A 230686-nucleotide genomic window follows, 5' to 3' on the forward strand; every position below is an offset into this window, starting at 1 on the left:
GATGAAAGTACTGGCCGGACTGAATCTAGGGAACCGTGAGCGTGTCATGGTGATTGAAGTCGGGGATCAATGGCTGGTGCTGGGCGTCACAGCTTCAAATATCACCAATTTAGCGACTCTCCCAAAACAAGACTCGTTATTGCAAGCAATACCAACAAATAGCAACTCTTTTCAGGGGTGGCTGCAACGAACAATAGAAAAGCGTGGCAACACACCGACTGACGCAAATACGTAAATTCCGCATGAAAATCCTGCGCTCTTCGCTTCTTTACTGTTGTCAGATTCTCGTTCTGATCGCGCTCATCTTCCCCGATATTGCTGCCGCTCAGTCTAACGGCGCATTACAGGCAATTACGAGCACTCCTGCTGCGGGTGGCGGACAAAATTACTCGCTGAGCATACAAACACTGCTATTCCTGACGGCTCTCAGTTTCATCCCTGCGGCGCTGCTGATGATGACTAGTTTTACCCGCATCATCATTGTCTTATCGTTGCTACGTCAGGCATTGGGAACGCAGTCTGCACCGCCGAATCAGGTGATGGTCGGGCTGTCACTGTTCTTAACCTTATTTGTAATGGGGCCTGTCTTCGACAAAATTTATGCAGAAGCCTATACACCCTTCGCGGAAAATAAAATTTCCATGATGGAAGCGATGGATAAAGGGGCGGCGCCACTCAAGCAATTCATGATGAAACAAACCCGCCAGGCGGATCTCGCCTTGTACGTCAAATTATCCAATACCCCGCAATTGCAGGGACCTGAAGAAGTATCGTTGCGAGTATTGATTCCGGCCTTTATTACCAGTGAATTGAAAACAGCTTTTCAAATCAGCTTCGCTATTTTCATTCCATTTCTGATTATTGATATGGTCGTAGCCAGTGTCCTGATGTCCATGGGTATGATGATGGTGTCCCCCTCCATCGTATCACTGCCGTTCAAACTCATGCTGTTTGTTTTAGTGGATGGCTGGCAGTTAATCATAGGTTCTCTGGCGCAAAGCTTTTATTAAGGACAAACATGACCCCCGATAGTGTAATGATGCTTGGCAGACAGGCAATTGAAGTGACTTTACTGGTATCAGCACCTATGCTGCTGGTAGCATTGGTAATAGGTCTGTTAGTCAGTATCTTTCAAGCGGCAACCCAGATTAACGAAACGACTCTTTCTTTTATTCCAAAGCTGGTCGGCATTTTCGTCACGCTGATTATTGCCGGGCCGTGGATGCTGACCATACTCACTGATTACATGAGACAAGCATTCACCAGCATCGCAACGATGGCCGGATAAACTATCTGCTATGCTTTCCGTCGGCAGTAATGAGTTAATCGCTCTCATCACGTCGTTCATCTGGCCTCTGACGAGAATTCTGGGGATGATTGCCATCACCCCTCCATTCGGCAATAACACGGTTCCGGTACAAATTAAAATAGCTCTCGGAGTCATGATTGCGCTCATTGTTGCACCTACAATTTCTGTCCAACCAGATGTTGATCCTGTCTCGCTCGCGGGGATAATGATCATCGCCCAGCAACTCGTGATCGGTCTGGGTATGGGGTTTGTAATACGCATTGTTTTTGCTGCAGTCGAAATGGCCGGTGAGGTATCGGGATTAACGATGGGACTGGGTTTTGCTACTTTTTTTGATCCACTGAGCCAAGGACGATCCTCTGCTATTGCGCAATTTCTGGTATTGCTGGCAACCTTGATTTTCCTGACATCAAATGCGCATCTCGCATTACTCAGCGCATTGATTGAAAGCTTTAAAACAATACCGATATCAACAACACTGCAAAGCGGATTCAATGTTCACAAGCTTGTGATCTGGGGTGAACAGATTTTCATCACAGGACTCAGGCTGGCATTGCCGATTGTGGCAGCGCTGCTTGTGATTAACGTTGCACTTGGAATACTGACCCGTGCCGCGCCTCAACTAAATTTATTTGGTATCGGTTTTCCAATCACGATCGGCGTTGGCTTCCTGATGGTAGGTTTGATATTGCCGTATCTTCTGCTGCCGATTGAAAATTTATTTCAGCAAGGTTTGGAAACGATACAATCTTTAGGAACATCGGCCACATCAGCTTCAACACCACAATTAAGACCTCCCCACAACAAATAATGTGACGGATAAACCAATGCCTGACTACTTAACACTCTTTTCCTCAGAACAAATCAGGCAGCTGGAGACGCTGGGAAATCAGCGAAGCCTTGGTACATCGTTGATGCAAAAAGCGGGAAAAGCTGCCGCTGATTTTGCCATGACCCTATCAAAACAAACCGATGCTCCTGTTCTGATTGTGGCAGGACCAGGGAACAATGGAGGTGATGCTTGCGAGACTGCAGCCAATTTAGCTGCAAACGGATTCAGCGTCAGCATTCTGCTTTGCGCTGATCCTCAAAAATACTTACCTGAAGCGCACTTTTGTTTTGAACACGCGATCACCAAAGGCGCAAAAATTATTGCACCTGAAGAGTTTCTTGCGCTCCAAAACACAAGTTGGAGCCTGATCATAGACGGTCTGTTCGGCATAGGACTTACCAGAGAAATTACTGGTATCTACGCCGATGTCATTGTCAGGCTGAATTCCCTGTCCAGTAAAAATAGTATCCTCGTACTGGCACTCGATACTCCCAGCGGATTAGATACAGATACCGGTGTGGTGCATGGTCAGCAGCACATCGCGATACGTGCGGACTATACGCTGACATTTATAGGAAACAAACCTGGGTTACACACGGCCGATGGTAAAGACTACGCGGGCAAAGTCATCGTTTGTCATTTAGAACTCCCTGAATATATCTACCCGATTAGCAGTTGTGTTTTAAATTGCCCGAATAGTTTCGAGTTCGTTATGCCTGAACGTAGACAGAACAGTCATAAGGGAATCTACGGCAACGTCATCATTATCGGCGGTGCCGACGGCATGACAGGTGCTGGAGTACTCGCTGCGAGAAGTGCGCTATTTTCAGGTGCGGGTAAAGTGTTTATCGGATTCATTCAGCCAATAATCAGTTACGACCCTTCTTACCCGGAAATTATGTGCCGGGATGCGAAAGACTTAGAGTATGCAACAGGGGTAGTTGTTGCGGGCCCGGGCATGGGGAGTTCTGAAGCCGCCAGAGACATTCTGAATGCAATATTAGACGCAGGTACGCCATTGGTACTTGATGCCGACGCACTTAATCTGATCGCAGCAGATAACGCGCTTCAGAAAAAGCTCAGTAACAGAACCACTGCATCTGTTCTTACTCCGCATCCATTAGAAGCAGCCCGTCTTCTAGGGAGCACCGTAAAAGAAATTCAGCAAAACCGTTTGTCTGCTACAAAACAGTTATCGTCGAGATTCAACGCAGTCGTAATCCTGAAAGGCGCCGGCAGCATCATCGCAAGCCCTGATGGTTCTTTGCGTATCAATACAAGCGGCAATCCGGGATTGGCAACTGGCGGCACTGGAGATGTGCTGGCAGGCCTCTGCGGCGCCTTGTTAGCGCAAGGATTTCACTGTTTTAATGCTGCTCAACTGGCGACATGGATACACGGTAATGCCGCCGACAAACTGGTCAGCAAAGGAACAGGTCCTTTGGGAATATGTGCCAGCGAATTGCCGGTTGAGATCCGGAATGGCCTTAACTCACTAGTACACTCGCGCCATAGTCAGGTATAGGTTTACTCAACCAGACTGTTAATTTGTTCTGGATTTAATTTTTCAGTCGCCTGCTCACAAACAATCCCGGCACAAGAAATCGCAGCGGTTAATTTTTCAATTTGTTCTTGTTGCGACACCGCGTGATCAATCAACTTATGTAACACTTTAGAAATCGGATCGTCACTGCTCTGCGTAACGCCATAGGCTGAAAACAAACTATCGGTGACCGTATCATTTGCACTGGGTTCTTTTTTGACGATATGCGCAGGATTACCCACCGCAGTTGCCCCCGCAGGAACAGGCTTCAGCACAACAGAGTTAGAACCGATTTTTGCTCCGGCACCTATCGTAAAACTCCCCAACACCTTGGCTCCTGCACCGACAATGACACCGGCTTCAAGGGTTGGATGCCGCTTTGCGCCGCGTGATAAAGATGTTCCGCCTAAAGTCACGCCCTGATAAATCGTACAGTCATCACCAATTTCTGCAGTCTCACCGATGACAACGCCGAAACCATGATCGATAAACACCCGGCGACCGATGGTAGAACCGGGATGAATTTCAATGCCGGTAATCACGCGCGCAATATAAGAGATGAAACGTCCCAACCACTTGAGTCCATGAACCCAGCACCAATTTGCCCAGCGATGCATCACAATCGCCTGAAAACCGGGGTAACAAGTCATCACCTCCCATGCATTCCGAGCGGCCGGATCTTTCTTAATAATGCTGGCAATATCTTCACGAAAATGACTGAACATGTGACGGTGCAAAAAATAGACAGGCTAGGATAGTAGCTTATTCAGAAAAAGTGCGCCGAAGCGCACTTAAAAACATCGAGTATCAGTCGGCATTCAAACTGATTTACTTAAACGCTGGCGCCGCGCTTCATATAAACAAACACCGGACGCAACGGAAACATTCAGGCTCTCAACAGAACCGAGCATGGGAATACTGACCAGAACGTCGCAGGTTTCTCTCGTCAGTCTGCGCATCCCCTCACCTTCAGAACCCATCACCAGAGCGCTGCCACCTGTGAAATTCACATCGTAGATTGTCTGATCCACGTCATCCGATGTTCCCACCAGCAAAATGTCCCGTTCTTTCAGTTCTCTTAATGTGCGGGCCAGATTGGTCACGGTGATATAAGGTACGGTTTCTGCGGCACCGCTGGCTACTTTTGCTGCTGTCGCATTCAATCCTACCGCACGGTCTTTTGGTGCAATTACGGCATGCGCGCCGACACCATCAGCAACACGCAAACATGCCCCCAGATTATGTGGGTCAGTGATGCCATCAAGCACCAGCAGTAATGGCGGACCATCAATTGCATCCAATAACTCATCAAGATTCCGTGCCAGAGATAACTCACCTGCCTTCGCGACGACACCTTGATGGCGACGGGTACCAACGATGTTAGATAAACGCTGATCGTCTGCAGGGATGATACGGATTCCCGCAGATTTAGCCGCATGCAAAAGCTCCTGCATGCGCCGGTCACTGCGTCCGGAGTCAACATAAATTTCTTCCACAGACGATGCTTCGTGACGAATACGTGAAGTCACCGCGTGGAAACCAAAAATCATTTTACTTTTCATATTGCTCTTTACTAAATTAACTTAACGTCTTTTTTTTGCCGTTTTCCCTACAGATTTACCGTGGGACGGCGATTTATTTTTACCGGTAACAAGGGATTTTTTAGACGACTTTGCAGGGCGAGAGCCTGACGGACGCTCAAATTCCATAGACTCAATGACTGATCCCCGTCTTGCGCCAGAAACTACTTTTCCAGCAGGCACAGGGAACGAAGAAGCATTTCTTTTTTTGTCAGCTCCAGATCCGCGACTAACAGCAGCATTAGCGGAAACATTTTGAACCAGGCTCAAATCAATTTTACGGGCATCAAGATCTACCCGGCTTACCAGCACCTTTACTTTATCGGTCAATTGATAACGCTTCCCAGTGCGCTCTCCGCGCAATTCGTGTCTGGCTTCGTCGAACTGGAAGTAATCAGCACCTAGCTCGGTAATATGGACCAGGCCTTCGATGAAAATATCGTCTAACTGAACAAAAATACCGAATTGTGTCACGCCGGTAATCGTGCCCGTAAACTCTTCACCAAGTTTGTTTTTAATGAAGTAGCATTTCAACCATGCTTCTACGTCCCTGGATGCTTCGTCGGCGCGACGTTCGTTTGCAGAGCAATGTGTTCCCAACGCGTCCCAGATCGTGAGATCTTTCTCAGCCTTCTTTTTACCCGCGGCTTTATCTGCTGCCTGCTGCTTACGCGCAGCATTTGAAACTGTAGTGTTCAACAAACTAAGGTTAATGCCCTTTGGTTCGTAAACCTTTCCTTGCAAAACAGCCTTGATGGCTCTGTGCGTCAGCAGATCCGGATAACGTCTGATAGGACTGGTGAAATGTGCATACGCCTCATAAGACAAGCCAAAATGGCCTATATTGTCAGGACTATATACCGCTTGCTGCATGGAACGCAGCAACATCGTCTGCAATAGTTGTGCGTCTGGACGTCCTTTAACCCTCTCCAGCAACGCTGCATAATCAGATGCAGTTGGGCTGTCACCACCACCAAGAAATAAACCGACCTGTTTCAGAAAATTTCTGACCTGAGTAAGCTTTTCCTTGGTAGGACCAGCATGTATCCGGTAGGTACCGGGGTGTTTGTAGGTTTCAAGCAAATTCGCGGCACATACGTTGGCGGCCAACATACATTCTTCGATCAACTTATGTGCGTCATTTCTTGTGCGTGGAACGATTTTTTCTATCTTGCCCGCGGCATTACAGATAATGTACGTTTCCGTGGTTTCAAAATCAATCGCACCACGCGCCTGACGGGCTCTCAACAAGGACTGAAACACGGCGTATAAGTTACTCAGGTGTGGCACCAACAACATACGCTTGGCGGCAGCTGTTCCTTTCGTATTCCCGAGAATTTCAGCTACTTCAGTATAGGTAAACCGTGCTGCCGAGTGAATTACCGCCGGATAAAACTGATAAGCCTTAATCTCACCGTCTTGCGTGATCACCATATCGCATACCAGCGTCAGCCTATCCACATCGGGATTCAATGAGCACAATCCGTTCGACAGTTTTTCAGGCAACATCGGAATTACGCGACGCGGGAAATAAACGGATGTGCTGCGCAACAGCGCATCTTCATCCAGTGCATCATTCGGTGTCACATAGTGGCTGACGTCAGCAATAGCAACTATTAGACGATGGCCATTGGCGCGCCCGATCTTTACTGGTTCACAGTAAACCGCGTCATCAAAGTCACGCGCATCTTCACCATCAATCGTAACCAGTGGAATGTCACGCAGATCAACTCTGTTTTCCAGGTCTTTAGCCTGCACTTCAGATGGCAATTTTGCTGCCATTTTTTTTGCAGCATCCGAAAACTCGTGAGGAACACCAAATTTTCTGACGGCAATTTCTATCTCCATTCCAGGGTCGTCGATATCCCCCAGAATCTCGACAATTTTCCCGACTGCTTGTGCGTAACGGGTGGGTTGCTCAGTCAACTCTATACTGACTACCTGCCCGGCCTTCGCTTTACCGGGTGAACCTGCGAGCAAAATATCCTGGCTATAACGTTTATCCTCCGGTGCAACAATCCAAACACCATTTTCATTTAATAAGCGACCAATAACATGCGTATTAGCACGCTCCAGTATCTCAACGATACTACCCTCCAGCCGCCCGCGCCTGTCGGTGCCGGTAACTCTCGCAGTCACACGATCACCGTGCAATACCTTCTGCATTTCCCGTTCCGGCAAAAATAAATCTTCGCTGCCATCATCAGGAATCAGGAAGCCGTAACCGTCCCGATGGCTGCTGACCTTACCAGAAATAAAGTTGTCCTGATTCGCCAGCACGAAATGCCCGGACTTATCCGATGCAATCTGACCATCACGCTCCATCGCGTTTAATCGTCGCGTCATACCATCAAGCTCCTCGGTTTTTACACCCAGCCTGGCTGCAATAGCATTTGCTGTCAGCTTTACTTTAGTTGTACGCAAAACACCTAAAATATCTTCGCGACTCGGAATTGTGTATAAATGCTTGTTCAAATGTTGTCAATTTCTATAAAAGTTAAATCATGCCCCGAATATACAAGACATCTGTGCAGTTTACCGGAGCGCACGTTATTTAGCTAACGATTGTTAAGCAGACCAGGTTCTTGACTTAATCCAGAAATAATCTATAATAAGCGCCTTCTGTCGCCCACGTGGCGGAATTGGTAGACGCGCATGGTTCAGGTCCATGTGCCGCAAGGTGTGGGGGTTCGAGTCCCTCCGTGGGCACCAAATACTGAAAGCCCGTTGATTTTATCAACGGGCTTTCTTCATTCCAAGAGCGATTTTCATCGCACATATGCGAACACAAAAACTAATTCAAAATTTTAATTGAAGGCATAGCAAATTAATCGCGGTTGCTCTATAATAACGCCTTCTGTCGCCCACGTGGCGGAATTGGTAGACGCGCATGGTTCAGGTCCATGTGCCGCAAGGTGTGGGGGTTCGAGTCCCTCCGTGGGCACCAAATACTGAAAGCCCGTTGATTTTATCAACGGGCTTTTTCTTTTCCAGAAAAAACTTCAATCATCAGCTGAGCAAAATCTGGCAAATAAAAAACGGGAGCATCGCTCCCGTTTTTTATTTATGAAATTAGGCAGTCTCGCCTTTTTTCAGCCAGGCATTCAATTGATGCGGCCTGATACTGTCATATTCTTCAAATGGTTGATGGATCCATGGGTTTGTCGCAAGATAATCAAGATGAAAATCAGGTGCCACCGAAGAACACGCTTTGTACCAAATCACGGCCGACTTAACATCAGTCACTGCTGGGAAATTTTCACGTAAGTGATGCAGAACACGCTCAAGTGTCACGCCAGAGTCAACCAGATCATCGACAACCAGAACGCGTCCCTGCAAAGAACCTTTAGTCATCGAAATATACTTACCGATATCCAGAGAGCCCTGCACAGTACCCGCATCCTCTCGATAAGAACTCGTCGAAAGAATCGCCAAAGGAACGTCGAAAATTCTGGAAAAAATATCCCCAGGTCGCAGACCACCACGGGCAAGACACAAAACCTGGTCAAATTTCCAACCAGACTCATGCACTTTGAGAGCCAATTGCTCAATAGAGCGATGGTAGGCATCCCAGGAGACCCATAGATCTTTATCCGTAGAAGCAGGTGTATTCATTTTTATTTTTCCTTTAGATAAACGGATGGCGTAATACGATAGTCTCTTCACGGTCAGGACCGGTAGAGACCATATCTACAGGCACTCCGACAAGTGCCTCGATGCGCTTAATGTAGTTGCGGGCATTCTCAGGTAAGGCTTCCATACTCTTTGCACCGACCGTCGACTCTGACCAGCCAGGCATTTCTTCGTAAATCGCCTCGCACATTGCCGCCTCTTCTGCGCCAACTGGGAAAATATCAACGATTTTTCCACCCAGCTTATAACCAGTACACAACTTCAACGTTTCAACACCATCCAATACATCAAGCTTGGTCAGGCACATACCGGACACACCATTAATTTGCACAGACCGCTTCAGCAATGCCGCATCAAACCAACCGCAACGGCGCGCGCGCCCAGTCACCGTACCAAATTCATGCCCTACACTCGCCAAATGCTGTCCTACCCCCTGATCCGTCGGCAACTCAGAAGGGAAAGGACCGGAACCAACGCGCGTCGTATAGGCCTTAGTTATACCGAGGATGTAATGCAGCATGTTCGGGCCAACACCGGTACCCGCAGCAGCATTACCAGCAACACAATTACTGGATGTAACAAAAGGATAAGTGCCGTGATCGACGTCTAGCAAGCTCCCTTGCGCTCCCTCAAACAGCAGGCTTGCACCAGCCTTATGAGCAGCATACAAAGCACTGGAAACGTCAGTAACCATAGGACGAATCCGAGGCACCAAAGCGAGCGTATCATCCAGTGTCTTTTGATAATCAACCGCTGGCGCCTTAAGATAATTCGTTAACACAAAATTGTGATAATCCAGATTTTCCTTCAACTTCTCGGCAAAACGCTCGGCATTTAATAAATCAGCGACGCGGATTGCACGACGAGCAACCTTATCTTCATAGGCAGGACCAATTCCCTTACCCGTGGTACCAATTTTTGCGGCACCGCGAGCTGCTTCACGAGCCGCATCCAGCGCAGCATGGTAAGGAAGAATAACCGGGCATGCCTCAGAGATTTTGAGACGGGAAACAACCTCCACACCGTTTGCCTGCAATTTATCAATCTCACGCAAAAGATCAGGAACAGACAAGACTACGCCATTACCGATATAGCAAGCCGTTCCTTCACGCATAATTCCGGAGGGAATTAATTGCAGCGCCGTCTTTTGCCCACCAATCACCAGCGTGTGACCGGCATTGTGACCGCCTTGAAACCGCACCACTCCCTGGGCATGATCTGTCAGCCAGTCAACAATTTTTCCCTTACCCTCATCGCCCCACTGAGTACCAATGACGACGACATTTTTCGCAATTTTATTGTTTGACATTACTCAACCTACATTTTGAAGAATCCATTGTTTACCATCGAATACGACTACGCGATTGCAGTCAAACTCGTCTTGTTCATTCTCGTGTCCCGGGAGGCTTTGAATCACTACTTCACCATCACTGCGTAACGCCGCTATTTTCAGCAATAATCCTGCGTCACGGCTCCAGGGGGCGCGGATCGCCCCTTTTCTCTCTGCAACCGGCATCAGACGCGCAAGCTCACGCAAATCCAAAGAGAAACCTGTTGCGGGCCTGGAACGACCGAAAGCCTCACCAACATGATCATAACGCCCGCCACGTGCAACGGCATTTGGCAAACCCGGAACGAACGCGCTGAACATAACGCCACTGTGATAGTGATAGCCTCGCAGATCGGCGAGATCGATCGTCACCTTATCGTTACCAACCAGATTAGCGAGGTACTCGAGCTCAGAAAGTGCAGATATAACGCCGCCCAAGTTCGGCAGTTCTTGTCGCGCCCGGCCGATCACAGACACATCACCATATAAAGTCGGCAAAACCAGCAAAGCCTGCTTGACCTCAGGAGAAAAACCTTCACTGATATTTTTTAAACTTGGAATATCTTTAGATTCCAGCAAAGCAAACAGAACGTTCTCTTGCTGCTTAGCTAGCGGATCCGTTTCCAGTATGGCGCGCAACACTCCTACGTGGCACAAATCCAGACGTACTTGCTCAATGCCAGCCAACCTCAAACACGCAAGTACCAGCTCCTGGATCTCGGCATCAGCCTCAAGTCCTGCGTGTCCGTATATTTCAGCACCAATCTGGATTGGCTCCCGTGTTGCATGTAAACCGGATGGCTTTGTGTGTAATACGTTACCGGCGTAGCAAAGACGGGTTACCGAACTGCGGTTTAAAAGATGGGCATCAATGCGCGCAACCTGGGTCGTCATATCTGCACGAACCCCCATCGTACGGCCAGACATCTGATCAACGAGTTTGAATGTGCGTAAGTTCATATCCTGACCAGCGCCAGTCAGAAGAGACTCAATATACTCCAGCAACGGAGGCATGACTAATTCATAACCATACAAACGGAAATGATCGAGAAAAACACGTCGCAAATCTTCTATCTTGCGAGCCTCGGAGGGCAAGACGTCAGCAATATTTTCAGGTAAGAGCCAGTTAGGCATGAAAAACAATCAAAAATTAAAAAAAGAAAGTTTGAACTTTATAGTACTCATCCGGCAAACAGCGATCTGCGCCCAAATGACGCAGATCGCTGTTTAATCAGAATATGTATAAGTATTACTTAGATTTCGCTGCAGAGCCAGCATTAACAGAACTGCCGGGGGCTTTAAAATATTTGAAAAACTCAGAACTTGGATCAACGACAACAACATCACTCTTATTTTTAAAGCTCGCTTTGTATGCCTCCAAGCTTCTGTAAAATTTATAGAACTCTGGATTCTGACTAAATGCCTGTGCATAAATTCTTGAGGCTTCAGCATCACCCGCACCGCGCATTTGCTCTGCTTCACGGTAAGCTTCGGCGAGTATCACGACCCGCTGACGATCCGCATCAGCCCTGATCTTTTCCGATTCGGCCGAACCCGTAGAACGAAGTTCATTCGCCACGCGCAGACGCTCAGATTTCATACGGTCATAAACAGAATTATTAATCTGCTCAACATAATCAACGCGTTTCAAACGAACGTCGATGATATCGACGCCAATTTGCTTGGCTTCTTCGGTCACTTTACTTTTGATCGCTTCCATGACTTTTCCGCGCTCTCCTGAAATCACCTCACGAACAGTACGCTTGGTAATTTCATCATTCAGTGCGGCTTTTACGATCTGAGACAGCCGGTCTTTTGCCCTTCTCTCGTCACCACCAAAGCTCACATAGTACAGCTTTGGTGCAGTAATTTGCCATTTCACATAAGAGTCGACAAGAATGTTTTTCTTTTCTGCCGTGATAAAACGGTCAGCTTCAGCCGAATCAATCGTTAAAATACGCTTATCGAGCAACAAAACATTTTGGAATGGCGGAGGTAATTTGAAGTGCAAACCGGGCTCGCTGATGACCGATTTAACTTCTCCAAACGCAAATACAATGGCATGCGATTTCTGATCGACAATAAAAATCGTTGAATAAGCGACCAGAAGAGCAGCGACTAACGCCGTAAAAAATGAAATCAGCTTATTCATCAGCGCACCTCTCTGTCACGTGAATCACGAGTATCTCTGGTACGCCCATCTTTGTTGTAACGCATCTCCACAGAAGGAATCTGCTCTGCCGGGGCTGGCGCAGCTGGCTGAGCCACAACTGGCTTAGAGCTATTTGATTCAGAGGCCATCATTTTATCAATAGGCAGATAGATCATATTATTACTTTGCTTTGTATCCATCAGAACTTTACTCGTGCTCGCAAAAATCTGTTGCATCGTTTCGAGATACATCCTGTCCCTCGTCACTGCAGGTGCCTTCTGATACTCACTTAATACCTGCTTAAAGCGGGACACATTACCCTCTGCATTTGCGACAATCCGTGACCGATACCCTTCTGCTTCTTGCAACGTGCGTGAAGCTTCACCGCGCGCCTTTGGAATCACGTCATTGGCGTAAGCCTGGCCTTCGTTTTTTTGCCGCTCTTTATCCTGACCTGCTTTGACTGCATCATCGAATGCAGCCTGCACCTGCTCTGGTGGCTGGACACCCTGCATTGTGATATTCGTGATCTGAACACCAGCCTTGTAGCGCCCCAATATCTGTTGCATCAGAGTGCCGACATCCATGGCCACTTTTTCTCGCCCTTCGTACAGGACGAAATCCATCTTGCTTTTCCCCACAATCTCACGGATCGCCGTTTCTGCAACCTGGCGGATCATTTCATCCTGGTCGCGATTGTTATAGAGCCACTCAGCAGCACTTTTCAATTTGTATTGAACTGCAAACTGAATGTCCACAATATTCTCATCATCAGTCAGCATTAAAGACTCATGCGCCTGCTTGTTCTTAACATTCGAACGATAGCCCACTTCGATCGTACGAACCTGTGACACATTCACAATTTCGTGATTCTGAATCGGATAAGGCCAACGCCAATTCATACCCGCACCATTAACATGGCTGTACTTTCCGAAAGTGGTCACAACGGCGTTCTGTCCTTCCTGCACGATAAAGATACCGCTGACCAGCCAGACAAAAACAAAAACGAGCGCGACCGCACCGACGCCAAATTTCGCCGTCGAGGAATTTGGGTTGAACCCACCACCATCACCGCCGGTTTTTTGCCCTAAAAAACGCGATAAACGCTGATTCAGATCTTTCCAGACCTGCTCAAGGTCAGGAGGAGTTTCGGCAGGTTTCTTACCGCCTTGATTATTGTTTGATCCACGCCCCCACTGAGGATCGTTCAGTGACAACGTAACACCAATTTTTTTTAGAATTGAACCAATCATTCTTCAGATATCCAATGAGTAATGTTCGAACTACTGGAGATTAAAACGAACGTCGTCAAATTGAGGAGTTAATTTTTCATCTGACATTTGCAGCGCTTTCACAGAAGCGAAATCAGCGATTGCGTCGCGTAACAGACTTAGTCCGGCGCTGGTGCGGGCACTCAAAAAAACCCGGTCGATTTTACCATATTCATTATAGGCAACCGACGGCTCCAGACCAGCCAGATCAATCTTATTAAACACAATCAGTTGAGGAATATGGTCCGCACCAATCTCTTTCAATACCTGATTCACCTGAAAAATTTGCTCTGTTCTGACGGGGCTGTTTGCATCAACCACGTGCACCAGCAAATCAGCGTGAATAGTTTCTTCCAGAGTGGCTCGGAATGCCGCGACCAGTTGATGAGGCAATTCACGGATGAAGCCAACCGTATCTGAAATAACAACGCTCCCAGCCTCGCCAAGGTAGAGACGTCTGGATGTTGTATCTAGGGTTGCAAACAACTGATTTGCAGCATAAGCACCGGCTTTTGTCAGCGCATTAAACAATGTTGACTTACCTGCATTTGTGTAACCAACCAATGAGACCGAGAATGTTTTACTGCGATCACGTGATCGACGCTGGGTTTCACGCTGCTGACGTAACTTATCCAGCTTTGCTTTGAGCATCTTGACGCGCTCACCCAAGAGACGCCTGTCTGTCTCGAGCTGAGTCTCACCCGGCCCACGCAAGCCAATACCGCCCTTTTGCCTTTCAAGGTGGGTCCAGCCGCGAATCAACCGCGTCGCAAGATGCTGCAGCTGTGCCAGCTCAACCTGTACCTTACCTTCATGACTTTTTGCTCTCTGAGCAAAAATATCAAGAATGAGACTGGTACGATCAATAACACGGATCTTGAGACGACGCTCCAGATTTCTTTGTTGAGCAGGAGATAAAGCGTGATTAAAAATAACGAGATCAAGCTCAGAATCAGTAACAGCAGCATACACCTCATCGGCCTTACCTGAGCCGATAAACAAAGCTGCATCTGGACCAGACCTTTTGCAAGTAATTGTCGTTACAACGTCCGCTCCGGCAGATTGTGCTAGCAGTGAAAGCTCTTCGAGACTGTCAGCAAAACCTTCTTTGCCGAAATCAACACCGACCAAAGCGGCGCGCATATTTAAAGACATGTATCCAAATGATCAGCAGCCAAAGATTACTCTGCCTCAGCTTCGGAATTTATACTCACAGCACGCGCAGGCACTACAGTGGAGATAGCGTGTTTGTAAACCATTTGCGTCACTGTATTTCTCAGCAACACGACATATTGATCGAAAGATTCAATATGTCCCTGTAACTTAATACCATTTACCAGGTAAATAGATACTGGGATATGTTCTTTACGCAGTGCGTTCAGAAACGGGTCTTGTAACAGTTGCCCTTTGTTGCTCATAACAGCTCCATTGTGTTGTTGTGATCAGGAGTTTGGGATCATCTTGCATTTTTCAAGTAATCCACCCGACATTACAGATATCCGTAATGTTTTTTAGTTCAATTCGCACGGTACTGTATCATGCGAGACCGTTTAAACTAATTACTTCGTTTTATCAAACGGATTCTTACCAGAGCGCATTTCTATTCTCAGAGGCGTACCCACTAACGAAAACGTTTCCCTGAAATGCTTTTCCAAGTATCGTTTGTATGCATCACCGACCGCCTCCAGCGCATTGCCATGAATGACAATAATAGGCGGATTTTGTCCACCCTGATGAGCATAACGCAATTTTGGCCTGATCGAGCCCTTGCGTTTAGGTTGCTGATGTTCAACAGCTTCAATCAGGGCACGAGTCAATTTTGGTGTAGATAAATTCGCCATCGCAGCAGCGTAAGCAGAATCGATCGATTTCATTAATGGGCCGATACCTGTCGATTTCAGCGCGGAAATGAAATGGAATTTAGCGAAAGTGAGGAAATTTAACTTTCGCTCGATGTCCATTTTAATTTCATCGCGTCTATCACTTTGCAAGCCATCCCATTTATTCACTCCAACAACCAGGGCCCGGCCTGATTCAAGAATAAATCCCGCAATATGCGCGTCTTGTTCAGAAATATCCTGCTGTGCATCCAGCAACAACAAAACGACATTTGCCTCAGAAACAGATTGCAGGGTTTTAACAACTGAAAACTTTTCAATTGCTTCGAAAACCTTACCACGTCTGCGAATACCGGCGGTATCAATCAATGAATAATGTTTTCCATCCCTCTCGAACGGAATCTCAATCGAATCACGCGTTGTCCCGGGCATGTCAAAGGCAATCACACGGTCTTCACCAAGCAAAGTATTTACCAAAGTCGATTTACCGACATTCGGACGTCCGACAATCGCAATCCGGATACCCTTAACATCTTCCTCAGATGGTTCTGATTCTGGTGGACGTTGAGAAAACGCAATATTCAGCGACTCTTCCACCAGGTCAGCAACACCGTCACCATGAGCGGCTGAAATCACATATGGATCACCAAGTCCAAGCTCATAGAAATCTGCTGTTACTGAAGAATATTTCATACCCTCAGCTTTATTGACAACCAACATCACCGAGCGACCTGACTTACGCAGAAAATCTGTAATAGTTTTATCGTGCGGTGTCAGCCCCTGACGTCCATCGACGATAAAAATAATGACATCAGCTTCAGCAACTGCTTGCTTGGTCTGCTTTGCCATTTCATGCAAGATACCATCTTTCGCTACTGGCTCAAACCCACCGGTATCAATTACCAGAAAAGGTCTTTCACCAATACGCCCCTCGCCATAATGACGATCCCGTGTCAGCCCTGGCAAGTCAGCCACCAAAGCATCACGTGAACGGGTAAGCCGATTGAACAGCGTGGATTTGCCGACATTTGGTCGACCTATAAGTGCAATAACCGGCTTCATTTAATATTACTGGGTTGCGATTGCAACCACTGATCCTGATTTTGTTTGAACAATCAGATTGGAGCCGACCACAACAGGTGCAGCTAAAATCTGACTACCATCAGTAGAAACTCTACCGATGAAAGAACCATCTTCTCTGGAGAGAAAATGCACGTAACCCGCCAGGTCGCCGACAGCAACGGCACGACCAAAAGAAACAGGTGCTGATAAGCGACGGTTAGTAAGCTTATCATTTTTCCAAGCGCTTGATCCTGATTCGCGATTATAAGCAGTCACGGCACCACTGACATCCGCAGCAAAAACAAAGCGCTCGTCAACCCCGACACCGACTTCGCTGGAAATTTTCTTTACCCAACGAAGCGCGCCCGTGTTCAGATCAAAACAACCGACCCGCCCCTGATAAGCACTGGCGCAGACATCGCGCCCGACAATCGCTGGAAAGCCCGACACATCAGCAACACGCTCGAGCTCCGTCGCACCTTTCGGCTCTCCGACAACCGCCTCCCAGCGCAAGCCACCGTTCGCCAGCGATAACGCAGCCATACGGCCACCCGGTAAAGCAATAATCACCTGATCGCCAGCAACAACTAAGCCCGGAAATGCTCGCAATGTCAACGCTGGCAAATTGCGCTCAACTACCCATTTCCGGGCGCCGGTATCAACATCATAAGCGCTGATCTTGTTGTCAATACTACGAACAACCACCAGGTTCTCAGATAAAACAGGAGCAGATAAAATTTCTGTCAAATCCTGATTTTTCCAACGCAGCTTGCCTTCATTATCGAACGCAAACAATCCACCTTTATCACCAGCAACAACGACCGTTCTCGTATTCGCCCCAACACCACCAGTCAGACGCACTCCGGCATTCACACGCCAGTCCGCACGACCAGTAACGGCATCAATCTTCAGCAAGGTCCCGTCAGCCGCTGCAACATAGAGCTGCTGACCGACAATTGCCGGCGAAAATACGTAATTCTGAGACGAACCAACCTGAACAGACCATAACTGTTTAACAGAAAGAGTCGGCTTTATCTCCAGCAATGGCGCTGGTGCGTTTTTTTCAGATTTTGAGGAGAATGGATTCCAAGAAGAACATCCGGCCAGAACACACAATGCAGCCGCCGAAATTATTTTGGCAGAAAAATGCATAACCACTCCCGTTATTTACTTACTGACTCAACAGATCCACCAATGGCATCCAATTTAATTTGAATTAATTGTTTGACTGAATTTTTTTCTGTCGTCTTATCCAGTGCAAGCTGATAGGATTTCTTCGCCTCATCCAGTTTAGCCTGCGCGACAAAAATATCACCTTTTCTATCTGCGACGTCTGCCTGCAATTCCGCTGGGAATTCGCCCGACAACTGCTTCAACGCTTCGTCAAACAATTTCTCGTCAAGCAAAACTCCAGCGAGACGAACCCGGGCTAAAGCTTTGTATTCCTCGCCCTTACCAGTATCTATTACCCATTGGAGCTGAGTTTTTGCTGCTTTCAGATCATTAGCATCAAACGATGCCTTGGCTGACACCAGTGCCGCCATTGATGCATACGCAGTCGCCGGAAACTTCTCTTTCAGATCATTCACTGCACGCTGAATCTTCGCTGCGTCTTTCGCAGTCACGGCTTTTTGCAATTCTTCATAAAGCTGAGAAGCCTGTCCCGCCTGGTTTGCCTGATAGTTATTCCATTGAACCCATCCCGCATAGGCCGCAAGCGCAATAATCAGAACCCATGTAATTAAATTACCGTATTGTTTCCACGCTGCTTTCAGTGTTGCGAGTTGCTCTTGTTCTTCGAGATCGTATGCCATGTTTTTTTATAAGATTAATGGTTAATATGAATATGGTTAGGGTCATCGCAGCAAGAACTGTCCTCACCAGCACCCGCGATCTGATCTACCAGATAATCCACCGCAGCATCAAACGGGACGCTGACCTGATTATTTTCCGCGATATCAGATCGCATGGATTTTATGCCGACATTATTATTGGCAACCTCATCTTCACCGATGATCACAGCATATGCGCAACCGCTGGCATCAGCCTTCTTCATTTGTGATTTAAAACTTCCTACTCCGGTCGAGGTTGCGCAATGTAACACAACATCCAGCCCTGCATCACGCAATCGTTCGCCAAGAACCAAAGACTGCATTTGTCCTTGCTCTGTCTGATGAACCAGATATACATCACATTGCGACGGCTGGCGAACTTCACCGGCAACCTTCATCAACTCAATCAGTCGCTCAATTCCCATCGCAAAACCACATGCCGGAGTTGGCTTACCACCAAATGTTGAAAATAGTGTGTCGTATCGCCCACCTGCGCACACAGTCCCCTGAGAGCCCAGCTCGCTTGTCACCCATTCAAAAACGGTACGATTGTAGTAATCCATCCCTCTCACTAGACGTGGATTAATCGTGAACGGAATACTGTTATGACGCAGTATTTTTTGTACGCCTTCAAAATGTGCCAGCGATTCAGCACCAAGATAATCCAGTAATTTTGGCGCAGCATTGACCATATCTTGCATGGCCGGATTTTTTGTATCGAGTATCCGCAAAGGATTGCTATACAGGCGTCGCTTAGCTTCCGCGTCAAGAATATCAGTGTGACTCTCAAAATAGCTGATCAGAGCGGCGCGGTGCAAATTCCGCTCATTTGCATCACCGATAGAATTCAATTCAAGACGCACGTTTTGCAAACCGAGATCATCCCACAGACGCTGACATAGCATAATCAGCTCAGCATCAATATCAGGGCCATTGAAACCTAAGGCCTCAGCTCCGACCTGATGAAACTGACGATAACGCCCGCGTTGAGGTTTTTCATGACGGAACATAGGCCCTGAATACCAAAGACGTTTAGGACCCTCATAAACAAGATTGTGTTCAATCGCAGCCCGCACCACACCTGCAGTTCCCTCCGGGCGCAAAGTCAACTTATCGCCATTCATTGAATCTTCAAATGAATACATTTCTTTTTCGACGATATCAGTTACCTCGCCAAGACCACGGGAAAAAAGCGGCGTAGGCTCCACGATAGGCGTACGAATCTGCTGAAATCCGTAACTCTTTAATACAGAATGAACCGTATTCTCAAACAGTTCCCAGAGCGCGGAATCGTCAGGGAGCAAGTCATTCATACCCTTAACACCAACTATTTTTTCTATTTTTTTATTTTCTGACATAAGAAACTCAGTTCAGTTACTTTCAACCACTGCAGGGCTGTAACGTTTCGCGACATAATCGAGCACAATTGCCTGAAATTCTTCGGCGATCTTATCTCCACGTAAAGTCACTGCTTTTACCCCATCAATAAAGACCGGTGCAGCAGGCGACTCTCCGGTACCCGGAAGACTGATGCCGATATTCGCGTGCTTTGACTCACCTGGACCATTCACAATACATCCCATAACAGCGACATTCATACCCTCAACACCTGGATACTGCTTCTTCCAGACGGGCATCTGATCTCGCAGAAAAGTCTGGATATCGTCGGCTAACTCCTGAAATACCGTAGAAGTGGTGCGCCCACAACCCGGACAAGCTATCACCATCGGTGTAAATTTTCGCAAACCCATGGTTTGCAAAATTTCCTGCCCGACGATCACCTCGCGGCAACGATCACCACCAGGCTCTGGTGTCAGGGAAATCCGTATCGTGTCACCAATCCCCTCTTGCAACAATACGGAGAGCGCTGCAGTAGAAGCAACGACCCCTTTACTTCCCATCCCAGCCTCAGTTAAACCGAGGTGCAAAGGATAATCACAACGTGTCGAGAGTTCACGATAAACTGCAATCAAATCCTGCACACCGGAAACTTTGCAGGACAAAATAATTTTGTCGCCAGCGAGCCCCAGCTCTTCTGCACGCTGCGCATTTTCTATCGCAGACGTAATCAATGCTTCGTACATAACGGACTGCGCTGACCAGGGTGTAGCACGGCGGGCATTCTCGTCCATAATTCTCGCCAGCAGGGTTTGATCCAGGCTCCCCCAGTTAACCCCGATCCGGACTGGCTTATCGTAGCGACAAGCCAACTCTATCATCTGAGCAAACTGAGATTCTCGCTTCGCCCCCTGCCCTACATTACCCGGATTAATCCTGTACTTCGACAGGGCTTGCGCGCAATCTGGGAAATCCTGCAGCAGGGTGTGACCGTTGTAGTGAAAATCACCGACCAATGGCACGTCAATATCCATTTTATCGAGTTGCTCACGAATCGCCGGGACTGCCGCGGCAGCTTCAGGATTATTGACTGTAATACGTACCAGTTCTGATCCGGCACGCGCCAGCTCTTTGATCTGAATCGCGGTCGCAATCACGTCAGCCGTATCTGTGTTTGTCATCGACTGAACAACAACCGGTGCATCACCGCCGATCACAACTTTACGCTCCCCATAAACTACGCTTGCCGCACGACTAAGACGTCTCTGGCGTGGGCCAGACAAAATTTCTGACAAAAGAGACTCCATACTTACTTGATAATCAAATTCACGACATTCGAGTCTTTGCCTGCCGTGATATCCATTGTGTTACCACGCAACCAGACGTCAACACCCGCGGCATTACCCAGTCTCAGTTGCAAAGTTTCTCTCACGTCAAATATCTCCTCAGTTCCGGCTTTTGCCAGATGTGAAGTCAGGACGGTGCCATTTTCTCTTTTTACCTGCACCCACGAATCCTGGCGAAATTTCAGACGCAACTTGTCATTACCGTTAGTGGCGGGCTGAACCTGAGGTGCACTTTCGACGACACTGGATGTCGCTATTGCAGCAACAGCATGGCTGGCCGAAGTCGTCTCGACTGATGTATTGACCTGATCACTACGAGCAGCATTATGCTCAGTGACAAGCTCGGCACCAATTGAAGAGGGAACAGAAACCGCACTGATTTTTTCAACGACAGGCAAGGATGCCGCAGTCGCCTCGACAGAACTCGCGGAAGCAGGTACTGCATCAGCCTGAACCACCGACTTGGCGAGAAGATTCTTTACGAATGAGGATTGCTCAACATATTGATACGACACAAACAACAATGCAGCCACAGCAAAAAAGGCGGCAGCCAGCAGATATTTGCGATTGTTATTCTCAGTTCTACCCAAAAACGGCGAGCGCGACTCCTGGAAAGGAGTTGCTAATGTCGGCTGCAAACCTGCATCGAGCGCCTGGCCAGTTTGTTCATCAGGCAAATAAGCAACGATCACGGCGGGATCAAGCTTTAGCAGCTTAGCGTATGAGCGAACGAATCCCCGGACGATTACCAGCTTCGGCAACTGTTCAAAATCATTCTTTTCAAGCGCGACAATCTGACGGGGAGACAATTTAAGCTGTCCCGCAACCTGTTCAACACTTAGCCCAGCCAATACACGGGCATCGGACAACAGACCACCGGCAGTCTGCACAACACTCAGCACGGGCTTAACCTCACCCGCAGAAGGCAATACCTCTGATGCCGGATTCAACCCTACTTCACTCATCAAAAGATCCCCGCTGCAAAAGGCCAAACTCACGCGAGCCGGGATAACGTCGGCGCAATTGCGTCGCGTAGCCGCTCATCGCAGCCTCATCCCCAAGTCGCTTTTCAATTTTAATAGCAAGCCACAACACATCCGCAGTCAGCACGTCAAACTTGATCACTCTGTTGATATAAAAACGTGCCTGACTGTACTCACCGCGATCATAGAAAATCTTGGCAAGATTCGCATTAATGCCCGGATTCGCAGGATCCTGTTTAAATCCCTCGATAAAATACCGCTCAGCACGGGTGGGATCTTTCATCTTCAGACTACAAAGACCTGCATTGTTAAAGGTTTTTCCCGGATTTGTATAAGCTGGATTATTTAACACGCGGTCAAGGTAAGCCAAGCCCTGCTTTTCACGACCATTCTGACAGAGAAACCAGCCGTAATTATTTTCAACGTCAACATTGCCTGGAGAGAGTTTTAACGCCTGCAAGAAATTGTCTTCCGCTAATTGCTTCTCGCCGATATCCATAAAAATGACTGCGCGGACCGCATAGGCATCAGCCATATCAGGATAAATCAACAGCGCCTGCCTTATCTCTTCCAGCGCAACCTTATGCTGCCCCTGCTGGTAATAGCCGACCGCCAACTGCATGCGAATAGAGGCACGCTTTTGCAAGTCAAGTTTCTCCGCTGACACTGCAGAATCGTCAGCGCGCGTATCAAGATGTCTTGACGCGCAAGCAGAAACAAATAAAACCAGGGAAAGAATTAATACCGGTTTCATCCGAAAGCTAAATCCAAAAATTTTCACTGTGTGATCTCCACGATCTTGCCAAAATTTTCGCCAAACTTCTGTTGATATTCCGCCATTTTTTGCATGCGCTCCTGCACACGCGTTCTGTCTTTGACATCACCTGCAAGCTGACCACACGCCGCATCAATATCATCACCGCGCGTTTTACGCGTCGTCGTAACAATACCAGCGTCCATCAACACTTGCGCAAAAGCTTTAATTCTCGGATTCGCAGAACGCTTCAGGCCTGACTCCGGAAAAGGATTAAACGGAATCAGATTAAACTTGCAAGGAACATTTTTCACCAGCTGAACCAGTTCACGGGCATGCATATCCGTATCGTTCACACCATCCAGCATGCAATATTCAAAGGTAATAAAATCTCTTGGCGCAAACTCCAGGTAACGTTTACACGCTGCCATTAATTCACTTAACGGGTATTTCTTATTTAGCGGTATCAAGCTGTCGCGCAAAGTATCGTTAGATGCATGCAAAGAAACCGCCAGCGCAACCGGGCACTCTTGCGACAACTTATCTATCATGGGAACAACACCACTGGTCGATACCGTGACACGACGACGGGATAAGCCGTATGCATTATCATCCAGCATCAGACGCAACGCAGCGACCGTGGGCTCGAAATTCAACAAAGGTTCGCCCATTCCCATCATCACAACATTCGTGATCTGACGCTCACCCTTCGGACCCGGAATCACGCCTTTTGTTTTTCGCAGCTCAAACTCTGCCATCCATAACTGACCAATGATTTCTCCGATGGTCAGATTGCGATTAAATCCTTGCTTACCAGTAGAACAAAAGCGGCAATTAACCGCACACCCAGCTTGCGTAGAAATACACAAGGTTCCACGGTTTTCTTCAGGTATAAACACTGTTTCAACAGCATTTCCCTGCCCGACATCCACCAGCCACTTGCGGGTGCCATCAGAGGAAGTGTGATCACTGATGACGACGGGCGCAGCAATCACTGCTCTCGTTGCCAACTTTTCCCGCAAAGACTTTGCAAGATCAGTCATTTCATCAAAACTGCTCGCACCAAACTGATGAATCCAGCGCTGCAATTGTTTTGCACGAAACGGCTTCTCACCCAGCTCGCCGCAATATGCAGTGAGCTGCGCAGGATCTAAATCCAATAAATTAATGAGTGCCGTCATGCTTTTCCTTCTTACACCCTGCACCACAATATTTTGCAGTGCAGGGAGTTAATTTCTAAATACTAATTACTGATCAATCTGCTTCGAATTAACGTGAGTACACGTTTAATGCTGGGAAAAAGTAAGCGATTTCGACTGCAGCTGTTTCAGGAGCATCGGAACCGTGTACTGCATTCGCGTCAATAGAATCAGCGAAATCAGCACGGATTGTGCCTTTTTCTGCTTTCTTAGGATCAGTTGCACCCATCAGATCACGATTTTTCAAGATCGCGCCTTCACCTTCCAGAACTTGCACAAATACAGGACCGGAGATCATGAAATCAACCAAATCTTTAAAGAATGGGCGAGCAGCGTGAACAGCATAAAAACCTTCTGCTTCGGCACGGGACAACTGAGTCAGACGGGCAGCAACAACTTTCAGACCTGCATTTTCAAAACGGCTGATAATTTGACCAATGACGTTTTTCGCAACTGCGTCAGGTTTAATAATAGACAATGTACGTTCGATAGCCATCAAAAACTCCAATAAAAAGAAAGGGTTAAGACAAAAACTCAAGAATTCATCTAACCTTAGATTCTAGCATGAAACACTTAGCAGAACATGTCTTTAGAGTAAGCTCCGGCCAAATGCTTCACACCGCTATGACCAGATTTAATTAATCAGATCAAATACTGCCATCGACTCAACATGCGAAGTGTGCGGAAACATATTCACCACACCTGCATAACTCAGTTTATATCCCGCATCCATCACCAGCATGCCCGCATCCCGGGCAAGAGTGGAAGGACTGCACGAAACATAGACCAGCCGTTTAGGTTTTAATTCAGGATTTTTTTCTGTCAGATCAATCAAGGCCTGACAAAGAGCCATTGCACCGTCGCGTGGGGGATCTATCAGAAAACGATCAAACTTACCCAGCGCAATCAAATCATCGGCAGTTACCTCAAACAGATTCCGCGTGCTGAAGGCTGTCTTAGCCGCCAAACCGTTATGCAAAGCATTTTCCATTGCACGCTCTGTCAGTGCAGCGCTCCCCTCAATACCCACAACCTCTCTGGCCATCGTTGCAATCGGCAACGTGAAATTACCCAATCCACAAAACAGATCAGCGATACGCTCATCCTTCTGCGCATCCAACAAGCGTAAAGCACGAGCGACCAGTACGCGATTGATATGATGATTGACCTGCGTAAAATCAGTCGGCTTGAAAGGCATCTTCACACCGAATTCCGGCAGCAGATAGTGCAAATCGCTCTTTGCTGGATAGTAAGGCACCGCAGTATCCGGCCCTTTCGTCTGCAACCACCACTGGACACCATACTCATCGGCAAACGCCTTTAGCTTCACCTCATCATCCGGAGTTAACGGTTCCATGATACGCAATACCATCGCCGTTACATCTTCACCTATTGCTAACTCGATTTGCGGCAATGACGCAATAATCGACAGCGACGCAATCAGGGAGCGCAACGGCAACAACATAGCAGAAACATGACGCGGTAATATCTGACAAGTTTCCATATCCGCCACATAGCGGGATTTTTTTTCATGAAACCCGACCAGGACCTTGTCTTTTTTGATGACATGACGCACTGATAACCTGGCACGATAACGATACCCCCAGGTAGGCCCATAAATCGGACGCAACATGGTTTCCGCTTTTACTTTTCCAATATGCCAGAGATTGTCTTCCAGAATACGCTGTTTCATCGCTACCTGCGCATCCGGCTCCAGATGTTGCATGGAGCATCCGCCACAAGTGCCAAAAAATTCACACTTAGGCTCAATCCGCTGAGATGAGGCGTGAACGATATCTGTCAGCGTCGCCACCTCCCAACTCGGCTTCTTTTTGTAGCTACTGAACGTAACCGTCTCGCCCGGCAGTGCGCCCTCAACAAAAATTACCTTACCCTGCGTACCATCTTCGTTTTGCAAATGCCCGACGCCACGCGCGTCCATATCAAAAGCACGTATTTCAATTTTATTCATGGGAATGTCGGCGCGAACAATGGCTGCGCCATATCAATGATCGATGTCAAAAGCGGAATTATAAAAGAAGTGTGGGACTCTACCCTAACAATAAACAACGAAGGCAGGGAATATCCGCTGTCAGCACCGGTCAGAGCAAAGAATCCCGCCCCAGACCTCGAGACGTAAATGAGCGCTTCAACTTCATCAAGGCCTCTTGCTGAATCTGACGAACACGCTCCCTGGTAATTCCCATTTCATCTGCCAGCGCTTCCAGCGTGGCAGGATCATCGTTGTCGAGGCCGAAACGCCGGATGATCACGATACGCTGCTTAGCCGGCAACTTTGAAAGCCAGTCTCTGACCAATATGGTCATTTCGTGATGTTCAGCAAGAGTATCCGGGGCAGTATCACCATCACCCGGCAGCAGATCCATCAGACTTGATTGCGGATCATTATCCAAAGGCATATCAAGAGAAGTTGCATGTTCGGACAAGGCCAGAATATCCTGTACCTCATCCGCTGGCCTGTCGACCAGCAAACCTATATCTTCCGCTTTTGCATCCCGCCCATCACGCTGCCGCGACTCGAGGTGATACTTTGCTCGCAGAATCTGATTCAGTTCGCGAACCACATGCACCGGTAAGCGTATCGTCCTCGCCTGATTCATAATTGCCCGCTCGATACTCTGACGTATCCACCAGGTCGCATAAGTCGAAAAACGGAAACCACGCTCCGGTTCAAATTTATCGATCGCATGCATCAGGCCGAGATTCCCCTCTTCTATCATATCAAGCAGGGCGACACCACGATTTATGTAATGCTTGGCGATAGAGACAACCAGCCTGAGGTTGTGCTCTATCATTTTTTGCCGTGCGTCAAAGTCTCCTTGTTTTGCCAGGGTAGCGAACTCCAGCTCCTCACGGGAATTAAACAAGGGACGGGTGCCAATCTGGTTCAGATAATACTGGGTTGTGTCAGTGGATAATTCACTCGCCAGCACCGTTCTGAGTTCATCGACAGGAGCTACGATGAGAGAAATCGAATCCACCTCCCGCCCGCTGGAGCCCTCAGCATCATCGTTTGCGTCAATATCAGGAATAGCATCTGCCTCAGCAGCGTCTAGATATTGCCCCGGAAGGATGTCAGTATCTTCGTATGAGGCAACACTTAACTTGTGGTCGGTCGTATTTTTTTGCATAGATTTCCATCTGAATAAAATATGTATACGAAACAGACAACTTTAAAAAATGAACAGCCTCAAGAAAAAAAGATTACCCGGAACACCCTTTAAAACACATCACCATCCAAACCAGATCAAACCAAAATATAACTAACGCGCAGGCAGATACCTCGATGGATCAACAGGTTTTCCCTGCAAACGTATTTCAAAGTGCAGTTTAACGCTATCACTGTCAGAGTTTCCCATCTCCGCTATTTTTTGTCCTTTAGTGATTGACTGCCCCTCTTTCACAAGAATTGTCTTGTTGTGCGCATAGGCAGACAAGAGGCTGTTGTTATGCTTCACAATCACCAGGTTCCCATAGCCGCGGATACCGCTGCCAGCGTACATGACCTTGCCTGCACCTGCTGCAAAAATATCCTGCCCCATCCGACCGCCAATATCCAGGCCTTTATTCTTATCATCAAAGCCAGCCAACAATTTGCCGTCCACCGGCCACATCCAGTCAACAGTATCTGCATCGGCAGCCGGCTCGGCAGCTTTATCCGGCGACTTTAATGCAGCGGACTCTGTTTTGGCTGGCGCAACAGCTACGCCATCCGGTTTTTGAAGCTCTGCAAGATTACTTTCTGAATATGGACGCTTATCCCCCTTAGGCGTAACCTTCGTACTGCCTGAACTGACAGACAGCGGCTTGACTTCAATTGACGACGTCGTTGCAAGAGCGACCGGCTGCGCACCATTAACTTCAGGAGGCGCTACACGCAATATCTGATCAACCTTGATATCATTCGGATTCTTCAGATTATTCCACGCAACCAGATCACTGTAACTCTGACCATGATCTAAAGCGATTCTGTATAAAGTATCACCACGCTTAACCACATAATTACCCCGCACTGGCTCAGCAGGCCTGGCCACTTGCTTAGGAGCCGGCGGAGGTACATACACCTCATTTGAGGAAGAGGTGCCACGCTCAATCACAGGTGCTTTATTCGGCGTCGAGCTACAAGCAACCAGAAATGAAGCGAAGCAACCCACGGTCAATAAATTTTTCAGGTTTTTGATTTTGTTCATTCTCATTACAAATTTACAGGTGAATTACGATCCCGCACCACAACCTCAGATGACACCGGGCCGCAAAGGAACAAAGTGACAGTTTTCTACCATAGTACTGTTCCAGTCATGCGCTGAAACACGCTCAATTAATTGCAACACCTGATGGCGGTCACCGACAGGCGCAATCAGACGTCCGCCAACCTTCAACTGCATCAGTAGCGCCTGAGGCACTTCCAGCCCTGCAGCTGCCAGTATGATACCGTCAAAAGGAGCAACCTGAGGCATACCCAGCATGCCATCGCCGTAATGCAAACGGATATTCGCAATACGCATCGGACGCAGATTATTCTTTGCCAGCTCATGTAAGGCTTTGATACGCTCAACCGAATAAACATCTTTCGCAATCAACGACAAAACTGCAGCCTGATAACCGCAGCCCGTGCCTATTTCAAGCACCTTATCGAGCTTCGCCCCGTTACGCAAAATTTCCAGCATCCGGCCAACAATGTAAGGCTGCGAAATGGTCTGATGATGACCAATAGGAAGTGAGGCATCAACATAAGCCTGACTGGCAAGACCAGAATCCAGAAACATATGCCGTGGAATCGCCTGCAAAGCAGCCAAAACATGTTTATCGCTGACGCCCTGCTGCTCTACTCTGGCAACCATGGCGCGCCGGACCGCATCAGAAATCAAAGGACCGGAGAAAGGCGCGGCTTGTTCAGATTTTTTTTCATTGTTTGTCGCAGAACCGGGACGGATACCCAGATTTGCACCCTGTCTCGCATTTTTCGTCGCAGTCTGGGTCGACGCACTGCGTCCAAAATGATCGCCGCGAGCAGTTTCACGCTGATCAACGACAGACGATAAGCTGAGAGGAAAACGCTTTTCTTTCGTTGTCATTTGATATTCACGGCCAGCATGTCCAGTTGTCGCGTATTGGTCAGATCAACTTGCAAAGGTGTGACGGAAACGAAATTTTTCGACGTCACATCAAAATCGGTTCCCTCACCACCATCAAGAACGCCTCCCGGCGGCCCTATCCAGAAAATGTCGCGCCCATGCGGATCTCTCATGGGAATCACTGGCTCGGAACTATGCCGTTTTCCCAGACGTGCCCGGCGTATGCCTTTTATGTCCACGCGCGGTACATTCGGAATATTCACGTTCAGCAAGTAAGGTGAAGACAACTCAGGAAACCCACGCTGCACCAGTTCTGCTGCAACCGCAGCCGCGGCATCCAGATGCGCCCAGCCTTTATGTAACTGAGAAAACGCGATTGCCGGAATGCCGAACAGATAGCCTTCGGTAGCGGCCGCCACCGTACCAGAATAAAGAGTATCGTCACCCATATTCTGCCCCTGATTAATGCCTGAAACAATCAGATCAGGGCGCTCAGTCATAATCGCCGTCAACGCGATATGAACACAATCGGAAGGCGTGCCATTAACGAAATAAAAACCATTTGCCGCGCGCTGAACTGACAAGGGACGATCCAATGTTAAGGCGTTCGAAGTACCTGAACGGTTGCTGTCCGGCGCGACAACTGTAATATCAGCAAAAGGGGTCAGTGCTTCCGCCAGGGCAGCGATGCCGGGAGCAAGATAGCCATCGTCATTACTAATTAGAATTTTCATAAGCAACATTCTACCCGATGCAGAAAAACAAATTCCTCCTGTTATCAATTTTTACGGCATAATCAAAAAATTAAACGGTCGTACTATTTTTAAAACTGGAGACTTTATATGAAAGCCGTTGTATGTAAAAACTGGGGTACCCCGGATACCCTCGAAATACTGGAACTTCCCGATCTGACACCAGGCCCCGGGGAAGTTGCAATCAGCGTCAAGGCTGCCGGCGTCAATTTTCCGGACTTTCTCATCATTCAGAACAAATATCAGTTCAAACCAGAACTCCCGTTCACCCCGGGCAGTGAATTATCAGGAACGGTCTATGCTGTCGGAGATGGCGTAAAGCACGTCAAAACGGGCGACAAAGTGATTGCCTTCATAGGTCAGGGAGCGTTTGCGCAACAGGTTTTAGCGCCGGCCAATGCAGTCATTCCGATGCCGGAAGGAATGGATTTTGATACTGCGGCCGCAATCACACTGACTTATGGCACATCCCATCATGCAGTTGTTGACCGGGCACAGTTAAAAGCTGGCGAAACCATGCTGGTGCTGGGTGCAGCAGGTGGCGTCGGGCTGGCTGCCATTGAAATCGGAAAAGCAATAGGCGCAAAAGTCATCGCAGCGGCTTCAACAGATGAAAAGCTGGAAATCTGCCGTCAACATGGTGCCGATGTGACGATCAATTACAGTAACACTGATTTACGTGAAGCGATCAAAAGCGCAACCGGAGGCAAAGGACCTGACGTGATTTATGATCCGGTAGGCGGCATCTACGCTGAACCGGCGTTTCGCTCTATTGCGTGGCGCGGCCGCTATCTGGTCGTCGGCTTTGCGAATGGCGAAATCCCGAAATTACCGCTGAATCTGGCATTATTAAAAGGTGCATCTCTGGTCGGCGTATTCTGGGGCGAGTTTGCCAAGCGCGAACCCAAGGCCAATATGGCTGCAATGAGTGAAATGATAGGCTGGCTGAGAGAGGGCAAAATCAAGCCGCATATCTCTGCGCGATATGCATTGAATGAAACCGCCAATGCCTTAAACGATATCGCTGCCCGCAAAGTGACAGGCAAAGTCGTCATACAACCGGAAAAATAAAATACATTACCCGTAAATGCAAAAACTCCACGCTGGCGCGTGGAGTTTTTTTATTTCAGCCAATGATCAATGACTCAACGCGGCGCTGCTTCACCAAGCCAATAACGATTGATGTCTTTTAATCCCCACTTCGACGCATCTTCTCTCGCCACAATTTTATCCTGCAATCCTGGTCCAGCCAGATCAAGTAACTCAGGAACGATATAACCGAGCGACTTCACAGAAAAAAACACTCTGACTTTAGGAGTTAACAAAGACTTACCAACCTGCTGTTCAACAACCACGCCAAGACGTCCCGATTCCATGCGAACCAGCGTACCGACAGGATAGATGCCTATGCTCTTTACAAACGCCTGAAATACTTTCTCATCGAAATGGCCCTTACTCCACTCTGCCATTTTGCGTAAAGATTCTGCAGGACACCACCCTTGTTTATATGGCCGGTCAGAAGTGATTGCATCATACACGTCACATACCGCCCCCATTCGCGCAAACAGACTGATTTCATCGCCTTTCAGACGATCAGGATAACCAGTGCCATCCATTTTTTCATGATGATGCAAGCACACATCCAGAGCCACTTTACTGACGCCCTCTGCCTCCAGTAGCATCTTGTATCCGGCGGCAGGATGCTCCTTCACAGAGACAAATTCTGCATCGGTGAGTTTGCCTGGTTTATTCAGGATATCCTGATCCACCCCCATCTTACCGATGTCATGCAACAACCCGGCAAGTCCCGCTTCACGGGTATCAGCATCACTCAGACCTAATTGCTTACCCAAGGCCACCATCAATGCACAGACAGCAACCGAATGCATGTAAGTGTAATCATCTTTGGTTTTTAATCTGGCAAGACCGATCAGAGCGCCAGGATTGCGCATCACGGAGTCAGCAATTTCCTCCACCATTTCCTGCGCATTACCGACATCAACCGCTTTTCCCATGCGCGCTTCACTGAACATCGAAAACACGGCTGCGCGCGATTTACTCACTATCAGGGACGCTCTGCCCAGCTCATCTTCCATCGACACCGGCGCAATCTGACGCGGAGCCGGCTGTTTAGGGACAACAACTTCTGCTGCAGGTGGCGGCTCCCGCTTGACTTCTGGCTCATCCTGAAGAACATCGAGACCTTTGCTGGTATCGATCCATGCTTCCTGAATCTTTGATTTCTGAATCTCCAGCAATTCAGCGGAATCCGACAGAAGAAACGATTTTTTCCAGAATGGCGTATCTATCCATGAGCCGCATAACTCAGTGACAAACATACCCACCCTCAAATCGGATGTCTTAATTTTTTTTAACATAAAGGAGCGATTGGAAACCTTATCTGACAACGTAAAGCCTGTAATAAACCCAAGCTTAGATTATTCTACAAAGGCAGGAACTGCGCTACAACAAGCCCGCGCATCTAACAAAAGTTTTCCTTTGTGCAATTATGTAGTAATTGCATGGGGCGAAAAAAATCCTGCATCTCCCGATTTTTGATAAAACTCAGGTTATACGGATGTTCTGCGAGAATTTGCGGAAAATGTGCAGCTTCTGGAATGCGCTTTAACTGTTCCGCAATTTTCCCCCACAAAACAAGGGATGGCAGTGACACGGCAGACTGTTGTTCAGACAAACAGGAAAAAATGGCTTGCAAAAACGGCTGCCAGGCCTTTCCATCCTTTGCAGGTGCCATGCTGTCGCGAAAAACCAGCGTCGCGTTCAATAGCAAAAAACCTTGTCTGTTCATATTCTCCTGCAAATCAGCGAGCTTACGAATGAAGGTCGTCTGATTATGCATAACCGACATGGCAACGACTGCCATCGCTTCACCGCCAGTGTACTCGTCATCCAGATGCCCGGATGCAACCAGTAACATTTTGATGAAGTTGCGTAACGACGTCGCACGATTGACTTTTTTTGATAAGCCCGAGCCGTCCTCTGCCCACAAATTATCTACCGCCCCATCCATAAAACAAACGCCGGTCGCGCTGTCAGCGCGCGGATAAGGTCCTTCACCGATCAGCACGTAACGAACATTACTCACAGGCTGCTGAAACGCTGCAAACAAACGCCCTTCTGTCGGCAAAAATTCAGCAGAGCATAAATTCGCAAAATAATCAGGATCCGCTGAATACATAGCCTGTAAACCGTTACAGATGGCAGGATGCCAGGACGGATGGGCGAGCTGTATGCAATCCGTGATCTGTTTTGGCAAATTGCCACTACTGACATTCATTGTGCAGCGCCTGGCATTACGGCAGGCAATGATGCGGTAGAAAGCCCCGGAGTGACAACTGGACTCGGAACCGGTGCCGGACCACCTGGCGGAACCGGCTGCGCCTGATGCGCAGGAAATGCCACCGGTGCCACAGGGTTAATGCCGATAATCTCTGTTGGCGGAGGACGAACCGGATTTGCTGCGATATTCACGACCGCATTTTGTGGCAAATCGACCCGACGAGTCACCCCGTTTTCTGAAATCAGCACATACTGCTCGTGCACTTCCTTCAAGACAACACCGGGCGCAATCTGCATATCGATCGCAACTGACTGCGCAGGCTTGCCATTAGTGCTGACGATTGCCAGACTTTCTGCCGAACGCTTGGCGATGATCACGCCTTTCAATTGATAATTGCTGGCTGCCATCTGACTTGCAGGCGCAGCGCCGAACAGGCTTCCCCACTGCCCGGAACCGGGCTCAATGCTGTTCTGCTGCGTTGGTGCTACAACACTGCGGTTCTGCGGCTTAAAGATACGCAAGCCCCAGAAACTGACAGTCATGCACAATAATGCAAACGCAATCACACTACACAAAAGAGGTAAACGCTTCATTTCTATCCTTGTCAGCGTACCAGCTGATTAATTTCAATAATAGGCATCAGGACTGCCAGCACGATCAGCAACACCACCACGCCCATCGCCAGAATCAGTACCGGCTCCAGCAGACCGGCGATCGTCAGCGCCCTACGTTCCAGATCCTGCTCCTGCGCATTCGATGCACGTTCCAGCATGGCGGTCAACTCACCGGTCACCTCACCGGCACGGATCATGTGGATCAACATAGGAGGGAAATATTTATGCGCAGACAAGGCCCGCGCCAGACTGACGCCCTCACGTACACTTGCTGTCGCATCCTCGACCTGCGCGCGCATCGCGACGTTCGACAAGGTCTCCCGACTCGTCTGCAAAGCACGTAAAATCGGCACGCCGGAACCTGTTGTAATCGCCAGCGTGCTGGCAAACCTGGACGTATTTAAACTGCGCTCAAATTTGCCATAAACAGGAGCTGTCAACAGCCACTGGTGCCAGCGCATTTTTATCTCCGGATTTTTCAGGGCAAGGCGCCAGAGCAGAAAAGCGCTCACACCAAACAATGCGACCAACCAGCCATACACCCGCACAAAATCTGACACGGCCAGCATCAGCACCGTCAGCAACGGTAGCTTTTGTTTAGTGTTGGCAAACACAGAAACAATTTGCGGTACCACATAAGTCAGCAAGAAAATCACAATTGCAAATGCGACGACAGTCACAATTGCCGGATAAGTAAAGGCCAGTTTCACCTTCTGCACCAGCGCATTACGGCGTTCGATATAGTCTGCCAGACGCGACAAAACACGCGCCAGATGACCAATCTGTTCACCTGACGCCACCAGCGCGCAATAGATATCGGCAAAATCATCCGGATGCTGTTTCAGTGCATCAGATAAGGCTGCTCCCGCCATCACCTCTGAGCGCACAGAAGCAATAATGTCGCGGATAAAGGTACGCTCAGATTGTTCCAGCAATGCTGTTAATGACTGTTCGAGCGGCAATCCTGCTTCCAGTAAACTGGCAAGCTGACGGGTGAACAAAGCAAGCTCGACGCTGGATAAACGCTCGGAGAAAAAAGAGCGTCGCTGACGAGCGCCGCCGTCAGCATTATTGTGTATCGCCTCGACTGACACAGGAACCAGCCCCTGCGCACGTAAATCGCTACGTGCCGCTCTCGCACTATCGGCGTTTAACACACCGGTACTGCTGCTGCCATGACTGTCTATCGCTTCATATCGAAATGCCGGCACGGTAATTATTCCTTAGTGACGCGCAATAATTCTTCAGGCGTTGTGACGCCACTCTTCACCCAGCGCTCACCATCCTCGCGCATGGTTTTCATGCCATTTTTCTGAGCAGCAAGCCGGATTTCCGCTTCCGATGCCTGATGGTGAATCTGCGCACGGATGTCTTCTGTTGTCTGTAACAGTTCATACACGCCGACGCGCCCCTGATAACCGGTGTGGCCACAGTGTTCACAGCCGGTCGCATGCCATTGCCCGCCCTCTTCACGACGGCAATGCGTACAAAGTTTGCGTACCAGACGTTGGGCTACGACGCCCAGTAATGACGAAGACAACAGGAAAGGTTCTATCCCCATATCCAGCAAGCGGGTCACTGCGGCGGACGAATCGTTCGTATGCAAAGTTGCCAAGACCAGATGGCCCGTCAGTGAAGCCTGAACGGCAATTTGTGCGGTTTCCAGATCGCGGATCTCACCGATCATGATCACATCCGGATCCTGGCGCAAAATAGCGCGCAGGGCTTTGGCAAACGTCATGTCTATCTTCGCATTGACCTGCGTTTGTCCGACCCCCGCCAATTCATACTCAATAGGATCTTCCACCGTCAGAATGTTAGTCGTACCTGCATTCACACGGGATAAAGCAGCATACAGCGTCGTCGTTTTACCTGAACCAGTCGGTCCGGTAACCAGGACGATGCCATGCGGCTGCGCGATCAGCTTGTCAAAATTTTCAAGAACATCCGGACTCATACCAAGATTACTCAGATCCAGACGCCCGGCTTCCTTATCCAGCAAACGCAATACCGCGCGCTCACCGTGGCCAGTCGGCAGCGTCGATACCCGCACATCAACGGGTTTACCGCCAATCCTTAAGGTAATGCGGCCATCCTGAGGTAAACGCTTTTCGGCGATATCCAGTTGCGCCATGATCTTAATACGCGAAATCAGGGAAGCATGAATCGCTTTACGTGGCCGGACCACATCGCGCAGGGAACCGTCAATGCGAAAACGCACGACAGAAATCTGCTCGAATGGTTCTATGTGAATATCAGAGGCGCCATCGCGTAATGCCTGCGTCAGCAGCGCATTAATCATACGAATCACAGGCGCATCGTCAGCCGATTCCAACAGGTCTTCTATCGCTGGCATATCCAGCATCAGCTTCGCCAGATCAAGATCCGACTCGACCTCGCCAACGACATCTGCAGCATCACCACCTGAGCCCGCATACGCTTTGGCAATCAGGTCGCTCAGAGCTTCATGGCTGAGCATATTCAACTTGATCGTGCCAAATTTACGCCCAACCTCGGCGATCGCCGCCGGGCTGGTTTTATTCGATACCGACAACTCTACCGGCGCGCCGGCGACAGCACTGTCACGACTGGCGAGCACTGAAAAGTCACGCGCAAACCCGTAAGGCAATAAGCGATTTTCCATCATGGCTTATTTACTTTCCTGACTGGCGGATTTCACTTTATCCGATGGCAGTGACGTTGATGTCGCCATCAGCTTGCCTTTTTCCATGTCAGGTAATTGCGCAGCCGGCACACCTTCTTTATTCGGTGCGATCTGCGTACGCATATAGTCATAGCGATCAACGGAAACGCTGTTGCTTTGCTCGGCATTACGTATCACAGTCGGACGCAGAAACACCATCAGATTGGTTTTACCGCGCTTGGCCGTCTGATATTTGAACAAATTGCCAATGACAGGAATATCCCCCAGACCGGTAACTTTTTCGACGGAATCAGAAGTACTGTCTTCCATCAAGCCACCGAGCGCCAGAATCTGCCCATCCTCAACCAGCACATTGGTGGAAATGGAGCGTTGTTTGGTAATCAGGCCAGACGATGTCACTGTCGCAGAATCGTCAATACTCGAGCTTTCCTGATAGATCGCCAGCTTGACTGTACCGCCTTCGGAAATTTGCGGTTTAACGGTCAGTTTCAGACCGACTTCCTTGCGTTCTATGGTCTGGAACGGATTCACACCAGCCGTGCCGGTGGAGGCAGAAGTCGTGAACTGACCGGTGATGAAAGGCACGTTTTTACCGACCACGATTTTTGCTTCTTCATTGTCCAGTGTCACCAGATTCGGCATAGACAAGATATTCGCATTGCCACTACCTTCAAGCACATGCGCCAGCGCCCCCAGCCCCAGCTTGCCGTTGATCTGCTTGAAAACACCGATAGACAAACCATTACCTGGCGTCGGCGTCGCTGCAGTGGCGAGACTGAGAATATTATTCCCCGTGGTGGTGAAAGCCGTACCACCGCCGACACGGTAATTACTATTGCTGTCACCAGATAAACCCAGCCACTGCACGCCGAATTCATTTGCCTTATCTGCATTCACTTCAACGATGAGCGCCTCGACATACACCTGCGCTCGCCGAGCATCCAATTGATCGATCACCGAACGCAGATTTTTGTATACCGCTTCGCTCGCCGTAATAATCAGCGTATTCGTTGCTGCATCAGCCTGAATGAAACCCGCTGCACCGCCAGTGTTACCCGTTACAGAACTGCTACCGGACGATGGAGGCAAACCACCGGTGACACCGGTATTCGTCGTACCCGTTGCGGAATTCGACGCTATCGGACTATTCGTTCCGTTCGCAGCACTACCGGTATTCGACAAACCGGTACTGGCAGGTAAGGCACTGGTATCGCCGGAAATGATGGAACGTAAAGTCTGAGCCAGCTTTACCGCCTCTGCATTCTTGAGATAAACCACATGCACATTACCAGGCAATGCCGTTGGCTGATCCAGTTTGGCAATCAGCTCTTTAACCAGATTCGCCCGCGCAGCGGAAGGGGCGCGTAACAACACAGAATTGGTGCGCGGATCGGCCAGCAAGACTGCACGTCCACCTTCCGTCGCAGCGCCGTTATCGCTGAGCTTACTCACCAATGCAGCGATATCACTCGCCATCGCGTGTTTGATAGGAATCACGTCCATATCCACCGTCGCGGGAACGTCTAAAGACGCAATAATTTTATTCAGACGTTTTAAGTTATCGGCGTAATCGGTAATCACCACCGAGTTATTACCCGGATTCGCATTAATCGTATTATTAGGCGAAATCAATGGCCGCAAAATCGTCACAACATTGGTCGCTGATTCGTAATTCAGTCGGTAAATCTGGGTTGCCACCTGATCGCCTCTGACCGATTCGCCTTTCTCATTCTGCACAGACTGCGTCGGACCTGGTTGCAGTTTGGCGTCAGATTCCGGCACCACTTTGTAATAGCCATCCGCATACACAACCGCATACCCTTGCAGACGCAATGTCGACGTCAGCAGCTTGAACGCCTGTTCTTTTGTCAGCGGTTTTTCCGAGACTAAGGTGACCTGACCTTTCACCCGTGGATCGATGATGAAAGTCGATCCTGTGTAATGACCAATCGCTTTAACAACAGATTCAATATCGGCACCGACAAAATTCAGGTCTGCCGTATTTTGCGCCGCATTTTGTGCCAACACCGAAGAACTGATGAGACAACCGGCACTCAATACTGCCGCTCCTGTCATGACAGACAAATGGCGCATCGGTTTGCGTAAGGAATTGCTGATCATAGCTGCCTTGTTTTTTAATGGATATTTTTTCATTTGAACTATTTAAACTCTAAAGCGATGACATCCTGATCGCCGTCCTTACGGCGCTGCCCCAGCAAATTCAATAAATTTGCCAATCTTGCCTGCTGCCCTTCTTCTGCCCAGGCTTTGCCTGAAAACTGGAAATGGCCGCCGTTTAATGTACCGCTGCCGGCCAACATCATCGGCCCTTTTAAGGTATTCAGATGCAGATCGGCATTTGCGCCGTGTAAATCAAACGCCATGTTGTAGCTACCCAAAGGTTTGACTGGCGACAGACGCGATGCCATTTCCGACAATTCCAGCTGCAACTGCCCATATCCGTTCAGTCTGCCAGCATCCCGGGCAAAGCGTAAATTATTCCACGACATCCGCAATTTCCCGGTAGGCCCTATCGTATTCAGCGGAGCCCCCAGTCCTTCTAACCGCTCTGTCGGCAAGAGCAAACTTGCCGGACTCACCTGCAACTCCGAAAAATTACCCTGTATCTTGACGATGGCCGACAGCGATTCAGGATTATCCAGTTCAGCTTCGACTTGTGCCAACAAGATCAGCGGTGAAATTTTCCACGCAAAGCGTCCCGCAAACAAAGGCGTTACCGGGCCGCTGACACCGGAAGCAACGCCGACAAACGCCGAGCCACGCCAGAACGAACCTTGCACGTCACCGAGACTGAGTCGCCCCTGCGTTTGCTTTTCCAGTAAAGCACCAAGCCAACTGGCAGGCAAAAAAAACAAGACGGATAACGTGATACTGACGATGCCTGTCACCACCCATATCCAGAATCCTGCTGCTGACTTTCCTGACGTCATTCAAAGTCCACCGCGTTGCTGCTTTAATGTCAGGCTGACGTTCACCTGCGCCGGTTCTGGCAAGGCGGTAAAACGTGCTTCCTCGACCGTCAAACGCGAAGATTTTTGGGTTTCCATCAGCCACTCCATGATATTTGCATAGGCGACCGTCTGAATTTGTAAACGCACGATATCGTCCGATACACTTAAGGTTTGTGCCTTGATGCCGCGAGTTGCCAGCGATGCCTCCACGCTCTCACGTGTAACCGGTTCTGTCATTTGCGACAAACCCGCCGCCAGTTTGGATTGTTGTACACTCAGTGCGGTGATCTCGGCAACCTGCTGGCGCAAAACCGGGATCTGCTTCAGTAATTTCGTCCGCCCTGTCAATGCCGGGTCAAGAAAAATCTGATAGACCAGCGCCAGCACAATGACCACTGCTGCGATACTCAGCATGCGGCGCTCGCGTGCATCACGCTGTCCCCAGAACAGATCAAACTCTTGCTTTAATTGCTTCATCATCAGTTTTTCCCTCCGACGGTGATATGCAATATCCCATCTGGTGTTGCTTCCATGCGCATAGACTGTTCTGCCAGCGCCGCACGCAACTGATCAAGCGGAATCTGACCCGGCGATTTCACCTTGACGTTCAGGCCGCGGTCTTTATATTCGACAGACACGACATCGGCTGGCTTGCCCGCCATCACGCGTTCCCACACTTGCGTGAACTGCGCCGCCATCACCGCAAAGTCATTCGGCGCAAACTGACCGGACAAGCGTTTCGCCAGATCCACTTTTTGCCTCATCTGCACCAGAGGATCAGCAATCGTCATCTCTTTAGGAAAGCTATTCTTATACGTCTGCATCAGAGCTGCACTTAAATTCCTGGCTTCGCGTTTGAGGCTGAACCACTCTGTGTTTAAGGCCACGATATTGACTATTACGATTGCAGCCAGCAAACGCAAAGGCCAGCGCCAGGATGCCCAGTCGATTGACGGCTTATGGATAGCACTGACATCGGACATCAGATCTGGTGTTTTCACACCTATGCCGCCAGCACGGTTCTGCCAGCTGATCGCCCGCACCTGAAAACGCTCGCTCAGCGTCAGGGTCTGTAACATCGCCTGATATTGCTCTACTTCACCTGCAGCTACATACAATCCTACATCTGTTTCCGGTACCAGCAAATTCAGCATGGTGATCGCACTGTCACGATCCGCCTCAGGCAAATTGAGCCCCATGCCCTGTGACTCAGATTGTCTGATCGTCAGCGCCAATACGCCGTCACGATTTTCAATCAGTGCTGCAACTTGATTTTCCTGCTGCGGCAGCGTCAGTCCGAGTTGCGATGGAAAAGCAGCGATTTTTTTGACTGGCCAGTCCTTGACCCTGGTCGCAATCAACTCCAGCCACGCTCTGTCGGCGACGGCAACGGTCGCCTCACCATTCACCACCGGTGTCGCCACCAGTGCGACATCGGCAGGATCTGAAGTCAGCTGCTCCTCAAGCAGATTCGGCAACGCTGATTTAAATTTCGCTGCCGACATGGGCGGCACTTTAACCGCAAGCAGACTGACATCACTGGCAGCCAGCAATAAGTGAAGCTGACGGACACCAACAGATAAAGCGCGCAACTCTGCCAGCGTTTGCAGACCTTGCTGGAGTATATTGCCCTCTGCTGAAAACAGGGCAAACGGCAACGTCTGCGAAGACCAGTCCGGGCTGCTCTGCGCAGCGACCCGCGAGGGTAAAGAAATAGTGAGTGTACTTGCCATGTAATTTAGTTGTCTCTTACCCAAAGCACCGTCGTCGATGCATCCTCTGCCCGCTCTATCAACGCGCTGACATCCATCAGCGAGCGGTTCATTTTAACCTTACCGTTCACCACAAAATAATTGGTTGAGGTATCGACTTCTTTTTTTGAAGTCATTTTTGCCTTATCAGGGAAACGCGTTTCAAAATCAGGAAAACCACTGATGTAAGCGCGCTCGCGGCTGGCCACGATCAGCGCCGCATCCGACAGACTCATCCCCTCTATCCGCGCAGCCAGCACCTCGGCAGGAGCCGTATTAAGATTGATGGTCGTAATACCGGATTTGCGAGGCAAGGCGATCACATACGAACGCAATTTATTCACCATCTCCGGCGTATAGCCCGGCACGGACAATAAATCATCAACCTGCGTAAACCGCAGGAATTGTACTGCAGCTTGCGTCTCTTCTGATGTTGTTTTTACACTTCCTCCGTTCGCTGATATTCCACCGGAGTCGGCAGAGGAACTCGCTGGCGTGCTGTCCGGCGCCCCCTTTGGTACTACTGCTTTCGGCTGCGTCTGAGCAATCGCGCTGGCAGTCCGTTGTGCCAGCTCAGCAGAAAAGCGCAAATTCGTCAGCAGGCGGGCAAAGACAGCAGTTTCACGCGGGTCCACCACGCCATCTGTCGCCAGATTATTTAAGTTATACAAAGACTGTGCATCGATGACCTGACCGGACAAGCTTGCATCGCTGGCATCAGTGTCGGCCCGACCATTTTCGACATACTGATCGAGACGCGTGTCTTCAAGTCTGACTGCCCACGGCTCACCCAGATGATCAACATTGCTCTGTTTTTTATCTTCACGCAGGATCAGCCTTGCCCAGTCGATAGCACCACGTAATATCCATTTTTTTTGCAACTGCATGCGCTGATTTTCTATCGAACGCACCTGCACCTGCTGCTGCCAGAACAGACTGGCAACAATCGTGATCGCCAGTGTCGTCAGCAACAACGCAGTCACAACAGCAACACCACGTTGCCGGGGATGATAAAAGGCGATCTGCATCAGCTTGCCCCCAGCAAAAACACTTTAGTCATCGGCGCTTCACGCCCCTGCACTTGCATCGACACTTCCAGTCCGGCCAGTTTCGCACTCTTGATCGCGGGGTTCTTTGCTGCGCCATCCGTCGCAGGGTTTTGTATATCTGTACCGTCGATACGCCAGCCAGTTTCACCTTGTGTCCAGGTGCGCATCGCCAGTGATGTCACATCGGTCTGTAACTGTATAACCGGCGTTATATCGGTATCAGCGGCGGCACTTTGCCAATCGTTTTCTAATGCCGCAATTTCGCGGGTCGGCGCCAGTTCACGCCGCCCCAGTTTGCCATCGATCACGCTGTACACAATCACCTGATACCGTAGCGGCTGGTTATCTTCGAGTACCGAACGGATCAGCATCAGCTTGCTGCCGGCAGCACGCAATACGCTGCGCCCTTGCAGCAAGTTCGCATCCATCAGATGCGCGCAGTCATTTTCGATCTGGGCAAAGGCCAGTTGAATACCGCGTGTCTGCGCCATTTCCGCATTCAGCGCAACGCGTGCGCGCACAATACCGTCCAGACCGCGCCAGCCAAGCACGGCGACAATCGCAAGTATCGTGATCGCGACCAGTAATTCAATCAGGGTAAAACCGCGCATTGCGGAGGGCCGGCGATTACAAGGCATTCGGCACCACCTGGGTCAGCTTGATAATGCGGCGCGAAGGTTTATCTGTTTCATAAACGAAGACTTCGACGCGCCGAAATGAAGGATTCGGCGTCGCAATCACATGCTCTTCGCAAGTCAGTTTTAAATCAGCCTGAGGACATTCAAACGTACGCTCCCCCAGCGATGGCCATTCGCGCGCCAGACGGATTTGCGACAAGCGGTTTTCCGCCGACCATGTCGCCATCAGCGAGATACGCAGGTCATTGCTGTTTTGCGTCAGGCTGCCGACAGCACGCAGGCTCGCGCCCAGTGCAGTACCGACGATGACCAGCGCCACCAGCACTTCAAGCAGGGTAAAACCAGCGTGACGGGAGAATTTCAGGCGCATTTCATTCTACGGAAAAATGTCCGACACCATCGGCGCGGATACGCACGCTGCCATCCGGCACACGTAAAGTGATAATGAAAGGCTTATCGACAGGCTCGCGGCCAAACACAACCCGCACCGCTGCCGCCTGATTGCTTGGCGGCTCCATACTCAGTTCCAGTGGAGAAATACCAAACGCGCGATCACGCAGCATCTCGTCGCGCAACGGCAGCCAGACCCGGTCTTCACGTACCTGAAAACGATAGCCGTACTGATCGGCTTCAAAGGCGACGGGCAGATTGCGCAGAATGGCCTCATCCCGCGCGAGTTGCAACAGCAAGGCGATACGATTCGCGTCTTGTTCGACGCGCTGACGCGGACTCGGCATCGCATTAAACGCGACTGCACCCAGCATCAGACCGGCGATCACCATCACTACCAGCAATTCGAGTAGTGTGAAGCCACGCTGCCTGTTTCGCAGTGTCATGAATGGGAAATAATGCAGGACTTACTGATCCCAAGAACCGATGTCAGCATCTTTATCCACGCCGCCGGGCTGACCATCTGCACCGAGTGAGAAAACGTCGACTTCGCCTTTAATACCCGGTGACAGGTACTGATAAGGATTACCCCATGGATCTTTCGGTAATCGTTCTATGTAACCGCCGGTTTTCCAGCCATTGGCGGCAGGACCGGTAGTCGGCTTGGTAACCAGAGCCTGCAAACCCTGTTCTGTTGTTGGGTAACGCTGATTATCAAGGCGGTATAACTTGAGTGCCGACATCAGGGTCGAAATATCCTGCTTCGCCGCTGAGATACGCGCGTCATCGGTACGCCCCATCAGCTTGGGCACGACCAGCGCCGCCAGGATACCCATAATCACGACCACGACCATAATTTCGATCAACGTAAAACCACGCGAACGACGGGATTGACGAGATGCCGCTGGCAACACTGAAATCGATTGAGAAGTAAACATAAGCCTGTCTATTAGTTCTGATAATTCGGTTAATTCTGAAAATCCACTCTGAATACTCTGGATAGCCGCTTGCATTATCAGGAAAACCGGCACACCGGAACACTGGCGGCCTTTCTTACCTTGATTGTCAGCGTTGTTATTACGCAGATCATCCGAAGCGAAGCAGTATAAAGCGGGAACATGACAACATGATTATTTGTTACTTAAAAATAACAAAAAAAGTGAACTTTTACTATACTCCCCTCTGTTTTTCTGAAAAACACCCTAACGTCAGCATAAACAAAGGGGGGGCAAAAAAATACTCCCCCCAGTATATTTAGGCTGCTCAGGCCAGTTTCAGCGGCAAACTGCGCAAACGCTGCCCGGTCAGCTGAAACACCGCATTCGCCACTGCGGGTGCAATTGGCGGCACGCCCGGCTCACCGATACCCTCAGGCGGCTCTGCACTCGGAATAATCACGACCTCAATCTGCGGCGCTTCGTTGATACGCAGCACCGGATAATCATGAAAATTACTCTGCACGACCTTGCCGTCTTTGATCGTCACTTCGCCGTACAGTGCCGCACTCAGGCCAAAAATGACTGCTGACTCCATTTGCTGCCTGATGATGTTGGGATTCACCGCAATGCCGCAATCGACCGCGCAGACCACCCGGTGCACGCGGATTTGGCCATCCTGCACCGAGACTTCCGCAACTTCCGCCACAACGCTGCCGAACGACTGATGCAAAGCGACCCCGTGCGCGCGGCCTTCTCCGGGCTTACCAGCCTGATTCATCGCGGCATCAAGCACGGTCAGATGACGCTTGCGGTTGGCCAGCAACGCACGACGAAAATCGACCGGATCTGTACCCGCAGCATGCGCCAGCTCATCAATGAAACTCTCTTTAAAAAACGCGTTATGCGAGTGTCCGACTGAGCGCCAGAAGCCGACCGGCACAGGCGTGGGCACAATCACATGGGCAATTTTCTGATGCGCAATGTGATACGGCATGTCAAATTCACCTTCCGCCGTCGTCTTATCCGGTCCTGCGCCGGGCAAACCAAACGTCCGTTTCAGCACCTGATGCACGATGGACGCGGACGCCGATGTATTATCGTAGGCGAGTACCTTGCCCTTATCATCAAGTGCCGCCGTAAACCGCGCCAGTGCTGCCGGACGATACATGTCATGCGCCATATCTTCTTCGCGGCTCCAGATCAGCTTGACCGGCAAGCCCTGCGTCTGTTTGGCAATGGCGACCGCCTGCACCACCATATCCACCTCTAAACGGCGACCAAAACCACCACCCAGAAAGCACATATGCAACTGCACTTGTTCAGCACTGATACCTGCAACTTTGGCGGCCACCGCCACAGCAATGCTCGGCACCTGGGTCGATACCCATAAATCCAGCTTGCCATCTTTCAGTTGCGCCGTGCAATTCATCGGCTCCATCGTGGCATGCGCAAGAAACGGGGCGCGATATTCTGCCTTGATCGTTTTTGCGACGGAAGTACCCGTTGCTGCATCCTTAGACTCAGCCAACACCGCCGCAGGATCACCTTGTTTGTAATAGGTGAAGCCAGATTCGCTATCGAGTTTTTCTGCCAGCTCTTTGAAGACTGATTCCGTCGATAACTGCGCGAGCGCACCGGCATCCCACTCGACCGGCAATGCGGCTAAAGCCGTTTTCGCCGTCCAATAGTTTTTGGCGATGACAGCAACACCTGCGACACCGGCCTCACCAACGGCCTCAGAAAAATCCACCACATGCGTGACGCCAGGCATCGCAAGCACCGGCTGCGGATCGACACGCTTAAGCTTGCCGCCGATGACCGGGCTTAATTTCAACGCCGCAAACAACATTCCGGCTGGGTGCGCATCGATCCCGAACTGCGCGCTGCCATCCACTTTAGCTTTGGCATCGGTGCGCGGCTCGGGATGGCCGATCAGTTTAAATTCTGCAGGCGCTTTCAGCCGTATCTGCGCGGGCTCGGTTTCAGCTGCACTGGCTGCCAGCTCACCGTAAGACTTTTGCTTGCCGGATGTGTGCTTCACCATGCCATTCGCGGTCGTGCACTGATCTGCAGGCACGTTCCACTCTTTCGCCGCCGCGGCAATCAGCATCGCACGTGCTGCTGCGCCAGCTTCACGCAGCGGCAGCCATGCATCCTTAACGCTGGACGAACCACCCGTCACCTGCAAACCCAGTTCGCGCGCGGTTTTCAATGTCATCCACTGAGCGAATTGTTTGATCACACCTTGATCGTCAGGGTGAAAAGGCAGACCATCTGCCAGCATAGAAAGATTGCCGTAGATTTTATCGATGGGCGCTGGCATGGTTTTGACTTGCGCCATCGCGACATCGAGTTCTTCCGCCACCAGCATTTGCAGTGCGGTATGTATGCCCTGCCCCATTTCGCTGCGATGCATGGCAACAGTGACGCTGCCATCTCTGGCAATTTTTATCCAGCCATTGAGCGCGACTTCATCATTCACCACAGGCAAAGAATGTGCCGCGTTCAGACGCTGGCGTGGCGGCATCAGCCCCCATCCAACCAGCAAAGCCCCGGCTGCACCGGCAGCGCCCAGAATAAAGCGGCGACGCCCTGTTTTTTTTATGTCTGACATTACCCGGTCTCCGTTTTCAGTATGTCAGGGCTAACGCAAAGCCGCCACGACAGTATTATGACTCCCGACCATACATTCGTACTGCCTTCGTCGCCATACCCTGCCGGAGCAAATTGCGTAAGTCCTGTATTTTTATGTTGTCACGTTTTTTGTTGAGTTAAGAGTCATTACAGGAAAAGAACGTGTGCTTACGATACGGTAATTACCCGCAATGTCCTTCTCAGGTATTTCGCCGCGGATAGCCTTGCGACAGAATACGTTGCCAGACAACTTCTTTTTGCTCTGGACTCATAAATACCCAGTCTGCCACCTCGGTCACTGTGCGGCCGCAGCCGCGACAAATCTCATCGAAGGTCGTGGAACACACTGCCACACAGGGCGTATCCGGGCGTTCTTTTATTTCAGTCATCACTCATACCATTCAGCGCAGCACTGTTCGTCTCTGAACTGAGAGAGCAACAGCACATTCAAAAATATAACAAACAGGCAGATACCCGCAACGGGAGTAATAGTAACGCTAATTAAGCGGTATCGCTCTGGTGCGAAAATTCTATTTCCTGCAGAACCACCGGCTGGCGAGCAGTTGGATTGACAGCCACACTCAAAGCACAGGAAAATTGAGTCTCTTGCGCTTGCGACTCTGCATAATAAGCACTGCAAGCTGATAAACACTGACCATCTGAAGTACCGGTTCCCGTCATCACTGTCAGCACGACGCTGATCGCAAGCATCAGCACATTCCGTTTTTTCCATTCAATAGAAAATGTAATTCATGGCACAAGATTTTTTTCAAACCCTGATCCTTCTGGTCATCGTTACCGACCCGTTCGGTAACGTACCGATTTTCGTCAGCGCACTGTCCCACGTTTCACCGGAACGCCGCTGGCGCGTCATCGTGCGCGAATGTGGTATCGCATTTGTTTTGCTGCTGTTGTTTATGTTTTTCGGCAAAAATTTTCTGACGGCATTGCAACTATCAGAAATTTCTATCCGTATCGGCGGCGGCGTGATTCTGTTTCTGATCGCGCTGCGTATGGTGTTTCCGCAGGAAGGCGGGATTTTTGGCGACACCGAAGATAAGCACGAACCGTTTATTGTGCCGCTCGCGATTCCAGCGCTGGCGGGCCCGTCTGCACTGGCAACGGTGCTGCTGTTTTCATCTGACAATAATCAGGAAATGCTGGTACATCTGGGCGCGCTGACCGCCGTGGCGGTCGTCTGGCTGATTGTTTTACTGAGCGCAGAACGTATGCAACGGGTATTGGGCGCGCATGTTATGACGGCATTTGAACGACTGATGGGCTTGATCCTTGCCGCAATGTCGATAGAAATGCTGCTGACCGGCTTCCGGGAATATATTAAAACGCTGAGCTGATGAGGCAAGCTCTGATTAAGCAGCAGAATAACAGGCTGTTCGCAGACTCATAGAGACTCACAACGCAGCATCAGATCAGCCTGAATCTCTGAACATCAGAATTCAGGCTGATATTCACTGCCTGACCCGATGCAAGGAAGCAAGGATTCAAATCGTTTTTTAGCCCACGACAGCAGTCACGAATGACGCCAACTCTGCGGCGAACAGTTTGCCGTTAAACGTGAAATAGCCCAGTAAAAATAATGTAAGGGCAATCAGAAACTGCTTCCAGAACTGACGATTCATTGCGATCTCCGATTAAATAATTTTTTTATTTTGTAATTCTGCGATGTCTGCTTCTGAGTAACCGAGCGCAGATAATACCTCGTGATTGTGTTCACCCAGCTTGGGGCCGAGCCATGCGGTTTGCCCCGGCGTTTCTGATAACTTTGGTGAAATCGCGGGCAACTTAATTCCCTCACCATCCGCGAAATGGTGCTGTTCAAACATTTTCCGCGCCTGAAATTGCGGATCATTCATCATATCGCGCACCGAGTATATTTTTCCGACCGGCACATCCGCCGCCTTCAGTATTTGTAAGGCGCTATCGATATCTTGTGTTGCACACCAGTCCTGTATCGCCGCATCAATTTCCGCCGTGCGCGGCACACGGCCGTCATTCCTCAACAACGCAGGATCATGTGCCAGATCATCGCGCTGTATTGCCTTCATCAACCGATGAAAAATCGCATCACCGTTGCCGGCGATCACAATATTTTCGCCGTCGCCCGTGGTATAGGTATTCGATGGCACGATGCCGGGCAACGCTCCGCCAGTGCGTTCGCGAACAACACCAGCCACATCAAATTCCGGCACCAGCGATTCCATCAGATTGAAGACTGATTCATATAAGGCGACATCCACCATCTGCCCCTGCCCTGCGACACTGTGCTCCCCAGATTTTCCGTTCCAGCGTCCACCTGTAACATCACGATGGCGCAAAGCCATCATCGCACCGATCACACCATGCAAGGCTGCGACTGAGTCACCGATAGAAATACCGACCCGCACCGGTGGCCGGTCAGCGTGACCAGAGACATAACGCAAACCACCCATAGACTCACCGATCGCACCAAAGCCCGGCTGATCTTTCATCGGACCGGTCTGACCATAACCAGACAAACGCACCATGATCGTCGCCGGATTCAGCGCCTTCAATTGTTCATAGCCCAACTGCCACTTTTCGAGCACACCGGGGCGATAATTTTCGATAAGGATATCGGCATCCAGCGCGAGCCGGCGGGCAATCTCCTGCCCTTCCTCGCTTTTCATATTCAGGGTGATACTTTTTTTATTCCGCGCCTGCACACTCCACCAGAGTGAAGTGCCGTCTTTTAACACGCGCCACTGACGCAGAGGATCACCACCATCCGGCGATTCGACCTTAATCACATCGGCACCGAATTCCGCCAGCATACGCGCACAAAAAGGCCCCGCGATCAAGGTGCCCAGTTCAAGAACTTTGATGCCAGCCAGAGGGCCCTTGTGATTCTGAGTCATGAGGTAAAAGAATGTAAAAGGAAGTCAGTTTCAGTGTCCGGAGAAAACTTGCATCAGCATTACAAGCATTGCGTTCACATCAGGTGATGCGCCGGTCAAGCATAGCGCGGGCAATCGTGCCGGCATCAACATATTCCAGCTCACCACCGACAGGTACACCACGCGCCAGGCGGCTGACTTTCAGACCACGAGCTTTCAGGGTTTCGCTGATGTAGTGCGCGGTTGCCTCACCTTCGTTAGTGAAGTTCGTCGCCAGCACCACTTCTTTCACTATGCCATTGGTCGCGCGTGCAATCAACTTTTCCAGATAAATGTCTTTAGGACCTATGCCATCCAGCGGCGATAAACGCCCCATCAGCACAAAATACATTCCCTTGAATGTCAGGGTCTGTTCTATCATCATCTGATCCGACGGCGTCTCGACGACGCACAGCATACTGTCGTCGCGCTCTGTGTCCTGACAGGTTTCGCAGATGTCGATCTCGGTAAATGTATTACAAGAAGCGCAGTGGTGAATGCGGTCAACCGCGTTCAGCAAAGCATGGCCGAGCCCGGATGCAGCTTCACGGTCATGCTGCAGCAGATGATATGCCATGCGCTGCGCCGACTTCGGCCCTATGCCGGGTAAGCGGCGCAGGGCTTCCGCCAGATGTTCGAGGCTACCGTTTTTTTTCACGCTCAGAATGGCATTTTGAAGCCAGGAGGCAAAGGCATGCCCGCTGTCAGACCTGACATTTTTTCAGCCGATGTTGCTTCTGCCTTACGTACCGCGTCATTGAACGCCGCCGCCACCAGATCTTCCAGCATATCTTTATCATCGCCAAACAGGGATGGATCAATGGTCACGCGCTTCACATCGTTTTTACATGTCATGACAACCTTCACCATGCCGGCGCCCGCCTGACCTTCCACTTCGATCAGGGCAAGTTGTTCCTGAGCTTTTTTCATGTTGTCTTGCATAGCCTGCGCTTGTTTCATCAAGCCAGCGAGTTGATTTTTCATCATAAGAATTGCTCCTGAAAATTAAGGAAATAAATAAATTAGAAAAAAAGAATGAACAAACCAGATCAGACCGGACGCACACTGCCAGTCACAATTGTGGCGCCGAATTCACGCATCAGGGTTTGCACAAAAGAGTCATTTTGTATTGCCTGCTCCGCCTGTTGTTGCCGCACTTCGCGATCAGCAACCGCTTTTGCGTTAGCAGTCAGCTCTACCGCGCCGATCTTGCTTTCCACCCTGACGTTTTTACTGAAACGTTCAGATAAGGCGGCCGATAACTTATCAACACTGCCTGCGGACAACAAGGTCGACAGTGGCACGCGCAGTTCAAACACGAACGCATTGCCATCTGGCCTGCAATGAATCAATTCACTTTGCTGCGCCAGTTGCTGCGCCACGCCGCGCACAGGCAGACTCGCGGCCAGCACTGGCCAATCGCCATCCCAGCTCAACTCCGGAACCGGGCCTGACCACAAAGTACGATCCTCAGACGCTGGCGCAGTGTTTGCCTGCGTCATCACTGCAGGAACCACTGCCGCAGATTCAGCGGCAGCAGTGTGCTGGACGGAGCGTGCCACAACCGGACTGGCGGACGCCTCGGTTGCGGGTACGGACGCCTGCCAGACATCGTCATCCCACGGTGGTGGCATATCATCCATGCCAACCGGCTCCATTTCCTGCGATGCTCTGGCGGCCGCAGGCCTGCTTACCGGAGCAGGCTCAACAACAGGGGCAATGACAGCGTTCGCAGCAACAGAGACCGGCGCAGACGTTGCAGAAGCCGCTGGGGTAATTGATGGCGGGGCCGGTACGACATCCTTTGCCGGGCTCAACACCACAGCAGGTTTCGTCGCCGACCCGGCTTTTGCACTGGCCGCACGCGCAGCTGCAAGCGCAGCCATTGCCGGACTGACTGGTTTCGATGCTGCTACTCCAGCCACGGGAGGTGCAAAGTTAGCAGTACCTGCGCCGTTGATCGTTGCGGAAGGTGGTGCCGGCATATTTTGCTGAGCCACCCCAGAGTTTTGTTTAGAAGTATTGACCGCTGTCGCAGGTACAGCAGGAGCTGCCACTCTGCCAGGGGGCGCAGGCATCGCATTTCCAGATCGCGGAGCTGGAGCAATACCCGTGCCGCCAGACTGCATCAGCACACCACCATCGACCGGACGGAACGCCAGCATACGTAACAGCGTCATACTGAAACCGGCATATTCATCCGGTGCCAGCGCCAGTTCATTCCGGCCATGCACAGCGATCTGATAAAACAGCTGCACTTCTTCTTTATTAAATACATTTGCCAGTCGCAGCACATGCTCGCGTTCAGGCAAATCGTCGGCTACTGCAGCCGGCACCATCTGTGCAATTGCCAGCTGATGCAGCAAAGTGCCGAGATCCTGCAAAGCAGATTTATACGACAAACTGCGCGCCGCCATTTCATCAGCGACATCCAGCAAGGCTTTACCGTCATTGTCAGCAAGTGCATCCAGTAAACGAATCAGATACGACTGGTCCAGCGCACCCAGCATTCCTTGCACGGCATCAAGACTCACCTTACCCGCGGCGTACGCAATCGCCTGATCTGTCAGAGATAACGCATCCCGCATGGAACCGTGCGCGCCTTGCGCCAGCAGACGCAGCGCGGGCTGCTCGAATTCAATATGCTCCTGCCCGAGAATATTTTCCAGATGACCAACAATATGGCCAGGCGGCATTTGCTTGAGATTAAATTGCAGGCAACGCGACAAGACCGTGACCGGGATTTTCTGCGGGTCGGTGGTTGCCAGAATAAATTTGACGTGCTCGGGCGGCTCTTCCAGCGTTTTCAGCATCGCATTAAACGCGTGGTTGGTCAGCATGTGCACCTCGTCGATCATATACACTTTAAATCGTGCATTCGACGGCGCATAAATTGCCTGCTCCAACAGCGATGCCATTTCATCGACACCACGGTTAGATGCGGCGTCCATCTCTATATAATCAACAAAGCGGCCGGCATCAATAGCGGTACAGGCATCACAGACGCCGCAAGGATTTGCGGTGATTCCTGTTTCACAATTAAAAGATTTGGCGAGAATGCGCGACAACGTGGTCTTGCCGACACCACGTGTTCCGGTAAACAGATAGGCGTGATGCAGCCGCTGCTGCTCCAGCGCATGCGTTAAAGCACGGACCACGTGCTCTTGCCCCACCAGCGTGTCAAAGCTTTTGGGACGATATTTTCGGGCGAGAACTTGATAGGACATCCTGCGATTTTACCCTATTCGGCAAACGTAAAAGTGACTGATATCTTTGATATTGTAAATATCGATCACCAATATCAAGAGGCTTTATCAGAATAATGACCACGCAGCCCGCTGCGCCTGACCTTAATGCTGCAGTACGAAATTAAAATCACGCCGACAGTCTGGCAGCAACAATCCCACCAGAGCTTAGATCCGACTGTTTTCACGATCATTGATGTAATGTTCGAGCCGTCTCAGGATAGCATCGCGGTGATGTAACTCCTGGCGCAGAGCCGCCACTTCCTGACGCAATGCGCGGATATCAAGTTGCAGCTCCCGCTCAAACATTTCCTCTTCTTCGCCAACAAACAAAACGGCAATATTAGCAGTGACCACAGAAAATAATGCATATCCCAGTAATACGATAAACACCGCAAAAATTTTTGATGCCGGCGTCGACGGAACCATATCGCCGTATCCCACCGTCGCCACTGTGGTGAAAGCCAGCCACACCCCATCAGCATAACTTTTAACTCCCGGCTCCAGCCAGTAAAACCCGCCACCCGCTGCGCTTAGCACGAACAACGCCAGTAAGATGATCTGCACCAGATGACTGGGCTTCACATAGCGCAACACCAGCATCGATATCCTCAGCAAAATAACAGCGCATAAGGCAAGCCTGAGTAACCATTCCACCGTACTCCACTTCAGATCCAGCGGCAGACTGCACACCAGACATGCAACAGCGATCACGGCATCCAGCACCAGCTCACTCTTCAGCGGGCGATGTCTGCCTTGTTTGCGATACTGAATATACATATCCAGCACGATAAACAAGGCAACACACGCATACAAAGCATGTCCGGTTGTACGTGCCATTGGCAGTTCATCCATCATCAGCAAATAAAAAGCCGGTATCGACAACAGCAAGCCACTGAAAAGCAAGGGACGCGCAAACCAGGATAAAAAATCTTTTGTGATGGAATGAATAGTTTTCGCCATATATATGTTGTCTGATGTGAAAAACAGAAAACCGCCGGAAGAATGTCCCGGGACAAAGCCAAGATACAGTGAAACTGCTGAACGTAAAACAAGCAACCAGAATCAGGGCGCGCAACCGATTCAGGCTGTTGTTTATCAGTCAGAAGTAAGCAGTGGAAGTAAAAGTGAGATTATCAGATGAAGTCTGACAGAAGAAGAAACTGGTTGGCGAGCCTGATCTGCGGCACTTGCGGTAAATGACTGTGGCTGCTTCGTTCCCGACCTGACCAGATTGGCCATGCCGCAATGCGCAGGGGCCCGCCAGCCAGCATTATAGCGTAATCCGCCGCGTATTTGTACGAGTTTCCGTGCAATCGATGTCACTTAAAAAAATCCTGCGAGACAAAGTCTCTTGCCATATGGTCGCGGTAGCACCAAGAATGCTCTGCTGCGGCAAACTGAAACGCAGTATGCCGCAGCAGCGAGCAACACTCCTTATATATATCCAACTGAGTATGCAAAAAAACATCGTACTGTAACTGCCATCACAATGATTTTCCGCTCCACACCATCATTTTGCATAAATGCAGCACGAGCAATACTTTGCGCTACAGCCCCAGCTGTTGCCAGATCTGATCAACCCTGTCTCTGACTTCGTCTGTCATCGTGATCGTCGTTCCCCATTCACGGTCGGTTTCACCCGGCCATTTATTAGTCGCATCGATTCCCATCTTACTGCCCAGACCACTTACCGGAGAGGCGAAATCCAGATAATCGATAGGCGTGTTATCAACCAGTGTGGTGTCGCGTAATGGGTCAACACGGGTAGTGATAGCCCAAATTACCTCTTTCCAGTCGCGGATATTCACATCTTCATCCACCACCACAATGAATTTGGTATACATAAACTGACGCAGGAAACTCCAGACGCCAAACATCACCCTCTTGGCATGCCCGGCATACGATTTTTTCATCTGCACGACCGCCATACGGTAACTGCAACCTTCCGGTGGCAAATAAAAATCAGTAATCTCGCTGAACTGCTTTTGCAGCAAAGGAATGAATACTTCATTCAGAGCGACACCGAGTATAGCGGGTTCATCCGGAGGTTTGCCGGTATAGGTGGAATGGTAAATAGGATCGCGTCGCATAGTAATACGATCGATAGTGAATACCGGAAACCAGTCCTGCTCATTGTAATAACCAGTGTGGTCGCCATACGGTCCTTCCAGCGCATGCTCATAGCCGGAAGGATGACCTTCATCCGGATAGATATGCCCTTCCAGTACAATTTCTGCCGAGGCCGGTACGCGCAATTCACTGCCGATTGCTTTGACCAGCTCAGTACGGCTGCCACGCAACAGACCGGCAAACTGGTATTCGGACAGACTATCCGGCACCGGCGTCACTGCGCCTAAAATTGTGGCAGGATCAGCACCAAGTGCGACAGCGATAGGATAAGGCTTGCCTTTATTGATAATGCAATGTTCGCGGAAATCCAGCGCACCGCCGCGGTGAGCAAGCCAGCGCATAATCACCTTATTCCGCCCAAGCACCTGCTGGCGATAGATACCCAGATTCTGACGCTTCTTATTCGGCCCCTTGGTAATCACCAATCCCCATGTAATCAGCGGCGCGACATCACCCGGCCAGCAGTGCTGTATCGGCAGGCGGGAAAGATCAACATCATTTCCCTCCCATACAATCTCCTGACACTTCGCGCCACGGACTTCTTTCGGCGCCATATCCCACACTGCTTTGACCAGAGAGCCCATACCCACCAGGTCTTTGAAGCCCTTCGGTGGTTCCGGTTCTTTCAATGCCGACAGCACATGGCCGATCTGGCGCAATTCACTGACATCAGTTGCTCCCATACCAAGCGCAACGCGACGCGGTGTGCCAAATAAATTTGCCAGCACAGGAACACTGTGACCCGCAGGTTTATTGAATAAAAGTGCAGGACCTTCTGCGCGCAGGGTGCGATCACAGACCTCCGTCATTTCCAGATATGGTGACACTTCTATATCTACCTGCTTTAATTCGTCGATTCGTTGCAGCTGAGAAATAAAATCTCTCAAATCAAAATATTTAATCATTTTTCGCTTTTTTACATGTCTGAATCAGATGATCAAGCTTAATTCGCCAAGTGCTTGATTTTATTGAATTTTGCTGCATTGCAGTATATTTTATTATATCTATAAGTTATATTAAACGTTTTTGATAGTATTGACTCGATATAAAACCGCCCCTACAATTCGCCCAACTTGATGCAGAAGTCAAAACTTCCGCCACTTTCGATGCAAAGAAAGTTTCGCCATTATCGGTAACATCATTCACGGGGATCGGGCCCCATATAACATTGTAAGGATTGTTTTCAAAAGGCGTCTGCCTTCCCCCGAAAATAGTTGTTTATCACTGGACACTCCAGTACCAAGTCTGACGGACTTAATTTGATAGACAACTCCGGCGTTTTCCGATCGCAACCTGCGACGAAAACGATGTTTCTGATTCGCGAAAGTATAAATGTGCAAACGGCTTGTCGTTCGGCTTTTTTGCGACGCGTATATTCAGGAGGTAATATGTTTCAACGTTTTATTTTAGCTGTACAACAAAGTAATTTAACCAAGCAAGAGAAGCGCGCCGCGCTGCAGTCTGTAGCGCGTGATACAACCAGCGGTTTTATCACCTCCATGCGCCATCTGTTCATGGCTTTCGGTATCACCTCCATCGCCATGCTGGCGATGATGTTCATCAAACCTGAACTGGCGGACAAATTTAAGAACCTGTCTCCCTTCGCCGAAGCCGGAGCCACCGCCGAAGCGGAAGTACCACCACCAAGCCTGGCAATGCTGATGCAGGCACCTGGCAAGACCAATACCAGCGCCAATGTACAAGCGGCAGGATACTCTGAAGACGATGCCAAAATGCTGGGCAATCAGCGTCAGCAGGAATGGGTCACCAACTGGCTATCAAAACGCTACCGTGTCGCCAGCGATGCAACCAATATGCTGGTGTCAGCGGCGTACCTGACAGCCAAAGAAATCAAGCTTGATCCACTGCTGATTCTGTCAGTGATGGCCATCGAATCCGGGCTGAATCCATTTGCGGAAAGTCCTGTCGGTGCGCAAGGCTTGATGCAGGTGATGTCCAAAGTTCACCAGGAGAAATTTGAGGATATGGGTGGCGTCAAAGCGGCATTGAACCCGGTCGCCAATATCAAAGTCGGCGCTTTGATTCTGAAGGACTATGTGTCACGCACAGGCTCTGTTGAAGCTGGCCTGAAAATGTACGTTGGCGCAGGTGCTTTTGATTCTGATTCCGGCTATGGCTCACGGGTTCTGACCGAATACAAACGCCTGAAAGATGTTTCTGCAGGTAAGAAAGTGCCGACAAGCTTTGCGGCACCGGCTACCGCAACACCGTCTCCACGCCCACTGGAAGCGGCACCGGCAATGAAGACAGAACCTACCGAAGCAAAAGCGAAAACCACGCATACCGAACAAGTTGCTGCGCTTTAAGTCCCCCGCCTCTCAAAAAAACAGCCTGACTGAACGTCAGGCTGTTTTTTTATCTGGATGCCGGTCTGGATTGCAAAAACCGGCTGAGCCTTGCCACTGCCTCCTGCAGATTCTCAAATGAGTTCGCATACGAGAGCCGGACATAGGTGCCGGCGGTTGCCGGACCAAAATCCAGTCCAGGGACAATCACGACCCCTGCCTCTGTCAGCACTTCTTTGGCGAACGCATCGGCATCAGTGGTAAAACGGGAGCAGTCAGCATAAACATAAAATGCCCCGTCAGGCATGACCGGAATACCAAAACCCAGTTCCCGCAAAGCAGGTACGATGTAATCACGGCGACGCTTAAATTCTGCCTTGCGGCTTTCATAAATAGCCATGGTTTCAGGTTCAAAACAGGCCAACGCTGCATGCTGGGCGACAGAAGAAGCGCAGATAAACAGATTTTGCGCCAGTTTTTCTATATGAGGCACGATGCGTTCCGGTACAACAATCCAGCCCAGACGCCAGCCCGTCATATTGAAATACTTGCTGAAGCTGTTGATTACAACCACATCATCGTCCAGAGACAGTGCAGAAAATGGTGCGGCGTCATAGGATAGTCCCTGATAAATCTCATCGACAATCGTAAAGCCGCCGCGCTGCTTTACGCTGGCAATGATCGCCGTCAGTTCAGATGTGCTGATTGATGTGCCGGTTGGATTGGATGGCGATGCCAGCAAGACGCCGCTGGTATTATCATCCCAGTGTTCACGCACCATCCGGTCGGAAAGCTGAAAGCGATCCTCGGCACCACTGGCGACCAGTTTCGCCAGACCATTAAACGCCGCCACAAAATGACGGTTACACGGATAACAGGGATCCGGCATCAGCACTTCTTTGCCGGGCTCGACTAAAGCCGCACAGGCGAGCAACAGTGCCGCCGAGGCTCCGGCTGTCACGATAATGCGCGAAGCAGGAATCGTCAGGCCACACTGTTGTAAGTAATACGCTGAAATCGCCTCCCGTAACGCTGGCAGGCCGAGCGCCGAAGTATATTGCAGGCGACCTTCCGCCATCGCTCTGGCGGCGGCATCAATCACCGCCTGCGGCGCAGTGAAATCCGGCTCACCGATTCCCATATGGATCAGGTGACGCCCCTGATCTTCGAGTGCCGAAGCCATTTTCATGAGCTCCATCACATGAAACGGAGCGATATGATCGAGACGGGAGGCGAGATTATTATGCATACAAATGAAATCCTGAAAAAAAACCGCCTGTTTTCTGTCGTAGAAAAAGGCGGTGTGATCTGTATTACCTGAATACGAAATTTACTTAGCAGCGACCTCATTCGGACGCAATTTAGCTGCCAGCTTATCTAAAACGCCGTTGACATATTTATGGCCATCGAGGCCACCGAAAGACTTGGTCAGCTCTACTGCTTCATTAATCACAACACGGTAAGGAATTTCTATGTGATTTTTGAGTTCATACGCGCCGATCAGCAACACTGCGTGTTCTATCGGTGACAATTCAGCCACAGGGCGGTCAATCAAGGGCGCGAAGTCTTCGCGCAAAGCGATGGAATTGTTGATGGAGCCATGCAATAAAGCATCAAAATGCTCACGATCCGCTTTGTCAAAGCCATGCGCCTGGCGGATATGCGCATCAATCACGCCGGAATCTTCGTTATTCAACAACCACTGATACAGCCCCTGCAACGCAAATTCGCGCGCACGATGACGTGGTGAACGGCTCTTATTAGGATTGGCGTGTATGGAATTATTATTCATATGTTCTCTTGCTTGATCTTACCTGTTCTTCAACTGCGGTGACAGCACCGGCTCTGTATCAACACAGCGAGGCCGGTCTGTACTCGACTTAAGCGTCGTAATCGACTTCTTCTGTGGCTTCAGCCAATTCTTCCAGTGCCAGCGTCAGATTTGCCATTTCAACCGCGACACGGGCCGCATCTGTGCCTTTTTCAAACATGCGTACTTCCGCCTGCTCATCGTTTTCTGTCGTCAGAATCGCATTCGCGATAGGAATGCCGGAATCCAGACCGACGCGGGTGATACCAGCACCGGATTCATTCGATACCAATTCAAAATGATAGGTTTCGCCGCGAATCACCGCACCCAATGCGATCAGCGCGTCAAACTGATTAGTTTCTGCCAGCTTTTGCAATGCCAGCGGCACTTCCAGTGCACCCGGTACGGTTACATGCAAAATATCTTCGTTCATCACACCAAGACGTGCGAGTTCAGCGAGGCAAGCAGTCAGCAAACCATTGCCAACGACTTCGTTAAAACGTGCCTGTACGATACCAACGCGTACACCGGCGCCGTCCAGATTTGATTCGTAATGTCCTACTGTCATAATATTCTCTCTCGCGCTGACGCGCCTGAATGGGGTGGGTAACGAAATTAGAGGCCAGAAAACCAGAAACGACTGAGCAATGTTATTGCGCTGCTTCCGGCTTATCCATGTAACCGACTACTTCCAGATTAAACCCTGTCATTGACGGCATTTTACGCGGACTCGCCAGCAGCTTCATCTTACGTACACCAACATCTTTCAAAATTTGTGCACCGATACCGTAATTACGCAAATCCATGCGGGCAGCACGACCTGTCGCCGGGCGGCTGTCCGGCGTTTGCAACGCTTTAAACTGGTCAAACATCTGCTCGGCAGTTTCCTCGCAATTTAACAACACAATGACGCCGGAATCCGCTGCCTGCACCGTCTGCATCGCTGCTGCGATATTCCAGGAATGCGTGGTCGCCTTACTCTCCAGTAAATCCAGAATCGATACTGGCTGATGCACGCGTACCAGGGTTTCTTTTTCTGCCGAAATATCACCGTGAATCAACGCCAGATGCGCTGATCCGCTTGGCTTATCGCGATACACCACTGCCTGAAAACTACCATGCACCGTATCCATCTTCCGTTCGGCAACACGATCAACGATGCTTTCAGTCTGGCTGCGGTAATGAATCAGATCTGCAATCGTACCGATTTTAAGATTATGCTCTTTCGCGAATTCGATCAGATCCGGCAGACGTGCCATCGTGCCGTCGTCCTTCATGATCTCGCAGATCACTGAAGCCGGTGTCAGCCCGGCCATTTCCGTCAGATCACAACCGGCTTCCGTATGACCAGCGCGCATCAGCACACCTCCCTTTTGCGCTTTCAACGGGAACACATGACCTGGCTGCACGATGTCATGCGCGGTCGATTTCTTATCCACCGCCACTTGCACAGTGCGTGCACGATCAGCTGCTGAAATACCGGTAGTCACACCCTCTGCAGCTTCAATCGATACTGTGAAATTCGTACCAAACGACGTGCCGTTACGGCTGGTCATCATCGCCAGATTCAGCTCTTCGCAACGTTCTTCCGTCAGTGTAAGGCAAATCAGACCACGGCCATATTTCGCCATGAAATTAATCGCTTCCGGCGTGACGAATTCCGCCGCCATCACCAGATCACCTTCATTTTCACGGTCTTCCTCGTCAACCAGAATCACCATGCGTCCAGCGCGCAGTTCTGCGACGATTTCTAATGTATTTGACATGCTCATAGGGAAATATCCTGTAGTGGGCTCAGCGCCGGCGCTTAAGGCGGCGCTCCACTGACTGCATTTGAATGAAGACGCTATTTTAAAGGATTTCCCGCAACACTACCCGTGCTTTCTGCGGATTCCCCGTCTTTTTAGCTGATTTGAATCATGCCGCGACCGATTTCGACGACTTTGCCGCCAACCCTGATGGTTGTATCACCTGCCACATCCAGATAAAGCTGACTCGGCCGTCGCATTTGCCCCCCCCTGTTCCACCACGAAGCTCGCGGGCAGGTCGCGCCCTGACGCCAGCCACCAGCCACCCAGATTGGCGCAGGCGGAGCCGGTTGCGGGGTCTTCACCGATACCGCCTTCAGGGCGAACAAAGAAATAACGCGCAGTCACCAGTTGACGACACGCTGCGTCCGCATCCGCACCAGCATCAGCAGCATCAAACGCAAACACATACGCGGTACGCCGCCCCAGACTGCTTACAGGCCAGGCACCAAGCAAGGCAGCATCCGGTCGCGCACTACGAACTGCGCCCAGCGTTTTCAATGCGACCAACAACTGATCAGACCCGGTATTGACCCACAGCGGCGCCGACAATAAATCGTCTTCATGCAAACCAAGCAGATGCGCGATTTCTGCCGGGCTCGACTCACACGGCCGCGTCCGCACCGCCTGCGGTGCGGCAAACGTCCACACCTGATCGTGCAGGTTCAGCGATACGATCCCCGCTTTACATTCCAGTGTCAGCGCATCGCTTGCGCCAAAAAGTGCAGAGACCACGTGGGCAGTACCGATACTGGGATGACCTGCGAACGCCATCTCTGTGCCCGGTGTAAAAATCCGCATGCGCGCAGTCGCCTTACCGGACGACAGAATGAACGTGGTTTCCGACAAATTAAACTGCAAGGCCAGCGCCTGCATTTCTGCATCCGACAAGCCTTCCGCATGTTCAAACACACACAGGGGATTTCCGCCAAAGTCAGACTCGGCAAACACGTTCAGAATTCGGTAAGGGTAATTACGCATCATCATTCACCTTATACATACTACATGCGATACATACGACTATGGATAATCGGCATGGCCTCACCTATTACTGGCGCAAAGTATGTCGTACGCACCACAGGAAACCTCAAAAAATGAGAAAAGAAGGGAGTATGTGCAATTTTCGCCTTATTGTCAGCATAAAATAAGGCGCTTAAAACATACTCGGGGGAGTATCTATAGGCGCTACAGAGCATATGTATAGCGCCTCCGGAATGACGCGACAACAACGCACCACAACAAAAATGTGGCGCACCGCACGACATGGGCAGCAAAAGCCAGCTAAAAATATGTTGATCGCCGGCTGAGGCTGTTATGCTAAAGGCATACTTTCTCCACGACCATTTTGATCATCATGTTAGAACTTCGTCCCGGCTGTGAGCATTGCGATACCGATTTACCGCCAGCCGCGAGTAATGCGCGGATTTGCAGTTTTGAATGCACTTTTTGTGCCGACTGTGCAGAGACGATATTGCATAACGTTTGTCCGAATTGTGGCGGTGGTTTCAGCCCGCGCCCGGTGCGTCCGGTACAGAATTGGAAAGGTGGCAATAACCTGAGCAATTACCCGGCAAGCACCGTCAGAAAATACCGCCCTGCGGATCTGGTCGCGCATCAGGCATTGCTGCAAAGCTTGCAAGGACGATCAGCAGATCAGCGCTGATCTTAAAATTAGTAAGAGAAACAGAGTACTGCCTTTTCCCCACTTTTTTGACGGACGATATGTCGCAGAACAGCCTAAGCCCCCGCCACCTTCTGATGGCATTGATCGTAGTCTTTTTGTGGGGAATGAATTTCGTCGTCATCAAAATCGGCCTGCGCGGCATTCCACCGCTTCTGATGGGAACCCTGCGTTTCATGCTGGTCGCGTTTCCCGCGATTTTGTTTTTACCGCGCCCCAAAGTACCGCTAAAGCTGCTGATCGCCTATGCAATGACCATCAGCCTCGGACAATTCGCTTTTCTGTTTTCCGCCATGGCTATCGGGATGCCAGCGGGTCTGGCCTCACTGGTATTGCAGGCGCAGGCTTTTTTTACAGTAGGTTTATCGGCACTTGTTTTTGGCGACAAACTGCGCCTCAGCAATTTGCTGGGTATGCTGATTGCCAGCTGTGGGCTGGTCTTGCTCGGCAGCGCCAGCATCGCCAGCTCGGCCAGTCAGGTTACCTTAGCGGGTTTTGCACTGACCATTTGCGCCGCCATTTCGTGGGCGAGCGGGAATGTGATCAGCAAGAAAATCGGGCCGACGGCGGTGCTGAGTCTGGTGTCGTGGAGCGCACTGGTGCCGGTGATTCCGTTTTTCCTGCTGTCACTTTGGTTTGAAGGCAGCGAACAGATCAGCCACAGCCTGAAGAATATGAGCTTGCCATCGGCGCTGACCATTGTTTATCTGGCGTTCGCCGCGACCCTGATTGGCTATACTTTATGGGGACGCTTACTGGCAAGCCTGCCGACACACATGGTTGCACCACTGACCTTGATGGTGCCGGTCATCGGCCTGACAGCCGCGTGGGTCTTACTTGGTGAGGCGCTGAGTCCGCTGCAGATCGCGGGCGCGGTGATCATGATGTGTGGTTTGCTGATTAATGTGTTCGGGCCGCGATTACTGAGTCACTTGCGGGACATTTTTCATCCACTCTGAGAAGGCGGTCAGAGCTGACCCGACATAATAAAATCGCAATCAAAAAATACACCCACAATAGAAATGCGCCTTCGCAGGCTACAAACTGCGAAAAGGCGCATCAACAAACAGGAAGACAGTTCTGATTAAAGACCAGTATTTGTCGCGATGTAGGCTTTCATTTTTTCCACATCGGTTGTCATGACAACAAAGCGTTGTGGCAAGGCTTCAATGTTTTCAAAACCCGCCGGACGTTCCGCATCACGCCCCAGTGCTTCGCGGATGGTTTCATTAAATTTGGCTGGCAAGGCAGTTTCCAGCACGATCATAGGCACACCATTTTCTATATGCTCCAGCGCGACCTTGATACCATCGGCCGTATGCGTATCGATAGTGATGCCGTAATTTTTTTCAACCTGACGTATCGTGTTCAACCTGTCTGCATGCACAGATTTACCTGATTGAAAACCGAAACGGGCTACCTTTTTAAATTCATCGCCATCGCTGCCAGGCTGACCGGACAAATCAAAACCACCAGCCGTTTCCACTTTGCCAAACAAGGCTTTGACCCTTGCTGCATCGCCATCGAGCAGATCGTAAATGAAGCGTTCAAAGTTAGAAGCTTTGGAAATATCCATTGACGGGCTGGTGGTGTGCCAGGTTTCTGCCGACTTACGCACACGATACACGCCGGTGCGGAAAAACTCATCCAGCACATCATTTTCATTGGTTGCCACCACCAGCTTATCAATAGGCAAGCCCATCATGCGTGCGATGTGTCCGGCACAGATATTGCCGAAATTACCCGAAGGCACGGTGAACGACACCTTTTGCTCATTGCTGGTCGTCGCACTCAGATAACCGCGGAAGTAGTACACCACTTGCGCGACCACACGCGCCCAGTTGATCGAATTCACCGTGCCGATTTTCTGACGCTCTTTATACGCCAGATCATTAGAGACAGCCTTCACCATATCCTGGCAATCATCAAACACGCCTTCGACAGCGATATTAAAAATATTCGGGTCTTGCAGGCTGAACATTTGTGCGGTCTGGAATGCGCTCATTTTTTTATGCGGCGACAGCATGAAAACGCGTATGCCTTTTTTGCCACGCATCGCATATTCAGCAGCGCTGCCGGTATCACCGGAAGTGGCACCAAAAATATTCAGTTCGGCCTGTTTTTTTGCCAGCGCATATTCAAACAGATTGCCGAGCAATTGCATCGCCATATCTTTGAACGCCAGCGTCGGGCCGTTCGATAAGGCTTGCAGGATCAGCTTGCGGCCCTCTTTATCTTCGAGCACGCGCAGCGGTGTGATTTGCGCTGCGTCTTCACCCTGACGCGCATTGCGATAGACATCTGCCGTGTAGGTTTTTTCAACAATCGCTTTGAGGTCTTCCGCCGGAATATCGGTCGCGAATTTTTTCAAGACTTCAAACGCCAGACCAGCGTATGACAAACCGCGCCATGCATCCAGTTCTGCGCCACTGACCTGTGGATAGCTGGTGGGCAAATACAATCCACCATCCGGCGCCAGACCACCTAAGAGAATTTCCGAGAAATTTTGTGCGGCGGTATGTCCGCGGGTTGAAACATATTGCATAAGATGACTGAAGTAAATTAAGAGGTTGGATGAATTTTCCGTCTATTATATCGCCCTTACCCCCTCAAAACCCAGGCAAAACGAATGAAAGTAAGCCCCGGCGTTGTCAGCGAGCGCGCCACGCTGGCCGGCTTTGTACAAACCTGTGCGATTTTTATTCCTCAGAACCCCTTTGCCGGGCTGTCATTTAAACAGCACGATGGCTTTCTGAAAAGTGATCCAGATTCCTGCCAGCATAGGAATACCGACAACAGCCCAGGCGGCGATCAGTAAGACTGGGTGACTGGCTTCGCGCGCGACTGCAATCATTCCGCTGCTATTGACGGCAAGATTACGGTCATGTGCGAGCTTACGTTCGACTGCCAGCTCCTCGTCACTCATAAAATTCTCTGCCTGCACCGGGCGTATCAGTGCGTTGCTGAGAAAGCCCAGAACCAACATTCCGGCGAGGATATACATCGTGACATCGTAAGCCTGCGCTTTCGGTACCCCGTTGGCGATCTGGTATTCGCGGATATAAGTAATCAGTAAAGGCCCCAGCACGCCGGCGGTTGCCCACGCTGTCAGTAAGCGGCCGTGAATGGCACCGACCATCTGCGAGCCGAACATGTCGGCAAGATACGCAGGAACCGTGGCAAAGCCACCGCCATACATCGACAAAATAATGCAGAATGCCAGCACAAACAGCGCCAGGCTGCCAGCCTTACCTGCACTGGGTACCGCGGAATACAGCACGAAACCGAGTGCAAAGAATATGAAATACGTTGCCTTGCGGCCGAGATAATCAGAACAGGAAGCCCAGAAAAAACGCCCGCCGATATTGAACAAAGACAGCAAACCGGTAAAGCCGGCCGCAATCGTTGCAATCTGCGTTTTCTGCTCCACACTGAGTTCATTGAAAGCGAGATCAACACCGATCAGCTTGCCGCCAAATACTTCCTGCAAGAGCGGCGATGCCATACCCAGAACACCTATCCCTGCTGAAACATTGAGACACAATACGCACCAGATCAGCCAGAACTGCGGCGTCTTCCAGGCTTTCTCCAGATGCACATGCCGACTGGTGATCATAACGTTGCTGATCTGTGCAGGTACAGGTGCCCAGCCCGGTGGCGCCCAGCCCGAAGCCGGAACGCGATAAGCAAAAGCACCGGCCAGCATAAAGACAAAGTAAATCGCCGCCATCGTCAGGAAAGTTTCCCAGACACCGACGGATACCGGTGTTGCATAGAAACGCATCAGCCAGTCGGCCAAAGGGGCACCGACCATAGCACCGCCACCAAAACCCATGATCGCCATGCCAGTCGCCATACCGCGACGATCGGGAAACCATTTAATCAAAGTGGAAACTGGCGAAATATAGCCAAGCCCCAGCCCGATACCGCCGATCACACCGGCGCCCAGCCACATCAGCCACATCTGATGAATGTAAATACCAAACGCGGAAATGACCAGACCACCACACCAGCAGACAGCGGACACAATACCTGCCTTGCGAGGCCCGGCATGTTCCAGCCATTTACCGAATAAGGCGGCCGAACTGCCGAGAAAGACGAAAAACAGGGTATACATCCACGCAAGCGTGGAAATGCGCCAGTCGCAATCGCTGGTGAACAACTCAGTCAGCAAGCTCATTTCCTGAGGACAGGCGACCGGATTTTTCATCCCTATGGCACGCGATAAGGGTAACCAGAATACTGAAAAGCCGTATGCCATACCAATGCACAGATGTATTGCCAATGCAGCTGGCGGCACCAGCCAGCGGTTAAAACCCTCGCCTGCGATCGTACGCTCTTTAGCAAGCCATCCCGGTTGCGGTTGCGACATACAACACTCCTGTTTAAAAAAATGCCTTTTGAATAATATCGATGAGCTTATCAAAGCAAGTACTTTGCCCAGGATTCATATTGCATTTTGTTACTAAAATTTAGCTTTCCGGATGAACTGCCTTACCCTTCTCAGCAAAAAAACGGTCGTTTGCAGCCTGTGGCAAGTCTTGCGTCAGCCCATCTGTCATTCGGCGGCAATGAGCTGACTCAACGGTGTATCACCACCATCAATGCTTTTGCTTCAGTTTTACCGGTGTTTCTGATGGCGTGACTCTTATCTGCTTCGTAGCGGGCCGTCCCCCCGACTTTGACTTTCTTGCGCGTATTATCCACTTCAATTTCTACGCTTCCCTGCAGAACCGTCAGATGTTCAGTCGTGCCGGGGTCATGCGGGTTCGATACCAATGCACCGCCGGGTGCCAATGTCAGCTCGTACCATTCATATTTACCTGCCAGATCCATAGGACCAAGAATGCGCAGGACATAACCGGCATGTTCGCCAGAGAGGGTCGGCGTTTCATGCGATTCCAGTAATCGGATCACGTCCTGCTGCGGGACTTCGGATGACAATAATTCCGCCATGGTGACACCAAGCGCATTTGCCAGTCGCCAGGCAACAGCAATGGTGGGATTGGCTTTTTCACGCTCAATCTGCGACAGCATCGACTTGGAGACACCTGCCGTACGCGATAAATCTTCCAGTGTCAGACCGCGGTCGAGACGCAATTTCTGTAAGGTTGCGCCAACTTCTGGCGGCGTATTCGATAAAACTTTTTTCATAAAGGCTCTTGCGTCATTAAACATTAATGCTTAGCATTCGATATATCGAATTTATGTTCTACATATTGAAATTTTTAATTCTTTCAAAATAAGTTAAAAATTTCTTTTCTCAGTCTAACAGCAGAAACCACTCAGCCACAGCATTTACCGAGACAACCATGAGCCAGACAACATCCAGACAACACTTTTTCAGTAACTTAGCCGGAAATCTCAACAATTTACGCGAGCAAGGTTTATATAAAACCGAACGCGTGATCGCCTCGCGTCAGGGTGCGGTTGTCACTTGCGACGATGGTCGCCAGTTAATCAACCTGTGCGCAAATAACTATCTGGGACTGTCCGGCGACGAAGCGATGGTGCAGGCATCCATCGCTGCGACCGAACAATTTGGCTATGGCTTGTCATCGGTACGTTTCATCTGCGGCACGCAAACGGTACACAAGCAACTGGAAAAAGCGATCGCAGAATTTCTCGGTACCGAAGATTGCATTTTGTATGCTGCCGCATTCGACGCTAACGGTGGTGTATTTGAACCCCTGTTTGACGAAAATGACGCCATCATTTCCGACGCACTGAATCACGCATCGATTATCGACGGCATCCGCCTCTGTAAAGCTGCACGCTATCGCTATGCACACAACGACATGGCTGATCTGGAAACGCAACTGCAAGCTGCTGCAGATAAACGCCACCGCATCATCGTGACCGATGGCGTATTCTCAATGGACGGCACGATTGCCCAACTCGATAAAATCTGCGCACTGGCAGATAAATATGACGCCCTGGTGATGATAGACGAATGTCATGCCTCCGGCTTCATGGGTAAAACCGGACGCGGCACGCATGAACATCATAATGTCATCGGGCGTGTCGACATCATCACAGGCACGCTGGGCAAAGCATTGGGCGGTGCGATGGGCGGCTTTACAGCGGGGCGCAAAGAAGTGATCAACACCCTGCGTCAGAAATCACGCCCTTACCTGTTCTCGAATACGCTTGCGCCCTCAATCGCCGGTGCCTCTTTATCGGTATTGCAACGTCTGTCTTCTTCAACAGAACTACGGGATCGTCTGCATGCGAATACCGAACACTTCCGCCGTGAGATCGTATCGCTGGGATTCACGATTAAACCGGGTACACATCCTGTCGTCCCGGTCATGCTGTTCGATGCGCCAGTTGCGCAAAAATTTGCCGCGCGCCTGTATGAGCTCGGCGTATTTGTCACCGGCTTCTTCTATCCGGTCGTGCCGATGGGGCAAGCCCGGGTTCGCGTCCAGCTGTCTGCCGCACACACAACAGAACAACTTAACACCGCACTCGCTGCTTTTGCCCAAGCTGGCCGCGAACTGGGTCTGATTAAATAAGGAATCAACATGGAAAAAATATTAGTTATTGGCGCGAATGGTCAGATCGGCAGCGAGCTGGTTGAAGCACTCGCACTGCAGCATGGTGCGGACAACGTGGTGGCAGCCGATATCAGCCCCGCCAGCCTGTACGGCGCAAAAATTTATGAAATCATCGACGTACTGAATGCAGCCCGTATCAGCGAAGTGATAGAACAGTACAACATCACGCAGGTTTATCAGCTGGCAGCACTGTTATCGGCAACTGGTGAAAAAGCGCCGCTGAAAGCCTGGGAACTGAACATGGACGGCTTGCTGAATATTCTGGAAATCGCGCGCATCCGCGGTGAGGCGGGAAAACCACTGAAAGTATTCTGGCCTTCCTCCATCGCCGCGTTTGGCCCGAACACACCGCCGGTCAATACGCCGCAATACACGGTAATGGATCCAAGCACAATCTACGGCATCAGCAAACTCGCCGGTGAACGTCTGTGCGAATATTATTTCGAAAAATATGGCGTCGATGTCCGCAGCATTCGCTATCCCGGCATCATCAGTTATAAGTCTCCACCAGGCGGCGGCACCACTGATTATGCGATTGCGATTTTCCATTCTGCACTGCGTGGCGAATCTTATGAATGTTTTCTGGAATCAGAAACCACGCTGCCGATGATCTACATGCCAGATGCGATCCGCGCCACAATTTCACTGATGGATGCGGACGCCACCAAACTTTCTGTACGTTCCTCCTATAATGTCGCAGGTTTAAGTTTCAATCCGCGTGAATTGGCCGCTGCAATCAAACAAAATTTGCCTGTATTTGAAATACACTACGCCCCGGACAGCAGACAAGCAATTGCCGCTTCCTGGCCACAAAGTCTGGACGACAGTCAGGCACAGAAGGACTGGAAATGGCAAGCGAATATTGGCCTCGATGCGTTGGTCGCTGACATGCTGAAAAATATCACCGTAGCAGCCAAAGGATTAGACAAGGCTGCATAATAAAAATTTGAGACTGGAGTAACGACGATGGACATGCGTGTATTTGATTTATTTAAAATTGGCGTCGGCCCCTCCAGCTCTCACACCGTTGGCCCCATGCTGGCTGGCAGGCGCTTTTTACTAGAAACACCCGATCTGCATCTGGCAACAAAAGTGCAGGTTGCGCTGTATGGTTCACTCGCCCTGACTGGTGTCGGTCACGCCACCGACAAAGCAGTGCTGCTTGGCCTGATGGGAGAAACTCCGCAAGATGTTGCGCCAGAAAGCGTCGAAGAAAAGCTTGCCATTCTGAAGCAGACCCGACAACTGAATTTACTCGGGCAGCACAGCGTGGCATTTGATCCGCAAACCGATCTGCTCTGGTTCAAACAGGAAGTCTTACCCGGCCATCCGAATGGTCTCAAATTTTTCCTCACGCGCAGCGACGGCAGTATTTCTGAAAAAACTTACTACTCCACCGGCGGCGGTTTTATTTACTCTGAAGAGGAATTAGCAGCCACTCCGACTGAGAGAAAAAGCACAGCAATACCAGTACCATTTCCGTTCAACACCATGGAAGATTTACTCGCTCATGGCCAACGTACGGGCTTGTCGATCACAACGATGTTACGCGCGAACGAAAACTGTCACTGCAGTGACGAAGAGTTAAACGCGGGTATCGATAACATCTGGGCGGTGATGAAAGCCTGTATCGCCCGTGGCTTACAGATGAGCGGCGAATTACCCGGTGGTTTGCAGGTAAAGAGGCGCGCTGCGAATCTATGGCGCGCGGCGAATTCCAGCGCAGATGTGTTGCCACATGATGGCTTGCACAGAGTCAGCTTGTACGCAATGGCCGTCAATGAAGAAAATGCGGCCGGTGGCCGCGTTGTGACGGCCCCGACCAATGGTGCCGCCGGCATTATTCCTGCGGTGTTGCGCTATTATGCCGAAGACTGTAAGCCATCTAACCCTGAGCAAGGTATACGTAACTTTTTGCTCGCTGCATCCGCAATTGGAATGTTGTGCAAAAAAAATGCCTCCATTTCCGGCGCAGAGATAGGCTGCCAGGGCGAGGTCGGCGTCGCCTGCGCAATGGCCGCCGCCGGTCTGACAGCAGCACTCGGTGGCACCAACGCACAGATCGAGGCTGCGGCTGAAATCGGCATAGAACATCATCTGGGAATGACCTGCGACCCTATCGGCGGGCTGGTACAGATTCCCTGTATAGAACGCAACGGCATGGGAGCAGTCAAAGCCATCACGGCGGCTTCACTTGCACTGCGCGGCGATGGCCAGCATAAGGTCACGCTTGACGATGCGATAGAAACGATGCGTCAGACCGGTGCCGACATGCAGGCAAAATACAAAGAAACCTCATTAGGCGGCCTTGCAGTTCACGTTGTGACTGTGAACTATGCGGCTTGCTGACAAGAGCTAAACTGCCCCAGTAAGCGGATAGCAAAGTTGTCGCTGTCCGCTTATTTCCCGGCACCAAAAGAAAACTTCCTGACTCCGGCCTGCCACAACAGAAACGCCCACGCGTCGGCGCGTTCAGCCGACACTGACAATTCATCAGCCCCCGGCTTCTTGCCGGAAGTGCGTAGGAATACCGGGCGATTTTTATTGGTACTCAGTATTTGCATACCAGCGGCTAATTTGGCAGACATCCACAGTGGCGCGGTAGCATCAGTGACATCCGCGGATATCAGCATCGCAGGATAGGCCACGCCAGAACGCAATTCATCAAACGCGAATACGGTGTCAGCATTAGTCGTGCGATTTTTTTTCGGAGTATTTTTCTGATCTGTGGCTGGCAAAGCCTCACTACGGACATTGTGCACATGCACTGCTGCGAACAAATCCGGACGGCGCAAGGCCGCTTTCATCACAGCATCTTTCGCGGAATCTACCTCCTCCGCTGTCAGTTTTTCGGGCGAGGTATAGCCTTCCCTGACCAGATACTCTGCCGCCAGAATCACATTTGCACTTTGTGCATGCATGTTCCCCGACAAAGGATATTTCACTGATTTGGATTGCTTGCCATCACTGCCATTTGCAGCGTCACGCATTTGCACGATCGCCACAATACCGCCCTGCTCCAGCCACGCCATTCTGCCTGCATCAAACCCGGGGGCAAAGATTGGCGGCGTCGCATAGTCGGTCACCAGTAACGCAGGATGACTGCCATCCATTTCCAGGCCAGCGTGATAAATCAGTGTTAAAGGAATACGCTCACCATTGGCTGCGGCCAAATAGAAAGTTTTACTCAGAATATCGGCAGTTGGCTGCGCTGCCGTTCCTGCGGGCAAGACTGAAACAAGCTGTCTGTCTTTACCAAGGCGATATCTGGCTGGTGCAACACTGGCAGACTGCAGAATAAAGGAAAGCTGACCAGAGGCGGGCTCCAACGATATTTCACTGACTTGTCCCCGCAAAGGCAAAACGATAGCGCTGATGTTCCCGCTATTCGCGTCAGCTTTCAGCAATTGACTCACTCCCGCTTCACTTGCATGCCAATACAACGCGTCTTTTACTGCGAATAATTCATGCAAGATCGCGGCTCCATCTTTCACCAATGGCTTTGCCTGACTCAGCTTCAGCGTTTTTAAATCGACTTTTAACAGACTGCCATTAATCGTTTTCTTACGCGATAACAGATAGATTGCGTCACCGGCGAACGCCAGACTCTCGATTTTATCCGCAGGCGCCGCAAACAATTTCCAGGCTGTGCCAACACCAGTCACATCACTTTGTTTTGCGTAAAAGTAGCTTTTTGCTTTGCCGTTCGCGTGCGTCACTTCAACGAATACCAGCGCCGCGTCCGGTACGATTTTCATGCGCACAGTGTCGTCAGACGACAAGCGGACAGGTTTTGCCATACCAGCACCGACGACCACTTTATCAATGCGCACCGGCTCGCCGATGATGTGCTGCGCCATTTCGATCTTTCCCTGCTGAATTCCATTGTTCTGGCGATCAGCATAGCGGGTATAAAAAACTGCCTTGCTATCCGCTTTCCAGAACGCATTATTTTCAGCATCATCAGCCGGCGTAATGCGATCATCCAATAACTGACCGTCACTGATCTGGATAAGACTGAGTGACCATTCTGTGCGACCATGACGATTGATTTGTGTCAGCACGCCCAGTTTGCTCATGTCGGGCGCGGGTAACAGGCGCTGTATATGCTCATTGTCTCCAGTCAGAAACAAGACCCGCTCAGCGCCAACGACTCTGTTTTGAATAAGCACGCGGCTGCGCTGATCTGCACCCGTCTGAACATAGATCCTGCTGTCAGTGGTTTCTATATCCCCAATCACAGCGGCCTTCCCGGCAACAGGAACGCTCGGCACTTCAGACAACATCTGCCCCCGCAAACGCGCCAGTAAGGATTCCCGGCCGTCAATACGTGTAATGACATTGTCAGTCAGCGCATTCTGTCGTTGCAGCCAGTCCTTGATCTGCGCATGCTCCGTTTGCTCAAACAGACGAAAAGGATCTGGTGCTTCATGGTGAGCCTGATCTTTCACCGCCTGAACTGCCTCCACCACCGCTGGCGGCATTGCCGGATAGCTGCCCCAGGACTGCGCCTGCACCACTGCGGGCAACAATGCACTCAGTATCAAGCACAGACAAATACTTCTGAATTCAGGCATATCGCCTCCGGGAAAATGTCATTCTTACTCTCTGTTCATCAAAGTTGTACTTGATGCATCGCATTTCAGTCCTTGTTTTTTTAGCTTTATTCCCGGCTTTCTGCATTTCATCGCATCTCGCTGGCGATATGTTGGAGCGTTATTTACAGTACAACCATCGCAACACCAATCAAACAACCGGAGAGCAACCATGAAATCACTGACAACTTCACAATTAAGCATCTTCAGCATCGCTGGATTTGCCGCAGCCATCGCATTGACAACAGCATTCCAGCAAACAGCCATCAACGACCCACTGATTCCTGTCGTTACAATAACAGCCCAGAGAATGACGGAGCAACAGAAGATCGCTTTCGACCTTGCGCAATCCGCATCCACTGTACACACCGTGGAAATTACAGGAAAACGTCTGACAGCCGAAGAAAAACTGGCATTTGACCGTCAGGACCGGAACCTTCAGCAAGCAAAAACAAAAATGTATAAAAAACCAGCCTTGCTGGTCTGAATCAGCAAATAAACTGACGATCTGAAAAAAAATTTACACTAAATTGTTTGGCAAGTCACAACACTTACCTTATAGTTGCATTTACTTTCGTTTGCAGCATTCACATATCAGCAGGTAATCATGTCAAAAAAACCGCTACTCCTGAGTTTGCTTTCAGCCACCATGCTGGCTGGTACTGTCTTTTGCAGCAACGTGTTGGCCATGACATCCATGACAATTCCGCCGAATCCACAAGACAGAAACACCGTTGACGTCGCTCAGGAATCTGCCTCTGCCAGCGCAAGTGCGCAAGTTCAGACACAGCTTGATCGTGGTGGCGTTGATCGCGCATCGGTACATTTGCAAATCCTGCAGCAGTCGAACACCCATTTTTCAGACAATAACGTCGCGAAAAAAACCGGTGCTTACGATAAAAAAGCGCAGATTAAAGCGTCCAGCAATTCCTGAACAAGCCCTGATTTCGTAAGATACTCCCCTATGCCATCGCGCCGGACTCAAGTAACGGCGTGGACTCTTTAAGCATACTCACCGGGAGTATCTCGTCTCCAGCAGTATCATAAAGCAGCGCGGTCTATTCTTTTACTAAGGATGACTGAAGTCGAAGTCTGCCGCACCCCATCCATTGCACCGATCTGATCCAGCAAACGATCCAGCGTTTCTGTTGTATCGCAGCGCAAAGTCAGCATGTAGTCAATTGCTCCGCTAACCGCACACAAGGTTTCGGTTTCCGGCAATTGCTGCAAATGACGAATCAGCAATGGTGCGTACTTCGCCTCAACCGACATTCCCACATACGCCCTGACTGCAGGCTGGCGCATCGTATGACTGAGCCTGACGCCGTAGCCCTCGATGATGCCGCGTTTTTCTAATGCCGCGATTCTGGCAATAACGGTCGTACGGGCAATCGCCACCTGCCGGGCAATCGTCGTCACCGGCGTGCGTGCATCATCCATCAGCAAGGCAAGTATTTTCTGATCAATCTCATCGAGCGCAGGTTTCATATCGTCATTTTGTTTTTACATATCGTCATATTGAATTATTTAACTACATTTTGACGATATTTCACCTGCTATTATCTGACAAAATTTACATCTACACTTGCTCCAGCACCTTTTTACAACATCCATCAGGTTTTGGAGAACATCATGACAAGCAAACTCATCCTGCTCGGCGCAGGTAAAATCGGCGACGCAATTCTGAACCTGTTGTCGCACACTGGCGACTACGAAATCACGGTGGCAGACCGCGACCCACAACGGTTGAAGTACGTAGAACAGGCCGCATTTCCACACACCCGTATCGTGCAGGCCGATCTGAGCGACAAAGCTGCGGTGACTGAACTGATACGCGGCCATCAGGTAACGCTGTCCGCTTGTCCCTATTTTCTGACGCCCATTATTGCCGGTGCTGCGCGCGAGGCAAATTCGCATTATTTCGATCTGACCGAAGATGTGGAAAGCACACGCATCGTCAAGCAACTGGCCGAGGGAGCACATTCGGCATTTGTGCCGCAATGTGGTCTGGCACCGGGCTTTATCTCTATCGTTGCCAACGATGTCGCTCAGCGTTTCGACACCCTGCGTGATGTCAGCATGCGCGTCGGTGCCCTGCCGACATTTCCGAACAATGCACTCAAATACAACCTGACCTGGAGCACTGACGGTCTGATCAACGAATACTGCAATCCTTGTGAAGCGATCGTCGATGGCCAGCTACGTGAAACCGCCGCACTCGAAGAAATCGAACATTTTTCACTCGATGGCATCGACTATGAAGCCTTTAACACTTCCGGCGGCCTCGGCACACTCTGCGAAAGTCTGGAGGGCAAGGTACAAAATCTGAATTACAAAACCGTGCGCTACCCAGGCCATCGCGACATCGTCAAAATGCTGATCCGTGATCTGGAACTCGGGAAAATCGAACGCCGCCCGATACTGAAAGACGTGCTGGAAACGTCCATTCCTATGACCAAGCAAGACGTGGTGCTGGTATTCGTCAGCGTGGTCGGTATGCGCGCTGGCCGACTCGAACAAGAATCGTACGCGAAAAAAATCTATGCTCAGAATGTAAATGGTCAGTTGCTGTCTGCCATACAATTAACAACCGCTTCCGGCATCTGCGCGATGGTGGATCTGGTGGTCAGCGGCAAGCTGCCACAACGCGGGCTGGTGCGACAAGAGCAAACGAAGTTATCTGATTTCCTAAGTAACCGTTTTGGTCAGTATTACGCTGTCTGATCTCCGGCAGGCTGCCGTTCTGCTGTGACGTTATTATTTTTAACCGAAGCGGGTCATCCACAAGAAGACCCGCTTCCCCCAAAATGAGCAATCATGATTATGGACAACGCGACACTTCACACCTTACTCAATAGCATGGGAGTTGATCTCCGCCATTATCAGGGAACAGAACTGCACAGCATTTCCCCTGTCGATGGCACGCCGCTCGCCAGTCTGACTGCCGACTCCGCTGCGCAGATCGATGCCCGCATCAGCCGCGCACATGCGGCATTTCAGCAATGGCGACAAGTGCCGGCACCACGCCGCGGTGAACTGGTGCGCCTGTTTGGTGACGAGTTACGCACGCACAAAGAAGCGCTGGGTAAAATCGTCACGCTCGAAGCTGGAAAAATTTTGCAGGAAGGTCTGGGCGAAGTGCAGGAAATGATCGATATCTGCGATTTCGCTGTCGGGCTCTCACGTCAACTTTACGGCTTGACCATCGCCTCGGAACGTCCGGGACACAGGATGATGGAACAATGGCTGCCGCTGGGCGTAGTCGGCGTAATTTCGGCATTTAACTTCCCGGTTGCCGTCTGGGCATGGAATGCCGCGCTGGCCTTTGTTTGCGGGGACAGCGTGATCTGGAAACCATCAGAAAAAACGCCGCTGACCGCGATTGCCACCCATGCTTTATTCATGAAGGCCGTTGCCAGATTCGGCAGCGATGCACCCGAAGGTTTAGCCGAACTGATTATCGGCGGTCGTGATGCCGGTGCCAGCATGGTCGCCGATCCACGCATCAAACTCGTCAGCGCCACCGGCAGCACACGCATGGGAAAACAGGTCGCCGCCGTATGCGCACAGCGACTCGCACGCAGCATACTGGAGCTCGGCGGCAACAACGCCATGATCGTCGCGCCCAGCGCCGATCTGGAAATGGCGGTACGTGCGATCACTTTCTCAGCGGTGGGTACGGCCGGACAACGCTGCACCACCCTGCGCCGCCTGTTCGTGCATGACAGCATCTACGACACACTGGTGCCGCGCCTGCAGAAAATTTATGCCGGCCTGCCTGTCGGCTCACCGCTGGAAAAAACCACATTGGTCGGCCCTTTGATTGACCAGGCAGCGTTTGACGCAATGCAAACTGCGCTGGCAACTGCCTCGACTGAACATGGAAAAGTGTTTGGCGGCGAACGCGTTACTGTGTCCGGCTGCGAAGCCGGCTATTACGTGCGCCCGGCAATCGTAGAAATGCCGGCACAGACGACAGCCATGCATCACGAAACCTTCGCGCCTATTCTGTACATCGTCCGCTACCACGATCTGGCACAGGCGATCGAATGGAATAACGCGGTTCCGCAAGGTTTATCCTCCGCGATTTTCACCACCGACATGCGTGAAGCCGAAACCTTCGTCTCTGCAGCTGGCAGCGATTGCGGTATCGCGAATGTGAATATCGGCCCGTCAGGCGCAGAAATCGGCGGGGCTTTTGGCGGCGAAAAAGATACCGGCGGAGGTCGCGAATCCGGTTCGGATGCGTGGAAAGCCTATATGCGCCGCGCTACCAATACCTTTAATTACAGCAACTCGCTGCCGCTGGCGCAGGGAATCAGCTTCGATATCTGAATCAGGGTTTGCCTCCAGCCTTCTGCCCCGGCTACTTTGCCGGGGCTTTTTTATTCGTGTCAGCAGACACGGTGGCGGCGTCGTAGCACCGCTCAACGACAGCCGCTATGAGGTCAAAGAGAGGTACAAACAACTTCAACCAGCTGAATATACTGGGGTGAGTATATTTAAGAGCCCAGACTTTACGCGGACATTCGCCGTAAAATCACACATACTCCCCTTTATTGGCATAAATATTGGCACATATCATGGAAAAACGCAGTCTCGACGGCATTACCTTAGAGCAAATTCTTCACCGTCTGGTTGATCAGTACGGCTGGGAAGTATTAGGGCAAAAAATACCGGTGCGCTGCTTCATTTCTGATCCGAGTGTAAAATCGAGCCTGACATTTTTACGCAAAACGCCGTGGGCACGCGAAAAAGTTGAACAGCTATTTCTGCAATCCTGATCTGCGCTGACATTCGCGGCAAGCCGTGACACCCGCTGCACCTTCCCCGCCATCGGAAAAAAAGCCCTTGCCTGACAGAATTACTCAAGTTTGCTATACTTGATCAAAATGCTCAACAACTCAGGGCATTCAGGAATTTCTGTCTCAGGCACCAGGAGCTAGCGTATGCGCCTCACTACTAAAGGACGTTTTGCCGTTACGGCAATGATTGATCTGGCATTGCGTCAGGACAAGGGTCCTGTCACGCTCGCCGGTATCAGCCAACGTCAGGATATTTCCCTGTCGTATCTCGAACAACTGTTTGGCAAACTGCGTCGGCATGAAATCGTCGAATCAGTACGCGGCCCCGGCGGCGGCTATAACCTGGCCCGCAAAGCCCAACAAGTCACGGTCGCAGACATCATCATTGCCGTTGATGAACCGCTCGATGCCACGCAATGCGGCGGCAAAGGCAGTTGTCATGGCAGCGATCATGAAAATGGCCTGCACTGCATGACGCATGATTTATGGGCGACGCTGAACGCTAAAATGGTCGACTATCTTGACTCAGTTTCCCTGCAGGATCTGGTCAATCAGCAAAAACAGAAAATCTCGGAAAACCAGGTCATTGTTATGCGTCAGCCGCATGCCAATCACACTGCCACTTGAATATTTGGAGTCTTGAATGAATGCCCCTCTGGAACAAAGTCTGATCGACACGCTGAAAACACCACACTTTCCGATTTACATGGATTACTCGGCAACGACGCCGGTTGATCCGCGTGTCGCTGACAAGATGATTCCGTTTTTGCGCGCGCAATTCGGTAACCCAGCATCACGCAGTCATATGTATGGCTGGGATGCAGAAGCCGCAGTGGAAGAAGCACGTGCCAATGTCGCGGCACTGGTCAATGCTGATCCGCGCGAAATCATCTGGACATCCGGCGCGACGGAAAGTAACAACCTCGCTTTAAAAGGTGCAGCGCATTTCTACAAAGCCAAAGGCAAGCACATTATTACGGTGAAAACCGAGCACAAAGCCGTGCTCGATACAGTGCGCGAACTGGAACGCCAGGGTTTTGAAGCAACCTATCTGCAACCGCAGGACAATGGTCTGATCACGCTTGAGCAATTAAAAGCAGCCATCCGCCCAGACACGATTCTGGTCTCGGTGATGTGGGTGAATAATGAAATCGGTGTGGTTCAGCCGATTGCTGAAATCGGTGAACTGTGCCGCGAAAAAGGCATCGTTTTTCATTCCGACGCAGCCCAGGCAACCGGCAAAGTTGAGATCGATCTGGAGAAAGTCAAAGTCGATCTGGTGTCTTTTTCTGCGCACAAAACTTACGGCCCGAAAGGTATCGGCGCGTTATATATCCGCCGCAAACCGCGTGTGCGCCTTGAAGCGCAAATGCATGGTGGCGGTCATGAACGCGGCTTCCGTTCCGGCACACTGGCACCGCATCAATGCGTAGGCATGGGTGAAGCCTTCCGTATCGCGAAAGAAGAAATGCAAAGCGAGCTGGCACATGTACGTGCCATGCGTGATCGGCTGGCCAAAGGTCTCAATGAAATCGAGGAAACCTATGTGAATGGCGATATGGCGCACCGTGTTCCGCATAACCTGAACGTCAGCTTCAATTATGTTGAGGGCGAATCCCTGATCATGGCGGTCAAAGACATCGCCGTTTCGTCCGGTTCCGCATGCACTTCCGCAAGTCTGGAGCCATCGTATGTATTACGCGCACTTGGTCGCAGCGATGAACTTGCACACAGCTCGATACGCTTTACGATCGGCCGCTTCACTACTGAAGAAGACATTGATTTCGCGATCAATCTGCTGAAAACCAAAGTAGAAAAGCTGCGCGAATTATCACCACTGTGGGATATGTATAAAGAAGGCATCGATATCTCGACAATTCAGTGGGCAGCACACTAAGGCAGCACGTTCATTAACATATCCGGATTCTGGTGATATGGTTCACCAGAAAAACAGATAGTAAAAAATTCAGGAGCATCATCATGGCATACTCAGATAAAGTTTTAGATCATTACGAAAATCCACGCAACGTCGGCGCTTTTGAAAAAGGCGACGAAACCGTTGGTACCGGCATGGTTGGCGCACCTGCCTGCGGCGACGTCATGAAACTGCAAATTAAAGTCGGCGCGAATGGCGTGATTGAAGATGCAAAATTTAAAACCTATGGCTGCGGCTCTGCGATTGCCTCTTCTTCGCTCGTTACTGAATGGGTGAAAGGCAAAACGCTGGATCAGGCACTGGAAATTAAAAATACCGCGATTGCAGAAGAACTTGCTTTGCCGCCGGTCAAAATCCATTGTTCCATTCTGGCGGAAGATGCGATCAAAGCAGCAGTGCTGGATTACAAAAACAAGCACGGCGCACAATAAGCAGATCCGCAATACGTATCAATCAGTATCAACAAGGCAGCATCAGGCTTGACTAAAAATACGGCAGCGATGCTGCCGTAGAGATTGGAAATACCATGGCAATCACACTGACAGAAAAAGCAGCAAAACACGTTTCCCGCTATATGGAGCGTCGCGGCAAAGGCATAGGCCTGCGCTTTGGCGTACGCACGACCGGCTGTTCAGGTATGGCATACAAACTTGAATATGTGGATGAAGTCGGTAGTGATGATCAGATTTTCGAATCTCATGGCGTCAAAGTATTTGTCGATCCGAAAAGCCTGCCTTACATCGACGGTACCGAACTCGACTTCGCTCGCGAAGGTCTGAATGAAGGCTTCAAGTTTTACAATCCGAATGTCAAGGATGAATGTGGTTGCGGCGAAAGCTTCCGGATTTAAGGTTCAGCATGCAAAATCATTTTGAGCTGTTTCACCTGCCTCAACAGTTCGCGCTGGATAGCGCACAACTCGACCGCGCTTACCGCGAAGTCCAGAACACCGTTCATCCGGACAAGTTTGTGCAAGCCAGCGAAGCAGAAAAACGTGTCGCAATGCAATGGGCGACACGCGCCAACGAGGCTTATCAAACGCTGAAAAAGCCTCTGAAACGCGCAAGCTACCTCTGTCAGTTACAGGGGATAGATTTGCAGACAGAATCGAATACGAGTATGCCTCCCGCCTTCCTGATGCAACAAATGGAATGGCGCGAAGCGTTTGAAGATGCGCGTCATGCCAACGACATCAGTGCACTGATGGCACTTGAAAATGAACTACATGGCGCACTGAAATCAGAATTACAACAAGTTGGCTCAGCGCTTGACGCGCAGGACTACAAGGCTGCAACGCTGCACATACGCACCTGCATGTTCCTGGAAAAATTCATCGCCGACATTGCAGCGCTGGAAGACTGAATCCGAATAACTCCGCGCATGACTGCGCCCATCTGATGGCTTGCCATCCACGTAGATAACACCATGGCTTTACTGCAGATTTCCGAACCCGGCATGTCCACCGCTCCGCACCAGCACCGTCTGGCAGTCGGAATTGATCTTGGTACGACTAACTCTCTGGTCGCGACTGTACGCAACAGTATTCCCGAAGTATTGAATGATGAAGAAGGACGCCCTTTGCTGCCGTCTGTCGTCCGTTATCTTCCTAACGGTCATGCACATATCGGCTTTAAAGCACAGGCAGAACAAAGTAACGATCCGAAAAATACGATTGTCTCCGTCAAACGGTTTATGGGCCGCGGTCTGAAAGATATCGCTCACGCTGAGAGTCTGCCTTACGATTTTTTCGATGCCCCGGGCATGGTGCAGATCAACACGATCGCCGGCATTAAAAGTCCGGTCGAAGTATCCGCGCAGATTCTCGCCACACTGCGTCAGCAAGCCGAAGATGCACTGGGCGACGATCTGGTCGGTGCTGTCATTACCGTTCCTGCTTACTTTGATGATGCGCAACGGCAGGCAACCAAAGACGCCGCCAAACTCGCTGGTCTCAATGTATTGCGACTGCTGAATGAGCCAACCGCCGCTGCGATTGCATACGGTTTGGATAATGCATCGGAAGGTACTTACGCAGTCTATGATCTGGGCGGCGGGACTTTCGATATTTCGATACTGAAAATGAGCAAAGGCGTATTTGAAGTTTTATCGACCGGCGGCGATTCTGCTCTCGGCGGCGATGACTTTGATCATAGGCTGTTTTGCTGGATTTTGCAGGAATCGCAACTGGCCCCGTTATCTGACGAAGATACCAGCACGCTGATGATCAAGGCGCGCGAAGCCAAAGAAATTTTATCCAGCAAGACCAGCACGTATATCGACGCAAAACTGAATTCAGGCGAAAGCGTACATCTGCAGATCAGCGCCGCGCAGTTCGCAGAGATGACGCAGAATCTGGTACTGAAAACCATTACACCTTGCCGCAAAGCCTTACGCGATGCAGGTTTGTCGGCGGATGACATCGATGGCGTGGTACTGGTTGGCGGTGCGACACGTATGCCGCATGTACGTAAAGCAGTCGGCGAATTTTTCCATACGATGCCGCTGGCAAATATCGATCCGGACAAAGTCGTTGCTCTCGGTGCAGCAATACAGGCTAATCTGCTGGCCGGCAATCGCGCCCCCGGTGATGACTGGCTGCTGCTGGACGTGATTCCGCTGTCGCTGGGCGTGGAAACCATGGGCGGACTGGCAGAAAAAGTTATTCCCCGTAACTCCACCATTCCCTGTGCCCGCGCACAAGAATTCACGACATTCAAAGATGGCCAGACGGCAATGGCGATCCATGTCGTACAAGGCGAACGTGAACTGGTCAGCGACTGCCGCTCACTGGCGCGTTTTGAATTGCGTGGCATTCCGCCAATGGCGGCAGGTGCCGCACGTATCCGCATCACATATCAGGTAGATGCCGACGGATTACTTTCAGTTTCTGCACGCGAATTGCGCTCCGGCGTTGAGGCCAGCATTACCGTCAAACCGTCGTATGGCTTGGCCGATGACGACATCACACGCATGTTGCAGGATTCATTCAGTTCCGCAGATAAAGATATGCAGCAACGGGCATTGCGCGAAGAGCAGGTCGAGGCAGAAAGAATTTTGCTGGCAACCCAATCGGCATTAGAGGCCGATCGTCATCTGATTTCAGACGCTGAATACGATGCTATCTCGCAACTGATGCAACAAGTAAAACATCTTGCACAGCAAGACGACCACCAGGCTTTACATAACGCGATTACCGATCTGGCGCACGGTACCGAAGAGTTTGCGGCACGCCGCATGGATCAGAGCGTACGCTCTGCCCTGGCTGGAAAAACACTTGACGAGATCGCCTGATTTCCGCCGCATCGCCACTGGCCAACACTGACTAATACTGAGACTGACATGCCACAAATTACCGTTCTGCCCCACCCTCAACTTTGCCCCGAAGGTACCGTGATCGAAGTACCGGAAGGTAAATCCCTGTGTGAAGCCCTGGTTGAAAACGATGTTGAAATCGAACACGCATGTGAAATGTCATGCGCCTGCACCACATGCCACGTGGTCATACGCGAAGGCTTCCAGTCACTGAATGCATCGTCTGACGATGAAGAAGATTTACTCGATGCCGCATGGGGACTGGAAGCCACTTCCCGTCTGTCTTGTCAGGTGAAACTGGGCAAGCAGAACATCACGATAGAGATTCCGAAATACACGATCAATCACGCCCGCGAAAATCACTGAACAAGGTGGCCACCATGAAATGGTCTGAAATACATCGTATCGCCGAAGCTTTATACGATCAATATCCGGATGTTAACCCCCTGAGCTTAAGCTTCACTGACCTGCATAACCGCATCGTCGATCTTGCGGAGTTTGACGACGATCACGCGCGTGGCGGAGAAAAAGTTCTCGAAGCAATCCAGGCCGCCTGGATAGAAGAAGCCAAATAAAAAAGCTATTTGTTGCTATCTCAACGCAATGCATGTGGATTGCACAAACAATCACATGCATATCTTGCTCAAAAACAAAAAACCTCTTAATATTTCCCGATTGTCTACCGATTTGCCGATGCAGCATCCTGCATCTCCGGTCGCCCGGTTGACTCGTCTGACATTGTGCTCAGGATCAGTTCGCAGCAAGTACAACTGATCCCCCGGCATTCCACACAACTGTGACGTTCAAGGACATAGTAATGCGGTTTCGAAACTTTCTTTCTTCCATCCGCAGCCGCATCACCCTACGCCTTGCTATTATCCTCGCGGTCATCTTCGGTGTCGCAGTTCCCGCAGCCATTCTTGTTCCTTACCATCTGAGCACGATAGAAAACGCGGCAAGGATTCGCAATAACGAAGATCACAAGCGTCTGGTCGATATTCTGTCCGTCATTCTGAGTGAACCTTTGTGGCAAATCACGCCGGAGATCGCCAACATTTCCAGCGAAGTTGTTTATTCCGATCCGCGTGTTGCGAAGATCGAAGTCATCACCCTGCCCGATCGCAAAGAATTTATCAAGAACGACGTTCACATGCAAAGTCAGGTCGGCCCATTCACCAGCATGGTCCGCGAAATCAAGCACGGTGGCCAGGTCATCGGTGAAGTCAAACTGACGCTCGCTGAAGATTTATTGCGCGAAAGCCTGCGTTCTGATTTCCGTCGCTATGTGACAACTGCGGTGCTGTCGCTGGTACTGGCAATTGTGTTTATTCTGATGGTATTGCAGTGGCGTCTGGTCAAACCAGTGCGCTTACTGATGGATGAGTCTGACCGCCTCGCCAATGGCGAACTGAATGCACCGATCAACCTCAATCGCGAAGATGAGTTAGGTCACCTCGCGAACAGTCTGGAAATGACCCGTCAGGCGCTTAAACGCTCCTTTGGCGAACTCGAAATCAAAAACCAGCAATTACTGGAATACTCAGGCACGCTGGAATCCAAAGTACGGCAAAGAACGCAAGAACTGGAATCGGTTAACCGCAACCTTGAAGCTGCGCTGCACAACGTTAACACCGCGCAATCTGAGCTGGCGCGGGTAGAACGCATGGCAGCACTGGGTTCCATGGTCGCCGGGGTCGCGCATGAGCTGAATACTCCGCTGGGCAACTGCCTGCTGGTCGCCAGCACACTCGAAGAAGAAACCCGTCAGTTGCTGAAAATGGTGGAAGATAATCAGATTAGACGTTCCGACCTAACCCGTTATGCGACCACCGCACTGGATTCATCCAAACTGTTATTGCGCGGCTTACAGCAATCCGCGCATCTGGTCGGAGATTTCAAGCAGGTCGCAGTCGATCAGTCGAGCGCGCAACGGCGTACTTTTGGCCTGAAAGTCACACTGCAGGAATTATCTGCATTGCTGCATTCCAGTCTGCGCAAAACACCATTCACACTGGAGCTGGATATTCCTGACGATATCGAGCTCAATAGTTATCCGGGCTTACTGGGACAAGTCTTCAATAATCTCGTCAATAACTCCGTCATCCACGGTTTAGAAGGTCGCAGCCACGGCGTTATGCACTGCACTGCAGTCAAACAAGGTGAATTCGTCCTCATCATCTTCACCGATGATGGCAAGGGCATACCACCAGAAATTATCAACCGCATCTTTGAGCCGTTTTTCACCACCAAGTTTGGTCAGGGCGGCAGCGGTCTTGGCCTGAGCATCACGTTTAACATTATCACCAATGTACTTGGTGGCACGATTCATGTCTCGAGCAAACCGGATCAAGGTTCCCGCTTTGAAATCAGATTACCGCTGGTCGCACCGGGCGATAATCATTCCAACGATCCGCTGCTGACAGAGAGTTAATCCGGCTTAAAAATACTCCCCCCAGTATATAAAAAACCCCAATGCTGACGCTGAGATTCAGCCGGTTTTGCTAATTTATAGGGGGAGTATTAAAAATACTCGTTTTTCCCGCAGCGCAACACTTGCCGTATCGTATGCAGTGCAACAAATACTATTGTTCACACAACGACGCCTGCAGGCAGATGCCCGCCTGATGTATACTGCTGCCTCATTTCGTACAGTTTCACCCCATTTCTATGCGTCAATACCTCGAATTCATGCGTCACGTACGCGATCACGGAACAAAAAAAACTGACCGTACCGGTACCGGCACGGTGTCCGTTTTCGGCTATCAGATGCGTTTTGACCTGAATGAGGGTTTTCCGCTGGTCACAACAAAAAAACTGCATCTGAAATCCATCGTGCATGAGCTGATCTGGTTCCTGGCCGGGTCCACTAATATCAAGTATCTCAAAGACAATGGCGTTTCTATATGGGACGACTGGGCCGATGAGAATGGCGATCTCGGGCCTGTCTATGGCTCGCAATGGCGCAACTGGCCCACGCCGGACGGCCAGCATATCGATCAAATCCAGCAGCTGATCGAGCAAATCAAAAGCAATCCTGACTCGCGTCGTTTAGTCGTTTCGGCATGGAATGTGGCCGATATTCCACAAATGAAACTGCCGCCTTGCCATGCGCTGTTTCAGTTTTATGTCGCCGACGGCAAACTGTCTTGTCAGCTTTATCAGCGCAGCGCCGATATTTTCCTCGGGGTGCCGTTTAATATCGCCTCGTATGCCCTGCTGACGCACATGATTGCGCAGCAAACAGGTCTTGGTGTTGGCGACTTTATCTGGACCGGCGGTGATTGCCACTTGTATTCAAATCACATGGAACAGGTTGATTTGCAATTATCGCGTGCGCCGCTACCGTTGCCGCAGCTGGTCATTCAGCGCCAGCCAGCATCGATTTTCGATTACAAGTTTGAGGATTTCGAATTCCGCAACTACGAATTCCATCCGCATATCAAAGCACCGGTTGCGGTGTAAAAAAAGAAACGAAAGTCATCAGCATGTCATCCATGACCATTATCGTTGCCACGGATAGCCAGTCAGGCATAGGCATCAATAACGCCCTACCCTGGCATTTGCCGGAAGATCTGGCACATTTCAAACGGACAACCAGCGGTCATCCGATTATTATGGGACGCAAGACTTTTGAGTCCATCGGGCGACCACTGCCGAACCGGCGTAATATCGTCATCAGCCGCAATCCGGCGTGGCAGCATGAAGGAGTAGAAACCTATCCTTCGATAGAGGCGGCACAGGCGGCAACACATGGTCAGGATGCTTTCATCATCGGCGGTGCGCAAATTTATCAGCAGGCATTACCGCTCGCCGATAAATTGATCGTCACCGAAATCGGCCAGGCATTTGCCTGCGACGCTTTCTTTCCGGCGATAGCGCCAGAGGTATGGAAAGAAACGCAACGCGAAGAGCATTTTTCAGAACAAAAACAATTACATTACGCATTCGTTACATACGAAAAAATTTAAAGGGAAACACAATGTCAGGACACGGCTTTCACGTACACGGCCCACATGACCATGAATTAGAGCATGCAGCGCATGGTAACGATGATTTTGCCAGCCGTATTGCGGTCATGACCGCGATTATGGCAACCGTCGGCGCCTTGTTTGGTTACGAAGGTGGCGCTACACAAAATGACGCAGCCATGTTTAAAAATGAAGCAGCGATCAAAAAGACTGAAGCAGCGAACCAATGGAATTTTTATCAGTCAAAATCGAGTAAGCAAAATCTGGCTGAACTCGCCATGGTATTACCCGGTGCCGACGCAGAAAAATACAAAGCCAAGGTAGCCCGTTACGAAAGCGAGAAAGAAGCGATCAAGAAAGACGCGGAAAAACTCGAAGCAGAATCGAAAGAATGGGAAGAAAAATCAGAAAACGCCTTGCATCAGCACCATCGCTGGGCGCAGGCAATGACGGCGGTGCAGATTGCTATTTCGCTGGCCGCCATCACATTACTGACTAAAAAGAAATGGTTGCAATATGCATCGTATGGTGTGGCCGGTATTGGTGTAGCGCTTGCCGGGCTCGCCTGGTTTCATATTTAATATTGAGAGATCAGAATGAAAAAACTTTTTAGCCTTATTTTACTGGTCAGTGCCTGTTCAGCGCAGGCGCAGACAGCGGAATTCGTCAATCTGGTTCCTGAAGCGTATTTAGCGAAAGATGTGAACTTTTCCCTCGGCGGTGCCGTATTGTTCATCCCTAAATACAAAGGTTCCGATGAACACCGCGTTGCCGCTTATCCCCTGTTCGACGCACAATGGAAAAATGGCGCGTTTTTCAGCGCATTCAACGGCCTGGGCTATAACTTCTCTAAAAACGCCAGCTTGCAATATGGCCTGCGCATGTCGCTGGAAGCTGCGCGTGACGAATCCCGTTCTGGCAAATTGCGTGGACTCGGCGACGTCAGCACCGCGCTGGAACCCGGCGCATTCCTGAATTACTCGTTCAATCCGAATTATTCTCTGGTGTCGTCGTTACGCTATGGTTCCGGCGTCGATCATAATGGCTTGCAAGTCAGCCTCGGTGCCCGTGCAACAACCGCGCTCAACAAAGATCACCGGATCTCAGCCAGCATCGGTGCAAACTGGGCTAATAGTCATTATGCACAATCCTATTTCGGCGTGAATGCACGTCAGTCGGCTGCCAGCGGTTATGCGCAATTCACGCCTTCCGCCGGTATCACCGATGTCCGCCTTGGTGCGAGCTGGCACTGGACTATCGATACCAACTGGTCGCTGACGACCGGCGCCTCCATCAGCCGCTTGTCTGGCGATGCAGCGAAAAGTCCGTTCGTTTTTGACAAAACACCGGTCACCGTCTTCTCTGCGGCAAGTTATCGCTTCTGAGTCATACGCATGCTGACCGCGAAAGTGAGTATCGCCAGCGGTACTCACTTTTTTGTTTTTATATAGCGTTTTTAATCAGGAAAACGCGCCTCAATTAGCTTTTTTAACATCAAAAAATAGCGATATTCCGCAGTAAATGACAATCCCGTGAAATTACACTCCGATTGCTTAAAATCACTGTTTTTTTTCACATAACGGACCACATATCTGAGAGAATTCGCTTCTTTGAATTTTTCGGCGCGCAAGCGGTTGATTTAACTTGCCCAGGCGTCTCCCCAGTACCAGGCTTTTTTGGAGACCTCAATGAAATTCCGCTTCCCCATCGTCATCATTGACGAAGACTTCCGTTCTGAAAACACCTCAGGTCTCGGCATTCGCGCGCTCGCCGATGCGATCGAAACTGAGGGCATGGAAGTGCTGGGTGTGACCAGCTATGGCGATTTATCCCAGTTTGCGCAACAGCAATCGCGCGCGTCTGCCTTCATACTCTCGATTGATGATGAAGAATTTGGCGGCGGTACTGACGAAGAAACCGATTACGCGCTGAAATCGCTGCGCGCCTTCGTCGAAGAAATCCGCTACAAAAATGCGGATATCCCGATTTATCTGTACGGCGAGACCCGCACGTCGCGCCATATTCCGAATGATATTCTGCGCGAATTACATGGCTTCATTCATATGTTTGAAGACACGCCCGAATTCGTCGCGCGCCACATCATCCGTGAAGCAAAATCGTATCTGGATAGTCTGGCGCCACCATTCTTCCGCGCGCTGGTGCATTATGCGAATGATGGTTCATATTCGTGGCACTGCCCGGGTCACTCCGGCGGCGTAGCGTTTTTAAAATCACCGATCGGCCAGATGTTTCATCAGTTTTTTGGTGAAAACATGCTGCGTGCAGACGTCTGTAACGCGGTGGAAGAACTCGGTCAGTTGCTCGATCATACCGGCCCGGTGGCTGCTTCTGAAAGGAATGCCGCACGCATTTTCAATGCTGATCACTGCTACTTCGTCACTAACGGCACCTCGACCTCGAACAAGATGGTATGGCATTCCACTGTCGCGCCCGGCGACATCGTGGTCGTTGACCGCAACTGCCATAAATCGATTTTGCATTCGATTATTATGTGCGGCGCAATTCCGGTCTTCCTGATGCCGACCCGTAATCACCTTGGCATTATTGGCCCGATTCCGCTGGAAGAATTCAGCATGGAAAGCATACGTCGCAAAATCGAGGCGAACCCGTTTGCACGCGAAGCTAAAAATAAGAAGCCACGTATTCTGACCATCACACAATCGACTTACGATGGTGTGCTGTACAACGTTGAAGTGCTGAAAGACTTGCTGGATGGCGAAATCGACACGCTGCATTTCGACGAAGCCTGGTTGCCACATGCGACCTTCCATGAGTTCTACAAAGACATGCATGCGATAGGCAAAGACAGGCCACGCGCTAAGCAATCGATGATTTTCTCTACGCAATCGACACACAAATTGCTGGCAGGGATTTCTCAGGCATCGCAAATTCTGGTGCGCGAATCGCAGACCGTTAAACTGGATCGCGACAGCTTCAATGAAGCTTACCTGATGCATACCTCAACCTCGCCGCAGTACTCCATCATCGCCTCATGCGACGTCGCTGCAGCCATGATGGAAGCACCGGGCGGCACTGCACTGGTAGAAGAGTCAATTCTGGAAGCACTGGATTTCCGCCGTGCGATGCGTAAAGTCGATCAGGAATGGGGCAAAGACTGGTGGTTCCAGGTATGGGGACCGGAAGAATTTGCAGACGATGGTATAGGCTCGCGTGAAGACTGGGTGATCCGTGCGGAAGACAACTGGCATGGTTTCGGCAACCTCGCATCGGGCTTCAACATGCTCGATCCGATCAAGGCAACCATTGTCACCCCGGGCTTGTCGCTGGAAGGTAAATTTGGCGACACCGGTATCCCGGCGTCCATCGTGACCAAGTATCTGGCGGAACACGGCGTCATTGTTGAAAAATGCGGACTGTATTCCTTCTTCATCATGTTTACCATCGGCATTACCAAAGGCCGATGGAACACATTGCTGACAGCATTGCAGCAATTCAAAGATGACTACGACAAAAACCAGCCTATCTGGCGCATTTTGCCTGAGTTTGCGGCAGCAAATCCACGCTATGAAGGTGCCGGACTCAAAGACCTTTGCCAAGGTATTCATGAAGCCTACAAAGGTCATGATGTCGCCCGTCTGACCACGGAAATGTATCTGTCTGATATGCAACCGGCGATGAAACCATCCGATGCGTTTGCGATGATGGCGCACCGGGAAATTGAACGCGTCTCCATCGATGAACTGGAAGGACGTGTCACCGCGATTCTGCTGACACCGTATCCACCGGGTATTCCGCTGCTGATTCCGGGCGAGCGTTTCAACCGCACCATCGTTGATTATCTGCGTTTCGTCCGCGACTTCAATGAGCGTTTCCCTGGTTTTGAAACAGATTGCCATGGACTGGTCAAAGCGGAGATGGATGGCAAACTCGGTTACTTTGTTGACTGCGTGAAACTTGGTGCAGAAAACACCAAATAAGCCTCACTCCGGTTCTGATACAACAGCAAAAGCGCCTGAAAATCTTTCAATTTTCAGGCGCTTGCTTTATTGTTACAAGCAATCATGCAACACCGGAATAACTGTACGGTCTGGCAGTAAAAAAACAGTCGGAAGCCCTGATCTCTGGTCAGCCTGCCGTCGACAAGTGAATAACAATGCGCTGCGGCCAATTGATGGAAAAAACAGATGGGTGAAATCCAAGGATTAATGTCTCTGAAACACGCCGACGTCAGTGTTGGTCAGACCATTCACTGGCCCATATACAATGAGGCAGGTCAGATACTGTTTAAATCAGGCGTCCATGTCACGGATCAGCAGCAGCTGAATCATCTGTTAGAAGTCGGCTACTGTGATGCGAATCATTTGTGGGACAGTATTCCGTCAAAACTACCCAGCCTCGAGCAACTCAGCACCAAAACCACACCAGATACGACATCAAAGCCTGCCGAGCTCAATAAGGAAAGCATCGTTGAGCTCGACAGCGTACGCTGGGCAGTCGGCGAAGTGTTTCATCTGCAAACTCACGATCAGGCAGCGACCCGTTACACGGTCAGACTGATAGGCTATGTGAAAAATAAATCACTGCTCGTCACGGCACCGACGATCGACGGAAGAGCTGCATCAATACGGGAAGGACAAGCGTTTATCATCCGCGCGTTCCCAGGTAAAAAAGCCTACGCATTCACTGCCAACCTGATCAAATATGTCTACACACCCTTTTCTTATCTGCATCTGAGCTATCCGAAACAAGTCCGCTCGACAACCATCCGTCAAGGTGCAAGGGCAACGGTCAGGATCATTGCATCCATCACGATCGGTCATCCGGAGCAGACTGCCGCCGCCACGCTGGGAGATATCAGCATGGGGGGAACCTCCGGGATATTGAAAAAATCCATAGGAAAAAAAGGCGATACAGGTGTCATCAAATTCAAAGTGAATGCCGCCGGTAACGATGAATATCTGGTACTGGACGTGATACTGCGCTCAGTGGCCACCACGGAAACAGGCGACGAATTCCGCCTCGGTTTTGAGTTCATTAACCTGACACCGCAATCCCGATTGATTCTGTCGGCATTCGTGCATCAGACACTCGCCGAAATGGATTAAAGCACGAGAAAAAATGCGTCAGCAAATAAAAACGGACGGCAAATTCGCCGTCCGTTTTCTTATCTGCAACAATCTGAAATTTAGCGCATCAGGTTTTCGGCAAGGTCACGCCATACTGCCCCTGATATTTGCCGCCACGATCTTTATACGAAGTCTCACAGACTTCGTCGCTTTCGAAAAACAAGACCTGCGCACAACCTTCGCCGGCATAAATCTTGGCTGGCAACGGTGTCGTGTTAGAAAATTCCAGCGTCACATAACCTTCCCATTCAGGCTCAAACGGCGTCACGTTAACGATAATCCCACAGCGCGCGTAGGTTGATTTACCGAGGCAAATCGTCAGTACATTACGCGGAATACGGAAATATTCCATGGTTCTTGCCAGCGCAAAAGAGTTCGGCGGAATAATGCAGACATCGCCTTTGAAATCGACAAATGATTTTTCATCGAAATTTTTCGGATCGACGATGGTGCTGTTGATATTGGTGAAGATTTTGAATTCGTCGGCGCAACGGATATCGTAGCCATACGATGAAGTGCCGTAGCTGACGATACGCTGACCATCGCGTTCACGTACCTGACCAGCCTCAAACGGCTCGATCATATTCATCGACTCCGCCATGCGGCGTATCCATTTATCTGATTTGATACTCATGCAAAATCTCCTGCCCGATTAATATTGGGTGGAATTCTACGCGAAATCGCTCCGTGCATTAAGCTTATTACGCAGCTTATTACATACCCAGCGCTGCAGAAAACGGATATCGCGGCGATTCGCGATGATCAGACACCGCAATACGCTTCAGAGGCAAGCTGAGCCGCAAGTAATTTGGCTTCTTCAACCCGGGTTCCGGCGGGAAGCTGAACTTTGTTTTTGACGGCGGTCATTTCCGCCAGAATTGAAATCGCAATCTCAGCCGGCGTCTTACTACCGATATACAAGCCGACAGGGCCATGCAATTTTGCGAGTTGCGCGTCGCTGACATCAAACTGTTTCAAACGTTCGCGCCGCTTCGCATTGTTCAGACGGGAACCAATTGCACCGACGTAGAACGCTTCGGTCTTTAACGCTTCCATCAGTGCCAGATCATCGAGTTTAGGATCATGCGTCAAAGCCACCACGGCGCTGCGGCTGTCGAGCTGCATTTCCAGCACAAGATCATCCGGCATCGCATGAACGACCTGCACACCATCCACCTGCCAGCCGACACGATATTCTTCACGCGGATCACACACGGTCACCTGATAATCCATACCAACGGCAATACCCGCCAGAAAACGGGATAACTGACCAGCGCCGATAATCAGCAAGCGCCAGCGCGGGCCATGCACAGTAATCAGGCGCTCAGACGTCAGCATCAGTTGCGCGTTTGCATCGGCCTTCGCCAGCGTGACGTCACCCGAGACCAGATCCACGGTTCGTGCTGTGAGTTCGTGCCCGGCAAGTCGGTCAAGTAATTCACCTATTCTGCTGCGATCAGTCAGCGGCTCTATCGCCAGTTGTATCGTACCGCCGCAAGGCAGACCAAAACGATGCGCCTCATCGGCGGTAATACCGTAAGTGACAATTTCCGGGACAATGCGGGTAATGCCGTGCTGCTGTACCCGGGCGATCAGATCATCCTCTATGCAGCCGCCGGACACAGAACCAATCACGCGACCATCTTCGCAAATACCCAGCATAGAACCTTCGGGACGCGGGCTGGAACCCCAGGTTTTGATCACTGTCACAAACTCGCAGCGGCGCCCGCTCCTGATCCAGGCATCGCAGGATTTGAGCACTTCGAGATCAACACTATCCATAATGATTGTTCATGGTGGTAAGACATCGGTCAGGGTCTTCAACTGACGAACACCCTTGCCATAAAAACGAAAAACTGAAAAGTAAAAGGAAATCCGCTTATTGATTGTCTGGAATTTACACAAAATTGCTCCGGCAAGGCATGGCGACGAAGGCATTCGGACAGTATGACCGGGAGCCACAACGTCACCGAAGCGGTTTTGCGTAAGTCCTGTTATTGTTAATTATTGCTTTTTGTAAGAAGGAAAAAACAATTGCTGTCCGTCAACCTTGAAGTCAGCAATTTTTTTCTGACCTTCTGCCGAGGTCATCCACTCGATCAGGCTATTGGCGCCACGAATATTGATGTCCTTGTACTTCGCAGGATTAACCGCGATGATGCCGTAAGGATTAAACATTTTAGGATCGCCCTCGACCTGCACTGCCAACCCAGTTTTCGCTTTATACGCGCCGTAAGTCGCGCGGTCAGTCAGGGTGTATGCCTGCATCTGCGCAGCCATCGTCAGCACTTCCCCCATCCCCAGACCGGCAGATACATAGGCGCTGCCCGCGGGTTTTACGCCCGCTTCTTTCCAGTACGCCTGCTCCATCTGATCGGTACCGGAATTGTCACCACGCGAAATAAATTTCGCTTTGCTCGCCACCAGTTTGCGCAGTGCATTGATCACATCTTTGCTGCCTTTCAGTCCGGCTGGATCTTCCGTGGGTCCAACGATGATGAAGTCGTTATACATGACATCGCGGCGGTTAATACCGTGACCTTCGGCAACGAATTTATCTTCTGCTGCACGCGCATGTACCAGCGTGACATCGACGTCGCCGTTTTTCGCCAGTTCCAACGCCTTGCCTGTGCCGACGGAAATCACATGCACCTTCATGTGCGTTTTCGCTTCAAAGTCCGGCAGAATGGCTTTCAGTAAGCCGGAATTTTCGGTACTGGTCGTGGTGGACAGGCGCAGCACTTCCTGAGCGCTGAGTGGCGTCTGTGCGCCGAGCAAAGTCAGTGATATGGCAAGAATAAAGCGTTTCATCATTTCTCCTGTTCCTGTAAGTGAGTGGTGCTATTTTCGCATGAAACCTGTTTGCTCTCGTGACAACGGTATCGTGTGGGAGTGTCGTCTGGGCAGCAGTTCCGTCGCATCAGTTTGCTGTGACACCCTTTGTCTTAGCGATAAATTGGGGAGTATGTGCCAATTTCACCTTCATGTCCTTATAAACAAAGGGGGTTTAAATATACTGGGGGGAGTATATTTCAGGATTCCGAAGGCAGTTGATGAACGCAATTTCAGCGTCTGACACCCGTTATTGCCCAATCTTACGATGACAAGTGCTGCACCTCATCGTCGTCTATCGCGGCGAAACGTGGTACATGAACACCATCCACTTCCACCGTTTCAAAAAACACCGATTTCGGACGAGTCCAGATACTACCGTTATGGGAACGATAAACGATCACCGGGCTGAGATCGGATTCCTGTATCGCTTCACAGACCAGTTCATAAACACCACCTTTGTAGTGCCGGTATTTTTGTGGCTGGTTCATCGTCAGCATTCCTTCAACAATTCAACATCAGGTCGAGATTATGCCTCGTCTGCAGCAAATCTGCTGACGGTGCCGGATGACCAGCTTACGCGAGGGCAAACTGTTTCCGCAAAAATGCCGGCACCTTGGCAGCGCTGAGCTGATTCACCGCAATCAGTAATTGCGGATCAATCGCCGCCACCGCATAACGACGGCGCAACTCTTCTGCCACATGCAGCATCAGCGCGGCAGTGACTTCGGCGTCGGCCTCTGCCCTGTGCGCAGCGCCCTGAAAACGGATGCCGAGTGCAGACGCGAGCCGCCCCAGTGAATAGCTCTCCATACCCGGAAAAATCCGCCGCGCCAGCTTGACTGAACAAACCAGTCCATCATGTTCGGGCCACAAACCCTGACGATCACTTTCGGCTTTCAGAAACTTTTCATCGAAACTCGCGTTATGCGCGACCAGAGTATCGTTACCGATAAAATCCACCAGCGCCGGCATCACCTCTGTGACAGCCGGAGCTTGATCCACCATGGCCTGCGTGATACCGGTCAGCTCAGTGATGAAATACGGAATACGTACGCCGCAATTAATCAGGGACACGTAGCGGTCAACGACTTCGCCCCCCACCACGCGTAAAGCCGCCACTTCGGTCACCCGCCCCCCCTGCTCCGGACTCATGCCCGAGGTTTCAAAGTCGATTACCACTATTGCTTGTGCAAACATATTTCTTATTCACCGGAACTAAAACTGCGTAAAAATATCTACCATCCTCATGCTGCACACCTCTAATATGCCTGTGCATGCTGGCTACCAGCGCTAAAAATGCAAACGACGGCATCCCCAGTACCGATGTCCTACATTGTAATCGCGGATGACCGCGGTGCCGCATGTGATGATCTCAGTCTGCACGACCATGTCCCGGACTATCGTGTGAACAAAACAAAATCCGACGCCACTCATGCGCAAAAATTTTTTACAAAAGCGATTTTCACTGCCAGCCAACGATCTGTTACGGGATCGGATCTACCGTCGCCTGTGGACGTCGATACTGATCAGCTCATTCGGCGCACAGATCACTATGCTGGCGTTGCCACTGACCGCCGCGGTGATGCTCAATGCCAGCGCCAGCCAGATGGGCATACTGACGATGATGGAAACGCTGCCGTTTGTATTGTTGTCGCTGCCTACCGGGGTCTGGCTTGACCGTATGCGCAAATTGCCGGTCTATATCGCTGGCGAAACTATCATAGGATTGGCCGTCGTCAGCGTACCGGTGGCGTGGTGGCTGGAGTTGGTGAGCATGCGCTGGTTGTATGTCGTCGGTTTCATCATTGGCATGGTCAATACCATGGCGGGAACCGCTGCACAAATCGTTCTCACGCAAATCGTGCCGCGGGAACGTCTGGTCGAAGCACATGCCAAAAATGCGTTGGCGACTTCCGGTGCTGAAGTTGCCGGACCAGCAACCGCCGGCGCCCTGATCAAATTGCTCGGTGCACCGGTCGCCTTGATCGCCGATGCTGCATTGCTGATCAGCTCGGCAATCATACTGCGTGGCATCAACGTCACCGAACACCGGCCGGTTGCGACGGATTCAGCTTTCTGGCGAGACCTGAGAGCCGGTATTCATTTTGTCGCTAAAAAACCTTTATTACTGGCGCTTGCCGCGACCGTCGGCGGCTGGCAACTTTGCTACAACGCAGCGCTGGTTGTGCAGATTTTATATGCTACCCGTACGCTCGGCCTCTCCGAGCAGACTGTCGGCCTGAGTTACATGGGCATGGGCGTCGGTACCATTCTTGCCAGCGTTTACGGTTACCGCATCAGCCGCGCAATCGGACCGGGGCCATGTATGGTGTTGGGTATCACGATCTGCGGTGCCGGCTGGAGTTTGCTAGCCATCGCGCCGGCCAATCAATGGGGTATTGTCTCATTCGCGCTGATGCTGATGTGTTATTCCGTTGGCGCGGTGCTGATTTTCATTAATTTTCTCGCCTTGCGGCAGGCCGTGACTCCTGAACCTATGCTGGGACGCATGACCAGTACCATGCGCTGGCTGATCCTGTTACCAGCTGGCCCAGGTGCGCTGATCGGCGGCTGGATGGGTGAACACGCCGGCCTGCATTATTCGCTGGCGTTCGCTGGCGCCACAGCTCTGATACTGGCTGCATTCGCGTGGCGCAATCCGATTATTCGCGGCATCAGCGTGTTACCGAGCTTAAGCCCACAGGAAGAACGGCAATCGTTATGAGCAGCTGTGTTGACGATGCGGCGTTACAGACATATTTTCAGACACGGTGCGCATACGATTGCGCAGAAAAGAAAAAAAGCGTGATAATGCGCGATCGGTGTTCATTGCTTATCGTTTAAGAAAATGTCTTAACGATCAGTGATTTCAGGCGGGCCCGGGGGAATCAAACAATACGGGCTCTTCATTGACAATAAAAAAGGTAATTCAATGCCAAAAGAAACGTCAGCTTCTTCATTCAAGCCGTACATACCGGCATCGGCACAGCTACCGGAAATGACCGCGCGCGCCTTAATCATGGGTGTCATTCTCGGCATGATCTTCGGTGCTTCTTCATTGTATCTGGTGCTCAAAGTCGGCTTAACGGTCAGTGCATCGATTCCGGTCGCTGTCATCGCCATCACGCTGTTCCGCTTGTTTAACAAGTTCGGTGGTAAAGATTCAACTATCCTTGAAAACAGTATTACGCAGACCGCCGGCTCTGCAGGTGAGTCGCTGGCATTTGGTCTTGGTGTCACCATGCCGGCGATTCTGATTCTGGGTTTTGATCTGGAAATTTCGCGCGTGATGCTGGTCGGCTGTCTCGGTGGATTGCTGGGCATTCTGATGATGATTCCCATGCGCCGGACAATGATCGTCGAAAAACATGGCGAACTGAAATATCCTGAAGGTACGGCATGCGCGGAAGTATTGAAAGCCGCAGCGACCGATACCTCACGCGAAGCGTCCGGAGAAAGCAGCAACCCGCATGCACAGGACGATGCCAACCGCCGCGCTAAAATTATTTTTGCAGGTTTCGGCATAGGCTTGCTGTACAAAATTGCGAACGTTGCATTTAAAGGCTGGAAAGACACACCGGAAGTCACGTTCGGCGCACCGCTCAAAGCTGGTTCCCTGGGCGCGGAAGTGTCCCCAGAATTACTCGGCGTTGGCTACATCATCGGACCGCGTATCGCCGCCGTGATGGCTGCGGGCGGCGTCATGTCTTACCTGCTGCTGATTCCGATGATCAAATTTTTTGGCGATGCGCTGCTAACGCCTCTGGCACCGGCGACCAAACTCATCAGCGAGATGAGCCCGCATGATATCCGCAGCTCGTATATTCTTTACATCGGTGCCGGTGCCGTTGCGGCAGGCGGTCTGATCAGCCTGGTGCGTGCGATGCCAACCATCTGGCGCAGCCTTTCGGCGGGTCTGGCTGGTATGCGCAATGGTAAAAATGATGCTGCTGCGACATTGCGCACGGATCAGGATATTCCGATGAAATGGGTTGTGATCGGCGCGCTTGCCATCATTGCCATCATCACCTTTGCCACACCATTGCACATGAATTTTCTCGGTGCTTTGCTGATTCTGGTATTCGGTTTTCTGTTTGTGACCGTCTCCTCGCGCCTGACAGGTGAAATCGGCTCCTCATCTAATCCGATTTCCGGCATGACAGTGGCCACGCTGTTATTCACTTGCCTGATTTTCTTGCTGATGGGCTGGACTGGTGGTCAGTATTACGTTACTGCTTTGTCGGTCGGCGCGATTGTCTGTATCGCATCGAGCAATGGCGGCACGACTTCGCAAGACTTAAAAACCGGCTATCTGGTGGGATCAACGCCACGCCTGCAGCAATACGCGATTCTGGCCGGAGCCCTTTCTTCAGCGCTGATACTCGGTCCTATTCTGTTGAAACTAAATGATGCGGGTACCGTCTACGTCCCTGCCGCACAGGTCGCACCGGCATTGAGCACCGACGCCAGCAAACTGACGGAAACCGCCAGTTTGCAAGGTCCGCAGGCAGAGCAGGATAAAGCGAGTTACAAAGTCTGGCACAAAACCGATACGGTTGGCGGCCCGGCAGGTAAATATCTGGTCGATAATACCGGCAAAGCCGTGTATCTGGTTGATCCGGGTATCAACGGTGCTTACAACAAACGTCCTGACGGCACGGAAGTCAAGAAATATGATGCGCCGAAAGCCGTACTGATGTCTTACATCATCAAGGGCATACTCGATCAGCAACTACCATGGACGCTGGTCTTGTTTGGCGTGATGATCGCACTGGTACTGGAAATGGCGGGCATTCCTTCGCTGGCCTTTGCAGTCGGCGTTTACCTGCCATTGTCTTCGTCCGCACCTTTGTTTATCGGTGGCATGATACGCTGGCTGGTGGACCGCCGTAACAACAAACTTGATCAATATAAGTCGCTGAACGCGGAAGAAATGCAGGCCGCTGGCGACCGCAGTTCCGGTGTATTGCTTTCCTCCGGTTACATTGCCGGTGGCGCACTGGCAGGTATCGTGATTGCGTTTACCGCCGGTATCCTGACAGGATTCGACAAAGCGATCGGTGACTGGGCTACTGCACATAATCCATTCTTTGAAGGTGCTTACGCGAATGGATTAACGCTGATTCCGTATGCAGTCATCATTCTGACCCTGTATCTGGTTGCCCGTGAAAAGAATGTGAAAGCAAACTGAAACAGACTGATCCAACCTGACTTCGCAGGCTCGGAAACGAGTAGCGACAGAATAAAAAAGGACTTAAATCCATGCTGGGATTTAAGTCCTTTTTTCATGAGAGCAGGCAGCAGACTTCTTCGAGCAGAAGTTTGCCAGTACAATGCATACGCCTTTAATTTGATCAAACATTCATGTCCACCACACCTGTCACCGATTGCAAAAATCAAACCGTCGCCATTGGCGATATCGTCCGCATCGTCACCTTGAGTAAAAAATTTATCAATAACTTCCCGGAAGACGAACGCATCTTGATTGAATCGATGATAGGGCAATTTTTTAAAGTCATCGACTTGGACGAAGATGGTTATCCATGCGTCATGCGGGAATGGCACGATGAGCGCGGCCTACTGCAGACCCATGTAATTGCTCTTGATTCAGAAGAAATGGAAAAGGTGTGAATCTGCCGATCTGACAGAGACACACCTTAAAAAATAATGAGCAGAAAAACGACTTAGTTAATGTAATTAAACAATGACAGTCCGGCAGTTTTCACAAATGATTGCTGCGCTGCCTGCAAAGTCGTCTGCTGCTGCGACAGGGATGTCAGCGCTTTCACATAATCCAAGTCCTGAATATCCGATAATGCTGATTTGTAATTCAGCGAATTGGCTGAACCAAAACTATCCAGATCATCAATTTCCTTCAGACTTGCACCTAACTGCGCACGTGCAGTTAGTACATTACTCAAGGACGCATCCAGATTATTATTTCCCTGAGCCAATGCAGCAGCAAGGTCTTTCTTCGCGCTGCTGGTCGTTGCCGGCGTGTTGAGCGCATTAATAATGTCAGTCAGCGTTTCAAAAATGTTCTGATTACCCGGCTGCACACTGAAATGATCTCCCGGTCCCGGAGCACTCGGTGTGTTGGTCAGCGTGATGTCCATCCCATCCACCGTCACCGTGGCCGGACTGGTGTAGGGAGTGCTGGGCACAACGACGACGCCAGTCGTTTTGTTCGTAACAGTGAAATTCAAACCGGTTGAGTCAAATGCAATATCGTAATTCTGACCAGTCAATGCATTCGCTGTCGGCGCATTGATACTGACGGCAGCCACAACCTGCCCGTTGTTTGATGGATTCGGAACAACATTAAATTGACCCGGCGAGGTACGGATATTTTCAAAAATCTGCGTTCCGGGGGGGCTCAGAGGCAATTGACGGGATGTTTCGACTTGCAGATACCGTTGTCCCTGGTCACCATTATAAACAGCTCCATTAATCGTCTTGGTATAAGGTGCGGTAGTCGTTGAGAAGCCGGAGAACAAATAAGCACCCGTGCCATCGGTTGTATTTGCCAGGCCTAACAACTGATCGAGATTGCTCTGCATTTCAACCGCAATGTAACCGCGATCCTTATCGTTCAGCGTACCGTTACCGGCGTTGACAATCAGGGTCTTCAGATTTTGCAGCGTCGTCGTGACATTGCCGAGAGTACTCTCAGCCATACGCAGGTTATCTTTAGCATTCCCACGATTCACGGCATACTGCTCATTGATTGCATCTGCCTGTGTGATCACCAAAGCACGTGCGGAACCGATAGGATCATCCGCTGGCGTGAGTATCTTGCGCTCGGAAGCAATCTGTTGTTGCGTACGGTTCAGAGAAGATTGCAGATCGCTGATGCGGGAACCACCGCCCTCATAGATCATACTGGTACTGATGCGCATATATTACCTACCTTCCGATGGCCAGTATTGCGTCGAATAACTGACTGGCAATCTGCATCAATTTACCGGCAGCCTGATATGCCTGCTGGTATTTAAGTAAATTGGCGGCTTCCTCATCAAGATTCACGCCAGAGATGGATTGCTGATTGTCGGTTGCATTTTTCAGCAGGGTTGCTTCAGATGCTGTCGTGATTCCCAACTCGTGGGTTTTATTGCCGACCTGACTTACAAATTGCGCATAAGCACCTTGTATCGTCGTGGTGCTGCCAACCATGCTGTTTTTTGTCTGTATTCCCGCCAACAGCAGAGCATTCCGGTTATCGCCAGAGCCCGTCACATTTGCCGAAATATTAAAAACATCGCTGTTTGACGGCGTGCCGGATAAAGTAAAGCTTGTACCTGAGTAGCTATAAGTTGCGCCATCAAAGTAAGGAACCGCGCTTCCCGCCGGATATGTTGTTGATGTTGTCCCTCTGGTGACAGTCACATTTGCATTGGCAGGGAATCCAGTCAGGGTGTTACCGGCGGAATTGAAAGTCAGCTTGGATGCTGCAACAGGGACAGACGGCGATACAGTAAAAGTATCCCCGTTTGCCGGTGCACCAGAACTGTTCTGGATCGTGAAATTCATGCCAGAAAAGCTGATTTTTGCCCCGTTTGTGTATGGTACTGTCGCAGGAGGAGCATAATTCGTCGTTGTCGCTCCCACGGTCACAGAAACGCTGACTCCGGCTGGAAACCCGGTCAAAGAACCACCTGAATACGTCAGTGTTACCGGTGGCGTGACAGAAGAAGCGGAGAAAGAACTATCCGTTTTAACCGGGCTGATCGTGGCAGTCGCCGAGGTTGATGCACTCGCGACAGCCGAATCGACAGTACCGACTGAAATTTTTCCACTCCCGATATTCGTTGTCGGTGCAGCTGTTTTGATTGCCGCAGCGACCGCAATTTTTGATGGATCAATCATATCCACGGAAAAACCGGCTGCTGCAGCCAGAGTTGGACGGATCAAAAATTCATCACCAGCCGCGGGCTGCGTAGCCGGCGGCTGCGGAAATTCCATCGTGATACCGTCAACTCTGATCGGCTGTGATGTCGCGGTCTGGGTCTGCCCATCCGAGACACGGATGATGCGGTAATTTCCGGGACTGGTTACCTGCAGACGGTAATCGCTGGTTGTCAGGGCGCTGACATCGGAAATAGTCGCGTTAACATCAGCATTGGTTGTGTTTGATGTGCTTGGTGTTGTGATCGGCTGAGGAATGTTAAAAAACTTTCCGCCAGTAGCACCATTTAAATCCTGCCCCAGTGCATGCTGCTCGTTGAACGCAGTCGCGATACCGATAGCAACACGACCGATCGCATTCTGCGCCGGATCCAATGTATTCGCACGAAAATCAAACAAACCACCTAACACACCGCCCGGCAAACCATTTTCCGCAATTTGCACAGACGTACCGTTAGCCGAGTAGGACACTTCAGCTCTGGTCGAGTCAGTTTTAGAGACGCTCAATTCGAGCTGATTAACGACGCCTCCTAATACGAGAGGTTGGCCGTTACCGATAAAGACATTATATTTATTATCCTGAGGAATCACCGTCACTTTGGTGTATTTCGACATCTCAGTGATTAACTGGTCTCGCTGATCCAGCAAATCGTTTGGAGGCGAACCTGTGGTGCTGACCGATTTCGCTATCGTCTCATTCAGGCTCGCGACCTGCGTCGCATAGGTATTGATCTGACTGATCGCACCGCCGATCTGACCATTAACGTTCTCACGTATTTCATCCAGACGTGTCTGCAAACTATTGAAACGGCCAGCTAAGGACTGTGCACTGGATAAAACGGCCTGACGTGCTGCCGCACCGGCGGTTCCGTTCGGGCTTGCTGAAAGGTTTTGTATCGACGTAAAAAATTCTTGCAGAGCAGGTGTTACACCAGCCGTGGGATCTGCAATCAGGTTATTGATCTGTTGAATCTGAGAATAATACGCGTCAGCCTGATTCTTGGTGGTCTGCGTCGCATTGACTTGCTGACTGATAAATGCGTCGTACTGGCGTTGTATCTGGCTGATAGAAACGCCCTGTCCGACAAAAGAACCGCCGAGCAACTGCGGCGCATTTGCCGATTGCAATACGACCTGACGGTTATAGCCTGGCGTTCCGGCATTGGCAATATTATGTCCCGTGGTACTAATTCCCATTTGGGCAGCGGCCAATGCAGTTTGCCCGATATTCAGAATATTTGTACCCATAATTTAACCTATTGATTATTTGAGCTTTGTTCAGCTATCACCTTGATGTTTTCGGTGAAAAACCCAAAAACTTTAATATGATAAAAATAACAAGCAATAGCCGGCAGCATTGATGCTTAAGTCGCCATTGTCTGTTTGATTATTTTAGTCAGTTTACTTGCGTATTGCGGGTCAGTTGCGTAGCCTGCCTTTTGCAGACCGACAGCAAAACTGGTTGCATCTTTGGCATTCGCAATCACATTTTCATAGCGAGGATTTTTTGTCAGAAGCTTCGCATAGTCTTTAAACGCATCGGCATAGGAGTCGTAGGCTTTAAATTTCTCAACTTTACGGTAAGCAACACCATTGACGTATTCCGTTGTTACCGCATCAACCGTTTTCCCCTTCCACTTACTGTTGGCCTTCATACCAAAAATATTATGACTGGTACTGCCATCAAGCGTTTTAATTTCACGGCGGCCCCAGCCACTCTCGAGAGCAGCCTGTCCTAACATGAACTTCGCCGGAATCCCTGTAGCCTTACTTGCAGCCTCAGCATCAGCGCTTAATTTTTCCTGAAATTCGCGAACATGCGCCGGTCCAGAGAAATTACTTTTCACAGCCGCCGGTTGCGGTTCAAATTTCAGGTTATCCAGATAGGAGCTGATGCCTTTGGCGTTACCTGCAATGTTTCCGCTGATACCCAGGTCATTTCCGCCTGCGCCATTCTCCGATTGCAAAGCCTGGCTCACAGCATTATTGGTCAGTTGCCGTACCAGGGCGTCCGCCAAACCGATACCCCGGTTTGCCATCGATTGTGACAACTGCTGGTCTAGCATGGACGTATAGGTCCGGGTTTGTTCGCTGTCAAATGGGCCGTCCTGCCCACCTGCCTGACGCATAGACTTCAGCATCATATTCATGAACAGCGCCTCAAATTGCTTGGCTGCTGCTTTGATTGATTCGGGAGAATTATCTTTCGCGGATTGCTTGAGACCATCCAGGCTCTTGCTATCGAAAGCTAATTTATTATCCGAAAGATCAGCACGACCGATCATGAGGCTTCCTTAAATAATCTCAAGTTCTGCACGCAAAGCACCAGAGGCTTTAATCGCCTGCAAAATCGCCAGCAAATCCTGAGGTGTCGCACCTATCGCATTCAAGGCTTTCACAACATCGGCCAAGGATGTGCCCGCTTTCAGCATCATTAACTGCCCGGCATCTTTGGTGATGCTGATGCCTGAATTCGCTGTTGCTGCCGTTTGACCTGCTGCCAATGCATTTGGCTGACTGACCGCATTATCGGTATTGATGACAACAGAAAGATTTCCGTGTGCAACAGCGCAGGAATCCAGCGTCACGGCCTGATTCATGACGATAGAACCAGTCCGTGCATTCAGGATCACTTTTGCTACAGTCTGAGCAGGAGTCACATCCAGGCTTTCCAGCGCACCTAAAAATGAGACCCGCTGATCCGGACTGACTGGCGCCTTCACCTGTATCGCTCGCCCATCCAGTGCAGCCGCTGTATCCGGGCCAAAGCGGCGGTTAATCGCATCGACGACTCTGCTCGCCGTGGAAAAATCGGAAGTATTCAATTCCAGCTGTATCGTATTGCCCTGCCCCACTGAACTGGGAACCGCCCGCTCCACTGTCGCTCCTGAAGAAATACGTCCTACGCTCAGATGGTTGACTTGCGCTTTACTACCATTCGCGGAAGCGCCGGCACCACCAACCAGCACATTGCCCTGCGCCATCGCATAAATCTGATTATCCGCACCTTTCAGCGGCGTCATCAGCAGCGTACCACCACGCAGACTCTTCGCATTTCCCATCGAAGACACCGTCACATCCAGTGCTTGTCCTGGTTGCGCGAATGGCGGAAGCGACGCCGTCACCATGACCGCTGCGACATTTTTTAACTGCAGACTGGTGCCGACAGGTAGAGCAACCCCCATCTGCTGCAACATACTGACGATACTTTGCACAGTAAAGGGCGTTTGCGTTGTCTGATCACCGCTTCCATCAAGACCGACCACCAGACCGTAACCCAGCAGCTGATTCTGACGAACGCCCTGAATACCGGCAAGATCTTTTAACCTCTCTGCCTGACATTCTGCCGTCAGTGTCATCCCCATCGTCAGACTGATAAGCAACGTACAAAGCGACGACCGCAACTGCGTAATTTTTTTCATATCTAACCTCTTTTCAGTTTCTTACATAGGAAGAAAACTGAGGAAGAAACGCGTCAGCATCGAGTTAGCTTCTGCCTTATCAATTCTCGTTGTCGAACGGTATTCAAATCTCGCATCGGCTACCTGCGTCGATGGCACAACATTTCCTGCAGCTATTGTCTGCGGACTAACTACACCAGAGAAGCGGACAAACTCAGCACCCTTATCAAAGGCAAGCTGCTTTTCACCACTGACCAGCAAATTACCATTGGGCAAAACATCAATGACAGTCACAGCAATCGTTCCGGTAAAACTGTTGCTGGCCGTTTCTGCGCCTTTCTCATCAAATTTTGAGGACCCGTTCGTACTCAGGCCGAGCTTTGCAGTGGTCGAAGACGGAACACCAAAAACGGTTGGTGCTGCCAGTGACAAACCTGACGATTTACTGGAAGAGCTGGCACTACCTTTTGCTGCCGAAGTTCTCTCACTGATGGCAATTGTCAATACATCACCAACCATTCTCGGCTTGGCATCTTCATATAACGGACGATAGCTCGCAGACTGAAAAATCGCGCCGTTAATTTCTTTATGCGGTTTGGCGGACTGTGCCGGCAGCGATGTCGGCTGATGTACGATGGCTGGCGGAGTGACTGAGCACGCCGTCAGCGACAACACGATAGTGGCAGATAAAAATAAAGCCTTCATGATGTTCTCAACTGGTTAACAATCAGAGTTGCGTCAATTTTTGCAGCATCTGATCCGAGGTCGTAATCGCCTTACTATTAATCTCGTAAGCACGCTGAGTCTGTATCATATTGACCAGTTCTTCTGCGACATTGACGTTCGAGGTCTCGACAAAATTTTGCATCAGTAAACCTGCACCATTTGTTCCCGGTGTATTGGTTCCCGGATTCCCGGATGCGGCCGTTTCTGCGTATAAGTTTTCGCCCAGCGCCAGTAAGCCTGTGGGATTGATAAACGTCGCTAGCTGAATGGAACCAACCTGTACCGGCGCGCTCGAACCAGGCTGCGTGACAGAAACCGTACCATCACGCGCAACAGTAATGGACTGCGCATTGGCAGGAATGGTGATCGCAGGCTGAATCACAAAGCCGCTCGACGTCACCAATTGTCCCTGGCTATCCATCTGAAAAGAGCCGTCGCGCGTGTATGCCGTGGAGCCATCAGGCATCAGCACCTGAAAGAAGCCCTGCCCCTGAATGGCCACATCCTTGGCATTACCGGTCTGCTGTAAATTCCCTTGTGTGAAAATTTTCTCGGTTGCGACTGTACGTACACCCGTGCCTAACTGCAACCCAGACGGTAGTTGCGTCTGCTGGGAACTTTGCGCACCAGGCTGACGTATTGTCTGATACAGCAAATCTTCAAAAACTGCACGTGAGCGCTTAAATCCGGTGGTGCTGACGTTCGCCAGATTATTGGTAATCACATCCATTTGTGTCTGCTGTGAATCCAGGCCAGTCTTGGCGATCCAGAGTGAACGTATCATCGATTTCTCCTGCACGCCATGCGGCGTAGTGAACAGCGTAATTTGTTACCGGTTATTGTGCGCCTGAAACGACTAGCTCAAACTAAGGAGCTGACTGGCTTTTGCCGCGTTATTCTCCGCATTCTGCAAAAGGCGCATCTGCATTTCAAATTGCCGGCCGAGATTAATCATGGTCACCATCGATTCCACCACGCTGACATTACTGTTTTCCAGCATGCCTCCGGCAACACTGACCGCGGCATCCGCATCGGCAACACTACCGTCTTTCGTTTTGAAAAATCCATCGTCGCCGCGCACCAGATTTTCTTCCGGCGGATTCACCAGCTTTAAGCGACCGATCACCTGCACCGCATTCGGATTAGAACCTATCGGCACGGTTGAGACAGTGCCGTCTTTCGCGATCGCGATCGACACATCCGGCGGAATCGTAATCGGACCACCATCGCCGATCAGATTTAAGCCATTCTGCGTTTGCAAAACACCGTTTTCACTTAACTTCAGACTACCGCTGCGAGTGTAGCCCTCGGTACCATCCGGCTTTTCCACCGCCAGCCACCCCTTGCCCTGAACCGCGACATCCAGTTCACGTCCGGTCATTTGAAGACTACCTGTGGAAAAGTCCGTCCCGACCGTTGCATCGACAACGAAAGCGCGGGTCGGCAACTCAGCACCCTGCACCGGCACTGCCCTGAATGAATCCAATTGGGCACGGAAACCTGTGGTCGTCGCATTGGCCAGATTGTGCGCATTCGTCGCCTGCTGCTCAAGAATATGCTTGGCACCCGTCATCGCTGTATAAATCAACCTATCCATTACTACCTCCCGACACGCTCACACCCAATTCAATATCTGTTTTCATTCAAGTCATTAACGCAGATTCACAATCGTCTGCAAAATCTGATCCTGCGTTTTAATGGTTTGTGAGTTCGCCTGATAAACACGTTGTGCCGTGATCATATTGACCAACTCACCCGTAAGGTCTGTATTGGAATCCTCAGTCGCAGACGCAGTTAACACACCGAGACCGCCTGAATTTGGTGGACCAACCAGCGGCTGACCAGATTCGGAAGTCTCTGCCCACTGGTTATCACCCAAGGATTGCAAACCGTTGGAATTGGTAAATGACGCCAGAACAACCTGACCTAAGACTTTCGTCTGACCATTGGTATAGCTACCAACGATCGTGCCATCTTTGGCGGTATTAAATTTTGATAATTTGCCTGATGTATAACCATCCTGCTTCATGCTGCTGACGCTGAAATCCGAGCCGAACTGGGTCGAATTTGTATAATCAAATTTGATATTCGCAGTCGTATTGATCGGTGTGACAGCGCCGGAAGCGACAGGCACAATCATCTGCAGAGCGCGCGGATCAGTGGCAGCATATGCGGGAATCGCACCCGTCAGCTTACCCAGGTTGTCAAATGCCAGCTTACCGATCGGCGTCGGTGTCGTACCTGTCGGTGTCAAAGCACCTGCTGCGTTAAAGGGATTGCCATCCACGGTCGCAAAGACGTTCCATTCGATGGTGCCAGCGGTTGCCGGAGGCGTCGTGACCGGATCGACACGTACATAGTAAGTTTGTAAGACGTGTGAATTACCCAGGCTGTCGAACACCGTTACTGACGTCGATTTATTGTAGGAGGTCGGATCAGTCGGAGAAAAAGCGATCGGCGTGATAGTAGGAGGAATGGTCACCGGCAATTGCGTACCTGGTACATATTCACGCGAATCCAGATTCATTACGCCGCTGATTTTTGCTGTTTGTGCAGGTGAAATATCCGCAGTATTAATCGTGATGGGCGACGCTGATCCGGTAGAAAGGACGCCCGCTGCATTTGCAATATACCCGGTCAGTTGCTGCCCCTGCGCATTGACCAGACCGCCGTTTTTATCGAGCTGGAACTGACCATTACGGGTATAAGTGACTGCACCGTTTTTTACCATTCGGAAAAAACCGTTACCGTTAATTGCTGTATCAAGCGGATTATTTGTCGAGCTGATATTACCCTGAGTAAATTGCTGGGCAATCGTCGAGACCCGTACACCGATCCCAACAGCATTCGCAGATGCACCACTTAAAGAATTGGCATATACATCAGCAAATTGAACTTGCGCCTGCTTAAAACCGACTGTATTCGCATTAGAAATGTTGTTACCGATCACATCCAGTGATTTCGACGCTGCATTTAATCCACTAAGACCCTGCTGAAAACCCATGATTTTTCTCCCTAATTTTAAATACCGCGATTACCCGAGCAATCAGCAGTCTCAGAAAATTTGCTTTACATCTGCCATTGATATTTCACCGACACCGGAAACACTCAATTTCACGCCCCCTGTACCGGAACTCACACTATTGACCATACCAAAACATAATTTAGTCGCATCCAATGCCTTTTCGCCCGAACTCGCTGCGATTTCAAAGGTGTAGGAACCATCCGCTGCGGCCGCACCGGAATCGGTTTTACCGTCCCAGGTCAGATCATTCACACCGGCTGGCAAAGCGCCCAGACTCATTTTCCGCACTGTCGCACCTGATGCATCCTTAATCACCACCTCAACTTTGTCGGCCGCTTGCGGCAGATCAACGGCGTAAATTGCTTTCGAGCTCGAGAGCGAAATGGAACTCCCCTCAGTCATAACACCATGACCGATCATATTAGCTGCCTGTAAATTCTGGCTCGCCTGCATATTGCTGCTGAGTGCAGCAAACGAGGCATTCAATTTCTCAATGCCTGATACCGTCGATAATTGCGCCATCTGGCTTGTTACCTGAGCATTGTCCATAGGATTCAACGGATCCTGATTCTTCATTTGCGTTACTAACAAGTTCAGGAAGGTACTCTCTGACGTTTTTGCGGCGGATGTGCTGCTGGCCGTACCATTCATGGTATTGAGCAGACTCTGATCAACTGTATTACTTTGTATCGTTGTCATTTCATTTCCTTTTTATGAGGATCATTGACCCAAAGTCAGCGTTTTCAACAACATGGTTTTCGCTGCATTCATCGTTTCAACGTTGGTCTGATATGATCGGGATGCTGAAATCATATTCACCATCTCCTCGACCACGTTGACATTGGGCATTGCCACATAGCCCTTTTCATCGGCAAGCGGATGTTTGGGGTCGTACTTGAGTTTTGCAGGTGTCGCATCCTCAACGACTTCCGTCACCTTAACCGCAGTCGAAGGTGTGCCTGCAACAGGTACTGCACTGAATACCACCTGCTTTGCCTTGTATGGTTTTCCGTCAGAACTGGTCACGCTATCGGCGTTCGCCAGATTACTCGACACTACGTTCAGGCGCTGAGCCTGAGCACTCATGGCGGAACCTGCCACATTAAAAACGTTAAAAAGCGACATGATGATCACCCCTGAATTGCTGCAAGCATGTTACGGATTTGCATGTTAATAATTGTCAGACTCGCCTCATACCGCAGTGAGTTTTCGGCGAACTGATTACGCTCAACATCCATATCCACAGTATTGCCGTCGATATTGCCCTGAGAAACGCCTCGGTACATTGGCTCTACCCCAGCCTCCGCTGAGGCACTTCCCATATGCTGCGAATCAGTTTTATTCAGTCCCGGCGTCACCTGCCTCGCATTCTGTTGCAGGGCATTATTCAACGCAGAGGTGAAATCAATATCCCTGGCTTTGTAATTTGGCGTATCAGCATTGGCAATGTTAGATGCGAGCAATTGTTGCCGCTGCCCACGAACAGACAATGCTGTTTCGTGAAAACGCATGAAATCATCTAATTTAGTCATTCAAACCTCTCGCCAATCTAAAGCCAGCGATTCGCCAGCCACATCACGGTTTTCCATGATTGGCATCATATATCCGCCTCAGGTAACTCAATTCATTGAGTAAAGGTGAAAAACCTCTTCTATTCAAGGCTTAGTAAACCAATCCGGACCTCTAAAATGAGAACACATCCTAAGTAGTTTGCATCCCATGAGTTATGAAACAATTTGCCAAATTAATCATTTTTTTGTTGGTGCTGACGTCTGCGTACGCTGAGGCTCAAATGACGGCTGCAATGCAGGACCACGAAATCGTCAGAAAACTGGCGGCCGATTTTTTATATCATCAGGCCAAGGCTCAGACCGGGGAAACGACCATCACAATGGGACAGGTAGATAAGCGGCTGAATCTGGCAGCCTGTCAGTCGCCCGTCGCATTTCTGCCAAGCGGGAGCAAAGCATGGGGGAAAATCACTGTTGGAGTCCGTTGCACAGCCCCTGTCAACTGGGTTATTTACTTGCAGGCAAACGTCCAGATCACTTCTGAGTACTATGTCGCATCCCGTACCCTGAGCCAGGGGCAGCTGGTAGTGCCTGATGACATGAGTAAAATTAAAGGCGATATATCCAATTTACCGGCCGGGATCGTTACCAACCCCGAACAAGTGCTAGGCAAATCTTTACAAAGCTCGGTTTCTTCCGGCACCCCCTTACGTGTGGATTTATTTCGTAGTCCGGCAGTGGTACAACAAGGTCAATCCGTCAGAGTTGTCAGTAATGGACCCGGCTTTCAGGTTGCAACAGACGCTCAGGCACTGAATAATGCGGCGGAAGGTCAGGTAGCGAAGGCGAGAACAAGTAACGGACAGACCATCAGTGGCATAGCAAAAGCAGGTGGTATCATCGAAATAACATACTAATTAGTGCTTCAACAGACTCGAGCAATCGAGTGGTCTGGGCATGCGAATATTTTTGTACGTAAAATTAAAGTTTAAAAATACCTGGCCGATAACCGGATAGTAGAAGCAGACTATTCCCACTTTCGAGGGTAACGCCGTGAAAATTGATGACACACTAAATAAAGCTGCTGGTTTACCCAGCCAGCAGCCTGTACGTACAGAAAAAGCACCAGAGAGAACTGTTTCCACTCCGGCGCCTTCTATAAACGTAAAAATTTCTCCTCTTTCTACGCAATTGCAAGCTTTGCAAAGTACACAGGCGAGCAGTGGCGTATTTGAGGCCAAAAAGGTTGAAGAAATTAAATTAGCCATTTCTGAGGGGCGCTTTCAGGTGAACTCCGAAAAAGTTGCTGATGGACTTCTGGAAACCGTGAAAGATTTACTTAACTCCAGAAAACGTTAATATGACCAGTACAAGCGCAAACAGCGAAGCTATTCTGCAGTGCTTAAAAGCGGAAAAAGAAGCAATGACAGCACTCGCTGACTTACTCAAAGAAGAGCAAGCCGCGCTTGTAGAAGGCGATGTAATGCGCCTGAACCAAACCTCAGTGCAAAAAAACGATCTAGTGCGTCAACTGGCTGATTTTGACAAACTACGTCACTCGCACCTGAAACAGCAGGGCTTTGGCGAAGATGCAGACAGCACATTAAATTTTGTACGTCAAAGCCCAGAAGCACAGTCGCTCTGGGACAGTTTATTGACATTAACAGCACAAGCCAAAGAAGATAACAAGACCAATGGTCTGATGATCACCCGCAGGCTGTCTCAAAATCAGACTGCTCTGAGTGCATTTCAACAAGGAACAACAACTGGATCCCTGTATGGGCCTGATGGTCAGTCATCAATCAGAACAACCCCTGCGAAAGGGCTGATTGTCCGCTGAGATCGTTTGCTGAATAGTCCCCTTCATACGTAAAAAAGCCCCGGAACCGGGGCTTTTTTATGCGTTTCATCAGGGTGTGATTGGTGCCTGGGTCGGAACAGGAATCTCCACCACAGGTTCCGGCAATACAGACAAAATCGTCACGCTTACCCTGCGGTTACGCGATCGTCCTTCGGGAGTATCATTAGAATCCACTGGCAATTTTGCTCCCTGGCCGACAGCCGTCACCCTGAATTCATCGACACCATTTTCTGTTAAAAGCCTGGCTACCGTACTGGCGCGGACGGCTGACAATTCCCAGTTAGAGGGAAAAACCGGATTTTTAATTGGCACATTATCAGTATGCCCTTCAACCTGAATTGCATGATTATCGAGTTTCAAGACAGATGCAATCGCAGTCAGTGCCTGCACTGAATCTGCATTTAACTTCGCTTCGCCTGGTGGAAACAGCAAGCTGGCATTGATTTCTATGGTCACGCCTCTGGCGGTTTGTGTTACCCTGACCTTCCCCTCTTTTACCAAAGGCTCAAGCGCGGCGAGCACATCTTTTGCCAGACCGGTCATTACTTCGCGTTCTTTCCGTATATTTTCGTTTGATTTCCGCTTCACTATAGGAAGAGGATCCAGCTTTACCACTTGTGGAGTAGCTCCGGCAATAACCGGAGAAGCAGGGTCATTGCTGAATGCACCGGTCAGGGAGCTGGACAATACGCGATACTTCCCCTCATTCAGCGAAGAGATCGCATACATAACGACAAAAAAAGCAAACAGCAAGGTAATGAAATCAGCGTAAGAAACCATCCACCGCTCGTGGTTTTCCGGTTCTTCGTGATATTTTTTTCTTGCCATGCTTAAACCTGACTGCTGCGGTTATCAACCCGCTCTTCGACAATACGCGGACTGTCACCCAAAGCAATACTGTAAAAGATATCGGAAAGCATTTCGCGTCGGGTAATTTCTCTGCCAATAATTTCTTTTAGCTTATTACTGACAGGCAAAAAGAACAAATTAGCCAAACCGACGCCATAAATCGTCGCGACGAATGCCACAGCGATACCGCCGCCAAGTTTAGACGGATCGGTCAGATTTTCCATGACGTGAATCAGCCCTAACACCGCGCCTAAAATTCCGATCGTCGGCGAATAGCCGCCCGCTGCCTCCCATATTTTGGCCGCCTGCCGTTGCTCGATTTCATACAACGAAATATCAACATCCAGAATATCTTTCAGTCGCGCGGGATCAACACCATCAATCACAAGGCGCAATCCCTTACTGATAAAGGCGTCATCAGTTGCATCCATGTAGCGCTCAAGGCTCAAAAATCCCTCGCGCCGGGCAACAGCACTCCAGACCAACGCATCCTGGATATTTTTACTACTGTTATCTTTCGGCTCGGAAACAATCCATTTCAACATACGCAGACCTCGCCGGAAAGTGCTCATGCGGCTCTGCAAAAGAACTGCCCCCAGCGTACCGATCACCACAATCACAAATGCCGCTGGCTGTACCAATGATGAAAGACGCCCCCCCTCCATCAATTGACCGACGCTGATACCGAAAACGACGAGAATAAGTCCTGCTAAGCTAGCCCAGTCCACGCTTTCTCCCTTAAATGAGCACGCATACGTGCAACCGCCTGGCTGTGTAGCTGAGACACGCGCGACTCTGAGACGCCCATCACCGCGCCGATTTCCTTCAGATTTAATTCCTGTTCGTAATACAGTCCCATCAGCAACTTCTCGCGTTCAGGCAAGCTGTCAATTGCACCGATAACTGCATCGCGGAAATCATCGTTCAATAAATCCTGCAAAGGATCACCTGAATTATCGGAAGAATAGTGATCGAGGAAGTGCTCTTTTGTTTCTGCGTCGTGGAAATCTTCGTAGTACACCAGCTGATGTCCACCGCTCTCGCCTAAAAGCTCCTGGTATTCGCCCAAAGATAACTTGAGCGACTTCGCCACCTCGGTTTCTGTCGGCGGCCTACCCAGCTTCTGCTGCATCTGATTCATCGCATTTTCGATTTTCCGCATGTTTTGCCGGACCCCGCGCGGCAACCAGTCAGTATTACGCAGCTCGTCCAGCATAGCGCCCCGGATGCGCTGAACAGCGTAAGTCTCAAATTGGGCACCATGCGTGTCTTCGTAACGGCTGATGGCATCGAGCAGGCCAATCATTCCGGCCTGCACCAGATCATCCACCTCTACGCTTGGAGGCAGGCGCGCCTTTAATTGATAAGCCAGTCGCTTAACCAAAGGCGCGTGCTCCCTGAGGAGAAAATTTTTATCTGATTTTCCGCTGGCCGTATACATATTCAAATTAGATTCCGAGAGCGATTCCCTGTTGTCCGGATACGCTGTCAAAACGCAACGTAGACCGGGCAGTCACAACAAGCCGCTCTGCCAGTTGAAAAAATGCCATAGAAGAGCGCGCTTTCGGAAAGGCATCGATCACTGACCTTCCCTGATAAGCTGCTTTTCTGACTAATTCGTCATCCGGCACATAACCGATAAAATTTAAGGGTACCGCAAGATATCGCTGAGACGCCTGAGCCATATTTGTATAGATCAACATTGCCTCTTTCTCAGATACACCGGACACTAAAATACTAAAAGAGCGTCGTCCGAGACGAGCGCTTATACGTTTGATCAGTCCATACGCAGACTTAATTGCTGATGGGTCTGAAGAAACCTGAATCACTACTTCACTGTCGTCCATAGATGCCAGTGGAAACGCATCGGTCGCGTCAATATCACAATCAACGACCACCATATCGGCACGATGCACAGCGAGATCAAACACTCTCGACAGTCGTCTGGAGTGCTCGGCTGGCAACCTTGATGATACAGTTCTATGACGCGACAACATTGCAACTGATAAGCCTGAAGCGACGACTTTTAACGCCTCGTGCATTGTACGCTGTTGTTGTGCCACATCCAACAAGGTGTGCTCGCTGCTCGCATTGAGCCAGGCACCTATACTGTCAGAAGATGATCGCGCATCAACCATCAGAATTTGCTGTCCCTGCCGAGCGACAGATACACCGAGATTGACCAGCATTTCACTTTTTTCATCATCTTTCAATGCCGACAAAAAGGTAAATACGCGTGGCTTTGGCCCAGCGAGCATACGACGCAACCCCTCTGCCTGATCTATGTTAGCCAAGGGACACCTCCCGCGTTGCAACATGTCCACCCATCGCCGTCGAGCCGATGCCAGACATCAGTAAAGGCAGCTCTTCATCGAGGTAACGGAACGGAGCTGTTTCTCGCTTCAATTTAAAAGCACGGTCAATCAGGTACTGCTTGTTTGCCACGTGTAAATCTTCCGGCACGCGCTGTCCGTTCGCAATGTAATACAGACTCAGTTTCTGACGTATCACAATATCGAGCACACCACCTATCGTTGCAGCCTCGTCAAGTTTGGTCAGAATGCAGCCTGCCAGACCGGTTCCCTGATAGGCTCTCACCACTTCACTCAGTGTTTCGCCTGTTGACGTAGCATTCAGGCACAAAAGGCGCTTCACATCCGTACCCGGACCCGACAACATTGCGACCTGATCGGTCACCATCTTATCGCGCTGACTGACACCGACAGTATCAATTAAAACGGTATGTTTATTCTTGAGTTCGGACAAAGCTATACGCAAATCACTCTCATCTTTGACCGCGTGAACCATCACTCCGAGAATTTTCCCATAGATTCGCAGCTGTTCATAGCCACCGATACGATAGCCATCGGTTGTAATCAACGCCAGTTTAGACGGGCCGTGACGCATCACACAGCGCGCTGCCAGTTTTGCTGTCGTCGTCGTCTTGCCCACACCAGTTGGTCCGACCAGGGCATAGATGCCACCTTTTTCTAAAATTTCATTCTCGTTATCTATTGTCGTCAGGTTGCGGGCCAGAATCGATTTTATCCATTCAATACCCTGGTCACCTGTTTCATTCTCCGGCAACTTTGCAACCATGAATCGCGACAAGCTGGCACTCAGGCCTGTCGCCAGCATTTCCTTCAATACCAGCGCTTTGTGAGGTTCGCGTTTTTGCGTGTTCGCCCATGACAATTCTGCCAGTTGTGACTCCAGCATACTACGCATAGAACGGATCTCGTTCATCACATCACTTAATTCCCCGGCAACAGAAGCTGGGGCTGAAGTATATCCACCTGACTCCACACCCATTCCGCGTGGCGCGAAGATCCGAGGCTCGTGCTGCACCGGTGGTGCCATTCTTATGCTTTCCGGCACGATCTCGCGTTCATCCTTCGCTGGCGCAATCGACTGTATCGTCTCATCCGCCATCGCCATAATCTCGACCTTACCGTTTACACTCCGGTTGGACAAAATCACCGCATCTGCCCCCAATGCTTCCCTTAACAAGCGAAGCGCCTCGCGCGAGGTATTAGCAGTAAATTTTCTGACGTTCATGATTGCCCTCCAACAAGGCTGGTAACTCTAATGGTTTTTGTTTCAGGTAATTCGGCATGCGACAACACTTTAAGTTGCGGCAATGTACGGCGTAAGAATTTAGACAGCAAAGCACGCAGTGGTGCGGGCACCAGCAGGACTGGCGTCATGCCCATTTCTTCCTGATGTTTTGCAGCAGTTTCTGTTTGTGTTGTCAGCGCCTCAGCCAGACCAGGTTCCAGCGCGGCGCCATCACCACCACCGGCATGGATCGCCTGCATCAGCAAACGTTCCAGGCGACTATCCAGAGTCATCACGGTCAGTTCATTTGTTGCCGGGAAAATTTGCTGAACAATCGCACGGCCAAGCGCTATACGAACTTGCGCAGTCAGTTCATTGGCATCCTGAGTATGCATCGCCTGCTCAGACAAGGTCTCGATAATGGTACGCATGTCACGGATATGTACACCTTCCAGCAGCAGGTTTTGCAAGACTTTTTGCAGTACCGACAAAGGAATCAGTTTAGGCACCAGATCCTCAACCATTTTCGGCATTTCTTTTGCCAGATGATCCAGCAACTGCTGCACTTCCTGACGACCTAACAATTCAGCGGCATGTGTAGTGATCAGATGATTCAGATGAGTGGCAATCACTGTGCCGGCATCAACCACGGTATATCCCATCGCTTGCGCTTGTTCGCGCGCACTGGCATCAATCCAGATCGCAGGCAAACCAAACGCCGGATCAGTCGTTTCCACACCCGGCAAAGGACCGGAAACCATGCCGGGATTAATCGCCAGATATTGGCCATTCATCGCTTCACCGGCGCCGACCTCAACACCTTTCAACGCGATGCGGTAAGCCGATGGCTTCAGTTCAAGATTGTCGCGAATGTGTACCGGCGGTGATAAAAATCCCACCTCTTGCGCGAATTTTTTACGTATTCCCTTAATACGACGCAGCAACTCACCGCCCTGCGATTTATCGACCAAAGGAATCAGACGATAACCAACCTCCAGCCCCAGCGTATCCACGGGCAGAATATCCTGCCATGTCGCTTCTTCGACCTCGGGCGCCGGCGCATTCTGCGCTTCCGCCTGTGCCGCTGCATCAGCAGGAGAAATACCTGCTGCCTGTTGCGCCTTCTGACGTGCAAGATAGCCAGCGCCAGCCAGTAATCCGGCCAACAGTACAAAGGCGATGTGTGGCATACCGGGAATAATACCCATGCCACCGATAATGCCAGCCGTAATAAACATCACCTGTGGCTTAGCAAATAACTGCCCGATCAACTGACCACTGATATCTTGCTCACTGGCGACACGCGAGACAACCACACCAGCAGCAGTAGAAATAATCAACGATGGAATCTGCGCAACCAGACCATCACCGATGGCCAGCAAAGTGTAATTCTTCAGCGCGGAACCAAAGTCCAGATCGTGCTGCACCATCCCCACAATCAGGCCACCGACGATATTAATCACCGTTACCATGATCCCGGCAACTGCATCACCGCGCACGTATTTAGACGCACCGTCCATCGCACCGTAGAATTCAGCTTCCTGAGCGACTTCGGTACGGCGGCGACGCGCTTCCTGCTCAGCAATCAGACCAGCATTCAGATCAGCATCAATCGCCATTTGCTTACCAGGCATCGCATCCAACGCAAAACGCGCGCCCACTTCAGCGATACGACCCGCGCCTTTTGTCACCACGGTGAAGTTAATGATCGTCAGAATCACAAACACCACGATACCGACGGTGTAATTTCCACCAATCAGAAAATGACCAAAAGCCTCAATCACCTTACCTGCAGCGTCCGGGCCTGTATGCCCCTCTGTCAACACAACACGGGTAGACGCAACGTTGAGCGATAAACGCAGCATAGTGCTGACCAGCAGTACTGTTGGGAACACCATAAAGTCCAGCGGCTTCACTGTGTACAAACTCGTCAGCAAAACAATGATCGCAATCGCGATATTGAAGCTGAAAAAGACGTCAAGAATAAACGCCGGCAACGGCAACACCATCATGGCCAGCATCAGAATAATCAAGACAGGCGCTGCCAGCGCCCTGCCATTGAGCCCGTTCATCCACAAAGGTAATTTCAGGCTGTTCATACTGCTACTCCTACTTGATTATTCGGGTCTAACTCTGCTGGAACTTGTAATTCACGTGGTTCTTCCGGTCTGATGCCACCACGTTCTCGGTAACTGCGAAGCTGGAATACATACGCAAGAACTTCAGCAACGGCAGCATATAAAGCTTCAGGAATTTCGTCGCCTAACTCTGTGTGCTTATACAGCGCACGTGCCAGCGGCGGCGCTTCAAGTAAAGGAACATTGTGTTCTGCACCCAGCTCACGGATTTTTGCAGCGACTTCATCGGCACCTTTCGCGACTACTTTCGGCGCGCCGCCACCACCTTCGGTGTATTTCAGTGCGACGGCAAAGTGCGTCGGGTTGGTCACAATAACGTCTGCAGTCGGAATTTCAGACATCATGCGGCGACGCGCCATTTCACGTTGTTGCTGGCGAATCTTCGCTTTAATCTGCGGATTACCATTCGACTCTTTCGATTCCTGCACCACTTCCTGATGCGTCATTTTTAATTTATTGGCGTAATGCCACATCTGATAAGGCGCATCTATCGCCGCAATCACAACTAAAGCAGCAACGATAGACATAAAACAAACGGCCATCATGTGACCTACGTGTGCCATCCCGGCATGCAGATTTTCCAGAGGCAAACCAAAAATCGCCTCTTTTTGCCCCATGATGACAACCCAGGCAACGCTGCCAACCAGGATAGTTTTCACAATCGCCTTCAACAATTCAACACCGGCACGCGCAGAAATCATGTTTCCCAAGCCAGCAATCGGATTCATGCGCCCGAAATTCGGCTGCAAAGCCTTAGCGCTGAACAACCAGCCACCGATCAGCAAGGGCGAACCCAATGCCACCAGCAACAGCACTAATACGACAGGGGAAAATGCCAATAGAACATCCAGTAAATTGACGCCGATTTTTCCAATCAACAAGTTAAAGTCAAAGGCAGCTTCGCGCTCCAGCGTCAGACCGGTAATCAGATTTTTATTTAATTGCTGAACCAGCGTGCCGCCCATCGCCCAGAGCGCTCCACCAGCTGCCAGCAAAATGGTGCAAGTTGACAGTTCACGCGAACGCGGAACATCCCCTTCCTCACGCGCCTGTTCAAGGCGCTTCTCCGAGGCCGGTTCTGTTTTTTCGAGATCGCTATCTTCGGCCATTGCCGACTCCTGTTATTTCCGCGAAGCAAGTAATGCTTCGATTACGTAAATTTACAGATGAGATTATTGAATGTGCAGCCGGACTTGGATACGAGGAATAAAGGAGTAAATACCCGTTTATTCAAATTGAAGAGGGAAAATATCGTAGCCTGCGTGAAGGAAGACCATCAGAAAAACACAAGAGCGCGTCGGGAAATGGCTGAATTCAGCTTCCCGCTTGATCTGCTGAAATGAAGAGAACAGGTATTCGGGCTAAACAGCTACCGCTGCTTTCAGGAAGAGAGGAATTAACGCGATACCCATCTTATTCCATGCAAGGAAAAAAATGGGTACGCATTAACTACAGAAAAATGACTGTTAGCAGTCAATTACGACGGATTATTTCAGGTCAAAACGATCCGCATTCATGACTTTATTCCAGGCGGCGATAAAGTCATTCACAAATTTCGCTTGCGCATCGCTGCCCGCATAGACTTCAGCCAGCGCACGCAGTTGTGAATTGGAACCAAACACCAGATCAACCACGGTAGCAGTCCATTTGAGTTCGCCAGTCTGACGATCACGCCCCTCTAACACGCCGGCAGCCGTCGCCAATGGTTGCCATTTGGTACGCATATCGAGCAGATGAACGAAGAAGTCATTGGTCAGTGTCTCGGGCCGTTGAGTGAATACACCATGCTGCGTTTTTTCTGTATTTGCATCCAACACCCGCATACCACCGATCAGAACCGTCATTTCTGGCGCACTCAGATTCAACAATTGCGCCTTATCGATCAACAGTTCCGCTGCATGCTGTTCCAGACCAGCACGCACATAGTTACGGAAACCATCTGCTACTGGCTCCAGCACGGCAAACGATTCCACATCAGTCTGTTCTTGCGACGCATCCATACGACCGGGTACGAAAGGCACTTGCACATCTTGCCCGGCTCTCTTTGCAGCTGCTTCAATCGCCGCAGCACCTGCCAGAACAATTAAATCCGCCAGAGAGATTTTCTTTCGATCAGACTGGGCTGCATTGAATTCCTGTTGTATCGCCTCGAGTTTTGCCAGTACTTGCTGCAACTGCAGCGGCTGATTTGCTTCCCAGTCGCGCTGAGGCGACAAACGGATGCGTGCACCATTCGCACCACCGCGTTTATCACTTCCACGGAAAGTTGATGCCGATGCCCATGCTGTGTTGACCAGAGAAGAAATCGATAATCCCGAAGCCAGGATTCTGGCTTTCAGGACGGCGATGTCCTGTGCGTTAACGAGAATGTGATCAACCTGCGGAATCGGATCCTGCCAGATCAGGGTTTCACTCGGCACCAATGGCCCCAGATAGCGTGTTACCGGCCCCATATCGCGATGCGTCAACTTGAACCAGGCTCGCGCAAATGCGTCTGCGAATTCTGCCGGGTTTTGATGGAAACGACGCGCGATTTTTTCATATGCCGGATCGAAACGCAGCGACAGATCCGCTGTTGTCATCATCGGTGGATGCTTCTTGCCAGGATCATGTGCATCAGGAATCAGATGCTCGGGTTTGCAATCTTTCGCCACCCATTGTTTGGCACCGGCCGGACTTCTGGTCAATTCCCACTCGTAGCCGAACAGCATATCGAAGTAACCGTTGTCCCAGGTCGTCGGATTCGGTTTCCAGGCACCTTCGATACCACTGGTAGTGGTATGTACACCCTTACCGGAACCGAATTGATTGATCCATCCCAGGCCCTGCTCTTCTATGCCCGCCGCTTCTGGTTCTGGCCCGACCAAGCTTGGATCGCCAGCGCCGTGCGCTTTGCCGAAAGTATGGCCGCCAGCAACCAGGGCCACGGTTTCTTCATCATTCATCGCCATGCGGGCAAAGGTTTCGCGTACATCACGGCCAGAGGCGACCGGATCTGGATTACCATCCGGGCCTTCTGGGTTCACATAGATCAAGCCCATTTGTACGGCAGCTAAAGGATTTTCGAGATCGCGCTTACCCGCGCTGGAACCTGCATAGCGGCTGTTCGCTTTATCGCTGGTGGCCAGCCATTCAGTTTCTGAACCCCAGTAGATATCTTCTTCTGGTTGATAGATGTCTTCACGACCGCCAGCAAAACCAAAGGTCTTAAAGCCCATCGATTCCAAAGCGACATTACCCGCTAAGATGAACAAATCAGCCCAGGAAATTTTGCGGCCATATTTCTGTTTGATCGGCCAGAGCAAACGACGTGCTTTATCGAGATTGCCGTTATCTGGCCAGCTATTCAAAGGCGCAAAACGCTGATTACCGGTACCTGCACCACCACGACCATCTGAGACGCGGTAAGTACCCGCCGCATGCCACGCCATACGTATCATCAGACCACCATAGTGACCCCAATCGGCTGGCCACCAATCCTGTGAGTCCGTCATCAGCGCTTTCAGATCCTGTATCACTGCGTCCAGATCGAGTGTCTTGAATTCCGCAGCGTAATCAAAGGCCTCCCCCATAGGATTCGACTCAGGCGAGTGCTGATGCAGGATATTCAACTTCAATTGGTTCGGCCACCATGTTGCATTGTTTGGCGCTGCGCTGGCGACCGCATTTTTTGCTGCAGCCGCAGCAGCATGAAAAGGGCATTTTGCTTCGTTTGACATCGATTTCTCCTCAGAATTCGGACTTGGACAGGGCAGGTTCAGCCGACAACGCAATACTGACCTGCAGTGAATACATCAAGCAAGCGATCAATCGTGACATCGTTTGTTTGACATCTGCTACGGAATTCATTCTAGAGACCGGAAATCGATTAATCAACTTAATTAAATTTATCAAATTGATTTAATTTAACTAATTAAAGTGAAAATGGCATAGATTTTCATCGAGGAGCCAGCAATCTTTTCGAATTAGCGACTGCTTCCCCAGTAAATGTACCCCGCAACAATGCCCGTCTCCGCCCCCCCCTCAAATGCACCTCCACTTTTTCCGCGCTAGTATTGCGCCCCTGTAAAAAGAACACTTTCAGCAAGCCTCTCAACATCCGCCCCACTACTCGCTCAATCCAGCACGCTGCCTGACTCCGGGGCGGATTTAGCGGCAGCCACATATCCGATTCGTTTCACCGGTAAGATCATGGAAATTTTGAAGACTCTTTCATAAAGGACGACCGAAATGGGTATGCGAAAAAAGTCGGAGTTACCAAGCAAACTCTGCCTGCAGTGCGAGCGGCCATTTACATGGCGCAAAAAATGGGAAAAAGTGTGGACTGATGTGAAATACTGTTCAGACCGGTGCCGTCAGAATAGCAAGCGAAAAGTATGAAGACACCAATATCTGCAACAACCACGATCTATTGGTTTCGTAATGATTTGCGACTGGAAGATCAACCGGCACTGACGCAAGCATGTCAGCAGTCAACACGTTTATTATTGGTCTATTGTCACTCCCCTTCCTCATGGGACAAGACAAAGTGGAATGTGTCACGTACCAGCCAGCACCGTCAGTTTTTTTTAAATTCAGCGTTGGCCGATTTACGCCATCAGTTGCAGCAGCAAGGCAGCGATCTTCTTGAAATCACCGGAAAGCCGGAAGATGTATTGCCTTTACTCGCAAACGATGCAGGCACCGTGCAGATTTGTAGTGAGGAAATTGCTGCGCCTGAAGAACAAGACCAGGTAACAGCCTTACGCGCAAGCGGACTGAAGGTAACGACGTCGTGGCAATCAAGCTTACTTAATCCCGCTGATTTAGCGATTCCGCTTGACGCATTGCCGGATGTATTCAGTCACTTCCGACTGATGGTGGAGAGCAAGCAAATAAAACCATCCGCCCCTTTGCCGCGCCCCGCAGACATGTCGCCCTTGCCGGAAATATATCCGGCATTAGCAAAAAAATGGAGTGCGTTGCAAATGCCAGCGCAACACCGTTCAGGCAATACGGCTACCAATGAAGATTCAATCTCCGATAAGACTGTCCTCAATGTTGACGGCCGCTCCTCTTTTCCCTATTTTCTGCCGCCATTTTCCGGAGGTGCCAGCACAGCCGCGGCACATCTCCGCCAGTATTTTGATCGCCATTTGGCACGTAACTACAAACTAACAAGAAATGATTTAAGCGGCATCGATTACTCGACGAAATTTTCTCCGTGGCTGGCCTCTGGCGCTTTATCGCCCAGAACCGTGTATCAGGCACTAAAAGAATATGAGGCAAAGTACGGCGCAAATGACAGCACCTACTGGATCTGGTTTGAATTGTTATGGCGTGACTATTTCCGTTTTCTGCATCTGAAGTACGGCCGACGATTGTATCGCCAGCAAGGTCTGACAAATTTATCTGTACCAAGCCACGATGCGTCCCGATTTGAGGCGTGGTGCAACTCTCAAACTGGAGAACCTCTTGTCGACGCAGGAATGGCCGAACTTGCTGCAACCGGTTATCTGTCAAATCGTCTGCGTCAAATTGTCGCGAGTTATCTGGTGCACGACCTGGGCTGCGACTGGCGCGCGGGCGCGGCATGGTTCGAGTCACAGCTAATCGATTATGATGTCTATAGCAATCAGGGCAATTGGCTATACATCTCCGGGCGCGGCACCGATCCTCGCAACGGCAGAAGATTCAACATACAAAAACAAGCCCATGATTATGATCGCGATGGCACATATCAGCAACTCTGGAACACGAAATCAACATAGATCTCGGCACACAAATAATGAAACACAATACCGCCCACGTACCTCAGCCAAACAAGACAATCAGACTAATTCTGGGTGATCAGCTGAACCCTCAGCATCGCTGGTTCAGCGAAGTCAATGAGGCGATAATCTATGTCCTGATGGAAGTACGGCAAGAGACGGATTATGTTTTACATCATGCACAAAAAATTCTGGCGATTTTTGCAGCAATGCGTGATCTCGCCCGGCAGTTGCGTGAGGCAGGACATCTCGTGCATTACCTGACGATTGATGACCCTGACAATCTGCAATCCATACCCGCTAACATTGATGCGCTGATCAGCCAACATCAGGCTACGGTATTTGAGTATCAGGCACCGGATGAGTGGCGCCTGGATCAGCAGTTATACGAATACGGCCGCCGCTCAGATATTCCGTGGATCATGGTTGATACTGACCATTTCTATACAACGCGCAACGAAGTAGCGGATATTTTTACCGGCCGCAAGCAATGGCTGATGGAATTTTTTTATCGCCAGATGCGCATGACTCATCTTGTCTTGATGAAAGACACGAAAGAGCCCCTGGGTGGGCAATGGAACTATGATCACGACAATCGCAAGCCTTGGCGCGGCACACCGCCTGAGCCACAAGATACGCGAACTTTGCATGATCATTCGGATTTGTGGCAGACCATTGTTGATGCGGGTGTAAAAAGTTTTGGCAATCCTCAGGCCAAACAATTGGCATGGCCGCTTAACCGTCAGGAAGCATTACAACAACTGGATGCATTTATCGACAATGCACTACCGCAGTTCGGCGATTTTCAAGACGCGATGAGTGTTAAATCATGGCGTCTATTTCATTCGCTGCTGTCGTTTGCCTTAAATGTCAAAATGCTGAATCCGCGTGAAGTGGTGGCAAAAGCAGAGGCGGCATATCACTCCGGGTGTGCGCCGCTGGCTGCAACGGAGGGCTTCATCAGGCAAATATTAGGCTGGCGTGAATATGTACGCGGCGTATATTGGGCAAACATGCCTGAGTACACAGAGAAAAATTTCTTCCATCACAGTCGTCGGTTGCCGCAATGGTTCTGGAATGGAAAAACCAGAATGAATTGTCTGTCACATGCCATTACACAATCGCTGGAGCACGCACATGCCCACCATATCCAGCGCCTGATGGTGATAGGTAATTTTGCGCTGCTGGCGGGTCTGGATCCGGCTGAATTACATCACTGGTATCTGGGCATCTACATCGATGCATTTGAGTGGGTGGAGCTGCCGAACACGGCAGGCATGAGCCAATTTGCCGATGGCGGAATATTAGCGACCAAACCTTATGTTTCGAGCGCCGCCTACATTGACCGCATGAGTGATTATTGCAAAGGCTGCCGTTACGATAAAAAATTACGCGTCGGCGAGAATGCATGCCCGTTCAATGCGCTGTACTGGGATTTTTTTCAGCGTAACACAGATACCCTTAGCAAAAATCCCCGTATAGGTATGGCCTATCGCCAATTAGAAAAAATGGATACCGCCACGATTGCAGAGTTCCAGAAACAGGCGAAATTTACCCTAGAGAATATCGATATCCTGTGACGAGCTGCATTGCAATGATTGCAGTCACATCGATGCAATCGTCGGTGCTTTTGAATTGACAGTCAAAAGCAGCTCAACTGGCGAAAGTTGACGTGAGCTTTTTTCAGCGTTCAGACCAACGGACAAGCCCACAACAACGGTCAGGCACTGGTCATCAAACTTAGATCTATCCTCGCCGCCAGCGGCACATTCGCCGGTGCATGATAATCACCCACCACCAGTGCCCGCTGCCCAGATTGCGCCAAGGCTGCCATCCGGGATAATACAAACAACGCAGAACTTTTATCGAGTGCCGCCAGCGGATCATCCAGCAATGTCAGCGCGGCCCCACTCGCGAACGCAGCGGCAATCCACACCTTGCGCCGGGTACCGGAAGATAACATCTGTATCTGCTTAAACAAATGCGACTCCAGCGCCAGCCCGTCTATCAACTGCAACAGCGCAGCCTGATCAAAACCGGCATAGCGACTTGCCTGCAAGGAAAAAAATCCTTCTACGGTGAATTCATCATACTCTGCAGTCGATGGCTCGATCCAGAATACCTGCTGCCTGTAAGCAGACATATCCGCATGCTGCGCCACACCTTGAAAATTAAGTCTGCCCGCAGCGTACGGTAACTCAGCCGCCAGCAAACGCAGAAAATCCGTCTTGGACTCGCCTTCCTCATCGCACACCAGTGTCACACCTGCAGAAATCGCAGTCGTCCAGTCACGTAAGACGAGGCGCCGATGCGCAATATGCAATCCATCAATCTGTAAAACTACCGTGCATTCAGGAGATATAGCAGACATCAATGATCCTTGTGAGTAGAGAAAAGCAAACACGCTTACTGGCCAGGCAGATAAGCGTTATGGCGACAAACTAAGCACCAGACAATCTGGAAGTAATGATATCTGGCATTTAAAACAGATAATAAAAAACCCGCAAACTCGAGGAAGTTTGCGGGTTTCCAGAATTACTAAGATGTCGATATGGTGCCGAGGCCGGAATCTAAATTTATTAAAATTCACTTTTAAATCAAACACTTATATTTTTCAACTTCAAGAAATACCGTCAAATATACCGTCAAAAAAATTTGTGTCTCTGTTTTTATGACTTAACTCCTAGTCTTACAGACATTTCACCCCATATATTATACGGCACAACCCCCTTAGCGTAAGTCATTAACTAGAGTCTGGTCGGGGTTTGAATTACCCTTGATCTGTTGAAGTGCGGAAGTACCTTGATAGGGAGTGTAAGAACTTAAGCAGGGTGCAGCCTCGCAAGGCATTCTCACTGATAACCCGCATGGATAGTAGTTATACGTCAAACGTAGCACTGGTGCAGCCTGCAAGCCGTTTTTGCCTTGAAACCTATATCTGGTGCAGCCTCACTAAAATTCCAGAAAACAGGGGTGTTACCGAAATGAAGTAGGAATGTACCTTTAAACCGGTGTACCGGTGTACCACGGCATACAAACAGGCCGCAAACCCGCATGGGGATTGGGTTTGCGTGGTACACATCTGAGGTGTACCACAGCACTTTTGAGGTGTACCGGTGTACCAGAATCCTTGCTTTTCAGCCATGATTCTGTGCATTTAAGGCAATGCGGGGTTTCAGTGCCGTTTGATTGGCTGTTCTGGAATAGAAATGCAAAACAGCAGCGTTTTTGCAGCGCGAAGGGGATTCTCACCCCACCACCACAGGCCGCGCCGCCGGTTCGCTACGCTGGTCAGGCAATCAGTGAATAGAGTTTATCGCTCGGTATTTTGTAGTATCTGGCTTTGGTTCCGGCGAATCGTTCAAGGATGCTGCTCTTACCTTCCTTGTCTTTTTCAAAGACCCCCATTTCTGTCATCTTGGCGGCGACCAGTCTGGCATCATAGCCTTTACAAACTTCCTCTTTAAACACTTTTGGCAGCAGGAAGTATTCAATGCTTGCGCCTTCGGCTTCTTCTGGATGCATCTTATCGCCGTATTCCTTGTGCCAGTCTGTATTATTCTTAATCGGGTTTCCTGCCTTGCTGACAAAGCGTCTAAAGCCCGCCTGATTAATGGTTTTAGGTGCGTGGTCATCCATCGCTCTATGCGCCCATTCAAAGCGGGAACTGCCATTGACCTGAATAAAGTCAGGCAGCAGCGCCAGCATACGATCATGCTCAATATCCCCCGCCGTGCCGCGACTTGATAGCCAGTCATTAAAGCAGGTCGTGGCCGCTTCGGTGGCTTCACCATCTGCCCAGCCTGTCACACCTGCTGCGGTCGCTAATTCACCACCAGCCGCCACCAATGAAAAGAACTCAGACACCCGCTTTACTTGGCCGTGCGCATTGGGTGGGCAGAGTTTGCCAGCGGTGCTGCCTATCGCTTGCCGCAACATATCTGGCAACAGCGCCACATTGTCCACCAGCCATTCGATAAAGGTCAGCCCTGCGGCACCGTGGTATTGCTGCGCCATACTGACCAAGTGACGGGATAGTGCAGCGCCATCAGTAAAGCTGTGCACGGTATCAAACACGCCTAAGCCTTTGCCAGCATCTGCATGAATATGTGCCATGCGTACATCTTGGCCGCCTTTGGTGGCTTTGCCCGCCTCGGCCATTTTGGCCTCTAAAGACAATTCGCCATCACTGATAAATATCAGCCGCCATGTAGCGATCTTCTTGGCGGTCGCGTTCTGTGTGGCACGGCCTTTGCCTTTTTCATTACTGAGCATATAGGCGATATTGCCCACCATCTTAGGGTCAGCCTGCCCGAGTTCATCTAATACCAGTAAGGCATCAGAATGCTTTTGCGCGGTCGCTTCTAACGAATTATCAGTGACGTGCCAGCTTTGCGCATAATCAGTGCCACCAAACACAGAGGCCGCTACTTTCATGGCGGTACTTTTGCCGGTGGAACTGCTGCCCATCAGATGCAAGCCAAAGCTCTGCACTTTTGCATGATGCAGCAGCACAGAAGCAAAACCCGCCGATACAAAAAACAATAGCCGCGAATTACCCCGACAATAGGCAGATACATGAGCTTGCCACTCTGCCAGCGTTCCCTTTTGTTTAAATTGCGAAGTGGTACTGCTATTCGCCTGAAACAGCACTGTTTCTGCCCCTTGCCCTATGCTGCGATCTGGCAGCACATACACGTCATCATGCCAGCCTGTGCGCTCAACACAGCGCACACGATCTGGCACGTCCGCCGTTTGTATGTAGGTCGTCAGCAAGTTTTTCACCTTCAGGCCAGGTTCGATCATCAAGCCCAGCGAAAGTAAATCAGCACGATATTGCGTACCATCGCCAGACAACATACGGGACGACATCGGCCAGCGTTTGATGTTGTCGTCAGGGTCGTTTAATTCCAAGAGATAACCCCATTCACTGCTTGCCGCGTCCCGCGTTCTGGCGATCACATACAAGGGCGAACAGATTTTAAGGGCGGGTAACGCTTCGCCTTCATGGAAGGCATGATAGAACACGCCCTCATTACTCACGGTAAAAAATGGCTTACTCGATTGACCAGCGCCAGCAGGTTTGCTGCCTCGATTCTGGCGCGGTGCACTGGCTGGCTTTTGAGGCGTTTTTTGTACGCCGCCCTTATCAGCCTTCACCGCGTCAACGTCATACTCCTGTGCCGCGATCTGGCTCACTTCCTGCCCGCTTATTGGCACTGCACTGGCTGGCGCTGTTACGTTTATTGCGGCCTCGATCTGGCTTTTGACTTCGGCCAGTCCACGCGCCACCGCAAGATCATTAAAATCATTACCGCCAGCCGGTAAATTCAGCGGCTTGCACCACAGGCCGCCAATCGCGGCGGCGGCTTCTTTGGCAGCGATCACACCGGTATTTTTGCCGGTGTTCCGTTCTGTCTCGCTGTCATCATCAGCACACAACAAAATGCGTTTGTCTGGATACCGCTGCTGCATCAGGGCGGCGATATGCTTCAGATTGCTGGCGCTGAAGGCAATCGCCACAGGGTAGCCGGTCGCTTCATATAAGGCCGCGCCGGTAGCGTATCCCTCTGCAATCAGCAGCCAGACAGCAGCGCCAGCATCAGCATCAACACCGCCGATTAAATGAAAGCCGCCCGACACTTTGCCGCCGGTATAAAAGCGTTTATCGCCATTAGCAAACACCCGCTGAATGTTGCAAAGCTGGCCGCTGGTATCCATGACAGGAATCAGCAACGTATCGCCTTTACTATGACGGGCAAACCGCACACCATGCCCTGCAATGCCTTTTCTTTGCAGATAGTCTGAATGGCCTTGTTCGCTGGCGCTGTCCCACTGTTTTTGCGCCATACTGGCAGCGGCTGCCTGTTTGCGTTCTATCTCTGCTTGTTCTGCTGCTAACTTGGCGGCTCTTTCCTGCGCCATGCTGGCCGCCTGTTCCGCACTGACAGGCGCTGCCGGTGCATGGTCTTTGATATGAAAGCCGCGTTGTTTTGCCTCATACAACACCGTGCCGATACCGATTTTGCCGCCCGCTTTAAAACTGCGCCAGCTTGTTTTTACAGCCGCCGCATCATAGTTGCTGCCGCTCTGACTCCAAGAATCAAACAGGTCAAAACCGGCTTCATCAAATTCATGCTTAATGCCCATGCCGATCTTTAACCATAACTGCCGGTCATCAGGCGGAATAAAGCTCAGGGCGGCTTGTATGGCCTCTGGTGTAGGCCGTTCAATAGGTTTTCTGGTCATTGCTATTCCTTATTCTTTGCGCCTCTGATTTCATCAACAGACGGGAACACACATTGAGATGCAAAATGTACAGACGTATGCACACCCAGCGCATTGACGAATCAATGCGACTCTTTAACTGTTTCGGGGTCATGTCTGCCTCTTAGTGCATCGCGGCAGCGTGGCGCTGGCGTGGTGGAGGCGGTCGCATCAGGCGTAATTCCTGCTGAATGCGGCCAAGATAACCGGCACAAAAAGCGTCACGGCTGGCCTGTTCATGTTGCTGCCAGACCGTTTCTGCTGATACCAGCAAAGCACAGGCTTGCCTTACCATTTGCAAATAGTGATGCAGACAGGCTGGCAAATGAGCGTGAAGGCTGATTGCATCGTCTTCGCAGAAAAACGCCTGTGCAGCCCGAACACCGCAATCAACGGCTTGCTGATAACGGGCATCTACTGGCAAAGTCATTGCTGGCAAACCAGCGCCAGCGGGGTCTGGCAACGTAGCATACTGAAAAGATGAGTCAGACATGCTGGCCTCCTCTGATGGCGTGAAAGACGACCTCTAATATCCGATTATTGGTATGCTGAATTTCTTTCACCTTCCTGTCAGCGTATCCGGCAAAACAGCAAATTGCATTCACTGCCGCCGCGCCCTCTCTATCTAAGCTGTCCATTCCAATCGCGTCTATCTTGTCGAGTATTGACTCCACAAACACCACCAGATCAAATAAGGTGCACTCAATCTCGAACCCTAAAGATTGAGTTTTTTTAACAACATCAATAGAAACGAATGCCGGTTTTTCTGCTATCGCTGATGCAGATGCTGGAAATTTTAAAGCGAATGTTTTAGCTATCCGAAGCACACGCGCTTGCGCATCACTATTCATCACGCGAATGGCTTTTAGCAGTTCTTTTTCTGTGTCAGATAACGGGAGTAGTTCTTCTTTACGGTTTTGTTTGGATGTGCGTGGTGCAGTCATGGCAGACTCCTTTGTGTAGTGGTTACACTGCGCCCCGCTGTCAAACGGGGTGGGCAGCAAATGACGGGGTTGACAGACCGGACACAAAAGAAACCGGCAGGCCGAAGCCTCCCCGCCACTGCCGCCCGTAAAGAGGATGCAATGACATACGCACGTAAAAAAGCCGCATTGCGCGGCCTGTGCGCTTTTGTGTAATTCGAGCTGTCAAACTCGTTCCCTTTTTTCTTAGGGACACGCACAGAATAATGCTTGTGCGCAGCAATGACAAGATTTTTTCTCATAAATTAGTCTGCACTTCCTGCCTTGATAACAGACACTATCCACGTATTCACGCTATCCGAAGACCACGCGACGGAACGAACACCCAGTTTTATGGGTTTAGGAAAAGTACCAAGCTTCACTCTGCGCAAAATTTCAGATCTGGAAAGCCCTGTTTTATTCAGGACGGAAGGCAAGCGTAATAACTGCATTGATTGATTCGTATCTGGCATAAGTACCCTCGTGATTTCTTTTTTCCAAAATTATTTAACTTTAGAAAAGCTGGCAATGATTTGCTTAATCGTGTCGCCTCGGCTGACTTTTTTTGCAGTTGCCGCGCTAGCCAATTCGTTCTCTATATCAATCACTCCAAAATTAAAGACTGGACGCTTCTCTTTAAAGTAGTATCCGCCTGCCCTGCTCTCACCTGGCATGGCCTTCAGCAAGCAATCACTACCAATGGCAGGAACCATGATTTCTGCGGAATAATTCACGCTGGCGCTTGCATGGTTGCCGCGATCTTCTAACGCCTTAGCACATGCCATTATTCGTAAATAACTTTGCTTTAAATTTTCGGCGGCGGCAGAGTAAGCATCTTCTGCTTTTTGAATTTCAAATGACAGCCAAGTATTTTCCGCTTTGCGTAAATTTTCTTTTTCTTCCTCGGCTTTAAGCTTACTGGCCTCAATACGTCGCTTAATACCTGACAGCTTCAGTTCGCTATCTTTTTGTTTGAGTTTCGCCGCATCGTACGATTTCTCTTCAGCAACAAGCGATTTTTTGCAGTGTTCCAGTTCATCGGCTGAAACTTCATTGAGAGAGTGGCGTACGGTGCAATCTTCAAGTGTGGTTGTAGCCGCAATCAATGCACTGTTATCCGCAAAAAATGGTGTCTCTGCTTCCATTTTCTCCAAAACACGGATATTGATTAACGCCTTTTGGTAGTTGTTCAGGCTCGCATGAAGTGCTGCTTCGATATCTGATCTGCTCATTCTGATTCCTTAAAAAATAATTGTTTTTTGTGAAGCGCCAGTAAGTACATGGGAATTTTATAAAAACACTTGTTTCAAAAATAGGCAAAAAGTGAGACGACTTTTTAAAAATAATGTTCTTGTGAAATCTCAGTAAGTGCATGGGGGCATCTTATGAAAAACACCTGTCTCAAACTAGGCAAAAAGTGAGACGACTTTAAAAAGGCGGCGTGTGTAGCGCAAGAAAATTCCCCTTGCGCGGCATTCCAGAAGGTGCAGGCTGGTTTCAAAACAAGACCATTTCAATCAAAACCCATAGCCGGTGCAGCCTTTCACCGTTTTTACCTTGCAAACCCGCATGAAATCGAACGCCGTTTTTAGCTGGTACACATTTGGTACACCTTTGGTACACCTATTTATATATATTGTGTTCCATGGAAAGCTAAGGCTGGCGCTGGTTTCCGCTGTTTGGTACACCGGTACACCTGTTTTTACTGAGATAAGGCTTCTATTTTTTGTGGCTTTTATGGTGGGCATAAAAAAAGCCGCACAAGGCGGCTATATTTCATGCGGGTTTGCAAGGCAAAAATGCTGGTAAGCTGCGCCAGCAATCAGGCTTACTGTTTATCAGGCGGTGCGTAGCGGAATAATTGTTGCACCTCGCTTTAACTGGTCAACATAATTCGCCCATGCCTGCATCATTTTGCGCCGGTCTTCTATGTATTTGGCTTTCTGGTACACGCCTTTTACACCTTGCACCACGTGCGACAATTGCCGGTCTATGGTGTTTTCATCCCATCCCATTTCGGCCAGCATCGTCGCGGCGGTATGCCTGAAGCCGTGCGGGTGAATAATGTCGCTGGAATAGCCCAAAGCCTTGAGGGCTTGGTTAATCGTGCCCTCTGATAATGGCCGCTGGCCTGATCTGACGCCGAACACATATTCCCCCATACCGGTAAGCGGCTGCAATGCGCGTAACTGTGTCAGCACTTGTTCAGATAACGGCACGATGTGGTCTATCTTTGTTTTAGGACTGAAGTAGCGCCACTCTTTCGCCTCTAAATCTATATCTTGCCAGCGAGCCGCCCTAAATTCGCCAGGTCGCACAAACACCAAAGGCAGCAGGCGCAGCGCCGCTACCGTAACCGGTGCGCCGCCGTAGCCGTCAACATCGCGCATAAGCTGGCCTAACAATTTGGGGTCGGTGATATGTGAAAAGTTTTTCTGTACATGCGCCTCTAACGCGCCACGCAAGTCAGCAGCTATGTCACGCTCTGCCCTGCCGGTGGCAATGGCAAAGCGCCATAACTGCCCCATTTGCTCGCGCACACGGTTTGCCGTTTCCGTAATGGTTTTGCCCTGATTGTTTTTTCTGACAGCGATACGGCGTAAGCATTCCAGTAAAACAGGTGCCTTGATCTCAGCCATGGGCAACTTGCCGAGATACGGTATTAGGTCGTTTTTCAAATAAGCGGTAGTCCGTGAACGGTGACTCTCTGACAGCGGCTTAATTTTTGCCTCAAACCACTCCCATGCTACCGCCTCAAAAGAATCAATCACCGGCAAGCCCTCTGCATCGCGTTTAGCCGCCTCCTTTTGCTGGCTGGCTTGCGCCCGCTCTGATCTGCGCAGGTCGCTGGGGTCAATGCCAGAAGCAATTTGCTCTTTTGCTTCGGCACGCTTTGCCCGCGCCGCCGCCAGCGAGACATCAGGATATTTACCGAAAGACAGCGTAAGGCGTTTTTCATTAAATCGGTAATCCATGCGCCACAGCTTTGAGGCATCCTTACCCACCATCAGATAGAGGCCGCCGCCGTCCGTCAATTTATAGGGCGCATCTTTGGCCGCCGCACTCTTTGCCTTGATATCAGTAAGCGGGATAATTTTCTTAGGCATGTCAGGTTTCCCTATAAGGCGATACCGCATACCGTCAAGGAAGTGCCGTTTTGACGGTATTCAGTTTTTGGCGGTATCTGATTTTCGCTGAATACCGTCATATATACCGCCAAAAATCTGGGCTGTCAAAGAACTTCACGGAACGTTAGGGAACAAAAAACCCGCGTTCTCTCTATGAAGAAGGCGGGTTATTGTATTTCTTGGAACTGCTTGAAACTTAGTTTTGGTGCCCGAGGCCGGAATCGAACCGGCACGCCCCTTTTACGGAAAGCGGCGGATTTTAAGTCCGATGTGTCTACCTATTTCACCACTCGGGCCCATCTCTACAACATGCAGCCGAAACTGCTTGCTCTGAAAAAAAAGCGCTTAACAGCGCTTTCTTAAAACTGGAGGCGGGGGTCGGGATCGAACCGGCGTCTACGGCTTTGCAGGCCGCTGCATAACCACTTTGCTACCCCGCCAAGGGTGCTGTTTCAATCAAAAAACTGAAACGCGGCAAAACAACTTTAAGAAAAAAGGGAAGCGCTGCTTCCCTTCAGAATCTGGAGCGGGAAAAGAGTCTCGAACTCTCGACCTCAACCTTGGCAAGGTTGCGCTCTACCAACTGAGCTATTCCCGCATTGTTACTACAAATACATCAGGTACTACTAAAAACTGGAGCGGGAAAAGAGTCTCGAACTCTCGACCTCAACCTTGGCAAGGTTGCGCTCTACCAACTGAGCTATTCCCGCATTATCGTACTAATTTTCATTGAAAAAGAACTTGGAGCGGGAAAAGAGTCTCGAACTCTCGACCTCAACCTTGGCAAGGTTGCGCTCTACCAACTGAGCTATTCCCGCATCAACGAAAGACCAGAATTATATAGTATCTCTGAATTCTGTCAAGCGAGCTAACTCAGTTTTTCCGATGTCTCTTTAATCAAAGGCCACGCTTTCCTTAAATAATAAAACATGGACCATACCGTCAACACCGCAGCAATCAACAGCAACCAAGAGCCGATCAGACCGCTGTCAATATAATTGAGTAACACAAAATCAGGGCTCAGAAGCAGCGGTATCGCTGTCATTTGCGCGGCAGTTTTGATTTTACCAATCGAGCTGACTGCAACCGACTTTGAAGCACCAATCAGCGCCATCCACTCTCGCAACGCAGAGATGGTAATTTCGCGACCAATAATCACGAATGCGACAACGGCGTTGACTCTGTCAAACTCTACCAGCACAAGCAACGCACCGGCGACCATTAACTTATCCGCGACCGGATCAAGAAAGGCACCGAACGAAGAAGTCTGATTCCAGCGACGCGCAAGAAAGCCATCAAACCAATCTGTCACCGCTGCGATAATAAAGACAAGGCTGGAGGCAACTCCTTTTTCAAAGGGACTCAACCATGTATCAGGCAAATAAAATACACCGACGACCAGCGGAATCAACGCGACACGTAACCACGTCAACAAAATAGGAAAATTAAATGGCATAAGTTTTTATTCAGATTATTTCCGGTAATTATATTGGGCTAACGCAATCGCTTGTAAATTTCTTCGGCCAGCTGACGGGATATGCCTTCAACGCTGGCGAGCTCTTCAACGCTGGCGTCACTGACCCCCTTCAAGCCACCGAAGCGCACCAGTAATTTTTGTCTGCGCTTCGGTCCCACACCTTCGATCTCTTCTAACTGTGAAGCCTGCCTGGATTTATCCCGCTTCGCCCGCATGCCAGTAATGGCGAAGCGATGCGCCTCATCACGAATTTGTGCAATGAGCATCAATGCTGCAGACTCTTTACCGAGTTCTTTTGGCTCGCGACCATCAACAAAGACCAGGGTTTCCAGACCAACCTTGCGCCCCTCACCTTTGGCAACGCCCACAATTCTGCTGGTATCCAGACCAAGCTCAACAAAGACCTGGCGCGCCATCTCAACTTGCCCCTTACCACCATCAATCAAAACAACATCCGGCAGATTCCGCACATTTTCATCCTGATCGCAGACAATTTTTTCATAACGACGGAACAGTACCTGTCTCATTGCAGCGTAGTCATCCCCCGGCGTAATGTCTTTGATGTTGTAGCGACGGTATTCGCTGCTCTGCATTGCGTGATGATGAAAAACCACGCATGACGCCTGCGTCGCTTCTCCCTGAGTATGACTGATATCAAAACATTCAATCCGCAGCTGTTCAGGATTTTCCGTATCGAGATCAAGCACAGACGCCAGTGCCAGCGTCCTGGCTTGCTGTGAGCCTTGCTCCGAAAGCAGTCTGGTCAGCGCCAAAGCGGCGCCCTTCACCGCCATTTCCAGCCAGATACGTCGTTGCTCCTGGGGCTGGAAAGATAAATGAATTTTGTGTCCGCACTGTTCAGCAAGCGCCAGCATCAGATCTGGTTCATTGAGTTCGACATTCATCACAATCGTGGATGGAATGAACTGATCGACATAATGCTGTGCAAGAAAAGCTGCAACGATTTCCTGCTCAATCGAGTCTTCTGCAGTAGATCTGACATCATCAATATGACTGGGGAAATAAGCCCTGTCCCCGAGATGCCGCCCGCCACGAACCATCGCTAGATTCACACAGGCCCGCCCCCCCTCAACGATCACAGCAATGATATCGACATCGGCATTGCCGGTAGTCTCCATACTTTGCTGATGCAAAACTTTAGACAAGGCTGACATCTGATTACGAACGAATGCGGCCTGTTCGAATTTCAGTTCAGAAGAAAATGCCAGCATTTTCTTCTCCAATGTCTGCATGACTTCGAGTTGCCGTCCACGCAAAAAGTCAGCGGCATTTTTTACATCCTGCAAATAATCTTCGGGGGCAATAAGATCGACACAAGGCGCACTACAACGCTGAATCTGATGCAACAAGCAGGGTCGCGTACGATTTGCAAAAACGCTGTCTTCACAACTGCGCAACAAAAATACTTTCTGCAGAATTTGCATCGACTCTTTTACCGCCCATCCCGAGGGGAACGGACCGAAATACTGGTGCTTTTTATCGATCGCGCCACGGTAATAAGTCATCCGCGGCGTCTTTTCCGAAGTAATTTTCAGGTAGGGATAAGACTTGTCATCCCGGAACAAAATATTGTAGCGAGGCCGTAAAGCCTTGATAAGATTATTTTCCAGAATCAGGGCTTCCGCTTCGCTGCGTGTCACTGTCGTTTCCAGCCTGACGATTTTTTCGACCATCATGGCAATACGCGGACTCGATAAGGTCTTTTGAAAGTAACTATTAACGCGCTTCTTCAGATCGCGCGCCTTCCCCACATACAACACCTGACCTTGCTCGTCAAAGTAGCGATAGACGCCAGGTAGGTGGGGAAGTTTTGATACCGTATCTAATACTGATTGACGAGCATCACTCAACGGAGGAGATTGATTCGTATCCATCAGATTTCTGCGCCGAATGCAGGGGATTTTTTCTCTACAATGACGAAGGCCAGAACGTGATCAGCTTCGTCGCTCAGTGAAATATGAGCGGTCAGGCAGCGCGAGCTCATCCACTCTTGCATAACGCCGGTCAGCTTAACAACAGGCTTACCCTCATCATCGTTCAGCGTCTGCATATTATGCAAGGTCATCGGTGCAGTCACGCCTGTCCCGATCGCCTTGGAAAATGCCTCTTTCGCCGCAAATCTGGTGGCCAGATACCTTGTCCCGCGCTGAGAATTCATCTCTCTTCTCTGAAAAAAAATACGCAGCTCGTCGTCGCCCAGAATTTTTTTTGCGAAGCGCTCGCCTCCCCTGGCCAACGCCTGCTCTATACGGAGAAGTTGAACGATATCAGTGCCGACGCCATAAATCATCTCACCCCCTCTGCATTAATCCTGCGCGGACCGCCATCGCATTCATTTCTTTGACGGCGACGTTCCATCCGACTGAAAGAGCGCGGAAAAATATCGCGTCACCGATATTGACTTGCGTAACATCAGCTATCGCTGCAAAGACCGCAATATTTTGATAATCAACGCTGCCACCCAGCTGTACTGACAAACCTTGCCGCATGCTTTCAATCGTCATGCTCTGCAACTCATTCAACGCCTGGTCTCGCTCCTCCTCGTTGCGCGCCAGAGTGTAGCGGTCAACGCTCAGCACGATCGCTTTCACACCTAATTCTGCACACGCCTGAACCTGTCGGGCAACTGGCATGACAAACAAGGATGAGATATGCCCGGACAAATTCAACTGACGAACAAAAGGCTGCAATAGCGAGAAATCATTAACAGCATCGACAGGTACCGGACGACCATGCATTCCGCTACCCGGCGCGACCAGACACACAGCAGCCGGGCTGAGTTCCGCAGCAATGTTCACTGCCAGCGCTGTTGCTGCGGTATTGATTTTGATACGCCCTGTAAATTGCCGTAACATGACCTGTATCAACACAAGCCGGACAGTTGCGTTTTGCTCGGATAAATAGACAGATAAGCCATCTGCACCAGCTTCTTCTGCGGTCATCGCGAATGCAACAGGATCGAGGGAACTGTCGTTGTCACCATCCATTAAGCTGAACAGCGGATCAAGACTGACTTCAAGCAAGGTAGATTGCCGATATGGGTAGATGTTCATAAATTTTGCAAATCTATCAGAATCTGCCTGGTGTTTAAGGATGCGCCATGCAAGTGGTAACCAAGCAAAAAACGCATCAACATCTTGCTTTGAAATTGCGTGAGCGTATCAGCGTAATCTGCCTGAGCCATATCCAATAAGGTTTTACCAACGACAACGGGAATATTATCTGCAGCCGTCGCAAGCCGCGTACCGACTTCAGGATCGACGACGTAATTCAAGGCTGCATCGACTTTACTTCCGGAAACCGTGCAAAACGTTAAATCACCTAACAAACCCGACTCCCGCAACAACGCCAGTTCAAACTGACGCAGAACGACAGACGCCGGCTCATCATGAGCCAACAAATTCAAGGTGCTGACATACTGTTCAAACAGTGCCGTATGTGGTTCATCACGCACCAGAAATTTGACCAGCAGCTCATTGAGGTAAAACCCGCACAATAACGCTGAGCGTTCAAGGGGAAGCATACCACCCACCCAGTCAGCTCCTGTCATTACCCGGATTTCGGATTTTCCTGTCCACCCCAACTGTAAAGGCTGAAAGGTTTGTAACACACTGCGTAACTGAGAGTGGGGTCGCTTAGCACCTTTGGCGACAAGAGCAATACGGCCGTAGTCGCGAGTGAATATCTCTACAATCAGGCTGGTTTCTTTATACGGCCACGAGTGCAATACAAACCCGGGCTGATTGAGTATTCTGCGCTCACGCGAAGCGATACCGCCAGCACTCGTTCGGGATTTTTTTTGGGGACCAACGGGAGTCAGAGCAGCATCAGTAGCGATGGCGACCTCATTGAAAGTGTCGCCAAGCTGATTTACATCGACTGTACGAACAGCAGTCATACGACAAATTATTCGTAACCGTAGGCTCTTAAACCTGCCTCGTTATCTGCCCAACCGGATTTGACTTTGACCCAGATTTCGAGATAAACAGGGCCGCCGAACAGCTTCTCCATATCCACACGAGACTGCGTGGAAATATCTTTGAGACGCGATCCCTTATGACCAATCACCATCGATTTATGTCCATCCCGATCGACGAGAATAGCGACAAAAATCCGCCGCAGGTTGCCTTCCTGTTCAAATTTTTCAATCAGCACCGTACTTGTGTACGGCAACTCATCTCCGACAAAACGGAATAATTTTTCGCGGACAATTTCAGTCGCGAGAAATTTTTCACTGCGGTCAGTAATATCATCTTCCGCGAACATCGGCGGATTCAGTGGTAAATATTTTCTCGTTTCGCCCTCGAGGTTCTCAAGCTGGAAACGCAGAGTAGCTGAGACCGGAACAATCGCGGCAAAGGGATACAATGCTGCCACCTTCTGTGCAAATGGCATCATGACCGCTTTATCTTTAATACGATCAGATTTGTTAATCACCAGAATACAAGGGACATTTTTTGGTAACAAATCAATGACTTGCTGATCTGCTTGCCCAAAAGTGCCGGCCTCTACCAAAAACAGAATCACGTCAGCCGCTGTGAGAGTTGTTGTCACAGTACGGTTCAGCGTGCGGTTTAAAGCATTTGAGTGCCGGGTCTGAAAACCCGGTGTATCAACATAGACAAACTGCGTATTGTCTTTCGTTTGTATACCGGTAATACGATGCCGGGTCGTCTGAGCTTTACGAGAGGTAATGCTGACTTTTGCTCCAATCAACGCATTCATTAAAGTCGACTTACCAACGTTAGGACGGCCGATGATAGCTATATACCCACAGCGAAAATCAGGGTTATCAGTTAATTCATTCATAGAGTGCTCATGCTGTTTTCGGGTGTGGGCTTGAATCCCCCCCCGCATCAGGTGGATTCGTCGAAGCAGATTCAGGTATTTCTGGTGTAGTCTGTTGCAAATCTGTCAGCGCACTTGCAGTGTCGAGTTGCGACGTCGCTATTCCGGCCAGTTTTAATTGTGCGGATCTCGGTTTCGATTTGCGCGCACCTGGCGTCTTGGCCAATGCCGACATTGCCGCCTCTAACGCCAGTTTTGCAGCCGCCTGCTCACCAGCACGGCGGCTGCCGCCAGTACCAAAAACCTGAATGTCAAGCTTGGGAACCAGACATGCAATCTCAAATTCCTGATTGTGCGCAGCGCCATGAGTCGCAACCACATTGTACTGAGGCAAAGGAATTTTTTTACTCTGCAAAAATTCCTGCAACAAGGTCTTGGCATCTTTACCTAAGGTTGTCGGATCAATAGCAATCATAACCGGCGCGTAAAGCATGCGAATCACTTCTTTCGCGGAATCAAAGCCAGAATCAAGGAAAATTGCGCCAAATAAAGCCTCCAGCGCATCAGCAAGAATGGATGGGCGACGAAAGCCGCCTGATTTAAGTTCACCCTCACCCAACCTTAAAAATTGAGATAGTTCTATTCTTTGTGCAATTTCATAGAGCGATTGCTGTTTGACCAGATTGGCGCGGACCCTTGATAAATCGCCCTCATCAATATCCGAAAAACTATCAAACAAGAGCGAAGCAACCACACAATTCAAAATCGAGTCGCCCAGAAATTCCAATCGTTCATTATGTAAAACGCTATGACTGCGATGCGTCAAGGCCTGCTGCAATAAAGCCGGGTTACTGAACTGGTACCCCAGCTTTTTTTGCAATAGTTGAAGATTCATACGTGTTCTGTTTATTCTGGCTTTTTAGCGGAGACGCCACTTTTTGCCGTTGTACCTTCATATTCCAGCAATAATGTTGCAGGACCAAATAAAGGGATTTTTTTCTGATAGGAGAAACTGATGTCAATATCGCCGTTATCTCTGGTGATGACCAGATCTTTACCGGTGATTGAAGTAATGTAGCCAACTTCTGCCTGTTTATCAAAAGTATTCTGAATCTCGTTAACAGTTGACCCACCCGTTTTAGCGACACCGATCGCCTTTTTTATCGATGTGTATTCAATCACCGTTGGCACCACTTTCATTGCCAGCATCGCAATTAAAACGATCACACCTAAAGATAAAATAAGTCCGACTAAAGAAATACCACGCTGCGACTTCAAAGAAAAACGTTGAGCTTTTTGCATAATTTCTCTTTCTCTACATTTCAGTTATTTTAATTAAAACTACCGATGCGTTTAATATTTCCCAAATTCATCCAGATGAAAAATGCCTTACCAACGATATTCTGATCCGGAACGAAGCCCCAGTAACGGCTGTCGAGACTATTGTCGCGATTATCGCCCATCATAAAATAATGTCCATCCGGCACCACACAGGAAAATCCTTCAGTGTCGTAAGTACAATTTTCTCTTTTCGGAAAATTGAACGGATCCCGGACAAACGCAGGTGCATTATCATCATTCAATATCCGGTGCGATACTCCGGTCAGATTTTCTTTATATTGTTTTGAATAATTCAGGTGCTCTTCATCAAGAAAATCCGGCATAGTCTGATAATCAAGGGCTTTGCCGTTAATCAACAACCGCTTATTCCTGTATACAACCTTATCGCCTGGCACACCGACCACACGTTTAATATAGTCAACAGTTGGATCTACAGGGTATTTAAAAACCATCACATCACCACGCTGCGGATTGCCTAATTCAATAATCTTTTTATTAAGGATAGGCAAACGGATACCATATTCAAACTTATTTACCAGAATCAGGTCGCCGACAAATAAAGTTGGCAACATCGAACTTGATGGAATTTTGAATGGCTCGTAAAGAAACGAACGAAGAAAGAAAACCAGTGCGATCACCGGAAAGAAACTGCCGGAATACTCTATCCACACAGGTTGACGCAATAGGCTGGCTTCTATCTCTGCACGTTTTCCCTGTTCAACACGGATTCCATCCGCCTCCAGTTTTGCTGTTCTCGCATCAAACTCAGCCAGCGCTTTATCTGCGGCAAGGCGTCTTTGTTTAGACAAAAAAAACACATCAAGAAACCAGACGATTCCCGTCCCCACCGTCAACACAAACAGAATCAGGGCAAAATTCCCTAAAATTGACTGAAAACTCATTTTTCATCCACTTGTAAAATTGCCAAAAACGCTTCCTGAGGAATTTCGACAGAACCCACCTGTTTCATTCGTTTTTTACCCGCTTTTTGCTTTTCAAGCAATTTTCGTTTACGACTGATATCACCACCATAGCACTTCGCCAACACATTTTTGCGCAGCGCTTTCACATTCTCACGAGAAATAATATTAGAACCGATTGCAGCCTGAATCGCTACATCAAACATTTGCCGTGGAATCAGTTCACGCATCTTAGCGGCAACGGCACGTCCGCGGAACTGACTGTTTGAACGATGGACGATAATCGCCAGAGCATCTACTTTTTCACTATTAATCAGCATATCGACTTTAACTACATCGGCAGCACGATTCTCTTTAAATTCGTAATCCATGGACGCATATCCACGCGAAGTCGATTTCAAACGATCAAAAAAATCAAGCACAATTTCAGCCATCGGCATTTCATAGGTCAATTTCACCTGGCGTCCGTGATAGCTCATATCCATTTGGACACCGCGTTTCTGGGTACACAGGGTAATGACAGCACCTACATATTCCTGCGGCATATACAAATTAACAGTAACAATCGGTTCCCGAATTTCCTCAATCTTGGATGGATCCGGCATTTTTGATGGATTATCAACCATCAGAATGGAGCCGTCTGCCATCACCACTTCATAAACGACGGTTGGCGCCGTGGTGATGAGGTCCATATCAAATTCACGTTCGAGACGTTCCTGAACGATCTCCATATGAAGTAAGCCGAGGAAACCACAGCGGAAACCAAAACCAAGCGCCTGAGATACTTCAGGCTCGTACATCAGGGCAGCATCATTGAGTTTTAATTTTTCCAGAGAATCGCGCAAAGCATCATACTGATTGGCCTCAACCGGGAACAATCCGGCGAAAACTTGTGGCTGTACTTCTTTAAAACCAGGAAGTGGCTCAGCAGCAGGCTTATTCGCAATCGTGATCGTGTCCCCTACTTTAGCCGCCTTCAGCTCTTTAATTCCTGCGATAACAAAGCCTACCTGTCCTGCGGACAATTGATCACGCGATAATGATTTCGGAGTAAAAACACCGACACTTTCAACCAGATGTTGCGCACCCGTTGCCATAAAAAGAATTTTGTCTTTTGGTCGTAAAGTACCGTTCATGATTCTGACCAGCATGACAACACCAACATAATTATCAAACCAGGAGTCAACGATCAGTGCTTGCAGTGGCGCATCAGGATCACCTTTTGGCGGAGGTACTTTAGCGATCAAAGATTCCAGTACATCGACAACACCCAGCCCCGTCTTGGCGGAGCAATGCACGGCATCCGAAGCATCAATACCAATCACTTCTTCGATTTCAGCACAAGCGTTATCCGGATCAGCTGAAGGCAAGTCAATTTTATTAAGTACAGGCACCACCTCAACGCCCAACTCAATTGCGGTGTAGCAGTTAGCGACAGTCTGCGCCTCAACGCCCTGGGATGCATCAACGACCAGCAAAGCACCCTCACACGCAGATAAAGAGCGGCTGACTTCGTAGCTAAAATCGACGTGTCCCGGTGTATCAATCAGATTCAGGTTGTAAATCTGACCATCACGTGCTTTATAGTGCAGCGCAGCTGTCTGCGCTTTAATTGTAATTCCGCGCTCGCGCTCAATATCCATAGAGTCAAGGACTTGCGCTTCCATTTCGCGATCAGACAGGCCACCACAAATTTGAATAATCCGATCCGCAAGCGTGGACTTACCGTGATCGATATGGGCGATAATAGAAAAATTCCGGATATTGTTCATTGAAATTACAAATATTTACTGAAATGAGGCAAATAAGGGCTAAAAAAAAGCGCTCCAGTCTGGGCAACAGTCCCCAGGCGAGCGCCTTCAGTTCTGGTTTTGCATTCCGGCATTTTACCGGATTTCAAGGTGGGTAACTGATAATTCACATAAAGCGCACGACTAAATACTATAAAAGAGATAAGAACCCGGGAAGATCCGAACCTGCAGACTGCGGCAATCCCCACTTCTCTTCGTAGTCGATTTTTGCCAGGTATAAACCATCCGGCATAAATGTCGGCGCTGCAATACTTCTGTCTTTACTTATCAGTACATCAGCGATCCATGAAGGCTCACGCTTACCTGTACCGACAAAAATAAGAGAACCGACAATGTTTCTCACCATGTGATGCAAAAAAGCACTTGCCCTCAAAGTAAAAACAATCAATTCTCCTTGCTGCCTAATCCGGATCTCATACATCTGTTTAACCGGGGTCTTTGCCTGACAACCTGAAGCACGAAAAGCAGAAAAATCATGCTCTCCCAGTAAATATTCAGCCGCCTCGCGCATCCTCGCAACATCAAGCGGACGAAACACCCATCCTGCACGCCCGGACCACATAGGAGAACGTATTTTACTATTACTTAATACGTAGTGATAGGTTCTGGCTCTGGCACTGAATCTGGCATGAAAATTATCCAGCGAATTCTCATCCAGCACCAGTTCCTTCGCCCACTGTATTGCTATCGTCTGAGGCAAAAACGCATTGACACCATTGACCCAGGAATAAGGAGCACGGGCAAGCCCGGTATCAAAGTGGACGACTTGTTCGAGGCCATGCACCCCTGCATCAGTTCGTCCGGCGCAAACGGTGTCAACTTTTGTCCCGCAAAATTGATAAAGCGCCGACTCTAAAACGTCCTGTATTGTTTCACCGGACGGTTGCGTCTGCCAGCCATGCCAACCACTTCCGTCGTACTGCACTCCCAACACAAGACGTTTCACAACAAATCACCATTCAAAAAGAAAAACGGGCGCAAGCAAAGCGCTGCGCCCGCAAAAATTTCAAGAGCAGATTATGCCATCTGATCCAACATAGCACTCGCCCGCTCTTTCTGCGATGCGGTACCACCTTTGAGCACTTCATCAAGCAACTCTCTGGCACCTTCTTTATCGCCGATTTCATGATAAGCAACCGCCAAATCGAGCTTGGTGGACATCTCAGCGTTTTCCTCAACAGACTCTTCGACTGCAGCCGAAGGCAAATCAGCGTCAACAGCTTTGTGCGTATCGTCTGACGGCAAATCAAGATCAATTCCCGATAAATCAAATTCAAATGCAGCTGCGTGATCTTGCTCCTGAAGCTTCGCAGAGTCGGCTACGACTTCGGCAACTGACTCGACATGCTCATCAACTACCGGCACTTCAAGCACACCAGGCTCAACCGGAGCAGCTTCTATCGCAGGCACATCAAAGTCAAGCGATGCGAAGTCAAAATCTGCAACCACATCATTCACTGGCTCCTCTTCTGGAACCGGTTTAACTTCAGCATCGACAGGCTTATTATCGCCAAAGTCAAAATCAATACTGCCGAAATCGATATCATGGGTTTGCTCATCAGCCGCGACTGCTGGTGCAGTTGCCTGAACTTCAGAAACTTCCGGAGTCGCTGGAATCTCTGGAACCGCAGACTCGCTCAGCCCCAGGTCAAAATCAAGCGCTGCAGCATTATCTGTTTCCGTATCTGAGACCATTTCCTTCTCAGCTTCCGGCGTCGGTTCCGGTGCATGCGATGCAGTATCAATAATACTGATGGCATCAAGCATATCTCTTGACAAAGAATTTGCCAGCAAAGCATCAGGATCAAGATCTTCTAATGGTTGAGTTGTCGCCCCCAAACCACCCTGCACACCCGCTTCCGGCATCGCTTTACCACCAGCATACAGAGGATTACCAGGTTCCAGCGCAATCCCCATCGAGGCAGCCTGCGCCCATTCCTCACCCTCACCACCTGTCATACCATACAATTCACTGGCCAGACGTTCAAACAACTTTGTGTCTTTTCTTGCCGAATAAATTTCCAGCAATTTAACTCTGACAGCATGACGGTCAGGCTGAGTACGCAACGCCTCTTTCAAAATTTCCTCAGCCTGAGAATCTCGTCCGTAAGCAATATAAACATCGGCCTCAGCGACAGGATCAACTTCATTCGCATCCAGCTGACTGGCAGACGGCGCAAAATTTGAATTAAAGACACTATTATTTGTATCGACGCTCTGACCGCCAGTTGAACCAAACATTGAGTTTGCCTTCATGCTGGAACCAGTCAGAATACTGTCCTCAAACTGCTGTGCCTTTTTCTTTTTATTGTTAAACCACAGACCCGCACCGGCAAGAAGCGCCAGAGCGACAGCTCCGCCCGGAAGCAGGAACTCAGAAATACTTTCAAAGAAACTTGGTTCTGGCGGAGGTGGTGGAGGCGCAACAGGCTTGCGTCTTGGCGGCTTGTTTGATGCTGCCGGAGCACTCGCTGAACTCGCGGCCACAACAGACGCAGATCCAGAAGCAACGTCGGCACGCTCAGGCGTGGCGACGACATTTGAAGCGACTACGGTCTTTCCAGTAGCCGCAACAGCTGCACTTGCCGGCACCGGATTCTGTTCAGCCTTTGCCTTCGCATTTAACTCAAGCTCTTTTGCGGCAAGATCTTTATTTTTTATATCAAGCAATCGCTGCAGATCACCGACATTTTTCTCTAATTCTTTCAGACGGCCGGCAGCCTCTTCGGCAGCTTTGCTTTTTGCCAGTTTATCTTCTTCGGAAACACCTTTCCCATCGCTGGTTTTAGCTGCAGCATTTGCTGACTTTGATAATTTCAGCTTATCAGCGGATTCGCTGGTCGCGGTAGGCGTTTCTTTTACCTTCGCAGTAATGGTACCGCTCGCTGTCTGCTTTGCTGCCTGTCCTTTTTCCGCAGGAGCACGATCTACATGATCAGCAAGTTTATTACGATAGGCATTAAAATCTGCGGCATGCGCCAGAACGACGGAGCGTGCGCCGGCTGCGTTTCCAGCACTCGTCTTTACGGTATCGCTGTCTGGTATTGTCAGAATCTGACCAGCCTTCAGGCGATTCATATTCTGACCAACGAATGCCTGCGGATTCGCCTTGTACAGGCTCACAAGCATCTGATCCAGGGAAACACCCTCTGCACGATGTGCAGACGCGACCTTTGCCAGCGTATCGCCTTTTTTTACAACATACTCACCGGCAGGCTTAGTTTGTGTTTGTGCCTGGGCAGGAACAGCAGACTCTTTTCCCTGAACCGGTGATTTCTGATTTCCGTTAAGGGGCATAGGCGCAGCGGCGCGGGATGCCGTTTCAGGTGTCGCCGTTGCTTGTCGCTTATTTGCTACAACCGTCGGATTTGCCAGCTGAGGAGACTGACTATTTCTTAACTCCGCAGGGTCAAGCAGGAATGTGTACTCACGGAGCAACTTCCCATTCGATGAATTCATTTCCAGCAACATATCGACAAACGGTTCATTCATCGCTTGTGACGACGTCACTTTAATCACGTAACCTGAGCCACGCGGCTCGACTGCAAAACGCAACGATAAAAGCGCCGCATTAAAATCGATGTTTGCCTGACGAAATGCCTCAGGAGATGCCAGCTTAGGCACCAGAGAACCGATTTCTTCTTTGCTGGGCGATGTCAGTTCTATTTCTGCACTGAGTGGCTGCCCCAGAGAAGAAAGCACTGTCAGTCGCCCCAAGCCCGTCGCATTTGCCTGCGACATGAACAGCAAGCTGGAAGTTACCGCAATGCTCAAGACTTTACGTCCCAGGGAAGTCACAGATGTTCTTTTTTGTTTATGCATTTTGTCAGACATATTGGGAATTTGGCGAACAAAGTCCGCTGGGATAGGCTTAATAAATTGCCGAGCTAAGCATCATATCGTTTTACGATAACATCACCATCTTAGCGGTGCAAGCTTAACCCGATTTGCAAGCATGGTAAATACACGAAGAAGAGAATGAGGACACGATTTGCCAATATCGTTGTTGTCATTTGACAATGCAAGTAATTTAACAACGTATTTTGTAATTATTTGTAAGAAAAAAAAGGGAGCAAACGCTCCCCTTTTTTTTGCTTTTTAATACATATCGATGTTAGTCGATCAGAATACGCAGCATGCGGCGCAGAGGCTCAGCAGCGCCCCACAACAGCTGGTCGCCGACCGTAAATGCCCCCACATATTCTGGTCCCATTGCCAGCTTACGGATACGTCCGACAGGAATTGTCATCGTGCCTGTGACTGCAACCGGTGTCAGGTCACGAATACTTGCTTCGCGCGTATTTGGCACAACTTTCACCCATTCATTGTCGGCAGCGATCATTGCCTCGATATCTGCAACAGGAACATCCTTTTTCAACTTGAATGTCAATGCCTGGCTATGGCAACGCATCGCTCCGATACGGATACAGAACCCGTCCACTGGAACTGCTGTCGTACCAAAACCTTCGCCCTGACCAAGAATTTTATTCGTCTCAGCCATGCCCTTCCATTCCTCTTTGGACATACCGTCACCAAGGTCTTTATCTATCCAAGGGATCAGGGAGCCGCCCAATGGCACACCAAAGTTCGCCGTTTCAGTAGCAGACAGTGAACGCTGTTTTGCAATGACCTTACGATCAATTTCCAGAATTGCGCTCTTAGGATCATCCAGCAGGTCTCTGACTTCCGCATTCAGTGTTCCATATTGTGTCAGCAATTCACGCATATGCTGAGCGCCTCCGCCAGATGCTGCCTGATAAGTCTGGGTACTCATCCACTCAACCAGACCGGCTTTATACAAAGCACCAACACCCATCAACATACAACTGACCGTGCAATTACCACCGATCCAATTTTTCTGCCCTTTCGCCAGCGCATCTTTAATCACAGGCAAGTTGACCGGGTCCAGCACGATCACCGCATCGTCGTTCATACGCAGACTCGACGCAGCGTCAATCCAATGACCATTCCAACCGGCAGCACGCAATTTTGGGAAAACTTCATTCGTGTAATCACCACCCTGGCAGGTAATAATAATTTCGCACTTCTTCAATGCGTCAATATCATTTGCGTCTTTCAGCATCTTCTCATTTTTTGCCATCGCAGGCGCGGTACCGCCTGTATTCGATGTTGAAAAGAATACTGGTTCTATATGAGCGAAATCGTTTTCTTCCTGCATACGCTGCATCAGAACCGATCCCACCATCCCACGCCAACCTACCAAACCCACCAGTTTCATCATTTTTCCCTAAAAATTGCAGGACGTCCCTGCCCATCAATAAAAACCTTAACTCGACAACGCATTCACCACCGCGCGCCCCATCTCCGCGGTACCAACTTTGGTTGTACCCGCTTCGTAAATATCCGGCGTGCGCAAGCCCTGAGCCAGCACCTTCTTCACCGCATTTTCGATACGATCCGCCTGCTCCGCTTTATTCAGTGAGTAGCGTAGCATCATCGCTGCAGACAGAATAGTTGCCAGCGGATTTGCCACGCCTTTACCAGCGATATCCGGCGCTGAACCGTGTGAAGGCTCATACAAGCCCTTGTTATTCGCATCGAGTGAAGCCGATGGCAACATGCCAATAGAACCGGTCAGCATCGCTGCTGCGTCAGACAAAATATCGCCGAACATATTACCTGTCACAATCACGTCGAACTTCTTCGGGGCCCTTACCAGCTGCATCGCTGCATTGTCGACATACATATGATCCAGCGCGACATCCGGGTACTCTTTATGCACATCCGTAACAATATCTTTCCAGAACTGGAAAGTTTCGAGTACGTTCGCTTTGTCAACACTGGTCAGGCGCTTGTCACGCTTTTGCGCAGTCTGAAAAGCAACGTGCGCAATACGGCGGATTTCCGTTTCGGCATAACGCATGGTATCGAAACCCTCGCGCTCACCTTTGAACGGGCCATCAGGGCATTCACGCACACCACGCGGCTGACCAAAATAAATATCTCCCGTCAATTCACGGATAATCAGAATATCGAGACCAGAAACCACTTCCGGCTTCAGCGTCGATGCGCCCGCCAGCTCAGGATACAAAATCGCCGGACGCAGATTAGCAAATAATTTCAGGTTTTTACGCAAACCCAGAATCGCTTGTTCAGGACGCAAAGCACGTTCCAGCGTATCGTATTTCCAGTCACCTACGGCGCCGAACAATACCGCATCCGCTTCTTGCGCCAGCTTCAGCGTCGCTTCGGGCAACGGACGACCGGATGCCTCATAACCTGCACCACCAACTGGCGCGGTTTCCATTTCAAATGACTCACCCAGCGCATTGAGCACCTGTACAGCCTGGTCGACGATTTCAGGACCGATACCATCACCTGGCAAAATTGCTATCTTCATTTTCTCTGTTCTTTATTAAATCGTATTAGCCAGCCACGGTTGGGCGGCAATGTGACGCTCCTCAAACGCACGGATTTTGTCTGCCTGACGTAAGGTCAGACCAATATCATCCAAGCCATTCAACAGGCAATATTTACGGAACGCGTCAATTTCAAACGGATAACTGACACTGCCGTTCGATGTTGTGACCATTTGTTTTTCAAGATCTATCACCAGACGGAAACCTGGAAAAGCTTTAACCTCGTTAAATAAATGATCGACTTGCGTCTCACTCAGAACGATAGGCAGCAGCCCATTTTTATAGCAGTTATTGAAGAAAATGTCGGCAAAACTCGGCGCGATAATCGCGCGGAAACCGTATTGCTCCAACGCCCACGGCGCATGCTCCCGCGAAGAGCCACAGCCAAAATTCTTACGGGCCAGCAGGATTGAGGCACCTTGATAGCGCGCCTGATTCAACACGAAATCAGGATTCAGCGGGCGAGCACTATTATCCATGCCCGGCTCGCCGTGATCCAGATAACGCCATTCGTCAAACAGATTCGGACCGAAACCAGTACGTTGTATCGATTTCAGAAACTGCTTAGGAATGATGGCATCGGTATCCACATTCGCCCTGTCCATAGGCGCTACGACGCCATCCAGTAAAGTAAATTTTTCCATATAACGACTTATTTTTTCCCTGCGCCTTCAACAACCTCACCGGCTTTTTTCACATCTTTACCGATGCCCTGCACAGTATTGCAGGCAGACAAAGTCAGTACACAAGCCACACAAGACAAAATAAAGAAGATTTTTTTCATGATAATTCCTTTTGCAAATGTTTATGACAAGCGACGTACGTCAACAAAATGACCTTCAATTCCTGCTGCTGCAGCCATCGCCGGAGACACAAGGTGGGTGCGTCCACCCTGCCCCTGGCGCCCTTCAAAATTACGGTTAGATGTGGAAGCGCAGCGCTCCCCCGGCTCCAGACGATCAGCATTCATCGCCAGGCACATAGAGCAACCTGGCTCACGCCATTCAAAACCGGCATCACGGAAAATTTTATCCAGACCTTCGCGCTCCGCCTGCTCTTTGACCAGACCGGACCCCGGCACAACCAGTGCCAGCTTCACGTTGGAGGCGCGGAATTTGCCACGCACTACGGCAGCGGCGGCACGTAAATCCTCTATCCGTGAATTGGTACACGAACCGATAAAAACTTTGTCGATACGAATGTCAGAAATCGCTGTATTTGGCTTCAATTCCATGTATGCCAGCGCTTTCTCAATCGCATCGCGCTTCACCGCATCTTTTTCCTGATCCGGATCGGGGACGCGGCTATCAATCGCTACCACCATTTCCGGCGACGTTCCCCACGTCACCTGCGGTTTAATTTCTGCCGCATTCAAGGTCACCACCATATCGAACTTGGCGCCCGCATCTGAATGCAGGGTTTTCCAGTATTCCACAGCACGATCCCAGTGCGGGCCAACCGGTGAGAATGGACGGCCTTTGACATAATCAATCGTCGTCTGATCGACGGCCACCATACCGGCACGGGCACCAGCCTCAATCGCCATATTACAGATGGTCATCCGGCCTTCCATCGATAAACTGCGTATCGTCGAGCCAGCGAACTCAATCGCATAACCGGTACCACCAGCCGTTCCTATTTTGCCGATAATCGCCAGAACAACGTCCTTTGCCGTCACACCTGCAGGCAATACACCATCAACCTGCACCAGCATGGCTTTCGATTTCTTCGCAACCAGAGTCTGCGTTGCAAGTACGTGCTCGACTTCAGAAGTGCCGATACCGTGCGCCAGGCAAGCAAACGCACCATGCGTCGAAGTATGGGAGTCACCACAAACGACCGTCATACCAGGCAAGGTGGCACCTTGTTCAGGGCCAATGACGTGGACGATGCCCTGACGCTTATCCGCCATACTGAAATAAGTCAGTCCATATTGTTTCGCATTTTTATCCAGTGTTTCAACTTGCAAACGGGATGTAGGATCATCAATGCCATTAATACGATTCGTGGTCGGAACGTTGTGGTCAGCAACCACCAGATTCGCGGAATTACGCCAGGGCTGACGTCCCGCTATCTTTAAGCCTTCAAACGCTTGTGGACTAGTGACTTCGTGCAGCAAATGACGGTCGATATACAGAATGGCCGTGCCGTCGTCTTCGGAGTGAACTACATGAGATTCCCACAATTTGTCGTAAAGCGTTTTGAGCATAATCTGAAGCCTGAAGAAGTCGTGATGAATTTGAACCGCGAAACCGCATTGGGTCTGTTTTTTGCATTTGATTATGCCACAATTGTGCTATGCAAAACCACGCTGAAAGCCAAAAATGGAATTCTAAATCAGTAGAAAAGTCTGAAATTTAAAAAAATTCCCGAATTTTCATCTGCATAAAAAGGAATTTTCACAGAATAACCAATATTTATTCCGTCATGAATAAAACGGCCAAGGAGTAGAAACGGGAGTAATAACACCCGTGGGAAGCCGAAATATACTCCCCCCAGTATATCCAGAGAACCAGTCTTTACGCGGAGATAAAGGCTAAAACACCGGATACTCCCCTAAATACTAAATTTGCGGTGACTTTAAGGCAGGCTGAGGGAGTGCGTACTTGGTTTACCGTGCAAAAAAGTCCGGGCTGACCACATCACCGCATTGCGCCCGGTGACGCAGCGCATGATCCATCAGCACCAAGGCCAGCATCGCTTCGGCGATCGGCGTTGCACGTATACCGACACAAGGATCATGCCGGCCGAAAGTTTCGACCATCACGGGTTTGCCGTCTTTATCAATCGACTGGCGCGGGGTACGAATTGATGAGGTCGGCTTAATTGCTATCGACACCGTAATATCTTGCCCGGTAGAGATGCCGCCCAGAATTCCGCCTGCATTGTTGCCGACAAAACCTTGCGGTGTGATTTCATCGCCATGGACAGAGCCACGCTGTGCAACCGATTGAAAACCGGCGCCGATTTCCACGCCTTTAACCGCATTGATGCCCATCATGGCAAAAGCAATATCGGCATCGAGTTTGTCGTAAATCGGCTCCCCCAGCCCCACCGGCACGTTGGTCGCTACCACATCGATTTTCGCCCCGATAGAGTCGCCGTCTTTACGCAGGTCATCCATGTAGTTTTCCAGTTGCGCAATCAATGCGGCATCGGCAGTCGGCGCGAAAAAAGGATTTTCCGCTGCATGCGCCCAGGCCTGAAACGGAATCGCAATCTCGCCCAGTTGGCTCATGCCCCCTTTAAATTCCGTACCGAATTTTTGCTTCAGCCACTTTTTTGCAATCGCCGCCGCACCAACCACCGGTGCGGTCAGGCGTGCCGATGAACGGCCACCGCCGCGCGGATCACGAATGCCATATTTGCTCCAGTAGGTGAAATCGGCATGCCCGGGGCGAAAGGTTTCAGTAATATTGCCGTAGTCTTTGCTGCGCTGATCCTGGTTACGGATCAGCAGTGCAATCGGCGTTCCCGTGGTTTTACCCTGATAAACACCGGAAAGGATTTCCACTGTGTCCGGCTCCTGGCGCTGAGTAACGTGGCGGGATGTTCCGGGTTTCCGGCGATCCAGCTCCGGCTGAATATCAGACTCTGATAACTCCATGCCGGGTGGACATCCGTCGATCACACAACCGATCGCAGGACCATGAGATTCACCAAACGTAGTAACAGTAAACAGCGTTCCAAAAGTGTTGCCAGACATAATATTTTGCGAGAGAGGTTAAAAACAGAATTTAAATCATTCTAACAGCTTAATCGGGGCTTGCTGCCGGTGTACGCATCGCGGCCCCGTCTGTTGGACGGCGAAATACAGACATTTGATGTTTTCCGCACTAATATTGCTCTTTTTATTGCGAAACAAAAGGCCCGAGGCTTGGCTTAGGTGTTTTTTAATGTCATAGTTGAAGCAGATGACAAAATCACGCAACCTGAGTACAAAGATATGCAACGCATGGAGCAGCATTTCCGATGATTTCACAGACTCACCCCGCCGAAGATAATCTGATTTTTCTTGATGAGCACGATCAGGAAACATCGCCGGCGGAATCTAAAGCGCGCTCCAGCTGGAGAATCATGATCATCGATGATGATCATGATGTGCATTCAGCAACGACGTTTGCGCTTGGCAGCCTTGAAATACAGCACAGGCCATTGAGTTTTCTCCATGCCTACTCTGCAGCAGAAGCACAAGCCATATTGGAATCCGAATCGGACATCGCCATTATCCTGCTCGATGTGGTGATGGAACAGGAAGATGCAGGCTTACAGCTCGTCAATTACATTCGCAAAACCCTGCGGCTGAGTGATGTCCGCATTATTCTGAGAACAGGGCAACCTGGCTACGCACCTGAAATTGATGCGATCCGGGACTACGACATCAATGATTACAAAACTAAATCAGAACTGACCCGCACCAAGCTTTATACCGCAGTCACCTCGGCGATACGCTCTTACGAGCAGATCTGCGACATCAACGCAAGCCGGCACGGACTCGAGAATGTGATTAATGCGAGCACTGAGTTAATGGCACTGCATGGCCTGCCTCATTTTGCCGAGGGCGTGCTCACACAGATCAATAATTTGCTCGGAATTAATGCGGAAGGCTTCATCTGCGCTCGACAAAATCCGCTCAGTAATGACGAGCAAGTTCATGATCTGCACGTCGTCGCGGCAACAAAAGCGTTTTCCGAGCTGCTGGATCAGCCGATTGCAGCGATCAGGAATACCAACGCACTGGACATCATCAGGCAGTCACTCACGGAAGGACAAAGCATCTACGGCAGTGATGCCACCGTACTCCGTTTCAATAATCCTGCCAGAAAAGACTTCACGCTCTACCTTGAAAAAGGTTTGCGCCTCAATGAAATGAACAAGCGATTGCTTGAAGTCTTTTGTAGTAATGTCTCCGTGGGGCTGGATAACGTCGTGCTGACTTCCCGCCTGCACAATTATGCGTTTTATGATGTATTGACCGGCCTCTCCAATCGATTAAAACTACTACAGACCCTCAATGAAATTATCGCGTCACCGCTCAAGAATCACAGTACGCTGTCGCTGATCGATATTGATCATTTTGCTGAGACCAATGACGCGCTCGGCCATCATTTCGGCGATCTTCTGCTGTATTCTGTAGCGCAGCGCCTGATTAATCATTTCGGTTGCGAATGCAAGCTGGCCAGGGTCGGCAGCGATACCTTTGCCCTGGTGGGAGACCAGAAACTAGTTTGCCCCGAAAATATTCTTGCGCTCTTCACCAAGCCGTTTGATGTTGACAATCAGGAAGTACAACTCTCTGCGACGATAGGCTTAATCAAACTCGATGAATACGACGGCGACGGCTCTGAAGCATTAAAAGACACCAATATCGCACTCAAACGCGCGAAGACACACCAACGGGGCGGTTACGAGTATTTCACGCGCAATATGGGTGTGGAAATCCGCGAGCGTGTGCTGCTGATGCATGCTTTGCGCGCTGCATTTGAGCATCAGCGTTTATTCGTTGTCTATCAACCGCAGGTCGATATCCGTAACGGTAAAATTCTCGGCGCCGAAGCCCTGTTACGCTGGAAAACCGATGATGGTAAATTTGTCCCGCCAGATCAATTCATCCCCATTGCGGAATATTCAGGTCTGATTGTTGATATCGGCGAATGGGTGCTGCGCAGCGCCTGCCATGAATTGGTCTATCTGCGCGGCCTTGGTTACACTGATTTCCAGATGGCGATCAACGTTTCTCAGGTTCAGTTCTCTCATCCACTGTTCCTGCAAACGCTCAACAAAGCTCTCGAAGAAACTCATGCCCCACCACAATTCATCGAACTCGAGATTACCGAATCGATGGCGATGAAAGATCCGGAATTACTGATTAAAACCCTGCGTCAGATTAAACAACTTGGCGTCAGTATCTCGATCGACGATTTCGGTACCGGCTTCTCCTCATTAAGTCATTTGCAAAAACTCGATATCGATAAACTTAAAATCGACCGCGCCTTTGTTAATGACATAAAGGAAAATGCCAGCGAGGGCAGCATTGCAAAAATGATCGTTCAGCTGGGTCAGAATCTTGGACTGGCTGTGATTGCTGAGGGCGTGGAAAATCAGATGCAGGCAGATACCTTACTGTCTTATGGATGCAATCTGGCGCAAGGCTATTTCTACACAAAACCGCTGACACGCAGCGATCTTCACGCATGGCTGGAAAGCAGACCTTCTCCCTGAATTTTCAGACGCAAAGTCCGCATAGATAAATTACGGAAGGCGACACACTGCGCAGTCGTGTCGCCTTTTTTTCATTCTGCCACCCGTTTCTGACAGACTATCGCATAACGGTGGCGTGCGGACCTTATTTTTGTCACAGTCTGTCCATCAACAAAAAAACGCTTCTGCGGTGAAAAAGACGCAGGGCACAACGGTACAGCGCAACAGACAGGGAGATCATCAATGAACCCAACAACAACACAAACGATCAAAGATCTGATTGGAGAATTCAGTAACTGGCTGAGCAAACGCTTCGATCAGACCGCAGCATGGGTGACTAAATTATCCTGGTGGAAATTTTTTTTGTTCGCTCTGATCACAATAATCGCCGGTGCAATGCTGCAGGATATGCTGTTCACGTCGGAAGAAAGTGTGGTTGTCACAAAAAACGTACCGGCAAAGAAAGCAAAAAAGAAAGCACAGGTCGTTGACAACGATACCAGCATCGAGATTGATGACACGGGCATCCGCATCCGTAAGGCCAATTCGAACGGCAAAGGCAAGCAAATCGAAATCGATGAAAATGGTATCCGCACCAAAAGCGATATCGATTTAAGCTCCGGCAACTCCCTGCCCGCACCCGAGGCTCCTACCACCCCGGCTGCTCCAGCGACGCCGGCAGCCCCGGCCGCTCCGGGAATACCGCCGACACCCGGCATAATGGAAAAAACGGGCCCGGCAACAGAGGACATCCATATCAAGCTTCCTCCTGATGTCGCCAAAGAAATCAGTGAAGATATCAACAATGCTGTTGCTGATGCAGCCGATGAGGAGGTGCGCAGCTACAAAAAAACATCGTCGAAGTGGTTTGTTAATTTTGTTCTGCTACTGGTATTCGGGCTGTTCGGTATGAAAATACTGATGGGCGGCAAAGTCAGAGCTGAAGAAAAAGCAGAAGAAGCCGGTCTCGCAGCAGAAAGAGAATCCTTACTGCGACAGGTCAGTGAAGCCAAGATGCAGATGATGCAAGCGCAGGTCGAACCACATTTCCTGTTCAACACACTAGCATCTGTCGAGCACCTGATCGAAACTGATCCGCCTCGTGCCGCCGCGATGCAACGGAGCCTGATCAGCTATCTGCGTGCGGTCTTGCCACAAATGCGGGAGAATGCATCGACGACCAATCTGGGACGTGAAGCTGACATGATCAAAGCCTATCTCGACCTGCTGAAAATGCGGATGGAGGAAAGACTCAATGTTGACTTCGTTATGCCAGAAGGCTTACGCAGTGCATCTTTCCCACCGATGATGTTGCAATCTCTGGTCGAAAATGCGATTAAACACGGTCTCGAATGTAAAGCCGAAGGTGGCACGATTAAATTCAGAGCGGAAGTTGCGCATAATAAGCTGCGCGTCTCCGTCACCGATGATGGCCTGGGATTTGGTGCAATGCCAAGTAATGGGACCGGGCTGGGCCTGCAAAATATTCGTGAACGCCTGAAACTCATTTACAAAGAAAAAGGGCAAATGATCATCACGCCGAATCAACCCAGCGGTGTTTGCGTTACCATAGAAATTCCTTATGAATTAGCCAATTAATAATTATGATGCCAACCGCAATCCTTGCCGATGATGAGAGACTGATGCGAGAGCAGCTTCGGTCACGTCTTGAACAAGTATGGCCAGAACTTCAAATTCTGGATGAAGCAAAAAATGGAGAAGAAGCCATACAACTGGTTGAAAAGCACAAACCGGATCTGATTTTCCTCGACATACGGATGCCGATTAAAACAGGACTTGAGGCAGCACAGGAGATCGGTAACAAAGCTCATATCGTATTCATTACCGCCTATGATCAGTATGCAATTCAGGCGTTTGATCACGGCGCTGTTGATTATGTGCTGAAGCCTGCAGATGTCGAGCGACTCAGTAAAACCGTGGAACGCCTGAAATCCCGCTTAAAGAAACACGATCAGCCAGCAGACATGAGCAATATGCTGTCACAGCTGGCGAAACAGATGGGGATGTCGAAACCTAGCTATCTGCAATGGATACAAGCCTCAATCGGACAGGAACTGCGCCTGATTCCGGTTGAGGAAATACTGTTTTTTCAGTCTGATGAAAAATACACCCGGGTTCAGACTGCGAACTATGAGGCACTGATACGCAAACCTGTAAGAGACCTGTCCGAAGAATTGGACCCGGCTTTATTCTGGCAAATTCACCGCTCAACGCTGGTCAATGCTAAAGCAATTTCGGGCGTTGTACGGGACTTGCGCGGCAGGCATCTGGTACAGGTCAAAGGGTTGACGGAAAAACTGGAAGTCAGCAGAAGCTTCGTCCATTTATTTAAACAGATGTAGTGAGAAATGCCCCAGATCAGTTGTGCTATGAATAAAAAAGCGCCCACATCAATGGGCGCTTTTTTCTCAGTTAATACGTTGTCCGTTATAAAATTTTCGTTCCCGCCCACCATGCAATCGAAGCAACGAACGCAGACGCCGGAATCGTTAATATCCAGGCCCAGACGATGTTACCGGCAACACCCCAGCGCACCGCTGACATTTTTTGCGCAGATCCAACACCGACAATTGCGCCGGTAATCGTATGCGTCGTCGAGACAGGGATACCCAGTGCTGTCGCGATAAACAGGGTGATCGCACCACCTGTCTCGGCACAAAAACCACCAACCGGTTTGAGCTTGGTAATTTTCTGTCCCATCGTTTTCACAATACGCCAGCCACCAAACAAAGTCCCCAGACCGATCGCGGTATAGCAGGACAAAATTACCCACCAGGGCGGCATCGCATCCTGCGTACTCGAGTAACCGCCGGCAATCAGCAACATCCAGATGATACCCATGGTCTTCTGTGCGTCGTTACCGCCATGACCCAAGCTGTACATAGATGCAGAGACCAGTTGCAGACGACGGAACCATTTATCGACTTTCATCGGCGTTGAACGGACAAATAACCACGACACCAGCAGCATCATCAGAGAACCAAGAATAAATCCCAGTAACGGAGAAACTATGATAAACGCGATCGTTTTAATCAAGCCGGCAGAGACCAGCGCTGTCGTGCCCGACTTTGCGACTGCAGCTCCCACAAGGCCGCCGATCAGCGCATGCGATGACGAGGATGGAATACCAAAATACCAGGTCACCAGATTCCAGAATACTGCGCCGACCAGTGCTCCGAAAATAACATAATGATCAATTGCCCACGGTTGTATCGTGCCCTTACCTATCGTTGCCGCGACCGTCAGCGGAAACACCGTCACCGCGAGAACATTAAAAAACGCGGCCATTGCCACCGCTTGCTGAGGTTTCAATACCCCGGTAGAAACAACGGTTGCAATCGCATTGGCTGCGTCATGAAAGCCGTTCATAAAATCAAATAGCAGTGCCAGCACAACCAGAGCTGCGACGACATAAATGCTGATTTGTAAAGTCTGCATGAAATTTACTCTACTTTATACAGCTCCCGATTCATCGGGAGCCAGGTTATTCATTTGCGAGAGAGTGACATAGACAGACCCGGCTCAGAGTACTGGCAGGGTCAATATCTGCTGTTAAGCGTTTTCAACGATGATGCCTTCGATAATATTCGCGACATCTTCACAACGATCGGTAACAGTTTCCAGAATTTCGTAAATTGCTTTCAATTTAATCAGATTACGCACGTCCGGCTCGTCGCGGAACAGCTTAGACATTGCAGCGCGCATCACGTGATCAGCATCAGACTCCAGACGATCGATTTCTTCACAGATAGTCAGAATCTCGCGTGAGTTATTCATGTTATGCAACAACGCAACTGCAGCTTTAACCTTCTCAGCACAAGCCAGGCACAACTCAGCAAGACGCTTTGCTTCCGGAGTGATTTCACGGATATCGTAGAGCGAGATCGTCTGCGCAGCATCTTCCTGCAGATCAAGAATGTCATCCATGCGCGTAATCAGTTTATGGATATCGTCGCGGTCAAGCGGCGTGATAAATGTTTTATGCAGCAACTCTATGGTGTTGTGTGTCACTGTATCTGCTTGCTTTTCAACGCTCTCGATTGCATGTACCCTGCTTTCCAGATCATCAAAATTAGTCATCAAAGCAAGCATTTCTTTAGATCCTTTGACACACAGATCTGCATGCTGATTGAATAATTCAAAGAATTTGCCTTCCGTAGGCATCAGGCGTCCAAACATTTTTTTCTCACTGAAATTTGAAACAAATTGGAATATATTTATCAGGATACAAGCGGATTGCACCTGCAAAACTGAAACGACATTTGGTGAATTTCACTCACCGGGTAAAAATGATTCTGTATTACTCACTATCGCCATACACTGACAACGAGCCGACATAATTATCAAACTTAGTATATTCACCGAGGAAAGTCAGCCGGACACTGCCAATCGGACCGTTACGCTGCTTACCGATAATAATTTCGGCAGTGCCTTTATCGGGAGAGTCAGGGTTGTAAACCTGATCCCGGTAAATAAACATAATCACGTCAGCATCCTGCTCAATCGCGCCTGATTCACGCAAGTCTGACATCACAGGACGCTTATTCGGGCGCTGCTCCAGTGAGCGGTTTAACTGAGAAAGAGCGATCACCGGGCAATTCAACTCTTTAGCGAGACCTTTCAGATTTCGTGAAATTTCAGAAATTTCGGTTGCCCGGTTTTCACCTGCGGAATTGGCTGACATCAGTTGCAGGTAATCGACAATGATCAGACCAAGCTTGCCGCACTGGCGGGCCAAGCGACGCGAACGTGCACGTAATTCGATAGAGCTCAGCGCAGGCGTTTCATCGATGTACAGCTGGGCATCATTCATTTTTTGAATGGCATGCGTCAGCCTTGGCCAATCTTCGTCACTCAGTTTACCTACACGCAAACGGCTCTGATCCAGTCGCCCCACAGAACCGAGCATACGCATCGCTAACTGCGCGCCGCCCATCTCCATGGAGAACACCGCGACCGGCAAGCCACTGTCGATTGCGACGTTCTCGCCGATATTGAGTGAGAACGCCGTTTTACCCATGGATGGGCGCCCTGCAACAATAATCAGATCTCCGGGTTGCAAGCCTGAAGTCATCTTATCCAGATCGACGAATCCGGTAGGAACACCGGTAATATCATTCTGGTTATCACGGTTGTACAACTCATCAATACGCTCCACAACCTGTGTCAACAAAGGTTGAATCGCCTGAAAACCTTGGGCACCGCGTGCACCTTCTTCAGCGATCGCAAAGATTTTCGATTCAGCCTCATCCAGCATTTGCTTGACTTCCTTACCCTGAGGATTGAAAGCATTACCAGCAATTTCATCTGAAACAGTAATCAATTTGCGTAACACTCCGCGATCACGTACGATTTCTGCGTAACGGCGGATATTTGCTGCCGACGGCGTGTTTTGCGCCAGCGCATTCAGATAGGTAAGGCCGCCCGCCTCTTCTGCCTTGCCCATACCATTCAGCGCTTCGTAGACAGTAATCACGTCAGCCGGCCTCGAAGAATTAATCAGTTTGACAATGCACTGAAAAATAATTCTGTGATCATAGCGATAGAAATCCTCTTCACCGATAAAGTCTGCAATACGATCCCATGCAGCGTTATCAAGTAAAAGACCACCGAGAACAGACTGCTCTGCCTCAATGGAATGGGGGGGGACGCGGATTGCATCAAGTTGTGGATCAGTAGCGGCTTTCATGGCGCGCATTATACCTGCTAAATAGAATTACAAATAAAGACCGTCAATGACAAAGTACGGTGTGTACAACAAAATAAAAATACAAAATTATTTATATAATTTACGCTCAAAATAAAAAAAGCCGGGGAAACCCCGGCTTTTAAAATTTTTAGCTGACAGCTGATTAAGCGTGCTCGCCAACAACGGAAACGTTCACGTTAACAACAACGTCAGTGTGCAGAGCAACAGAAACAGCATGATCACCTGTTGTTTTCAATGGACCTTGTGGCATACGCACTTGAGCTTTTTCTACAGTGAAACCGGCTTTAGTCAGCGCTTCAGCGATGTCAAAATTAGTCACGGAGCCGAACAAACGACCATCAACACCAGATTTTTGAGAAATCTGGACTGTAGAGCCTTCCAGTTTCTCTCCTTGCGCCTGAGCTGCCGCCAGTTTCGCTGCAGCTGCTTTTTCCAGTTCTGCGCGCTTCGCTTCAAATTCAGCGATTGCAGTTGCAGTCGCACGACGAGCCATGCGCTGTGGAATCAAAAAGTTACGTGCATAACCATCTTTAACACGAACTACATCACCAAGATTGCCGAGATTAACGACTTTATCCATCAGAATAACTTGCATATTTTTCTCCTAATACCTGTCGTCAATTACGCTGTGTGCAGATCAGTGTATGGCAGCAACGCTAAGTAGCGTGCGCGCTTGATCGCTGTATCAACTTGACGTTGGTACAGTGCTTTAGTACCTGTCAGACGTGCTGGCATAATTTTGCCGTTTTCTTGCACGAAATCTTTCAGTGTGTCGATATCTTTGTAATCAACTTTTTCTACATGTGCTGCTGTGAAGCGGCAGAATTTTTTACGCTTGAACAAAGGGTTTTGTTGTTGACGCTTTTGCTTCAATTTGCTTTTATCAAATTTTTTACCGAATGCCATTTTTGGCTCCTAATCTAGTAAATGTGCCTGTATTTCACTGATATGAAATACCAGACTTTTGCTGTTGCGATTTTTGCGTGCTAAAAAACCTGTGAATGCAATCTCAACATCTAAAGGCAACTCATTGAATGTTCCTGAAATGTCACCGGCAGCCTGTGCCGGAATTTCAAATTCAACCAATCGCCCTGTTCCGGCTTCCACCTGCTGAGAACTGTGCATCAGTATCGCAGACGCTATCGGTATCCCAGCCGGCGTGTACCGTATCACTGATTTCTCTAAGATACGTGCCTTCACTGTCAGTTGATTCACTGTTTTTTATACGACCTTTTTCAAATCAAATGAATTAAGCAGCTGGTGCTTCGACGCGTTGCGCTTTAGCTGCGTCTTCTTTTTGAACAGCTTTCATCATTGGAGATGGTGCTGTTTCAGCTTTTTTCATTTTGACTGTCAGGTGACGCAGAACGGCATCATTGAATTTGAATGCTGTTTCCAGCTCAAGCAATGTTTCTGCATCGCACTCAATGTTCATGCAAACATAATGTGCTTTAGCCAGTTTTTGAATCATGTAAGCCAATTGACGGCGGCCCCAGTCTTCAACACGGTGAACCTGACCACCGCGTGCAACAACGCTAGCTTTGTAACGTTCGATCATCGCAGGAACTTGCTCGCTTTGATCGGGATGTACAATAAATACGATTTCATAATGACGCATATATTCTCCTTGTGGACAATAAAAATAGCCTGCCTCGGCGTCAAGACGAGTGCAGGAAGAGGAAAGCCGACGATGATAGCGCACTTTTTCGTTTTATTCAATCAATTCGGCGCATGGGAACTTTGGCGGCGCAAGATTACATATAATCATAAAATTTTCTTGCACTTCGCATCTTACTGTATAAAAATACAGACTGTTCTTATATACAGCGTAATGACTTACGTTTACACAAAATGCTTAAGCTGACAGCCCGACAAGAGCAGATCCTGAATTTAATCAAAGATGCCATTCAAAATACAGGCTTTCCACCAACACGCGCTGAAATAGCCTCAGAACTAGGCTTTCGATCAACGAACGCTGCCGAGGAGCATCTGCAAGCACTTGCGAGAAAAGGCGTCATCGAAATAGCTCCAGGAACATCACGCGGCATACGCCTGCTGGAATCAGAGTTATCGAGCCACATTACAGGTCAGCAAACCGCTTCAATGCAAGCCGCACTGCACCAAATCAGCCTGCCACTGGTTGGTCGCGTCGCCGCCGGATCTCCAATACTCGCCTCCGAACACATCGAAACCAGTTACCAGGTCGATCCTGCACTGTTCTCGGCAAAGCCGGATTTCCTACTGAAAGTCCGCGGCATGTCTATGCGGGATGCGGGGATTCTTGATGGCGATCTTTTGGCGGTAAAGAAGACTGACGTCGCGCGAAACGGACAAGTCGTTGTCGCAAGAATTGGTGATGACGTCACAGTTAAGCGCTACAAAAAAACCGGGAATTCGGTTGAATTAATTCCCGAAAATCCTGACTATTCAACAATCAGAGTCAGTGAAAACGAAGAGAATTTCTCATTGGAAGGGCTGGCTGTCGGACTCATGCGGAACTGGGTCTGAAACACAGCGAGATTTAATAAAAAAAAGCGCCCGGAAATTCGGGCGCTTTTTTATTGAGGAAAATATTAATGTTTCATCACTGCAAGATCAGCCTGAGGCTCAGCTGATCCTGCTGCAACGGGAATCTCCGCATCCACCAGAGGTTCAGGCTGTCGTTCTAAAGCAACTTCTAACACTTTATCTATCCAACGCACGGGGATAATTTCCAGTTTGTTTTTAACATTATCCGGAATCTCAGCAAGATCTTTTGCATTTTCTTCTGGAATTAAAACTGTTTTAATCCCACCGCGATGTGCAGCCAGCAATTTCTCTTTCAGACCACCGATCGGCAGAACCTCACCACGCAACGTAATCTCGCCAGTCATTGCAACATCCGCTCTTACCGGGATTCCGGTAAACACAGAAACCAGCGCTGTTGTCATCGCAATACCAGCCGAAGGACCATCCTTTGGCGTTGCCCCTTCAGGCACGTGAATGTGAATATCACTCTTCTCAAAAACGTCCGCCTTGATGCCCAAACGCTGAGCACGGCTGCGCACCACCGTGCGTGCAGCTTCGATCGACTCCTTCATGACGTCACCAAGCGTACCGGTACGTATGACACCACCTTTACCAGGCATCGACACCGCCTCAATCGTCAGAAGATCGCCACCGACTTCCGTCCATGCCAGACCGACAACCTGACCGATTTGGTTATCTTTTACCGCAACACCGAAATCGTAACGGCGAACCCCCAGGTATTTATCCAGATTTTTAGAGGTAATAGTCGCCTTTTTCTCGCTCTTCTTCAGCAACAGCATTTTGACTACTTTACGGCAAATTTTGGAAATTTCACGCTCCAGAGAACGAACGCCAGCCTCCCTCGTGTAGTAACGAATAATGTCTCTGATTGCACTTTCTGCGACTGCGATTTCCGCCTCTTTCAGCCCATTATTTTTAATCTGCTTTGGCAGCAAATAACGTTGAGCAATACTGGTTTTTTCGTCTTCGGTGTAACCGGAAAGGCGGATCACCTCCATCCTATCCAGCAAAGCCGGAGGAATGTTGTAAGAGTTCGACGTCGCCACAAACATCACATCAGACAGATCGAAATCAACCTCGATGTAATGATCTGAGAAAGTATGATTTTGCTCGGGATCCAGCACCTCCAGCAATGCTGAAGAAGGATCACCGCGGAAATCCGCCCCCATTTTATCGACTTCATCTAACAAAAACAGAGGATTACGAACACCAACCTTGGCGAGACTCTGCAAAATTTTGCCCGGCATCGAGCCGATATAAGTACGCCGATGCCCACGGATTTCAGCCTCATCACGCACGCCACCGAGCGCCATTCGGACAAACTTGCGATTTGTTGCGCGGGCAATCGACTGACCAAGTGAGGTTTTACCAACTCCCGGAGGTCCGACCAGACACAGAATCGGAGCTTTTAACTTATCCACGCGCTGCTGCACAGCAAGATATTCAAGAATACGCTCTTTAACTTTCTCTAAACCGTAATGCTCATCTTCCAGCACTTTCTCAGCATTCGTCAGATCATTATTTACTTTGGATTTTTTCTTCCAAGGCAAACCAACAATAGTATCAATATAATTTCTGACAACTGTGGCCTCAGCTGACATCGGCGACATCATTTTGAGTTTTTTGAGCTCATTGAGTGCCTTATCGCGGGCTTCTTTCGGCATTTTGGCAGCGATGATTTTCTTTTCAAGCTCATCGATATCCGCCCCCTCTTCTCCTTCGCCAAGCTCTTTTTGAATCGCTTTTACTTGCTCGTTCAGATAATACTCGCGCTGAGATTTTTCCATCTGACGCTTGACGCGACCACGGATACGTTTTTCCACTTGCAGGATATCCAGTTCACCCTCGAGCTGACCGAGCAGATGCTCCAGTCGTTTGGCAACGCTGAAGATTTCCAGAATAACTTGCTTTTGCTCCAGCTTCAGCGGCAAGTGTGCCGCAATCGTATCTGCGAGACGGCCTGCATCATCGATGCCAGAGAGTGATGCAAGAATTTCAGGGGGAATCTTTTTATTCAGTTTTACATACTGATCAAATTGCTGGACAATTGCACGTCGCATCGCCTCAACCTCGGAATCATCTTCCTCAACTGCAGCGACCGGAGTCACTTCTGCACTGAAGTGAGATTCAGAATCGTGAATCTGATGTATGCGGGCGCGCTGAGCGCCCTCAACCAATACTTTTACTGTGCCATCAGGCAACTTCAACATTTGCAAAATATTGGCTATACAACCAATTTCATAAATATCGTCAGCCGAAGGCTCGTCCTTCGCAGCGGCTTTTTGAGCAGCAAGCATAATGCTTTTACCCTGCTCCATTGCAGCCTCCAAAGCCTTAATGGACTTTGGGCGCCCCACAAACAGTGGAATAACCATATGGGGAAATACAACCACGTCACGTAATGGCAGCAGCGGCAGTTGAATTTGCTCGGTAATTGAAGTAGTTGTCATGGCGCACCTTTCATAAATACTAGTTGGTAATGTTGGCGCACAAGGCTAAAACACAAGCCCATTATCAGAAAAAACAATAAAAAAGCTACGCAGAGAGCTCCTCCGGGTAGCTTTACGGCTGAAGCCATGTTTTTCCTACTTCATTCTACTTCGATTAAAAAAAATACGGTGAATAACCATAAAAAAAAGGGGATATCTCCCCTTTTTTTGCAAAAACTCAAGCTCCGGACACTTTGGCTTGCTCGTGATAAATAAGCAAAGGCTTAGCACCGTTAGTGATAGTCCCCTCATCAATCACCACTTTTTCAACATTTTGATGGCTAGGCAGATCGTACATAATATCCAACAATGCATGCTCCAGTATCGATCTCAAACCACGCGCACCAGTTTTACGGGCAATCGCTTTTTTTGCAATTGCCTGCAAAGCAGCCGGGCGTATTTCAAGCTCAGTGCCTTCCATTTCCAGCAGTTTTGCATATTGCTTAATCAGCGCATTTTTAGGCTCGACCAGAATCTGAATCAACGCCTCTTCATCGAGTTCATTCAGCGTTGCAATAACAGGCAAACGACCAACCAATTCAGGAATCAAACCGAACTTAATCAAATCTTGCGGCTCCGCATCCTGCATCATCTGACTTGCGCTCTTTTCGGTCTGACTTTTAACGCTGGCTGAAAAACCAATACTGCTACGCTCAGATCTGTCTGAAATAATCTTTGCCAGTCCGTCAAAAGCACCGCCACAAATAAACATGATATTCGTGGTATCGATCTGAATGAAGTCCTGATTTGGATGCTTGCGACCTCCTTGTGGTGGCACCGATGCCATCGTACCTTCGATCAGCTTCAGCAGAGCCTGCTGCACACCTTCACCAGACACATCACGTGTGATCGAGGGATTGTCAGATTTACGGGAAATCTTATCAATCTCGTCGATATAGACGATGCCCTTCTGAGCACGTTCGACTTCATAATTACAGTTCTGCAGCAATTTTTGAATGATATTTTCAACGTCCTCACCGACATAACCAGCCTCGGTTAATGTGGTCGCATCAGCAATTACAAACGGAACGTTCAGCATACGAGCCAGCGTCTGCGCCAGCAAAGTTTTGCCCGAACCTGTTGGACCAACCAGCAGAATATTACTCTTGGCAAGCTCAACGTCATCCTTTTTACCCAGATGTTTCAGGCGCTTATAATGATTGTAGACCGCTACCGCCAGAATACGCTTGGCATTTTGCTGACCAATCACATACTGATCCAGCAAATCGGTAATTTCCTGAGGAGTAGGCAACTCCGTCTTCGCGCTCGCGATATTATCAATTTCAGACGCTTCATCGCGAATAATGTCATTGCACAGGTCTATACATTCATCGCAAATAAAGACCGAAGGCCCTGCAATCAGCTTCTTAACCTCATGTTGACTCTTTCCGCAGAATGAGCAGTAGAGCAGTTTTTCACCGCTGGAGGATTTTTTATCGGGCATGGTACGAATATGAGAAAAACAAGTTAAATATAAATCGGAACGAAGAGCATATTACCTGCAAAAACAGTTTTCGTCATTGCACTCGCCAGATCCGGAAGCATTGCAAAAATTATCTGATTGAACAAACTAAATAAAAAACGCCCGAACCTTTATAGGAACGGGCGTTTATCTAATTCAGGCAAGTTAAGCGCGGTGAGTCAAAACTTTATCAATTAACCCGTATTCGACAGCCGCATCAGCCGACATAAAATTATCTCGATCGGTATCTTTAGCGATCTGTTCTAGGCTGCGGCCAGTGTTTTCCGCCAGAATAGCATTCAGACGCTCACGGAGATACAAAATTTCACGCGCCTGAATCTCAATATCTGATGCCTGCCCCTGGGCACCACCAAGAGGCTGATGAATCATAATGCGGGAATTTGGCAAAGAAAAACGCTTGCCTTTTGCACCAGCTGCTAGCAAAAATGCACCCATCGATGCAGCCATACCGGTACACAGTGTTGAAACATCTGGCTTGATAAACTGCATCGTATCGTAAATCGCCATGCCCGCAGAAACGGAACCGCCCGGGGAGTTAATGTAGAACGAAATATCCTTATCCGGATTTTCGCTCTCCAAAAACAATAACTGAGCAACCACCAGATTAGCCGTCTGATCATTCACCGGACCAACCAGGAAAACCACCCGCTCTTTTAACAGGCGGGAGTAGATGTCGTAGGAGCGCTCACCGCGCCCGCTTTGCTCTACCACCATAGGCACCATGCCCAGCATACTTGTATCCAACGCCGAATTACGGATGATGCCTGTCATGTGATTTTCCTTTTAAAACTTACGCTTGTGCGTTATTGCCCATCAACTCATCGAAAGGCAGAACTTTTTCAGTCACTTTCGATTTACCCAGGACATAGTTAACGACGTTTTCTTCTAATACAAGGGCCTCAACTTCTGCAAGGCGATTACGATCGCTATAGTAGTACTTGACTACCTGTTGCGGATCTTCATAGCTTTGCGCGAAATCTTCAACCTGCGCCTTAATCTGCTCTGCAGTTGCCTGCAGGTTGTTCGCTTTCACCAACTCAGCCAGAATCAGACCCAGACGAACGCGGCGCTCTGCTTGCGCATTGAACATTTCGATCGGGAACTGAACGTCTTTCACGTTCATACCACGCTGCGCCATATCCTGACGCGTCATTTCAGCCAGACGCTCGCTATCCTGAGCAACCAAAGAAGATGGCACATCGAATGTTACAGCCTTCACCAAAGCGTCCATCACGCTTTCTTTTGTTTTAGCTTTAACGCGGCCTTTAACTTCACGCTCGAGATTTTCTTTGATATCAGCACGCATCTTCACCAGATCGCCATCTTCAACGCCGAGCATCTTAGCAAATTCAGCATCAACCTCCGGCAAATGCGCCCATTCCAGTTTCTTCAGCGTAATCGTGAATTCTGCTGTTTTACCGGCAACATCTTTACCGTGGTAATCCTCAGGGAACGCCAATGGGAAAGTTTTAGATTCACCGACTTTCAGACCCACTGTTGCAGCTTCAAACTCAGGCAACATGCGACCTTCGCCCAGTACGAAAGCAAAACCCTCTGCTTTGCCGCCGGCAAACTCCACGCCATCGATCTTACCGACGAAATCAACGGTCACGCGGTCACCATTTTGTGCAGACTGATCTGCGCCGCCATCTCCATGCGCACCTTGCTCACCTTTTACGTGGTAATGCACACGTTGTTTGCGCAGGATATCAATCGTTTTCTCAATCTCTGCATCAGTGACATCAGATTTCACCTGCTCAACTTCAGCTGCGGACAAATCACCGACAACCACTTCCGGATACACTTCAAAAGTCGCAGTGAATGCCAGAGTACCTTCAGCCACACCTTCACCTGTTTTTGGCTCGATGTTAGGGTAACCAGCAACACGTAAGTTGTTTTCGCCAACGGCAGCAGCAAAAGCCTGACCGACTTTATCGTTCAGCACTTCTGTTTCAACCTGGTAGCCGTATTGTGCGGCAACCATCTTCATTGGCACTTTACCTGGGCGGAAGCCAGGTGCTTTTGCTGTGCGTGCACGCACCTTCAAACGCTTTTCAACTTCTGATTGCACATCAGCGATCGGGAAGGAAATTGTAAGGCGGCGTTCCAATTTATCTAAAGTTTCGACTGCAGTTGCCATGAAAATCGTCCAAATAGTAAAAATTCTGTGGTGCGAGGAGGGGGACTCGAACCCCCACACCATTGCTGGCGTCAGGACCTAAACCTGGTGCGTCTACCAATTTCGCCATCCTCGCGGGATGAGTTATGTTGCATACCGGTACATCCGACGCGCCCGGTACAAAAGCAAAGGGCGACCCGAACATCAAGCGTCGCCCAAAACTAATAAATAGTGGCATTACAACTCCAACCCACTATTCTACTGGATTTTATTAGGCCGTGCCTTATTTTTTTAATGCTTCAAAAAAAACATTTCAGGCAACCATGTATGAGTTGCCTGAAATACCCATCAACGCGGTTTTAGCCGGGCTTTTTTACGCGGAACCATGCTGCATACAATGCAGGTAAAAACAGCAAAGTCAGTCCCGTTGCAATGATCAGCCCCCCCATAATAGCGACGGCCATCGGTCCCCAGAATACCGAGCGCGACAAAGGAATCATTGCCAGCACCGCTGCTGCCGCAGTCAGAATGATCGGCCGGAAGCGACGCACAGCGGATTCCACGATCGCAGTCCAGACATCTGAACCCTCCTGAATATCCTGCTCAATCTGATCGATCAGAATGACTGAATTACGGATGATCATCCCGAATAACGCAATCACCCCCAGTTGCGCGACAAAACCAAAAGGTCTCTGCAGTACCAGCAGCGCCAGCGCAGCACCGGCAAGACCCAGCGGCCCGGTCAGGAAAACCAGAATCACACGGGAAAAACTATGCAGTTGCAGCATTAACAGCGTGAAAATAATGAACACCACTAAGGGGACATTAGCAGCAATCGATTCCTGCGCCTTACCACTATCCGCCGCAGCACCTGCCAGCTCCACTTTGTAACCCGGAGGCAAGGCAGCCTGAATATCTTTTAACTGCGGTGCAATCTGAGCCGATACAGTCGGGCCCTGAATACCATCCACCACATCCGATTGCACAGTAACCGCCCATTCCCGTCCTTCACGCCAGACCACGCCTGGTTCCCAAACCAGTTTGATCGTCGCAATCTGCGACAAAGGAACTGATTTCCCGCTCGCAGTCGGAATATTCGCGTTGCTCAACGCATTCACCGTCGAACGCTCGTCAACTGGCTGACGCACAACCATATCAATCAGTTTATTGCCATCACGGAATTGTCCGACGGTGGTACCGCTCAGAATCGTATTTGCTGCGCGCATCACATTTTGCGAAGTAACGCCCAGGGCCCGTAACTTATCCTGATCGAGGTCGATACGAACAACTTTGACCGACTCGTTCCAGTTATCGTTCACACCGATAGCGTTTGGATTTGCCATCATGATCAGCTTTACCTGATCCGCAATCTCGCGCACCTTCGTCACTTCCAGTCCGGTGACACGGAATTGCACCGGATAAGGAACCGGCGGTCCGTTCGGCAGCAATTTGACACGACCGCGAACCTCAGGAAAATCCTTTTTGAAAATATCAACGATTTTCAAACGCAGCGCCTCCCTTGCCTTTAAATCTTTCGGCAACACAACCAGCTGAGCCACGTTAGTCTGCGGAAAAATCTGATCCAGTGGCAGATAAAAGCGCGGACTACCGGTTCCCACGTAACTCGTCACACTGGAAACACCCTCTTGCTGCCGCACAAAGTTCTCAAACTTTTTCGTCTGCGCTTCAGTCGCGGCAAATGACGAACCTTCCGGCAGCCACAACTCGACCATCAGCTCGGGACGATTTGAGTCCGGGAAAAATTGCTGCTCGATAAATTTAAAACCAAATACACCAAGACCAAACACACCTAAAGTAATGGCGATCGTCAGCTTGCGCCACTCGACACACCAGTTCACCAAAGCGCGGAAACGGTTATAAAACGGTGAATCAAACAGTTCATGATGATGATTATCATTGATGTTATGTGGTTTAACTTTCAGCAACAGATAGCCAAGATAAGGCGTGAACAAGACGGCTGCCAGCCACGAAATAATCAGTGCCAGCGCATTCACGGAAAACATCGAGAATGTGTATTCCCCTGCTGCTGATTTGGCCAGTCCGATAGGCAAAAAGCCGGCTGCCGTAATCAGCGTTCCGGTCAGCATAGGCATCGCGGTTGAAGTGTACGCAAAGGTGGCGGCATCAAAACGGGAAAAACCCTCTTCCATTTTGCGCACCATCATTTCAACCGCAATAATCGCATCATCGACCAGCAAGCCGAGTGCAATGATCAGGGCACCGAGTGAAATTTTATGCAGATCGATGTCCAGAATACGCATAAACAGGAATGTAATCGCCAACACCAGAGGTATCGTCAGGCCAACAACAAGTCCAGGCCAGATATCCAGACGGAAAGGCTTGGTATGCAGCCCCAGAGAAAGAAAACTCACGGCCAGAACAATGACCACCGCCTCAATCAGAGTGTGTAAAAACTCACCGACGGATGCTTTCACTGCATCGGGCTGATTTGTCACTTGTTCCAGCTCGATGCCGACCGGCAGCTTCGCCTTGATGGTGCGCACATCTGCCTGTATGTGTTTGCCCAGCTCGATGATATTGCCGCCTTTTTCCATGGAAATGCCAAGGCCGATGACTTCTTTGCCGTTGAAACGCATTTTGTCCTGCGGCGGATTTTTGTACTCACGCCTGACGGTCGCAAAATCACCCAGGCGGAAAGTAATGCCGTTCGCGCGTAACTGCAGATTTTCCAGATCCTTCACCTTCATTAACGCGCCGGAAACCCGCACCTGCAGGTTATCCGAAGACGTCGTCAGTACACCGGCACTTTCAATTCCGTTTTGTGAACCGATCTGAGAAACAATCGCATCGAACGGAATACCTAACTGGGAAAATTTCTTTTGCGAGAATTCGATATTCAGTTTTTCATCCTGAACACCGAACAGCTCGACTTTCGACACGGAAGGTATGTGCAGGAATTGCTGACGGACAAAATCCGCATATTCCTTTACTTCTTCATAGGTAAAACCATCGCCCGACAACGCAAAGATAGAGCCATAAGTATCACCGAATTCATCATTAAAGAAAGGACCGATCACACCCGGCGGCAGGGTTGCTTTGATATCGCCTATTTTTTTGCGCACCTGATACCAGGATTGCGTTGTTTCTTTCGGCGGCGTCGATTCTCGTAACTGCAGGATAATCACCGTTTCGCCGGGCTTGGAGTAACTGCGGATACGATCGATGTAAGGCGTCTCTTGCAATTTTTTTTCCAGCTTATCCGTCACCTGGTCCGCCATCTGCAACGCGGTCGCACCCGGCCACATTGCGCGGACAACCATCGCGCGGAAAGTGAAAGGCGGATCCTCATCCTGCCCCAGCTTCCCATAACTGAAAATTCCGCCGAGCAGCAACACAACAATCAGGTAGCGAATCAGCGGAATATGCTCCAGCGCCCAACCCGACAAATTAAAACTTCTTGAAGATTGGCTCATTTAGAGGCTCCTGCTGCCGATGATGCCACTGCCGACGACGTAACCGGCGGCTTAGTTACGGGAGACTCAGCACCGAGTATGCTGACTTTCTGTCCTGGTTTTAATAAGTTAACACCAGCCGTGACAACCATCTGACCCGATGAAATCCCGCCAGCAATCAACACACCTTCTCCGGATGTGCCTGCAAGCTTCACCGGTACCAGTTTCACTGCTCCGCCACTGACGATCCAGACCGAGGTCTGCCCTTTATCCTGGAACAATGCCGTGGTCGGCAGTTTAAATACTGGAGCAGGATTCGGTGCCACAAAGCTGACATTGGCCGTCATACCGAGACGCACATCTTTTGCTTCCGCAGGCAAACTGACTTTAGCAAGATACGTGCGGGTCGCCGGATCTGCAACAGGCGACAATTCACGCAAGCTCGCCGGCAGCGTCAGGGAAGGATCTGCCCATAAACCTACTTTGATTTCAGTCATCTGCCGTATGCTGTTGATTTTATTCTCAGGAATACCAACGACCACATCCATCTCGCCGGATTGTGCAACGCGGACAACCGGTGTGCCTGCTGCAACCACCTGCCCGATTTCCGCATCAACCCCGGTGACGACGCCGTCGACATCCGAAACCAATGCTGCATATCCAGCCTGATTACTTTGATTTTTAAAGCCGGCAAGTGCCTGCTCGTAACTGGATTGTGCTGCTTTATAGGCAACCTCTTTACTGTCGAGTACCGCTGCGGCAACGAAATTCTTTGATCGCAACTCCTGATAACGTTTCAAATCTGCCTGCGCCAGATCACGATTACTTTCTGCCGCTGTCAACGCCGCTTTCGCCTGCGTTTGCGCCAGCAACAAGTCCTGCGGGTCAAGTTGCATCAGCAACTGACCACGCTTCACGACCGTACCCAATTCCACCTTACGCTGAATGATCTTACCGCCGACGCGAAAACCCAGTCGTGATTCAATCCGCGGACGCACCTCTCCGGATAATTCAAATGCCGCATCAGAATTCGTGCTGACAGCAGTCACCACGCGTACTGGCCGCACATCTTCTGTTTTTTCAACCGGCTTGGAACACGCAGCCAGTAAGCTCAGTAAGGACAGCGCAGCCAGCGCCCGCAACGAGGACAAACCTGAATGCCGCGCTTTGACACGATGGACAACGGACGAGGCGTCGGCGAACACGGGAGTTTTTAGTGTTAACACAAAAGTTTTCCTTTACTATGCGGACTGAGTAAGACAGCCGACGACGACGGTTTTTTGCGCTCGCCACGACTGCTTTAAATAAATGACTGACAGGTTAGTAATTATAATTAGCACTTACCTGATTGCCAATGACTTTTCGGTCATTAAGAATGTAACGACACCTATGTCCGTTGAACACTACGAAAATTTTCCTGTTGCATCGATCTTACTGCCAGCACATTTACGACCAGCCGTTGAGGTCATTTATGCCTTTGCACGCAGTGCCGATGATATTGCTGACGAGGGCGATGCGACACCAGCGCAGCGTCTGACAGCGCTTGGCAGCTATGAATACGAGCTGGACCTGATTGAACAAAACAGCAACAGCAGCTTACCCCTGTTCACGGCGCTGGCTGATGTTATCCAGCAACATCAACTGCCTCTGCAACCATTCCGTGATTTGCTATCGGCATTTAAACAAGACGTTGTCACCACCCGATATGCGGATTTCGCACAGTTACAGGATTATTGCCGTCGTTCCGCCAATCCGGTCGGTCTGATCATGCTGCACCTGTATGGCGCCGCAACACCGGACAACGTCCGCGACTCGGACGCCATCTGTTCAGCGCTGCAATTAATTAATTTCTGGCAGGACGTTGCGATCGACTGGAAAAAACAACGCATCTACCTGCCGCAAAGCGATATGCAGGCCTACCGCATCTGCGAGCAAGACATCGCCAGTCAGAACACTAATGCGGAATGGCAGGCGCTGATGCAGTTCGAGACCGCGCGCGCGCGCCAGATGATGCTGTCTGCCAGCGGGCTGGCAACGCGTCTTCCCGGTCGTATCGGCTGGGAACTGCGTCTCGTCGTTCAGGGTGGTCTGCGCATCCTCGAAAAAATTGACGCCGTACAAGGCGATGTGTTTCATCACAGACCGACGCTCAAAGCGTGGGACTGGCTGCTGCTCGTCTGGCGTGCACTGCGGATGCCCTCAGCAGCGTGATCCGCGCCATACATATACTCCCCCCAGTATCTAAAAACATCAAGTAAATGCGCTGAGATTAGCGGTGTTTTTTGAAAATGATGGGGGAGTATATAAATTATCAGCTGAATTACCTGCCCAACATGAGGTTACAAAAAAAATCTGCCATCATCGAAAGAGCGTAAAGCGCTGACGTATACTGAGGCTAAGCGGCAAAACGCCACTCAGGACATGCCCTTCCCCTCTGCCAACCAAACCGATACCAGGCCTGCTCATGCGAACTTGTATAACGCGAATGTTTTTCCTACTATGCGTTTTCCCACTGAGTGCGTGCACTGTCATTGCGATCGCCGATGTCGCTGTATCCACAACAGTCAAAGTCGGTGGCGCCGTGGTTGGAACAGCAGTCGATGTCACCGCCGCAGGCGTCAAAGCCGTAACGAAGAGCAGCCCTGAAAAATAAACCCAGATTCATCATCACGCCCAGCTGAAACGGAAAAATTATGCCAACCGCGTTCGAGATCGAACAGCACAGACAGGTACAGACCGCTGCCAAAACCGTATTGCAGCAACTGGCCGGCCTGATTACTGCGGACGACACCGAAAAAAGCATCGCAGACAAAGCACATCGGCTACTGCAAGCGCAAGGCTATCCGGATACCTGGTATCACTCCTGTCCGGCACTGGTGTTACTCGGCTCGCGCAGTTGTGTTTCGATTTCAGGGCGCGATTATCAGCCCAGCGAAGAACCTGTCGGCACCGATAATCTGGTCACGATCGACCTGAGTCCGACGCAGGACAGATACTGGGGCGACTATGCCCGTTCATTTCCGGTAGAAAATGGCAAAGTCACGCAGAAACCGCAGTTAATTGAATTCAGAAATGGTCTGAACTTTCTGCGGCAGATGCACCAGCAAATGCAGGCACTGGTGAGGCCCCACACCACATTTGGTCAGCTGTTCGACTGGGCCAATATGCGCATACGCCAGAACGGCTTCGTCAATCTTGATTATCGCAACAACGTCGGCCACAGTATTGCGAACGATAAAGATCAGCGTCAGTACATTGATTCCAGCAATGACATTCCTTTGTCGGAAGTCGGCTTTTTCAGCTTTGAACCGTTTATCAGGCTCAAGGGAGGAAAATGGGGTTTCAAACGGGAAGGTATTTTTTATTTCAACGACGCAGGGATACTCGAAGAATTGTGAGCGGCCCGTCATCCTGACAAAATTTATCCGGATATGAGATATGTGGTATCCGGATAAAAAAAGCCCCGGCATTTTTATGCGCCGGGGCTTTTTTTATGTGTACTTAATGCGCTCAGACGCAGTTAACGACGATATTACTTGCAGCATCAGGCTTACTCATGTCTGCAACACCTTTGCCATTCTGCACGGTACAAGTTTGCCCTGTCGGTTGGGTTGCCACTGTCACCTCATAAGGCATGCCATTGAGCAGGCTCCAGCCAAAGCTATAAATCCCGATCGTACTGATGGCAAGGTTATCCGCTGTGGATTTTGCTGTCGTCGTATTCGACAGCGTCAGCGTCTTGCCAGCAGTCAGACCATTCACTGTCACCTTGACCGGTACCGCAGGCACGCAGGAAACCGCGACGTTGTTAATCGCATTCGGATACTTGTTATCCGCCACGCCCGTACCATTCGCGACCGTACAATACTGCGCCGCCGGCGGTATTGCCACAGTCACATTGTAGCGATACCCGCTGACCACATAATTGGTCAGCTGGAATGAACCGTTAGCAGACAGGGCCATCGTCTTGTCTGTGCCAACGTTGGTTGCAGGGTTCACCGTATTGTTGTTGAGGGTTATGGAGCCGCCATCAGCCAGGCCGGACAAGGTTCCGGAAACCGGTACATTCGGCACACAAGTCACCACGATGTTATTTAACGCGCCTTCGCCCGTCATTTTCCCAGTACCATTCGCTACCGTGCAATTCACCAGATTTGGCTGTGTGTAGACAACAATAGAATAATTCGCATTGCTTGCCACATTGAATGAAAAAGAACCATCTGCTGTCAGCGTCCGGAAAAAATTCTGTTCATTCATCAGCGTCAGCGAATTCGAGCCCGTTGTTCCCAAGCCCGTGACGGTACCACCGACGGACGTGTAGACGAAGCCACCGCACCCGGCCAGGATCACTCCAAGGCCACCAAAAATTGCCGCAAGTTTCGATTTATTCAAGATGTTTGTCCAAATTTAAAGTTTCGAGTCAAAAGCCAGGCTCTTTTGTGCAGAGCGATAATATAATGCGCCCACTATTATACGAGCTGTCGCGTTTTGAGTTGAGAATTCTGCAATCTGATTACATTCCGATACTTCCATTCTGCGGATGGCAGCACAGTCTGACCATCATGAGGTCGATTGAAATTTGTTAGCATAGCAACTCCTTTCAACTTTACTCCGCACAGCAACCATTACTTTTTTATATTCCAGCATGTCACCAGACGAATATTGCCAACAAAAAGCTGCAGAAAGCGGCTCCAGTTTCTACTACAGCTTCCTGTTTCTGCCGGCAGATAGACGTCGCGCCATCACTGCGCTCTACGCTTTTTGCCGCGAAGTGGATGATGTCGTCGATGAAAGTACGGATGATATGGTCGCCCGCAGCAAATTGACGTGGTGGCGCAAAGAAATACAGGCCATGCTGGCGAATGTGCCGACTCACCCGGTGACCAGGGCATTATTGCCCCATATGGCGACTTACCAGCTGGATGGCGCACATCTGATGGCCATTATCGATGGCATGGAAATGGATCTGAATCAGACCCGTTATCTCGACTTCTCAGCCTTGCAAAAATATTGCTGGCATGTTGCCGGCGTGGTCGGCATTTTATCTGCCAGCATTTTCGGCATTAGCAATCCACAAACCAAAGTCTTCGCAGAGAAACTCGGTCTTGCATTTCAGATGACCAATATCATTCGTGATGTCGGTGAAGATGCGCGCAAGGGCAGAATTTATCTTCCGGTCAATGAACTGCAACAGTTTAAGGTGACCGCAGCCGATATACTGAATGCCAGACATAGTCAGGAGTTTGAGGCGCTGATGCAGTTTCAGTACGAACGGGCGCAGAAACTCTATGATGAGGCACTGGCATTACTGCCGCCAGAAGACCGCCGCGCGCAGCGTACCGGCTTGATTATGGCGGCGATCTACAGAACGCTGCTATCGGAAATTCAGCGTGACGGCTTTCACGTACTGAATCAGCGCATTTCATTGACACCAATACGCAAACTCTGGCTCGCCTGGAAAACCTATATCCGTGGCTGAAATGGCAAAGCGTGTTAAAAAAATTGCGGTGATCGGCGGCGGCTGGGCAGGCTGTGCGGCAGCTGTCACATTGACGCAGAACGGACATCAGGTCAGTCTGTTTGAGTCTGCAAAAACACTAGGTGGCCGCGCGCGCGGGGTTGAGATTAATGGACTCACTGTCGATAATGGCCAGCATATTCTGCTGGGAGCCTATCAGCAGAGTCTGAAATTAATGAGAACCGTCGGTGTTGACCTGAACACGGCGTTTTTACGCTTGCCGCTGCAAATGATTTATCCGGAGCACGACAATGGTATGCACTTCGTCGCGCCACGCCTGCCTGCGCCATTGCACCTGCTGATGGCGCTCTGGAGAGCAACCGGCTTGCGTCGCGAAGACAAACTCGCACTCGCCCGATTTTCATCAACAGCCCGATGGATGGGATGGCAGCTCAATACTGATTGTACCGTCACAGAATTGCTGCAACGCTTTGACCAGACCGACAGGCTGTGCCGTCTGATGTGGAATCCGCTGTGCATCGCCGCATTAAACACACCTGCGGAGCGGGCCTCTGCGCAGGTATTTCTGAATGTTTTAAGGGACAGTCTCGGCGCCAGCCGCGCCGCATCCGACATGTTGCTGCCAAGACTTAATCTCTCTGCGCTGTTTCCCCAAAAAGCAGCAGAATTTATACAAAGTCACGGCGCTGAGGTGGCATGCTCCAGCGCAATCAAGACAATCAGAAAAGACGATGTATCCCGATGGATCATGGAATCCACTCAACAGCAAGAACAGACATTCGACGGCGTCATCATTGCCACTGATGCCACTAATGCGCAACGCTTGCTGAGCAACACGGGTTTGACATTGCCGTCACTGACATACGAGGCCATCACGAGCTGCTATTTACAATATGCAGCGGGAACACGTCTGCCGCGCCCGATGTATGCACTATCAGACAATCCGCAGCAACAGCGCTGGGGACAATATGTATTTGACCGGGGACAGTTGCATGACGATCAAAGCGGCTTATTTGCCATCGTGATCAGCGCTCCGGAAAATCACCAGCAAGATCACCTGTCGCTCGCCAATTCAATCGCCAGCCAATTGGCTGACAGTTTCAGGCGCACCGAACTGGCAAGCCCGCAATGGCATCAGATCATCACCGAAAAAAGAGCGACCTTCAGTTGCACTCCGGCGCTACAACGCCCGCCAAACAGCACGGGCATACCCGGGCTGACATTGGCCGGCGACTATACACAGGGTGATTATCCGGCGACGCTGGAAGGTGCGATCAGAAGCGGCATTCATGCTGCGAATGAGGTGATCAGCAGCCTGCACGATTAAGTTAAACCATCAGCCATTCAATCAAACCACATCGTCAATATCACGAATGCGGCTCATTGCCTCATCAATCCTATCGACTGCAATGATGGTAAGACCCTCAATTTTTTGCTTGGGCGCATTCGCTTTAGGAATCATCGCAATCGTAAATCCCAGCTTGGCAGCTTCCTTCAGGCGCTCCTGCCCTCTCGGTGCCGGCCGTATCTCACCAGCCAGACCGACCTCGCCAAACACAACCAGACTACGCGGCAAAGGCTTATTTCGCATCGACGAATTAATCGCCAGCAAGACAGCCAGATCAGCTGCTGGTTCGGCAATTTTGACACCACCGACTGCGTTAATAAACACATCCTGATCAAACGCTGCAACACCGGCATGCCGGTGCAACACTGCCAGCAGCATCGCCAGACGATTTTGCTCCAGACCGACAGATAAACGCTTCGCATTCGGTGCGAAGGAGCTGTCAACGAGTGCCTGTATTTCCACCAGTAACGGCCTGGTTCCCTCTTGCGTCACCATGACGCAGGAACCAGCAACCTGCGACTCGTGCTGCGAAAGAAATAATGCCGACGGATTAGATACGCCTTTCAAGCCGCGTTCGGTCATCGCGAACACACCCAGTTCATTCACTGCGCCAAAGCGGTTTTTAATCGCCCGAACCAGACGAAAACTGGAATGCGTATCCCCTTCAAAATACAGAACCGTATCGACAATGTGTTCCAACACGCGAGGTCCAGCCAGAGCCCCCTCTTTCGTCACATGACCTACCAGAATCATGGTGATATTCATTGTTTTTGCGACGCGCGTCAGTTGCGCTGCACATTCACGTACCTGGGCCACGGATCCCGGTGCTGAGCTCAGTGCATCCGAATAAATCGTCTGAATCGAATCGATCACCACCACTTCAGGCTTATGGTCTGAGAGTGTGTTCAGAATTTTTTCCAGCTGAATTTCTGCCTGCAGAGCCAGCCCTTGCGTATCGAGCGCCAGCCGGTTTGCCCGCAAAGCGATCTGTGCACCTGACTCTTCACCACTGACATATAACACTTTTTTTGTCTTGGTCAGGTTCGACAAGGCTTGCAACAACAATGTGGATTTTCCGATTCCAGGATCGCCGCCGATCAGAACGACAGCCCCCGGTACCAGGCCTCCACCGAGGACACGGTCAAACTCATCGATCCCCGTACCAAAACGTGGTACATCCGACGCTTCGATATCCGACAGATTCAGTACCGGGGCCGTTTGCGCAAGGCTTTGATGCTTCCCGGAAAAACGATTACCTGACGCTTCCATGATCGTTTCCACCAAAGTATTCCATTGCCCGCACGAAGGGCACTGTCCCGCCCATTTATTGACGATGCCGCCACATTCGGTACAGGTGTAATTAGTTTTTGCCTTAGCCATAACTTTTCATAGAAAACGAAATAAACACTGATATTTTACTCAGTAATTTCTGATATACATGCTCTAATTCAGCGATCGGGCAAGATTTTCATGGTATAAAGCTGACCGATAACACTTTGTAACAGGCAAACGACAAGCATGAGACGTGGTTTCTATACAATTATGGCGGCACAGTTTTTTTCATCGCTGGCCGACAACGCGCTACTTATTGCCGCCATGGCTTTATTAGTATCCATGCAATCTCCTGGCTGGATGCCGCCTTTACTGAAATTTTTCTTTGCTGTTTCCTACGTGTTACTCGCAGCCTTTGTCGGAGCTTTCGCGGATGCCCTTCCGAAAGGTAAGGTCATGTTCATTACGAATATGATTAAAGTCGTCGGTTGCGCTTTAATGTTTTTTCATGTGCATCCGCTGATTGCGTACGCACTGGTCGGATTTGGCGCCGCCGCATATTCACCGGCGAAGTATGGCATCCTCACCGAATTACTCCCCCCCGAAAAGCTGGTTGCAGCCAATGGCTGGATCGAAGGCTTAACAGTCACTTCCATCATTCTCGGCACCGTACTTGGTGGTGCACTGGTCACTCCGCATATCTCTGCGGCCTTGCTGAGTTTTGATTTCCCTGTTATCGATTTCCCGATTAACACCCCTGCCGAAGCGGCACTCTGCGTCATCACCTTCTTCTATGGCCTCGCGGCATTGTTCAATTTACGCATCCCCGATACGGGCGCACGTTACGCCCAGCAAAAACCTCATCCGGTGCAGCTGGTGTGCGACTTTTCCCATTGTTTTGTCACTTTGTGGAAAGATAAACTGGGACAAATTTCGCTGGCGGTCACAACCTTATTCTGGGGAGCAGGAGCGACGCTGCAATTCATCGTTTTAAAGTGGGCTGAAGAGTCTTTGCAAATGCCGTTGAATAAAGCAGCGGTACTGCAAGGCGTTGTCGCAATCGGCATTGCAATCGGCGCTGTCGCCGCCGCAAAGTTTGTTCCACTCAAAAAATCACTGTCTGTCATGCCTATGGGCATCGCCATGGGATTGGTGGTCACAACGATGATCTTCGTTCACAGCGTCTGGCTTGCCTATCCTTTACTGGTTCTGGTCGGTGCGCTGGCTGGTTTCTTTGTAGTACCGATGAACGCTTTGTTACAGCATCGTGGCCATGTGCTGATGAGTGCGGGACACTCAATTGCGGTACAGAATTTCAATGAAAACCTGTCCGTCTTAATCATGCTGGGCTTGTATGCACTGATGATCTTTCTGGATTTGAATATTCAGGCTGTCATTGTGATATTCGGCGTATTTGTGGCGAGTACGATGTTCATCGTTATGAAAAAACATGATGCCAACCAACGTCAGTTTGATTCACTGGCATTGATAGGCGAACACAAACACTAGGCGTGTCATCTGCTGGTACGCGCCCGATCCCACCAGTCATCAGGAATCAGCATACCGCGGCGGACTTCTCGGGCCATACCATCCCGGATGACGGTGATTGCGAGCAGCAGCGGCGCTGTCGATATCGAAAAATGTGATTTGATCTGCGCAAGCAATTCCTGCTTCCCGAAAACAGCGTCAACTGCCATTTGTACCGGTGCCAGCCAGGCAAGACGCTGCAAAATAACACCTTCACACTCTTGCATGTCCTGCACATCACACAAGGTCCAGATATGACCCCGGCAATGGTGTTCAGACACACCATCAACCGCAGGACCTGACCGGCCAGCTTCCGTATCGCGATAAAACAGCCATCCTTTCACCAGCGCTTGCGAACGCAACAACGGCAACGGTAAAAATTTTTTTGCCGCAGGATGCATGCCGAGACGTAATTGCTGCTGCACTATTTTCTTCATCTTCGCCCCCAGGGTATCTGCCAGATTCGGGCCGAGATAACTGAACAAGTCAGGTGCGCCGCTTTGTCCGGATACAGCACCGGAAAAAAATAAATAAAATTTTGTCGCCAGCTCCCAATGCACGAGACCCTCGCCTTCCCTGACCAGAAAGTCAAACTCGCCGACGGTATGCGCCTGCTCATCATTCACTTGCAGACCATGTGCAAAAAGCTTCCCCGTCTCAGCTAGAAAAAAAGCAAATAAAATCTCCGCGTACAAACCCAGTCGTTTGGTCGGCGCATGATGCAAGGCCTGATGCAAAGGTCCGGGGTAAAGATCAAGATGACTCAGCCAGGGGGCCAATAGTTGCGGGGATGGCAGCACAGGCGCAACAATCGCACCTCGCCAGACAGGCGACTGCTGGTCGAGTAAGTCGGGAGAGCTTAACAGCCATGCAAGCGCGCGGACATGCGCATCCTTTAAATGACCCCACCGCTGATGAAACTGCGCCTGATAGTCTGGATAGTCTTGCATCAGGCACTGCCTGGCAAAGCTTTGCGGGCAAGGCACAAATCACGCCAAGCCTTACTTTTTTCTACGGGCTTACGCAATAAATAAGCCGGATGATAGGTTACAACCATAGGCACACCATTCAGATGATGTTCTTTGCCGCGCAATTGTGAGACCGGCGTCTCGGGATCGACTCCCAATAGGGCGACTGCTGCAGTTTTACCCAGGGCGACAATCACTTTCGGCTGTATTAAGGCAATCTGGCGCCGCAGATAAGGCAGACAAGCCTGTATTTCTGCGGGAGTGGGCGGCCGGTCTTTGCCATTACTATCTGTAGGACGACATTTAACCACATTAGCAATATACGCACGATCGCCACGCCGGATACCGAGCGCATGCAGCATGTTATCGAGCAACTGCCCGGCTGCGCCGACAAAAGGTTCGCCCTGTATGTTTTCGTTATAGCCCGGACCTTCGCCGACAAACAACCATGTCGCTGCGGTGTCTCCAGCACCAAAAACTGTTTTTGCCCTGCCTTTACACAAACCACAAGCCACACAAGATGCGACTTCGGCCTGCAATGTCTCCCAGGACATTCCAGATACGCTCTCCACGGGCTCAGATACCACGGTCACTGGAGCAGGAGGCACGTCCACCAACGACACAGGAGCAGCAAGACCAGCATCCGCCAAAACAACAGCCGGAGGAGTATCAGCAAATGCAGGAGTTGCAACTACTGGAGCGGTCTCGTCAGAGGCATAACGGGAGAGCCACATGGGGCCCAAACCCATCGCGTGCAGAATTTTGATACGGGTTGCTTGTTCAGCAGCGTCCATCAACACATCCTCCGCATTACTATTGCATCTTCACGGGTATTTACATCGACAGGATAGTAGGCTTTTCTCCTGCCGATTTCTTCAAATCCAGCGGCGAGATAAACCTCAATAGCACGATAATTGCTCCGCCGGACTTCCAATAAAACCGATGCAAAGCCTTGTTCTTTGGCGTAAATATCCAAGTATTTCAGCATGGCACTGGCATATCCCTGCCCCTGATTTTCCTTGCGGACCGCGAAATTCAACAGATGCAATTCATCCACGACGGGCATCACAAAAAAGTAAGCAAGAATTTCACCGGAATAATCGCGGATGCCAAACGCCTGATAACCGCTTAAAAACGAATCTGTAAAATTCCCCCTGGTCCAGGGGTGTGAGTACACCGTTTCTTCTATCGTCAGTATCTGATCAATGTCTGCAAAACCCAGCTTGACAAAGTTATGCATGTTTTTTCTCTGTACGAAAAAGCCGCATATTATTTCTGCCCCTGTACCAGATTGCGCTCAACAGTAGTCAGGGCAATCTTATTTCTCAGATAGAGCGGTTGCGCCAGTTCGGCTGGAACGTCCTGTTTATTTACCAACGCCTGACTGCCCAGCTCGGCAACCTGTCTGGCATGCGGCATCAGAGAAATCGATGGATACTGATCAAACCGGGATGGCAAAATGACGCCAGTCCCCAGCACAAAACATGGAATACCTTGGTCTGCGCGCGGCAGAATATCATCGATCTTCGCCAAAACGGGCGGACTGAGTTCTTCGCAGACGCCTTCGACGAAACGGTACTGTGCCCAATAGACCTCACTCATACGTGCGTCAAGAACGCAAATCAGATTATCCGCCTTGGCCTCGGTCAACGCCGCCAGTGCCATTGCACGCAAGCTGACAACCGGCACGACATTTAATTCAGCGCCATAAGCCAGTCCCTGAACAATGCCGCACGCAGTCCGGATACCTGTAAATGCGCCCGGGCCGCAACCGAACGCCAGAGCATCACACTCAGACAGCGCAATGCCAGCTTCTGAGAGTAAAGACTGCAGCGCGGGCAAAATACCCTGAGAATGGGTTTGCACGCCGGATAACTCGCGGGAATGCATTTGTCCATCAACAAGCAAAGCTGCTGATGCGAGTTCGGTAGATGTTTCTATTGCTAAAATCGTTGTCATAGCCGTATTTTACCGTGATCACTTCCGGTCCATACTGGATTTCTATCGACATTGAATCGGTTAAAATGACAGAATGAACACACTTATTCAAACCAATGATCTGAAACAGTTGAAAACTCAACTGAACACTAAACACTGGCTGGTGGCCTGCCTTTGCGCTGCCTGGTGCGATACCTGCAATATCTATCGCAAAGCATTCGAAGAACTAATCGCCCGTCACCCCGATAAATGCTTTGCCTGGATAGACATAGAAGATCAGGCCCATCTGGTCGAAGATATAGAAATTGAAAATTTCCCTACCATTCTGATTCAGTATGACGACGAAGTCGCATTTCTTGGAACGATGCTACCCGATGCCTCACAGCTTCACCGGCTCATTACGTCGCTTGAAGAGAGCATGCAATCCGGACCAATCAAACGCAACTCACTCAATCAGGAAGCGCCTGAACACTGGAGCCTTCGCCAGTTAATACTGTCAGACTGATACGAATACTTGCTCATCATATGCTCACATCCGCGTGAGCACATCTTCCATTGCTGCAAAATAGAAAAAAGGGACTAGATTTGCATCTAGTCCCTTGAATCTGGTGCGGCTGGCAGGAATCGAACCCACGACCCCTTGGTTCGTAGCCAAGTACTCTATCCAGCTGAGCTACAGCCGCGAAGAAAAAGATTATAGCACAAAGAAAACCAATATTTAAAGCCCCGGGGACTACTTTTATCCTTCTCGATTCAGCAACCGTCCAGGTTACCCACAAAACACCGCGCGAGCCAGAAAACAGAAAACCGGCGGATGCAAGAAGCGCGGAAAAGAAAAAAGGGACTAGATTTGCATCTAGTCCCTTGAATCTGGTGCGGCTGGCAGGAATCGAACCCACGACCCCTTGGTTCGTAGCCAAGTACTCTATCCAGCTGAGCTACAGCCGCGAAAAACAAGATTATAGCATAGGACTTTTGATTTTATAAGCCCTCCCGCCATTATTTTAGATTTCGACCTGAGCTCCGACCTCAATCACGCGATTGCTCGGGATGTGATAGTAGTCTGCTGCATCACGCGCATTGCGGGACATCGCGACAAAAATGCCCTCGCGCCACCTTGCCATACCACCGCCCGGCGTGGAAATAATCGTTTGGCGGGAAATAAAATAAGAGGTTTCCATAGGCTCAAAAACCAAACCATGAGAAGCGCACAAAGCAAGCGCAGCAGGAATATCCGGTTCATTTTTAAATCCGTAGAACAGATCGATCTGGTAACACGAGTTACCAAGATCGGAAATTTTAATACGATCAGAAAATGGCACCCACGGAATCTCCCTGTTATGCAGCGTCAGGAAAACCACCCGTTCATGCAATATCTTGTTGTGCGACAGGTTATGCAAAAGCGCATGCGGCACACCATCTGCTTCACCGCGTAAGAATACCGCCGTACCATAGACCCGGGTCGGTGCAGAGACGAACAGAGAGGCAAGGAAATCCTCCAGTGGAATTGCATGTTTTTTGAGATTTTCAAACACCAGCTCACGACCACGTTTCCAGGTCAGCATCAGGGTGAAAATAATCAAACCCAGGACAATAGGGAAGTATCCGCCGTGGAAGAATTTCAGTGCATTCGCGGAAAACAAGGAAACATCAATCGCCAGGAAGAAAAATGTCGCAGCAACACACAGCAAGAGATTGTATTTCCAGCCAAAGCGGATCACAAAAAATGTCAGCAATGACGTCACAAGCATCGTCCCGGTATTGGCTATACCGTAAGCAGAAGCAAGATTCGTCGAAGAACCAAAGCCAATCACGGCGCCAACAACAACGAATAACTGCATCCAGTTCGCAACGGGAATATATATCTGACCGATTTCCTTTGCCGACGTATGCACAATCTTCATACGAGGTAAAAAGCCAAGTGAGATCGCCTGTTTGGTCATTGAGAATGTGCCGGAGATCGTCGATTGAGAGGCAATCACCGCAGCGACCGTCGACAAAACCACCAGAGGATAAATACTCCATGCCCCCAGCTGATTATAAAAAGGATTAGTGACCGCAGCCGGATTCAGCATCAGCAGCGCACCTTGTCCGAGGTAATTCAATGCCAGCGCAGGAAACACGATAAAAAACCAGGCGGCACGAATCGGCTTGGCACCAAAATGTCCCATGTCCGCATATAAAGCTTCGGAACCGGTAAACGCCAGCACCACGGCACCCAGGGCAAAAAATGCGCCCCAGTGATGATCGATCACGAAGTTCAACGCATATAAGGGATTAAATGCAGCAAGAATGCCTGGAACGCGGATGATGTTATACAAGCCCATCAATGCCAGAACCGAAAACCACAGTAACATCACCGGGCCGAACATTTTTCCTATCCCTGCTGTACCTTTACGCTGAACCGCGTATAAACAGATCAGAACAATCAGCGTAATAGGAACGACAACCGGTTTAAAACTTGGGGTGGCAACTTCTATCCCTTCCATCGCCGACAATACCGACATCGCCGGGGTGATCACACCGTCACCGTAAAACAGTGACGCGCCAAACAAGCCGAGCACGGTCAGAGGGAAGTAAAGTTTAGAATTTTTACTGACCGATTCGAGTGACAACGCCGTCAGGGCCATAATCCCGCCCTCTCCACGGTTATCTGCACGCAGCACAAGTGTCACGTACTTGAGGGAGACGATGATGATCAATCCCCACAAAATCATAGAGACGATACCAAAGATATTGGCCTGCGTTAACTGCAATCCATGAGCTGGCGCAAACACTTCCTTCATCGTATACAGAGGACTGGTCCCGATATCGCCATAAACTATGCCGACTGCCGCTAAGGTCAATCCTGCCAGGCTGCTTTTCGTTTGATGATTATCCAATTGCGTACCTTGTAATTATTGGTGCGTTGCACAATAGGCCATTCCAGAGGCAAACTCAATAGTCCAAAACAAAAAAAGATTATATTAAGTGAATACGCAACAGTCGGCGCATAAATAGTCAATGTCTTCAGAGACTACATGCTACCGGCAAAAGAAGATCAGACGCGACACGCCCCAACTCACGCCGGCTGAAATGAAAACAAAAGCAAGCTGTTTCCATCAAAATTCAAACCAGATCAGCAACGATATCAGACCCGGCCCATTAAAACACGTCGCTAATATAGCAGCATGGGGCCGCTGACATCCCCGGCAGGCCGATGCAGATGCACAACATTTCATTGATCCAGTCGCGCCACATCTGTCAGCATGATATTTAATCTAATTTAACCTGCTCCACCGCTTCTGTTCTGACTTCATTAAATCGTTCCAGAGCGGCAATCAGCTCATCAATCGCCTCACTTCCGAATGCCTGCTCAATATATTGATACTGGACATCAATCAGGGGAGCTATTTTCAGCATAAGAGCATCCCCCTGCTCTGACAAACCTATTAATACGCGGCGTTGATCTCCTTTTACATCGCAACGGCGGATCAGATCCAGCTCTTCCATGCGCTTGAGCACGCCGGTCATGCTAGGACTGGAGATCTGGCATAAATCACATAATTCACGTGGTTCAAGCTGTCCGCGCTCATCAAGCACGCGAAAAATCCGCCACTGCTGATCCGTCAGACCAAATCGACTCAATATAGGACGAAAGTGACTCATCAGATTTGCGCGAGCCTTCAAAAAAAGTTGCGGCAGATTCCGGTAGGCAATCCTGTGGTTCATATTGACTCCATTCAAATTCATTATTTTTAATAATTTAAAGCCATTGTACAGATTGACTTACTAATATATTAGTGTTTTAATTCACTAACATATTAGTATTTTTACGGGCTACCGGTGAAACATTCAACACATTGGGAAAAATCATGATAGTCAGGGACCGTCCGTCCGGCTTTCGGTTATTTCTCATGTTGCGTGGTTCGGTATTGCCAAGAATACTGCCAGCCCTGACCATCAACATACTGATTGCAACCCTGGTCACGCTTTCGCATGGCGACTTGTTCAAACTCAAGATCACGCTGACGACCATCCCGTTCACCCTGATCGGCTTGCCCCTCTCCATTTTTCTCGGGTTCCGGAACAACACTGCGTATGACCGCTTTTGGGAAGCGCGCAAACTGTGGGGAGAGTTGTTGATCAAAAGCCGCAACCTGTCGCGTCAATGCCAGAGCCTGATCGCTTATCCGGTCACGGCACTCGCGTCCAATGGGCTGAACGATATCCGGGTTCGCATGATTTACCGGGCAATCGCTTTTTCCTATGCGCTGAAAAACTTACTGCGCGATTTACCGGGCGAAGATATGCCGCAATGGCTGACTCCCGAAGAAGTTCGCTTGCTGCAGACATCTCAAAACAAACCTGATTTTCTGATCAATCGTATGGCGCTGGACTTGCAGCAAAGTATGAATGAAAAGCGTATCGATCCGTGCCTCGCGGCAAACATCGATACCACTCTGTCTGCCTTTACCTCCGCTGCTGCCGCGTGCGAGCGTATTAAAAATACGCCCATCCCCTTTTCTTACTCATTACTGCTGCACCGGACAGCCTATATCTATTGCTTTCTGCTGCCTTTCGGACTGGTGGATTCCATCGGCTTTATGACACCTTTTGTGGTGGCAATCGTTGCCTACACCTTCTTCGGTTTAGATGCGCTTGGCGACGAAATCGAAGAGCCCTTTGGTCTGGATGCCAACGACCTGCCTTTGGATGCAATCTGTCGTGCGATAGAAATTGACTTGTTGGAGGCGATACAACACCAACCACTCCCCGCCCCGATGCTACCGGTCAGCTACCGGCTGACGTAGGGCATAAAACAGATACAGATTCAAGTAACACCGGCAACAACAACCTGATCGGAGAATCAGGACATCAAAAATATAAAGTAACTCCCCCATCTACTTTTCAGAGACAAAGGAACATGAAAATGCATGAAGCCCAACAACAACGGATACGTCTTCCAGAATTAAGAAACCGCATCACAACGGCTGAACATGCAGCCTCCTGGATAGAAGATGGAATGACAGTGGGCATGAGCGGTTTCACACGGGCGGGCGACGCAAAAGTAGTTCCCCTTGCTATTGCTGAACGGGCGAAATCTGAACAACTGAAGATCACCCTGATGACTGGTGCGTCATTGGGTAGCGATGTAGATAAAACCCTGACAGAAGCGGGCGCCATGACACGCCGAATGCCATTTCAGGCAGATCCGACATTACGCTCAGCCATTAATCGCGGCGAGATCATGTATGTCGATCAGCATTTATCCGAAACCGTCGAGCAGTTACGCACACGCCAGATCAACGCGATTGATGTCGCCATCATTGAAGCAATCGCCATCACCGAAACCGGTGCAATTATTCCGACCACCTCCGTCGGTAACAGTGCGAGTTTTGCGATTCTGGCAGATCAGGTCATCGTCGAGATCAATCTCACTCAATCAATGGATCTCGAAGGTCTGCACGATATTTTCATTCCTAAGCACAGACCGCAACGGGAACCGATTCCTATCATGTCAGCCAGTGACCGTGTCGGTACCACCGCCATCATGATCCCGCCAGAAAAAATTGTGGCAATCGTCATTACCGAAAAAGCCGACAGCGCCTCGACCATTTTGCCGCCAGACGAAGAAACAGCGCAGATCGCCGCCCATCTTGTTGAATTTTTCAAACAAGAAGTCAAAGATGGCAGACTGACCAATAGCCTGATGCCCATGCAGGCTGGCATCGGGACGATAGCGAATGCTGTGATGACGGGCTTCATCGACAGCCCATTTGAACATTTGCAAATGTATTCGGAAGTGTTGCAGGATTCTACATTCGATCTTTTTGATGCCGGAAAACTGGACTTTGCATCAGGCTCATCGATCACATTGTCGGCACAGAAAAGTCAGGAAGTATTTGCCAATATCGGCAAATACAAAGATCGCCTCGTGCTCCGTCCGCAAGAGGTCAGCAATCATCCCGAAGTCATTCGCCGTCTCGGTATCATCGCTATCAACACCGCTCTTGAAGCTGACATTTACGGCAATGTGAACTCCACACATGTACTCGGCACACACATGATGAACGGTATCGGCGGCTCGGGTGATTTTGCCCGTAATGCCTACCTGTCAGTCTTTGCGACCAAAGCAATTGCCAAGAACGGCAAAATATCTAGCATCGTTCCTATGGTTACACACGTGGACCACAATGAACATGACGTCGATATTATCGTGACCGATGTCGGCCTCGCCGATCTGCGCGGATTAGCACCTCGCGAGCGCGCACAGAAAATCATTCAGAACTGTGTAGCTGAACCCTATAAACAAATGCTGCTGGATTATCTGGCGGAGGCAGAACTGCGCGGTGGGCAGACACCACATGTGCTGGAAAAAGCATTTTCCTGGCACACACGTTACCGTGAAACGGGCAGTATGCTGGAACAGGAAGTGGCGTTGAAAGCCGTCGCCTGAGCTGATAATTAGCAGAGATAAGCGAGACGTGCAGGCAACAAAATACCCCTGCCTGCACGTTATCCAAAGCATGACCAACGCGTGCTCTAAGGATGCACCTGCACGAAAAGTCCTTACACGGTACTCCAGCCACTGCATCGCCCATCCTCCCTTGTAACACCCACCCTGCTTCTCGCGATATGTATGTGCCTATCCGGTCAGCAGCTGCAACTGCACTGACGCTGACGCCGCATGCACACAGTCGACCTTGAGCACGCCCCCCTCAATGAATAAGCGCCCTGCAGACCAAAAAGCTGCCACGAGGCTTATTTTTAGCGGGTGTCACAACTGTTAACTGACGCGACGATGTCAAAGCGTATCTGCAGAAACACTTGCTCTGCGCTTGCGGCAGATATGCTCTTGCAACATATGGGTAGACGATGCAGACCCGGTTATTCCCCCATATGTGCTCAATCATGGCAAAATCTGTCTGTGATGCAATATTTTCATCTTCCATGTCAACTTCAAAAATACTACTGATTGATGATCACAGCTTGTTTCGGACCGGGCTGCGAGTCCTGATTTGCAACGGTTCACAGGATATCGGCGTAGTCGAGGCGGCATCCCTGGAAGAAGCCATGCGGATTGCGCCGGCCGAACTTCATTTGATTTTGCTCGATATCAAATTACAGGGGCTTAACGGACTCGAAGGCATCGCTTTGCTCAAGAGGAGATGGCCACGGGCACCTGTCATTGTTCTGTCAGCCGACGATGCGCCTGATACTGCACAGCGGGCGCGTGAGCGCGGAGCGCACAGTTTCATCTCAAAAAGTGAGGTGGCAGAGAATATTTTTGCTGAAATCCGCCGGGTGCTGCGCACCGCAGAAGAAGATGTGGCAACACTGGTACACACGCAGGAAAAGGTCAGAACAAGCTACACAAAGCCGCTGCTGACCCCGCGTCAATACGAAGTGCTTGATCTGGTCTGCCAGGGCTTATCGAACAAAATGATCGCCCGCCGACTTGATCTCTCCGAAAATACGGTGCGCTGCCACGTACAGGTGGTACTGACGACACTGCAAGTATCAAATCGCTCTGAAGCCGCGTTCGCCGCGCGCCGTAAAGGTCTGGTGAACTGAGTGGTAAAAATGTACGGCGTTGTCGAGAACAATATTCAGCGCGAGCTGCAATTATTACTCATGAAAAATCTCGGCAGCTCTGCCGTGCCGGGAGTACTGGTCGCGTTGATTCTGTATCTGACACTGAAAAATCCCGGTAACGAGACTGGTCTGGCAATATGGCTGATCGCCGTCAGTTCATCGAAACTGTTTGATGTCTACGACGCGAAACGCATCATCCGTCGCGGTATTTCCCTTGAGCAGACGGCTACGTTAAAAATACGGCTGATACTTCTGCACGCGATTGATGGCGCGGTATGGGGCTCTCTCGCGTGGCTGAGTCTGCCTGCTTCCACCAGCGCCGGCAGCGTGCTGATATTAGCCGTACTGGCAGGTATTGCCGCCAACTCGATGTCGATCTTGTCACCCGTATTACCGGTATTTGCGGCGTTCGTCGCATGTGAGCTGGGTTCGATTGTCTACACGGTTATTTCACTCAACGATCCGGCTTATTGGGCGATAGGTGCAGCGGTGGCACTGTATGTCGTGACATTACTGGGACAGGCATATAACTCTTCGCGCACAGTCAGAAACTCCATTCAACTCCGCTTCGATAATCTGGATCTGATTCGCCAGCTGAGTACGGCATCGGAAAAAGCCGCAAAGGCACTCGCATCAGCAGAGCGGGCGAACGCTGAGAAATCACGCTTCCTCGCGGCAGCCAGCCATGATCTCCGGCAACCTATCCACGCTCAGGGTCTGTTTCTTGAGGTATTGCAGACAACGGATTTATCCCGGCATCAGCGCGAGCTGGTCCACAGCATCAGCCTTGCGACCACCGCTACGACCGAAATGCTGAACACTCTGCTCGACTACTCACGTATTGAGGCCGGTGTGATTGAAGCACAACCCAAAGCGTTCCGATTACAGAGTCTGCTCAGCAAAATAGAAAACGAGCTGGCACCACTGGCAAACAATAAAGGCCTACTCTACCGAAGCCCCGAAACTCACTATGTCGTTTATTCCGATCCGGCATTAGTTGAACTAATTCTGAGAAATCTGGTATCGAATGCAATCCGCTATACGCATCATGGCGGTGTGGTGATCCTGTGCAGAAAACGCCAGTCCAGACTGAGCCTGGAAATCTGGGACAGTGGCATCGGTATCCCATCTTCGCAATTTGAAAATATTTTCAGTGAATTTCAACAACTCGGAAATAGCGAGCGCGACCGGCAAAAAGGGCTGGGACTGGGACTGGCAATTGTCAGAAAGATGGTGAATTTACTGGGACTGGAGTTGCAACTCGCCTCTCGCCCGGGACGAGGCAGTGTATTCAAATTAAGTCTGCCTCTCACACAAATTGCTGTTCTGGCAGATGACATCAGCACAGTGGCACAAAAAATACAGCTATTGCATGCACATATTTTAGTCATTGATGATGATGCAATAGTACGTCAGGCAATGGCTCAACTGCTGACTGAATGGGGATGCGACTGCGATCTTGCCGAGTCTGAAGAAGAAAGTCTGGCACTGGCGTGTCAGCGCCAGCCTGACCTGATTATCAGCGATTACCGTCTGCGCGATCATTGTAAGGGAACGGATGTGATTCGGGCGATACGCAATGCCTGCAACGCTGAGATACCCGCTATTCTGGTGACAGGAGATACAGCACCGGTACGTTTGCGCGAAGCGACGGCAAGCGGCCTGCCACTGATGCACAAACCGGTATCACCCTCCCTGCTCTATGCGGAACTCTCCGCATCACTGGAGCGCAATAAGCAGGTGACTATCATACGGCATGGATAGCCCCTGCTATTTCGTCAGGCTTTAAGAACGGACGCAGGTAATAACCAGATTATTCGTACCAAACTGAAAACCACTCACTGCAAATCCGAATGCTTCGACCGCATAGGCACCCGGGGTACTCGGAAAAGGATCGGTTGCCCAGATATTTGCCGGTGTCGACGGCCATCCATGCGTCCCCTTCACACCGAAGGTGTCAATCGAGATCAGCTCTGCGACTTGCGGCATACGCCAGCCCGTCAGATTGCCAGTTGTCAGTCCGGCACAAAACGCGTTACCGTCAGTCCAGGTATAAGTTTTAGAATAATCCGGCGGCGTCCAAACCACTCCGTTTCTCGCAAAAACGTTACTGCTGATCTGAGTCACATGTCCGACAAAAGCAGTGACCATGAAGGTATTATTGCCAACATATTGCAGCAACACGGAATCTCCCTGAGCACCGGATAAGCCACCACCGTTGACTGCTCCGGTTCCAGCCATATTCTGTATAACACTCTGATCAGCATTTGGTATCAGCGCCCAAGCACTCATGCCTATCACCTGCACCTGGTCACCGATAGCCGGTGAGGCCGGCAAAATAATCGCTACCCCTGTACTACTATTACTTGCGATGTATCCGGAGTTTGTTACCGCCTGCACCGTCGCATCTGTCGAGGTCACCCAGCTCAGACGCCCGGAAGGACCCGCCGGCCCCGTGGGACCCGTTGGCCCGGTTGGACCTGTTGGCCCTGTCGGCCCGATTGGACCTGTGGGTCCAGTTGGCCCCGTGGGCCCCATCGGTCCGGTGGCACCATTACATACATAGGTCGTCGAAGTCACCTCACCAGCGGCGAGAATGCCATCCCGGTTCAGATCCAGACCAGATGTAATTTTACTGCCGCCATTGGTGCAATTAGCACCGGCAGGTTCAGTCACCGTTGTCACAAGAGTCGCTAAACCATCATTGCCAGTCGCTCCGGTTGGCCCCGTGGCCCCGGTAGCTCCCGTGGCCCCCGTTGCACCATTACATACGTAAGCAGTTGTGGTGACTTCTGATGGCTGCAAAATACCATCGTTGTTTGTGTCAAGACCAGACTGTATCTGATTACCATTCGCAGGGCAGATGTTGACAGCAACACCGGCAACAATTTTGACCAATGTTGTTAATCCATTCGTCCCGTTAGTACCGTTTTTACCGTTAGTACCATCGCTACCGGCAAGTCCATGACAAATATACGAAACTGAAGTCACTTCTGCACTGTCCAGAATTCCATTGCCATTGGTATCCGCTCCGGAACTGATTCTGGAACCACCACCGGGGCAATTATTCCCGGCTGGCTCAGCCGTAGTAGCAATCAGGGCGTTAAAACCGTTGAGCCCGTTCTTGCCATTGGTACCGTTAGTCCCGTTAGCACCATTGGTTCCGTTCGTACCATTGGCGCCATTGCAGACAAATTGGGTATTACTCACCTCACTCTGATCAAGAATACCGTTGCCATTTGTATCAATGCCTGACTGTACGGTAATACCACCATTAGGACAGGCAGTAACAGGAACGCTGTTTATCGTCGCATATGCAACGCTGTTTCTGGCGATGATCTGAGGCGTTGCCGGCGTCAACGATGACGTATCGGTAGCGACACTACTGCTACTTCCACCGCCACAGCCACTGAGCACCACTGCAGCAACCGCAACGGCAAAAAAACTTTTATTAACGCGGATATAAGGTCGGTTTATCAAATGAATTCTCCCTGTGCACTTTGAATGCCCGCCAATGATGCGATAGCAACTGTCGGGGAGTTTCTCTGAACCAGATTGCAATCAGGCACTTCTCTGCTCTACAACATGACGAACGATAAATAGCAAGATGATAATGCTCAAAATAAGTGAAACATATAGTCTGATTGGACTATGAATATGCCCGAGCGAAGAATACGGACACCTGACAGACAGATCAAACTCCCGTGCATTACCTGTGAGCCGCGTTAAGCAGCAATCAAGCGGTAAGCAACATCAACTAACGGCCAAACAGTAAATTCACTTCAGGCGGCGATAGCAGAAACACAGAAAAACAATGTCTGCATCTCTACTTGCATCCTAACGCACACCTAAATAGCGCCGCTCCTGTACACTTCCGGCTTTAATGTTAAATAGTGTCTGGTATGCGTGGGAAATGGTCTTCACTGAAAACGAGCCTCGCCTGGCTCAGGACTTTTTTACCTTCCGGCATGAGCATCAGTCATCTCGAGCGTCTGCGCACCTGCGCCGGAATGCTGGCGGGATTATTGCTGACAGGGCTGACAACCCAATTCATGCTCGGCTCAGTTTTCCACGTTCCGATGTTACTGGCACCCATCGGGGCCTCCGCAGTATTGTTATTCGGCGTTCCTTCCAGCCCGCTGGCACAACCATGGCCTGTTGTCGGCGGCAATGTGATCTCAGCGCTGGTCGGTGTCACCTGCGCACATTTTCTCGGCGTTTCCATGGAAACGGCAGCAATTGCCACCAGTCTCGCGGTCGGAGCCATGTTTCTCTCCCGCTGCCTGCATCCGCCCGGTGGCGCCGTCGCACTGACAGCCGTAATGGGCGGCCCCGTTATCCTCGGGCTGGGATATGAATTCGTTATTTTTCCAGTGATGCTCAATTCCGTGCTGCTGATGCTGTTTGCACTCGCATATAACAATGCAACAGGCCGGCGCTATCCACATACATCCCAGCCGGATCACAGCAATACCCATGGCACAGCAGATACACGTCCGATTGATCGTCTGGGCTTTGCCCCGCGGGATCTTGATGAAGTATTGCGGCAATACAATCAGGTATTGGATGTCAGTCGAGATGATCTGGAGTCATTATTCCTCCAAACTGAGATGCACGCCTATCGCCGGCGTTTCGGTGAAATTACCTGCAGCGACGTGATGTCCAGGGACGTGATTACAGCAGAGTTCAGTACCACACTGGAAGAAGCGTGGACATTATTACGCCAGCACAGAATCAAAGCATTGCCAGTCACCGACCGCGCACGCCGCGTAATTGGCATTGTGACTCTGGTGGACTTTATGAAAAATGCCAATCTGGATGTCTATGAAACGTTCGAAGAAAAGCTGCGCCAACTGATACGCCGCACCCGAGACCTGCATTCCAGCAAACCCGAAGTCATAGGACAAATCATGACGCAGCCGGTTAAAACCGCCCGTCACGATATGCATATCGTAGAACTGGTACCTTTATTGTCCGACAAAGGCTTGCATCATATCCCCATCGTGGATGACGAGCGACGCCTGATCGGCATGTTGACGCAATCAGATCTGATTGCCGCACTCTATCGCGGCAAACTGGCAGATACAGAAATAAAAACAGCGGGCTAAGTACCTGCATTCAATGACGCAACAAATTCAGGTGCAGGAAGGAAATGACATTCAAGCTCACTTACTGAGCATGCCAGAAAAAGAAAAAGCCCTTGAAATTCAAGGGCTTTTTCAGTGTTACTGGCGGAGACGGTGTCCGCTTATCTAGCGTCCAACAAAGTTCATTAAAGTAAATAATTTCTTTTAATATCAAAGACTTAAATAATAACAATATCCAAAGATGGCTTGCAAAGCTTTAGAAAATCCAATATTCTATGTGGGACAAGATGTTGGACAAAAAAGGATAACTGCAATGCCCAAGAAAGCTAAAGAACTGTCAGCCTTGGCTGTATCGAAGTTAAAGACCGAAGGCCGTTACGCTGTTGGTGGCGTAGATGGTTTGCACCTTCGTATCGCAGGAGCTTCACGCGCCTGGGTCTTACGCTTGTCGGTGGGAACATACATCCAAGTTAAGGGCAAGGCTACCATTCGACGGCGCGACATAGGTTTAGGCAGTTATCCTGAAGTCTCATTGGCAGACGCTCGCGAGAAGGCAAGAGATCTGCGCAAAAAAGTTCGCGACGGAATCGACCCTCTCGAAGAACGGAACGAGGCGAAGCGACTAGCCAAGCAAGAAGCAGCGAAGACAAAGACCTTCGAAGAATGCGCCAATGCTTACATTGAGGCAAACCGTTCAGGCTGGAAGAACGAAAAGCATGTTCAGCAATGGCAAAATACGCTTGCAACCTATGCCTTCCCCAAAATAGGACAGGTTCCCGTCGATGCTATCGACACCAACTTAATTTTAGACGTATTGAAGCAGGAAACTGGCGAAAACAAGGCACAACTGTGGCACGCTAAGACCGAAACCGCAAGTCGCCTTCGTGGTCGCCTTGAGTCCATCTTGGATTGGGCCATATTTCGAGGTTATCGATTAGGCGAAAATCCAGCACGCTGGAAAGGTCACCTTGAACATGATTTGCCAGCTCGCAGCAAAATTCAGAAGGTCAAACATCACGCTGCATTACCGTACACAAAGCTTTGTGAATTAATGCCAGAATTAAGTAAAAGAAAAGGTTATTCAGCACGAGCACTGGAATTTTCCATTCTGACCGCTGCTCGGTCAGGAGAAGTAAGGGGTGCAACTTGGGACGAACTCGACTTTTCAAGTCGTATATGGACGGTTCCCGCCGAACGAATGAAAGGAGGCAAGGAACATCGTGTGCCTCTTTCCAACGAAGCTATAAAGTTGCTGGAAGCCCTGCCCCGCATAGTCGGTAACGATTACCTTTTCCCATCATCGCTCGGTGGACAATTATCAGATTCATCTCTTACTGCCGTTCTGCACCGCATGGGATATAAACTGACGCAACATGGCTTCCGTTCAACGTTCCGCGACTGGGCTGGCGAAACAACGGGATACCCGCGCGAAGTCTGCGAACATGCATTAGCCCACAAACTAGCCGATGGCGTAGAAGCGGCTTATCAACGCGGCGACATGTTAGTGAAGCGCGCCGAGTTAATGGCCGATTGGGCACGGTACTGCAGCGTTTCCCCGGAGAATCCGAAAAAGCATAGCTTGGACATCGTATAAAGAACTGGTGAATGGCATTAAAGCTCTGATCTGTAAATGCACAGCACACATTAGCTTCAATCGATATTTCGTCTGCCATCAGATGAATGTCTTGCTGCCCGCGTCTTCTGACTTTGATCTGCTCTCCAGCCAGATATTCCACTGGCGACTGATAGCCAAGTGTTGAATGCTGGCGGGTTCAAGTATAAAAGACTTCAATATATTAGAAACTGGCAGCCCTCATTCAGCATGGGTTTCATAACGCTTGCCATGATAGCATTCGTTCTAAAAACCGTTAAACCAGCTCTCGGTTGGCGCATTGTTCCAACAATTTCCTTTGCGGCTCATCGAACATGTCATGCCGAATTGCTTGAGCTTGTCCTGAAAAACATGGCTCGCACTGACTGCCACGATCCAAATGGACAATCTGACCCGCAGGTAGATTTCTCTAAGCAAGCGCCATTTATAATGGTGCTCAGACCAGTTTTGCCGACATACCGGGGGCCAACGACCAGCCAACTACTTTGCGCGAGTAAAGATTCAAGAGCCCCGACAGATAAAGCCATCCGCTGCGCGTGCGAATATAGGTGATGTCGCTGCCCCGGGCCGCGTTCGGCTGTCCGGAATGGACGGCGCGATTGAGAATATTCTCCACCATCGACAAATCATGCTTGCTTTCTGAGGTGTAAATGAACTTACGCTTCCAGACAGTTTGCAGACTATAGTGTTTCTCATCAGGCGACGTACTTGGTAGCGGACTGCGCGCATCTCTTGCAGCTCCAGGCTGGCTTACAAGCGTCGACAGCCATAGGTCTTGCCGCTGGCCATAAAGGCCGCTTGCAAATGGAGACTGGTGGCGCACACCGTTGCCAGGAGCGCTTGACGTTGTTGCGCCGTTTAGTAGCCGATACGGGTAATGTCCAATGCCCGGCATTCCTGACTGACTGTAACGGCCTCTTTTTGTAACTACTGAACTAGGCGATAGTTCATTTCAGTTCGCAGACAAAGCAAAGAAGACCGACGCTTTTTTTAAGATTTCTAGTCTAAGCGGATTTCCCGTTTTTTTGCTTCCAGCTTACTCAACCTGATCTGGTAACTTGAAGCCGGCGTCAAATGTTCTGCGTTTCTTGATCATACGGTTTTCCTCTATAGGTAAATTATTCACCTATTTCGGTGTCAGGGTATATTAGACCACTACACTTTCTATTGTTGCTGTTCAACACGGAGCCAAATACAAGCGGATTAACCGGGTAGAAACACAATACCGTACGCGCCCGGCGCTGCGCTAAGAGTCAAGGGCAAGGAAAGGTTTCATTCCACTCCCCTACCAAAAGTCGATTAATGATTTGGCGACAGGTTACACTGCAACTCCCTGGCATCCTGATGGCTGCGCAAGGTTCAGTCACGCACTCTTCTTTTTGGCTGACGAAGTCTTGTCTTTTTTATGTACGCGAATTTTCTTGTTGTCTTCAGAGTATTCGTAAGAGTAGATACGAGCTTTTTCAGCGACGGTATCATTTTTCAGTTTATCCAAAGCGCTGCAAATACCTTGTTTAAAGTTGTGTTTCGTTCCTGTATATCCAGCAAGTTCTTGGAGATAATCAAAACTATACTCATAATTTCTGTCAGAGTGGCTAGCATAAAAATTGGCAGTCCACCCCAAAAGCCCACGATATGAGGCTGTTTTCATATCGACAGCGGTCCAAGCACCAACACCAAACAATTCAGCAATATTTTCGCTAACTTGAATGCACAATTCATCACTGCCCTTGCGTTCCTCGTCGTTATCACCGAACTTTACTTCCAGCATTGAACCGCTGAAGTTCCAATGATCATGTCTCACACTCAGCCTTACACATTGAAGACGAAGCAAGCTTGCAAGAATGGATTTGTGGGGATTGACACCATAGCTGACACCCGTCCTCTTGCAGAACTCGTAGAAAGTGGTCCTGACGAAATCGTTAGACCCCACCGCAGCCAGAGGGCGCTCGCGGTAGTAGTCGAGGCAAGTTGAAAACACTTGGCGGTCTTTTTGACACAAGTGAGCGCCAGTCAGAACGATGCTAATGTTCCCGAGAGATGCCAATTTTACTTCAGTGCAAGATTTATTTATTTCGCGGACACCAGACGAATCTTTCCTTTGCTGCACTCCATCTTCTGTTGAAAAAAGAGCAGATCGCAAGAATGAACTAGGAATACCACGGCACCCTTCACTCCAGAGCGGGAGGTAGACAGCACTTCCCTGCTTGACGGCTTGAGTTATTCGAGCATTGTTCACTTCATTACGAGTGGCATTTTTAGGCAAATTCAAAATCGCCGGCTTTTTATTTTTATCTTTCTTCCTTTTTTCGCTTTCGATGTTTTCTTCGACAAGTAAAATTAGGCTTTCGAGCCTGTCTTGACTTAAAGGAGTGCCATAAATATAACTGGTATTAACAGATCCCTTAATATTTTTTAGATGATCTAATTTAGAAAGCTTAGATGAATAGCTAGAATCTGACATGTGCAAACGTTACGAATGAATGGTAATGTAAAGTATAGTGCTTTCGGGCAACATGATTAAATAAAATTCAAGCAAGGACTGATCGAAGAACTCCGAAAAGTTTTGACATTAAAATTGATTTTACCTGACATGCAAATTCATTTAGCTTGACTTACAAATGCAATAAACTTGACATACACATTAAATTTAACGCCTTTAAAGTAAAAAACTGACCTTATTTAAAGAGAGATTTTTGGAGCACCGGAGAGGCATAGAATAATAGAATAATAGACTGTCAAGCCCATTCCGCATGTGTTGAGCTTTTTTTTGCTAGTTTGAATGGTGACTTTACTACATACGCTCAGGCACCTGATCCAGATCACGAGACATTCTCGTCATCTCTCCTGGTTGCCGATTCTTCTCCTCACATGCGCATAGGAACGCAATACATGTTTGAACAATACACCTATCAAAACGGCGGGCAGCCAGGGAGGGCGATGAATGAGTTGAGTCGCTGCAGTCTCGCCCTCATTTACGCGTTGATATTGAAGTGACATTCGACAACGTGGCAAGTTACCCGGAATTTATCGATCCAGACTATCAAAATCGGCAATTGCAGCACACACTAACAAATTGCCGCTGAATTAAAGGCACCTGCAGGCGCCCTGAATATGCAATTAGCCACCCGAGTTCGGATCAGTTATATCTCAAACCCAACCCCAAACTCCTTCAACCAAGCCTTGCATTCCAAATAGTCCGGCACTATCTTCTCAACCGATTTCCAAAACGCGGGAGAATGATCGTGGTGTTTGAGGTGACATAGCTCATGCACCACTACATAATCAATGATACGGTGCGGCGCCATGATGACTTTCCAGTGAAATTGGATCTCGCCTTTGATATTGCAGCTGCCCCAGCGTGATTTGAAGGTTTTTACGCTGACATCCGTCGGCTCGACACCCACAATGCTGGCATAGCGTTTGACCTTCTCTTTGAAGCGCGTCTCTGCTTGTAAGCGATACCAGTGCGTTAGCATGTCGCGGATGATATGGTCGTGGCGCATGGCCTTGGGAACGACAACCTGTAGCCTGCCCTGCAGCAGCTTGACTGGTTGTAATTTGCCAGTCGTGATCTTGAGCCGGTAATTTCGACCTAAATACGGGAAAGCTTCACCACTCAGCATTTCGCGCTTGGGTGCGGGTTGCTGTTGTTGGTGCAAGTAGAGTTTTTCTTTAATCCAGCGATGCTTATCTTTGAGCAGTTGCTCTATGCGCTCGGCTTCCAATGCTTTTGGCACAGCGATAGATACCACGCCATCTTCTACTTGCAGGCGTGCAGATTTGATTCTGGCTGTGCGAATGACTTCTGCCACGTAGCCATTGCCTGAGATGTATTCGCTACTTGCCATTAGCGGAACTTCACTTTTGCCAAGTCCATGAAGCGGTCTTTGACTTGGTTAATGATTGCCGGATCATCAAAGTTAGAGGCAACTAAGGTGCGTTTAATTTCTCGCTGTACGCGTTTGATTTCATCTTGCTTGTTAAAAAAGTCAACGATGTTCGTTGCTTCATCTAACATCTTCACCAGCTCTTTGGTGATCGCAATGATTTCATCTTGCTTGGCTTCGCTCAAGGCTTCATCGCCTTGGATTCGAGCGACCTCTGCCACCAAGATATTGCGAAAGGCAAACTCGGTTTCATCCAACCCCAAATCAGTCGCGGCTTGCTGGCGATTGCTTTCAATGTTGTCGCGGAAGTCCAAAAGCAGTTGCACTAGCTCGTCCCAATGCTCAGACTTCTTCCGCAAAATTTCATCAAGTCTTGCGCTTAAAGATTTAAAGTATTCTTCGTCCTGCTCCAGATTAATGTCGATGTAATGCTTAATCGCGCTTTCTATCTCCGACGCTTTGGATTCGTCAGACTTGTGTTCTTGCAGTTTCTTCTTGTAATCAACCGCTAGCAGGTCAATCGGAGGGATCTTGGGATCAACGCCTGTGGCGCGGATATGTTCCTCGATCAGGCTACGCACCTTGGCGCCTACGCCCGTCAAGTCAAGTTGTGGGTCACGGTACAGATTACGTGCGCCTTGGTTAATCTTGCCCAACAACGTCATGTCGTGCAAGAAGGGATTCGCACCGACGTCTGGCATCACGATGTTGAGCTGCTTCGCAAACTTCTTGAAATCAATTTCAAACTGCTGGCGTACTTCTTCGTTCTTTAGCACCAATACACACGCGTCGATATCACTCAACTCTTTACCCTTGAAGTGACGAACCACGCGCGTATGCGCAGCCTTGAGCTTGGGAATTTCTTCGCGCAGGTCTTGCAAAGCGCCTGCCACGTCTTCTTTCGAAAACATCTCCAAGGCTTCAGTCAAATAATCGCTCAAACCGAAGTAGTCAACGATATAGCCTTTGTCTTTACCATTGGCGGTGCGGTTCACCCGCGCAATTGCTTGCAGCAAGGTGTGTTCACGCAACTTGCGGTCAAGGTACATCACTTGGCAGATGGGTGCATCAAAACCCGTCAACAGCATGTCTTTGACCACGATGATCGAAAGCGGGCTCTCACTAATCGGTTTCTTGAAGTTATCAATCTGCAGTTTCTGCTGCACAGGGTCGGTGTACGGCGTGTAGAAGGCCTCGTCGTTATGGCTGCCTGAAATAATCACAGCAGATTCTGGTCCTTCTAGCTCATCCAGCGTCTGCTTATAGATGACCGCCGCTCTGCGTGAAGAGGTGACGATCATCGCTTTAAAGCCATCTGGCTGAATTTTCTCGCGATAGTGCTTGAGAATATCGATACATATCCAGCGAATGCGCTGTGGTGCCTCCAGAACGGCTTGTTCAGTGCCAAATTTTTTCTTGATCGCGGCTTTATCTTCGGCGCTGCGGTCGGCGAAGTATTCATCAAACAGTTTGTCGAGTGAATCACCTGTGACTTTGGTTTTCGCTTCTCGCCCTTCGTACAAAATCTGGCACGTCGCGCCATCGGCTACCGCTTGCTCTATCGTGTAGGTATCGATGTAACTACCGAAGGCATGGGTAGTTTTTTCAGAGGTAATGAGTGGCGTACCCGTAAAGGCAATCTTCGGCGCATTGGGTAAGCCGGCATTGATCGCCACACCCAGAGAACCATATTGCGTGCGGTGCGCTTCATCGGCTAAGACGACAATCTTTTCCGAGGTATTCAACACAGGGAAGTTTGCGTATTCATTCTCTTGAAACTTCTGCACCATCGCCGTGACTAAATCAGAGCTATCACGCGCTAACAGTTCCTTCAGGTGCGCAATCGAATTAGCGTGGTACACCGTTTCACCCTGCGCCCGCTCAAATTGGGCTGTGAGCTGTTGATCGAGCTGGGTGCGATCAGTAATAAACACCAGCTTGTAATCGCGCAATTGCGGATCACGGCGCATCTTCATCGCCAACATCACCATAGTTAAGGATTTGCCCGAACCCTGCGTATGCCAAATCACGCCACCTTTGTCACGCTTGTTTGCGCCATTCTTTAAACGTGCAATCGTCTTATGCACCGCACGGAACTGCTGATACCGCGCAATCTTCTTCACCATGCGGCCATCAATGGTTTCAAACAAAGTGAAGCTACGAATAATGTCTAAGAAATTAGTGCGGTCAAACAAACCAGCCAAGAGGATTTCTTGAGAGTTGGCGACGACTGGCGTATTAAGAATCGCGTCATAAGGAACGGAAGAATCATTAACACCTAGCAAGCCATTAGCACCGCCGTCATTCCCGCGAAGGTGGGAATCCAGCGTCGTTACGCATCCCTCACCTTGCGCAGCAACTAACTTTGCCACTCCAACCTCATCCAGCGGATAAGCATCCTTCCATTCCAAATAATGCTCGTACTTAGAACTAATCGTCCCCACTCGCGCCTGATCACGGTGCATGCTCACCATCATCTGGTTATACCAAAACAGCTTCTCTGCACCTTCGTTTTCATGCGGAGCGCGTCGATTGGCATAGCGGCGCAATTGGTCTATGCCTTTCGCCATCGGATCGGTCACATAAGGTGACTTTGCTTCAATCACCGCCAAGGGCAAACCATTTACGAACAAGATAATATCCGGAATAATCGACTGATTAGGCCCTTCAATCTTGAACTGATTCACGCACAAAAACTCATTGTTCTCGATATTATCGAAATCAATGATCTTCACTGTTTGCCCACGACGACCATGTCCAAGGTCTTGCTCCACCGATTGATAATGCACCAGCATTTGCCATAGATTGAGGTTGGCTTCCATCAAGGTAGGAAATGACGGGTGCGTCATCTCGCGCATCACCTTGCGCAGATTTTCTTCGCTGATCCACGGATTGATACGACGTAGCGCAGCTTGGAGACGCTTTTCTAGTACGACCTCACGGAAGTATTCGCGTTCGCCATTGTCGGCGAAATTCAGCGGTGCAAATTGAGCGCCGTGTTGGTAGATCCAGCCTAAAGCTTGCAGTTGATTTAGCGCGGGGAGTTCTACTTTGTCGTATTCGTCGTTGGTCATATTCAGTTTTTAGAAGCGGCGCACTTAGTTTGGAAGCATCGTACAATTCGAATACGCTTTTGTGCGATTATAAAATTTCAATTAAGTGAAGTGCGCAACGTTTGAAAACCACAAATGCCTCTTCAAAACTTGGCCTGATTTCGCCATAGATCAGCGGCAGCAATCTCGTTTCATATTCAATTTGAGTTTGCTTATCCGTTTCGACTTGGTGCAATGTCTGCGTTAAACACGCTGCAGGGTCTTCTATGAATGCAGCATGCTTAGTGAATTCTTGTACATCAAAATTAAGTAACTCTTTGAAATGCGTCGTTGCTCGTTCAAGAGCGGCAGGATCTTTTTGCATGACGCAATACACATCGTAAATATGCCGCACTAAAGCAGCATCCCAGGGTTCAAGCATGTTGCCGCTACGGTGCAATGCAAACCGACGTAAAAACGAAAGTATTTTTTCTGCCAGGGTTTCTTCGACGGAGATACAAGGGAAGGAAATAGTCTCCCCATCCAATTCAGCCAATTGATTAACCAGGTAACCAATCTCATCAATTTGCAAAGGAAAGCAAGGCTGACGTAACGTGAACTCCAGAATCAAATGTGGACGCAAACTGACATCGCCACTGTAGCGACGCTGATAAAACCATGCCGTTCTAAAATAGCGGTTCTCATTGAAAGTTTTAAACTCAGCCTCATCCGCCACAAAACCAAACTTGGCCATCGCCGCGATCAGTCGTTTTTTTAAATCTTTTAGCTGCTTATTGATCGCGCTGCGCGTCAAACCAGGTACATCTGCAAGCACCAGCTTAATGTCAATATCTTCCGACATTCTGGCAATCATGCCATGTGCTTTAGCTAAACTTGTACCGCCACAAAACACCAATTTAAAATTACCATGACCAATGCCGCTTAACACCCTCAACACATCGGTGACATGGATGTCTTTTTCGAGAATAGCAGGCGTTAATCCACCCACTTCTTTTTCTGCGAGTACCGCGTCAATCAGTTCAACTTGCTCGTTTGTGATTGCTCTCATAGGCAATAGTCTGTTTTCCAAATCCAAGTTTTCGATTGATACGACGATTGCCAATGTTAATCACGTTGCCGGCGGGTAGCTGGGTGCTGCTGCCCGTGTTATAGGCTTGGGTTAATTGACTAGAAAAAGTTTTGACGCCCAATTTGCGCAGAGCAATGGGTGCCAATACTGCCACCGGCTGCACAGGAATCGGCGCACCGGACAGCACACTTTTCTTTGCCTTGGCATACACCCCCACACCTAACTTCACAATAACGCCACGGCTCACGAGACTACGCAAGGCACGACTTACCTGTGCCTCGCTGCCGAGCGCAGCAAATTCATTACGGATAAACACGTCGTCTTTACGACGCGCTATCGAACGCAGCATTTTCTCTTCAACCATCATCACAAACCCCGATCACCACTTATGACTAAATAGTAATTTAAATCATTGAATAATAAAAGAATTTTATTACAAGTTACGATCATCAACCGTACGAAACACTGTGCGACTGGTGATGCCCAATTGCACTTACGGCACTCGAACATTTCCGGTTAGCAGGTCTTGCATAAGAGCCTTTTTCAGATCTACCACGATCTCTAATTTTCTTTGTTTCGACTCAATATTTATATCGACAGCTTGCAGCCTTTTTCGTATTTCCACTTGCTCATCCATCGGTGGTAATGGAAGCAAAATTTCCTTTACGATCCCGGCATTAAGATTTTTTTGCGTACCCTCTTGCACTAACAATCGAAGGTTTTCGTATTCCTTTGAAAAGAAATAAAACAGAAAATATTTATCTAATTCGTTATTCGGGAGCATCGCAAGACATGCTTGGTTCAGGCATGCATCAATCCCCAGCAATGCTACCTTCCCTCTCGTAATTCCTTGCCCATACATAGCCATAAGTACAGAACCCGCTGGAATTAATTTTGTCGAGGAGTTCTTAAGCCCGAGTTCGGTTATGTATTCCTCAGCCGAATATATTGTCGTGTAATTTATTTCACCCGTTTTAATCCAAGGAATATTGCCGTTCCAAAACTCTAAGTTCGTTCGATCTGGAGTTCCACCTGACGTAACTTTACAAATATCACCAACAGCCTTGAACGTCCAAGCCTTCGGAATCCGCCCCACTGGGCTGTCTTTGAATTCTGTGTGACCGATGCCCTTGGTTAATAGCTCCTGCATCATGCCGGTTTTCAGGTCTTTGAGTTTGTTGATTTGCGCTGTTGTGGACGCTATCACCTCGTCAACAGCCGTGAGGATGGAGGCGATTTTTTGTTGTTCTTGAAGTGGTGGCACAACAATTGGAATTTCCTCTAACTGACTTTGATTAATAGAGGGAACTGCGCCACTTTGAACGAAGGTACCGAAATCTATATCTTGAAGTAGATAGTAAAGGAAATTATTGTCGTCTGCGTGAGGAATAGCAGCCATCATGTTGTTGTCGATGACAGTATCTCTCGTAAGTATTCTTCTTCTATTTAAGAGAAGTGCAGCACCAACCTTTGCAAATACAACAGCTTTTCTTGGAAAAGTTTTTGCTTTCGCTGATTTTAGAGTTTCTGGACGTGTAAGAAATTCTGTGTGTGCGGGGCCGGGTTTTAGTTAATCGCGTTGGTGAAGCGTTCGCCAAACATGATGGCAAACTGATTGGCCGCCAGCTTCCAAGTGCGCCACAATTGGCGTATGGCCTTAAATCGTTTTATGATTGAGTTTGGTGATCGCATTCAAAAATACGATCACTGACTTGTTCCGTGGCATTTACACAGAAATTCTTACAGGCTCTCAGAAATACCAACGCCATTATCTGCAAAGACGATCTCAACATGTTTTTCATCGGACAGACGGCTACTGATCGACATCTCGCCTTGATCTCTGTGGTCGAACGCATGTATCAACGCATTTGTCACGAAATTAGTCAGTATCTGCCCTAACGGTCCCGGATAGCTATCCATTTCTACCTGTCCGGCAAAATTCGTCTTTAAAATGTAAGGTCCCTTTTTGTACATAGGAGACAGTGTCGCAATAATTTCATTGAGCACTGTAGCCAGATCGAATACCCTGCGCTGACTACTCGATTGATCAACGGCAACCTGCTTAAAGCTGGCGATCAGATCACGAGCGATACTTAAATTACGCATTAATAATTCAGTTCCGTGGGTTGCCACTTCAATGTACTGATTGAGTGCAGAACGTTTCAGTTGTCCATTGGTGAGCGCCTGAGAAAACTCTGTAGTCTGATCTTGCAGAGTACTGGCAACGGTGACGCTGTTTCCCAACGGAGTATTCAACTCATGTGCAATGCCTGCAACTAAGGAACCGAGTGCCGCCATTTTTTCTGAGCGAATCAGTTTTTCCTGTGCACGATGCAATGACTCCACTGCGGAGGCCAGTTCTGCGTTCGCATCCTCCAGATTCTTGGTTCTCTGTCTGACGCGAATTTCCAATTCAGCTGACATCTCCCGGATTTCTTTTTCGACCTGATACTGCCGCGTCACATCCATTAAGGAAAAAATAAAAACCGTCTTAGCATTCATGTCCAGCAGACGCGCTGACATCAGACAGATGACCTCGGTACCAAGGTTGTTTTTCACCACAACCTCAATCTGATTGACTTCCTGTTGATTCAGCAGAGACTGAATCGCAGCATCGGGCTGCTCTGAACTCCCCCAGAAATCATGCATCTGCGAATCGGTGAAAATATGATGTGGCGCGAATTTAAATTGCGTCAGCCAGGCATCATTCACCTCCATCATTTGACGTGTACTGACATCGATCAATCCCAAAGGAAGTGGCGACAACTGAAATAACGTGGTGTATTTTTTCTCATTTTCACGCAACAGCGTTTCGGCTTTCAGACGCGCACTTTCCGTCTCTATCTCCATGTCAATATTACGAGAGATCAGCATCAGATAGTCGCATCCGTGTAAATTGAAACGCGCTCCCGAAATACGACATTGAAAGACGTGTCCGTCCTTATGACGGAATGCCACCTGAAGATTTCTGACATCGGTCTCATGCGCCACACGCGCAACGAGTTCGCTTCTTTGCTCCGGGTTCACCCATAAATTCAGCTCTGTCGAAGTACGTCCGATGGCTTCTTCGCGCGAGTATCCTGACATCGGCTCCCAGTTACGGTTCACATCAAGGTATTGCCCCGTATCCAACCGGGTAATTGTCAAAGTGTCCGGAACCAATTGAAATACGGTTTCAAACAATGCTGCAGGATTCTGAGATCTCGTTCCTCCATCGAAACTACGATGTATTTCTGACTGTAAATCTTCATACCTGGCGTTTAGCGGACGAGATTGATTTAACAGCAGTAGTATCGTCGTCAATGCCATTAGAAGCTGAATACTGAGAAGTACATTCTCAACTATCAGCTGTCGCTCTGCCTGTCCTGAATAAAACACGGAACTCAGCAAAAGCATGGCCTCCGCAAAAAATAGTCCCGACAAAAAACATACGATGAGCTTTCCCTGACTGTCCCCATGCCGGAAGCGACGGTATATCGCCAGCAGTGACCAGGCTGACAGACACATGAGTAAGACAGGCAAAATAGCTTCTGACAAAGAGATGGCAAATGGGGATGACAAATAAAATTGAGAGGAAAAGAGGAAAATGCCAGCAAAAACAACTCCGGTCAGGAGCGGTAAGACATTGCTTTTTTTCTGCGTATAAATACGCCCCCCCAGATAAAAAAGAAATGAAAAGCCCGATAAAAAAACTTTCTCAAGAACGACGGAAAGCACTGGTAAGGTGCGACAGAAGCTGAATGCCTGAGCACAAGCAAGGCATATGAACGCTGCGCACCAATACAACTGAAAACGCGGCGGTGTTGAAGATGGTTTCGGGACAATCAGGATCAGCGACGTCAACAAAAACAAAATGATTGAGAAGCCATTGAAGGAGAAAATGTATGTCGGCAACATAAAATACTAGGCATCCTCCCTGAGATCGTCACAATCCTTTAATACAGATCAGGAATACACCATCTGAGCTTCCCGACGGTCATCACAATGTGCCGATGCGAGGTGCAGTGAATCGGTATTAAATCTTTTGCATATTATCATTTGCAATGTAACACCAGAAAAATAAATGGCTGATTACAACATGTTCCGTCTTAATTAACATCATCCGATCAGAGTATTGATAAAGATCGCCTCTTCACATAAGATAAGAACTGGAAACAGATATTTTCAAGCACCAGGGAGAGCACTGATGGAACAACAACACAGTCACATGCCCGGCTTGCGAAAAGATAGCACCGATTACGGTATGGGCAACAGGCAGACGCCAGATCGTCTTTCGATATGCAATATTGATTTTTTCATTTCTTATTGCACGCGAAAAGATGCCTCATCCTCTGACGCGATTCAGGACGACATCATCGACTTTCTTGAGGAAGATGATCAGGATTTTTCTTTGGGAGCAGCTGTTCACCCTTGGAAAATACTGATAACCGATGATGACAGTAACGTTCACGAAACGACTGTCCTTGCATTAAATGGTGTGCGTATTCATGGCCGCCCACTGGAATTTCTGCATGCTTACTCTGCCAAAGAAGCTCAGGAACTGATACTCCAGAACGAAGATCTGTCCCTGATCTTGCTTGATGTTGTCATGGAAACCGTGGATGCGGGACTGAAACTGGTCAAAGTCATTCGTGGTGAATTAGGTAAAAATGATATAAGGATTATCTTACGTACAGGTCAACCGGGCTATGCACCGGAAGAAAAAGTCAGTAATCAGTTTGCGATTGACGGATACACCACGAAATCACAACTGACCCGCTCGCTCCTGATTTCTGTTTTAAACGATACGCTGACAGATGTAAAAATTCCGTCAAAGCAGTTGCCGAATTAAATATCTTCTTGAAATGACATGCCGTCCTGCTGACGGCGTTTTTTGTCTTGTCGTCTTTCTCGTTCACTTCAGTATTCCTCAAGCCGGTTTTTACCACTTCATTGTGCGTATTTGAAATAGATCGTCCTTTTGGAAATTGAGCGAAGCTTATCCGCCCGATATAATGGCGCTCCCCTTCAGAGGAATGCCATGAAATCTATCACCTGCTTACATCCCAAATACCTGATTCCAGTAGAGCCGAAAGCAACTGTATTAGTTGCTTATTCCCTGATCATGCAGAGCGGGAAAATCATCGCCTTACTTCCCGAAGCAGAGGCTCGCCTGCGCTATCAGGATGCCACTCACATTGAGTTGAAAGAACATGCACTGACTCCCGGGTTTATCAATCTGCATGCTCATTCAGCAATGAGTCTGTTACGCGGGCTGGCTGATGATCTGGTTTTGATGGATTGGTTGAATCATCACATCTGGCCGGCTGAAAAAAAACATGTCTCCGACGAATTTGTGCTTGACGGAACATTGTATGCAATGGCAGAGATGATTCGTGGCGGAACAACCACTGTCAATGATATGTATTTCCACCATCAGGCCGTTGCGAAAGCGGGGCTGCAAGCAGGAATGCGCACAATCGTTGGCTGTAGCGTTCTGGAATTTCCGACAGGCTTTGCTCAAAATGCGGGTGAATATCTGATCAAAGCGATTGAAGCAAAAGCCGCTTTTGCGAATCAGGAGGGTATTGATTTCCGACTCGCCCCCCATGCGCCCTACACTGTTGCAGATGATACCTTCAGAAAAATTATTGAACTCTCAGAAAAATATGATATGGGCATTCACTGCCACATCCATGAAACAGCGGATGAAGTCAATGACAGCCTAAAACAACACGGTATGAGACCGCTGCAACGTCTGTATCAACTCGGCTTATTAAGTAATCGCCTGATTGCAGCGCATATGGTGCATGCTGACGATGATGACATTGTCCTGCTGTCAAAGACTGGCGTTCACATCGCACACAATCCGGCCAGCAATTTAAAACTGGCGTCAGGTTTCGCACGTATCCAGGCTATGCGGGTAGCAGGTATCAACGTTGGAATCGGCACTGATGGTGCTGCCAGCAATAACAAACTCGACTTGCTTGGTGATCTTCGCTTGGCAGCGTTGCTCGCCAAAGCGCAATCGAATGACCCGACCGCGCTGGATGCACACTCAGCACTAGAGATGGCAACCCTTTCCGGCGCCAAGGCACTGGGGATGGAAGACCGTATCGGCAGTCTGATTGCCGGAAAACAGGCCGATGTTATCGCCATTGATCTCTCGTCGATTGAGACCCAGCCTGTTTTCGACCCGGTCTCTCAGATTATTTATGCCGCGGGGCGGGAACAAGTCAGCCATGTCTGGGTCAACGGGCAATGCTTAATGGAAAATCGTCAATTAAAAACCCTGGCAGAGTCAGATTTACTCGCAAAAGCAAAATGGTGGCAGGCACGCATACTCGATGATTGACCAGTTATCCTGAAACAAGTTAATTAAGAAAATACGGACGTGAATTCTTCCGTGTTTTTGAGAAATGAGCCCCTGCATATTTCCACAGGAACCATTCCGCTTATCTTTTACTCCCGCTCATAATGAAACGTTTACCAATTTATCTCACTTTCTTATTCAGTAGCAGCATCAGCATTGCAGCAGAAAATCTGATGACAATTGCGGAGCAGAGTAACTTTCAAAAGACTGGCCGTTACGATGAAGTGGAAATCCTTTGTCGCAATTTTCAAAAAAATTATCCTAAACTTGTCCGCTGCCAGGAGTTCGGACGAACCCCGGAAGGACGTCCGATACTGGCGCTTATTGCGACAAAAACCAATGCTTTCACCCCGTATCTGGCGAAAGAAAAACATATTCCCGTTACCCTGATTCAAGGTGGAATACATGCGGGAGAAATTGACGGGAAAGATGCGGGATTTCTGGTCTTAAGAGAGATGCTTGACAATGCAGCAGCGAAAGACACATTAGATAAGCAGGTATTTATTTTTATTCCTGTGTTCAACGTCGATGGACACGAAAGATTTGGAAGATGGAATCGCCCCAACCAGCGCGGCCCGGAAGAGATGGGGTGGCGTACCACGGCACAAAACTACAATCTGAATCGCGATTACATTAAAGCCGACAGTGTCGAAATGCAGGCGATGCTACGCCTCATTAATCAATGGGATCCTCTGGTCAGTGTTGATCTGCATGTCACCGATGGTGCAAAATTTGAACACGATATATCAGTTCAGGTGGAACCGCTGCACGCCGGAGATGAAGGCTTAAAAGCGGCAGGTAAAAAATTACAGGAAAATGTGCTGGCCGATCTCAGTAAAACTGGCTCGCTGCCGCAACCGTTTTATATGTCGTTTGACAAGGAAGATGATCCAGCGTCTGGATTTGTTGACAGTGTGCCGCCTCCGCGCTTTTCACATGGATATTTTCAATTGAGAAATCGCTTTGGCATCCTGGTGGAAACGCACTCCTGGAAAAATTACGCTACCCGGGTCCGAATTACTAAAAACACGATCAGCTCCATCCTGGAGCAAGTCGCGCAATATGGTAATGAGTGGGAAAAAATAGCAACAGAGGCAGATTCACGCTCAATAAAGATGGCGGGGACAGCCATCCCCGTGACTTATAAGACAACGGATAAATCGCATCTGATCAACTTCCGGGGTTATGCCTACACCAGAAAACCGTCAGATATTTCCGGTGCTTTGATGACAAGATATGATGAAAGCAAGCCACAAATATGGCAGGTTAAACTGCGCGACGAAATTATTCCGGATACCTACATCTCCCTGCCGCAAGCGGGATATTTAATTCCAGCATCCTATGCCAGAATCGTTATTCAGAAATTACGGGTTCACGGAATACAATTCCAAACACTGACGACCGCAGTCAACAATCTGGCAATACAACGGTTTAGCACAACGAAAGCGACATTGTCGCCACAATCAACGGAGAGCCATCAAACCCTGCAGTTACAAGGAGAATGGACCGCTGATCAGGCTTCATTCGGTAAAGGTTCTTTATTCGTCCCTGCAGCTCAGCCCAAAGCAGCACTCGTCGCCGCATTATTTGAACCGCAGGCACCGGATGCGCTCGTCAGATGGGGATTCTTTAATAATGCATTCGAGAAAAAAGAATATATGGAAGCGTACGTCGCAGAAGATGTTGCACGTGAACAGCTGGCTGCCAATCCTGAACTCAGGGCCGTCTTTGAAAAAAAACTGAAAGACGATGCTGAGTTTGCGAAAAATCCTCAGGCGCGCTTAGAGTTCTTTGCCCGTCGTCACTCATCCTGGGATCAGCGCTATCAGCAATACCCGGTCGTGAAGACAAATACCTTTCCTAAATAAAGCGTGAAATGAATGAGGACTTACATTCCTCATTCATTGAAGCGGATCAGATTAATGGAAAAATAAATAGGCAACAAAAATCGCAGCAATGACACCTGCTAAATCGGCGATCAATCCCACCGAAATTGCATATCTGGTTTTACGGATACCGACAGAACCGAAATACAGCGCTACGATATAAAAGGTGGTATCGGCCGATCCCTGGAAAATGCAGGCCAGACGCCCTACAAAAGAATCTACGCCGTAGGTTTTCATCGCATCGACCATCATCGCCCGCGAACCACTTCCGCTCAAAGGTTTCATTAAGGCAGTAGGCAATGCAGACGTGAAATCCGTATTAACGCCTATCTGAGTAAAAAACCAGTTAAAACCGGAGACCACAAATCCTAAAACGCCGGAATTTCGCAACACTCCGATCGCCACTAACATCCCGACCAGATAAGGGATAATCGTCAACGACGTTTGCATCCCCCCTTTTGCGCCCTCAATAAATGCCTCGTATACATTCACTTTTTTACGCATAGCGCCAAGAATGAACGCCACAATGATGGAGAACAACAGCAAATTACTGCTGACCTTGGAGAAAACCTCAATTTCTGCGCGGCTCATGTGCTGACTCAGATACCAGACCATGCCGATAATAAAAGCACTGATGCCACCGAGCCAGGACATCACTACCCGGTTAAATAAATTGATTCGCTGACAAATAGCGACCGCGATCAGACCGACGACAGTTGCGACATAAGTCGCAATTAAACATGGAATAAAAATATCAGACGGATCTTTTGCTCCGAGTACCGCGCGCTGCGCCATGATCGCCAGAGGAATCAGAGTCAGACCCGAGGTATGCAAAACCAAAAACATGATTTGCGCGTCACTTGCCTCGTCTTTTTTTGGATTGAGTGTTTGCAGGCTCTCCATCGCTTTCAGACCAAACGGCGTCGCAGCATTATCGAGACCGAGCAAATTCGCCGAAAAATTCATCACCATGTGACCATTAGCCGGATGACTCTGCGGAACACCTGGAAAAATTCTGGCAAAAAAAGGTCCGATAATTTTCGCTAATAAATTGATGGCACCTGCTTTCTCACCAATATTCATGATCCCTAACCACAAGGTCATGACACCGGCCAAGGGTAAGGCGATTTCCATCACACCTATTTTCGCAGAGTCAAAAGTACCATCGATAATCCGTTTGAATACCTCAACATCGCCGAGAAAAATCCACTGCCCTAAAGCGGCGATAAAGCTGATCAGAAAAAAACCTATCCAAATGTAATTAAGTGCCATAGCGCCAAAAGTTGAGATTACAAGTGAAATCTTTTTAACATGAAAACAAATCAGCTACGAATGATTTTTTCAGATCCGGGTATAAGTAGCAGGTATAGCAGTAACAGTTTGTTGCAGTATTTTCCTGCGTATTTATTTTATTTTGTCAGCGAACGTGTATCGCCGTGCGTTTTCTGATCATCTTCGTTTCAGGGAAATGATATGTCTGCTCACTTCAGGATTAACGCCATTGCCGCCATTGTCGCCAGCTTGCTCATTGCGGGTATCAGTCAGGTTGCGGAAGCTCACGATCATGGATGGCGTCGCGGGCATTACGACAGATATGACCCAGAGCCAGTCCGGAATTACAACTATATTTACTACCCATCGCATCAGGTATATTTCTCACCACAATCACAAACATGGTACTGGTCAGATGGCCGCGGCTGGGAAGCGAATAACAGACTTCCTTACTTTATCAGTATTGACGCGCGTTTCGGCGGTATTCCCGTGGTTCTGAGCTCAGCACGTCCTTATGTATATCATCAGTATGTGGAACAACGCTATGGCCGCCCATGGCGTGAACACGAGAACTGGCGCTCAGATCGCGATGACCGACATGAATGGAAAGAACGTCACCGACATCACCACCGGGAAGACTGAGATCCGGCTCAGTTACCGGCAAGTCCGGCAGCGACATTGATAGAAAAACCAAGCACGGCGAGGTTGAAGAAAAAACTCAGCACGGATTGCGCTAACACCGTTTTACGGGCGCTATGAGAGGAGACTGAGACATCAGAAGTCTGAGCGGCGACAGCAATCGTGAATGAGAAATACAGAAAATCCCAATAATCCGGCATCTGCTCATTATCAGGAAAACGCAATGCCCGCTGTTGTTCCGGAGAATTGTAAAACAACAATGCGTAATGGAAGCAAAAAACTACGCCTAGCAAAGCCCAGGAACCAAGTACGGTAATTCCTGCGAACAGATATTTCAGCGCCCTCAGGTCTGGTGCCAGCGCCCGGGTACCCGTTAGTTCTATCACTATCGCGACCAGGCTGATCGTCGCTGAAAATGACAATAGCGCGAGTACTGCGACCGCACTGTTATCTTCCTGCATTGCTATCTCGCGGACATGATAGTTCTTTGCCCGGGTCATCAGCCACGCCATCAGGGCAAGATACGACCACACACCGCTATTCCAGCAAAATAGCGCACGCGTTGACAAGGCCCAGTCGTCGGGTAAAACCACCGATACGATGGCTGCGATCAGAAAAGTAGCCACCAGGCGCGGTCTGTGTAACAGAAGATTACTCACTCTTTCCAGCCTTTATCTTTATATTTATTTTTGAAGGTTTATCAATAGAAACTTTTCAGACGAGATGTAGTATAACCAGTGAGGTAAGTGATTGGTCTGAATGAGCACAAAAGGAACATTGCCATCCTGTTGCAAATGTCGGTTTTTTTTCAACCGAAGCGTCTAGCGCACCTGAATATCCGGCAATATATGTGATGCGTTGAGCACCTGAATCGGGAGCCTGTAACATGAGTAAACATAGTCATTACCTGACACTGAACAAGGTTACTGCCGGAATGATACTGGCAGATGATTTGCTTGATAAGGTGGGCCATATTCTGCTTCCCGCCGGGACAGCACTGAGCGAAAACATGCTGCGTTCCCTGACGGCACACGGTGTCAGTCAGTTATGCATAGAGGCAGATGCCACTCCGACTCCGGAAGAGCTTAAAGAACGTCAGATGAAGATTGAACGGATCCCGTTGTTGTTCCGTAAGTATCCCGCTGAACAGCCAGTCAGTTTGCTACAGCAATACATACAGCATTACCGCGAAGGAGGCGCATCATGAAAACAGATGCCGAGAAAAATGCGCTTTTGCTTGACGTCATCAAACGTATAAAAGACCTGCCAATACTGCCGGCGGTTGCACGTGAACTGGTCTCCGTTCTGGAGGATGAAAACAGTAGTCTCGATCTGATCAACGAAAAAATTGCAATGGACCATGCAATTACGGCCAAAGTATTGCGACTGGTGAATTCGTCGCATTTCGGCGTTAATTCCAGGGTAGTGACTATTCAGCAGGCAACAGCCTTACTCGGCGTTGAAAAGATTAAAAATCTGGTGCGTCTGACGATACTTTCCAACCGCAGCTCTGTCTCTTATTGCGAGGGATTTAATTTTCAAGCTTTCTGGCAGCACAGCGTCGCAACCGCGATTTGTGCTGAATTAATCTCCCGCGCACTCCATATGAAACATGATTTCGCATTTACTGCGGGACTTTTGCATGATGTCGGACGCTTGGTACTGGTCAGCTATTATCCGGACAAATACGCCGAAGTCATCAGATATCGCCAACTGAAAGACTGTTACCTGCTTGATGCGGAACGTGAAATCATGGGCATAGACCACGTCGATGCGGGCGTGGCACTGGCACAGCAATGGCTATTTGCAGAAGCAATTCAACATGCGATCAAGGGGCACCATCGTCCGGATATACCGGGCATACATCCGTTAGCGTCTGTCGTTCACGTTGCCGATGCTATGGTGCATGCACTCGATCTCGCAGATGAAAAAAATGACATTGTCCCCTTGCTGTCGCCCCATGCTTGGGATACGCTTGCCCTTAGCGAAACAGAGTGCCTCAGCATATTCCGCGAGACCGAAATGCGGGTAGAGGCGCTGAATCAGATTTTAATTTGAACACGATAACCGACTCATGTATCTGGATAAAACGATTTTGGAACAACTGATGTATTTTAAGGATGCGAAATACCGGATTGAAGATATCCATTTATTTCGCGACATTACAGATGATCATCTTAAGCTCATCCGCAACATCATTAAAGATTGCCCAGTCGTCAAAGCAAGAGCCGGACAAGTTGTGCTGGATGCAAACAGTTCTGGTTCCCGCCTGTTTATTGTGCTCAATGGCGCTCTAGGCATCACCAAGCTCAATGAAGACAACAATCATATAGAAAATTCCATCACACAGTACCTGCCTGGCGAATGTGTCGGAGAAATATCGGTGCTGGATGAAGAAATTCACTCCGCGACAATTTCCGCATTATCAGACAGCGACCTGCTTGTGATTGAAGCAGATACCTTATGGCAACTGATCGATCAGTCTAACGGTGTGGCACGTAATCTGTTGCAACTGTTATCGTTTAGAATACGCACAGCTAATGCACAGATCCGCAGCAGACAAAAGGTCGGCGAATTTTACCGGCAGTTATCGATGGTCGATGGATTGACCGGGCTGCATAACAGAGCATGGCTCAATGCACAATTGCCGCCGATGATAGAACACGCTCACATCAGCGGTAATCCACTCAGTATCATTCTGGTCGATCTGGATCACTTTAAGCGCTTCAACGATGAACATGGTCACTTGGTGGGCGATGATGCATTACAGACGGCAGCCAAGGTATTAAATGCGGGATTAAGACCGACCGATTTTGCGGCGCGCTATGGTGGAGAAGAAATGATGGTCATCTTGCCGGGCACGACTCAAAAAGCAGCAATAGGGGTCGCACAGCGTTTGTGCTCGCGCTTAAGCAAAACAAAAGTATTCCCTGATCCCGCAAAGCCGTTGCCCCATATTACAGGCTCTTTTGGCGTCGCAACCCTTGAGGCCGACCAAGATTTCCTGCAATTGATTTCAGTTGCAGATGCCGCTTTGTATCGCGCCAAGGATGCAGGTCGGAATCAAGTCGCCGTCTGACTTTTTTACAGATGAAAAAAAAGGGTTCGATGTTCGAACCCTTTTTATTTAAACCACTGACGTCATCAGAAGCTGTAACCAACACCAAGAGTGACGACAACTGGTCTGAAATCAATCGTCGTTTTACGCTCAATGCTACCTGTTACCGCCGTCAAATCAGTCTTTACTTTTGCAGTAACGATCGCGCCAGTAACAGACCAGCGGTCATCATATTGATATCTGATACCGATCTGACCGGCAAGACCAAATGATTCTTTCAGTTTGAGTTTTGTCGGACCACCGGTAGCAATATCATTTGACGCAGTGGTAGTAGCATCAAAAAACTGCGTGTAGTTCAGACCAAGCCCTACGAATGGACGGAATTTTTCAGACGGAGCACCGAAGTTATAGTTCACAAACAGGGTTGGCGCCCGTTGTTTCACCTTTGCAATAACGCCGTAGCGCGCCATCGTTCCACGACCATAGACATTATGCTCAGGAGGCAGACCGGCAGTAAAATCAAGATCAAAATTATCGGTCAGCTTACGTGTAAAACCAAACATCAGGGTCTTACTGTCACCAACCGTTAAACCTGCTGGTTGCGGTGTCAGATAAGCCGGTCCGTTACTTGTGAAATCCGGTGAATCAGAATGAATCCAGAGCCCGATAAGACCAGCTTTCACCGTATTGTCATAAGCAAAAGCAGAAGTAGCAGACAGCGTCAGCGCTAATGCAGCAATCAATTTAGTTTTTTTCATGGTCAGTCTCCCTGTTATTTAGCCAGAACTTGTTGGAAGAAACCACGCGCTGCAGCGTTACAGAACGGTGGAACCAGAGTACCGTGGTAGGCACTTGCAACAGCAGTAGCCGGATCTTGTTTAGCCGCAATCGCTGCAGAAATAACACCTGCCTTAGACTGAGCAAAACCAACTTTCGCAGCAACAAAAGGATCGGCTGCGCTCGTTGGATTGGTATCCACGTCAAGCGTTGTCAGATATGCACTCGGGAAACCCTTCGCGAGGAAAAACCCTGCCGTTGCCTGTGTGCTTGCGAAAAACACGGTAGGATCGCTGCCACCACCACAGAGCATGACCGGCACGTTTGGAACATAGTTACGCAAATCGTTTTTGACGCCGGCTTTGCGGAATCCATTTGCTGGAGAGCAGTTCAGCGGATCAGCAGGATTGGTGCCGCACGGATTTTTCTGAGCATCAGCGAGGTAAGCGTTACGATAGCTCGTTTTGATCAGATTGCCGTCACCGAAAAAGCCGCCGAATGCAGGCGTTGAAGGACCAGGCAGGGAATCTTTCGCAAACAAGGCTAAGGAAGGCAATTTACCCGTGGTGAACAAATCCGTCATCGTCAATGAACCAGGAATTAAGGTTTCAATTCCAGTTGCGTATTTGTCTTCATAAATTTCATTAGCAGACGCATAAACGTTGCCGTAAGACTTCTGCCATGCCGTTGTTAACATTGGCAAAAATACGGTTCCGCCTGCATTCGGGCTGCCCGCAAAAACTGCATCACCCAACAAAGCGAGTGCATATGGACCAGACATACCTGCTAAAGCAGTAACCTTAAACTCGGATGCATATTTCTGCTGCATGGCACGTTGCGTCGCCATCGCTACATAACCGCCCTGTGAGTAACCAGCGATCACCAGCTTACCTGAATCCTGCGCATTGATACGTGGGAACGCAGTACGTGCAGCACGCAGAGAATCAACCATATCATCCGCTTGTTGATCTGCATTCAGATAAGGATGATAAGGCAGAGAGGAAACATCGTAACCGGCAAAGTTAGATGCTACAACGATAAAGCCCTGAGCAGCGTACATTGCAGCAACCAGAGAAGCTTCGGAGTTGTCTCTCAGGTTTGCCATGTTAAAAGACTTCTCAACCGTTGTACCGTGAGCATATAACAATACAGGGCGAGGACCTGTACATGCCGGGTCACTGCCTGATGGCACCAGGATCGCACCTGTTGCATCAGTTGGCTCGTTTGCGCCGCCAACAGTTGCATACTTCATGTAGTACGTGGAGATTTCACACTTCGGAACGCCCGTCACCTGTGTCAGACCGGGTTTTTTGGCTTCCAGCATGGCTTTAAAAACTACCGGGTCCAGTTTTGTTACAGCTGGTCCATTTTCTTGCGGAATAGGAACAAGAATCGGTGGATTCGCATATAAAGTTCCGCGAGCAACGGAGGTGTTGATAGCAGGGCCTTCGCTGCCACTGCCACCGCAAGCCGATAAAATGGCTGCGGACAACAGGCTGAGCGCAATGTGATAATGACGCATGAGTGTCTCTCTCCTATAAGAATTTGTGTATAAGTTACTAAAAACGCCGATGTTAAGATAAAGGAACGAGCGTTCTAAAAACTTAGACGCGTAGTATGTCATCTGTGCTGATGTATTAATAGCTACATTGATAAATCTAGAGGAAACATTCTTAAAATATTTCCACCTTAAAACCGGTAACAGATGTAGTTGAAATGACAGTATAAATTCATAATGACCTTCAGCCAGGGAAAATGATCATTCCTCGTCACAAAAGCTGACAATAGCCGAAAATATTTCCAGCTGAAACCAACGGTTCAAACTGGCCTGAATTGGAAATTCCTGCTCTTGCCGAAGAGCATAGTCCAATGCATTTTCAAGGCACTCACCGAGAAACAACTTACTTAACACCATCCACTCCGTCTTTTGCAAGCGGATCGCTTTTGGCTTCCAGTCAGGCCTGACAATCAGACCGTAGTTTTGCATGTCTGTCTGCGATGGAAAAATAACCGGACCTGGCTGCTGATGCGCCAGCCAGATATCAAGTCCACATCTGGAAGAGGCATACAGACTCACGGCCGGATGCTTCTGCAATATCACTGACGATAAATCCAGGCTGCGTGACGCTGCAGACGTAATCAATTCAGACAAGCGCAAAACGGGGACATTCGCTGCATAATACGAACAATGCAGTTGCCACTCCAGCCTTGCAACATCAACAAAATACGGATAATCGCTGCAACTCTCCGAGATATCCAGATAGGACGGCAGCTCCGCGCCAAACTGATTCAGATCGCCTGATCCGGAAGGATATGTTTCACCATACTCGCGAGCCATCTGCCGGAAAAAATCGTCACCAACGAGTTTGTGTAACACTGGATAAGCGTTTTTCAGAGCTGCATACCAAATTGCATTCAAGTTACCACGGTAGTACGACAAGCGGCTTTGGGATAAAGCTGACAAGGGTAATTCGTCGCTGACTGTGCTTGTTTGTCGCAACAGAACCGATGTAAATTGCTCCTGCAAGCTCGCGAGGTCAGGTGGTTTCATACTTGTCATTAGTCTGAAATAACCTGGTTGACTCCGACTGAATCAGCATTGCTTTTTCAGCTTCACCGACCAGAACAGACAAAGCAGGGACGTCGGTATCCCACTCGATCAGTACCGGAATATCCGCACCCAACATCTCGCAAGCCTTCTCATATAATTGCCACACTGGCTCTGCAACGCAACAGCCATGATGATCTATCAGGCAGTCATCAGCCTGCAAATGTCCTGCCAGATGTATCTCACCCACAGAGCCGGATGGCAATGAGGCAAAGCATTCGAGAGCAGACATCGCGCTCTCGTGGTGATTCATCTGATTCACATACAGGTTATTTATATCGAGCAAAATACCACATCCCGTAGCCCGGACCAGCTGGCACAAAAACTCCGCCTCGCTCATCGCATCATGCTGAAAGCGTACATAAGCAGAAACGTTTTCAATCAACACCCGGCGCTGCAACTGATTTTGTAAATGATCGACACGATCAGAAAACAGATGCAGCGATTCCGAGGTCAAAGGCATAGGTAACAGTTCATTCAGGCTTCTTCCTGCCGTCGCCCCCCAGCACAGATGCTCGGACACCAGGCAGGGCTGAATATCGTCGATCAGGCGTCTGAGTTTTGCAATATGCTCCTGCTGAAATCCATGTACCGAGCCAAGTCCAAGACCGACACCATGCAAGCTGACAGGATATGTCTCACGCAATTGCTGTAAAACATGGCGATCATAACCGCCATCCCCAAAGTAATTTTCCGCATGCACCTCCAGCCATTGGACCTTGACCGGTGCTGCCAGAAATTCCTGATAGTGCTGCGTTCGCAGACCGATACCGGCGCCAACCGGAGGATGAACATCTGGTGCTGAAAAATTTCCCGACATATCTGCAACAGCGCTAACGAAGTTAACCGGATGCCTGATTAAGAGTTTTTAGGGGCATCAGTTTTACCCCCCATTTTTTCGCAGGTGCCTGCGGGTACTTTTTTCCATTCATCCGGATCATTATCTTTCTTCGCCTGGCCAGCGCAGGAATGTGTACCTGATTTCGACGAACAATCGTTCTGACCTGCTTTAGCAATGCCGTAACATTTTTCAGTCTTCGCAGGTTCCGCCGCAGTCACACCGGAAGTACCGATTAAACCGGCAAGAGCTGCTGTAATTATTGCTTTATTATTCATTCTGATGTCCTGAAAAGTAAGTACGCTCTGAATTAAGGAGGATGCTGCCATTAATCCGGCAACTGAAGCTTTTTGCCTGACTGAAAATAATAAAAAATTCTCATATTTGAATCAAATTTCAGTGCAGGTCGTCAACTCTGGCAATAGTAAAATCAAATCATGATCACGACAATGTTTGACACTGTCCGCATTTTATATCTGACGGACGTGTACAATTCCTGAAGTTGTGCGCAATACCTCAGCTGTGCGTGGCAAATACTACCGGATCAGGCGCATTTCCGGCTACGCATCAAATTAGTGTATGCTGCGCCCTTTTTTTGAATGCCTCACCGGAGATCCTATGCAAAAACTGAGTTTCAGCCTGAATGGCGAATTTGTGGAATTAAATCAGTTACTGAAATTAGTCGGCATCTGCGAAAGCGGCGGCGCTGGTAAAGTCATCGTTGCCAGCGGTGATGTCAGCGTTGACGGGCAACAGGAATTGCGGAAAACAGCCAAGATCCGCGCAGGTCAGGTTGTCCGTCTTGGTGACGTGG

General features: G+C 49.6%; 211 protein-coding genes, 10 tRNA genes, 1 other RNA gene and 2 pseudogenes (2 of these 224 only partly in view). 70 read left to right on the plus strand and 154 right to left on the minus strand.

The features are described from left to right. The 5 genes in view from fliO to ACPAOP_RS09135 are tightly spaced (at most 16 nt apart) and all read left to right on the plus strand, a layout consistent with a single transcriptional unit that may run on beyond the window. Positions 1-235 carry the 3' portion of a flagellar biosynthetic protein FliO gene (gene fliO / locus ACPAOP_RS09115; protein ID WP_423707737.1) on the plus strand. It extends 200 nt beyond the left edge of the window, so the window shows 235 of its 435 coding nt (coding positions 201-435); its start codon lies off the left edge, out of view; the stop codon is at positions 233-235. Between the two features lie 7 nt (positions 236-242). After that, entirely contained in the window at positions 243-1010 is a 768-nt protein-coding gene (gene fliP / locus ACPAOP_RS09120) for a flagellar type III secretion system pore protein FliP (protein ID WP_423682280.1), read from the plus strand. A gap of 8 nt (positions 1011-1018) precedes the next feature. After that, a complete protein-coding gene (gene fliQ, locus ACPAOP_RS09125; protein ID WP_186883524.1) occupies positions 1019-1288 on the plus strand; it encodes a flagellar biosynthesis protein FliQ in 270 nt (89 codons plus the stop codon). A 10-nt stretch (positions 1289-1298) separates the two neighbouring features. Continuing rightward, entirely contained in the window at positions 1299-2120 is an 822-nt protein-coding gene (gene fliR, locus ACPAOP_RS09130) for a flagellar biosynthetic protein FliR (protein ID WP_423682074.1), read from the plus strand. 16 nt (positions 2121-2136) lie between these two features. Further along, on the plus strand, positions 2137-3666 hold the full coding sequence (locus ACPAOP_RS09135) for an NAD(P)H-hydrate dehydratase (RefSeq protein ID WP_423707739.1): 1530 nt from the start codon (positions 2137-2139) through the stop codon (positions 3664-3666). A 2-nt stretch (positions 3667-3668) separates the two neighbouring features. Here ACPAOP_RS09135 and cysE read toward each other — a convergent pair whose 3' ends face one another. The 3 genes from cysE to rnr form a co-directional block, all read right to left on the minus strand. Then, entirely contained in the window at positions 3669-4409 is a 741-nt protein-coding gene (cysE, locus tag ACPAOP_RS09140; RefSeq protein ID WP_423707740.1) for a serine O-acetyltransferase, read from the minus strand. A gap of 93 nt (positions 4410-4502) precedes the next feature. After that, positions 4503-5246: a 23S rRNA (guanosine(2251)-2'-O)-methyltransferase RlmB gene (gene rlmB / locus ACPAOP_RS09145; protein WP_423682071.1), complete on the minus strand. Its 744-nt coding sequence runs from the start codon at positions 5244-5246 to the stop codon at positions 4503-4505. A 21-nt stretch (positions 5247-5267) separates the two neighbouring features. Then, positions 5268-7739 carry a ribonuclease R gene (gene rnr, locus ACPAOP_RS09150; protein WP_423707742.1) on the minus strand — a complete coding sequence of 824 codons (2472 nt, stop codon included), beginning with the start codon at positions 7737-7739 and terminating at the stop codon, positions 5268-5270. 152 nt (positions 7740-7891) lie between these two features. On the opposite strand from rnr, the gene ACPAOP_RS09155 reads away from it, so the two are divergent. After that, positions 7892-7976: transfer RNA gene (locus tag ACPAOP_RS09155), tRNA-Leu, on the plus strand. Positions 7977-8126: 150 nt separating this feature from the next. Beyond that, positions 8127-8211 (plus strand) — tRNA-Leu (locus ACPAOP_RS09160). A gap of 125 nt (positions 8212-8336) precedes the next feature. On the opposite strand, the gene ACPAOP_RS09165 is transcribed toward ACPAOP_RS09160, so the two are convergent. The 21 genes from ACPAOP_RS09165 to surE all read right to left on the minus strand — a co-directional run bounded on the left by ACPAOP_RS09165 (position 8337) and on the right by surE (position 29832). After that, on the minus strand, positions 8337-8879 hold the full coding sequence (locus ACPAOP_RS09165) for a phosphoribosyltransferase (RefSeq protein WP_423682069.1): 543 nt from the start codon (positions 8877-8879) through the stop codon (positions 8337-8339). Between the two features lie 13 nt (positions 8880-8892). Then, positions 8893-10206, minus strand: coding sequence for an adenylosuccinate synthase (locus tag ACPAOP_RS09170; protein ID WP_423707744.1), 1314 nt, complete (start codon positions 10204-10206; stop codon positions 8893-8895). A 3-nt stretch (positions 10207-10209) separates the two neighbouring features. Beyond that, positions 10210-11361: an ATP phosphoribosyltransferase regulatory subunit gene (locus ACPAOP_RS09175; protein ID WP_423682066.1), complete on the minus strand. Its 1152-nt coding sequence runs from the start codon at positions 11359-11361 to the stop codon at positions 10210-10212. A 115-nt stretch (positions 11362-11476) separates the two neighbouring features. Beyond that, entirely contained in the window at positions 11477-12379 is a 903-nt protein-coding gene (hflC, locus tag ACPAOP_RS09180; protein WP_423682065.1) for a protease modulator HflC, read from the minus strand. Then, complete coding sequence (gene hflK / locus ACPAOP_RS09185) at positions 12379-13632, minus strand: FtsH protease activity modulator HflK (RefSeq protein WP_423682064.1); 1254 nt, start codon at positions 13630-13632, stop codon at positions 12379-12381. The genes hflC and hflK overlap by 1 nt, the downstream gene beginning before the upstream one ends. 30 nt (positions 13633-13662) lie before the next feature. After that, the gene (gene hflX / locus ACPAOP_RS09190) at positions 13663-14793 is read right to left on the minus strand and encodes a GTPase HflX (protein ID WP_423682279.1); all 1131 of its coding nucleotides are present in this window, start codon (positions 14791-14793) and stop codon (positions 13663-13665) included. Between the two features lie 38 nt (positions 14794-14831). Further along, positions 14832-15068, minus strand: a complete 237-nt coding sequence (hfq, locus tag ACPAOP_RS09195; protein WP_186883535.1) for an RNA chaperone Hfq — start codon at positions 15066-15068, stop codon at positions 14832-14834. 141 nt (positions 15069-15209) lie between these two features. Continuing rightward, complete coding sequence (gene der / locus ACPAOP_RS09200) at positions 15210-16550, minus strand: ribosome biogenesis GTPase Der (RefSeq protein ID WP_423707746.1); 1341 nt, start codon at positions 16548-16550, stop codon at positions 15210-15212. 6 nt (positions 16551-16556) lie between these two features. Further along, on the minus strand, positions 16557-17702 hold the full coding sequence (gene bamB / locus ACPAOP_RS09205) for an outer membrane protein assembly factor BamB (RefSeq protein ID WP_423707748.1): 1146 nt from the start codon (positions 17700-17702) through the stop codon (positions 16557-16559). An 11-nt stretch (positions 17703-17713) separates the two neighbouring features. Continuing rightward, positions 17714-18364, minus strand: coding sequence for a YfgM family protein (locus tag ACPAOP_RS09210; RefSeq protein WP_423707749.1), 651 nt, complete (start codon positions 18362-18364; stop codon positions 17714-17716). A gap of 14 nt (positions 18365-18378) precedes the next feature. Continuing rightward, a complete protein-coding gene (gene hisS, locus ACPAOP_RS09215; RefSeq protein ID WP_423682060.1) occupies positions 18379-19740 on the minus strand; it encodes a histidine--tRNA ligase in 1362 nt (453 codons plus the stop codon). 12 nt (positions 19741-19752) lie between these two features. Further along, complete coding sequence (gene ispG / locus ACPAOP_RS09220; RefSeq protein WP_423707750.1) at positions 19753-21027, minus strand: flavodoxin-dependent (E)-4-hydroxy-3-methylbut-2-enyl-diphosphate synthase; 1275 nt, start codon at positions 21025-21027, stop codon at positions 19753-19755. Between the two features lie 2 nt (positions 21028-21029). Continuing rightward, a complete protein-coding gene (locus tag ACPAOP_RS09225) occupies positions 21030-22031 on the minus strand; it encodes a RodZ domain-containing protein (protein ID WP_423707751.1) in 1002 nt (333 codons plus the stop codon). Further along, on the minus strand, positions 22024-22803 hold the full coding sequence (pilW, locus tag ACPAOP_RS09230) for a type IV pilus biogenesis/stability protein PilW (RefSeq protein WP_423707752.1): 780 nt from the start codon (positions 22801-22803) through the stop codon (positions 22024-22026). Before pilW ends, ACPAOP_RS09225 begins: the two co-directional genes overlap by 8 nt. 23 nt (positions 22804-22826) lie before the next feature. Next, positions 22827-23984, minus strand: coding sequence for a 23S rRNA (adenine(2503)-C(2))-methyltransferase RlmN (gene rlmN / locus ACPAOP_RS09235; protein WP_423707754.1), 1158 nt, complete (start codon positions 23982-23984; stop codon positions 22827-22829). Positions 23985-24072: 88 nt separating this feature from the next. Beyond that, positions 24073-24498: a nucleoside-diphosphate kinase gene (ndk, locus tag ACPAOP_RS09240; RefSeq protein ID WP_423682054.1), complete on the minus strand. Its 426-nt coding sequence runs from the start codon at positions 24496-24498 to the stop codon at positions 24073-24075. Positions 24499-24636: 138 nt separating this feature from the next. Further along, positions 24637-25974 carry a 23S rRNA (uracil(1939)-C(5))-methyltransferase RlmD gene (gene rlmD, locus ACPAOP_RS09245; protein WP_423682053.1) on the minus strand — a complete coding sequence of 446 codons (1338 nt, stop codon included), beginning with the start codon at positions 25972-25974 and terminating at the stop codon, positions 24637-24639. A gap of 130 nt (positions 25975-26104) precedes the next feature. After that, positions 26105-27154, minus strand: a complete 1050-nt coding sequence (gene rpoS, locus ACPAOP_RS09250) for an RNA polymerase sigma factor RpoS (protein WP_423707755.1) — start codon at positions 27152-27154, stop codon at positions 26105-26107. Positions 27155-27286: 132 nt separating this feature from the next. Further along, complete coding sequence (locus ACPAOP_RS09255; RefSeq protein ID WP_423682050.1) at positions 27287-28213, minus strand: peptidoglycan DD-metalloendopeptidase family protein; 927 nt, start codon at positions 28211-28213, stop codon at positions 27287-27289. A 45-nt stretch (positions 28214-28258) separates the two neighbouring features. Further along, positions 28259-29098: a protein-L-isoaspartate(D-aspartate) O-methyltransferase gene (locus ACPAOP_RS09260; protein ID WP_423707757.1), complete on the minus strand. Its 840-nt coding sequence runs from the start codon at positions 29096-29098 to the stop codon at positions 28259-28261. Beyond that, a complete protein-coding gene (surE, locus tag ACPAOP_RS09265; RefSeq protein WP_423682048.1) occupies positions 29095-29832 on the minus strand; it encodes a 5'/3'-nucleotidase SurE in 738 nt (245 codons plus the stop codon). Before surE ends, ACPAOP_RS09260 begins: the two co-directional genes overlap by 4 nt. 108 nt (positions 29833-29940) lie before the next feature. Here surE and ACPAOP_RS09270 point away from each other — a divergent pair, with 108 nt between their 5' ends. Continuing rightward, positions 29941-30921, plus strand: a complete 981-nt coding sequence (locus ACPAOP_RS09270) for an NADPH:quinone oxidoreductase family protein (RefSeq protein WP_423682047.1) — start codon at positions 29941-29943, stop codon at positions 30919-30921. 74 nt (positions 30922-30995) lie between these two features. On the opposite strand, the gene ACPAOP_RS09275 is transcribed toward ACPAOP_RS09270, so the two are convergent. The 17 genes from ACPAOP_RS09275 to ACPAOP_RS09355 all read right to left on the minus strand — a co-directional run bounded on the left by ACPAOP_RS09275 (position 30996) and on the right by ACPAOP_RS09355 (position 47513). Beyond that, positions 30996-32228: an HD-GYP domain-containing protein gene (locus tag ACPAOP_RS09275; protein WP_423682046.1), complete on the minus strand. Its 1233-nt coding sequence runs from the start codon at positions 32226-32228 to the stop codon at positions 30996-30998. Between the two features lie 104 nt (positions 32229-32332). After that, positions 32333-33148: a uracil-DNA glycosylase gene (locus tag ACPAOP_RS09280; RefSeq protein ID WP_423707758.1), complete on the minus strand. Its 816-nt coding sequence runs from the start codon at positions 33146-33148 to the stop codon at positions 32333-32335. Beyond that, positions 33145-33744 carry a type II secretion system protein N gene (locus ACPAOP_RS09285; RefSeq protein ID WP_423707760.1) on the minus strand — a complete coding sequence of 200 codons (600 nt, stop codon included), beginning with the start codon at positions 33742-33744 and terminating at the stop codon, positions 33145-33147. The genes ACPAOP_RS09280 and ACPAOP_RS09285 overlap by 4 nt, the downstream gene beginning before the upstream one ends. Before the next feature lie 11 nt (positions 33745-33755). Continuing rightward, positions 33756-34976: a type II secretion system inner membrane protein GspF gene (gene gspF / locus ACPAOP_RS09290; RefSeq protein WP_423707761.1), complete on the minus strand. Its 1221-nt coding sequence runs from the start codon at positions 34974-34976 to the stop codon at positions 33756-33758. Positions 34977-34981: 5 nt separating this feature from the next. Continuing rightward, on the minus strand, positions 34982-36409 hold the full coding sequence (gene gspE / locus ACPAOP_RS09295) for a type II secretion system ATPase GspE (RefSeq protein ID WP_423682042.1): 1428 nt from the start codon (positions 36407-36409) through the stop codon (positions 34982-34984). Between the two features lie 6 nt (positions 36410-36415). Then, complete coding sequence (gene gspD / locus ACPAOP_RS09300) at positions 36416-38584, minus strand: type II secretion system secretin GspD (RefSeq protein ID WP_423707763.1); 2169 nt, start codon at positions 38582-38584, stop codon at positions 36416-36418. A 5-nt stretch (positions 38585-38589) separates the two neighbouring features. Further along, on the minus strand, positions 38590-39381 hold the full coding sequence (gspN, locus tag ACPAOP_RS09305; protein ID WP_423682040.1) for a type II secretion system protein N: 792 nt from the start codon (positions 39379-39381) through the stop codon (positions 38590-38592). Then, complete coding sequence (gspM, locus tag ACPAOP_RS09310) at positions 39382-39882, minus strand: type II secretion system protein GspM (RefSeq protein WP_423682038.1); 501 nt, start codon at positions 39880-39882, stop codon at positions 39382-39384. Then, entirely contained in the window at positions 39882-41135 is a 1254-nt protein-coding gene (gene gspL / locus ACPAOP_RS09315; protein WP_423682037.1) for a type II secretion system protein GspL, read from the minus strand. The genes gspM and gspL overlap by 1 nt, the downstream gene beginning before the upstream one ends. A 5-nt stretch (positions 41136-41140) precedes the next feature. Next, positions 41141-42181 carry a type II secretion system minor pseudopilin GspK gene (gene gspK / locus ACPAOP_RS09320; protein WP_423682036.1) on the minus strand — a complete coding sequence of 347 codons (1041 nt, stop codon included), beginning with the start codon at positions 42179-42181 and terminating at the stop codon, positions 41141-41143. Further along, positions 42181-42813: a PulJ/GspJ family protein gene (locus ACPAOP_RS09325; protein WP_423707764.1), complete on the minus strand. Its 633-nt coding sequence runs from the start codon at positions 42811-42813 to the stop codon at positions 42181-42183. Before ACPAOP_RS09325 ends, gspK begins: the two co-directional genes overlap by 1 nt. A gap of 16 nt (positions 42814-42829) precedes the next feature. Then, complete coding sequence (gene gspI / locus ACPAOP_RS09330; protein WP_423682034.1) at positions 42830-43210, minus strand: type II secretion system minor pseudopilin GspI; 381 nt, start codon at positions 43208-43210, stop codon at positions 42830-42832. A gap of 1 nt (position 43211) precedes the next feature. Further along, positions 43212-43676 carry a GspH/FimT family pseudopilin gene (locus ACPAOP_RS09335; RefSeq protein WP_423682032.1) on the minus strand — a complete coding sequence of 155 codons (465 nt, stop codon included), beginning with the start codon at positions 43674-43676 and terminating at the stop codon, positions 43212-43214. 21 nt (positions 43677-43697) lie between these two features. Beyond that, a complete protein-coding gene (gene gspG / locus ACPAOP_RS09340; RefSeq protein WP_423682031.1) occupies positions 43698-44168 on the minus strand; it encodes a type II secretion system major pseudopilin GspG in 471 nt (156 codons plus the stop codon). A 325-nt stretch (positions 44169-44493) separates the two neighbouring features. Then, positions 44494-46782 (minus strand): molybdopterin cofactor-binding domain-containing protein, encoded by a 2289-nt coding sequence (locus ACPAOP_RS09345; RefSeq protein WP_423682030.1) that lies wholly within the window; start codon positions 46780-46782, stop codon positions 44494-44496. Positions 46783-47002: 220 nt separating this feature from the next. Further along, complete coding sequence (locus ACPAOP_RS09350) at positions 47003-47191, minus strand: DUF1289 domain-containing protein (protein ID WP_423682029.1); 189 nt, start codon at positions 47189-47191, stop codon at positions 47003-47005. 112 nt (positions 47192-47303) lie between these two features. Next, entirely contained in the window at positions 47304-47513 is a 210-nt protein-coding gene (locus ACPAOP_RS09355) for a hypothetical protein (protein WP_423682028.1), read from the minus strand. A 41-nt stretch (positions 47514-47554) separates the two neighbouring features. On the opposite strand from ACPAOP_RS09355, the gene ACPAOP_RS09360 reads away from it, so the two are divergent. Further along, a complete protein-coding gene (locus ACPAOP_RS09360; protein ID WP_423682027.1) occupies positions 47555-48157 on the plus strand; it encodes a MarC family protein in 603 nt (200 codons plus the stop codon). Positions 48158-48316: 159 nt separating this feature from the next. Here the strand turns inward: ACPAOP_RS09360 and ACPAOP_RS09365 are convergent, their stop codons facing one another. The 8 genes from ACPAOP_RS09365 to ubiD all read right to left on the minus strand — a co-directional run bounded on the left by ACPAOP_RS09365 (position 48317) and on the right by ubiD (position 55994). Beyond that, positions 48317-48442: a hypothetical protein gene (locus ACPAOP_RS09365; protein ID WP_423682026.1), complete on the minus strand. Its 126-nt coding sequence runs from the start codon at positions 48440-48442 to the stop codon at positions 48317-48319. A gap of 12 nt (positions 48443-48454) precedes the next feature. Further along, positions 48455-49696, minus strand: a complete 1242-nt coding sequence (locus tag ACPAOP_RS09370) for a CaiB/BaiF CoA transferase family protein (protein WP_423707765.1) — start codon at positions 49694-49696, stop codon at positions 48455-48457. A gap of 79 nt (positions 49697-49775) precedes the next feature. After that, the gene (recR, locus tag ACPAOP_RS09375; RefSeq protein ID WP_423682024.1) at positions 49776-50372 is read right to left on the minus strand and encodes a recombination mediator RecR; all 597 of its coding nucleotides are present in this window, start codon (positions 50370-50372) and stop codon (positions 49776-49778) included. 2 nt (positions 50373-50374) lie between these two features. After that, positions 50375-50701: a YbaB/EbfC family nucleoid-associated protein gene (locus ACPAOP_RS09380; RefSeq protein ID WP_423682023.1), complete on the minus strand. Its 327-nt coding sequence runs from the start codon at positions 50699-50701 to the stop codon at positions 50375-50377. A gap of 62 nt (positions 50702-50763) precedes the next feature. Continuing rightward, positions 50764-52941 carry a DNA polymerase III subunit gamma/tau gene (locus ACPAOP_RS09385; protein ID WP_423707766.1) on the minus strand — a complete coding sequence of 726 codons (2178 nt, stop codon included), beginning with the start codon at positions 52939-52941 and terminating at the stop codon, positions 50764-50766. Between the two features lie 186 nt (positions 52942-53127). Further along, positions 53128-53922, minus strand: a complete 795-nt coding sequence (locus ACPAOP_RS09390; RefSeq protein ID WP_423707767.1) for a potassium channel family protein — start codon at positions 53920-53922, stop codon at positions 53128-53130. A 203-nt stretch (positions 53923-54125) separates the two neighbouring features. Beyond that, positions 54126-54224, minus strand: an RNA gene (gene ffs / locus ACPAOP_RS09395) — signal recognition particle sRNA small type. Positions 54225-54509: 285 nt separating this feature from the next. Beyond that, positions 54510-55994, minus strand: coding sequence for a 4-hydroxy-3-polyprenylbenzoate decarboxylase (gene ubiD / locus ACPAOP_RS09400; protein ID WP_423710001.1), 1485 nt, complete (start codon positions 55992-55994; stop codon positions 54510-54512). A 486-nt stretch (positions 55995-56480) separates the two neighbouring features. Between ubiD and ACPAOP_RS09405 the strand changes: the two genes are divergently transcribed. Beyond that, positions 56481-57419: a transglycosylase SLT domain-containing protein gene (locus tag ACPAOP_RS09405; RefSeq protein WP_423707768.1), complete on the plus strand. Its 939-nt coding sequence runs from the start codon at positions 56481-56483 to the stop codon at positions 57417-57419. 49 nt (positions 57420-57468) lie between these two features. Here ACPAOP_RS09405 and ACPAOP_RS09410 read toward each other — a convergent pair whose 3' ends face one another. The 5 genes and pseudogenes from ACPAOP_RS09410 to ACPAOP_RS09430 form a co-directional block, all read right to left on the minus strand. After that, a complete protein-coding gene (locus tag ACPAOP_RS09410; protein ID WP_423707769.1) occupies positions 57469-58647 on the minus strand; it encodes a pyridoxal phosphate-dependent aminotransferase in 1179 nt (392 codons plus the stop codon). A gap of 81 nt (positions 58648-58728) precedes the next feature. Then, positions 58729-59190, minus strand: coding sequence for a transcription antitermination factor NusB (gene nusB / locus ACPAOP_RS09415; RefSeq protein ID WP_423682016.1), 462 nt, complete (start codon positions 59188-59190; stop codon positions 58729-58731). Positions 59191-59278: 88 nt separating this feature from the next. Then, positions 59279-59776 carry a 6,7-dimethyl-8-ribityllumazine synthase gene (gene ribH / locus ACPAOP_RS09420; RefSeq protein ID WP_186883573.1) on the minus strand — a complete coding sequence of 166 codons (498 nt, stop codon included), beginning with the start codon at positions 59774-59776 and terminating at the stop codon, positions 59279-59281. Between the two features lie 82 nt (positions 59777-59858). Next, positions 59859-60980, minus strand: a complete 1122-nt coding sequence (ribBA, locus tag ACPAOP_RS09425) for a bifunctional 3,4-dihydroxy-2-butanone-4-phosphate synthase/GTP cyclohydrolase II (protein WP_423682015.1) — start codon at positions 60978-60980, stop codon at positions 59859-59861. A 131-nt stretch (positions 60981-61111) separates the two neighbouring features. Then, positions 61112-61997 (minus strand): annotated as a pseudogene (locus tag ACPAOP_RS09430) (PhzF family phenazine biosynthesis protein). A gap of 373 nt (positions 61998-62370) precedes the next feature. Between ACPAOP_RS09430 and ACPAOP_RS09435 the strand changes: the two are divergent. Both ACPAOP_RS09435 and ACPAOP_RS09440 read left to right on the plus strand, forming a co-directional pair. Beyond that, positions 62371-62679, plus strand: coding sequence for a DUF1272 domain-containing protein (locus ACPAOP_RS09435; RefSeq protein ID WP_423707770.1), 309 nt, complete (start codon positions 62371-62373; stop codon positions 62677-62679). A gap of 95 nt (positions 62680-62774) precedes the next feature. Next, on the plus strand, positions 62775-63656 hold the full coding sequence (locus ACPAOP_RS09440) for an EamA family transporter (protein ID WP_423707771.1): 882 nt from the start codon (positions 62775-62777) through the stop codon (positions 63654-63656). Positions 63657-63781: 125 nt separating this feature from the next. Here ACPAOP_RS09440 and thrC read toward each other — a convergent pair whose 3' ends face one another. From thrC to ACPAOP_RS09455, 3 genes are all read right to left on the minus strand, one after another. Further along, the gene (gene thrC / locus ACPAOP_RS09445; protein WP_423707773.1) at positions 63782-65242 is read right to left on the minus strand and encodes a threonine synthase; all 1461 of its coding nucleotides are present in this window, start codon (positions 65240-65242) and stop codon (positions 63782-63784) included. Between the two features lie 183 nt (positions 65243-65425). Continuing rightward, a complete protein-coding gene (locus ACPAOP_RS09450; RefSeq protein WP_423707775.1) occupies positions 65426-67069 on the minus strand; it encodes an OFA family MFS transporter in 1644 nt (547 codons plus the stop codon). A gap of 209 nt (positions 67070-67278) precedes the next feature. Further along, positions 67279-67851 (minus strand): helix-turn-helix domain-containing protein, encoded by a 573-nt coding sequence (locus tag ACPAOP_RS09455; RefSeq protein WP_423682007.1) that lies wholly within the window; start codon positions 67849-67851, stop codon positions 67279-67281. Between the two features lie 158 nt (positions 67852-68009). Between ACPAOP_RS09455 and kbl the strand changes: the two genes are divergently transcribed. Genes kbl through ACPAOP_RS09470 form a run of 3 tightly spaced genes read left to right on the plus strand, consistent with a single transcriptional unit; the run spans position 68010 to position 71606 of the window. After that, positions 68010-69215, plus strand: a complete 1206-nt coding sequence (gene kbl, locus ACPAOP_RS09460) for a glycine C-acetyltransferase (RefSeq protein WP_423707776.1) — start codon at positions 68010-68012, stop codon at positions 69213-69215. Between the two features lie 9 nt (positions 69216-69224). After that, a complete protein-coding gene (locus ACPAOP_RS09465) occupies positions 69225-70196 on the plus strand; it encodes an NAD-dependent epimerase/dehydratase family protein (RefSeq protein WP_423707778.1) in 972 nt (323 codons plus the stop codon). A gap of 27 nt (positions 70197-70223) precedes the next feature. Continuing rightward, positions 70224-71606: an L-serine ammonia-lyase gene (locus ACPAOP_RS09470; protein ID WP_423682004.1), complete on the plus strand. Its 1383-nt coding sequence runs from the start codon at positions 70224-70226 to the stop codon at positions 71604-71606. Between the two features lie 50 nt (positions 71607-71656). On the opposite strand, the gene ACPAOP_RS09475 is transcribed toward ACPAOP_RS09470, so the two are convergent. Further along, a complete protein-coding gene (locus tag ACPAOP_RS09475) occupies positions 71657-73834 on the minus strand; it encodes a hypothetical protein (RefSeq protein ID WP_423707780.1) in 2178 nt (725 codons plus the stop codon). 190 nt (positions 73835-74024) lie between these two features. Between ACPAOP_RS09475 and ACPAOP_RS09480 the strand changes: the two genes are divergently transcribed. After that, complete coding sequence (locus ACPAOP_RS09480) at positions 74025-74339, plus strand: hypothetical protein (RefSeq protein WP_423682002.1); 315 nt, start codon at positions 74025-74027, stop codon at positions 74337-74339. A gap of 120 nt (positions 74340-74459) precedes the next feature. Beyond that, complete coding sequence (locus ACPAOP_RS09485; RefSeq protein ID WP_423707782.1) at positions 74460-74786, plus strand: hypothetical protein; 327 nt, start codon at positions 74460-74462, stop codon at positions 74784-74786. 107 nt (positions 74787-74893) lie between these two features. On the opposite strand, the gene ACPAOP_RS09490 is transcribed toward ACPAOP_RS09485, so the two are convergent. Continuing rightward, the gene (locus ACPAOP_RS09490) at positions 74894-75340 is read right to left on the minus strand and encodes an Lrp/AsnC family transcriptional regulator (protein ID WP_423681999.1); all 447 of its coding nucleotides are present in this window, start codon (positions 75338-75340) and stop codon (positions 74894-74896) included. A 144-nt stretch (positions 75341-75484) separates the two neighbouring features. Between ACPAOP_RS09490 and ACPAOP_RS09495 the strand changes: the two genes are divergently transcribed. From ACPAOP_RS09495 to ACPAOP_RS09580, 18 genes are all read left to right on the plus strand, one after another. Beyond that, positions 75485-76576: a saccharopine dehydrogenase family protein gene (locus ACPAOP_RS09495; RefSeq protein WP_186883593.1), complete on the plus strand. Its 1092-nt coding sequence runs from the start codon at positions 75485-75487 to the stop codon at positions 76574-76576. 99 nt (positions 76577-76675) lie between these two features. Beyond that, positions 76676-78187: an aldehyde dehydrogenase family protein gene (locus ACPAOP_RS09500; RefSeq protein WP_423682275.1), complete on the plus strand. Its 1512-nt coding sequence runs from the start codon at positions 76676-76678 to the stop codon at positions 78185-78187. Positions 78188-78435: 248 nt separating this feature from the next. Next, on the plus strand, positions 78436-78636 hold the full coding sequence (locus tag ACPAOP_RS09505; RefSeq protein WP_423707783.1) for a VF530 family DNA-binding protein: 201 nt from the start codon (positions 78436-78438) through the stop codon (positions 78634-78636). Positions 78637-78801: 165 nt separating this feature from the next. Then, on the plus strand, positions 78802-79284 hold the full coding sequence (gene iscR / locus ACPAOP_RS09510) for a Fe-S cluster assembly transcriptional regulator IscR (RefSeq protein WP_423681996.1): 483 nt from the start codon (positions 78802-78804) through the stop codon (positions 79282-79284). Between the two features lie 16 nt (positions 79285-79300). Next, a complete protein-coding gene (locus ACPAOP_RS09515) occupies positions 79301-80554 on the plus strand; it encodes an IscS subfamily cysteine desulfurase (protein WP_423707784.1) in 1254 nt (417 codons plus the stop codon). An 83-nt stretch (positions 80555-80637) separates the two neighbouring features. Further along, entirely contained in the window at positions 80638-81024 is a 387-nt protein-coding gene (iscU, locus tag ACPAOP_RS09520; protein ID WP_423707785.1) for a Fe-S cluster assembly scaffold IscU, read from the plus strand. Between the two features lie 95 nt (positions 81025-81119). Beyond that, positions 81120-81443, plus strand: a complete 324-nt coding sequence (iscA, locus tag ACPAOP_RS09525) for an iron-sulfur cluster assembly protein IscA (protein WP_423681993.1) — start codon at positions 81120-81122, stop codon at positions 81441-81443. A gap of 8 nt (positions 81444-81451) precedes the next feature. Beyond that, positions 81452-81955 (plus strand): Fe-S protein assembly co-chaperone HscB, encoded by a 504-nt coding sequence (hscB, locus tag ACPAOP_RS09530; protein WP_423707786.1) that lies wholly within the window; start codon positions 81452-81454, stop codon positions 81953-81955. A gap of 63 nt (positions 81956-82018) precedes the next feature. Further along, entirely contained in the window at positions 82019-83884 is a 1866-nt protein-coding gene (hscA, locus tag ACPAOP_RS09535) for a Fe-S protein assembly chaperone HscA (RefSeq protein ID WP_423707787.1), read from the plus strand. A gap of 48 nt (positions 83885-83932) precedes the next feature. Next, positions 83933-84271 (plus strand): ISC system 2Fe-2S type ferredoxin, encoded by a 339-nt coding sequence (gene fdx / locus ACPAOP_RS09540; RefSeq protein ID WP_423681988.1) that lies wholly within the window; start codon positions 83933-83935, stop codon positions 84269-84271. A gap of 14 nt (positions 84272-84285) precedes the next feature. Beyond that, entirely contained in the window at positions 84286-84480 is a 195-nt protein-coding gene (iscX, locus tag ACPAOP_RS09545) for a Fe-S cluster assembly protein IscX (protein ID WP_423681987.1), read from the plus strand. Positions 84481-84722: 242 nt separating this feature from the next. Further along, complete coding sequence (locus ACPAOP_RS09550) at positions 84723-86336, plus strand: sensor histidine kinase (protein WP_423707788.1); 1614 nt, start codon at positions 84723-84725, stop codon at positions 86334-86336. Positions 86337-86572: 236 nt separating this feature from the next. Next, entirely contained in the window at positions 86573-87367 is a 795-nt protein-coding gene (locus ACPAOP_RS09555; RefSeq protein ID WP_423681984.1) for a thymidylate synthase, read from the plus strand. A gap of 23 nt (positions 87368-87390) precedes the next feature. After that, on the plus strand, positions 87391-87873 hold the full coding sequence (locus tag ACPAOP_RS09560) for a dihydrofolate reductase (protein WP_423681983.1): 483 nt from the start codon (positions 87391-87393) through the stop codon (positions 87871-87873). A gap of 11 nt (positions 87874-87884) precedes the next feature. Next, entirely contained in the window at positions 87885-88454 is a 570-nt protein-coding gene (locus ACPAOP_RS09565; RefSeq protein ID WP_186883607.1) for a DUF4337 domain-containing protein, read from the plus strand. 15 nt (positions 88455-88469) lie between these two features. Next, entirely contained in the window at positions 88470-89258 is a 789-nt protein-coding gene (locus ACPAOP_RS09570; RefSeq protein WP_423707789.1) for a MipA/OmpV family protein, read from the plus strand. A 303-nt stretch (positions 89259-89561) separates the two neighbouring features. Further along, positions 89562-91832, plus strand: coding sequence for an Orn/Lys/Arg decarboxylase N-terminal domain-containing protein (locus tag ACPAOP_RS09575; RefSeq protein WP_423681978.1), 2271 nt, complete (start codon positions 89562-89564; stop codon positions 91830-91832). Between the two features lie 207 nt (positions 91833-92039). Next, the gene (locus ACPAOP_RS09580) at positions 92040-92960 is read left to right on the plus strand and encodes a flagellar brake protein (protein ID WP_423707790.1); all 921 of its coding nucleotides are present in this window, start codon (positions 92040-92042) and stop codon (positions 92958-92960) included. An 88-nt stretch (positions 92961-93048) separates the two neighbouring features. On the opposite strand, the gene dcd is transcribed toward ACPAOP_RS09580, so the two are convergent. From dcd to ACPAOP_RS09605, 5 genes are all read right to left on the minus strand, one after another. Further along, positions 93049-93615, minus strand: a complete 567-nt coding sequence (gene dcd, locus ACPAOP_RS09585; RefSeq protein WP_423681975.1) for a dCTP deaminase — start codon at positions 93613-93615, stop codon at positions 93049-93051. A 128-nt stretch (positions 93616-93743) separates the two neighbouring features. After that, positions 93744-94763, minus strand: a complete 1020-nt coding sequence (locus ACPAOP_RS09590) for an XdhC family protein (RefSeq protein WP_423707791.1) — start codon at positions 94761-94763, stop codon at positions 93744-93746. Positions 94764-94985: 222 nt separating this feature from the next. Next, positions 94986-95795 carry a substrate-binding domain-containing protein gene (locus ACPAOP_RS09595; RefSeq protein ID WP_423707793.1) on the minus strand — a complete coding sequence of 270 codons (810 nt, stop codon included), beginning with the start codon at positions 95793-95795 and terminating at the stop codon, positions 94986-94988. Positions 95796-96076: 281 nt separating this feature from the next. Continuing rightward, a complete protein-coding gene (locus ACPAOP_RS09600; protein WP_423707794.1) occupies positions 96077-96304 on the minus strand; it encodes a DUF1653 domain-containing protein in 228 nt (75 codons plus the stop codon). An 85-nt stretch (positions 96305-96389) separates the two neighbouring features. Beyond that, positions 96390-97013 (minus strand): PolC-type DNA polymerase III, encoded by a 624-nt coding sequence (locus tag ACPAOP_RS09605; protein ID WP_423681971.1) that lies wholly within the window; start codon positions 97011-97013, stop codon positions 96390-96392. A 235-nt stretch (positions 97014-97248) separates the two neighbouring features. Here ACPAOP_RS09605 and ACPAOP_RS09610 point away from each other — a divergent pair, with 235 nt between their 5' ends. From ACPAOP_RS09610 to ACPAOP_RS09620, 3 genes are all read left to right on the plus strand, one after another. Then, positions 97249-98541, plus strand: coding sequence for an MFS transporter (locus tag ACPAOP_RS09610; protein ID WP_423707796.1), 1293 nt, complete (start codon positions 97249-97251; stop codon positions 98539-98541). A gap of 207 nt (positions 98542-98748) precedes the next feature. Beyond that, entirely contained in the window at positions 98749-101007 is a 2259-nt protein-coding gene (locus tag ACPAOP_RS09615; protein ID WP_423707797.1) for an OPT family oligopeptide transporter, read from the plus strand. Between the two features lie 173 nt (positions 101008-101180). Then, positions 101181-101447, plus strand: a complete 267-nt coding sequence (locus ACPAOP_RS09620) for a hypothetical protein (RefSeq protein ID WP_423681968.1) — start codon at positions 101181-101183, stop codon at positions 101445-101447. A 53-nt stretch (positions 101448-101500) separates the two neighbouring features. Here ACPAOP_RS09620 and flgL read toward each other — a convergent pair whose 3' ends face one another. The 11 genes from flgL to flgB all read right to left on the minus strand — a co-directional run bounded on the left by flgL (position 101501) and on the right by flgB (position 112405). Continuing rightward, complete coding sequence (flgL, locus tag ACPAOP_RS09625; RefSeq protein ID WP_423707798.1) at positions 101501-102715, minus strand: flagellar hook-associated protein FlgL; 1215 nt, start codon at positions 102713-102715, stop codon at positions 101501-101503. 7 nt (positions 102716-102722) lie between these two features. Further along, positions 102723-104969, minus strand: coding sequence for a flagellar hook-associated protein FlgK (gene flgK / locus ACPAOP_RS09630; protein ID WP_423681966.1), 2247 nt, complete (start codon positions 104967-104969; stop codon positions 102723-102725). Between the two features lie 116 nt (positions 104970-105085). Next, entirely contained in the window at positions 105086-106006 is a 921-nt protein-coding gene (gene flgJ / locus ACPAOP_RS09635; protein ID WP_423681965.1) for a flagellar assembly peptidoglycan hydrolase FlgJ, read from the minus strand. Positions 106007-106015: 9 nt separating this feature from the next. Then, the gene (locus ACPAOP_RS09640; protein ID WP_423710002.1) at positions 106016-107086 is read right to left on the minus strand and encodes a flagellar basal body P-ring protein FlgI; all 1071 of its coding nucleotides are present in this window, start codon (positions 107084-107086) and stop codon (positions 106016-106018) included. Between the two features lie 78 nt (positions 107087-107164). Further along, positions 107165-107827 carry a flagellar basal body L-ring protein FlgH gene (locus ACPAOP_RS09645; protein ID WP_423681963.1) on the minus strand — a complete coding sequence of 221 codons (663 nt, stop codon included), beginning with the start codon at positions 107825-107827 and terminating at the stop codon, positions 107165-107167. Between the two features lie 22 nt (positions 107828-107849). Then, positions 107850-108632 (minus strand): flagellar basal-body rod protein FlgG, encoded by a 783-nt coding sequence (gene flgG / locus ACPAOP_RS09650; protein WP_423681962.1) that lies wholly within the window; start codon positions 108630-108632, stop codon positions 107850-107852. Positions 108633-108704: 72 nt separating this feature from the next. Further along, the gene (gene flgF, locus ACPAOP_RS09655; protein ID WP_423707799.1) at positions 108705-109445 is read right to left on the minus strand and encodes a flagellar basal-body rod protein FlgF; all 741 of its coding nucleotides are present in this window, start codon (positions 109443-109445) and stop codon (positions 108705-108707) included. 54 nt (positions 109446-109499) lie between these two features. Next, positions 109500-110852: a flagellar hook protein FlgE gene (gene flgE / locus ACPAOP_RS09660; protein WP_423681960.1), complete on the minus strand. Its 1353-nt coding sequence runs from the start codon at positions 110850-110852 to the stop codon at positions 109500-109502. Between the two features lie 51 nt (positions 110853-110903). After that, positions 110904-111572, minus strand: coding sequence for a flagellar hook assembly protein FlgD (locus ACPAOP_RS09665; RefSeq protein WP_423681959.1), 669 nt, complete (start codon positions 111570-111572; stop codon positions 110904-110906). A 21-nt stretch (positions 111573-111593) separates the two neighbouring features. After that, the gene (gene flgC, locus ACPAOP_RS09670; protein WP_423681958.1) at positions 111594-111998 is read right to left on the minus strand and encodes a flagellar basal body rod protein FlgC; all 405 of its coding nucleotides are present in this window, start codon (positions 111996-111998) and stop codon (positions 111594-111596) included. Between the two features lie 5 nt (positions 111999-112003). Continuing rightward, entirely contained in the window at positions 112004-112405 is a 402-nt protein-coding gene (flgB, locus tag ACPAOP_RS09675; protein WP_423681957.1) for a flagellar basal body rod protein FlgB, read from the minus strand. Positions 112406-112665: 260 nt separating this feature from the next. Here flgB and flgA point away from each other — a divergent pair, with 260 nt between their 5' ends. From flgA to ACPAOP_RS09690, 3 genes are all read left to right on the plus strand, one after another. After that, positions 112666-113301, plus strand: coding sequence for a flagellar basal body P-ring formation chaperone FlgA (gene flgA / locus ACPAOP_RS09680; protein WP_423707801.1), 636 nt, complete (start codon positions 112666-112668; stop codon positions 113299-113301). A gap of 136 nt (positions 113302-113437) precedes the next feature. Then, a complete protein-coding gene (gene flgM / locus ACPAOP_RS09685) occupies positions 113438-113743 on the plus strand; it encodes a flagellar biosynthesis anti-sigma factor FlgM (RefSeq protein WP_423681955.1) in 306 nt (101 codons plus the stop codon). Between the two features lies 1 nt (position 113744). Beyond that, the gene (locus tag ACPAOP_RS09690; RefSeq protein WP_423707802.1) at positions 113745-114224 is read left to right on the plus strand and encodes a flagella synthesis protein FlgN; all 480 of its coding nucleotides are present in this window, start codon (positions 113745-113747) and stop codon (positions 114222-114224) included. Positions 114225-114293: 69 nt separating this feature from the next. Here ACPAOP_RS09690 and motD read toward each other — a convergent pair whose 3' ends face one another. From motD to katG, 8 genes are all read right to left on the minus strand, one after another. After that, positions 114294-115073: a flagellar motor protein MotD gene (gene motD / locus ACPAOP_RS09695; RefSeq protein WP_423707804.1), complete on the minus strand. Its 780-nt coding sequence runs from the start codon at positions 115071-115073 to the stop codon at positions 114294-114296. A gap of 2 nt (positions 115074-115075) precedes the next feature. Continuing rightward, entirely contained in the window at positions 115076-115822 is a 747-nt protein-coding gene (locus tag ACPAOP_RS09700; protein WP_423681951.1) for a flagellar motor protein, read from the minus strand. Next, a complete protein-coding gene (locus ACPAOP_RS09705; protein ID WP_423681950.1) occupies positions 115804-116535 on the minus strand; it encodes an RNA polymerase sigma factor FliA in 732 nt (243 codons plus the stop codon). Before ACPAOP_RS09705 ends, ACPAOP_RS09700 begins: the two co-directional genes overlap by 19 nt. Positions 116536-116542: 7 nt before the next feature. Next, positions 116543-117388 (minus strand): MinD/ParA family ATP-binding protein, encoded by an 846-nt coding sequence (locus tag ACPAOP_RS09710; RefSeq protein ID WP_423707806.1) that lies wholly within the window; start codon positions 117386-117388, stop codon positions 116543-116545. Then, on the minus strand, positions 117381-118652 hold the full coding sequence (flhF, locus tag ACPAOP_RS09715) for a flagellar biosynthesis protein FlhF (protein WP_423707808.1): 1272 nt from the start codon (positions 118650-118652) through the stop codon (positions 117381-117383). The genes ACPAOP_RS09710 and flhF overlap by 8 nt, the downstream gene beginning before the upstream one ends. After that, positions 118649-120751: a flagellar biosynthesis protein FlhA gene (gene flhA, locus ACPAOP_RS09720; RefSeq protein ID WP_423681947.1), complete on the minus strand. Its 2103-nt coding sequence runs from the start codon at positions 120749-120751 to the stop codon at positions 118649-118651. Before flhA ends, flhF begins: the two co-directional genes overlap by 4 nt. Continuing rightward, complete coding sequence (flhB, locus tag ACPAOP_RS09725; protein ID WP_423707810.1) at positions 120748-121899, minus strand: flagellar biosynthesis protein FlhB; 1152 nt, start codon at positions 121897-121899, stop codon at positions 120748-120750. The genes flhA and flhB overlap by 4 nt, the downstream gene beginning before the upstream one ends. A gap of 378 nt (positions 121900-122277) precedes the next feature. After that, positions 122278-124509, minus strand: a complete 2232-nt coding sequence (katG, locus tag ACPAOP_RS09730; RefSeq protein ID WP_423707811.1) for a catalase/peroxidase HPI — start codon at positions 124507-124509, stop codon at positions 122278-122280. A 517-nt stretch (positions 124510-125026) separates the two neighbouring features. On the opposite strand from katG, the gene ACPAOP_RS09735 reads away from it, so the two are divergent. Genes ACPAOP_RS09735 through ACPAOP_RS09745 form a run of 3 tightly spaced genes read left to right on the plus strand, consistent with a single transcriptional unit; the run spans position 125027 to position 128120 of the window. Beyond that, entirely contained in the window at positions 125027-125170 is a 144-nt protein-coding gene (locus ACPAOP_RS09735; protein WP_423710003.1) for a DUF2256 domain-containing protein, read from the plus strand. Further along, positions 125167-126540, plus strand: a complete 1374-nt coding sequence (locus ACPAOP_RS09740) for a DASH family cryptochrome (RefSeq protein WP_423707812.1) — start codon at positions 125167-125169, stop codon at positions 126538-126540. Before ACPAOP_RS09735 ends, ACPAOP_RS09740 begins: the two co-directional genes overlap by 4 nt. Before the next feature lie 17 nt (positions 126541-126557). Next, entirely contained in the window at positions 126558-128120 is a 1563-nt protein-coding gene (locus tag ACPAOP_RS09745; RefSeq protein ID WP_423707813.1) for a cryptochrome/photolyase family protein, read from the plus strand. Positions 128121-128260: 140 nt separating this feature from the next. Here the strand turns inward: ACPAOP_RS09745 and ACPAOP_RS09750 are convergent, their stop codons facing one another. The 6 genes from ACPAOP_RS09750 to ACPAOP_RS09775 all read right to left on the minus strand — a co-directional run bounded on the left by ACPAOP_RS09750 (position 128261) and on the right by ACPAOP_RS09775 (position 135001). Continuing rightward, positions 128261-128911 carry an ABC transporter ATP-binding protein gene (locus ACPAOP_RS09750; RefSeq protein ID WP_423707815.1) on the minus strand — a complete coding sequence of 217 codons (651 nt, stop codon included), beginning with the start codon at positions 128909-128911 and terminating at the stop codon, positions 128261-128263. A gap of 920 nt (positions 128912-129831) precedes the next feature. After that, entirely contained in the window at positions 129832-132789 is a 2958-nt protein-coding gene (locus ACPAOP_RS09755; protein WP_423707817.1) for a DUF927 domain-containing protein, read from the minus strand. A gap of 142 nt (positions 132790-132931) precedes the next feature. Then, a complete protein-coding gene (locus ACPAOP_RS09760) occupies positions 132932-133300 on the minus strand; it encodes a hypothetical protein (RefSeq protein WP_423707819.1) in 369 nt (122 codons plus the stop codon). Continuing rightward, the gene (locus ACPAOP_RS09765) at positions 133293-133751 is read right to left on the minus strand and encodes a hypothetical protein (RefSeq protein ID WP_423707821.1); all 459 of its coding nucleotides are present in this window, start codon (positions 133749-133751) and stop codon (positions 133293-133295) included. Before ACPAOP_RS09765 ends, ACPAOP_RS09760 begins: the two co-directional genes overlap by 8 nt. A gap of 284 nt (positions 133752-134035) precedes the next feature. Further along, on the minus strand, positions 134036-134242 hold the full coding sequence (locus ACPAOP_RS09770; protein WP_423707822.1) for an AlpA family phage regulatory protein: 207 nt from the start codon (positions 134240-134242) through the stop codon (positions 134036-134038). Between the two features lie 30 nt (positions 134243-134272). After that, positions 134273-135001, minus strand: a complete 729-nt coding sequence (locus tag ACPAOP_RS09775) for a hypothetical protein (RefSeq protein ID WP_423707823.1) — start codon at positions 134999-135001, stop codon at positions 134273-134275. A gap of 337 nt (positions 135002-135338) precedes the next feature. Here ACPAOP_RS09775 and ACPAOP_RS09780 point away from each other — a divergent pair, with 337 nt between their 5' ends. Next, on the plus strand, positions 135339-135578 hold the full coding sequence (locus ACPAOP_RS09780) for a hypothetical protein (protein ID WP_423707824.1): 240 nt from the start codon (positions 135339-135341) through the stop codon (positions 135576-135578). A 29-nt stretch (positions 135579-135607) separates the two neighbouring features. Here the strand turns inward: ACPAOP_RS09780 and ACPAOP_RS09785 are convergent, their stop codons facing one another. The 24 genes from ACPAOP_RS09785 to aroC form a co-directional block, all read right to left on the minus strand. Further along, entirely contained in the window at positions 135608-136876 is a 1269-nt protein-coding gene (locus ACPAOP_RS09785; protein ID WP_423707827.1) for a tyrosine-type recombinase/integrase, read from the minus strand. 224 nt (positions 136877-137100) lie between these two features. Continuing rightward, positions 137101-137193: transfer RNA gene (locus tag ACPAOP_RS09790), tRNA-Leu, on the minus strand. A 70-nt stretch (positions 137194-137263) separates the two neighbouring features. Beyond that, positions 137264-137337: transfer RNA gene (locus ACPAOP_RS09795), tRNA-Cys, on the minus strand. An 82-nt stretch (positions 137338-137419) separates the two neighbouring features. Then, a tRNA-Gly gene (locus ACPAOP_RS09800) sits at positions 137420-137495 on the minus strand. A 36-nt stretch (positions 137496-137531) separates the two neighbouring features. Further along, positions 137532-137607, minus strand: a tRNA-Gly gene (locus tag ACPAOP_RS09805). A 32-nt stretch (positions 137608-137639) separates the two neighbouring features. Continuing rightward, positions 137640-137715, minus strand: a tRNA-Gly gene (locus ACPAOP_RS09810). A gap of 50 nt (positions 137716-137765) precedes the next feature. Further along, complete coding sequence (pgsA, locus tag ACPAOP_RS09815) at positions 137766-138353, minus strand: CDP-diacylglycerol--glycerol-3-phosphate 3-phosphatidyltransferase (protein WP_423707828.1); 588 nt, start codon at positions 138351-138353, stop codon at positions 137766-137768. A gap of 38 nt (positions 138354-138391) precedes the next feature. Next, the gene (uvrC, locus tag ACPAOP_RS09820) at positions 138392-140269 is read right to left on the minus strand and encodes an excinuclease ABC subunit UvrC (protein WP_423707830.1); all 1878 of its coding nucleotides are present in this window, start codon (positions 140267-140269) and stop codon (positions 138392-138394) included. Then, positions 140269-140685 carry a holo-ACP synthase gene (gene acpS, locus ACPAOP_RS09825; RefSeq protein WP_423707832.1) on the minus strand — a complete coding sequence of 139 codons (417 nt, stop codon included), beginning with the start codon at positions 140683-140685 and terminating at the stop codon, positions 140269-140271. Before acpS ends, uvrC begins: the two co-directional genes overlap by 1 nt. 1 nt (position 140686) lies before the next feature. Next, positions 140687-141448, minus strand: a complete 762-nt coding sequence (locus ACPAOP_RS09830) for a pyridoxine 5'-phosphate synthase (protein ID WP_423681937.1) — start codon at positions 141446-141448, stop codon at positions 140687-140689. Continuing rightward, complete coding sequence (gene recO, locus ACPAOP_RS09835) at positions 141445-142293, minus strand: DNA repair protein RecO (protein WP_423681936.1); 849 nt, start codon at positions 142291-142293, stop codon at positions 141445-141447. The genes ACPAOP_RS09830 and recO overlap by 4 nt, the downstream gene beginning before the upstream one ends. 8 nt (positions 142294-142301) lie before the next feature. Beyond that, positions 142302-143204 (minus strand): GTPase Era, encoded by a 903-nt coding sequence (gene era / locus ACPAOP_RS09840; RefSeq protein WP_423681934.1) that lies wholly within the window; start codon positions 143202-143204, stop codon positions 142302-142304. 7 nt (positions 143205-143211) lie between these two features. Continuing rightward, positions 143212-144078, minus strand: a complete 867-nt coding sequence (rnc, locus tag ACPAOP_RS09845; RefSeq protein ID WP_423681932.1) for a ribonuclease III — start codon at positions 144076-144078, stop codon at positions 143212-143214. Between the two features lie 11 nt (positions 144079-144089). After that, entirely contained in the window at positions 144090-144485 is a 396-nt protein-coding gene (locus ACPAOP_RS09850) for a DUF4845 domain-containing protein (RefSeq protein ID WP_423681930.1), read from the minus strand. 29 nt (positions 144486-144514) lie between these two features. Next, positions 144515-145426, minus strand: a complete 912-nt coding sequence (gene lepB / locus ACPAOP_RS09855; RefSeq protein ID WP_423707834.1) for a signal peptidase I — start codon at positions 145424-145426, stop codon at positions 144515-144517. After that, positions 145423-147216 (minus strand): translation elongation factor 4, encoded by a 1794-nt coding sequence (gene lepA, locus ACPAOP_RS09860; protein WP_423681926.1) that lies wholly within the window; start codon positions 147214-147216, stop codon positions 145423-145425. The genes lepB and lepA overlap by 4 nt, the downstream gene beginning before the upstream one ends. Positions 147217-147385: 169 nt before the next feature. Then, the gene (gene truA, locus ACPAOP_RS09865; protein WP_423707836.1) at positions 147386-148201 is read right to left on the minus strand and encodes a tRNA pseudouridine(38-40) synthase TruA; all 816 of its coding nucleotides are present in this window, start codon (positions 148199-148201) and stop codon (positions 147386-147388) included. 71 nt (positions 148202-148272) lie between these two features. Next, entirely contained in the window at positions 148273-151077 is a 2805-nt protein-coding gene (locus ACPAOP_RS09870; RefSeq protein ID WP_423707837.1) for a FimV/HubP family polar landmark protein, read from the minus strand. A 292-nt stretch (positions 151078-151369) separates the two neighbouring features. After that, on the minus strand, positions 151370-152497 hold the full coding sequence (gene asd / locus ACPAOP_RS09875; protein WP_423707839.1) for an aspartate-semialdehyde dehydrogenase: 1128 nt from the start codon (positions 152495-152497) through the stop codon (positions 151370-151372). 45 nt (positions 152498-152542) lie between these two features. Continuing rightward, positions 152543-153616 carry a 3-isopropylmalate dehydrogenase gene (leuB, locus tag ACPAOP_RS09880; RefSeq protein WP_423707840.1) on the minus strand — a complete coding sequence of 358 codons (1074 nt, stop codon included), beginning with the start codon at positions 153614-153616 and terminating at the stop codon, positions 152543-152545. A 15-nt stretch (positions 153617-153631) separates the two neighbouring features. Beyond that, entirely contained in the window at positions 153632-154279 is a 648-nt protein-coding gene (gene leuD, locus ACPAOP_RS09885) for a 3-isopropylmalate dehydratase small subunit (protein WP_423681916.1), read from the minus strand. Between the two features lie 8 nt (positions 154280-154287). After that, positions 154288-154419 (minus strand): entericidin A/B family lipoprotein, encoded by a 132-nt coding sequence (locus ACPAOP_RS09890; protein WP_186883672.1) that lies wholly within the window; start codon positions 154417-154419, stop codon positions 154288-154290. Between the two features lie 21 nt (positions 154420-154440). Next, a complete protein-coding gene (gene leuC, locus ACPAOP_RS09895; RefSeq protein WP_423707841.1) occupies positions 154441-155844 on the minus strand; it encodes a 3-isopropylmalate dehydratase large subunit in 1404 nt (467 codons plus the stop codon). A 402-nt stretch (positions 155845-156246) separates the two neighbouring features. Beyond that, entirely contained in the window at positions 156247-157341 is a 1095-nt protein-coding gene (gene aroC, locus ACPAOP_RS09900) for a chorismate synthase (RefSeq protein ID WP_423707842.1), read from the minus strand. A gap of 266 nt (positions 157342-157607) precedes the next feature. Between aroC and ACPAOP_RS09905 the strand changes: the two genes are divergently transcribed. The 3 genes from ACPAOP_RS09905 (at position 157608) to ACPAOP_RS09915 (ending at position 162199) form a co-directional block, all read left to right on the plus strand. Next, positions 157608-159857: a bifunctional diguanylate cyclase/phosphodiesterase gene (locus ACPAOP_RS09905; RefSeq protein ID WP_423681910.1), complete on the plus strand. Its 2250-nt coding sequence runs from the start codon at positions 157608-157610 to the stop codon at positions 159855-159857. Positions 159858-160079: 222 nt separating this feature from the next. Continuing rightward, on the plus strand, positions 160080-161435 hold the full coding sequence (locus tag ACPAOP_RS09910; RefSeq protein ID WP_423681908.1) for a sensor histidine kinase: 1356 nt from the start codon (positions 160080-160082) through the stop codon (positions 161433-161435). Positions 161436-161443: 8 nt separating this feature from the next. Continuing rightward, entirely contained in the window at positions 161444-162199 is a 756-nt protein-coding gene (locus ACPAOP_RS09915; protein WP_423681907.1) for a LytR/AlgR family response regulator transcription factor, read from the plus strand. 85 nt (positions 162200-162284) lie between these two features. Here the strand turns inward: ACPAOP_RS09915 and ACPAOP_RS09920 are convergent, their stop codons facing one another. The 7 genes from ACPAOP_RS09920 to rpsF form a co-directional block, all read right to left on the minus strand. After that, positions 162285-163295: an inorganic phosphate transporter gene (locus ACPAOP_RS09920; protein ID WP_423681905.1), complete on the minus strand. Its 1011-nt coding sequence runs from the start codon at positions 163293-163295 to the stop codon at positions 162285-162287. A gap of 114 nt (positions 163296-163409) precedes the next feature. After that, entirely contained in the window at positions 163410-164036 is a 627-nt protein-coding gene (locus tag ACPAOP_RS09925) for a DUF47 domain-containing protein (RefSeq protein ID WP_212678577.1), read from the minus strand. Between the two features lie 121 nt (positions 164037-164157). Next, positions 164158-165546: a replicative DNA helicase gene (locus tag ACPAOP_RS09930; RefSeq protein ID WP_423681903.1), complete on the minus strand. Its 1389-nt coding sequence runs from the start codon at positions 165544-165546 to the stop codon at positions 164158-164160. Positions 165547-165709: 163 nt separating this feature from the next. Further along, positions 165710-166162, minus strand: coding sequence for a 50S ribosomal protein L9 (gene rplI / locus ACPAOP_RS09935; protein ID WP_423681902.1), 453 nt, complete (start codon positions 166160-166162; stop codon positions 165710-165712). Positions 166163-166188: 26 nt separating this feature from the next. After that, on the minus strand, positions 166189-166473 hold the full coding sequence (rpsR, locus tag ACPAOP_RS09940; RefSeq protein ID WP_110252960.1) for a 30S ribosomal protein S18: 285 nt from the start codon (positions 166471-166473) through the stop codon (positions 166189-166191). A 9-nt stretch (positions 166474-166482) separates the two neighbouring features. Next, the gene (gene priB / locus ACPAOP_RS09945; protein ID WP_423707843.1) at positions 166483-166782 is read right to left on the minus strand and encodes a primosomal replication protein N; all 300 of its coding nucleotides are present in this window, start codon (positions 166780-166782) and stop codon (positions 166483-166485) included. A 34-nt stretch (positions 166783-166816) separates the two neighbouring features. Beyond that, positions 166817-167185: a 30S ribosomal protein S6 gene (gene rpsF / locus ACPAOP_RS09950; RefSeq protein WP_186883681.1), complete on the minus strand. Its 369-nt coding sequence runs from the start codon at positions 167183-167185 to the stop codon at positions 166817-166819. A gap of 233 nt (positions 167186-167418) precedes the next feature. Between rpsF and lexA the strand changes: the two genes are divergently transcribed. Next, on the plus strand, positions 167419-168075 hold the full coding sequence (lexA, locus tag ACPAOP_RS09955; RefSeq protein WP_423707844.1) for a transcriptional repressor LexA: 657 nt from the start codon (positions 167419-167421) through the stop codon (positions 168073-168075). Between the two features lie 65 nt (positions 168076-168140). On the opposite strand, the gene lon is transcribed toward lexA, so the two are convergent. The 7 genes from lon to ACPAOP_RS09990 form a co-directional block, all read right to left on the minus strand. Next, positions 168141-170546, minus strand: coding sequence for an endopeptidase La (gene lon, locus ACPAOP_RS09960; RefSeq protein ID WP_423681898.1), 2406 nt, complete (start codon positions 170544-170546; stop codon positions 168141-168143). A 217-nt stretch (positions 170547-170763) separates the two neighbouring features. After that, complete coding sequence (gene clpX / locus ACPAOP_RS09965) at positions 170764-172029, minus strand: ATP-dependent Clp protease ATP-binding subunit ClpX (RefSeq protein WP_423707845.1); 1266 nt, start codon at positions 172027-172029, stop codon at positions 170764-170766. Between the two features lie 183 nt (positions 172030-172212). Then, complete coding sequence (clpP, locus tag ACPAOP_RS09970) at positions 172213-172839, minus strand: ATP-dependent Clp endopeptidase proteolytic subunit ClpP (protein ID WP_423707846.1); 627 nt, start codon at positions 172837-172839, stop codon at positions 172213-172215. 19 nt (positions 172840-172858) lie between these two features. After that, positions 172859-174208: a trigger factor gene (gene tig, locus ACPAOP_RS09975; RefSeq protein WP_423707847.1), complete on the minus strand. Its 1350-nt coding sequence runs from the start codon at positions 174206-174208 to the stop codon at positions 172859-172861. Positions 174209-174236: 28 nt separating this feature from the next. Further along, positions 174237-174323, minus strand: a tRNA-Leu gene (locus tag ACPAOP_RS09980). 223 nt (positions 174324-174546) lie between these two features. Beyond that, positions 174547-177642, minus strand: coding sequence for an efflux RND transporter permease subunit (locus tag ACPAOP_RS09985; protein WP_423707848.1), 3096 nt, complete (start codon positions 177640-177642; stop codon positions 174547-174549). After that, positions 177639-178847 carry an efflux RND transporter periplasmic adaptor subunit gene (locus tag ACPAOP_RS09990; protein WP_423707849.1) on the minus strand — a complete coding sequence of 403 codons (1209 nt, stop codon included), beginning with the start codon at positions 178845-178847 and terminating at the stop codon, positions 177639-177641. The genes ACPAOP_RS09985 and ACPAOP_RS09990 overlap by 4 nt, the downstream gene beginning before the upstream one ends. Positions 178848-179010: 163 nt before the next feature. On the opposite strand from ACPAOP_RS09990, the gene hpnC reads away from it, so the two are divergent. From hpnC to ACPAOP_RS10005, 3 genes are all read left to right on the plus strand, one after another. Further along, complete coding sequence (hpnC, locus tag ACPAOP_RS09995) at positions 179011-179832, plus strand: squalene synthase HpnC (protein WP_423707850.1); 822 nt, start codon at positions 179011-179013, stop codon at positions 179830-179832. Between the two features lie 274 nt (positions 179833-180106). Beyond that, on the plus strand, positions 180107-180274 hold the full coding sequence (locus ACPAOP_RS10000) for a hypothetical protein (protein WP_423707851.1): 168 nt from the start codon (positions 180107-180109) through the stop codon (positions 180272-180274). Between the two features lie 40 nt (positions 180275-180314). Then, entirely contained in the window at positions 180315-181019 is a 705-nt protein-coding gene (locus tag ACPAOP_RS10005; RefSeq protein WP_423681890.1) for a M24 family metallopeptidase, read from the plus strand. A 112-nt stretch (positions 181020-181131) separates the two neighbouring features. Here ACPAOP_RS10005 and ACPAOP_RS10010 read toward each other — a convergent pair whose 3' ends face one another. Next, positions 181132-182013, minus strand: coding sequence for a hypothetical protein (locus ACPAOP_RS10010; protein WP_423681888.1), 882 nt, complete (start codon positions 182011-182013; stop codon positions 181132-181134). Positions 182014-182266: 253 nt separating this feature from the next. Here ACPAOP_RS10010 and hpnD point away from each other — a divergent pair, with 253 nt between their 5' ends. Together hpnD and hpnE are read left to right on the plus strand one after the other, a co-directional pair. Beyond that, a complete protein-coding gene (gene hpnD, locus ACPAOP_RS10015; protein WP_423707853.1) occupies positions 182267-183100 on the plus strand; it encodes a presqualene diphosphate synthase HpnD in 834 nt (277 codons plus the stop codon). Between the two features lies 1 nt (position 183101). Continuing rightward, positions 183102-184427: a hydroxysqualene dehydroxylase HpnE gene (gene hpnE, locus ACPAOP_RS10020; RefSeq protein ID WP_423707855.1), complete on the plus strand. Its 1326-nt coding sequence runs from the start codon at positions 183102-183104 to the stop codon at positions 184425-184427. Between the two features lie 21 nt (positions 184428-184448). Here the strand turns inward: hpnE and radA are convergent, their stop codons facing one another. Further along, positions 184449-185828, minus strand: coding sequence for a DNA repair protein RadA (gene radA / locus ACPAOP_RS10025; RefSeq protein WP_423707856.1), 1380 nt, complete (start codon positions 185826-185828; stop codon positions 184449-184451). Positions 185829-185966: 138 nt separating this feature from the next. Here radA and lplT point away from each other — a divergent pair, with 138 nt between their 5' ends. Next, positions 185967-187229: a lysophospholipid transporter LplT gene (lplT, locus tag ACPAOP_RS10030; protein ID WP_423707857.1), complete on the plus strand. Its 1263-nt coding sequence runs from the start codon at positions 185967-185969 to the stop codon at positions 187227-187229. A 5-nt stretch (positions 187230-187234) separates the two neighbouring features. Here the strand turns inward: lplT and ACPAOP_RS10035 are convergent, their stop codons facing one another. Genes ACPAOP_RS10035 through tsaB form a run of 4 tightly spaced genes read right to left on the minus strand, consistent with a single transcriptional unit; the run spans position 187235 to position 190174 of the window. Continuing rightward, positions 187235-188197, minus strand: coding sequence for a DUF1853 family protein (locus tag ACPAOP_RS10035; RefSeq protein WP_423707859.1), 963 nt, complete (start codon positions 188195-188197; stop codon positions 187235-187237). Next, complete coding sequence (locus ACPAOP_RS10040) at positions 188197-189009, minus strand: uracil-DNA glycosylase (RefSeq protein WP_423707860.1); 813 nt, start codon at positions 189007-189009, stop codon at positions 188197-188199. Before ACPAOP_RS10040 ends, ACPAOP_RS10035 begins: the two co-directional genes overlap by 1 nt. Then, positions 189009-189455: a ribosomal protein S18-alanine N-acetyltransferase gene (gene rimI / locus ACPAOP_RS10045; protein ID WP_423707862.1), complete on the minus strand. Its 447-nt coding sequence runs from the start codon at positions 189453-189455 to the stop codon at positions 189009-189011. Before rimI ends, ACPAOP_RS10040 begins: the two co-directional genes overlap by 1 nt. 29 nt (positions 189456-189484) lie before the next feature. After that, positions 189485-190174 (minus strand): tRNA (adenosine(37)-N6)-threonylcarbamoyltransferase complex dimerization subunit type 1 TsaB, encoded by a 690-nt coding sequence (gene tsaB, locus ACPAOP_RS10050; RefSeq protein WP_423707863.1) that lies wholly within the window; start codon positions 190172-190174, stop codon positions 189485-189487. 73 nt (positions 190175-190247) lie between these two features. On the opposite strand from tsaB, the gene ACPAOP_RS10055 reads away from it, so the two are divergent. Next, on the plus strand, positions 190248-190658 hold the full coding sequence (locus ACPAOP_RS10055; RefSeq protein WP_423681875.1) for a thioredoxin family protein: 411 nt from the start codon (positions 190248-190250) through the stop codon (positions 190656-190658). Between the two features lie 101 nt (positions 190659-190759). Here the strand turns inward: ACPAOP_RS10055 and ACPAOP_RS10060 are convergent. The 4 genes from ACPAOP_RS10060 to hpaR form a co-directional block, all read right to left on the minus strand. After that, positions 190760-190836: transfer RNA gene (locus ACPAOP_RS10060), tRNA-Arg, on the minus strand. A gap of 188 nt (positions 190837-191024) precedes the next feature. Next, a tRNA-Arg gene (locus ACPAOP_RS10065) sits at positions 191025-191101 on the minus strand. A 56-nt stretch (positions 191102-191157) separates the two neighbouring features. Next, positions 191158-193035, minus strand: a complete 1878-nt coding sequence (locus ACPAOP_RS10070) for a potassium transporter Kup (protein ID WP_423681873.1) — start codon at positions 193033-193035, stop codon at positions 191158-191160. 373 nt (positions 193036-193408) lie between these two features. Further along, a complete protein-coding gene (gene hpaR / locus ACPAOP_RS10075) occupies positions 193409-193885 on the minus strand; it encodes a homoprotocatechuate degradation operon regulator HpaR (RefSeq protein WP_423707864.1) in 477 nt (158 codons plus the stop codon). Between the two features lie 122 nt (positions 193886-194007). Here hpaR and ACPAOP_RS10080 point away from each other — a divergent pair, with 122 nt between their 5' ends. From ACPAOP_RS10080 to ACPAOP_RS10095, 4 genes are all read left to right on the plus strand, one after another. Further along, entirely contained in the window at positions 194008-194946 is a 939-nt protein-coding gene (locus ACPAOP_RS10080; RefSeq protein WP_423681870.1) for a bestrophin family protein, read from the plus strand. 119 nt (positions 194947-195065) lie between these two features. Continuing rightward, positions 195066-196592, plus strand: a complete 1527-nt coding sequence (locus tag ACPAOP_RS10085) for an acetyl-CoA hydrolase/transferase family protein (protein ID WP_423681869.1) — start codon at positions 195066-195068, stop codon at positions 196590-196592. 494 nt (positions 196593-197086) lie between these two features. Then, positions 197087-197710, plus strand: coding sequence for a response regulator (locus ACPAOP_RS10090; protein ID WP_423707865.1), 624 nt, complete (start codon positions 197087-197089; stop codon positions 197708-197710). A gap of 9 nt (positions 197711-197719) precedes the next feature. Then, a complete protein-coding gene (locus ACPAOP_RS10095; protein WP_423710004.1) occupies positions 197720-199495 on the plus strand; it encodes a hybrid sensor histidine kinase/response regulator in 1776 nt (591 codons plus the stop codon). 21 nt (positions 199496-199516) lie between these two features. Here the strand turns inward: ACPAOP_RS10095 and ACPAOP_RS10100 are convergent, their stop codons facing one another. After that, positions 199517-201211 carry a DUF7151 family protein gene (locus ACPAOP_RS10100; protein WP_423707867.1) on the minus strand — a complete coding sequence of 565 codons (1695 nt, stop codon included), beginning with the start codon at positions 201209-201211 and terminating at the stop codon, positions 199517-199519. A gap of 488 nt (positions 201212-201699) precedes the next feature. Between ACPAOP_RS10100 and ACPAOP_RS10105 the strand changes: the two genes are divergently transcribed. Together ACPAOP_RS10105 and ACPAOP_RS10110 are read left to right on the plus strand one after the other, a co-directional pair. Continuing rightward, positions 201700-202839 (plus strand): HPP family protein, encoded by a 1140-nt coding sequence (locus ACPAOP_RS10105; RefSeq protein ID WP_423707869.1) that lies wholly within the window; start codon positions 201700-201702, stop codon positions 202837-202839. A 292-nt stretch (positions 202840-203131) separates the two neighbouring features. Then, positions 203132-204412 carry a tyrosine-type recombinase/integrase gene (locus ACPAOP_RS10110; protein WP_423681863.1) on the plus strand — a complete coding sequence of 427 codons (1281 nt, stop codon included), beginning with the start codon at positions 203132-203134 and terminating at the stop codon, positions 204410-204412. Between the two features lie 454 nt (positions 204413-204866). On the opposite strand, the gene ACPAOP_RS10115 is transcribed toward ACPAOP_RS10110, so the two are convergent. The 9 genes and pseudogenes from ACPAOP_RS10115 to ACPAOP_RS10155 form a co-directional block, all read right to left on the minus strand. Further along, the gene (locus tag ACPAOP_RS10115) at positions 204867-205253 is read right to left on the minus strand and encodes a hypothetical protein (RefSeq protein WP_423681861.1); all 387 of its coding nucleotides are present in this window, start codon (positions 205251-205253) and stop codon (positions 204867-204869) included. Between the two features lie 540 nt (positions 205254-205793). Further along, positions 205794-206894: a hypothetical protein gene (locus ACPAOP_RS10120; RefSeq protein WP_423707871.1), complete on the minus strand. Its 1101-nt coding sequence runs from the start codon at positions 206892-206894 to the stop codon at positions 205794-205796. A 679-nt stretch (positions 206895-207573) separates the two neighbouring features. After that, on the minus strand, positions 207574-208281 hold the full coding sequence (locus ACPAOP_RS10125) for a M48 family metallopeptidase (protein WP_423679975.1): 708 nt from the start codon (positions 208279-208281) through the stop codon (positions 207574-207576). Further along, complete coding sequence (locus tag ACPAOP_RS10130) at positions 208281-211394, minus strand: type I restriction endonuclease subunit R (RefSeq protein ID WP_423707873.1); 3114 nt, start codon at positions 211392-211394, stop codon at positions 208281-208283. Before ACPAOP_RS10130 ends, ACPAOP_RS10125 begins: the two co-directional genes overlap by 1 nt. A gap of 67 nt (positions 211395-211461) precedes the next feature. Continuing rightward, positions 211462-212421, minus strand: coding sequence for a nucleotidyl transferase AbiEii/AbiGii toxin family protein (locus ACPAOP_RS10135; RefSeq protein WP_423679973.1), 960 nt, complete (start codon positions 212419-212421; stop codon positions 211462-211464). After that, entirely contained in the window at positions 212393-212809 is a 417-nt protein-coding gene (locus tag ACPAOP_RS10140; RefSeq protein ID WP_423707875.1) for a DUF6088 family protein, read from the minus strand. Before ACPAOP_RS10140 ends, ACPAOP_RS10135 begins: the two co-directional genes overlap by 29 nt. A gap of 126 nt (positions 212810-212935) precedes the next feature. Then, on the minus strand, positions 212936-213595 hold the full coding sequence (locus ACPAOP_RS10145) for a restriction endonuclease subunit S (protein WP_423710005.1): 660 nt from the start codon (positions 213593-213595) through the stop codon (positions 212936-212938). 27 nt (positions 213596-213622) lie between these two features. Then, a pseudogene (locus ACPAOP_RS10150) lies at positions 213623-213958 on the minus strand (restriction endonuclease subunit S); the annotation flags it as partial. Between the two features lie 224 nt (positions 213959-214182). Continuing rightward, positions 214183-216339 (minus strand): PAS domain-containing sensor histidine kinase, encoded by a 2157-nt coding sequence (locus ACPAOP_RS10155; protein ID WP_423707876.1) that lies wholly within the window; start codon positions 216337-216339, stop codon positions 214183-214185. 289 nt (positions 216340-216628) lie between these two features. Here ACPAOP_RS10155 and ACPAOP_RS10160 point away from each other — a divergent pair, with 289 nt between their 5' ends. From ACPAOP_RS10160 to ACPAOP_RS10170, 3 genes are all read left to right on the plus strand, one after another. Continuing rightward, positions 216629-217273: a hypothetical protein gene (locus ACPAOP_RS10160; RefSeq protein ID WP_423707878.1), complete on the plus strand. Its 645-nt coding sequence runs from the start codon at positions 216629-216631 to the stop codon at positions 217271-217273. Positions 217274-217462: 189 nt separating this feature from the next. Continuing rightward, entirely contained in the window at positions 217463-218776 is a 1314-nt protein-coding gene (locus ACPAOP_RS10165) for a TRZ/ATZ family hydrolase (protein ID WP_423707879.1), read from the plus strand. Positions 218777-218898: 122 nt separating this feature from the next. Next, positions 218899-220662, plus strand: a complete 1764-nt coding sequence (locus tag ACPAOP_RS10170; RefSeq protein WP_423707881.1) for a M14 family metallopeptidase — start codon at positions 218899-218901, stop codon at positions 220660-220662. Positions 220663-220713: 51 nt separating this feature from the next. On the opposite strand, the gene ACPAOP_RS10175 is transcribed toward ACPAOP_RS10170, so the two are convergent. Further along, a complete protein-coding gene (locus ACPAOP_RS10175) occupies positions 220714-221952 on the minus strand; it encodes a nucleoside recognition domain-containing protein (protein WP_423678790.1) in 1239 nt (412 codons plus the stop codon). A 201-nt stretch (positions 221953-222153) separates the two neighbouring features. Here ACPAOP_RS10175 and ACPAOP_RS10180 point away from each other — a divergent pair, with 201 nt between their 5' ends. After that, positions 222154-222594, plus strand: a complete 441-nt coding sequence (locus ACPAOP_RS10180; RefSeq protein ID WP_423707883.1) for a hypothetical protein — start codon at positions 222154-222156, stop codon at positions 222592-222594. An 8-nt stretch (positions 222595-222602) separates the two neighbouring features. On the opposite strand, the gene ACPAOP_RS10185 is transcribed toward ACPAOP_RS10180, so the two are convergent. Beyond that, on the minus strand, positions 222603-223250 hold the full coding sequence (locus ACPAOP_RS10185) for a DUF1345 domain-containing protein (protein WP_423707885.1): 648 nt from the start codon (positions 223248-223250) through the stop codon (positions 222603-222605). Between the two features lie 227 nt (positions 223251-223477). On the opposite strand from ACPAOP_RS10185, the gene ACPAOP_RS10190 reads away from it, so the two are divergent. The 3 genes from ACPAOP_RS10190 to ACPAOP_RS10200 are packed head-to-tail and all read left to right on the plus strand — an operon-like array spanning position 223478 to position 225670. Beyond that, positions 223478-223798: a hypothetical protein gene (locus ACPAOP_RS10190; RefSeq protein WP_423707887.1), complete on the plus strand. Its 321-nt coding sequence runs from the start codon at positions 223478-223480 to the stop codon at positions 223796-223798. Beyond that, positions 223795-224649: an HDOD domain-containing protein gene (locus ACPAOP_RS10195; RefSeq protein ID WP_423678786.1), complete on the plus strand. Its 855-nt coding sequence runs from the start codon at positions 223795-223797 to the stop codon at positions 224647-224649. The genes ACPAOP_RS10190 and ACPAOP_RS10195 overlap by 4 nt, the downstream gene beginning before the upstream one ends. A 16-nt stretch (positions 224650-224665) precedes the next feature. Continuing rightward, the gene (locus tag ACPAOP_RS10200) at positions 224666-225670 is read left to right on the plus strand and encodes a diguanylate cyclase (RefSeq protein ID WP_423678785.1); all 1005 of its coding nucleotides are present in this window, start codon (positions 224666-224668) and stop codon (positions 225668-225670) included. Positions 225671-225735: 65 nt separating this feature from the next. On the opposite strand, the gene ACPAOP_RS10205 is transcribed toward ACPAOP_RS10200, so the two are convergent. The 5 genes from ACPAOP_RS10205 to ACPAOP_RS10225 all read right to left on the minus strand — a co-directional run bounded on the left by ACPAOP_RS10205 (position 225736) and on the right by ACPAOP_RS10225 (position 230150). After that, on the minus strand, positions 225736-226407 hold the full coding sequence (locus ACPAOP_RS10205) for an OmpW/AlkL family protein (protein WP_423678784.1): 672 nt from the start codon (positions 226405-226407) through the stop codon (positions 225736-225738). 14 nt (positions 226408-226421) lie between these two features. After that, positions 226422-227948, minus strand: coding sequence for an alpha/beta hydrolase family protein (locus ACPAOP_RS10210; protein ID WP_423707889.1), 1527 nt, complete (start codon positions 227946-227948; stop codon positions 226422-226424). A 237-nt stretch (positions 227949-228185) separates the two neighbouring features. Further along, entirely contained in the window at positions 228186-228977 is a 792-nt protein-coding gene (locus tag ACPAOP_RS10215; RefSeq protein ID WP_423678782.1) for a putative DNA-binding domain-containing protein, read from the minus strand. After that, the gene (locus tag ACPAOP_RS10220) at positions 228964-229854 is read right to left on the minus strand and encodes a DUF692 domain-containing protein (RefSeq protein WP_423678781.1); all 891 of its coding nucleotides are present in this window, start codon (positions 229852-229854) and stop codon (positions 228964-228966) included. Before ACPAOP_RS10220 ends, ACPAOP_RS10215 begins: the two co-directional genes overlap by 14 nt. 38 nt (positions 229855-229892) lie before the next feature. After that, positions 229893-230150: a DUF2282 domain-containing protein gene (locus ACPAOP_RS10225; RefSeq protein WP_423678780.1), complete on the minus strand. Its 258-nt coding sequence runs from the start codon at positions 230148-230150 to the stop codon at positions 229893-229895. Between the two features lie 340 nt (positions 230151-230490). Between ACPAOP_RS10225 and ACPAOP_RS10230 the strand changes: the two genes are divergently transcribed. Further along, positions 230491-230686, plus strand: the 5' portion of a protein-coding gene (locus ACPAOP_RS10230; RefSeq protein WP_190480015.1) for an RNA-binding S4 domain-containing protein. Its footprint extends 23 nt past the window's final position; 196 of the gene's 219 nt are visible here — the first part of the coding sequence; it begins with the start codon at positions 230491-230493; its stop codon lies beyond the right edge, outside the window.

Source organism: Undibacterium sp. WLX3042 (genome assembly GCF_049544825.1).
Taxonomy (GTDB): domain Bacteria; phylum Pseudomonadota; class Gammaproteobacteria; order Burkholderiales; family Burkholderiaceae_D; genus Undibacterium.

Excerpts from the sequence above, each read along its gene's own strand:
- ACPAOP_RS09600 (WP_423707794.1), bottom strand. The coding sequence starts at position 96,304 with ATGAACCAGCCACAAAAATACCGGCACTACAAAGGTGGTGTTTATGAA.
- ACPAOP_RS09985 (WP_423707848.1), bottom strand. The coding sequence starts at position 177,642 with ATGAGCCAATCTTCAAGAAGTTTTAATTTGTCGGGTTGGGCGCTGGAG.
- ACPAOP_RS09280 (WP_423707758.1), bottom strand. The coding sequence starts at position 33,148 with ATGAATGTCAGTAGTGGCAATTTGCCAAAACAGATCACGGATTGCATA.
- ACPAOP_RS09355 (WP_423682028.1), bottom strand. The coding sequence starts at position 47,513 with ATGCTTGCGATCAGCGTCGTGCTGACAGTGATGACGGGAACCGGTACT.
- ACPAOP_RS09455 (WP_423682007.1), bottom strand. The coding sequence starts at position 67,851 with ATGAAAAAAGTTTTATCGAATACGCCGCCAGAAGTTGGCGCAACCTTA.
- ACPAOP_RS10155 (WP_423707876.1), bottom strand. The coding sequence starts at position 216,339 with ATGTTGCCGACATACATTTTCTCCTTCAATGGCTTCTCAATCATTTTG.
- ACPAOP_RS09770 (WP_423707822.1), bottom strand. The coding sequence starts at position 134,242 with ATGCCAGATACGAATCAATCAATGCAGTTATTACGCTTGCCTTCCGTC.
- hpnE (WP_423707855.1), top strand. The coding sequence starts at position 183,102 with ATGGCAAAGCGTGTTAAAAAAATTGCGGTGATCGGCGGCGGCTGGGCA.
- rnc (WP_423681932.1), bottom strand. The coding sequence starts at position 144,078 with ATGAATCTTCAACTATTGCAAAAAAAGCTGGGGTACCAGTTCAGTAAC.
- ACPAOP_RS09440 (WP_423707771.1), top strand. The coding sequence starts at position 62,775 with ATGGCATTGATCGTAGTCTTTTTGTGGGGAATGAATTTCGTCGTCATC.
- ACPAOP_RS09780 (WP_423707824.1), top strand. The coding sequence starts at position 135,339 with ATGAAATCGAACGCCGTTTTTAGCTGGTACACATTTGGTACACCTTTG.
- ACPAOP_RS09575 (WP_423681978.1), top strand. The coding sequence starts at position 89,562 with ATGAAATTCCGCTTCCCCATCGTCATCATTGACGAAGACTTCCGTTCT.
- ACPAOP_RS10145 (WP_423710005.1), bottom strand. The coding sequence starts at position 213,595 with ATGATGCAGGAGCTATTAACCAAGGGCATCGGTCACACAGAATTCAAA.
- surE (WP_423682048.1), bottom strand. The coding sequence starts at position 29,832 with ATGAAAATTCTAATTAGTAATGACGATGGCTATCTTGCTCCCGGCATC.
- ACPAOP_RS09615 (WP_423707797.1), top strand. The coding sequence starts at position 98,749 with ATGCCAAAAGAAACGTCAGCTTCTTCATTCAAGCCGTACATACCGGCA.
- ACPAOP_RS10125 (WP_423679975.1), bottom strand. The coding sequence starts at position 208,281 with ATGGCAAGTAGCGAATACATCTCAGGCAATGGCTACGTGGCAGAAGTC.
- ACPAOP_RS09385 (WP_423707766.1), bottom strand. The coding sequence starts at position 52,941 with ATGTCCTATCAAGTTCTCGCCCGAAAATATCGTCCCAAAAGCTTTGAC.
- kbl (WP_423707776.1), top strand. The coding sequence starts at position 68,010 with ATGAGCCAGACAACATCCAGACAACACTTTTTCAGTAACTTAGCCGGA.
- rpsR (WP_110252960.1), bottom strand. The coding sequence starts at position 166,473 with ATGGCATTCGGTAAAAAATTTGATAAAAGCAAATTGAAGCAAAAGCGT.
- ACPAOP_RS09570 (WP_423707789.1), top strand. The coding sequence starts at position 88,470 with ATGAAAAAACTTTTTAGCCTTATTTTACTGGTCAGTGCCTGTTCAGCG.
- flhA (WP_423681947.1), bottom strand. The coding sequence starts at position 120,751 with ATGAACAGCCTGAAATTACCTTTGTGGATGAACGGGCTCAATGGCAGG.
- clpX (WP_423707845.1), bottom strand. The coding sequence starts at position 172,029 with ATGCCCGATAAAAAATCCTCCAGCGGTGAAAAACTGCTCTACTGCTCA.
- ACPAOP_RS09410 (WP_423707769.1), bottom strand. The coding sequence starts at position 58,647 with ATGCATAATAATCTCGCCTCCCGTCTCGATCATATCGCTCCGTTTCAT.
- rplI (WP_423681902.1), bottom strand. The coding sequence starts at position 166,162 with ATGCAAGTTATTCTGATGGATAAAGTCGTTAATCTCGGCAATCTTGGT.
- gspM (WP_423682038.1), bottom strand. The coding sequence starts at position 39,882 with ATGATGAAGCAATTAAAGCAAGAGTTTGATCTGTTCTGGGGACAGCGT.
- era (WP_423681934.1), bottom strand. The coding sequence starts at position 143,204 with ATGAATGAATTAACTGATAACCCTGATTTTCGCTGTGGGTATATAGCT.
- ACPAOP_RS09785 (WP_423707827.1), bottom strand. The coding sequence starts at position 136,876 with ATGCCTAAGAAAATTATCCCGCTTACTGATATCAAGGCAAAGAGTGCG.
- rlmB (WP_423682071.1), bottom strand. The coding sequence starts at position 5,246 with ATGAAAAGTAAAATGATTTTTGGTTTCCACGCGGTGACTTCACGTATT.
- ACPAOP_RS09580 (WP_423707790.1), top strand. The coding sequence starts at position 92,040 with ATGGGTGAAATCCAAGGATTAATGTCTCTGAAACACGCCGACGTCAGT.
- gspL (WP_423682037.1), bottom strand. The coding sequence starts at position 41,135 with ATGGCAAGTACACTCACTATTTCTTTACCCTCGCGGGTCGCTGCGCAG.
- ACPAOP_RS10205 (WP_423678784.1), bottom strand. The coding sequence starts at position 226,407 with ATGAAAAAAACTAAATTGATTGCTGCATTAGCGCTGACGCTGTCTGCT.
- hfq (WP_186883535.1), bottom strand. The coding sequence starts at position 15,068 with ATGAGCAACAAAGGGCAACTGTTACAAGACCCGTTTCTGAACGCACTG.
- katG (WP_423707811.1), bottom strand. The coding sequence starts at position 124,509 with ATGTCAAACGAAGCAAAATGCCCTTTTCATGCTGCTGCGGCTGCAGCA.
- ribH (WP_186883573.1), bottom strand. The coding sequence starts at position 59,776 with ATGACAGTAGGACATTACGAATCAAATCTGGACGGCGCCGGTGTACGC.
- ACPAOP_RS10160 (WP_423707878.1), top strand. The coding sequence starts at position 216,629 with ATGGAACAACAACACAGTCACATGCCCGGCTTGCGAAAAGATAGCACC.
- ACPAOP_RS09555 (WP_423681984.1), top strand. The coding sequence starts at position 86,573 with ATGCGTCAATACCTCGAATTCATGCGTCACGTACGCGATCACGGAACA.
- iscR (WP_423681996.1), top strand. The coding sequence starts at position 78,802 with ATGCGCCTCACTACTAAAGGACGTTTTGCCGTTACGGCAATGATTGAT.
- ACPAOP_RS10165 (WP_423707879.1), top strand. The coding sequence starts at position 217,463 with ATGAAATCTATCACCTGCTTACATCCCAAATACCTGATTCCAGTAGAG.
- der (WP_423707746.1), bottom strand. The coding sequence starts at position 16,550 with ATGAAGCCGGTTATTGCACTTATAGGTCGACCAAATGTCGGCAAATCC.
- acpS (WP_423707832.1), bottom strand. The coding sequence starts at position 140,685 with ATGATTTATGGCGTCGGCACTGATATCGTTCAACTTCTCCGTATAGAG.
- ACPAOP_RS09690 (WP_423707802.1), top strand. The coding sequence starts at position 113,745 with ATGACCAGTACAAGCGCAAACAGCGAAGCTATTCTGCAGTGCTTAAAA.
- leuB (WP_423707840.1), bottom strand. The coding sequence starts at position 153,616 with ATGAAGATAGCAATTTTGCCAGGTGATGGTATCGGTCCTGAAATCGTC.
- ACPAOP_RS09380 (WP_423682023.1), bottom strand. The coding sequence starts at position 50,701 with ATGATGAAAAATCAACTCGCTGGCTTGATGAAACAAGCGCAGGCTATG.
- ACPAOP_RS09590 (WP_423707791.1), bottom strand. The coding sequence starts at position 94,763 with ATGGATAGTGTTGATCTCGAAGTGCTCAAATCCTGCGATGCCTGGATC.
- ACPAOP_RS09365 (WP_423682026.1), bottom strand. The coding sequence starts at position 48,442 with ATGAATCGTCAGTTCTGGAAGCAGTTTCTGATTGCCCTTACATTATTT.
- ACPAOP_RS10195 (WP_423678786.1), top strand. The coding sequence starts at position 223,795 with ATGAAAACAGATGCCGAGAAAAATGCGCTTTTGCTTGACGTCATCAAA.
- rlmN (WP_423707754.1), bottom strand. The coding sequence starts at position 23,984 with ATGACGGCACTCATTAATTTATTGGATTTAGATCCTGCGCAGCTCACT.
- ACPAOP_RS10095 (WP_423710004.1), top strand. The coding sequence starts at position 197,720 with ATGTACGGCGTTGTCGAGAACAATATTCAGCGCGAGCTGCAATTATTA.
- ACPAOP_RS09470 (WP_423682004.1), top strand. The coding sequence starts at position 70,224 with ATGGACATGCGTGTATTTGATTTATTTAAAATTGGCGTCGGCCCCTCC.
- ACPAOP_RS09640 (WP_423710002.1), bottom strand. The coding sequence starts at position 107,086 with ATGGGGATGACACTGACGGCAGAATGTCAGGCAGAGAGGTTAAAAGAT.
- ACPAOP_RS10200 (WP_423678785.1), top strand. The coding sequence starts at position 224,666 with ATGTATCTGGATAAAACGATTTTGGAACAACTGATGTATTTTAAGGAT.
- ACPAOP_RS09390 (WP_423707767.1), bottom strand. The coding sequence starts at position 53,922 with ATGGCGAAAACTATTCATTCCATCACAAAAGATTTTTTATCCTGGTTT.
- fliP (WP_423682280.1), top strand. The coding sequence starts at position 243 with ATGAAAATCCTGCGCTCTTCGCTTCTTTACTGTTGTCAGATTCTCGTT.
- ACPAOP_RS09175 (WP_423682066.1), bottom strand. The coding sequence starts at position 11,361 with ATGCCTAACTGGCTCTTACCTGAAAATATTGCTGACGTCTTGCCCTCC.
- ACPAOP_RS09345 (WP_423682030.1), bottom strand. The coding sequence starts at position 46,782 with ATGTCAGACATAAAAAAAACAGGGCGTCGCCGCTTTATTCTGGGCGCT.
- ACPAOP_RS09435 (WP_423707770.1), top strand. The coding sequence starts at position 62,371 with ATGTTAGAACTTCGTCCCGGCTGTGAGCATTGCGATACCGATTTACCG.
- uvrC (WP_423707830.1), bottom strand. The coding sequence starts at position 140,269 with ATGGATACGAATCAATCTCCTCCGTTGAGTGATGCTCGTCAATCAGTA.
- ACPAOP_RS09370 (WP_423707765.1), bottom strand. The coding sequence starts at position 49,696 with ATGACTCAGAATCACAAGGGCCCTCTGGCTGGCATCAAAGTTCTTGAA.
- lon (WP_423681898.1), bottom strand. The coding sequence starts at position 170,546 with ATGACAACTACTTCAATTACCGAGCAAATTCAACTGCCGCTGCTGCCA.
- ACPAOP_RS09735 (WP_423710003.1), top strand. The coding sequence starts at position 125,027 with ATGCGAAAAAAGTCGGAGTTACCAAGCAAACTCTGCCTGCAGTGCGAG.
- ACPAOP_RS09775 (WP_423707823.1), bottom strand. The coding sequence starts at position 135,001 with ATGAGCAGATCAGATATCGAAGCAGCACTTCATGCGAGCCTGAACAAC.
- clpP (WP_423707846.1), bottom strand. The coding sequence starts at position 172,839 with ATGACAGGCATCATCCGTAATTCGGCGTTGGATACAAGTATGCTGGGC.
- leuD (WP_423681916.1), bottom strand. The coding sequence starts at position 154,279 with ATGGAAAAATTTACTTTACTGGATGGCGTCGTAGCGCCTATGGACAGG.
- ACPAOP_RS10215 (WP_423678782.1), bottom strand. The coding sequence starts at position 228,977 with ATGAAACCACCTGACCTCGCGAGCTTGCAGGAGCAATTTACATCGGTT.
- ACPAOP_RS09830 (WP_423681937.1), bottom strand. The coding sequence starts at position 141,448 with ATGAACATCTACCCATATCGGCAATCTACCTTGCTTGAAGTCAGTCTT.
- ACPAOP_RS10005 (WP_423681890.1), top strand. The coding sequence starts at position 180,315 with ATGCCAACCGCGTTCGAGATCGAACAGCACAGACAGGTACAGACCGCT.
- ACPAOP_RS09450 (WP_423707775.1), bottom strand. The coding sequence starts at position 67,069 with ATGTCGCAACCGCAACCGGGATGGCTTGCTAAAGAGCGTACGATCGCA.
- ACPAOP_RS10085 (WP_423681869.1), top strand. The coding sequence starts at position 195,066 with ATGCATGAAGCCCAACAACAACGGATACGTCTTCCAGAATTAAGAAAC.
- ACPAOP_RS09905 (WP_423681910.1), top strand. The coding sequence starts at position 157,608 with ATGATTTCACAGACTCACCCCGCCGAAGATAATCTGATTTTTCTTGAT.
- ACPAOP_RS09925 (WP_212678577.1), bottom strand. The coding sequence starts at position 164,036 with ATGTTTGGACGCCTGATGCCTACGGAAGGCAAATTCTTTGAATTATTC.
- hflX (WP_423682279.1), bottom strand. The coding sequence starts at position 14,793 with ATGCGCGCCGCTTTGGTCGGTGTTGATTTCGGCAAAGAAGGTTTTGCT.
- ACPAOP_RS09760 (WP_423707819.1), bottom strand. The coding sequence starts at position 133,300 with ATGTCTGACTCATCTTTTCAGTATGCTACGTTGCCAGACCCCGCTGGC.
- ACPAOP_RS10130 (WP_423707873.1), bottom strand. The coding sequence starts at position 211,394 with ATGACCAACGACGAATACGACAAAGTAGAACTCCCCGCGCTAAATCAA.
- ACPAOP_RS10040 (WP_423707860.1), bottom strand. The coding sequence starts at position 189,009 with ATGGACGCTGCTGAACAAGCAACCCGTATCAAAATTCTGCACGCGATG.
- motD (WP_423707804.1), bottom strand. The coding sequence starts at position 115,073 with ATGGCAAGAAAAAAATATCACGAAGAACCGGAAAACCACGAGCGGTGG.
- ACPAOP_RS10140 (WP_423707875.1), bottom strand. The coding sequence starts at position 212,809 with ATGATGGTTGAAGAGAAAATGCTGCGTTCGATAGCGCGTCGTAAAGAC.
- lplT (WP_423707857.1), top strand. The coding sequence starts at position 185,967 with ATGAGACGTGGTTTCTATACAATTATGGCGGCACAGTTTTTTTCATCG.
- ACPAOP_RS09850 (WP_423681930.1), bottom strand. The coding sequence starts at position 144,485 with ATGCAAAAAGCTCAACGTTTTTCTTTGAAGTCGCAGCGTGGTATTTCT.
- ndk (WP_423682054.1), bottom strand. The coding sequence starts at position 24,498 with ATGGCTATCGAACGTACATTGTCTATTATTAAACCTGACGCAGTTGCG.
- gspN (WP_423682040.1), bottom strand. The coding sequence starts at position 39,381 with ATGACGTCAGGAAAGTCAGCAGCAGGATTCTGGATATGGGTGGTGACA.
- ACPAOP_RS09705 (WP_423681950.1), bottom strand. The coding sequence starts at position 116,535 with ATGTATACGGCCAGCGGAAAATCAGATAAAAATTTTCTCCTCAGGGAG.
- ACPAOP_RS10210 (WP_423707889.1), bottom strand. The coding sequence starts at position 227,948 with ATGCGTCATTATCACATTGCGCTCAGCCTGTTGTCCGCAGCCATTTTA.
- flgK (WP_423681966.1), bottom strand. The coding sequence starts at position 104,969 with ATGGGTACAAATATTCTGAATATCGGGCAAACTGCATTGGCCGCTGCC.
- ACPAOP_RS10175 (WP_423678790.1), bottom strand. The coding sequence starts at position 221,952 with ATGGCACTTAATTACATTTGGATAGGTTTTTTTCTGATCAGCTTTATC.
- ACPAOP_RS09325 (WP_423707764.1), bottom strand. The coding sequence starts at position 42,813 with ATGCGCGGTTTTACCCTGATTGAATTACTGGTCGCGATCACGATACTT.
- hpnC (WP_423707850.1), top strand. The coding sequence starts at position 179,011 with ATGTCCGTTGAACACTACGAAAATTTTCCTGTTGCATCGATCTTACTG.
- rimI (WP_423707862.1), bottom strand. The coding sequence starts at position 189,455 with ATGCATAACTTTGTCAAGCTGGGTTTTGCAGACATTGATCAGATACTG.
- ACPAOP_RS09360 (WP_423682027.1), top strand. The coding sequence starts at position 47,555 with ATGGCACAAGATTTTTTTCAAACCCTGATCCTTCTGGTCATCGTTACC.
- bamB (WP_423707748.1), bottom strand. The coding sequence starts at position 17,702 with ATGCATTTTTCTGCCAAAATAATTTCGGCGGCTGCATTGTGTGTTCTG.
- ACPAOP_RS09515 (WP_423707784.1), top strand. The coding sequence starts at position 79,301 with ATGAATGCCCCTCTGGAACAAAGTCTGATCGACACGCTGAAAACACCA.
- ACPAOP_RS09910 (WP_423681908.1), top strand. The coding sequence starts at position 160,080 with ATGAACCCAACAACAACACAAACGATCAAAGATCTGATTGGAGAATTC.
- flgL (WP_423707798.1), bottom strand. The coding sequence starts at position 102,715 with ATGCGCATCAGTACCAGTATGATCTATGAGGGCGGTGGTTCCCGCATC.
- thrC (WP_423707773.1), bottom strand. The coding sequence starts at position 65,242 with ATGCAATATGTTTCAACCCGCGGACATACCGCCGCACAAAATTTCTCG.
- gspG (WP_423682031.1), bottom strand. The coding sequence starts at position 44,168 with ATGTTTACTTCTCAATCGATTTCAGTGTTGCCAGCGGCATCTCGTCAA.
- ACPAOP_RS09610 (WP_423707796.1), top strand. The coding sequence starts at position 97,249 with ATGCGCAAAAATTTTTTACAAAAGCGATTTTCACTGCCAGCCAACGAT.
- asd (WP_423707839.1), bottom strand. The coding sequence starts at position 152,497 with ATGATGAAACTGGTGGGTTTGGTAGGTTGGCGTGGGATGGTGGGATCG.
- ACPAOP_RS09620 (WP_423681968.1), top strand. The coding sequence starts at position 101,181 with ATGTCCACCACACCTGTCACCGATTGCAAAAATCAAACCGTCGCCATT.
- ACPAOP_RS10180 (WP_423707883.1), top strand. The coding sequence starts at position 222,154 with ATGTCTGCTCACTTCAGGATTAACGCCATTGCCGCCATTGTCGCCAGC.
- ACPAOP_RS09645 (WP_423681963.1), bottom strand. The coding sequence starts at position 107,827 with ATGAAGGCTTTATTTTTATCTGCCACTATCGTGTTGTCGCTGACGGCG.
- hflK (WP_423682064.1), bottom strand. The coding sequence starts at position 13,632 with ATGATTGGTTCAATTCTAAAAAAAATTGGTGTTACGTTGTCACTGAAC.
- iscU (WP_423707785.1), top strand. The coding sequence starts at position 80,638 with ATGGCATACTCAGATAAAGTTTTAGATCATTACGAAAATCCACGCAAC.
- flgJ (WP_423681965.1), bottom strand. The coding sequence starts at position 106,006 with ATGATCGGTCGTGCTGATCTTTCGGATAATAAATTAGCTTTCGATAGC.
- lexA (WP_423707844.1), top strand. The coding sequence starts at position 167,419 with ATGCTTAAGCTGACAGCCCGACAAGAGCAGATCCTGAATTTAATCAAA.
- ACPAOP_RS09225 (WP_423707751.1), bottom strand. The coding sequence starts at position 22,031 with ATGAGTGAAGTAGGGTTGAATCCGGCATCAGAGGTATTGCCTTCTGCG.
- ACPAOP_RS09500 (WP_423682275.1), top strand. The coding sequence starts at position 76,676 with ATGGACAACGCGACACTTCACACCTTACTCAATAGCATGGGAGTTGAT.
- hscA (WP_423707787.1), top strand. The coding sequence starts at position 82,019 with ATGGCTTTACTGCAGATTTCCGAACCCGGCATGTCCACCGCTCCGCAC.
- ACPAOP_RS09870 (WP_423707837.1), bottom strand. The coding sequence starts at position 151,077 with ATGCATAAACAAAAAAGAACATCTGTGACTTCCCTGGGACGTAAAGTC.
- tig (WP_423707847.1), bottom strand. The coding sequence starts at position 174,208 with ATGGCAACTGCAGTCGAAACTTTAGATAAATTGGAACGCCGCCTTACA.
- ACPAOP_RS09170 (WP_423707744.1), bottom strand. The coding sequence starts at position 10,206 with ATGTCAAACAATAAAATTGCGAAAAATGTCGTCGTCATTGGTACTCAG.
- ACPAOP_RS09595 (WP_423707793.1), bottom strand. The coding sequence starts at position 95,795 with ATGATGAAACGCTTTATTCTTGCCATATCACTGACTTTGCTCGGCGCA.
- rlmD (WP_423682053.1), bottom strand. The coding sequence starts at position 25,974 with ATGAATAAAATTGAAATACGTGCTTTTGATATGGACGCGCGTGGCGTC.
- ACPAOP_RS09260 (WP_423707757.1), bottom strand. The coding sequence starts at position 29,098 with ATGACAACGAAAGAAAAGCGTTTTCCTCTCAGCTTATCGTCTGTCGTT.
- hisS (WP_423682060.1), bottom strand. The coding sequence starts at position 19,740 with ATGTCAGAAAATAAAAAAATAGAAAAAATAGTTGGTGTTAAGGGTATG.
- ACPAOP_RS09550 (WP_423707788.1), top strand. The coding sequence starts at position 84,723 with ATGCGGTTTCGAAACTTTCTTTCTTCCATCCGCAGCCGCATCACCCTA.
- ACPAOP_RS10135 (WP_423679973.1), bottom strand. The coding sequence starts at position 212,421 with ATGAGAGCAATCACAAACGAGCAAGTTGAACTGATTGACGCGGTACTC.
- ACPAOP_RS09745 (WP_423707813.1), top strand. The coding sequence starts at position 126,558 with ATGAAACACAATACCGCCCACGTACCTCAGCCAAACAAGACAATCAGA.
- ACPAOP_RS09465 (WP_423707778.1), top strand. The coding sequence starts at position 69,225 with ATGGAAAAAATATTAGTTATTGGCGCGAATGGTCAGATCGGCAGCGAG.
- gspD (WP_423707763.1), bottom strand. The coding sequence starts at position 38,584 with ATGAAAAAATATCCATTAAAAAACAAGGCAGCTATGATCAGCAATTCC.
- ACPAOP_RS10105 (WP_423707869.1), top strand. The coding sequence starts at position 201,700 with ATGAGCATCAGTCATCTCGAGCGTCTGCGCACCTGCGCCGGAATGCTG.
- cysE (WP_423707740.1), bottom strand. The coding sequence starts at position 4,409 with ATGTTCAGTCATTTTCGTGAAGATATTGCCAGCATTATTAAGAAAGAT.
- ACPAOP_RS09255 (WP_423682050.1), bottom strand. The coding sequence starts at position 28,213 with ATGAACAAAATCAAAAACCTGAAAAATTTATTGACCGTGGGTTGCTTC.
- ACPAOP_RS09275 (WP_423682046.1), bottom strand. The coding sequence starts at position 32,228 with ATGTTAAAAAAAATTAAGACATCCGATTTGAGGGTGGGTATGTTTGTC.
- aroC (WP_423707842.1), bottom strand. The coding sequence starts at position 157,341 with ATGTCTGGCAACACTTTTGGAACGCTGTTTACTGTTACTACGTTTGGT.
- hflC (WP_423682065.1), bottom strand. The coding sequence starts at position 12,379 with ATGAATAAGCTGATTTCATTTTTTACGGCGTTAGTCGCTGCTCTTCTG.
- ACPAOP_RS10055 (WP_423681875.1), top strand. The coding sequence starts at position 190,248 with ATGAACACACTTATTCAAACCAATGATCTGAAACAGTTGAAAACTCAA.
- ACPAOP_RS09285 (WP_423707760.1), bottom strand. The coding sequence starts at position 33,744 with ATGAAGCGTTTACCTCTTTTGTGTAGTGTGATTGCGTTTGCATTATTG.
- ACPAOP_RS09350 (WP_423682029.1), bottom strand. The coding sequence starts at position 47,191 with ATGACTGAAATAAAAGAACGCCCGGATACGCCCTGTGTGGCAGTGTGT.
- gspK (WP_423682036.1), bottom strand. The coding sequence starts at position 42,181 with ATGCAGATCGCCTTTTATCATCCCCGGCAACGTGGTGTTGCTGTTGTG.
- dcd (WP_423681975.1), bottom strand. The coding sequence starts at position 93,615 with ATGAGTATCAAATCAGATAAATGGATACGCCGCATGGCGGAGTCGATG.
- ACPAOP_RS09605 (WP_423681971.1), bottom strand. The coding sequence starts at position 97,013 with ATGTTTGCACAAGCAATAGTGGTAATCGACTTTGAAACCTCGGGCATG.
- lepB (WP_423707834.1), bottom strand. The coding sequence starts at position 145,426 with ATGAGTTTTCAGTCAATTTTAGGGAATTTTGCCCTGATTCTGTTTGTG.
- ACPAOP_RS09480 (WP_423682002.1), top strand. The coding sequence starts at position 74,025 with ATGAAATCACTGACAACTTCACAATTAAGCATCTTCAGCATCGCTGGA.
- radA (WP_423707856.1), bottom strand. The coding sequence starts at position 185,828 with ATGGCTAAGGCAAAAACTAATTACACCTGTACCGAATGTGGCGGCATC.
- ACPAOP_RS09210 (WP_423707749.1), bottom strand. The coding sequence starts at position 18,364 with ATGGCATACGATCTCGAAGAACAAGAGCAACTCGCAACACTGAAAGCA.
- ACPAOP_RS09930 (WP_423681903.1), bottom strand. The coding sequence starts at position 165,546 with ATGAAAGCCGCTACTGATCCACAACTTGATGCAATCCGCGTCCCCCCC.
- gspI (WP_423682034.1), bottom strand. The coding sequence starts at position 43,210 with ATGCGCCTGAAATTCTCCCGTCACGCTGGTTTTACCCTGCTTGAAGTG.
- ACPAOP_RS09135 (WP_423707739.1), top strand. The coding sequence starts at position 2,137 with ATGCCTGACTACTTAACACTCTTTTCCTCAGAACAAATCAGGCAGCTG.
- ACPAOP_RS10120 (WP_423707871.1), bottom strand. The coding sequence starts at position 206,894 with ATGTCAGATTCTAGCTATTCATCTAAGCTTTCTAAATTAGATCATCTA.
- ACPAOP_RS09270 (WP_423682047.1), top strand. The coding sequence starts at position 29,941 with ATGAAAGCCGTTGTATGTAAAAACTGGGGTACCCCGGATACCCTCGAA.
- ACPAOP_RS09560 (WP_423681983.1), top strand. The coding sequence starts at position 87,391 with ATGTCATCCATGACCATTATCGTTGCCACGGATAGCCAGTCAGGCATA.
- flhB (WP_423707810.1), bottom strand. The coding sequence starts at position 121,899 with ATGGCCGAAGATAGCGATCTCGAAAAAACAGAACCGGCCTCGGAGAAG.
- ACPAOP_RS09505 (WP_423707783.1), top strand. The coding sequence starts at position 78,436 with ATGGAAAAACGCAGTCTCGACGGCATTACCTTAGAGCAAATTCTTCAC.
- gspE (WP_423682042.1), bottom strand. The coding sequence starts at position 36,409 with ATGGAAAATCGCTTATTGCCTTACGGGTTTGCGCGTGACTTTTCAGTG.
- nusB (WP_423682016.1), bottom strand. The coding sequence starts at position 59,190 with ATGAATAATAATTCCATACACGCCAATCCTAATAAGAGCCGTTCACCA.
- ispG (WP_423707750.1), bottom strand. The coding sequence starts at position 21,027 with ATGGAGTCTCTTTTGTCAGAAATTTTGTCTGGCCCACGCCAGAGACGT.
- ACPAOP_RS10190 (WP_423707887.1), top strand. The coding sequence starts at position 223,478 with ATGAGTAAACATAGTCATTACCTGACACTGAACAAGGTTACTGCCGGA.
- pilW (WP_423707752.1), bottom strand. The coding sequence starts at position 22,803 with ATGAAACCGGTATTAATTCTTTCCCTGGTTTTATTTGTTTCTGCTTGC.
- ACPAOP_RS09495 (WP_186883593.1), top strand. The coding sequence starts at position 75,485 with ATGACAAGCAAACTCATCCTGCTCGGCGCAGGTAAAATCGGCGACGCA.
- flgF (WP_423707799.1), bottom strand. The coding sequence starts at position 109,445 with ATGGATAGGTTGATTTATACAGCGATGACGGGTGCCAAGCATATTCTT.
- ACPAOP_RS09165 (WP_423682069.1), bottom strand. The coding sequence starts at position 8,879 with ATGAATACACCTGCTTCTACGGATAAAGATCTATGGGTCTCCTGGGAT.
- hscB (WP_423707786.1), top strand. The coding sequence starts at position 81,452 with ATGCAAAATCATTTTGAGCTGTTTCACCTGCCTCAACAGTTCGCGCTG.
- ACPAOP_RS09565 (WP_186883607.1), top strand. The coding sequence starts at position 87,885 with ATGTCAGGACACGGCTTTCACGTACACGGCCCACATGACCATGAATTA.
- rpoS (WP_423707755.1), bottom strand. The coding sequence starts at position 27,154 with ATGCAAAAAAATACGACCGACCACAAGTTAAGTGTTGCCTCATACGAA.
- lepA (WP_423681926.1), bottom strand. The coding sequence starts at position 147,216 with ATGAACAATATCCGGAATTTTTCTATTATCGCCCATATCGATCACGGT.
- iscX (WP_423681987.1), top strand. The coding sequence starts at position 84,286 with ATGAAATGGTCTGAAATACATCGTATCGCCGAAGCTTTATACGATCAA.
- ribBA (WP_423682015.1), bottom strand. The coding sequence starts at position 60,980 with ATGAGCATGTCAAATACATTAGAAATCGTCGCAGAACTGCGCGCTGGA.
- flgG (WP_423681962.1), bottom strand. The coding sequence starts at position 108,632 with ATGATACGTTCACTCTGGATCGCCAAGACTGGCCTGGATTCACAGCAG.
- iscA (WP_423681993.1), top strand. The coding sequence starts at position 81,120 with ATGGCAATCACACTGACAGAAAAAGCAGCAAAACACGTTTCCCGCTAT.
- rpsF (WP_186883681.1), bottom strand. The coding sequence starts at position 167,185 with ATGCGTCATTATGAAATCGTATTTATTGTACATCCCGATCAAAGCGAG.
- ACPAOP_RS09335 (WP_423682032.1), bottom strand. The coding sequence starts at position 43,676 with ATGACACTGCGAAACAGGCAGCGTGGCTTCACACTACTCGAATTGCTG.
- recO (WP_423681936.1), bottom strand. The coding sequence starts at position 142,293 with ATGACTGCTGTTCGTACAGTCGATGTAAATCAGCTTGGCGACACTTTC.
- ACPAOP_RS10225 (WP_423678780.1), bottom strand. The coding sequence starts at position 230,150 with ATGAATAATAAAGCAATAATTACAGCAGCTCTTGCCGGTTTAATCGGT.
- ACPAOP_RS09915 (WP_423681907.1), top strand. The coding sequence starts at position 161,444 with ATGCCAACCGCAATCCTTGCCGATGATGAGAGACTGATGCGAGAGCAG.
- ACPAOP_RS10090 (WP_423707865.1), top strand. The coding sequence starts at position 197,087 with ATGTCAACTTCAAAAATACTACTGATTGATGATCACAGCTTGTTTCGG.
- ACPAOP_RS09405 (WP_423707768.1), top strand. The coding sequence starts at position 56,481 with ATGTTTCAACGTTTTATTTTAGCTGTACAACAAAGTAATTTAACCAAG.
- ACPAOP_RS09750 (WP_423707815.1), bottom strand. The coding sequence starts at position 128,911 with ATGTCTGCTATATCTCCTGAATGCACGGTAGTTTTACAGATTGATGGA.
- fliR (WP_423682074.1), top strand. The coding sequence starts at position 1,299 with ATGCTTTCCGTCGGCAGTAATGAGTTAATCGCTCTCATCACGTCGTTC.
- flgA (WP_423707801.1), top strand. The coding sequence starts at position 112,666 with ATGACGGCTGCAATGCAGGACCACGAAATCGTCAGAAAACTGGCGGCC.
- flgC (WP_423681958.1), bottom strand. The coding sequence starts at position 111,998 with ATGTCGCTTTTTAACGTTTTTAATGTGGCAGGTTCCGCCATGAGTGCT.
- ACPAOP_RS09755 (WP_423707817.1), bottom strand. The coding sequence starts at position 132,789 with ATGACCAGAAAACCTATTGAACGGCCTACACCAGAGGCCATACAAGCC.
- ACPAOP_RS09665 (WP_423681959.1), bottom strand. The coding sequence starts at position 111,572 with ATGACAACGATACAAAGTAATACAGTTGATCAGAGTCTGCTCAATACC.
- ACPAOP_RS09475 (WP_423707780.1), bottom strand. The coding sequence starts at position 73,834 with ATGCCTGAATTCAGAAGTATTTGTCTGTGCTTGATACTGAGTGCATTG.
- flgE (WP_423681960.1), bottom strand. The coding sequence starts at position 110,852 with ATGGGTTTTCAGCAGGGTCTTAGTGGATTAAATGCAGCGTCGAAATCA.
- ACPAOP_RS10110 (WP_423681863.1), top strand. The coding sequence starts at position 203,132 with ATGCCCAAGAAAGCTAAAGAACTGTCAGCCTTGGCTGTATCGAAGTTA.
- ACPAOP_RS09890 (WP_186883672.1), bottom strand. The coding sequence starts at position 154,419 with ATGAAAAAAATCTTCTTTATTTTGTCTTGTGTGGCTTGTGTACTGACT.
- ACPAOP_RS09920 (WP_423681905.1), bottom strand. The coding sequence starts at position 163,295 with ATGCAGACTTTACAAATCAGCATTTATGTCGTCGCAGCTCTGGTTGTG.
- ACPAOP_RS09740 (WP_423707812.1), top strand. The coding sequence starts at position 125,167 with ATGAAGACACCAATATCTGCAACAACCACGATCTATTGGTTTCGTAAT.
- ACPAOP_RS10080 (WP_423681870.1), top strand. The coding sequence starts at position 194,008 with ATGATAGTCAGGGACCGTCCGTCCGGCTTTCGGTTATTTCTCATGTTG.
- ACPAOP_RS10220 (WP_423678781.1), bottom strand. The coding sequence starts at position 229,854 with ATGTCGGGAAATTTTTCAGCACCAGATGTTCATCCTCCGGTTGGCGCC.
- fdx (WP_423681988.1), top strand. The coding sequence starts at position 83,933 with ATGCCACAAATTACCGTTCTGCCCCACCCTCAACTTTGCCCCGAAGGT.
- pgsA (WP_423707828.1), bottom strand. The coding sequence starts at position 138,353 with ATGCCATTTAATTTTCCTATTTTGTTGACGTGGTTACGTGTCGCGTTG.
- ACPAOP_RS10000 (WP_423707851.1), top strand. The coding sequence starts at position 180,107 with ATGTTTTTCCTACTATGCGTTTTCCCACTGAGTGCGTGCACTGTCATT.
- hpnD (WP_423707853.1), top strand. The coding sequence starts at position 182,267 with ATGTCACCAGACGAATATTGCCAACAAAAAGCTGCAGAAAGCGGCTCC.
- flgB (WP_423681957.1), bottom strand. The coding sequence starts at position 112,405 with ATGACTAAATTAGATGATTTCATGCGTTTTCACGAAACAGCATTGTCT.
- hpaR (WP_423707864.1), bottom strand. The coding sequence starts at position 193,885 with ATGAATTTGAATGGAGTCAATATGAACCACAGGATTGCCTACCGGAAT.
- ACPAOP_RS09765 (WP_423707821.1), bottom strand. The coding sequence starts at position 133,751 with ATGACTGCACCACGCACATCCAAACAAAACCGTAAAGAAGAACTACTC.
- ACPAOP_RS09490 (WP_423681999.1), bottom strand. The coding sequence starts at position 75,340 with ATGAAACCTGCGCTCGATGAGATTGATCAGAAAATACTTGCCTTGCTG.
- ACPAOP_RS10035 (WP_423707859.1), bottom strand. The coding sequence starts at position 188,197 with ATGCAAGACTATCCAGACTATCAGGCGCAGTTTCATCAGCGGTGGGGT.
- flhF (WP_423707808.1), bottom strand. The coding sequence starts at position 118,652 with ATGAACGTCAGAAAATTTACTGCTAATACCTCGCGCGAGGCGCTTCGC.
- leuC (WP_423707841.1), bottom strand. The coding sequence starts at position 155,844 with ATGCTCAAAACGCTTTACGACAAATTGTGGGAATCTCATGTAGTTCAC.
- ACPAOP_RS09485 (WP_423707782.1), top strand. The coding sequence starts at position 74,460 with ATGTCAAAAAAACCGCTACTCCTGAGTTTGCTTTCAGCCACCATGCTG.
- fliQ (WP_186883524.1), top strand. The coding sequence starts at position 1,019 with ATGACCCCCGATAGTGTAATGATGCTTGGCAGACAGGCAATTGAAGTG.
- ACPAOP_RS10170 (WP_423707881.1), top strand. The coding sequence starts at position 218,899 with ATGAAACGTTTACCAATTTATCTCACTTTCTTATTCAGTAGCAGCATC.
- tsaB (WP_423707863.1), bottom strand. The coding sequence starts at position 190,174 with ATGACAACGATTTTAGCAATAGAAACATCTACCGAACTCGCATCAGCA.